Genomic DNA, 229,227 nt, shown 5'->3' with positions numbered 1-229,227 from the left:
TTCGTGGCGCGGCCTGCCGCCGGGCTGGTGACGGTGGCGCTGTGGATCGGCGTGGCGGCGCTGTTCTACGGGGTGCTGCAGATCATCGCGGGCTTCCGCCTGCGCCGGCTGGCGAAGGCGCTCTGAGCGTTACGGCGCCGGCGCGCGCGTCGCGAAATCGACCGCGATGCCGGCGAAGACCGCCAGCCCCACCCAGTGGTTGTGCAGGAACGCGCGGAAGCACGCCGTGCGTTCGCGCGTGCGCGCGATGACGAATTCGTAGGCCACCAGCGCCACGGCCGCCGCGAACCCGATCCAGTAATAAGTGCCCATGCCGGCGCGCTGCCCGACCAGGACCAGCGCGATGAAGAACAGCGCGTAGAGCACGCCCTGCGCGATCAGGTCCATGTCGCCGAACAGGATCGCCGTGGACTTGCTGCCCATGCGCAGGTCGTCCTCGCGGTCGACCATCGCGTACCAGGTGTCGTAGGCCGTGGACCACACGATGTTGGCCACGTACAGCAGCCACGCCACCGCCGGCACTTCGCCCTGCACCGCGGCGAAGCCCATCGGGATGCCCCAGCCGAAGGCCAGCCCCAGGTAGACCTGCGGCAGGTGCGTGTAGCGCTTGAGATAGGGGTAACTCGCGGCCAGCAGCACGCCGATGAAGCTCATCAGGATCGTCAGCCGGTTCATCGTCAGCACCAGCGCGAACGCCGCCAGCATCAGCACGGCGAACAGCACCAGCGCCTCGCGGCCGCGCACCGCGCCGGTCGCCAGCGGCCGGCCCTTGGTGCGCTCCACATGCGGATCCAGCCAGCGGTCGGCGTAGTCGTTGATGACGCAGCCGGCCGAACGCGTCAGCCACACGCCGGCGCTGAAGACGAACAACGTCCACAGCGGCGGCACGCCGCCGGCCGCCAGCCACAGCCCCCACCAGGTGGGCCACAGCAGCAGCAGCCAGCCGATCGGACGGTCGCCGCGCACCAGCTGCCAGTACAGCGCCAGTCGCGTCTTCCACGGCGGGACCATCGGGGTTTCGAAGCGTTCGTAACTCATTTCACGCAGGACATTTGCAGGAGCGGGGGCGATCGGCGCCGGCACCGCGGGGGAACTGAGAAGCCGTGGCAGCACGCCAGCGCGCTTTGTCGCTAGAATGCCAGCCCCGTGTGATGCGGCGTGATCATCCGATCAGGCCAATCGCCGGGATCTCAGCCAGGCGCCCGTAGCTCAGCCGGATAGAGTAGTGGCTTCCGAAGCCATTGGTCGGGGGTTCGAATCCCTCCGGGCGCGCCATTCCCCCATCTTCGGGTGCGGGAGCGGGCTTTATACTGGCGCGCGGCCGCCCACCGGCGGCCGTTTGTCGATGGCTTCGCGTGCCCAGGCGGGCGCGCCATAGGGTGGGTTTGTGCGCAATTACGACCTCGAATTCCTGAAGAAATTCTCGATGGTGATCGGCTTCCTGATGCTGGTCACGCTGGGCCTGATCGTCGCGGCGATCGTCGTCCACGGCCAGATCCCGCAAGAGGTCAACCCGGACGCCGTCAAGCGCACCGAGCAGCGCATCGCCCCGGTCGGCGCGGTCTACGCCGGCACCACCGGCGCCGCCGCCCAGCAGGCCGCTTCCGCCGCCGCTGCGGCCAAGGCCGCCTCGCAGGTCGCCTACGGCGGCACGACCGACGGCTCGGTGATCTTCAACAACCTGTGCACCGGCTGCCACACCTCCGGCGCCGGCGGCGCCCCGACGCTGGACAAGGCCCACTGGGCCGAGCGTCTGCCCAAGGGCGTGGATACCCTGCACAAGCACGCGATCGAAGGCTTCACCGGCACGGCCGGCGTGATGCCGCCGAAGGGCGGCAACCCGGCACTGACCGACGAGCAGGTCATCGCCACGGTCGACTGGATGCTGGCGAACCTCAAGTAAGCCGGTCCTTCGGGTCTGTTTCGATCAACGCCGCCTTCGGGCGGCGTTGTCGTTTCTGATCTTCGATGCGCTGAGCGCTTCGGCCCCTCCCCCTGCAATAGACAGGAGAGGGAGCAGCACCCGTCACGATCCGCTCGCGATAATGCGCGCCTTTCCTCCGGCGAGCCCGCCATGCCCCTTACCGCCTTCCCGCTGCGACCGGTCCTGCTGCTGGCGCCCTGCCTCCTGGTCGCCTGCTCGACGACGCCCGTGGCGCGCGACGTCCTGCCCATCGGCGCCGTGCAGGGTCACGAGGCACGCAGCGCGCTCGTGGGCCAGACCGTCACCGTCGACGGCGTCGTGAACGCACTCGGCGACGGCGGCTGGTACCTGCAGGACGGCGGCGACGGCGACGACGCCACGTCCGACGGCCTCTTCGTCCGGGACAACAGCACGGCCGTGACGCCGGGCGACGTCGTCCGTGTACGCGGCACCGTCGCCGAACTCGATGCCGGACGCGGCACGCGCACCGCGCTGGTGGATGCGCGCGTGCACCGCACCGGCCACTCACTCCTGCCTCCCGTCGCCATCGACACCGCCCCGGCGGACTGGGAGCGCCTGGAAGGCATGCACGTGGCGTTCCGCGCGCCCGCACCGTTGGCCGACAGCGGCGACCTGGCGAAGAACGGTCGCGTCCTGATCAGCATCGGCGAGCGCCCGTGGCAGCCGACCGAACGCCACGCGCCGGGCAGCGACGCCTACCGCGCCCTCGTCGCGAACAACGCGCGCCGGAGCCTGTGGCTGCGAACGGCCGACATCCAGTGGCCGCAAGGCCTGGCGCAGGCGCGCACCGGCAGCGTCATCGAAGGCCTCACCGGCGTGATCGACCAGGACGAGAAGGGCTACGTGCTGCGCCCCACCGACACGCCGGCGCTGCAACCGGCCGCGCGTCCGCAGGCGCCGGCCGTTCCCGGCACGCTGCGCATCGCCGCGCTCAATCTGGAAAACCTGTTCAACGGCGACGGCCGCGGTGGCGGATTTCCGACCCAGCGCGGCGCGCGTTCGGCGCAGGAGCTGCAGGCGCAGCTGGCCAAGCACGTGGCGGTGATCGACGGCCTGAACGCCGATGTCGTCGCGCTGATGGAACTGGAGAACGACGGCTACGGCGCGGACTCGAGCATCGCCGCGCTGGTCGCCGCGCTCGATGCCGGCGGCGACACCTGGCGCTTCGTCGACGCCGGTGCGGGCCCGGGCGACAACCCGATCCGCGTCGGCCTGATCTACCACGCCGACCGCGTGCGCCCCATCGGCAAGCCGAAGGTGCTGGAAGGCGGCCCGTTCGGTCCGGAAAGCCGCGTGCCGCTGGCCCAGGCGTTCGTCCCGCTGAAGGCCGGCAAGCCGCGCGGCCGGGCGTTCGTCGTCGTCGCCAACCATTTCAAGTCCAAGGGTTGCAGCAACGCCAATGGCGAGGACCGCGACCAGCGCGACGGCGCCGGTTGCTACGACGCAACGCGCACCGAGTCCGCGCGTCGCCTCGCCGCGTGGCTGGCCACCGACCCGACCGGCCACGGCGCGAACACCCTCATCGTCGGCGACCTCAACGCCTACGCCCAGGAGCGCCCCGTCCGCACGCTGCGCGAGGCGGGCTGGCGCGACGCCTTCGACGTGGCCGGCGTCGAGCGCCCGTACTCCTACGTCTACGACGGCCAGCTCGGCCGACTCGATCACGCGCTGCTGAGCCCGGCGTTTGCGCAACGCCTGCGCGGCGCGGCGGAATGGCACGTCAACGCCGACGAGCCGGACGCCTCGGGCTACCGCGCCGGCGGCGTCGGGCCGTGGCGCAGTTCCGACCACGACCCGCTCGTGCTCGGCTTCGACCTCTAGCCGCGAACGCGCGCGGCAACGGGCTCTGAATCCCCCACCCCGTATCATGGCCGCATGAACCAGCCCGCCTTCCCGACCGACGCCACCACCACGCTGATGCTCCACGGCCCGGCCGGCGCGCTGGAGACCATCGTCGAAGCCGCCGAAGCGCCCGTGCGCGACGCGGTGGCGATCGTCTGCCATCCGCTGCCCACCGACGGCGGCACGATGCACAACAAGGTCGTGACCATGGCCGCGCGCGCGCTGCGCGAGTCGGGCATCGCGACGGTGCGCTTCAACTTCCGTGGCACCGGCGCGTCGGAAGGCAGCTTCGACCAGGGCCGCGGCGAAGCCGACGACCTGCGCGCCGTCGCCGCCTGGGTGCGCGCGCAGCGCCCCGGTGCGCGGTTGTGGCTGGCCGGCTTCAGCTTCGGCTCGTACATCACGCTCAAGTGCGCCAACGAACTGCACCCGGCGATGGTGATCTCCATCGCCCCGCCCGCGGCCGGGCGCAGCTGGGACTTCAGCACCATCGTGCCGCCGCAGTGCCCGTGGCTGGTGATCCAGGGCGAGAACGACGAGATCGTCGATCCGCACGCGGTGTATGCGTGGATCGATTCGCTCAAGCTCGCCCAGCCACCGGAGCTGGTGAAGATGCCCGAGACCAGCCACTTCTTCCATCGCCGCCTGATGGACCTGCGCGGCGCGATCAAGAACGGCATCAAGCCTTACCTGTCGCCCCCGATGGACGTCGCGGCCGAAGGCCGCTCCGAAGTCCCTCTCCCGCCTGGCGGGAGAGGGGGGGACCGTTCGCAGGGCGAACGGTGGGGTGAGGGCGAAGACACCGGTAACGCATGAACGCCCGCATCGAAACGGACGCCGCACGCGCGTCCGCGCCTTCGGCCGTCTACGCCGCCGGCGTCGCACGCGGCGACTGGAACGAAGACCCCGCGCAACGCCCCGCGCTGCGCGAACTCGACCGCATCCACGCCGCGTTGCTCGCGCCGCCCAAGCGCGGGCTGTTCGACGCGCTGCTGGGAAGGAAGCCCGAATCGCCGCGCGGCCTGTATCTGTGGGGCGGCGTCGGTCGCGGCAAGACGTTCCTGATCGATCTGTTCTTCGATGCGCTGCCCATGACGGATGTTGCGGCTGCAAGCCGCACCGACGCCCCTCTCACGCCCGGAGAGGGCGACCGTTCGCAGGGCGAACGGTGGGGTGAGGGAACGGGTAGAAAGCGCCGCACCCACTTCCATCGCTTCATGCGCGAAGTGCACGCCCAGCTGCGCACGCACGCCGGCCAGAGCGATCCGCTGGCGTCCATCGCGCGCGAATGGGGCCGCGACCTGCGCGTGCTGGTGCTCGACGAATTCTTCGTCAACGACATCGGCGACGCGATGCTGCTCGGTCGCCTGCTCGAACGCCTGTTCGCCGAAGGCGTGACGCTGGTGACCACCTCCAACACCGAGCCGAAGAACCTCTACAGGGACGGCCTGCAGCGCGCCAGCTTCCTGCCGGCGATCGCGCAGATCGAGCAGCACTGCAAGGTGCTGTACCTGGACAGCGCGCAGGACTACCGCCTGCGCGCGCTGACGCGCTCGCCGGTGTACCGCGCGCCGCTGGACGCAACGTCCGACGAATGGCTGCGCGAACGCTGGAAGGAGCTCACGGCGACCTGCCCGCACGAGGACGGCCCGCTGGTGATCGACGGCCGCGAAATCCCCGTGCGCGCGCTGGCCGAAGGCCACGCCTGGTTCGACTTCGCCGCGCTGTGCGAGGGCCCGCGTGCGGCCAGCGACTACATCGAGATCGCCACCGAGTGCCACACCGTGCTGGTCGGCGGCATCCCGCTGTTCGACGGTCGCAACGACGACCCGGCGCGTCGCTTCGTGCACCTGATCGACGAACTGTACGACCGCCACGTCAACCTGGTCTGCACCGCCGCCGCCGCGCCGTCGTCGCTGTACGTCGGCAACAAGCTGGCGCATGCGTTCGAGCGCACGGCCTCGCGCCTGATCGAAATGCAGTCGGCGCAGTACCTGGCGCGGGAGCACCGCGGCTGACGCCACGCCCCGATCGCGCTATCGTCGATGGACGATCGTGATCCTTAAGGGGAAGGGCATGTCGGACAATCCGTACCAGGCGCCGCAGTCTTCGCGCGGCGGCCTCACGCTGGGCGAGCAACCGCTGGTGTTCGCGCAGACACCGCAGCAACGAAACGCCGGGCCGACCGGGCTGGGCGGCTGGCTGATCGTCATCGCCATCAAGCTGGTGATGTCGGTGATCGTGAACTTCATGGTGCTGCGCACGCAGCACATCCCGGCCTTCAGCAACGGCGTGTGGGAGCAGATCACCACGCCGGGCAGCGGGCTCTACGATCCGCTGCTGGGGCCGGTGTTCCTGTACGAGGCGATCGGCAACGGCGTGTTCCTCGCCGCCAGCCTGGCGCTGCTGGCGATGTACTTCATGAAGACGCCGTCGTTCCCGCGCTGGATGATCGTGCTGCTGGTGGGCAACGTGGCGTTCCTGGGGCTGGACGTGTACCTGACGATGCAGATCCCGCACCTGCGCGACGGCGCGATGGGCGGCGTGCGACAGGTCATCGGCGCCTGCGTGGCCGTGCTGATCTGGGTGCCGTACCTGCTCGTGTCCAAGCGCGTGCGCAACACCTTCGGCCGGACGCCGCCGCCGGTGCCGCGACGCGAGCCGCACTGGGAAACGCGCGCCGACGAGCCCGCGACGCCCTGATCCGGCCTACACCACCGAACGCCGCGCGCTGCGACCACGCAGCGCGGCGAGCACCGCGTAGATCACCACCAGCGCCGTCAGCGACAGCGCGATCGCCAGCCATTCCTGCGCGCTGAGCGTGGCGAGGATGGCGGCCATCGTCAGCACGGCGATGGCGGGAATCAGCCCGCCCGCCGGCAGCACCAGCGGTTCGCCCACGCCGCGCAGGCCGATGCGCTGCACGCGCCAGGCCGACACCGCGACCGCCGCGAACACCAGGCAGATCGCGCCGCCGGAGATCAACGCCATCGTCTCGAAACTGCCCGCCACCGCCAGCGCCGTGGCGATGCCCGCGTGCGCGAGCAGCCCGAGCACCGGCACGCGATGGCGCGCATCGACCACGCCGAACATGCGCGGAAGGAAGCCGTCGCGCCCCAGTGCGAACAGCAGACGCGAGGACGAGAAGAGGTTGCCCATCAAAAATCCGAGCATCGACACGCAGGCCGTCGCCAGCAGCAGCGCTCGCGCGGGCGCCCAGATCGCCCCGCCCGCATCGGCCACCGGTGCCGCGCTGCCGGCCAGGTCCGCACCGAGCGCGCCCTGGCACACCGCCTGGATGCCGATGTAGAGCAGCACCACGATGACGATCGCGCCCAGCGTCGCGCGCGGCACATGGCGAGCCGGGTCGCGTACTTCGCCGGTGGGCACCAGCGCGGTCTCCATGCCCGCATAGGCGAACACCACCAGCACCAGCGACGACCCCAGCGCCGCCCAGGACGGCACGTCATCGATGCGCAGGCTGATCTGCGACCCGTCGAGGAAGAACATCCCCACCGCGGCGAGCACGAACAGCGGCGTCAGCTTCAGCGTGGCGAGCGCGACGATCATCCGCGCGCCCAGCTTCACCCCGAACGCGTTGAGCGCGAACAGCAGGCCGTAGACCGCGGCGATCAACAGCGCGCGTGGCGCGGCTGGCGCGAGTGCGGGAAACGCGTGCGCCAGTTGTCCCGCCAATGCCGCCGCGACGCCCGCGCTGGAGGTGACGTTGCAGATCCACATCAACGCCCCGGTGAGGAAGCCGGCGAACGGCCCGAAGCCCGCGCCGACATAGGTGTACGGCCCGCCCGTCGCCGCAGCGCGCGAGCCCACCGCGGCGAAGCAGAGCGCGATCGGCACGATGGCCACCGCGCCCACCACGAAGGCCAGCGGCGCCGCCGGCCCCATTCGCGCGAGCAGCAGCGCCGGCAGCATGAAGATGCCGGCGCCGACGATGATGTTGATGATGGACGCGCCGAGCTGGAACGGCCCCAGCGCACGCACGAGCGCGGCGTCGCCGCGCAGGGGGACTCGGGAGGGCGAACCGGCGTCCTCGGTCATGCGGCGTCCGCGGGGCGAAGATGGGCCGAGCGTGGCATACCGGTGCGCGGTCGTCACCTACGTTCTTGCGGGGTCTGCGGCCGGCGACGCATGTTTGCGCTAACACCGATGCCGATGCACCGAAGCGCCCGATGAGGCCTCGCCAGCCAGGCGAGGGCCGGGTCCAGGCCGTCATTCCTTCCGCCGTGTCACGTCATTCCAGCGAAAGCTGGAACCCATTTTGATCTGCCTCCGGCACGCGTCGCGCCTGCTTTCGCCCTACGCATGGAGCGCAATCGCTTGCGTCCATCCAACCTCGTGCGAGCCCTTCGAACGCCTACTTAGATCGCCTGCAACAAGCGCCAGACCACGGCGCGGCCGTCCAGCGGCGGCAAGGTTTCGCCTTCGGCGAATGTGCGCTCAACTTGCGGTGCGTCCTCGCAGCGCCAGCGGCCCGCGCGCGGGCATGGCTTGCCGGACGCTGCGGAGAACGCCACGCCTTCCTGCCAGACCCAGATCGCCACGTTGCCTTCGTGCAGCGGCAACGGTTGATTGAGCTCGACGCGGCAGCGCACGTCGGCATGGTCTTGCTTCAGCCACAAACCCGCGCGTGGTGCGGGCAGCCCGGTGTGGCCCACGATGACAGGCACGGGCGACTGGTCTGCTTCCCAATGCCAGGTGATGTGGCCTTTTGCGGGAGTCGTGTCGAGCGTGGGCAGCGTGTCGCCGATCAGGAAGTAACGGCGTTCATCGTGCAGCGCAGGTGTGGACCACCAGCCACTGCGCGGGCAGGGCTCGCCGGCCGTGGTTGGCGCGGGCGACGTTCCACCGCGCAAAGCAAGACGTGCAGCTTCGGGGGAGCGTTGCGGCTGGCTGCGTGCGTAGTCGGCCAGATCTTTGGGATAGACGATCTCGTCGCGGTAGCTGGTGTCGTCGATGTTGTAGAGGTATGAAAGCGCAGCCGCTTCCATGGTCCAGTAGCCGACGTAGGTGGTCATGCCGTCGTCGTCTTCGCGCGCGTGTTTGTTCCAGAAGCCGGAATAGCCCTTCATGCTTGGGTACCATGCCTTCACGTAGGCGCGCATGCCTTTCTCACGCTTGCCAGCGGTGTCCTCGATGATGGCGTCCATCGCGAGGTGGTAGGGCTCGTTCCACAGCCACTCGTCCACTTCGGGGCGGTCGGGCAGATAGGGCTTGATCAATTCCTCGATGACAAGGTCGGAGCCGTCGTACTCGCTACCCGCAATCAAGCTATGGATACGCGGAATGAGATCTTCGCGATGGAGAAGCACGGCAGCAGATAGCAGATTGACGTAGTCGACATACGTGTCCATCAACTCGCCATCCCACAACCGAATTGCGTCGTAAAACGCGGCGTCTGGTGTGTCCTCGTAGGCATCCACATAGCGCTCATACGCTACGACTATGGGTTCGAGCTCCTGCGCTAGGAGATGCAGCGGCTCGCCAGCAGTCTGGCGAAGGCTCCATATCCACCAAAGATTGTCGGCTATGGTTCTCTCACTCCCGGCCAGCTCCTCCTGTGCTTTCACGGCACTTCTACCTTCGCCCAACTCCCGTACCCAGTCCTGCACGAATGGTACGGTCTTTATGTACCTGGCCTCGTCCAGAAAGATCTGGCGACGCCGATCTCGAAAGCTACTCATCACTTGCCCCTCCCGCGATTGGTGCGCTGTCTGCTTGGCTTTGCCACGCCTTGTCGTGCATAGGTCTGTTCTGCCAAAACTAGATCGGCGTCGCCGTACTTCTTGAAGACTTCGTGGCTTGCGTGTTCTGGCGCATGCTTCTGTGCCGCCGCTGGCTGCGCCACAAGTCCCTCCTCCAGGATCCTGCCAAGCGCGGTCAGGTGCGAGCCAGCCTGAAGCGAAGTAACCAGCTCGGCGCCGGTGTGTCGTGTCGGTTCGGAGATGCCCCGTCATGCCCCGATGGATGGCCGGTGCGGTTGGCCGGCGCCGGCGCATCGTGACGACTCGGCGATGTGCCGTGATCGGCGGTTCCCTTGCCACTGGTCCCACCGCCATGGCCGGAGCCTCCCTTGCCGCCCGCACCACCGCCGTGACCACCGCCATGCGTCACGCCCGCATGCGGCGAATGACCACCACTGCGACGCCCGCCCGTACCCGCACGCGCCACGCCCTCTTCACCCAAGCGCATCGCGATCGCCGCCGCGTCCTCGCCCAGCATCTCTTCCAGGAAGCTGCGCATCTGCGCCACTCCCTGCCTGATCGGCGCATCCAGCTTGCCGCGCATCTGGCGCATGTTCGTGGCGATGCTGCGTGCCTTCGCTTCCAGCGATTCGGGCAGCCACCACACACCCGAGCCGATGTAATCCAGCATCTCGATGCAGGCGTTCAACGCCTGGTTGCTCAGCGTGATCGCCTGCGATGTGTAACCCACCCAGTTCAACTTGCGGATCCAGCGCACCGCACCGCCCTTGCCCACGCCGAGCATGCGCTCGACCATGTCCACGCCCGTGCGAAGGCCGGTCTTGGCCAGACGCCGCTCCTTCCACAGCGGCTTGAAGACCGTCTTGAACGCGCTGCCGATCTCCGGAATCACGCCGAACGCGGCGAATCCCAGGCTCATGTGGTCGTCGATGGTCGCGTGCGCGAAGCCGCCCTTCTTGTTGATGCGGAACAGGCAGGCCGACACGTCGCGCGCGTCCATCACCTGATCCACCACCGGAATCAGCGAGATCAGGCCGCCCACCACCATCGCCGACGTCGATGCGTCTTCGCTGAAGTCGCCCAGGATCAGGTCCGTCACGAACTTCTCGATGTCGTCCAGCGTGCTCATTACAGATCCTCCCGGTAGTACGTGCGGGGCTTGCGCTCGTGCCCGTTGCGTCGCAGGGCTTCCATTTCGCGTTCCAGCTCCGTGCGGGCGGTGGCCTGGATCGAATCGCGTTTGTAGTCGGGCTCCGGTTCGGCTTTGTCCGGCGTCCAGGTGCGCGGGTCTTCGCCCAGCTCGAGCTTGTAGGCGAACGGCGGCGCGTTCTCGATCAGCGCATGTCCCTTCTCATCCAGCTGTCCTTCCAGAACCGTTCCGTCCTCGAACAGCAGCCGATACGGCGCGCGGGCGATGGGTTGGAGATCGTCGTAGTGGTAGTTGAGCTCGATGGGATCGCCGAGCAGGGCTTCGCGTGGCGTTCCCAGCATCTGCAGCGCGTTGCCCTCGCCGTGGCTTTGGAACGCCACGGGGCCCTTGAGCACGTGCTGCAACCCTTCCAGCGTCACGCCATCGCGATTGATGGTGATGGTGCCGCCCGGACCGCGCAGGACGAACGTTTGCGATGCGGACAGCTCAAGAACCTGCGTGCGGTGCGTGATGCGCTCGCCGGCTTCGATGTCGATTCGTCCGGACACCTTGTGTTCGTAATGCCCGCCCGTCTCGGCCCTGCGATCGGTGGCGGTCTTCTCGGTGCGGACGTTGCCGACGTCTTCGATCAGGTCTTTCGCCACGGTGAGCTGGCGACTTCTTCCAATGCCGATCACGTGGTCGCGACCCAGCGTTTCGCGCCGGTCCTGGCCGATGCTCAGGGTCTCGTCGTTGCCGACGGTCTCCTTGCGATCGTGGCCGATGGCGATCGTTTCGTCGTTGCCGACGTCTTCGCTGCGGTCGTGACCGATCTTCGTTGTCTCGTCATGTTCGACGACGATGTTCTGGTCCTTCTGCGCGTGGACGAAGATCTCTTCCTGCCCGGCTTCATCCTCGAAACGCAGCTCGTTGTAGCCCTCGCCCTTGTGGGTTTGCGTCTTGAACGTGGTGCGCGTCTTGTGGCGCGGGAGCTCGTAGGGCGGGCGGTTGGCGGCGTGGTACGCGCGGCCGGTGACGATGGGCTGGTCGGGGTCGCCTTCGAGGAATTCGACGATGACCTCGTGGCCGACGCGGGGCAGCGCCATGAAGCCATACAGGGTGCCGGCCCACCCCTGCGACACCCGGATCCAGCAGGTGGCGTTCTCGCGCGGTCCCTGGCGGTCCCAGGGGAACCAGACCTGCACGCGGCCGTGTTCGTCGCAGTGGATTTCCTCTTTGTCCGGACCGACGACGTGGGCGATCTGCGGGCCGTCCACCACGGGACGCGGTGCGGGCTCCGGCTTCCAGTCGTAGTGGGCGGGGGCGACAGTGGCCTGGTAGGAATAGCGGTTGCCGTGTTCGGCGCCGGCCGCGTCGGCTTCCTGGCTAACCGCTTGTTCACCGATGTGGTGCATCGAGACCACGCGCCAGCGGTCGTTGAACTTCGCGTTCGGATGGCCGGTCAGGGCGAAGGCCAGGCCTGGCCACAGCCGGGCATCGTCGCCCTCGATGCGGGCATGCTCGGCGGCGTTTCTCAGCCCTGAAAGCTTGGCGCGCGTGAACGGCTTTCCGGCCTCGTCGCGCTTGTAGCGGGCGGCGTAGTCGTAATGCTCGTAATCACCGACGGCGCTTTCCGCCGTCCAAGCCTTCGCTTCGTGCTGGAGGTCGTAGCGCGGATTGTGGAACGTGTACTCGCGCTGGGTGATGCGCGTGGGCGCGAGCTGGCGGCGATGAGCGAAGTGCCAAAGATGCGGGCCGGGCGCGTCACCCGCCGGGGCCGGCTGATAGAGGACGGGGCCGTCGAGGATCGGCGCGCTGTCGATGCGATCGCTCAGCACGACCGTCGCCCGGCCGTCGCAGCCCTGGTTCCAATGAACGATGCCTTCCTCTGTGGCGAGGCGGTGGAAGAATACGGAATCGGCTTCGCGGTACTGCACGCAGTACTGACGAAGCTCGTGAACCCCTGAGAAGGCCGTGCGCGTATCGAGCAACCGATGCTCCTTGAGCAGCGTCGCAAGTACCTCGGGTGCGCTGACCTGCTGGAAAATGCGACTGCCGTAACGAAGCCCAAGCCGCGCCAGCGGCGACTCGACGACCGCCCGGTAACGTGTGGCGTGGAAGCCCGACTCGTCCTGCTCGAATGCGGTGACCAGGCCGACCACGGAGCGCTCCACGACGCCATCGCGCGCGATGGCGAAGGTCGCCTCGCGGTCCAGCAGCATCGTCGCGTCGACGGAGCCGTTGAAGCTGGACAGCTCCAGCTCAAGGCGGAAGGGTTGCGAAACCCCTTCGGAAAGTGCGAACCGGACGACGTCGAACGCGACATCACCGGCTTCAAACGAGAACGAAACTTCCGAATTCCGAGCCATGACAGACCATCCAATGGTTTGAAGCCCGTCAAGTTCGGTCGTGCCTGCGAGCACCGTCCATACGACTATTTCGTGAGGGGGGCGGGGCGCGCTGCCGGCATTGGGGCGGAGTCCGGAAGGAGTGCGCTCGAGACCGGGGCCTGGACGTCGCCACGGCGCCGTGCACGCCGCCGTCGCGACGTTCAGCCAGGCCCCTCTACGATCCTTCCGTCGATGACCACCAAAGCGAACCGTCCATGGCACGTGCCCGACGCCACATTCTTGTGCCCCTCCTCATCGGCCTGGTGACGGCGCCTGTCGCCGCGCAGGACCTCAGCGACTGGGGCTTCGATCCCGGCGCGCTGCTCGCCGACGGTCGCGAGCTGCTGTTGCGCGCGCCGGATGCGAGCGTGGACGGGCTGTTCCAGGCGGTGCATGCCAGTGCGAACTCGCCGCAGGATTCGCGCACGCTGTGCGCGCTGTTCGATCCGAACGCGGAGCGCAGCCTGGAGGGCTACAACCGCATCGCCTCACAGCTGAGCGAACAAAGCCGCCTGCGCTTCGCCGATGCGGCGACCGACTTCTTCATCACCGCCGCGCAGAGCCCGCGCCAACCTTACGACGCCGGCACCGCGATGCAGTCGCTCAAGGCCGCGGGCGTGCGCGCGGCGCTGCTCAACGACGGCTTCCTCGCCGGACTCAACGGCGGGGATCACGATGCACGCTGCCGTTCGGTCGGCTGGCTGATGGACGCGATGCAATCGCGACCCGTGTCCGAACGCGCATCCGTGATGCGGCTGCTGCTGAGCCAGGGCTTGGATTACCTCGCGCTGGGCGCGTCCTCGCCGCGCTGACGCCGCGGTTCGACGCGGAACATCACACGCCGCTCGAACGGCTCGCCCAGCGGGATCGCACGATAGCCGTAGGCTTGGATGCGCTCGCGCACCGTCTTCCAGTCGGCCTGCTTGCAGATCCAGACGACGCCGGCTTCGTGCTCGGCGAGCTCCACGGCCAGCGGCTCGTCGTAAGGCGGGTTGAAGCGCGGCTGCTGGAGTGCATCCAGGGAGATCTTCTCGATCTCGGCCCCTAACGCCAGGTGCAGCCCGTAGCGCGCCATGTCCTCGACGAAGACAACCTCGTGGATCGGCCCCGGCGCGCGCGCGGTGATCGCTTCGGCCCAGGCGTCGGCGTTCTTGTGCGTCGGCCACCACGCGGCGGCGAGCTTCATCGCCAGCAACAGCACGGCCCATGCGAGCAGGCGCGGCCATGGCGGCAGGTGGCGGTCCTCGCGCGTCCATTGCAGCGCGACGATCACCGCCATCGGCACGAACAGCGGCAGCACGTACAACGGCATGCGCGAACGCGCGAAGCAGAACACCAGCAGCGGCAACAGCAGCCACAGCACGAGCAGCAGCCAGTGCGCATCGCGCTGACGCCGTTGCGGATCCTTCCACCATGGACGCACCAACGCTGGAATTCCGCGCGCCCAGCGCCACAGCGTCGGTGTCCACGGCAGCGTGCCGAGGATCAACGTGGGCACGTAGATCTCGATCCAGCCGTACCACTCGGCGTGGCGGCCGAACTCGCCGGTGGTCATGCGGTTGACCAGTTCGTCGCCGACGAAGTATTCGAACAGCCCCGGATTGCCGTGAAACACCGCCACGTACCACGGCAACGCAAGCAACGCGAACAGCAGCATCCCGAACCACTGCAGCACGCGATGCGCGCGCCGTCCCGGCAGGAGGAAATCGAACAGCAGCACCACCGGCAAGGGGAACAATCCCGCCGGTCCTTTGGTGATGAAGGCCAGCGCCAGCGCCGCCCACATCAACGCGATCCAGCGACGCGGATGGGGCGAAGGGGCGAAGCGTGCTTCGACGAACGCCCACATCGCCAGCGTGGTCCATGCGGCGAGCAGGTAATCGGTGGTGATGAGCTGCGATGCGCCGAAGGGAAACAGCATCGTCGCGTACACGACCGGCGCGGCCGCCCGCGTGCCCGGCGCCAACCGCGCCGCGATGCGCCAGCACAGCCACACGCACATCAGGTACGACAGCGCGGCGGGCAGTCGCGCGGCCCATTCAACCGGGCCGAACACCGCCACGCTGGCGGCGATCGCCCAGTAGGTCAGCGGCGGCTTGGTCCAGTGGCCGACTTCGTCGTTGCGGCGCGGACTGAGCCAGTCGCCGCTGTCGAGCATGTTCAGCGCGACGTTGGTGTAGCGACCCTCGTCCGGTTCCCACAGACCGCGCGAGCCCAGGAAGGCGAGCGCCAGCACCGTCGCCAACGCGGCGGTCCACAGGGCCGGAGATCGCAGCCATCCTTGCATCCGGCTTCTGTAGCGAAGCCGGGGTAAAAGAAACGTCGGAGCGCGCCGTCAGCCGACCTGCGCGATCCAGTCCTCGAGGTTGTAGTAGTTGCTCACGCGGTGGATGCGTCCCTCGCGCACTTCGAAGAACGCGCCGCCCGGCAAGACGTACTTCTGGCCGTGCGCGGGCGGAAGGCCGCTGTCGTCGGCCAGGTATTCGCCGTGCACGATGTACTCCGCCGCGGCGCGGGCGCCATCGGGCGAGACCATCACCACGATGTCGTGCAGTTGCTCGCGGTAGCTGCGGTGCATGCGCTGCAGGAACGAGGAGAACGCCTCGCGGCCGATCTCGCGCGGGCCCTGGTTCAGGTCGTGCACCACCTCGTCGCCGAGCAGCGCGAGCATGCCGTCCCAGTCACCGCGGTTGAATGCGGCGTAGTAGGCCAGGATCAGCTCGGTGGCGCGGTCGTTGGTGCGGGTGCCGTCGATCTTCATCGCATGTCCTTGCCGATTCGCCGCGCCGTGGGGCGCAGCAGCGGATCGACATGATAGCCGGCGCCCACGCGGCCACGACCGTGATGGGCGCCATAAATGCGCACAGCCCGCACCTGGCATGGCGCGGGCCGGGCGCGTTCACCGGTCTTCACACCGGCTTGACTCAGATCCGCACGGCGTCGCGCTGGCGCTGGCGGACGAGGCTGATCGAGAGCACCGTCGCCAGCAGCAGCGTGGCCACCGCGAACAGGCCCGTGCCCAGGTGCGCCCCGCTCAGTCCCGTCGCGACGATGGCGTCTTCGCGCGGCACGAAGCTCGCCGCGCGCATGCCGGTGTAGTGCATGCCGCACACCGCCACGCCCATCGCCAGCGCGCTGCCCAGCCGCTGCACCCAGCCGCGGAGGTTGAACGCCAGCCACAGCGCGACGATCGAGGCGACCACCGCGATCACGCCGGATGTCGCGACCAGCGTCATGTCGTAGCGGATCGTCGCCGGCATCAGCATCGCCTTCATGCCGGTGTAGTGCATGCCGGTGATGCCCAGGCCCATGAACATGCCGGCCGCGAACACCTTGCCCCAGCCGAAGCGGCCCACGCCGGCGATGGCCAGCCCGAGCATGCACGCGGCCATCGCGATCAGCGCCGAGGCCACGGTGATGCGCAGGTCGTAAGACACCGCCAGATCCATGCGGCAGGCGAGCATCGCGATGAAGTGCATGGCCCAGATCGCGCCGCCGCCCATCACCGCGCCGGAAGACACGATCGCGCTGCAGCGCTGCGCGGCCGAGCGCGCCGTCGGAATCGCGACGGCAAGCTGCAATGCGGTGAATGAGCCCAGCACGGACACCACGAACGACAGGATCACCAGCAATGGATCATGGACGCATTGGACGACGTGATCGTGCGGCACGGCGCAACCCTCCTTAGTTGGTTCGGCAAGCTCAGTCGTGGAATTCGAAGCTGCAGATCTCCGCGCCGGTGTTGCGGCAATGGGTTTCCACCACGCGCAGGCCGTCCGCGCCGTGCGGGCCGCCGAGCAGTCCGCCGAGCATGCCGCGCAGGAAATGGCAGCACGCACCGTGGCCGCCGCGATGGCAGAAGGGGCTGTTGCGCACGCGCAATGCGTCCTCATGCATTTCCGCCTGCACGATCTGGCGCAACGCAGGCAGCGCGATGTGGCGCACCGCGTCGCCCAGCGCCAGCTGGCCGCCGAGGGCGAAATCGCGCTTGTAGACCCACGTGCCGACGCGCTGGCCGATGTAACGCAGCGCCGGTTCGCGCTGGTCGGCCGCCAGTTCGCGCTCCAGCGCGAGCAGCGGCACGAAGATGTTCGGATAGTCGTGCGCCAGTTGCGGCAGCAACGCTTCGATGCGGCGCGAATCGGCCAGGCTGGGCACGGCATTGGCGCGCGCCTGTGCCTGCGTGTCGGCCGCGTCCGGCGGAACCGCCACGCGTTCGGGCTCGCCCTCGGGGCGCGTTGCCTCGAAGCTGCGCACCTGCGGGTGCGTGCCCAGGGTTTCCTCCAGTGCCGGCAGGTGCGCCTGCGGGCCGCGCACGAGCATCGTCAGCACGACACCGTCCGTGCCGCCGGCCATGCGCTGGCGCAGCAAGGTGAAGCCACTGGCAATGACCGCCTGGCCGAGCGCCAACAGCAGTCCTTCGCGCCGGTCGGAAACGACGCGAAACTCCACATCCACCATCAGCCACCTCCCCCCATGGCCTGAGTGTCGTTCTGGTTGTCCGCCGTGCTGGCGCGCACCGCGACGACCCCGGGTCCCCACCCGGTGCCGCCTTGCGGCGGCGCGGTCGTCATGGCTTCACGCCAGAATCGGCAAAGCGATTCTGTTCAATCCGTCACAATAGAGCAAATACCGGGACGCGATGTTCAGGCGCGCGCGAACAGCGCCGGCAACGCGTCCGGATCGACGTTTCCGCCCGAGAGCACCACGCCGACGCGCTGCCCCGCAAACCGGGCCGGCGAGCCCAGCACGGCCGCCAGCGCGACCGCCGAGGACGGCTCGACGATCTGCTTGGTGCGCTGCCAGAACAGGCGCATCGCGGCCACGGTGTCGGCGTCCTCCACCGTGAGCACCTGCGCGCCATGGGCGTGCAGCATGGCGAAGTTGATCGCGCCCAGCGTCCCGCGCAGGCCGTCGCAGACGGTGTCGGGGGTGAAGTCGGTGACCCGCTCGCCGCGTTGCATCGAGGCGAACGTTTCGGCCGCGCCGGCAGGCTCGGCCAGGTACAGGCGCGTGCCCGGCGAGCGCGCGGCCACGCTCAGCGCGGTGCCCGCGGCCAGACCGCCGCCGCCGACCGGAACGACCAGCGCGTCGAAGGGTTCGGGCGCGCACAGCAATTCCAGCGCGGCCGTGCCCTGGCCGGCGATCACGCGCGGGTCGGTGTAGGGATGGACGAGTTCGGCGCCCAGCTGCACCTGCAGCTCCGCGCAGCGGGCCTCGCGCGCGGCGATGGTCGGCGCGCAGCGGTGCAGGGTGGCGCCGTAGGCTTCGATCGCCGCCAGCTTGGCCGCGACCGCGCCTTCGGGCACGACCACATGGCAGGCCACGCCGCGCGTGCGCGCCGCCAGCGCGAGGGCGGCGCCGTGGTTGCCGGAGGAATGCGTGACCACGCCGCGCGCGGCAGTGGCCTCGTCCAGCGACCAGATCGCATTGCACGCGCCGCGGAACTTGAAGGCGCCCGCGCGCTGGAGGTGCTCGGCCTTGAAGTGCAACTCGCAGCCGGCCAGCGCGTCGAGCGTGCGCGAGCGCAGCACCGGCGTGACGTGCGCATGCGGCGCGATGCGGGCGGCGGCGGCCAGGACGTCGTCGAACGTGGGCAGGACGGAGGCGGCGGTGTCGTTCATGAGGCGATGTTAGGACTTATCGACGGGCGTTGAGCAGGCTCACGGCGGCCGACCCGGCGACCACCAGCGCGGCGCCGATCCAGCCCAGCGTCGTGATGCGCTCCGGCGCCAGCCACTGCGGCCACAGCGCGTGCACCGCCCAGGCGGCCGCGATGCACAACAGGGGCGTGGTGGCGAGGATCGCCGACACGCGCGAGGCCTCCCAGTGCGCGAGCGCCTCGGCGAAGGCGCCGTACGCGCCGATCGTGTTGAAGGCGCAGTAGGCCAGCAGCGCCCAGTGCAGGGCATCGAGCTTGAGCAGCGCGGCCGGATGCGCGAACGGCAACAGCGCGATGCTCGCGAAGACATAGATGAAGAACAGGATCTGCATCGAGCCCAGGCGCACGAGCAGTTGCTTCTGCAGCAGCGCGTACACGGCCCACACGATCGCACCGACGATCACCAGCGCAGATCCCAGTACATAGCCCGGCGCCTTCGCGCTGGCGGCGAGCTGGTCGGCGAAGAACAGGCCCATGCCCGCCACCAGCAACCCCAAGCCGAGCCACTGCGCTGCGCGGAAACGCTCGCCGAACACCCAGATGCCGCCCATCGCCATCAGCAGCGGCGCCAGCTGGATCAGCAGCTGTGCGTTGGCCGGCGTCGTGTGCTGCACGCCGAGCAAGTAGAAGACGTAGTTGCCCACCAGCATCAGCGCGGCGACGCCGAGCATCGACCAGCCCCGGCCGTCGAGCGCGCGATAACCGCCCAGTCGCCCGCGCCATGCCAGCCAGCCGCCGGTCACCAGCGCGGCGACGAGGAAGCGGAACCAGGTCAGGGTGATCGGATCCAGCGACTGCAGCACCAGCTTCAGCGCGACCGGCAGCGTCGCCCAGCAGGCGGCGGTGATCAGGGTGAGCACGAGTCCCAGTCGCCAATGACCGGAGGCGCGATGCAGGTTCATGGGCGCGACCGTCGCGTAGGGCGTGCCATGCTGGCATCGCGCGAAGCATGCGGCAATGCGCGGATGCGGCGTCTTGCGCACCCGTGCCCGACCCGCCTTGGCGGGTGTGAAACGCCTGAACAATTAAGGCCGAGTTCAAAGCCGCGGCCCGAAGCTGGCGCCATACCCTGGGGGGTCCGACCATGATCCGCAAACTGCTTCTGCCCGCACTGGCCACCACATTGCTGGCCGGCTGCGTCACCGGCTACACCTACCGTCCGGTCGGCGCCGGCGGCGACTACTACTACGGCCGACCGAGTGTCGAGTACCGCTATTACGGCGGCTACAGCTACGGCTATCCGGGCTACAGCTATCCGTACTACGGCTACGGCGGCGGCTACTGGGGCAACCCGTACCGCTACGGCTATTACGGCTATCCGTACTACGCCTATCCGCACTATCCCGTGTACCGCTACCCGTATCGCTACGACCGCCACCCCGGCCAGCGCTGGGACGGCCATGGTCACGATCAGGGCCATCGCGGGGACGGCCGCGGCAATGGCCAGCGTTGGGACGGGCGCGGCAATGGCCAGCGCTGGTCCGGTCCCAATCCGGGCGTCGGCCAGCAAGGGCCGATGCCGGGCAACAACGGACCACGTCCGGCGCAGCCGCCGCGCATGAGCCAGCCGCCGCGCGCATCGGCGGAGCCGGCTTCGCGCATGCCGCCGCCGCGCGTCAAGAATTCCCGCGGCGTCCAGGAACACGAGCGGTAAGCGGGTTTGCGGGCTCTCGGGCGCAGTCACACTTTTCCCCTTGCGCTCGGGGGCGACTGACGGCAATCTGCGGTCATTGACCGATTGCGTCGCTTTTGGACGTAATTCGGAGAGCCGGCCCAAGCCGAACCGCTCTATGTCGGCGCCCGATGAGGAACCACGGATCCCCCCTGTTCCGTCCCCATCGGGCGTCGGCGCCCATCCAGGTCGGGCGTCACGGCCCACCGGAAACACGAAAGGCGCCGGAAACGGCGCCTTTCGCATTTCGCGGCCCAAAAGCCGCAAATAAAAAGGGGGCCGAACGTCCCCCGACATTCGGCCCCCGTGCTTCCCCCGCGAGCGCTTGACCAGCCCCTGTTCCAATTCCGGCCGGCGCTTAGCGCCTGCCCCGCTGGGTGCAGAGAATATGTCGCAGGAACCGTGCCAACTTTCACCTCCCATTCATTCTCGGCGGCAGCCGAGCCGGGGCTGACCTAGAATTCGCGCCCGGAGCGCCTTGTCTGGCGCGGCTTCCCGAACAGAACGATGAGCCAGAACTTCTACCAATACGACGTGATCGTGGTCGGCGGCGGCCATGCCGGCACCGAAGCCGCGCTTGCCTCGGCCCGGGCCGGCGCCCGCACGCTGCTGCTCACGCATTCGGTGGAAACCGTGGGCGCGATGAGCTGCAACCCGGCCATCGGCGGCATCGGCAAGGGCCATCTGGTGAAGGAAATCGACGCCCTGGGCGGCGTCATGGCGCGCGCCGCCGACGCGGCCGGCATCCAGTGGCGCCGGCTCAACGCGAGCAAGGGCCCGGCGGTGCGTGCCACGCGCTGCCAGGCCGATCGCGCGCTGTATCGCGCCTTCATCCGCCGCGCCGTGGAGAGCCAGCCGAACCTGACGCTGTTCCAGGCCGCGGTGGACGACATCGCTTTTGAAGGCGGAAAAGTGACCGCCGTGGTCACCCAGACCGGCCTGCGTTTCGAGGCGCCCGCCGTTGTGCTCACCGCTGGCACCTTCCTCGCCGGCAAGGTTCATGTCGGCCAGACCACCTACGCCGCCGGCCGTGCCGGCGACCCGCCCGCGGTCGCGCTGGCGCACAAGTTGCGCGAAGGCCCGTTCGTGGTCGACCGCCTCAAGACCGGCACGCCGCCGCGCATCGACGGCCGCACGCTCGACTATTCGGTGATGGAGGAACAGCCCGGCGACGATCCGCGTCCGGTGATGTCCTTCATGGGCTCCACCGCCGACCACCCGCGCCAGGTCTCGTGCTGGATCACGCACACCTCCGAGCGCACGCACGAAATCATCCGCGGCGCGCTCGATCGCTCGCCGCTGTACACCGGCCAGATCGAAGGGATCGGCCCGCGCTACTGCCCGTCCATCGAGGACAAGGTGGTCCGCTTCGCCGAGAAGGCCAGCCACCAGATCTTCGTCGAACCCGAAGGGCTGGAGGTCGTGGAGATCTACCCCAACGGCATCTCCACCTCGCTGCCGTTCGACGTGCAGCTGGAGCTGGTGCGTTCGATCCGCGGCTTCGAGAACGCGCACATCACGCGCGCCGGTTATGCCATCGAGTACGACTTCTTCGATCCGCGCGGCCTGAAGACCACGCTGGAAACCAAGTCCGTCGCCGGCCTGTTCTTCGCCGGCCAGATCAACGGCACCACCGGTTACGAGGAAGCCGCCGCGCAGGGCCTGCTGGCCGGCGTCAACGCGGCGCGTTCCGTGCGCGGTTTGGAAGGTTGGAGCCCGCGCCGCGACGAGGCCTACCTGGGCGTGCTCGTCGACGACCTCACCACGCACGGCACCAGCGAGCCGTACCGCATGTTCACCTCGCGCGCCGAGTACCGCCTGCAGCTGCGCGAGGACAACGCCGACCTGCGCCTGACGCCGGTGGGCCGCGAGCTGGGCCTGGTCGATGACGCGCGCTGGTCGCGTTTCGACGCCAAGCGCGAAGCCGTCACGCGCGAGAACGACCGCCTCGGCGCGGTGTGGGCCGCGCCGAACAACGCGCTCGGTCGCGAGGCGATGGACGTGCTGGGCATCGAGATCAGCCGCGAGACCAATGCGCGCGACTTGCTCAAGCGTCCCGAGCTCGATTACGCAAAGCTGATGACCGTGCCGACGCTCGGCCCGGGCGTCGACGATGCCGAGGTGGCCGAGCAGGTGGAGATCGGCGTGAAGTACGCCGGCTACCTCGATCGCCAGCGCGAAGAGATCGCGCGACAGCAGCGCCACGAAACCACGCCGATCCCCGACGGCTTCGACTACGCCGCCGTGCGTGGCCTGTCGGCGGAAGTGCAGCAGAAGCTCGAACGCGTGCGCCCGCAGACGGTGGGCCAGGCGCAGCGCATCCCGGGCATGACGCCCGCGGCGATCTCGCTGCTGCTGGTGCACCTGACGCGGGCGCGGCGTACCCGGGTGGCGTGATCCGACGCGGACACGCCGCGAACACGGCGGTCCCATCTGGCGGCGCCCAGCTTCCCCGTCATCCCGTTTCACCGTCATCCCGGCGAAGGCCGGGACCCAGGCTGATGGCGCTTGCCCCACCCCAATCCCGCCATTCCAGCCAGCGCAGCGCGGGCGTACCCTTCGCGCATGAAAGCCCTCCGACTGCTGCTTCCGCTTTCGCTCCTGGCCTGCGTCGCGTGCGAGCGCAATGCGCCCACCGCGGCGACGCCGTCACCGGCGACCACGAGCGCCTCCGCCCCAACGACAATGCCGGCGAACGCCGAACCCTGGCCGCTCCCCATCGACGCCACGGCCGCCGCCGCACAGCCCGACCTGTTGCGCGCGCCCGACGGCAGCCTGCTGCTGTCGTGGGTCGAGCACGGCGAAGAAGGTTCGCCGAACCGCCACACCTTGAAGTTCGCCCGCTACGCCAACGGCGCATGGAGCGAGCCCCGCGAGATCGCCCACGGCGGCGACTGGTTCGTGAACTGGGCCGACACACCGCACATCGCGATGTCGCGCGACGGCGCGCTGTGGGCCCACTGGCTGCGCAAGAGCGCGGACGCGAAGTACGCCTACGACATCGTGCTCGCGCGTTCCGCCGACGGCGGCGCGACGTGGTCGAAGCCCATGCCCGTGAACACCGACGGCACGCCGACCGAACACGGGTTCGTCTCGATGTGGCCGGCGGGCAACGATCGACTGGGCCTGGCCTGGCTCGACGGCCGCAACACCGGCGGCGGCGGGCATTCCGCCCACGGCGGCCACGCGGCAGCCGGCGCGAAGCACGAGCCCGGCGCGATGACGTTGCGCACGGCCGTCTTCGACGCCGCGCTCGCGCGCAGCGACGAGCGCGAACTCGACGCGATGACGTGCGATTGCTGCCAGACCGACGCCGCGCTCACCGCCAGCGGTCCGCTGCTGGTGTATCGAGGCCGCACGCCCGACGAGATCCGCGACATCCTCACCGTGCGCGGCGATGGCGCGCAGTGGCAGGCCGCGCAGCGCATCCACGCCGACGAATGGAAAATGCCGGCGTGCCCGGTCAATGGCCCGGCCGTCGCGACGGACGGAACCAACGCGCTAGTCGCCTGGTACACAGGCGCCGGCAACACGCCGGCGGTGAAGCTTGCGCGCAGCGGCGATGCGGGCGCGACCTTCGCCGCGCCCCTCACGCTGCAACACGGCGAGGCGGTGCAGGGACGTGCCGATGTCGCGCTCGACGGTGCCGCCGCGTGGGCGCTGTGGATGGACGAGGTCGAAGGCGCGCAGACGCTCCGTTTCGCGCGCTATACGCCGGACCTCTCGCGCGAGCTGCAACGCGGCGACGTGGCGAAGTTGCAGGGTAAAGGACGCGGCACGGGACTGCCGAAGATCGCGCTCGTCGACGGCACGGCCTACATCGTGTGGACCGACGTGATCGACGGACGCCCAGGCCTGCGCGCCGCGCGCTACGCGGTGACGCCATGAACGCGCCGCTGCACGGCGGCTGCCATTGCGGCCGAATCGCGTTCGAGATGACGCTGTCCAAGCCCGCATCGGAGTTCACGCCTCGCGCCTGCGATTGCAGCTTCTGCCGCAAGCACGGCGCCGCCTGGCTGTCGGATGCGCACGGCACCTTGCGCGTGCGCCAGCGCGGTGAGGCGGTGGTGTACCGGCAGGGCTCCGCGCAGGCCGACTTCATCGCCTGCCCGCATTGCGCCGTGCTGGTGATGGTGATGTTCGAACACGAGGGGCTCACGCACGCGGCGGTCAACGTGCGTGCGGTGGACGACGCGGCATTCGCACCGGAGCAGCCGGCCTCGCCGCAACGCCTTGCGCCCGACGCCAAGCGCGAACGCTGGACGCAGCTGTGGTTCCCGGACGTGCGTATCGCGATGGCGGACGACTAGTCGCCGCCTTCACCGACGGCGTCAGGCCTGCAACGCAAACAACTCCAGCTCTTCCTCGCCCATGCGCACGGTCTCCTTGAACCGCAGGCCGATGCGCTCCAGCACCTTCACCGACGCGGCGTTTCCGGGCGAGACGATCGCCAGCAGTTCCGGCATGCCCAGAACCTGCATCGCGTAATCGCGAACGGCGCCGCAGGTCTCCACCGCATAGCCCTTCGACCGATGGCGCGGCAACAGCGCGTAGCCGATGTCGGGCGAGGGCAGGGTGTCGCGACGCACGATGCCGGCCATGCCGATGAGCTCGTCCGTCCCGCGCAGCTCGATGAGCCACATCCCGTAGCCGTCGCGTGCGTAGTTCGCGCGCCAGCGGTCGATGTATTCGCCAGCGCTGTCCAGGTCGTGCACGCCGCGATCGCCGATGTTCGCCAGGAAGGCCGGGTCGGTCAGCAGCTCCAGGATGAAGGGCGCGTCGCGCGGCTCCATCTGGCGTAGCGAGAGTCGTTGCGTCTGAAGCACCTGCATGTCACCAGGATCCCTTGCGTTGGTTCCAGCGTGGAACGGGACGAACTAGAACGTGCTCACTTTTCCTTGCGCCAGTTGAGCGATGCCCGGTTCTCCACCGTGCTCGACTCGATCTGCACGTCGAAGCCCTTGCGCAGCAGGTATTTCAGCATCAACACCTGGCCGGTGCCGAGCAGCGAGACGCCATAGCCCACGTAGAGACGCGGCGAGATGTGCTTGCCGAAGCCGAGCACGCTGCCGCCGAGCGCGCGGCTGTCGCTCACGCCCGCATCGTCGAGGCCGAGCTTGGCGCCCAGCTGCGAAGCGATCAGGCTGCCGCCGGCCGACAGCGCGGCGCTGGCGGCATTCACCTGGCGGCTTTCGTCGCTGCTCGCGCTGGCGAGCGGGCGGCCGAGCGTGAGGTAGGCCAGCGCTTCGGATTGCGAGCTGGCCGGATCGGACCACACGTTCGCCGTCGGCGCACTCGCGCGACCGCGGATGTCGACGCCGGCGGTGACATCGCCGACCACGCGCTCGGCGCGGATGTTGAGGATCGGATCCGACACCGGACCGCCCGACCACGACAGCTCGCCGCGCGTGATCTCCAGCTTCTGTCCGTACGCCTTGTAGCGACCGCGCACCTGCAGCTGACCGCTGGCGGTCATTTCGCGACCGGGGTGCGAGCGCACGCGCATGCGGCCACCGAGTCCGCCTTCCAGGCCGAAGCCGTTGAGCTGCACGTCGTCGCCCAGCACGAGCGTCAGGTCGAGGTCGAGCGGCGATGCGGCACTGGCTTCCGGATCTTCCGGATCGAGCACGACCACATCGGGCGATGCCGACACGCCCTGATCCAGGCGCTCCAGATCGATGCGCGCCGACGGCACGGTGACGGTGCCCGTCACGGTGATCGGCTGTCCTGCGGCGTAGCGCACTTGCACGTCAGGGCTGGCGACAGCATGCAGGTCGCGCGTGTCCGACACGAGCACGTTCTGGCCCTTCGCCGTGAGCAGCAGCGGCGCGTCCGTGTTCTGCCAGTTGAGCGAACCGTCGACGTTGAGCCGGCCTTCGCCGGAACGGATGTGGCCGGAGATGCGCGCGGTGCCGTCGGGCAGCGCGTCCAGGCGCACGTCGCCGTCGTCCAGCAGGATCGCCAGCGACGGGATCTCGGTGCTGAACTGCGTCAGCCGCGCCTGGCCGCCCAGCTGCGGACGCGCACGCGTGCCGCCGAGCGTGATGCGCGCATCGAGGTTGCCCTTGGGCTCCATGATGTCGGGCGAGAACAGCTCCAGCCACACCAGCTCGGAGGTGTTCACCGACACCTGGCCGGACAGCGGCGCGTAGTCGTCCCAGCCCGTGGTGACGCGTGCGTCGATGCGGCCGCCGCTGTTGAAGGCGGTAGTGAGTTCGGCGTTGATGCGGCGCGGGTCGAACGTCGCTTCCAACGCGAGGTTCTCGTAACTGAGCACTTCGCGACGCGAGCGCTCACTGTTCTTCATGCCGCCGCCGGAGGAGCGCACGTTGAGGTTGCCGGCCCAGGCGTTGCCGGCCGGACGCAGTTGGCCGTCGAGCGAAATCTCGCCGCGGATCAGCCACGGCCGCTGGTCCTCGCGTTCGGGCAGGTAGGGCACGATGAGGGTGAGCGGCAGCGAGTCGCCGCGCACGGCCACGCCGCGTCGCGGCCAGTCGGCGTTCGCACACAGCGAACCGCCGCCGCTGGAGACGAAGCAGCTGTTGCTTAGCGAGCCGTTGCGACCGTCCCAGCTGAAGCGCGCCGCTTCGCGCAGTCGCCACGAGGCGCCGCGCACCGGCGTGAGCTGGAACGCCGACAGCGCACCCTGCCACGTATTGCCGCGTCGCACGACGTTGCCCGCAAGCGAGAGTTGACCGATGTCGCCGCGCGCTTCGCCCTGCACTTGCAATGCTTCCACCGAGCCGCGCGCATCCAGCGTCACCGAGGACAGCGGCAGGCCGACTTCCAGCCCGCTCGCGCGCACCGCAATGGCACCGTTACCGCGTTGCCACGGCAGGCGTCCCTTCGCGGTGAGCGTCTGCGCCTGGTAATCGCCGTAGCGCAATGCGCTGCCGGTGAGGTCGACGTCGATGTCCGGCGCATTGCGCGCGCCGCGCACGTGCAGCGTGCCGCGCAACGTGCCGGCGCCACCGGGCAGCAGGTCGGACAGCACGAGCGGCGCGAGGTTCGCGTCGATCTCCAGCGCATTGGCAACGCGGCCCTTGGCGTCGATGCGGCTGGCGCCGAGCGTGAGCGCGACGTCGCCCTCGTACGCGGTTTCGCCACCGGCGGTGCCGGCGCCGTGCATGGCGAAACGCCCCTGGCCGCGCAGCGGACGATCGCGCAGGCGGCCGCTGAGGTCGGTGGCGGTGGCGCTGATGTCGAGCCCGCCGTCGGCGCGCGTGCTGCCCTGCGTCTTGAGCTTGCCGTTGACCGAACCCTTGAAGTCGGCGGCGAAGTAGCCCGGGTCGAAACCGGCGAGCGTCGCATCGATGTCCCAGCCCAGCGACGGCGCCCATGCCACCGTGCCGGTGCCGTCGAGCGTGCCGCTGGGCATGCGCGCCTGCAGCGTCTTGAGCGTCATGCGCTCGTCGTTGCCGCGACCGTCGAACTTCACTACGGCCTGTTCGCCATCACGGCTCAGCGTGGCGTCGCCGATCGCCGCCCAGGACTTCAACGTGCCGGCGAATCCGAGGTCCGCATCGACGCCGATCGCGACCGCTTCGGTCTGTGCGGCCGGCGCGGGCGCGGTCACCTTGCGCAGCTTCTGCGCGCTGATGCTGGCGGGCGGGTTCCGCGAAGCCGCCGTCGGCGTGGCGGTGTTCGTGGTGGTCTCGCCGCCGAAGGTGAGGCCGCGTGCGTTCGCGGCGAAACGGAACTTCGCGTTCTCCGCGTCGGTGAAGTCCGCCGTACCGCGCAGCGTCGCGCTGCCGCCGAAGATGCGCAGCGCCAGCGGCTGCACGTCCAGCACCTGGTTCTCCAGGCGCACCTTGGACGGCAGCACGGTGGCGACCAGGTCACCCTGGCGGAATTCGCCGCGCAGGTCGGCCGAACCGCCCATGCCGTCGGCGCTGAAACTGAAGACCAGCGGGCGGTCCTCGTCGCTGGCTTCCGCGCCGGTGACCAGGCCGAGGTCGAGTCCTTCCGCATCCGCGTCGACCCGCCACTTCGGCTGCTCGCGTCCGTGCAGCACCAGGCTGGCGCGTAGCGGTTGCGGCGCATTGCCGGCGATGTAGACGTTCATGCGCGACAGATCGCCGCGCGCGACCAGCCCGAAGCGCGCCGGCGTGCGTCCGTCGGCGGCCGGGAGCAGGGCGCTCGCGGTGAGGTTCGTGAGGTAATCCTTGCGCGGCACGTAGTCGCCGTGCAGGTTGAAGCGGCCGCGATCGCTATCGACGTAGAGGTGCTCGACGTGCAGCTCGCCCTGGCGCGCATCGAGGCCGCCGCGCAGCGTGCGCACGTCGATCAGCTTCTCGCCCGCCTGCGTGAGCAGGAACCCGTCCACGCGCACGTCGTCGGCCTGCAATTCCAGCGGCGGCGCGATCTCCGGCAACACCTCGGGCCAGCGCGGCAATTCGAACGGCTCGTCGCTCTTGGGAATCTCCAGCTTCGCATTGCTGATCTGCAACGCGTCCAGGCGCAGGCGCCTGCGGATCAGCGGACGGATCGCCGGGTCCAGGTGCACGCGGTCGGCGGTGAACACGATGCGGTCGTAGGTGAAGCGCACGCCGTTCATCGTCAGCGGGCCGGACAGTGGGCCCTCGACGCTGCGCCACGACAGCGTGGCGTTCTCCGGCAGGCGCGACACGATCTGCGCCAGCAGCAGATCGCGACCGCCGATGCTGGTGAGCAGCCAGTACAGGAACACGCCGGCGATCAGCGCGATCGCCACCGAGAGGATGCCCGCGCGCACCGCCAGCCAGCGCATGCGCGCGAAACGGCGCTGGCGCAGCTCGGCGATCCGCTCCTCGTGCGGGTCGCGCGGTGTTTCGGCAGTGGGAGGAGTCGGCTGGCTCATGGGCGCCTCACCAGGTCGCACCGATGTTCAGGTAGATCTCGTAATCGGAGTCTGCATCGTTCAGGCCGTGCGCGATGTCGACGCGCACCGGGCCGACCGGCGACCGCCAGCGCGCGCCCACGCCGATGCCCGTGTGGACGTCGAAGTTCTGGTCGCGATCGTTGGGGTCGGACACGTCGCTGCCGAACTTGTTGAATGCATCGCCCGCGTCGACGAAGACGGCGGCGCCCCACGGCCCGTTGTTGAAATAGTGCTCGAACTCCGCCGAGCCCGTGAGCACGTACTTGCCGCCGATGGCGTACTTCTTTCCGTCCATGCCGATGGTGTTCGGCCCGACCTCGCGGAAGCCGTAACCGCGGATGCTGTTGTCGCCACCGGCGAAGAAGCGCAGGCTCGGCGGCATGTTGACCAGCGCGTTGGTGAACGTGCCGCCGGCTTCGGCGCGCAGGATGAGGCGGTTGCTCTCGCCGATGGCCTGGTAGAAATGCGCCTGCCCCCACGCCTGCGCGAAGTTCGCATCCGAACCCACGCCTTCCAGGCCGCCGCGCACTTCCACCGTCACGCCGATGCCGTGCAGCGGGAAGATGCGGTCGTCGGTGTCGATGTACTCGGCGCGCAGCGAAGGATAGAGAAACGTCGCGTAGCTGTAGGCGGTGGTGACGAGCTCGTCGCTTTCCTCCGCGTTCTCCGCCTCCTCGCTGCCCGGATCGGGGCCGTCTGCGCCGCCTTCGAAGGCCGCGTACGCCCAGCGCTCGCGCAGCGCATGCAACGAGGCGACCGCGTTGAGGCGGCGGCTCACCTGGCCGGTGCGGCTGGCGACGATCTCGACCTTGCGCGTGTCCATGTAGTCGGTCTGTTCGTCGTAGTACTGCGCGCTGAAGATGTACCAGCCATCCAGCCACGCGAACGCCGGAATGCGGTACTGCGCGGTCGCGGTCTTGCGCTTGGAGGCCCAGTCGATCTGGCCCAGCGCCTTGTGCCCGCGGTCGTTGACGTAACGACGCTCCATGCCCAAGCGCACACCGGGGCCGCTGTCGGTGCCGTAGCTCAGACCGGCGGTGTAGACGGTGCGTTTGGCGGGCGTCAGCGTGACGGTCACCGGCACTTCGTTGTCGACCGCGTCCTCGGGCCTGGGCTCGATCTCGATGCTGGAGAAGTAATCCAGCCGCGCCAGCGACTCGCGGAAGCGGTCGAGCTTGCCCTGGTGGTAGTAGCTGCCTTGTTCCCAGTAGATGAGCTTGTCGAGCAGGCTGTCGCGGATGATCGCGTGTGGCGTCTGCTCGATGTTGATCGGGCCCATGTCGTAACGACCGCCGCTGCTCCACACCAGGTCGATGTCGGCGGCACGCTGCGCGCGCGTGACTTCCACGCGGCGCGAACTGAAGTCGGCGTCGAAGTAACCGCGCTCGGCGAGGCGGCGGGTGATGCGGGTCTTGCTCGCCTCGTACAGCGCGTGATCGAACACGTCGCCCGTCTGCGGGCGGAACGCGGCGAGGTCCTGCTTGAGGTAACGGTCTTCGCTGCCTTCGCCGATGATCGCGATGTCGGAGCGGCGCACACGTACGGGCTCGTCGAGCGTGACGGTCACGCTGACGGTCACGCCGGTGTCGCCGTTGCCTTCGCGCTTTATCTCGATCTTGGGCGAATAGAAGCCGAAGGGCTCCAGCGCCTCGCGCGTTTCGTCCTCGGCCTCGCGGATCAGGTAGGCCAGGCGCCGGCCCGGCACGTCCTTTCCGATCGAATCCACCACCGACAACGCGCCGCGCACGTTCAGGGTCTGGGCATCGTTCAGGCCGTGGATGTCGACGGCCTTCACCGTCGCCGCGTGCGCCGCACCGGCTGTGGCGAGCAACAACGCGGTGACGGCTTGCAGGCGGAACGATGGGCGCATCGACGCAGGATACCCGGGCTTCATCCCGAAGCCAGTGAACGGAGCATGAGACGCGGGAGAGATTCTCCCGCGCCGGTTACATCGACAGGTATTCGATCGCGGCGACGCTGCCCAGTCGGTCCGACAGTCGCTTGAGCAGCGCGAGGCGGTTGTTGCGCACGGCCGCGTCGTCGACGTTCACCATCACGCCGTCGAAGAACGCATCGACCTGCGGACGCAGGCGTGCGAGACGCCCCAGCGCGGTCACGTAATCGCGCGCTTCCAGCAACGGATCGGTATCGGCGATGGCGCTGTCGACGGCGTCGCCGAGCTCGCGCTCGGCGGCCTCGGTGAACTTGCCCGCGTCCACGTTCGAGGGCACGTCGCCTTCGACCTTCTTGAGGATGTTGCGGATGCGCTTGTTCGCGGCGGCGAGCGCCTCGGCTTCGGGCAGCTTGGCGAACTCGGCGATGGCGTTGAGGCGGTGGTCGAAGTCGGGCAGCGAGTCATGCACGACGTTCTCCACGGCATCGAACTGCACCGAGGCCACGCCGCGATCGGCGTAGTAACCGCGCAACCGGTCGTAGACGAACTGGGTGATGTCGAAGCTGCCGACCTCGGCGTGCTGCACCGGCTGCGCCGCGAGCGCGCGTTCGATCAGGTCGTGCAGCAGCAGGTCGTGGCCGCCTTCCAGCAGCGTACGCGCCAGGCCCAGCGCATTGCGACGCAGCGCGAAAGGATCCTTGTTGCCGGTCGGCTTCAGGCCCGCGGCGAAACCGCCGGCCAGCGTGTCCAGGCGTTCGGCGATCGCCAGCACCTGGCCGAGCTTCGACGGCGCGATGGCGTCGCCAGCGAAACGCGGCATGTAGCCTTCGTCGATGGCGTGGGCGATGTCGAGCGGTTCGTTCTCCACCGCCGCGTAGTAACGGCCGGCGATGCCCTGCAACTCGGGGAATTCGCCGACCAGGCGCGATTGCAGGTCGGCCTTCGACAGTTCCGCAGCGCGGCGCGCGGTGGCCGGATCGACACCGACCTGCGCCGCCACCGCTTCGGCCAGCGCGGCCACGCGCGCGACCTTGTCGGCGATGGTGCCGAGCTTGTCCTGGTACTTCACCGACTTCAGCCCGTCGTTCATCGACGCCAGGCCCTGCTTCATGTCCTCGACGAAGAAGAACTTCGCGTCGGCGAAGCGCGGGCGGATCACGCGCTCGTAGCCCTTGCGGACTTCGGCCTCGTCCTTGGACTCGATGTTGGCGATGCCGATGAAGTGCTCGCTCAACTTGCCGTCGGCATCGAGCACGGGGAAGAACTTCTGGTTCGCTTCCATCGTCGCGATCAGCGCTTCCTGCGGCACGGCCAGGAACTCGCGCTCGAAGCTGCATGCCACGGCCTTGGGCCATTCGGTGAGGCCGTTGACCTCTTCCAGGATGCCCGCGTCGATGCGCGCCTTACCGCCTGCGCTGCGTGCCGCGTCCGTCACTTCCAGCACGATGCGCTCGCGGCGTTCGTCCGGATCGACCAGCACCTTCGCACCGCGCAGCGATTCGACGTAGTCGGCGGGCGTGCTGAACCACACCGGCTTGTCGTGCATGAAGCGGTGGCCGCGGCTCATGCGATCGCTGCGCGCGCCGAACAGCTCGGCTGCCACGACATCCTTGCCCAGCAGCAGCACCAGCCAGTGCACAGGACGGGCGAAACCGTAGTCGTGATCGCCCCAGCGCATCGGCTTGGGAATCGGCATGGCGGCGACGGCTTCGCGCAGGATCTCCGGCAGCAGCGAAGCGGTGCTCGCGCCGGGCTTCACCGCGCGGTGGACGAAGCGCTCGCCCTTGTTGTCGGTGGTCTTCTCCAACTGCGTCCAGTCGATGCCGGCCTTCGCCGCGAAACCCTGCAGCGCCTTGGTCGGCTGGCCGTCGGCGTCGAGCGCGATGTTGAGGTAGGGGCCGAGCACTTCGGACTTCTGCTCCGGCTGCTCCAGCGCCACGCCCGGCAGGCGCACGGCGAGGCGGCGCGGCGTGTACAGCGGCTTGGCCTCAAAGCGGTCGAAGGCGATGCCGCGCTTGGCCAGGCCGTCGAGGACGCCGTCGAAGAACGCCTGCGCCAGCGCGGGCAGCGCCTTGACGGGGAGTTCTTCGGTGCCGAGTTCGATCAGGAGGGGGGACATCGTGGTCATCAAGGTTCTCGTCGTTCTCCCTCTCCCCTTGTGGGAGAGGAACTGGCGCGAAGCGCCAGGGAGAGGGGGTTGCCGCTGCGGGTGAGGAGCCAGCCCCCTCTCCCTCGCCGCTGCGCGGCGTGTCCCTCTCCCACAAGGGGAGAGGGGAAAAGCATCACGCGGCGGATGCCGCCTTCTTCAATACGGGAAACCCCATCTTCTCGCGCTGCGCGTAGTACGCCTCGGCCACGCCCTGGGCGATGCGGCGCACGCGCAGGATGTAGCGCTGGCGTTCGGTCACGCTGATCGCGCGGCGGGCGTCGAGCAGGTTGAAGCTGTGGCTGGCCTTGCAGACCTGGTCGTAGGCCGGCAGCGGCAGGCCGAGTTCGATCAGCTTCAGCGCTTCCTTCTCGCAGGCGTCGAAGCGGTGGAACAGCTCGGCGACATCGGCGTATTCGAAGTTGTAGGCGCTCTGCTCGACTTCGTTCTGGTGGTAGACGTCGCCATAGGTGACCGGCGTGCCATCGGGGCCGTACGTCCAGATCAGGTCGTACACGTTGTCGACGTTCTGCAGGTACATGCACAGGCGTTCGAGACCGTAGGTGATCTCGCCCAGCACCGGCCTGCATTCCAGGCCGCCGGCCTGCTGGAAGTAGGTGAACTGCGTGACTTCCATGCCGTTGAGCCAGACCTCCCAGCCCAGGCCCCAGGCGCCGAGCGTCGGCGATTCCCAGTTGTCCTCGACCAGGCGCAGGTCGTGCACCAGCGGGTCCACGCCCAGCGCCTTGAGCGAGTCGAAGTACAGCTCGACGATGTTGTCGGGGCTGGGCTTCATCGCCACCTGGTACTGGTAGTAGCGCTGCAGGCGGTTGGGGTTCTCGCCGTAGCGGCCATCGGTGGGACGGCGGCAGGGCTGGACGTAGGCGGCGTTCCACGGCTCCGGGCCGAGCGCGCGCAGGAAGGTGGCCGGATGGAAGGTGCCGGCGCCGACCTCCAGGTCGAGCGGCTGGATCAGCGTGCAGCCCCGCTCCGCCCAGAAGGCGTTGAGGCGCTGGATCAGTTCCTGGAAGGTAGGTGCGGCCATGGGTCTCGGTGGGGGTCCCGCAAAGCGCGTTAGTATAGCCACGGGCCTTGATGCCGCTGGGTTTTCGCGCGTTTGCGCAGCCGGCGACTCTGTCCCGCATGACCTTCCACGCAGGCCGTTGCCGGCATGGGAAGGCCGATCCGTCCGCAGCCTGCCGTCCTTGCCGTGAATCACCGTCATCCCCGGCCCTTCCTGATCCTCGAGACCGGCCAACCGGTCGCCTCGATGCGCCGCCACCGCGGCTTTCCGCACTGGATCCGCGTCGCCGCCGGCCTGGATGCCGACGAGGCGATCGTGGTGAACGTGGAAGCCGGCGATGACCTGCCGGCGCGCGAAGGCTTCGCCGGCGCGATCATCACCGGCTCGGCCGCGATGGTCACCGAGCGCCGCGACTGGAGCGAACGCAGCGCGCACTGGCTGCGCGAAGCGGCGCAGGCGGGCATGCCGCTGTTCGGCATCTGCTACGGCCATCAGCTCCTTGCGCATGCGCTGGGCGGCGAAGTCGGCCCGAACCCGACCGGCCGCGAGATGGGCACCATCGGCCTGGAACTGCACCCGCACGCCGACGAAGACCCGCTGTTCAAGGGCCTGCCGGCGCAGTTCGCCGCGCAGGCCACGCACCTGCAGACGGTGCTGCGCGCGCCGCAGGGCGCGACCGTGCTGGCGCGTTCGAGCCAGGACGACTGTCATGCCTTCCGCTGGGGCGAGCGCGCCTGGGGCGTGCAGTTCCATCCCGAATTCAGCGCCACGCACATGCGCGGCTACGTCCACGCGCGGCGCGAGGCGCTGCACGGGGAAGGCCGCTGCGCCAAGTCGCTCGCGCGCGAGGTGAGCGCCACGCCGCACGCGCGGGTGGTGCTGCGCCGCTTCGTCCGCCACGCGCGCGGCCTGCACGGGCACTGATCGCCTCGACACCCTCGCTTCCCGCGTGCGATACCCTCCCCGCACGCGTCATTCCCCCCTCAAAGCCCATTCCATGACCACTCACGCAACCGGCCCGCTCTCCGGCCTGTCCTGGCTCAAGCGCGGCATCAACCTGGGCCGCCACAACGCCCGCGCCGTGTTCGGTGCGGCCGCGATCATGATGTTCGTCGCGCTGCTGCCCAGCATCGTGCAGCTCACGGTGCTGTCGGTGCTCAAGCCCGACGCCAACGGCGCGATGGTCGTCGCGGCGATCTCCACCGTGCTGTCCATCGTGATCCTCTCGCCGGTGATCGGCGGCTACCTGCGCCTGATCGACGCCACCGAGCACGGCCGCCCCGCGGTCGCCGCCGATGTGTTCGCGCCGTTCCGCCAGGGCGGCGACGCCGGCCGGCTGATCGGCTTCGGCCTGCTGATGACGCTGTCCTACGTGGTGATCGCGATGGTGCTGATCGGCCTGTTCGGCGATGGCCTGTTCGACTGGTACGTGAAGGTGCTGAACCTGCAGCAGGCGGCCGGCGGCAAGGTCGATCCGGCGCAGATGCCCGACATGCCCGAAGGCACCGGCGGTCTGCTGGGCCTGGGCTCGATCCTGTTCCTGTTCCTGTCGGGCGTTTACGCGATCGGCTTCGGCCAGGTCGCGCTGGGCCGCCGGCCCATCGCCGGCGCGATGGCCGACGGCGTGGTCGGCACGGCCAAGAATCTGCTGCCGATCCTGCTGCTGGCGATCGTGGTGGTGCTGGCTTCGATCCCGATCGGCATGGTGCTGTTGCTGGTGCTGGGCGTGATCGCGCTGATCGGCAACCTGATCCACCCGGCGCTGACGATGGCGCTGGTGCTGCCGCTGTACCTGGCGATGATGGTGGTGCTGTACGTGGTGATGTTCGGCGTCATGTACTACCTGTGGCGCGACATCTGCGGCCAGGAAACGTCGCAGGACAGCGGTCCGGCCGCGCCGCCCGGTCCGTCCAACCAGCACACCGTCGAGCTGTAAGCCCGCTCAGCCCAGCGCGCGTTCGACCGCCGCCTGCGCCAATGCGGCCAGGCGGCCGAAGAGCAGCAGCGTGAGCAGCGCGGCGGCGATCGCCTGCACAAGAATCCAGCCGCGCACCCATGCCGGCAGCGGCTGCGCCGTCGAGCGCACCACGCGCGTGCTGCTGAGGCGGTCGTGCAGGGCCAGGTGCTCCGGCCCGATCGCCGCCAGCGCATGACCGAGGTTGAGCGTCAGCCAGGACAGCAGCCCCGCGATCTGACGCCCCACCGTGCGCACGAATCCCGGCCGCGTCCCGTCACGCGGGACCACGCGCAACCCGAGCGCCCGCTTGCCCGGGCTGCCCTGCCAGCGCGAACGCTCGCCGACGACGTGCAGCACCAGCATCAGGGCGGTGAAGGCGAGCACGGGCACGCACAGCGTGCGCAGCAGCGCCGCTTCCAGCGCGGCGATGCCCTGGCGCAGCGTGTCGTTGCCGAGTGCGGCGGCGAGATCGAGCGGCGATCCGCCCGCCTCGATCTGCTGGCCGAGCATGCCGTAGAAGCGATCCAGCATGTCGACGAAGCGCTGCTCCAGCGCCTGCGCATCGCGCGTCAATCGACCCCACAGGAACGGTGCGAGCACCGCGGCCACCAGCGCCGCATCCAGCGACCAGGCCGCGTAGCGCGGCCAGAAGCGGGCCGGGGCACTCACGCGCCGGGCGTCTGTCCGGCTTCGGGGCGCGGCTTGAGCCAGCGCGAGGCGACGATGCCCAGCTCGTAGAGGATGCACATCGGGATCGCCAGCATCAGCTGCGAGACCACGTCCGGCGGCGTGATCACCGCCGCGATCACGAACACGCCCACGATCGCGTAGCCGCGCGATTCGCGCAGCTGCTCCGGCGTGACCCAGCCCAGCAGCACCAGGATCACCAGCGCCACCGGCAGCTCGAAGCTCGCGCCGAAGGCCAGGAAGATCACCAGCACGAAGTCCAGGTACTTGCCGATGTCGGGCGTCATCGCCACCACGTCCGGCGTGAACCGGGCGAGGAAGCCGAACACCGACGGCAGCACCAGGAAGAAGGCGAACGCGCAGCCGATGTAGAACAACGCCACCGCCGAGACCAGCAACGGCATCGCCAGGCGCTTCTCGCGGTGGTACAGGCCCGGCGCGACGAAGGCCCAGGCCTGGTAGAGCAGCCACGGCATCGCGATCAGCAGCGCGGCGAAGAACGCCAGCTTCACCGGCACGAAGAAGCCGCCGGCCGGATCCACCGCGACCAGCTGGCCGTTGTCCGGCAGCGACGCCAGCAGCGGCTGGGCGAGGATGGCGTAGATGTCGGCCGCGAACGGCAGCAGAGCCACGAACACGATCATCAGCCCGGCCACCGCACGCAGCAGGCGCGCGCGCAGTTCGATCAGGTGGTCGATCAGGCGCGTTTCACTGCCGCCGTCGGTGTCGGAGTGGGCGGGTTCGGAGTCGTGGCTCATCGGCGCTGCGCCCCGTCATCGGCGGCGGACGGGGCGGGGCGGACCGGCACGGGCTCGGAGTCGGTTTCCACCGGAAGCGGTCGGATTTCGTGCAACGCCGTGTCGACCGGAGCCGGTTCGGGCGGCTGCAGCGCCGGATCGGTGGCGGAGGCCAGCGGGCGTTCCTCGATTTCGACGGGCTCGGCCGGTGCGGTATCGCGCACGTCGCGATCGAGCGCGTCCAGCTCGCGCTGCAGGTCTTCCTGCTCGCGCTTGATGCGGTTGCGCGCCTCGTCGATGCCGGCGTTGAGTTCCTGCTGGGCCTCGCGCAGCGAGTCCTGCGTCTCGCGCAGGCTGCGCTTGAGTTCCTCGGCCGCCAGCTCGTTCTCCAGCTCGGACTTCACCGAATACCACTGCGCGCGCGCGCGCCGCACCCACAGGCCGGCGAAGCGCGCGGCCTTGGGCAGGCGCTCGGGGCCCAGCACGAGCAGGGCCACGATCGCGATGACGAAGATCTCGGAAAACCCGATGTCGAACATGGCCGAGGACGCAGTGGACGCCGCACCGCGTCAGCGCGGGGTGCGGTCGTCCTGCTTGCTGGTTTCGCTGGACTTGGTCTCGTCGCGACGCTCATCGCGCAGCTGCGCCGAGGGCTTGTCCTCGTCCTCGTCGCGCATGCCCTTCTTGAAGCCCTTCACGGCCTCGCCGAGGTCCTTGCCGACGTTGCCCAGGCGCTTGGTGCCGAACACCAGCACCACGATCACCAGCACGATCAGCCAGTGCCAAAGACTCAAACCGCCCATGAGGAATGTCCGCCAGAAATGGATGTTCAGGATACCGCAGCGCCATGGCAGGCGCTGTCATGGTCGTGCATGCGCAGCGTCAGGAGCGTGACGGGCGCACGCCCATTACGGCAGCGGCTCGGCCTGAACCGGGCTTTCCACGGTCTCGAACGCCGAAGGCTGTTTCGTCGCGGGCTGCGCCGGGGCCATCGGGGTCGTGGAGGCGGCACCGGAAGGTGCGCGGTTTTCGGTGGTCTTGGGGGCCGGGCGCGGCGCGGAGGTGCGGGCGCGTTCATCGGCGTCCGCGTTGGTGCGCGCGGTGCGGGCGATGTTGCTGGCCTCTTCCAGGCGGTCGCGGAAATCGACGACGGCCGTGGACGGCTGCCCATTGGCGCGGCCTTCGAAGATCATGCGCGGCGTGGTGTCCTGGCCGTAGACCGACTCATTGGCGGTATCGTCGATCGACAGCACGGCGCCATCCAGCGCGATGCCGGCGAACAGGCCGCGCGCGCGCGACCACGACCAGATCTCGGCCTTGAGCTGGCCGTCGGTCGCGGTGCTGGCATTGCGGCCCACGGGACCTGCGGCCACGCCGGCGTCCGCGCCGAGGGTCACCTTGCCGTTGACGATGGAATCCAGCCCGCGGTCGCTGCGGAACACCAGCACGATGTCGGCCGACTGCACGCCGGCCTGGAAGCCGATGCTGCCGCCGGTGAGTTTCACGAAGCTCGGGTTCGACCAGGTGCCGTCGGGGTTCTTCACCGAGAGCAGGCCGTGGCCGCGACGACCGCCAAGCACCAGGCCGATCTTCAGCGCATCGGGCACAACCACGATCCCGCGCGCTTCGTCGAGCAGCTTGTCGGGAATGCCGGACTCCGGAATCTGCTGGATGTCGGTCAGCACCCGCACGGCCTGACGCGCGCGCTCGTCTTCCTGTGGGCCGGCGACCGCGGCGGTGGCGACACTGAGGGCAAGCGACAGGACAAGCAGGCGCGGCAGGCGGGACATGGCGGACTCCAGTGAAGACTCGACGAGTGAAGCAGCGAGGGATGTTCGAGTGTTCGACCGCCGGCAAGGCAGTCGGTTCAGGCTAGTGATACAGCAATGAATCCTCACCGAACCGACGCGCACGTCAAGCGCCGGAAGTGCGTTCTGCTCGCCTATGCTGATCAGCCCGGCGTGCCGATCGTGTCGATTCGCGCCGCGGTGGCGGTGTGACGAAGGCCGTTCGCCGCACGATCCCGCGCAGGATGTGATGCGCGCAGGCGAGCGCTGCTGTCATCCTATGCGCATGCCCGCCCACGCCAGCAGCGACGCCGCACCCGACGGCGCCATCCCCGTTCCGACCGGCCAGGCGCCGGACACCGCGCTCATTCTGGTCAACCTCGGCACGCCCGACGCGCCGACGCCCGGGGCCGTGCGCCGGTATCTGGGCGAGTTCCTGAGCGATCGCCGCGTGGTCGGCCTGCCGCGCTGGCTGTGGCTGCCGCTGCTGCACCTGGCGGTGCTGCCGCTGCGCTCGAAGGTCGTGTCGGAGAAATACGCCAGCATCTGGATGCGCGGCGAAGACGGCGGCTCCCCGCTGGCGGTGTACACGCGGCGCCTGGCCTGGGCCGTGCAGAACGAATGGCCGCAGGTTCGCGTGATCGACGCCATGCGCTACGGCTCGCCCTCGCTGGCCGCGCGCCTGCGCCAGCTGCGCGAGGCCGGCGTGCGACGCGCGCTGGTGCTGCCGCTGTATCCGCAGTACTCGACGACGACGACGGCCTCGGTGGGCGACGTGCTCGCGCGCGAGACGCAGCTGCCCACGCGCATGATCCAGGATTATCACGTCGATGCGGGCTGGCTCGCCGCCATGGCCGATTCCATCGCCGCCCATCGCCAGCAGCACGGCGCCGGCGACCATCTCCTTTTCTCTTTCCACGGACTGCCGCAGCGGCTGGTCGATGCCGGCGATCCGTACGCACGCCAGTGCGAAGCGGGTGCGCGCGCGATCGCGCAGCGCCTGGGCCTCGCCGACGATGCGTGGACGCTGAGCTACCAGTCGCGCTTCGGCCGCGACCGATGGCTGGAGCCGAGCACCCAAGCCACGTTGCACGCGCTGGCCGCGCGCGGCGTGCGCCAGGTGGACGTGGTCGCGCCGGGCTTCGCCGTGGATTGCATCGAAACACTGGAAGAAGTGGCGATGATGCTGGCCGAAGACTTCGCCGCGCACGGCGGCACGCTGCGCTACATCCCCTGCCTCAACGACACGCGCCCGCACGCACAGGCCCTGGCCGACATCGCCCGCGCGGAACTGGAACGGTGGACCTGATGCGCGCGCGCGAATTGCAGGAGTTCGGCGTCGACACGCCGTTGGGCTGCATCCGTGGCCTGCGCGGCGTCCTTCGTCGCGACGGCGATGCGCGCGACGACCTGCCGCGCGTGATCGCGCTGCACGGCTGGCTCGACAACGCCGCCAGCTTCGTGCCCTTGGCGCAGCACCTGCACGGCATCGAACTCGTCGCGCCCGACCTTCCGGGCCACGGTGCCAGCGCGCATCTGGCGCCGGGCGCGGACTATTCCTTCGCCGGCGCGGTGAATTCGGTGCTCGACATCGCCGATGCGCTGGGCTGGGAGCGATTCAACCTGCTGGGCCATTCGATGGGTGCGGGCATCTCCAGCCTCGTCGCCGCGGCATGCCCGCAACGCGTGGAACGGCTGGTGGCGATCGAAGCACTCGGCGCGCTGGCCGAAGTGCCCGAGCGCACCGTCGTGCGCCTGCGCGATGCCATCGCCGAGACGCGCGCGCTGCGCGGCAAGTCGCTGCGCGTGTTTCCCGACCTCGCCATCGCGGCGCGCGCGCGCATGGCGGCCGGTGCGCAGGTTGGCAGTCGCCTGCAACTGGACGCGGCGCGCCTGCTGGTCGAGCGCGGCGTGGTTCCGGTGGAAGGCGGCTTCAGGTGGTCGAGCGACCCCCGCCTGACATTGCCGACGATGCAACGCATGACCGAGCCGCAGATCCGCGATCTCGTCGCCGGCATCGAATGCCCCACGCGCGTGATCTTCGCCGACCCCGCCCAGCCCTACCTGCCCGAACCGCTGCGCCGCGAACGCGCCGGCCTGCTGCCGCGCGGCGAACTCGTCGTCATCGAGGGCGGCCACCACCTGCACATGGAGCAGCCGGAGCGGGTGGCGGAGGTGATCGGGGATTTCTTCGTCACTGCGATCTGAAGCCCCTCTCCCGAGGGGAGAGGGGTTGGGGTGAGGGGCGGCGGAGTGATGGCGCTCCCGCTGGAATGGCAGGACGCGTTGGAACGTTGGACAACGTGGCGGCCTGGGTCCCGGCCTTCGCCGGGATGACGGGAACCTCCGCGTGGTGCGAGGTCCCGCCTGATGAAACCTACGCCGCTTTCCCGCACAACGCCCGCAGCGTCGCCTTCAATCGCCGGCCTTCGGAATGGAAGTAATCGCGTTCCTCGCGCCACAGCGGGCAACGCGCTTCGACCTCGCGCCAGAACGAACGCGAATGGTCGGCGCGGATCAGATGGCAAAGCTCGTGTACGAGCACGTATTCGAACGCGCTCGGCCGGGCCAGCACCAGCGACAGGTCCAGCGCCATCGAGCCGTCGGGCGCGAGCGAGCCCCACTGCGACGACATGATCTTGAACGTCACGCGTCGCGGCGCGCGCGGCAGCGACGGCAGGTAGCGCGGCATCCAACGGCCGACGTCGGCGCGGGCCTGCGCTTCGTAGAAGTCGCGAACGGCACGGCGCAGCGCGGTGTCGCCGGCGCGCGCGGGGTGCGTGAAGACGAGTGCGTCGTCGCCGTCGCCGGCGCGATCCAGTCGCGTGAAGCGCCCCGCCTGCCAGTGCACGTCGTGCAGCGCGCCGCGCAAGGGAAGCTGCGTCGTGATGCCCGGTTCCAGCGACGGAACATCGTCGAGGGTGAAGCGCTCCAGCTGCGCGGCGAGCCAGTCGACGTGCTGCGCGACGAAACGGTCGGCGGTGGCGAGGCTGGCGCGCATCGGCACCGTCAGGCGCGCGCCGCGCTCATCGACCGAGAGCTTCATGCGCCGTGCGCGCGGATCGCGCACGCGTTGCAAAGGGACGCTGCGTCCATCCGGCAACTCCACTTCCAGCGTCTCGCGCTCGAGCGTGCGCGGCGCGGGGGCGAACAGGCGGGCGAGGGGGCGCAGCGGAGACGGCATGGGACGATCTTAGCGGCGCTGCATGACGATGTGCTGCATCGCCGACGCAGCTCGCATCAAAAGATCGACAGAGTGGATGCCGCTGCGCCGTCTCGCGCCGAACCCGTCTGCGAAGCGTGGCGCCGGGCGTCCCGGCGCCGGATGCATCAGGCGTCCGCCTTCGACAGCTTCAGCGCGCCTTCCAGCACCGTGAACAGGCGGCGGAACTCGCCGGCCATCAGGATGAAGCGCGCGTCGAGCTCGGCACGCAGGTCGTCGCGCTCGGTCGATTCCAGCTCGTCCACCGCGCCGTCGAGCAGCTTGAACTTGCGCACGATCAGATCCTCGCCGAGCACGAAGGAAACGTGATCGTCCAGATTCAGCGCCAGGCGCGTGACCTGCTTGCCCGATTCCAGGTGCTTGGCGATCTCGTCGCTCTGCAGCTCCATGCGCTGCACCTTCACCACGGCGCCCTGGTCGATGGGATCGCGCAGTTCGCACTCGTCACCCAGCGACAGGCCTTCCGGCAGCGGTTCGCCGGCGACCCATCCGGTCAGCACCGAACGCGGCGCGACTTCGGCATTGAGCGGCAGCGCGGGGAAGCTGCCCAGCGCGCGGCGGATCTCGCTGACGACGTTTTCGCCGGACTTGCGGCTGGAGGTATCCACCGCGACCACGCCCAGGCCCATGTCGATAAGCGCATCGGTGCGGCTGGGCTTCACGAACGCGCGCGGCAGCAGGTCGGTGATGAGTTCGTCCTTGATGCGCTTGCGCGTCTTGCCGCCGGGCTTGCGGCCTTCCTTCGCCTCGATTTCCGACAGCTTCTTGTTGAGCATGTCGTTGACGACCGAGCCCGGCAGGATCTTGTCTTCGCCGCCCACGGCGAGCCAGGTCGCGTCGCTGCGGTTGTGCAGCATCTCCTCGGAACCCCGTCCGAAGGGCGAGATGAAGCCGCGGCTGGACAGTTCCAGCGGGCCGACCGGCTTGAGCTGGCATTCGCCCAGGCCGCTTTCCAGATCGTCGAACTTGGTGGTGGTGGGGAAGCGGAACAGCGTCAGGTTGCGGAAGAACATTCAGGAGGCCGGGAATAGGGAATGGAGAATCGGGAATCGGGAATCGAAACGGCGTGAGGCAGGGGCGGAGGCTTGGCTTCTACGATTCCCCATTCTCCATTGCCGATTCCCGCGGATCACCCGCCAGCCACGCATGCGCATCGGGCAGCGGCGCGTCGCCGTGGCGGCCGAGCGCGAGGAAGTCGAACAGCTTCGGATCGCTCAACTGCGAGGGGCGGATGTCGCCCAGCGCACGCGCGATGGTCTCGATGCGTCCGGGGGTCTCGCGTTCCCAGGCGTCCATCATCTTCTTCACCTGCTTGCGCTGCAGGTTTTCCTGCGAGCCGCACAGGTTGCAGGGGATGATCGGGAAGCCCTTGGCGTCGGCGTAGGCGCTGATGTCGTCCTCGCGCACATAGGCCAGCGGGCGGATGACGACGTGCTTGCCGTCGTCGCTGAGCAGTTTGGGCGGCATGCCCGAGAGCTTGGCGTGGAAGAACAGGTTGAGGAAGAACGTCGCCACCATGTCGTCGCGGTGGTGGCCGAGCGCGATCTTGGTGAAGCCGTTCTCCTGCGCGTAGGTGTAGAGCGCGCCGCGTCGCATGCGCGAGCACAGCGAACACATCGTCTTGCCTTCCGGCACCACGCGCGTGACGACGGAGTATGTGTCCTGTTCGATGACGTGGTACGCCACGCCGATCGATTCCAGGTACTGCGGCAGCACGTGCTCGGGGAAATCGGGCTGCTTCTGGTCCAGGTTCACCGCGACCAGTTCGAACTTCACCGGCGCCTTCTGCTGGAGCTGCAGGAGGATGTCCAGCATGGTGTAGCTGTCCTTGCCGCCGGACAGGCACACCATGACTTTGTCGCCGTCCTCGATCATGCCGAAGTCGGCGATGGCGCGGCCGACCTGGTGGCGCAGGCGCTTGGCGAGCTTGTGGTTCTCATGCACGCGGCGCTGCGGGGCGCGCAGGTGCGGCTGGGGTTCCAGCAATGGCAGGACGGTGCTCATGGACCGGCCATTCTACCGGCCGGGGCGCGGTGACGCTGGTGCCGGCGCCGCGTTAAGCTTCGACCATGATCGAAAGTGACGATCCCGCCTTGCTCGCACGCCAGCTGGCCGAATTGCGGCTCGAACACCGCGACCTGGATTCGGCCATCGACCGGCTCGTCCAGGCGCCGGAAGCGGATGAGCTCACGATCAAGCGCCTGAAGAAGCGCAGGCTCTGGCTCAAGGACTGCATCGCGCGGCTGGAAAGCGCGCTGATTCCCGACGAGCCGGCCTGAGGGCCGACCCGTCGTCGAACGTCAGCGACTCGCGCCGGCTTCGCCCGCGCCGCCGTCCTCTTTCTCCTCCGACTCCGGCAGCCAGGAGTAACGGAACGCGAGGTTCACGTTGTCGCCGGCACGCGTGAGGCGGTACACGCCGATCGGCTCGGCCTGCACGCGACGCTCGCCCGTGGCGGGCGCGACCTGAGGGTTCTTCGGCATCTCCGTCACGCGCGCCGGCAGTTCGCCGCGGAACAGGTTGCCCAGCAGCCCGCGCATTTCGGTGGCGTTGGAGGCGATGGCGGTGTGCAGTCGCGCGCAGCCTTCGGCCGTCCAGATCCTGCTGCGCTGCACGGCCTCGTCGATCGGCGTCCAGGCCGGTGCCGCCGCCGCACGCAGCTTGCGCTTGTGCTCCTGCACCAGCGGCGCGACCTTGCCGCGGGCGACGCGGTCGCCGCCGTTGGCCTTCACGATCAACTCGTTCACGTTCAGCGCTTCGTAGCGCGCGTTCTCCTCGGCGATGGCGGCGTCGATGTCCGCCTGCGTCTTGGGGGCGATCTCCACTCGGTCCGACACGACGACGAGGTCGTCGGTCCAGGCCGGGTTCTTGCGCCAGTTCTTCGGTGATCCGGGCAACTGCTCGGCGTAGGCCGACGCGCTGACGCTGGTCACGATCGCCGAGAAATCCGAGCTCATGCTGTAGCTCGTACTGAGCACGTAGCGCGGCTGTTCCTTGTCCACGATCTTGTCCATCGACTGCTTCGGCGCCAGCGTGTGCGCCGTGATCGTGGTGGCCTTGCCCCAAGCGGTGTCGCGCACCGCATCGGCCACCGTCGTGCTCAACGCCGCGCCCTGGTCGAGGTTGCACCCGCCGCCGCGAAGGATCGCGTCCGCCGGTTCGATCTGGTTCTTCGCCGCGGCCTGCATCGAGGCGTTGATCAGGACGCCGGCGATCAGCCCACCGGCCACGCCTGCGGCTGCGGCCTGTCCGGCGCTCATGCCGGGCGGCACGTTGTAGAACATCGGGTTGTACAGCGTCGGATCGCCGGACACGCTGTAGTACTGGTACGGGACCTGGCTCTTCAGCGTTGTGTTGAGCAGCACCACGTGCACGGGCGTAGCCGCCAGCACGGCCGACTGCGCCGGATCGTGGCCGACCGGATCGGCCGCGAACACCGGCATGGAAAGCGCGCACAGAATCACCGCCGCCATCGGGCGGCGCTTGCATTGCATCATCGATGGTTCCCCTGGTTGGCCGGCATTCCCCTCCGGCCAACCGAGTATAGGGCGGTGCGCCGATCAGTCGGCGGCCGGCGGCTCGGCAGGCGTCGCGGGCTTGGCGCTCTCGGGACTGATCTTCTCGATGGTGTGGCGCAGCTCGCGGCCGAGGATGAACTTGGCGTCCTTCGCCCAGGTGTCCAGTCGGCTGTCGAAGGCGAGCTTGCTGTTCTCGTCCGGCCACACCAGTTTCATCTCGCGCAGCTTCTGGATGAAGCCGCGGAACAGCGTCTTGTCGAAGAACTCCGGCGCGGCCGGCGCGTAGAGCAGCGACAGGCGCTGCGCGGCGAGCTGGCACAGGCCTTCCAGTTCCGACGCGGTGAGCGTGCCGGGGCCGTTCTTCACCAGCACCGAAATGGCGATGTAGTAGCGCTCGAATGCCTGCTGCAGCGAATGGCCGATCGCGCGCAGGCGGAAGACCTCGTCGGTCTGGCCGGCGTTGCGGGCCAGGATGCCGCCTTCGTCGTCGCTGATGCGTTCCAGCAGGCCTTCACGAATGAACACCTCGACCGTGCGGTTGAGGCGGTCGGCGAAGGCTTCTTCCGTCCAGGGCAGGAACAGCTCGGCCTGCAGGAACGGGTACACGCTGCGGCCCAGGCGCTGCACGCCGTTGAGGCTCATGCGGCGGTTGTTCTGGAAGCAGCAGGCGATCCACGAGGCCGCCGTGAACAGATGCAGCACGTTGTTGCGGAAGTAGCTCAGCAGCACCGCGTTGTCGCCGCTCACGCCGAGCACGTCGCCCAGCGGATGGGCGATGCGGCTGAGCACGTTGATCTCCTCGCCGTGGGCGATGATTTCTTCCGGCGCGTGCGGGGTCACGGTGACGCGGTCGGAATACGGCAGCTCGGCCAGCAGCGTCTTGCTGAGCGCGATCTGCGCGCGCAGGTCGGCCTCGCCCATGGCGTGCTTCGGCGTGGAAAGCAGCGCGATGGCGAGCAGGTTGATCGGATTGACGTCGGCGGCGCGGTTGACGTTGACCTGGATGCGCTGCGCGAGCGCGTCGACGGTGTCCGACAGCCAGACCGGCTTCTCTTCCTCGCCGACGGGCGTGCCGTCCCAGTCCGGCGCGTGCTCGTGGAGCACGTCGTTGAGGCGGATCGGTTCGCCGAAGTTCACCACCACCTGGCCGTAGTTGCTGCGCAGCACCTTGGGGATGCCCATCAGCAGCTGCCAGATGGATTCCTTCTCCTTGGGCTTGCCGGTCAGCTCGTCGAGGTAGCTGGTGCCTTCCATCAGCTTCTCGTAGCCGATGTAGACCGGCTGGAACAGCACCGGGCGCGTGGGCTGGCGCAGGAAGGCGCGCAGCGTCATCGCCACCATGCCGCCCTTGGGCGGCAGCAGGCGGCCCGTGCGCGAGCGCCCGCCTTCGACGAAGTACTCGATGGAATGGCCACCGGCGACGAGCTGCGCGACGTACTCGCTCAGCACCGCCGAATACAGCGCGCTGCCGCGGATGCTGCGGCGGATGAAGAACGCGCCGCCCTTGCGCAGCAGCGTGCCGACCACCGGCAGGTTCAGGTTGATGCCGGCCACGATGTGCGGCGGCACGATGCCCTTGGTGTAGAGCAGGTAGCTCAGCAGCAGGTAATCCATGTGGCTGCGGTGGCAGGGCACATAGACCACTTCGTGGCCCGGCGCGTCGTCCTTGAGCTTGTCCAGGTGATGCACCAGCACGCCGCGGTAGATGCGGTTCCACACCGGCGTCAGCAGGAAGCTGGCCGAGCGCACGACCGGGTGCGAATAGTCGGCGGCGATTTCGTAGGCGAAACCGTGCGCCTTCTTCCAGGCGTCGGCCAGCGAACTCTTGTCGCGAGCGGCCTGGTCGGCGATGGCTTCCTTCACGCTCGGCGCGGCCAGCACCTGGTCCACCAGGAGGCGGCGCGTCGACAGGTCAGGCCCGATCACCGCCGCGCGGATGCGGCGGAAGTGCGTGCGCAACACGCGCGAGAGCTTGCGCACCGTGCGTTCGGCCGGCAGGCCTTCGTCGACGATCGAGCGCAGGCTCACCGGCGGGGCGAAACGCACCAGCGTGTCGCGGCCGTTGAGCGCGATGGCGAGCAGCCGGCGGAAGCGGCCCACCAGGGTCCAGTTTTCGGAGAACAGCACCGAGAACCAGCCGCTGTTCTTGTCCGGCGCGCGGCCGACGAAGATCGACACCGGCACCAGCTGCACGTCCAGCGACGGGTCGGCGCGGTGGGCGTCGAGCAGGTGCGCGAGCGAGCCGGAATGCGTCTTCGGCGAGGCCGGCGACGTGCCCAGCGACTGCTGCAGCTGGGCCAGCGTGTTGACGTTGCGGCGAGACAGGGCCAGGTAGGCGCGCTTGCGCTTGAGCGGGTCGCCCGGCAGCGGTTGCAGCGGCGAGGGCAGGCCGGCTTCGCGGCAGGCACGCTCCAGGATCAGCGCGTTGCTGAGGCCGTAGTCCTCCAGCACGTAGCAGACCGGGCGGCCGCTCCATTCCTCCGGGATCTCGGCCGTCGGGTTGCGCGGCTCGATGGTGATCTGCACCCACGGCGCCATGATCCGGCCGAGCAGCTTGGCCCACCACGGGCGCCGCGGGCCGCTGCGTCGCGGCCCCCGCATCGGCTCGCGCGCCTGCGGCGCAGGGGCGATCGGCAGCTGCGCCTGGGCCGGATCGGCGTCGGGCGTCTCGGGCATCGGCTCGTGCGCGGCCGTCCCGTCGAACGCTCGGGCGGGCGTGGAATCGGCGGCCGTCGCGTCCTTGTCGGCGTCCGGGAAAGGCAGGGGTGTCTGTTTCGGCATCGCGGGCATTATGCCTTCGCGGCTTCGGCCGCGTTCAGCGCGCCACGGGGGCGTCCGGTGCGCTGGCGGGCGAGTCGGACTCGGGGGCCGTGCGCGCCGCTTCGGCTTCGGCGTGGCGCAGTGCATCGGTCAGGTACCAGCGGCCGTCGTGGCGCTCCACCGCCAGTTCGGCCTCGATCAGCTGGCCGGCCAGCGTGTACTGCAGGCGGATGCGGGCATGGTCGCCGTTCTGTTCGATCAGGCCGGTGCGGGCGGTGGCCAGGTCGGCGTTGAGGTCCAGTCCATAGGCCAGCAGCACCCGCTTCACGCGGCCGAAGAACGGCCCCATCCGCTCCAGGCTGCGCTGCATGCCCAGCTCGCGGAAACGCGCCGGCCCGCCGGCCAGCCCGGTCTGGCGGGCGCCGGCGACCAGTTGCGGGAGCGTCTGGCGCGCACGTTGCAGGTCACCCAGCGGGGCTTTCTGCGCCCAGCCGCTGATGGCCCCGACGATCTGGACGTAGTGGGCGCGCTCCTGCGCGCTGTAGTCCCCTTCCCGCCGCAGGTACTGGGTGGCGAACAACCCCAGCGTGGCCGCAGCGGAGCGGAGCTCGGCGCTCGCGCCGGAAAATTGACGCTGGTAGACCGTCAGCAGCTGCTTCTCGGCGCCGGGGGCGGCGAGGGCGTCGATGAAGGCCGGCAGGCGGTCATCCAGGGGAAGATCGGTGAGCGGCCAGCGCGTGCGGCCCTCGTTCCAGGCCTGGTCGAGCCGGGCGTGCAGCGCGGGCGGGACGGCGTGGCGCGAATAGCTCACCAGGTCGTCGTGGCGAAGATCGCGGATCAGCTGTTCGACCGCCTGGGCGGGCTGCGTCGGCGTGGGTTCGAAGGCCGGCGCGGGCGCGCGCTGGCAGCCACCGCCCGCCGTCAGGGCGGCAAGCAGCGTCAGCGCGGCGATGGCGCGGGCGATCGATGTCATCGGGTGCGGCTCTCCCCAAGTCGCTGTCGGCATCTTGGCGATGGGGGCGGGACCGGGCAAGCCAAGGCGGTCCCGGAATTGCGAACCCGCCGGTTTATCGGCATCCCGTCACATTTCTTTAGGTCAAAAAGTGACGTGGACGGGCGGAATCCGCAATCAGAGGCGGAAAGTGTGATCGGAATCTCGTTCAGTTTTACCGGAATCGGTCCCTTCACGCATCCATAACGGCTCCAAAACGGTTTTGAGACGGTTGGCACAGATTCTGCTTTCTAAGCCCTGAACCGGCAATTTCGCCGGGGCATAGCGTCCCGCCACGGCGGACCACACTCCAGGGTTTATTTATGAAGAAGCTCCTCCTCGTTGCGGCCGCCCTTGGCCTGGCCCCGATGTCCGCCATGGCCGTCGACGGCACCATCAGCATCACCGGTGAGGTCAAGGCCTCGACCTGTCTGATCAACACCCCGGCTGGCGGCAACATCGCCGTCGTGCTGCCGCAGGTGTCCACCACCGCGCTTCCGGCGCTGGGCGCCACCGCCGGCAACAAGCTGTTCACCATCTCCCTGACCGGTTGCGGTTCGCTGACCAAGGCGACCACGTACTTCGAGCAGGGCGCCAACATCGACACCACCACCGGCTACCTGAAGAACACGATCACCTCGGGCGGTGCGGGCAACGTGCTGGTGCGTCTGGTCAACGATGACCTGACCACCGAGATCAAGCTCAACCAGGGCGCGGGCGCGCAGGCGTCGAAGACCTTCGACATCGCCGCCGGCAAGGCCACGCTGAACTACTACGCGCAGTACTACGCCACCGCCCAGGCCACCCCGGGTCAGGTGAGCACCTCCGTGCAGTACACGATGCAGTACCAGTAAGTGCATCACGCGGGCGCAGCCAAGCGGCGGCGCCCGCGCTCTTCTCCGCAGCACCCATTCCCCCTCAGGTACCCCGGATGAACCTTTGGAACCGCACCGTCGGTGCGGCACTGCTCGCGTTTTGTGCCGTGCTTCCTGTCGCCCATGCCAACGTGCTGATCGGTGGAACCCGCGTGGTCCTGCCGGCCAAGGACGGTGAGGTCACCGTGCGCCTGACCAACGCCAACGAACACCCTGCCCTGGTGCAGGCGTGGATCGATCGCGGCGACCCGAAGGCCACGCCGGACACCGTCGACACTCCTTTCCTGATCACGCCGCCCATGTTCCGCATGGAAGCCGGGCGCGATCAGAGCCTGCGCATCCTCTACACCCGTGAGCCGCTGCCGAGCGACCGCGAGTCGCTGTTCTGGCTCAACGTGCTGGAAATCCCGCCCAAGCCGGCCGATGGCGAACTGGCCAAGGCCAACTACCTGCAGCTGGCGCTGCGTTCGCGCCTGAAGCTGTTCTTCCGCCCGCAGGGCCTGACCGGCGATCCGAACAAGGCGCCCGAGCAGCTCACGTTCCGCGCCGCTGCCGGCGAGCTGATCGTTCGCAATCCGACGCCGTACCACATCACCGTGAGCGAGCTGGCCGTCACCGACGGCGGCAAGTCGTTCGACGCCGAGGCCGGCATGGTCGCGCCGTTCGGCGAACTGCGCCTGCGCGTGCCGACGCTCGCCAAGACCGCCCCGGCCGGCGCGGCCGTGCGCTACACCACGATCAACGACTACGGCGCCGCGTCCGCCTTCACCGCGAGCGTGACGCCCTGATGCGCGAAAGCGGCCGCCATTCGCCGGCTGCTATGCACGTACCGGGCCGCGCCGCGCTCGGTGCGGCCATTGCGTTCGCCCTTTTCGCGTGGGGGCCGGCACTGGCCGCGCCCGCCGCGCCGGGCGATGCGCAGTTCGACATGAGCCTGCTCGCCGGTGGCGCGCAGGCCCCCGTGGACCTCACGCGCTTCGAGCGCGGCACCGTCATCACGCCGGGCACGTACCGCCTCGACCTGTACCTGGACGGCGAGTGGTCCGGGGCGAGCGAGGTGCGCTTCGCCTCGCCGACGCCCGACACCAACGCCGTGCCGTGCTTTACGCCGGAGCTGTTCGACCGGCTCGGCCTGCCCCGGGCCAAGCTCACCGAGGAAGCCCGCGCGCGACTGGCGCAGGCCGACGGCTGCGTCGCCATGTCCGACCTCATCCCCGGCGCCACCGCCGTCTACGACCAGACCGAGCTGCGCCTGGACGTGACGGTGCCGCAGGCGTGGAAGGGCTACCGCGCGCGCGGCTACGTCAGCCCCGAGCTGTGGGACAAGGGCGTGACCGCGGGGCTGCTCAACTACAACCTCAACGCGTATCGCACCGAGAGTGGCGGCCAGAGCATGACCGCCGGCTACCTGGGCGTGAACCTGGGCTTCAACCTCGGTGCCTGGCGCTTCCGCCACGACGGCAACCTGACCTGGCAGTCGGGCAGTGACGTGGCGTCCGATCACGCCTGGCAGTCGATCGCCACCTACGCCCGGCGCGACATCCCGACCTGGGGCGCGCAGGTCACCCTCGGCGACAGCTACACCAGCGGCGAGCTGTTCGACAGCGTCGGCGTGCGTGGCGTCCAGTTGGCGACCGACGACCGCATGCTGCCCGACTCGCTGCGCGGCTATGCGCCGACCGTGCGCGGCGTCGCCGAGACCAGCGCGCGCGTGTCGATCCGCCAGAACGGCGCGCTGATCTACGAAACCACGGTGACGCCGGGTCCGTTCGCGATCGACGATCTCTACGCCACCGGTTACGGCGGCGACCTGCGGGTCACCGTGACCGAGGCCGACGGCCACGTGCGCGAGTTCACCGTGCCGTTCGCGACGGTGCCGCAGCAGCTTCGCCCGGGGCGCTACCGCTACGCGATCTCCGCCGGTCGCGTGCACGACCAGGGCCTGGGCGACGATCCGGCACTGGTCCAGGCCACCCTGCAGCGCGGCCTCAGCAACACGGTCACCGGTTACGGCGGCCTGCTCGGCAGCGACGGCTACTTCGCCGCGCTGGGCGGCGTGTCGCTCAACACGCGCTTGGGCGCGATCGCCTTCGACGTCACCGCCGCGCGCACCGACGTGGCCGGCACCGAAGGCAAGACCGGCCAGAGCCTGCGCGCGACGTACAGCAAGATGCTGCCGAACACCGGCACGACCTTCAGCCTGGCCTCGTACCGCTATTCCACCAGCGGCTACTACAGCCTGCGCGATGCGCTGATCGCGCGCGACTACGCCGACGGCCGCTCGTTCGTGACCGACCTTGCATCGCTGGATCCGGCGACCAACCTTCCCGTCGCGCTCACGCCGGAACAGCGCGATGCACTGCAGGGCGGCCGTGCCGTCGACGTGCTGGCCAACCAGTACGGCCTGGATCGCCAGCGCAACCGCTTCGACGTGAACCTCAACCAGCGCCTGGGACAGAACGGCGGCGTGATGTACGCCACGGCGTCGGCGCGCGACTTCTGGAATCGCAGCGGCAGCGACGTGCAGTTCCAGCTGGGTTACAGCAACAACTTCCGTTCGCTGAACTACAGCGTGTCCGCCAACCGCGTGCGCGACCTCGACGGCCGCTACGGCAACCAGTTCAACCTGAGCATCAGCGTGCCGCTGGGAAGCAGCCCCAGCGCGCCGAGCGTGGCCGCCAGCGCGACCCGCGACGACGACGGCCGCACCCAGGCGCAGGTCACCGTGGCCGGGCAGGCCGGGCGCGACGGCCAGATCACGTACGCCGCCACCGCCGCACATGCCGACGATGCCGGCGCCTACGGCAGCCTCAACGCCGGCTACCGCACGCCGTTCGCGGCCTTCAGCGCGGGCTACGGCCAGGGCGATGGTTACTCGCAGGCATCCTTCGGCGTGCAGGGCACGGTGGTCGCGCATCCGGGCGGCGTCACCCTGGGGCAGCCGGGCGGCGACACGCTCGCCATCGTCCATGCGCCCAACGCCACCGGCGCGCGCGTGCTCAACGCGCCGGGCGTGCGCATCAACCGTTTTGGTTATGCGCTGGTGCCGTTCCTGATGCCCTACAACTTCAACAACCTCGAGCTCGATCCCAAGGGCCTGTCCCTGGACGTGCAGCTCAAGGCGACCAACGCGCGTGTCGCGCCTTACGCCGGCTCGGTGGCGATGGTCCGCTTCGAAACCGAATACGGCCGCAGCGCGCTGGTGCGCGCGCGCATGGACGACGGTCGCGCGGTGCCGTTCGGGGCCGATGTCGCCGACGCCGCGGGTCGCACGCTGGGCGTGGTCGGCCAGGGCGGGCGCCTGCTGGTGCGCGGCGTGGACGAGCAGGGCACCATGACGCTGAGCTGGGCGGAAGACGGCGTGACGCGCCGATGCCGCGTCAGTTACCGCATGCCGGCGCCGGTCGAGGGCGCGGCGAACGACCTTCCGACGCTCGACGTGCGCTGCACGCCCGAAGCACCTTCCGCCGTGGCCGCGCAGTGAGCGCGCACCGCACCAAGATGCCGACCGACATGAAACTGCCCGCTCGCTCCGATTCCGCGCCGCGCACCGCACAGCAGGTGCGCGCGGTGATGCGGCTGCTGGCGATGCTGGCGATGCTCGCCGGACTGAGCGCCTTGCCGTGGAGCGCGAAGGCCGGCCCGGCCACGTCCGACTGCACCGCGGCGGCGCAGAACTTCACGCTGGGCGCCGTGACGGTGGAGCCCAACGCGCCCGTCGGCGCGCTGCTGGGAACGCCTGCGTCCATCACGATGGTCTTCAGCTGCACCAACATTCCGGTGCTCGACACCACCAAGGGCCATGGTCTCTATATCCAGGCCGGCGACCTCGCCGGGCTGGATGCGACCGACACCGAGGCGAACGGCATCGTCTTCGACACCAACCTCAACGGCATCGGCCTGAAGATCACCGGCACGCCGTTCCAGGCGAAGTCCGAGCCCTGCGTGCGCTGCGGCCCGAACTCCACCCGCGGCTTCGAGATCGGTCCGATCGACCGCGCCAGCAACGGCACCGGCAGCATCAGCAACACCTTCACCGCGCAACTGATCAAGACCGGCACCATCACGCCGGGCACCGTCTCGCAGATCAGCCGCCTGATGCGCTTTTACTGGTACGAGTACGGCGTGACTTCGAGTGTCGGCACGATCGGCAACCTGCGCCTCAACGGCGGCACGACGGTCACCGTGCCGACGTGCCTGGTGAACTCGGATTCGGCGCTGCTGGCCGTGCCCTTGCCGACCGTCTCGTCCGCCTCGCTGACCGGTGCGGTGGGAACCGTGGCCGGCCGTACACGCTTCAACATCAACATGCGCTGCCAGGTCGGCTCGCGCGTGCGCATCACGATGGACAGCGCCCGCCAGGGAACCGGCACCGGCGTGGTGATGCCCACGACCTCCGGCACCGGTCCGTGGGCCGCCAATGTCGGCGTGCAGATCCTCAACGGGACGTTCGGTGCCGTGGCGTTCGATTCGGCGGTTCTGGTCGGCACCACGCCGGCAGCCGGTACGTGGTCGGTGCCGTACTACGCGCAGTACTACCGTTACAGCACCGCCACCGTAACGGCCGGCAAGGTGGCGGCCACCGTGACCTACACGCTCAGTTACGACTGACCGCCCGTCGTCGCTGCACTCAGTCGTATTCCTGCGTCGCCAGCATCGAATGCGTGCCTGCCTGTCGCAGGTAGGCGTCGTGGTAGGCGATCACCTGCGATCCCGGCAACGCGGCCGCGGCCGGTTCCAGCCGCAGTGTGTAGGCCGTGGGAACGGAGGTTCCCGGGCAACGCGTACGAAGGTGCTGCGGCACGTTCTGTGCAGGGGTTTGGATCACGGCGGGAGCGCAGGTTGGAGTCACCACGCTGCCCGTAAACGTGATGCGTCCGTCGGACGCATGCGCGTTCGCCGCCACCACCAGTGCCCAGAGCACGGCGCCCACCGTGGCTCTGACTCGCTTCATGGCCTTTCCTTGCGCTTCTATGCGCGTAGTTCGCCTATTCGCTCCATCGGCAGGACTGAAGTTTTCTGGAGGGGATACGCCGCAAGACGTGAAGGAACTGCAATGGGCGTCACACTTCGCGACCGTCGGTCGGCGCGGAAGCGGGAGCGGTCAGGGCGGTCGGCGGTCGCGATGTGGGCGCATCGGACGAAAGACGGGCGAAGAAAAAGGAGGCCGGGGCCTCCTTCAAATCCGGCCGGGGCCGGAGGACTTCGAGTTGTGGCATGGCTCCGGCTCGCGCCGGACGGAGGGCAGACTACCCGCCCTCCAAACCTAATGCAACTCGTGAAGAATCATGCTGCAAGTCATTGATTTGTAAAAGCGAAATCAGGGGGCGACATTCAGCGCCGCACGCTTGGCCTCGCGACGCGCCTCGCGCGGCTGGGCCCAGTCGTTGTTGAACACCGCCGGCTCCCAGCTGCCGTAGGTCGGGTTGGGCAGCATGAACCAACGTTCGCCGAACCAGTCGCCGTACTCGTCCAGCAGCTGCGCGCGGCCTTCGCGCGTGTTGGCGGTGATCTGCACGAAGTCGCCCAGCTGGTCGCCGAACTGCATCAGCACGCGGTACTGCTGGCCGGCGAGGCGGCGTCGGCAGTTCTTCTCGCTGCCGTTCTGCTCGCAGTCCGGCACCACCGTGCCCAGGCCGAGGAACACGCTGTCGTCCTTCACCGGCATGCCGACGGCCTTGAGGTTGGCGATGGTCGCGTCCTTCAGGTGCACGGCGCGGTTGGACAGGTAGAGGATCGTCACGCCCTTCGCGGCGGCGGCCTTGGCGAACTCCACCACGCCCGGCACGGCCTTCGCCTTCTTCTCGGCGACCCAGGCGTCCCAGGTCACTTCGTCGTATTCCTTGCCGTCGCGCACCAGGCGCGCCTGGTAGGGCGAGTTGTCGAGCACGGTCTCGTCCACGTCCATCACCACCGCAGGCGGCAGGCCGGTCGCGGGATTGCCGCGCTCGTCGGGAACCAGCGCGTCCCAGTGCTTTTCCTTCAGCGCGGTGCCCAGCTTGTCGGCGGCGGCGCGGTAAACGGTGGTCGTCGCCGCCGGGTACTCGGCACTGGCCTGCATCCACAGCACGGCGTTGAGGTTGTCGTCGGCAGTGACGGCCGGCTTGGCGGCGGCGGTGGACGATGGCGCGGCCGGGGCGCCGGTCTGCGACGCAGGCGTGTGCGTGCGGTCGCACGCGGTCAGGGCGAGCGTGCAGGCGAGAAGGGAAAGCGAAAGGACGCGTGGCTGCATCATGGCGGGACAGAGGCCGGATCGGGGCGCGAGTGTAGCCCGAGGTCCACGACAGCGTCGTGTCGCCGCATGCCGGCAGGGCCGGCGATGCGAAGACGGGGCCGGATCGCCGGCCCCGTCGTCCAACGTGGATCAGAAGCGCAGTTCCAGGCCGAGCGTGGTCGTGCTCGCGGTGCTGGAGTCGTCTTCCAGCTCGCCATCCTCGTCCAGCGCGGAGTAGGCGTAACCGTTGTACATCAGGTTGATGTTGAAGTTCGGCGTGACGTCCACGCCGATGCCGGCACCGAAATAGGCGCCGCCGCCGTCTTCGCTTTCCGATGCGGTCTCGGTGCCGTTGAGGCCACTGAGGAACGGGTCGTTGAACGCCCAGCTGTAGCTGGCCTTGATGTCCTGCTTGTAGCCCATGTAACCGGCGCGGCCGACGGCGAACCAGCGGCTGTTCGTGCCGAAATTGAAGCGCGCGTTGGCGCCGACGTGCGCGTAACGGACATCGAAGCCGATCCGCCCTTCTTCCGACAGGAAGCCGTCGTCGAAGGAATAGCTGTCGCTGATTTCGCCGACCTTGCCGCCACCCGCTTCCAGGCCGATCTGCGTGATCGAACCCGCCTGCCAGCGATAGCCCAGGCTGAGCGCGCTGGTGTCGGCCTTGTCTTCGGACAGGCCGCTGTTGTCGTACGTCGCCTGACCGGCCTGGCCGGCGATAAAGAAACTACCCTCGGCTTGCGCCGCAGGCACGGTGATGCTGCACGCGATGGCGAGCAGCGCCATGCATCCATACTTGGACATGTCTTCCCCAAAAAACGTGTTGATGGACGGACGCCGTTGCGGCATCCGAGGGCCCTCCCCCGGGCCCGTCATCAGTGTAGCGGGATTGCGCGCCCGGCCCCGCAGGGACGATCAGGCCGATGCCACCTGCAACGACACCTGCTTGTGCCCGTCATCCAGCCATTGCGAACCGACTTCGCCGAAGCCGAAGCCCGCATGGAACCGGCGCGATGGCTCGTTCGGCGGCACGGTGTTGAACTCGCACGACACCGTGTCGACGCCCGCGGCGCGTGCGAAATCGAACAGGTCGCGGTACAGCATCGCGCCCAGCCCGCGGCCCTGGTGCGACGCCGCCACGACCACGCGATCGATGTAGAGGAAGCGCGGATAGCGCTGCGCGAACCACAGGTAGTTCGGGCTGTCGTAGTCCGCGCCTTCGCGGAAGGCGAGCAGGAATGCCACCACCTCGCCGTCCTCGCGCACGACGCGGTGGTATGCCGAGCGCGCATCGAGCTGGCGCAGGCGCGCAGCGTCCATCGGGCTGGTCATTTCCACCGCTTCGAGGTTCAGTGCCAGCACGCGTGGATGGTCGGCCTCGCGCGCGGGTTCGATGATCGCGCTCATGCCCCGTGCGTCCCGGCTTCGTAGAGTTCGATCGGCAGCCCGTCGGGATCGGCGAAGAAGGTGAAACGACGACCGGTGAACTCGTCCACGCGCAGCGGTTCGACGTCGATGCCGTGCGCGCGCAGCGCATCGGCGTGGACCGCCACGTCGTCCACGACGAACGCCAGGTGTCGCAACCCACACGCTTCGGGGCGCGACGGGCGCGGCGGCGGCGAAGGGAACGAGAACAGCTCGATCTGCGTGCCGTCCGGCAGGGCGAGGTCGAGCTTCCACGAATCGCGCGCCTCGCGGTAGGCCTCGGCGACGATGCGCAGGCCGAGCACGCGCGTGTAGAAATCCTTCGACCGCGCGTAGTCGGAGGCGATGATGGCGACGTGGTGGAGGCGCTGGAGATTCATGGGTTCGTTTGTTGTCATGGGCACTCCCATGGCGGGAAGCTGCCTCACCGTCATTCCCGCGAAAGCGGGGGCTTTTGGGCCGCCGCATGGCGGCACTCTCCAGTGACGTTTCATGCTTTCACGGCAGCTTATACGCGGCGGTGGGCTGCTTTGTCTGCGAGGCGCCGGTAGAGCGTGGAATGTCCCTGGAGAGTGCCGCCATGCGGCGGCCCAAAAGCCCCCGCCTTCGCGGGAATGACGTGAGTGGGCGGAAACGCACCCGCTTTCCTCACCCCTCTCCCAACAATGCCTTGATCGCCGCGAACCCCGCCGCCGCGCGTTCCTGCTTGCGCGCCGCATCAGCCACAGGATCGGCGCCGTCGCGCTGGATTTCCGCGGCGGGCAGTTCGTCGAAGAAGCGACTCGGCTTGAGGCGCAGCTTGTCGCCCCACTTCGACGCCTCGCGCGAATGCGACAGCCACAGCTGCTCCTTCGCGCGCGTGATGCCGACGTAGAGCAGGCGCCGCTCTTCTTCGAGCGAGCCTTCCTCCAGTGCCATTTCGTGCGGCAGCGTGCCGTCTTCCATGCCGACGATGAAGACGTAGCGGAACTCCAGGCCCTTGGCCGCGTGCAGCGACATCAGCCGCACCTGGTTGCCGGCCTCGCCCTTGTCGGCGTGCGAGAGCAGCGCGAGCTGCGCGGCCAGTTCGCCCGGGCCCGAACCCTTGCCGCCGTCGAACCAGTCGGACAATTCCTCCAGGTTTTCCTTGCGGCGCTGGAAACTCGCCTCGTCCTTGCACTGCGCGCGGATCGACGCGAGCAGGCCGCTCTTCTCCGCCAGCGAGCGCACCAGATCGGCCGGGCTGATCTTGAACGCTTCGCCACGCAGGTGGCGCACGATGTTGACGAAGCCGTCCAGCGCATTCGCCGCGCGCGGCGCCAGCTGCTTGAGCACGCCGATCTGCTCGGCGGCGCGCGACATCGGCATGTGCGCGTGCTGCGCCAGTTCGGCGAGTTTCGCCAGCGTGGTCGCGCCGACTTCGCGCTTGGGCGACTGCACGGCGCGCAGGAAGGCCGCGTCGTCGTCGGGATTGGCGATCAGGCGCAACCACGACAGCGCGTCCTTCACTTCGCCGCGCTCCAGGAACGCGGTGCCGCCGCTGAGGTGGTAGGGCACGCGCAGCAGCTGCAGCGCCTTCTCCAGCGCACGGCTCTGGTGGTTGCCGCGGAACAGGATGCAGAAATCGCTCCACGGCGCGGTCTTGGCGGCGGCGAGGAAGTGGATTTCCGCGGCGACCTTCTCCGCTTCGTGCGCGGCGTCCTTGCACTCCCACACGCGGATGCGCTCGCCGTCGGCCTGGTCGCTCCACAGCGTCTTGGGATGCTCGTGCGGGTTGTGCGCGATCAGCGCGTTGGCGCTGCGCAGCACGCGGTTGGAGCAGCGGTAGTTCTGCTCCAGCTTGATGATCTGAAGGTTCGGATAGTCCTTGCCCAGCTGCAGCAGGTTCTCCGGATTGGCGCCGCGCCAGGCGTAGATCGACTGGTCGTCGTCGCCCACGCAGGTGAACAGGCCCTTCTCGCCGGCCAGCGCCATCAGCAGGCGGTACTGCGCGTCGTTGGTGTCCTGGCACTCGTCCACCAGCAGGTAGCCGATGCGTTCGCGCCAGGCCAGGCGCAGGGTTTCGTCGCCTTCCAGCATCTGCACGGGCAGGCGGATCAGGTCGTCGAAATCCACCGCATTGAACGTCGAAAGCCGCGCCTGGTAGCGCTGGTACATCAGCGCCGCTTCCATCTCGCGCGGGCTCTTGGACACGGCCAGCGCCTCTTCCGGCGACAGGCCCGCGTTCTTCGCGCGCGAGATGAGATTGCGCATGTCGTCGATCGCGTCGGGCTTGCTGCCCGTTGGCATCAGGTCCTTGATCTGCGCGTTGGAGTCGTCGCTGTCGAACACCGAGAACCCGCGGCGCAGCCCCGCCTTCGCATGGTCGATCTGCAGGAACTTCAGCCCCAGCGCGTGGAAGGTGCACACGGTCAGGCCTTCGGCCGCGTCGCCCTTGATGCGCTTGGCCACGCGCTCCTTCATTTCCTTCGCCGACTTGTTGGTGAAGGTGATGGCGGCGATGCGCTTGGCCGGCATGCGGCCGGAGGCGATGAGGTGCGCGATCTTCTCCACGATCACGCGCGTCTTGCCGCTGCCCGCACCGGCGAGCACGAGGAGGGGGCCGTCGGTATGCAGGACGGCAGCGCGTTGAGGGGGGTTCAGACCGTGCATGTGGCGTGTTTGCTGCCGCGGAGGCGGCGGCGTATTGTGCCGTAATCGACCTTTGGGGCGCGCCCGCCGCAGCAGCACGCGGGAAGGTCGTACGATCGGAAGACGCGGCCGGAGGTTCGACCCGCCGTTCAGGTGATCGCCGGCACGCCCACGGCCCGGACTGGCCCGATGGAGAGGCAGCCATGCGCACGATCCGCACGATGCGACCCGCTTTCACCGCCTTCGCCCTGTCGGGAGCGATGCTGGCGGCCTCGACCCTCGCCGCGCCCGCCCGCGCCGATGAAGCCCCGTCGCTCAGCAGCGCCAGCTTCATGGAACTGGATGCGATGCTGCCTTCGCTGCGCGGACGTCCGAACGAGGAGTTCCGCGTGCAGGGCCTGAAGGCCTACCAGCAGCGCCGCTACGACGAGGCGATCCGCCGGTTCGAGCTGGCCTCCGAGTACGCCGACAAGTATTCGCAGCACTACCTCAGCCTGATGCACTGGCACGGCGTGGGCACGAAACCGGACCGCGTGCAGGGCTACATCTGGAGCGACCTGGCCGCCGAGCGCGGCAATCCGCGCTTGCTGGCGATCCGCGAGAAGATGTGGTCGCAACTGACGCCGCAGGAGCAGGCGCGCGTGCCCGATGCCGGCGCCGCGTTCTACGCGCGTTACGGCGACGACGTCGCCAAGCCGCGTGCCGAGGACGAGATCCGCCGTTTCGCACGCAACATGACCGGCAGCCGCGTGGGCTACCGCAACCAGCCGATCGAAACCGGCGGCGGACCGATCAACGGCGTGTTCCTCACCGAAACCGGCAGCAATGCCGCGGCCTACGCCGTTTCGGTCGCCGGCTCGCCCGACGAGCTGTACGGCAAGGAAGGCGGTCTGCGGCGCCTGGAGACATACTGGCAGGAGCAGGACCGGCTGCTGGACGGCAGCGTCGAAGTCGGCGAACTGGAAACCGTGCGCCGCAACGACCGTCGCGTTCCTGCCGAACGCTGACGTCGCACATTCACGAAGGCCTGATCGAAAGGAGACGAGATGGAAACCCTGACTGCCGCCGTGCTTCTCGCCGCGTTGGCCGCCGGCCCGACCGCACCGACGCCGGAAGCCGAGAAGGCCGCCAGCGCCAGCACCGATCGCATGGATGCGCGCGCCTACGACGAGCGTTCGCGCTTCGCTTCCACGCATCCCAACGAACTCTTCCGCCTGTACGGCAGCGATGCCGCGGCGAAGGGCCAGTGGGAGGCCGCGATGCGGCACTTCGTGAAGTCGGCGAGCTACGCCGACAAGTACTCGCAGCACCGCATCAGCCTGCTGTACTGGCACGGTGTGGGCGTGCAGCGCGATCGCGCGCTGGCCTACGCGTGGGCGGACCTCGCCGCCGAGCGCATGTACCCCAGCTTCATCGTGCTGCGCGAGAAGATGTGGCTGGAACTGAGCGAAGACGAGCGCGCGCGTGCGCTGCGCGAAGGCGCGGCGCTCTACGCGCAGTACGGCGACGACGTGGCCAAGCCGCGCCAGACGCGCGGCATCGCCAAGGCCAAGCGGAACATCACCGGCAGCCATCTGGGCTACGTGGGTTTCCTCACCGCGACCGCGCCCGTCGGCAACGACATGGGCGGCACGGACTACTTCGACCTCACGCCGATGTTCGCCAGCTGGCGCTGGCAGCCGAAGAAGTACTGGGCCGTCGAGGACGCGATCTGGCAGGCCGGCAGCGTCGAGGTCGGCCCGGCCGCACCGGCGCGCCGCGACGCCGACGACTGAGGCCGTTTCCTTCATCGCGGCGACCAGGCCCGGGCCTCCACACGCCCGGGCCGGTGCCTGAATGCGCCCCGTCGGCCGTATAGACTGCGCCTTCGCCCCTCGACGGATCCGCCATGCGCCTGGGCCTGGCCGCCAACCGCCTGCACCACCTCAGTGAAGACGCCGCGCTGTTCCGCCTGTTGCGCACCTGCGAGCCGGGGATACGCGAACTCGGCCTGGAACTGCACACCATCGGCCGCACCTTCGACGCCATCGCCGCCGCCGGCATGCTCGCCGGCTACACCGGCCTGCGCCGTTATCCCTACGGACGCGAAGGCGGGCTGATGAAACTGGTGGCCGAGGTCGTCGGCCTGGGCAGCGCGGAACGCACGCTAGACGGCGCGATCTACCTGATCGACCCGGTCGATCCGTCTTCGGTGTTCCCCGAAGCGGTGGCGCTCAAGCGCCAGTGCGTGATCCACGGCAAACCTTTCATCTCCACCGTCGCCTCCGCGCGCGACTGGATCGAGATGGAGCGCGTGCACGCCGGTCTTGCGCCGGATCCCGCCGCCGACGCACTGCACGCGCTGGAAACGCAGACGCTGGCGATGATCGCCCACGACGCGATGAAGCCGCAGATGATGGCCTACGCCGCCGAGCACTTCGACGTGCTCTCGCGCTTCCAGCGCCGCGTCGCCACGGGCACCACCGGCCAGCGCCTCAACGAACTGGCCTGGAGCCGCGGCTGGCCGCAGGGCCAGGCCTGGGTGCAGCGTTACGAAAGCGGTCCGATGGGCGGCGACGCGCAGATCGCCGACCTGGTGCTGGAGCGTCAGTGCCAGCGCGCGATCTTCTTCGAGGACCCGCACGTCGCGCGCCAGCACGAAGCCGATATCCAGCTGCTCGAACGCGCCGTCACCACGGTCACTTTCGACGCGGTGTGCATCACCTCGCCCCGCGTCGCGCAGCGCTGGGCCGAAGCCGTGCGGCTGCGCGCGCGACGCGACGACTGAGGCCGCGCACAGCCGCGGCCCGCGCGTCCGCAGGCCTGTTGGCGCCGGGAGGCGCCACGCGCGCGACACGTCGTAAAATGCGCGCATGGCAAAGCTCTATTTCTATTATTCGGCGATGAACGCCGGCAAGACCACGACGCTCCTGCAGTCGGCGCACAACTACCGCGAGCGCGGCATGCGCGTGGCGATCCTCACTCCGCGGCTGGACGACCGCGCCGGCACCGGCGTGATCGCCTCGCGCATCGGCCTGCGCTCGGAGGGCATCGCGTTCGAACGCGACGACGATCTGGAGGCGAAGGTCCGCCACGACATCGCCCAGCATGGCGCGCTGCATTGCGTGCTGGTGGACGAGGCGCAGTTCCTGACGAAAGCGCAGGTGTGGCAGCTGAGCGAGGTGGTCGACGCGCTGCGCATCCCGGTGCTGTGCTACGGCCTGCGCACGGATTTCCGCGGCGAGCTGTTCGAGGGCAGCCAGTACCTGCTGGCGTGGGCGGACGAACTCACCGAGATCAAGACCATCTGCCACACCGGCAAGAAGGCGACGATGGTGGTGCGCGTGGACGCGCAGGGCCGCGCGGTGCGCGAGGGGCCGCAGGTGGAGATCGGCGGCAACGATCGCTACATCTCGGTCTCGCGCGCGGAATACAAGAAGGTGATGAGCGGCGAGGGCGCGATCGAACCGTTGCAGCCGCCGCTGCCGCTGTGAGGCGATAGCGATATCGAAGGGTGCCAACGCGTCGCCATCCGCTTTCACGGTGGCGACGCATCGCCCGTTCAGAACCGCTTGCGCACCAGCAGCGAAGCGCTCCGGTTCTCGATCTCGCCGTAGTCCTCCGCTTCGAACAGCACCTGGATGGCGGCATTGCTGTTCCAGGTGTGCTCGAGTCCGAATCCATAGCGGATGCCGTCGCGCGTGCCGTCGTCGACGGAAATCCGGAACGCATCGCCGATGGTGAAGCGTGCGGTGCGGTCGCGATCGTCCAACGCGTCGTCGTACACGTAGTTCGCGTAGGCGAACACGACGCTGATCTCCGGCTTTGCGGTGGCGGCCGGCAGCGACCGGCGCACGGTGACGCCCGCTTCGCCACGGAACGTTCCGGCGTCGAAGTCCCCATAGCCCAGGTCCAGCGCCACCGCGCCGCGTTCGTTGTAGCCATCCTCGTCGAAGCGTTGATAGCGCAGATGCATCTGCGGCTGGATCAGCCAACCGTCGCCCGGGATGAGGTTGTAACCGGCGCCGGCCGTGGCCGTCCAGGCGCGTGCGTCGCGATCGCCCTGCGCCTGCGCGGCAATCGGGCCGAAGACGACGGCCCGCGTGGTTTCGACGTCATAGACACCGTATTCGAGCGCTCCCTGCACGAACCAGCGGCGTTCACCCCAATAACTGCCGTACACGCCCGCCGCCCATCCATCCAGACGCGTGCGACCGGTGTCGGCAGTCGGGCCGCGATAGGCCATGTCCAGATCGTCGAACGCCAGGTACGCGCCCACGACGCCCGAGTCGGCCAACGCCGCGTCCGCACCGAGGATGAAGCTGCGGCCGTCGCTCTCGTAACCTTGCCGGAACAGATCGACGCGATCGCCCTCGCTGCTCTGGTAATAGCCGCGCAGCCACATCTCCACGCCTTCGCGCAAGCGATAGGCATCGTCGCTTCCGTCGCCCACGCGCAGCGTGGTGAGCGTCGCCTGCATCGTCAGCGGTTGGCCGGTGATCGTGTAGCCGTTCACGGCGAACTGCGCACCGCTGAAGGTCACCGCGCCTGCGCTGTTGTCCACGGTGACGATGCCAGGCGTGCCCTGGAAGATCGCGAAGCTGTCCGCCTGCCACGGTCCGTTGAGGGTTCCGCTGATGTCGGCCCACGACTGGCCGGTCGTGGCCAGCCACGTTCCCGCGCCGCCGTCGATTCGACCGTTGTTGAACAGCGCGCTGTTGCCTCCGTCCCAGAACGTCAGCAGCGCCCCCTTCGTGTTCGCCAGATTGATCTGCTGCGCCGCGGAGGTCTGCACGAACAGATCCAGATTCGGCGTGAAACCCGCGGGCACGACGCCGAAGTCCAGGCCGTTGTCGGTCAGCGCGCCGGTGTAGTTCATCAATCGGTAAAGCCCCGGGCCAAAGGCGCCCGTCGAGGTGATGTCCAGAAGGCCATCGAGCACGAGATTGCCGCTGATGCCGAACAACGCGGTCGTACCGGGCGCCGCGAGTGAGGCATCCACATGCGAGAGCGGATTGAGCGTCAACGGGCCCATGGTGAACGTCTGGCCCTGCACGCCGATCAGACGTGCGTTGTCGGCCACGGTCACGCTGCCTCCGGTTGCGCGCCTATTCCATGCGCGGCGAGTCCTTGTCATCGATGGACCGGATGCCCGAACGAGAGCGCATGGATGAACATTCCGCGTACTGCCCCACAGCCTTCATCTCGTGAAAAGCCGGTGAGGCAGAATCCTTTTTATGGCGTTATCTAGGCGTGAAACCGGGAGCGCGTGCCCGATGGCGTGACAATCTGGATCTCGGTTTCGAAGAAGCTGTCCCGAATCCCGAATCCCGAATCCCGAATCCCGAATCCCGAATCCCGAATCCCGAATCCCGAATCCCGAATCACGAATCACGAATCACGAATCACGAAAAGCCTAACCACACCCCCGCATGATCGCCGCCACCTCGCGTGGAATCGCACCGCCGTCGGGCTGTTCGCTCAACAACTGTTCGTGCAACGCATCCAGACGCGCCATCGCGGGATCGCGGTCCGGCCCGTGGCAGCGCAGCTGTGCGGCATAGGCTTGCGCGCGCCATGCCGTGCGGCGCAGGTCCAGGTCGCCGTGTGAGAGCCCGGCCAATGCATCCAGTCGCGTCAGCGCGCCGTCGTCGCCGTCCAGCGCCTGTGCGCGGGCCAGGGCCAGTTCGGCTTCGCGCGTGTTCGGATGCGTGCTGCCGTAGCCGCTGCGGGTGAGCGTCACGGCCTGCGCCAGGTGCGCCATGCCCTGGTCGTGCTGGCCGAGCGAGAGTTCGATCTGGCCCAGCAACCGGTCGGTGTCGCCGACCAGCGGGTGACGCGGGCCGAGTTCCTCGAGGCGCAACTCGCGCGCTTCCGTCACCGCTTTCAGCGCGGTGCGGTCGCGTCCCGACGCGTGCAGCAAGCGGGCTTGGTCGAACAGCGCGTCGGCCAGTCGCGGGACGTCGTCGTGTTGCCGGGCCAGCGTCACGGCGCGTTGCATGGAAGCCAGCGCGGTCGCGCTGTCGCCGCGCTCCCAGGTCACCAGGCCGAGCTGACGCTGCAGGCGCCCGAGTTCGCCTGCACCGCGCCGGATTTCGCCCGGATCGCTTCCGCCCGCGCTGACGCGACGTTGCTGTAGCGCGATGGCCTCGCGCAGTTCGGTTTCCGCCTGGGAATAGCGGCCCTGCTCGATGTGCAGCGCGGCCAGCTGGCGACGCAGCGAAAGCGTGGCCGGATGCTGCGCGCCATACACCTCCAGCGCGAGCGCGAAGGCATCCGACGCCGAGCGTTCGGCCGCATCCGTCTGGCCCAGGCCCTGCCGCAGCGATGCCATGCGCGAGCCGATCTCGACCATCAGCGCATGCCGTTCGCCCACTTTCTGACGCAGCTGGATGCGCGCTTGTTGATAGCCCTGCAACGCGGCGCCGGACTGGCCGGCATCGGCCTGCAGGTTGGCCAGGTCGATCAGGTTCTCCACCGTGCCCACTTCGTCGCGATCCTCGCGGCGCAGCGTGAGCGAACGTTCGAACAACTGGCGCGCACCCTGGCGCTCGCCGTTGTCGCGACGGCAGCGGCCGAGTTGCGAGTAGAACTCGCTCACCTGCGGCGGCAATTGCGCCTGCTCGCGCCGCGCGGTTGCCAGCGCGGGTTGCATCAGGCCGATGCACTGCCGCGCCTCACCCAGCAAACGCAGCGCCTGGCCGCGCTGCGTCAGCGATTCCAGTTGCAGGCTCACGGGGACATCGGGAGCGGATTCCAGCGCGACGGCCTGGCGGTTGAGCAGCACCAGCGCTTCGCGGTAATCGCCCAGGCCGATGCGCAGGCGCGCGATCACGCCCAGCAGTTCGGCGCGCGCGCGCGGTTGCCGCGCGAGTTCGCGGTTGCCTCGATCCAGCGAATCGTCGAGCAGGCCGCGCAGGTCCAGCGCCTGGCCTTCGGGCGTGCCACGCGCGCTTTCGAACACGCCGACCATGAAGTCCTGCATCGCCTGCGCGCGTCCGGCTTCGGCGACGGCCTGCCGCGCCTGCCAGGCGACGATCGCCAGCGCCGCGCTCAACACCACCGCCACCAGCGTGCCCGTCGCCAGCGACCAGCGGTGCCGGCGCAAGTACTTGCCGAAGCGGTAGCCCATGCTCTGCGGGCGCGCCTGCACGGGACGACCGGCCTCGTAGCGGCTCAGGTCCAGCGCCAGCGCTTCCACCGACGGATAGCGCTGCTCGGGCCGCTTGGACAGCGTCTTGAGCACGATGTTGTCCAGATCGCCGGCGAGCATGCGCGCGTGGCGGCGCAATGCGTGCACATCGGCGCCCGCGTCTTCGGCGCGACGCAGCAGCGTGTGCGAGGGATGCTGCGGATCGGCGGCGAGGATCGCCTCTTCCCATTCCGCATCGGTCTGCCGTTTCAGCCGGTACGGCTTGGTGTCGGTGAGCAGTTCGAACAGCACCACGCCCAGCGCGTACACGTCGGTCATCGTGGTGACGGGTTCGCCGCGCACCTGCTCGGGCGCGGCGTAGTGCAGGGTGAACGCGCGCACGCCGGTGCGCGTCTGCTCGACCATCGGCGCTTCGGAATCCAGCAGTTTGGCGATGCCGAAATCGAGCAGGCGCACGTCGCCGCTGGGTGTCACCAGGATGTTCGAGGGCTTGAGGTCGCGATGCACGATCAGGTTCGCGTGCGCGTGGCTCACCGCGTCGCAGATCTGATGGAACATGCGCAGCCGTTGCTCCAGCGGCAGCTGATGGTTGCGGCAGTAGTCGGTGATCGGCTCGCCTTCGACGTACTCCAGCGCGAGGTACGGCAGGCCATCGGTGCTCATGCCCGCGTCGAGCAGGCGCGCGATGTGCGGGTGCGCCAGGCGCGCGAGGATCTGCCGCTCGCGCGAGAAGCGCACGCGCAGGTTGCTGTCGGCCAGGCCGGGGCGCAGCAGTTTCAGCGCGACGCGGCGCTGGTACAGGCCGTCGGCGCGCGCGGCCAGCCATACCTGGCCCATGCCGCCTTCGCCGAGCAGGCGTTCGAGTCGATACGGCCCGACTTCACCGCCTGCGCGCAGGCCGGCCAAAGGCGCGACCAGCGGTTCGGACAGGAAGTCCTCGTGGCTTTCGTCCAGCGTGATGAGCGTCTGCAGCTCTTCGGCCAGCGCGGGGTCTTCGTCGCGCAATTGCGCCAGGCGCAGCTCGCGCGCCTGCGGCTCCAGTTCGAAGAGCGCGTCGAGCAGCGGGGAGATGCGTTGCCAGCGCTCGGGATCCATCGGGACTCGACCTCAGGGATCAACGCGGGGCGCGTGGGAGAAACCTTACGAATCCTTCAACGACGCGAGCAGGAACAGCCGCGCCTTCTGCCAGTCGCGGCGGATGCTGCGCTCGGAACGCTCCAGCAGCGCGGCGATCTCCAGTTCCGACAGGCCGGCGAAGTAACGCAGTTCCACCACCTGCGCCAGGCGTGGATCGACGGCGGCGAGCTTGGTCAGCGCGGTGTCCAGGCCGAGGGTGTCTTCGTCCAGGCGCAGGCCGCCTTCGACGTCGTCGGGAAGTTCCGTGACGCGGTGCAGGTCGCCGCCGCGCTTCTGCGCCAGGCGCTGGCGCGCGTAATCCACGACCACGCTGCGCATGGCCGAGGCGGCGTAGGCGAAGAAGTGCGCGCGATCGTCGAACTGCGCCTCGCGGCGGCCGATGAGCTTGAGATAGGCCTCGTGCACCAGGGCGGTGGCATCGAGCGTCTGCCCATGCTGGCCGGCGAGTTGGCGCCGCGCCATCGTGTGCAGTTCCTGATAAAGCGTGGCGAGCACGCGGTCGAGTGCGCCGCGGTCCCCTTCTCGTGCAGCATCCAGCAGCAGCGTGATATCGGCGGTGTCGGCCATGGGCAGCCCCGTGCGCAGTGGCTCGGAATATATCCCTTTTTGTGACATGCAACTCGAAAAAGTCGCGTCAGAATGGGCCGCGCCGCTCCTTCAGTTTTTTCTGACACTGCCTCATCGGGGCGGTGTCACTTCTGGCAGTGGCCGCACCAAACGGTCGTGCGTTGGCCGATGGCGGCCTGTTTCAGCGGCCGTCCGCAGCGCGGACAGGGCTCGCCGCCCCGGCCGTAGGCGGACAGTTCCTGCTCGAAATAGCCCGGGGCACCGTCCGGGGCGATGAAGTCCCGCAGCGTCGTCCCGCCGCGTTCGATGGCATGGCCGAGGATGCGGCGGACCTCGTCGGCCAGGCGCTGGTAGCGCTCGCGCGAGACCTTGCCGGCCGCGCGCAGCGGCGAGATGCCGGCGGCGAACAGCGCTTCGGCCACGTAGATGTTGCCAACCCCGACCACCACGCGTTGGTCCATCAGGAAGGTCTTCACCGGCGCGCTGCGGCCCCGGCTCAGGGCGAACAGGTAGTCGCCGTCGAAGCCGTCCGACAGCGGTTCCGGCCCCAGGTCGGCGAGCAGTTCGTGGGTGTCGCCGGGCGGTTGCCAGAGCAGGCAGCCGAATCGGCGCGGGTCGTTGAAGCGCAGCACGCGCGCGCCCTGTCGGCCTTCGGGGGCCAGCGCGATGTCGACGTGGTCGTGGGCGCGCACCGGCGTGTCGGCCGGCAGCACGCGCAGGCTGCCGGACATGCCCAGGTGCAGCAGGGCGCTGCCGGCCTGCGTGTCCAGCAACAGGTACTTGGCGCGTCGGCGCACCGACTCGATGCGCTGGCCGGGAAGCAGGCGCGCGACCTCGTCCGGGATCGGCCAGCGCAGGTCCGGCCGGCGTAGGGTCACGCCCGCCACGCGGCGGCCTTCGACGTGCGGCGCCAGGCCGCGACGGGTGGTTTCGACTTCGGGAAGCTCGGGCATGGGGCGAGCGTACTATCGGGATTCACGACCGGAGTCGGATGGATGGGTTCGCGACGCGCGATGGACAAGGCATCGCCCAGCCGAACGCAAGAACCCGCCGGCCCGGCCTCGCCCGGGGCGGCCCTGTGCGCCTACACGCGGGGCGAGATCGACGCCGCGCACGAGGCACTGGCCGACCCGGACCTGCACGAAGGCGTCCACCTGGCGCGCAAGGCGATCCGCCGCGCCCGCGCCGCGCTGGCGTTGGGCGACGGCCTCCTGGGCCCGGGCGCGGGGCTGCTCGACCGCGAACTGCGCGCGCTGAACCGCGGGCTGTCGACCCTGCGCGACGCGCACGCCCTGGTGGAAGTGCTCGACCGCCTGCTCAAGCGCGAACGCAAGGACGACGTGCGCCAGGTGCTGACGCGTGCATGCGAGGCCGCCGTCGCCGCGCGCGCCCGCGTCGGCGCGGCGGCGATCCAGACCGACCCCGGGCTGGGCGCGCGCCGGGCCCTGTTGGCGGTGTTCCGCGCCGCGTTGCCGGCGCTGGATTGGCACCGGCTGACGTCCGCCGGCCTGCGCATGGGCGTGGCCGACAGCGACCTGCGCACCCGCGAGGCGCAGGCCCGCGCACGCCACAGCGGCGACGACGAGGACTGGCACCGCTGGCGCCGTCGCGCCCGCCGCGCTTCGCAGCAGCGCCGGGCGCTGGAACTGATCGGCCTGCCGGTGGCCGCCGCGTCGGAGTTGTTCGACAAACGCACCGCCGAGCAGCTCGGCCGCGCCCAGGATCTCGCCCTGTTGCTGGACCATTGCCGCCGGGACTCCCCATTCAGCAAGCAGGACCGCCAAGCGTTGCGCGAGCGCGCGGAACCCGCGCTACGGCGTGCCCGGCGTCGCATCGCACGCAATCTCGACGTGGCTTGCCAGGCGGACTGAACGACCCCATCACAAATACAGGCCATACAGGCGCGAACGGTGCTGTGCCACTGGCATGATTCGCAACGGATGGCCGCGTGCCTGCCTGCCGCCCGATCGTTCACCGCTGTTCCGCCGGCAATCCCCGGAGCCGAAGTAAATGTCCGTTTCCCTGCTCGATTTCCTCGCCGGCGGCCTGGTCCAGGCCAGCTGGGGCGAAATGCTGATCTGGCTGCTGGTGGTCACCCAGCTGACGATCCTCTCCGTCACGCTGTACCTGCATCGTTCGATGGCGCACCGCTCGGTGGACTTCCATCCGGTGCTGGCGCACGTCTTCCGCTTCTGGGCGTGGCTCACCACCTCGATGATCACGCGCGAGTGGGCGGCGATCCATCGCAAGCACCACGCCAAGTGCGAGACCGAGGAAGACCCGCACAGCCCGCAGTTCAAGGGCATCGACACGGTGATGTGGCGCGGCGTGGAGCTGTACCGCGAAGCGCGCGGCCAGCGCGAGGACATCGAGAAGTACGGCAAGGGTTGCCCGGACGACTGGATCGAGCGCCACCTCTACACCCCGCACGCGACGATGGGCCCGGTGCTGATGCTGGCGATCAGCATCGTGCTGTTCGGCTTCATGGGCGTGGCGGCGTGGGCGATCCAGATGGTGTGGATCCCGTTCTGGGCCGCGGGCGTCGTCAACGGCCTGGGCCACTGGTGGGGCTACCGCAACTTCGAGACCACCGACACCGCGACCAACCTCACGCCGTGGGGCTTCTGGATCGGCGGCGAAGAACTGCACAACAACCACCATGCGTTCCCGAGCTCGGCGAAGTTCGCGCTGCGCAAGTGGGAGTTCGACATCGGCTGGAGCGCGATCAAGCTGTTGGAGAAGGTCGGCCTGGCCAAGGTGCTGCGCGTGGCGCCGACGCTCGACGTGCGTCCCAACATCGCCATGCCCGACGGCGAAACGCTGCGCGCGCTGCTGGCGATCCGCTTCCAGGCGATGACCGATTACTACCGCAACGTCACGCTGCCGGCGCTGCGCGAGGCGAAGTTCAAGCTGCCGCGCAATCTGCGCCAGGGCCTGGCCGACGACGGCCGCTGGCTGGACGACGACAAGCGCGCCAAGCTGCAGGCATGGCTGGCCGAACGCCCGAAGATGGCCACGCTGGCCGACTTCCGCCAGCGTTTGGCGCAGGTGCTCGACGACCGCTCGCACGACGCGCAGGCCACGCTGGCCAAGCTGCACGCCTGGTGCACCGAGGCCGAGGCCAGCGGCATCCAGGCGCTGCAGGCGTTCTCCGCGCGCCTGAAGGGCTACGCCCTGGCGCCGGCACGCACGGCCTGACCGTCGTTTCGATGGCGATGGACCGCGCCGTTCCGAACAAGCCCGCGCCGCAACGCGCGGGCTTTTTGTTGTGCGTGGCGCTGGCATGCGCCGCGAATGCGAACGCCCAATCGATCCCGATGAACCTGTCCGGCCGCACGCCGAGCGCGCCCGCGCAGGCGTCGGCCGAGGCGCCGCAAGTCGATCGTCCTGCCGTGGAAGCCAGCACCGACTACGTCGCGCGCATGGACGCCGATCACGACGGCCGCGTTTCGCTCGTCGAGTACCAGGACTGGTTGAGCTACGCGTTCACGCGCATGGACGCCAACCGCGACGGCATGTTGTCGGTGGACGAACTGCCCGGCGGCCGCGGCACGCCGGTGAGCCTGGCCGACCACCGCCAGACGCTGGCCGAGCGCTTCGCCCGCCAGGACCGCAACCGCGACGGCTTCCTCGACGCACAGGAATTGCTCGCACCGCCGCAGTAGCCCACGTCAGTAGCCCGGGTAAGCGCAGCGCACCCGGGTCGCGCGCCCGAGGCCCGCGCTGCGCTTACCCGGGCTACCTTGCTGCGTGGCACGACGATGCGAGCCGACCTCGCCATGCGCGCATCGCGGCGATGTCAACGGGTACCGCCCCGCGCCCGCGGTTGCGACAATCCCCGTTCCGCCCGGCCCCGCCGGGGCTCAGACGATTGGAAGCAATGCAGGACCTCAAGCAAGTCGCCGCAAAGATCGCCCGCCTCATCGCCGAGGAAATCAACGCCCAGACGCAGCAGGCGCAGGCCGCCATCGCACTGCTCGACGAAGGCGCGACCGTTCCCTTCATCGCGCGCTACCGCAAGGAAGTCACCGGCGGCCTGGACGACACGCAGCTGCGCAACCTCGAAACGCGCCTGACCTACCTGCGCGAACTGGAAGACCGCCGCGCCGCGGTGCTGAGCAGCATCGAGGAGCAGGGCAAGATGACCGACGCGCTGCGCGCGGACATCGAAGCGGCCGACAGCAAGGCGCGCCTGGAAGACCTGTACCTGCCGTACAAGCAAAAGCGCCGCACGCGCGCGCAGATCGCGCGCGAGGCCGGGCTGGAGCCGCTCGCCGACGGGCTGCTCGCCGATCCCACGCAGGTTCCGGAAGCCGTCGCGGCCGGTTTCGTCGACGCCGAGAAGGGCGTGGCCGACGCGAAGGCCGCGCTCGACGGCGCGCGCGCGATCCTCATGGAGCGCTGGGGCGAAGACGCCGCGCTCGTCGGCGAGCTTCGCAACTGGCTCGGTGAGGTCGGCGTGATCCGCTCGCGCGTGGCCGAAGGCAAGGAGACCGCCGGCGAGAAGTTCCGCGATTACTTCGACCACGCCGAACCGCTGGCGAAGATTCCCTCGCACCGTCTGCTCGCGCTGTTCCGCGGGCGTCGCGAGGAATTCCTGTTCATCGATCTGGATCCGGGCACCGACGCCGACGCCGGCCACCTGCAGGGCGAAGGCCGCGTGGCCGTGCACGCCGGCATCAAGGCGCAGGGTCGCCCCGCCGACAAGTGGCTGGTGGATTCCTGCCGCCTGACGTGGAAGGCCAAGCTGCACCTGCACCTCACGCTCGACCTGTTCGCGCAGGCGCGCGAGAAGGCCGAAAGCGAGGCCATCGACGTCTTCGGCGACAACCTCAAGGACCTGCTGCTGGCCGCGCCCGCCGGGCCGAAGGCCGTGCTCGGCCTCGACCCGGGCCTGCGCACCGGCGTGAAGGTCGCCGTGGTCGATCGCACCGGCAAGCTCGTCGACACCGCGACGATCTATCCGCACGAACCCAAGCGCCAGTGGGACCAGTCGCTGATGATCCTGCGCGCGCTGTGCGCGAAGCATTCGGTGGAACTGATCGCCATCGGCAACGGCACTGCATCGCGCGAGACCGACAAGCTCGCCGGCGACCTGATCAAGCTGGCGCCGGAAGCGAAGATGCAGAAGATCGTCGTCAGCGAGGCAGGTGCGTCGGTGTACTCGGCGTCGGAATTCGCGGCGAAGGAATTCCCGGACCTGGACGTGTCGATTCGCGGCGCGGTGTCGATCGCGCGACGCCTGCAGGATCCGCTGGCGGAGCTGGTGAAGATCGAGCCCAAGGCGATCGGCGTGGGCCAGTACCAGCACGATGTGGACCAGTTCAAGCTGGCGCGCGCGCTGGACGCGCGCGTCGAGGACTGCGTGAACGCGGTCGGCGTGGACGTGAACACCGCGTCCGCCGCGCTGCTCACGCGCGTGTCGGGGCTGTCGTCGACGATCGCGCAGAACATCGTCGTCTACCGCGACGCCAACGGTGCGTTCAAGTCGCGCAAGGAACTGCTGAAAGTGCCGCGCCTGGGCGACAAGACGTTCGAGCAGTGCGCCGGCTTCCTGCGCATCGCCGATGGCGACCAGCCGCTGGACGCCTCGTCGGTGCACCCGGAGGCGTACCCGGTGGTGGAGCGCATCCTCAAGCAGTGCGGTCGCGAAGTGAAGTCGCTGATCGGCGACGCGCCGACCCTGCGCGGATTGAAGGCCGAGCAGTTCACCGACGAGAAGTTCGGCGTGCCGACCGTGCGCGACATCCTGAAAGAGCTGGAAAAGCCGGGCCGCGACCCGCGCCCGGAGTTCAAGGCCGCGCGCTTCGCCGATGGCGTGGAGGACATCAAGGACCTGCGCGAAGGCATGATCCTGGAAGGCGTGGTGAGCAATGTGGCGGCGTTCGGCGCGTTCGTCGACATCGGCGTGCACCAGGACGGGCTGATCCACATTTCCGCGCTGTCGGACAAGTACGTGAAGGATCCGCGCGAAGTGGTGAAGGCGGGTGACATCGTCAAGGTGAAGGTGCTGGAGGTCGACGTGGCGCGCAAGCGCATCGCACTGACGCGCCGCCTGGACGACAGCGCGCCGGCACCGCGCGCGGGCGGTCGCGACGATCGCGATGCACCACGAGGCGGTGCGCCGCGCGGCGGACGCGATGCACGCGGTGGCGGCTTCAACGCCGCGCGCGCGAACACGCCGCCGCCGATGAACAACGCGCTCGCCGCGGCGTTCGCGAAGGCGAAGAAGGACTGACGGACGCGTCTTTCGGTATGTAGCCCGGGTAAGCGCAGCGCACCCGGGTTGCGCGTCGTTCCCCGGGTGCGCTGCGCTTGCCCGGGCTACTGGAGCTGGCGGGAGAAGGTGCCGGCAGGCGGATGAGGGCGCGGGGAAGAGGGGCAAAAGCCGGCGTTGGATATGACGTTGGGGCATGTCCTCAGTCGCGCATGGCCGTGTGCGCGCCAGACCGCGCATCGTCCGGACGGCCCGCAGCCGCTAGGATCGGTCCATTCCCACCGATCCTCCTGCCATGCGCCCGCACCTGCTGCCTGTCCTGATCGCCTCCCTGCTCGCCACGCCCGCCTTCGCGCAGTCGTCCGATGCAACGCCGGACATCGCCACCGCCGCACAATCCGTGCAGAAGGACGTCGTCGCCTGGCGTCGCGACATCCACCAGCATCCGGAACTGGGCAACAACGAAGTCCGCACCGCCAAGCTCGTCGCCGACCAGCTGCGCAAGCTCGGCCTGCAAGTGAAGACCGGCGTCGCGCACACGGGCGTGGTGGCCGTGTTGAAGGGCGGCAAGCCCGGACCGCGCATCGCACTGCGCGCCGACATGGACGCGTTGCCGGTGACCGAGCAGACCGGCCTGCCGTTCGCCTCGAAGGTGAAGACCACCTACCGTGGCCAGGACGTGGGCGTGATGCACGCCTGCGGCCATGACGCGCACGTGGCGATCCTGCTCGGTGTGGCGACGGCGCTCGCCGCGCAGAAGGCGACGCTGCCGGGCGAAGTCATGTTCGTCTTCCAGCCGTCGGAAGAAGGCCCGCCGAATCCCGGCGAGAACTTCGGCGCGAAGTTGATGTTGGACGAAGGCGTCTTCCGCGACTTCAAGCCCGACGCTGTCTTCGGCCTGCACGTCTGGGCGGGGCTGCCGGTGGGCCAGGTCGGCGTGCGCAGCGGGCCGATGCTCGCCGCCGCGGACGAATGGAGCCTGACGGTGCGCGGAAAGCAGACGCACGGCTCGCGGCCGTGGGACGGCGTGGACCCGATCACCGTCGCCGCGCAGATCCTGCTCGGCACGCAGAGCCTGATCGCGCGGCAGGTGAACATCGCCGCGACACCAGCGGTGCTGACCGCCGGCCAGTTCAACGCCGGCGTGCGCTTCAACATTATTCCCGACGAAGCGAAGCTGGTCGGCACGCTGCGCACGTTCGATGCGGCGCAGCGCGAGGACATCATCAACCGCTTCCGGCGCACGGCAGAAGATTTCGCCCATGCCAGCGGCGCAACGGCGACGCTCGATGTCGCCGCCAACGCGCCGGCGACCGTCAACGATCCGGCGCTGACCGCGCGCGTGCGCCCCTCGCTGCAACGCGCGGTGGGCGAGGCGAACGTCGTCGAGATGCCGATGGTGACGGTGGCGGAGGACTTCGCGCAGTTCGCCAACACGGTGCCGGGCGTGTACTTCTTCGTCGGCTCCACGGCGAAAGGCACCGACCCGGCGAAGGCGCCGATCAACCATTCGCCGCAGTTCCTGCTCGACGAACAGGCGCTGGACGTGGGCGTGCGCGTGACGTTGCAGGTGGCGCTGGATTATTTGCGGGGCGCGCAGTAAGCCCGACGTAGCCCGGGTAAGCGAAGCGCACCCGGGGTCGAGCGTGAGGCCTCCCGGATGCGCCGCGCTTACCCGGGCACCCAATCCGGCAAAGTCGTGTGCGTTAGGATCGACGGACCAACCGGGGAGTTCCGTCGATGCGCCTGATGCCCGCGCTGCTGAGCAGCGCTTTGCTTGCCACGCCCTTGTTCGCACACGCGCAGGCCGCGCCTGCCGGCGAGCGGCCCGAAGTCGTCGCCGCCGCCAAGGCCGTGCAGCAGAAGGTCGTCGCCTGGCGGCGTGATTTCCACCAGCACCCGGAGCTGTCCAACCGCGAGGAGCGCACCGCCGCCAAGGTCGCCGAGCACCTGCGCGCACTCGGCCTGAAGCCGAAGGTCGGCATCGCGCACCATGGCGTGGTCGCGATCATCGAAGGCGGCAAGCCCGGCCCGCGCGTCGCGCTGCGCGCCGACATGGACGCGCTGCCGGTGACCGAGCAGGTGGACCTGCCGTTCGCGTCGAAGGCCACGGCGACGTTCCGCGGCGAGACAGTCGGCGTGATGCACGCCTGCGGCCATGACGCGCACACCGGCATCCTGCTGGGCATCGCCGATGCGCTGGTGAAGATGAAGGCCGATCTGCCTGGTTCGGTGATGCTGGTCTTCCAGCCGTCGGAAGAGGGCGCGCCCGACGGCGAGGAAGGCGGTGCATCGCTGATGCTGGAGGAGGGCCTGTTCAAGGACTTCAAGCCTGACGCGATGTTCGGATTGCACGTGTTCTCGACGCTGCCGGTCGGCCAGATCGGCGTGCGCCAGGGGCCGCTGATGGCGGCGTCCGACAAGTTCACCATCAAGGTGAAGGGCCGTCAGACCCACGGCTCGCGTCCGTGGGGCGGCATCGATCCCATCGTCGCCGCGGCCGACGTGATCGGCACGGCGCAGACCATCGTCAGCCGCCGCACCGACATCGCCAAGTTGCCGGCGGTGGTGAGCTTCGGCGCGATCAAGGGCGGCATCCGCTACAACATCATTCCGGATGAGGTGGAACTGGTCGGCACGATCCGCACCTTCGACGAGGGCATGCGCCAGCGCATCTTCGGCGACCTGAAGAACGTGGCCGAGCATGTCAGCGCCGCCAACGGCGCGACCGCCGTGGCGAACGTGCCCGACAGCGACGGCAACCCGGTAACAGTGAACGATCCGGCGCTGACCGCGCGCATGATCCCGAGCCTGCAGGCCGTGGCCGGCGCGGCCAACGTGATCGAACCGCCGCTGCAGATGGGCGCGGAGGATTTCTCGTTCTACGCGAAGGAAGTGCCGGCGATGTTCTTCTTCGTCGGCGCGACGTCCAAGGGCATCGACCCGGTGACGGCGCCGAGCAACCACTCGCCGAAATTCGCGCTGGATGAGTCGGCGCTGGACCTGGGCCTGCGCGCGCTGCTGCAGGTGACGCTGGATTATCTGCATGCGCCGACGGGCGCGGTGGCGGCGAGCGGCGCGGAGGCTGCGGAGCACGCCGAGGGTTGAGATCGCAGCGGCATCGACGAGCCGTCATCCCGGCGAAGGCCGGGATCCAGGCCGAATGCGCCTCGATGCTCGCGTTCTCACATTCGCCGTCATCCCAGCGAAAGCTGGGATCCATCTTGCTTTCCGATGAGCGCGTCGAGACAAATCAAAATGGATCCCAGCTTTCGCTGGGATGACGGAAAGAAGGAGCTGCGCGGAGGCCCTACGCGCTCCCCGCAAACCCACTCTGCCGCCACGCCTCGAACACCACCACCGCCACCGCGTTGGACAGGTTGAGGCTGCGGTTCTCCGGTCGCATCGGCAGGCGCAGGCGCTGCGCGGCGGGGACGCTCTCGAGCACGTCCGTCGGCAGGCCGCGCGTCTCCGGGCCGAAGAGGAATGCATCGCCCGCTTCGTAACGCGGCGTATCGAAGCGCACCGTCCCGCGCGTACTCAGCGCGAACAACCGCGGCGGCTTGCCGTTGGCGGCGGTGATCGTCGCCAGTGCGGCGGACAGGTCGGCGTGCACCTGCAAGGTCGCGTACTCGTGATAGTCGAGCCCCGCGCGCTTGAGCTGCTTGTCTTCCAGCGTGAACCCCAGCGGTTCGATCAGGTGCAGCCGTGCGCCCGTGTTGGCGCACAGGCGGATCACGTTGCCCGTGTTGGGCGGGATTTCCGGCTGGAACAGGATGACGTCGAACATGCGCGCATGATCGCCCGCGACACGGCGCGCGTCACCACGCGACGGGCTTGCCGCGGTAGTCGATGAAGCGGCCGCTGTCGGCGGACTTGAGCCCGTCGATGACCTTCAGCAGCCCGCGCACGGATTCGGTCGCCGGAATCTGCGCGCCGCTGCCGCCCATGTCGGTCTGCACCCAGCCCGGATGCAGCGCCACCACCGTGATCGAGCGTTCGCGCAGCGCGGAGGCCAGCAGCGCGGTGCCCATGTTCTGCGCGGCCTTCGACATGGCGTAGCTGGGCGTATAGAAGCCTTCCACCGCCTCGATCGACCCCAGCACCGACGACAGGTTCGCGACCTTGGCGCCGTCGGCGAGGCGTTCGGCCAGCGCCTGGGTGAGCAGGAACGGCCCAGATGCGTTGGTGCGGAAGCTGTCGTCCAGCTGCGCGGGCGGCACGTGGCCGAAGCGCTCGCCCGAATGCAGCACGCCGGCGTTGTTGACCAGCAGGTCGATGCCGTCGATGACCAGCGGCAGTTCGCGGGCCAGTTCGGCGTGCGTTTTCGGTTCGGCCACGTCCAGCGGCAGCACATGCAGGCGGCCGGGATGCTCGCCGACGAGCTGGTTGAGGGCGTTGGCCTTGCCGGGGTGGCGGCTGGTGGCGACGACATGGTCGCCGGCGGCCAGGAGCTGGCGGACGAATTCCAGGCCCAGGCCGCGGTTGGCGCCGGTGACCAGACTGCGTCGGGGAGTGCGCTGGGTGGGCGACATCGCGGGCGTCCGGCCGGAAGGGACGCCCAGTCTAGGGAGGATGGGGTGGAGCCGTCGCTTCGATGCCGGCCCGCACCCCGGATCACCGCATCGGGCCCGGCTGTATCGATACGAAATTGACACCTCGGCTCGGGACTTGTGGCCTAGTGCCGCCGTTCACGACGCGCGGCTAGGATGCTGGACCGGCCTGGCCTTCCGGCCCGGCCCCGCTTTTTCCAAGGAGTCCCCCATGTCGCTGTCGTCCCGCCCGCGCGCTGCCGCGCTCGCCCTGGCCCTGGCCGTCACCTTCACCGGCGTCGCCTTCGCGCCGGCGACCGTGACCGCCGCGCCGAAGGCGACGGTCGACATTCCCTATGAGGAGTTCACGCTCCCCAACGGCCTGCGCGTGGTGGTGCACACCGACCGCAAGGCGCCGATCGTGGCGGTGAACCTGTGGTACCACGTCGGCAGCAAGGACGAACCGGCCGGCCGCACGGGCTTCGCGCACCTGTTCGAACACCTGATGTTCAACGGTTCGGAAAACCACCGCGGCGAATACTTCGAACCCTTCGAGCTGGTCGGCGCCACCGACATGAACGGCACGACCAACTCCGATCGCACCAACTACTTCCAGAACGTGCCCACCACCGCGCTCGACATGGCGCTGTGGATGGAGTCCGACCGCATGGGCCACCTGCTCGGCGCGATCGACCAGAAGGTGCTCGACGAGCAGCGCGGCGTGGTCCAGAACGAAAAGCGCGAGGGCGAGAACCAGCCCTACGGCCAGGTCTGGGATGCGTTGGGCAAGGCGCTGTATCCGAAGACGCACCCGTACCATCACAGCACGATCGGCTCGATGGCCGACTTGGACGCCGCTTCGCTCGACGATGTGAAGGGCTGGTTCCGCACCTGGTACGGGCCGAACAACGCGGTGCTGGTGCTGGCCGGCGACATCGACGTGGCCACCGCGAAGGAAAAGGTCACGCGCTTCTTCGGCGACATCCCGGCCACGCCGACGATGGCGCAACCGAAGGTGGACGTCGCGCCGCTGGCGCAGTCCACCCGCGCGACCATGACCGACAAGGTGCCGCAGGCGCGCATCCACCGCGTGTGGAACGTGGCGCAGGTCGGCACGCCGGAATTCGACAAGCTGCAGCTGTTCGCCCAGGTGCTGGGCGGCAGCAAGTCCTCGCGCCTGGACAAGCGACTGCTGCATGAGGAAAAGCTGGTCGACAACGTGTCCGCGGCCGCGTACCCGATGCAGCTGAGCTCCAACTTCGTCATCACCGCCGACGTGAAGCAGGGCGTGGATCCGGCGAAGGTCGAGGCGATCATCGACGAGGAGCTGAAGAAGCTGCTCCGCGACGGTCCGACGAAGACGGAACTCGAACAGGCGCGCACCGTCTTCAAGGCCGGCTTCGTGCGCGGCATCGAGCGCATCGGCGGCTCCGGCGGCAAGGCCGACGCGCTGGCCGAGTGCACCGTATACACCGGCGACCCGGGTTGTTTCCGCGACAGCCTGAAGATCATCGACACCGCCAGCGCGACCGACCTGGGCAAGGTCGCCAACACCTGGTTGACGAAGGGAAGCCACACGCTCGTCGTGGTGCCGGGCGATCGCACGGCCGTCACCGAGGACGCTTCGGTCACGCCCGCGCCGCTGACCCTGCCGCCGGTGGATGCGAAGTACACCACCACGCCCGCGACGGTCGACCGCAGCCTGGGCGTGCCGCAGACCACGCGCTACCCGGACCTGAAATTCCCCTCGCTGCAGCGCGCCACGCTCAAGAACGGCACCACCGTCATCCTCGCCGAACGCCACGACATCCCCGTGGTGCAGATGAGCTACGAGTTCACCGGCGGCTTCAGCGCCGACCAGGGCCGCAAGCTGGGCACCTCGAGCTTCGCGATGGGCATGATGGACGAAGGCGCCGGCGAGCTGGACGCGCTGGCCTTCGGCGATCGCGCCGAATCGCTGGGCGCCAACCTCGGCGCGGGCGCCTCGCTCGACGGCGGCAAGGCGTATCTGTCGGCGTTGAAGCAGAACCTGGATCCGTCGGTGGCGCTGTTCTCGAAGATGCTGCGCGAGCCGCGCTTCGACCAGAAGGAAATCGACCGCGTGAAGGCGACCTGGATCGCCGGCATCAAGCAGGAAAAGGCCCGCCCCAACGGCGCCGCGCTGCGCGTGCTGCCGCCGCTGCTGTACGGCCAGGGCCATGCGTACGCGATGCCGTTCAGCGGCAGCGGCACGGAGGAGTCCATCGCCTCGCTCACGCGCGATGACCTGGTGGACTTCCATCGCGACTGGGTGCGTCCGCAGGACGCGACGCTGATCGTGGTGGGCGACACCACGCTGAAGGAAATCGTCCCGCTGCTGGACAAGCACCTGGGCGACTGGAAGCCCACGGGCGACGCGCCGCCGCGACCGCAGATCGGCGAGGTCGCCCGTCCCGCGAAGCCGCGCGTGTTCCTGATCGACCAGCCGGGCGCCGTGCAGGCCAACATCTTCGCCGGCGAAGTCGTGCCTTCGACCAAGGACGCCGATTCGGTGCGCTTCGACATCGCCAACTCGGTGCTGGGCGGCGAGTTCTCCTCGCGTCTGAACATGAACCTGCGCGAGGGCAAGCACTGGGCCTACGGCGCCTACAGCTTCTCGGCCAACGCGCTTGGCCAGCGCCCGTGGATGGCGTTCGCGCCGGTGCAGATCGACAAGACCGCCGATTCGCTGAAGGAACTGCAGCGCGAGATCACCGACTACGCCAGCGGCAAGGCGCCGCCGCAGCCGGAGGAAGTGGCGAAGATCCAGGCCACCGAGATCCGCAGCCTGCCGGGCGCGTTCGAAACCGGTTCGGCCGTGCTGGGCGCGATCAGCGGCATCGTCCGCTACGACCGGCCGGACGACTACGTGTTCCAGCGCAAGGCGCAGATCGAAGCTTTGACGCCGGAGCAGGTGAAGGCGGCCGCGGCGACGCTCGATCCCAAGGCGCTGACGTGGGTGGTGGTCGGCGATCTCAAGCAGATCGAAAAGCCCGTGCGCGCGCTGAACCTGGGCGAGGTGCACGTGCTCGACGCCGACGGCAACACGATCGCCGCCAAGCCCTGATCCGGCACAGCTCCCCGGCCGTTTGCCGGGGGCTATCGGCCCGGAACCGCAAACCGCGACGGTGGCCTCAGTCGCGGTTCACGGGTTGGCGTTCACAACCTGCCTCGGTGCGGCGACAATCGCGCCCGTTCCTATTCATGTTTGCTGCGCGGCGTCCGCGCCGCACGAATCACGGGGTAACGATGCGTAAGTCGATGTGGGGGATGGTCCTGGTTTCGGCGCTGGTCGCCGGCGGCTGCACCTGGGTGGACATGGCGCCCGGCGCGTCCTCGGTGCGCGTGATCGACGGCAGCGGCCCGCCGGCCGGCTGCGAGAAGCGCGGCGAGGTCGAGGTCACGGTCAAGAACAAGGTCGCCTTCTACGAGCGCAACGACCTGCGCGTGCGCGAGGAGCTGGAGACCATGGCCCGCAACGAGGCCCAAGGCCTGCAGGCCGATACCGTGCAGCCGATGGGCGCGCCGCTCAACGGTTCCCAGCGTTTCGCGGCCTGGCGCTGCGGTGCGGGTCGCGGTGCGTCGCTCCCGGCGGCACCGAAGGCGACCGGCAGCGCGCAGACCTACCCCATCGGCGGCTGACCGGCGCACGCGTCGGATGCGCCCGTCTTCTTATGTAGGAGATGGGTGCCGAGGGGAGGTTTCCGTCTACCGCCTCGTCACAGCGCTGAACCCCGCCACGCCGCCCGTCGGCCGATCCGCCCCACCATTCGGCACCGAATGGCTGGCGGGCCAGATTAAGCGTTAACATGGCGTGTTCTTTTCCGTTTCCGGTCAGCCGCCCATGTTGTTCCAGCACGTTGCCATCGCCGGTCTTGCTCACATCGATGCACCCCGCCGGCTGACCTCGGACGAAATCCACGCCCGTCTCAGGCCCACGCTCGACCGCCTCGGCATCAAGTACAACGTGCTTGAGGAAGTCGCCGGCGTTCGCGAACGCCGCCTGTGGGACGGCGAGGTCAAAGCCTCCGACGCCGCCACGCTCGCCGGCGTCAAGGCGCTGGCCGATGCCGGCATCGACGCCGACCGCGTCGGCCTGCTGGTCAACACCTCGGTCAGCCGCGACTACCTGGAGCCGTCCACGGCCTCCATCGTGTCCGGCAATCTGCGCCTGCCCGACACCTGCCAGAACTTCGACGTCGCCAACGCGTGCCTGGCGTTCCTCAACGGCATGGACATCGCCAGCCGCATGATCGAGCGCGGTGAGATCGACTACGCCCTGGTCGTCAACGGCGAGACCGCCGACCTGGCGTACGAGAAGACGCTCGATCGCCTCAGCCGCGACGACGTCACCGAAGAGCAGTTCCGCGACGAGATGGCCACGCTCACGCTGGGCAGCGGCGCCGCCGCGATGGTGCTGGCGCGCAGCGAGCTGGCGCCGGGTGCGCCGCGTTACCGCGGCAGCGTCACCCGCTCGGCCACCGAGTGGAACCAGCTGTGCCGCGGCGACCTCGTGCACGACCGCATGATCGCCGACGGCCGCATGCTGATGATCGAAGGGCTCAAGCTCGGCCAGAAGACCTTTACCGCCGCGCGCGCCGCGCTGGGCTGGGTGGTGGAGGAGCTCGACGAGTTCGTCATCCACCAGGTCAGCAAGGCGCACACCAAGGCCTTCCTCAAGGCGTTCCGCATCGACCCGAAGAAGGTGCTGACCATCTTCGGCGAGCACGGCAACATCGGCCCGGCCTCGGTGCCGATCGTGCTGAGCAAGCTGCGCGACGGCGGCCGCCTGAAGAAGGGCACGCGCGTTGCGCTGCTGGGCATCGGCTCGGGCCTGAACTGCTCGATGGCCGAAGTGGTCTGGTAAGCGACGCCTTCGCACCACCGAAGAACCCGGCCGCGCGCCGGGTTTTTCTTGCCCGCACGAATTCGCGAACACGATGACGATCCGCCTGCCGCTTCCCGACTATCCGTTCACGCCGAACCGTTTCGATGTCCGCCCGGGCATCGCGATGAGCTTCCTCGACGAAGGCCCGCGCGACGGCGAGGTCGTGGTGATGCTGCACGGCAATCCGTCGTGGAGCTTCTACTGGCGCAAGCTCGTGCTCGGCCTGCGCGATCGCTACCGCTGCATCGTGCCCGACCACGTCGGCATGGGCCTGTCGGACAAGCCCGGCGACGACCGTTACCGCTACACGCTGCAATCGCGCATCGACGATGTCGAAACGCTGCTCGACCACCTGGGCATCACCGGCGATGTCACGCTCGCCGTGCACGACTGGGGCGGCGGCATCGGTTTCGGCTGGGGTTTGAAGCATTCCGCGCGCATCCGCCGGCTCATCGTCACCAACACCGGCTCGTTCCCGCTGCCGGCGAGCAAGCCGCTGCCGAAATCGCTGGTGCTGGGTCGCGATCTTGCGCTGGGCACGTTGCTGATCCGCGGCTTCAATGCGTTCTCCTCCATCGCCTCGTTCGTCGGCGTGGAGAAGAAGATGCCGGCCGACGTGCGCCGCGCCTACGTCGGCCCGTACGACACCTGGGCGAACCGCGTCGCGACCTCGCGCTTCGTGCAGGACATCCCGCTGGGCGAAGGCGACGCCGCCTGGCCGTTGGTGCAGGCGATGGGCCGCAAGCTGCCCGAGTACGCCGACCGCCCGGCGTTCATCGCCTGGGGTCTGCGCGATTTCGTCTTCGACCACCACTTCCTCAAGGGCTTCACCGACGCGCTGCCGCAGGCGACGGTGCACGCGTTCGAGGACGCGGGCCATTACGTGATGGAAGACAAGGGCGAGGAGCTGGTGCCGAAGATGCGGGCGTTCCTGGACGGCAATCCGCTGTAGCAAGGCGGCGTCGGCGAGCGCCGATGCGTTGCCACGGCGCGGCGTGCCCGAAGCGGAGTGCGCATCGCCGAAGCAGGCCCCACCGAAGCCGTCATCCCGGCGAAGGCCGGGACCCAGGCTGTCACGCCCGCCGCCCTCTCTCGTCATTCCAGCGAAAGCTGGAACAAGCGTGCTCGCTCGCCCCGACCCTCACCCCACCTCCTCTCCCGGAGGGAGAGGGGCTAAAGCCACCGAAGTAGAGGGGCTAAAGCGCCCTCAACCCTCCGGCAACGGATTCTTCTCGTCCTCGCTCACGCCGACCCAGTCCTGCGGCGTCAGCACCGGCAGCCCGTGGGCTAGGCGCGACTTGTCGCATTGCGGGCTCGCCGCGCCGAACTCCCACGACGCCGGCACCAGCGCGCACACCGACGGGCGCCGGTCGTGGATGGTGCAGCGGCTGTAGCGGCCGATGTCGGCGTCCAGTGCGATGCAGCGTGGGTTCGGCTGCGAGGTGCCCTTCATCACGCGCTCGTGCGTGCGCAGCGGCTGCGTGAGTTCGAACGGCACCACGCCGCCCAGGGCCGGGTCGGCCTCGGACCAGTGGAAGCTCACTCGGAAGTAGGCGCAGCAGGCGCCGCAGGTCAGACAGGGGTGTTGCATGGGTTGGACCGTCGCGGGTCCGGAATCGCTCGGCCGGGTGCGGAATTTTGAGACTTCCCGCGCCATGCGCAAGGGCCGCGCGGTTCAGGCGAAAATGAATCCATGACCGACGTGTGCAACATCGCCGCCAACCTGCCTGAACTGGCCGCCCGCTTCCCCGACCGCATCGCCATGCGCTGCCCCGGCACGCGCGGGCCGGACGGCCTGGCGCGCTTCGACCTCACCCTGACCTACCGCGACCTGGACGCCCGCAGCGACGCCATCGCCGCCGGCCTGGCGCGGCGCGGGATCGTGCGCGGCACGCGCACGGTGGTGATGGTGCGCCCGTCGCCGGAGTTCTTCCTGCTGATGTTCGCGCTGTTCAAGGCCGGCGCCGTGCCGGTGCTGGTCGATCCGGGCATCGACAAGCGCGCGCTGAAGCAATGCCTGGACGAAGCACAGCCGGCAGCGTTCATCGGCATTCCGCTGGCGCACGTGGCGCGCACCGTGCTGCGCTGGGCGCCGTCGGCGCGAATCCGCATCACCACCGGCGCGCGCGCGTGGCTGTCCGACGCGACGCTGGCGCAGGTCGAGCGCGAAGGCGCGAACGCAGGCGCGCAACTCGCCGACACGCAACCCGACGACGTCGCGGCGATCCTGTTCACCAGCGGCTCCACCGGCGTGCCCAAGGGCGTGGTGTATCGCCATCGCCATTTCGTCGCGCAGATCGCGATGCTGCGCGACGCGCTGGGCATCCAGTCCGGCGGCGTGGACCTGCCGACGTTCCCGCCGTTCGCGCTGTTCGACCCCGCGCTCGGCCTGACTTCGATCATCCCCGACATGGATCCGACCAAGCCGGCGCTCGCCGATCCGCGCAAGCTGCACGACGCGATCGCACGCTTCGGCGTGGACCAGTTGTTCGGCTCGCCCGCGTTGATGGCGGTGCTGGCGAACTTCGGAGCGAAGCTGCCGACGGTGAAGCGCGTGACCTCCGCGGGCGCGCCCGTGCCGGCGGACGTCGTGGCGAAAATGCGCGAACTGCTGCCCGACGATGCCGGCTTCTGGACGCCCTATGGTGCGACCGAATGCCTGCCGGTGGCGGTGATCGAAAGCCGCGAACTCCAGTCCACGCGCGAGGCCACCGAATCCGGCGCCGGCACCTGCGTGGGCCGCGCGGTCGCGCCGAACGAAGTGCGCATCATCGCCATCACCGATGCGCCGATCGCGCAGTGGGACGACACGCAGCCCGTTGAAGAAGGCGTGGTCGGCGAGATCACCGTCGCCGGTCCCACCGTCACCGATACCTACTTCAACCGCGACGCGCAGACGAAGCTGGCGAAGATCGGCGAACGCCTTCCCGACGGCAGCGAGCGCATCGTGCATCGCATGGGCGATGTCGGTTATCTCGACGCGGAAGGGCGCCTGTGGTTCTGCGGGCGCAAGTCGCACCGCGTGGAAACTGCCGACGGGCCGCTGTACACCGAGCAGGTGGAGCCGGTGTTCAACACGCATCGTGATGTCCGGCGAACCGCGCTGGTCGGCGTCGGCGCGATCGGCGCGCAGCGGCCGGTGCTGTGCGTGGAACTGGCGCCGGGCGTGGACGCGCGGCAATGGCAGCGCATCGAGCGCGAACTGCGTGCGATCGGCGCGCCACGCGCCCACGCCGCGCGCATCGACACGTTCCTCGTCCACCCGAAATTCCCGGTCGACATCCGCCACAACGCCAAGATTGGGCGGGAGAAGTTGGCGGTGTGGGTCGCCGGCCGCATCAGCGGTGCATGACGTCGTCCCTCTCCCCTTGAGGCGACCGAAGGGAGCGCAGGGCTGAGAGCGACAGGCGGCCGAAGGCGGCCATGGAGAGGGGTAGGGGCGTTGAAGCACGCGCTGCGCGCGCCCCCTCTTCCACCCCTTCGGGGGCACCTTCTCCCACGAGGGGAGAAGGGGGGCATCATCGGAGCAGGAAACGGCGTCTGGCTCCGGGAGAACGAATAGCCCGCAGCTTTGAAGCCCACACACCTCCCCGCTATCGTGTCGCCTTTGCAGAAAGGGGCGCGCGATGAAGATCCTGGTGACCGGCGGTGGTGGCTTCCTCGGGCAGGCGTTGTGCCGCGGACTGCGTGAGCGCGGCCACGAGGTCGTCAGCTTCAACCGCGGCCGCTACGACGCGCTCGACCGCCTCGGCGTGGCGCAGGTGCAGGGCGACCTCGCGCAGCGCGACGCGGTGATCGCCGCCGCCGCAGGCTGCGAGGCGATCTTCCACAACGCCGCCAAGGCCGGCGCCTGGGGCAGCTACGAGAGCTACCACCTCGCCAACGTCGTCGGCACGCAGAACGTCATCGACGCCTGCCGCGCGCACGGCATCGACCGCCTCGTCTACACGTCCACGCCCAGCGTCACGCACCGCAAGACGCATCCGGTCGAAGGCGGCACCGCCGAGACCGTGCCCTATGGCGACCACCTCAAGGCGCCGTACGCGGCGACCAAGCAGGTCGCCGAGAAGCTCGTGCTGTCCGCGAACGACGCAACGCTCGCCACCGTCGCGCTGCGCCCGCGCCTGATCTGGGGCGTGGGCGACAACCAGCTGCTGCCGCGTCTGGTCGAACGCGCGAAGGCCGGGCGCCTGCGTTTCGTCGGCGACGGCAACAATCGCATCGACACCACCTACGTCGACAACGCCGCGCAGGCGCACTTCGATGCCTGCGAACACCTCGCCGTCGGCGCGGCCTGCGCGGGCCGCGCGTACTTCATCAGCAATGGCGAGCCGCGCACCGTGCGCGAGATCGTCAACGGCCTGCTCGCCGCCGCCGGTGCGCCGCAGGTGACGAAGACGATTCCGTTCGGCGTGGCGTACGCGGTGGGCGTCGCCTGCGAGGGCCTGTGGCACGCGCTGCCGCTCAAGGGCGAGCCGCCGATGACGCGCTTCCTCGCCGAGCAGCTCAGCACCACGCACTGGTACGACATGGCGCCGGCGCGGCACGATTTCGGCTATGTGCCGAGCGTGAGCATTCACGAGGGTCTCACCCGACTGAAGGCGGCCTGCACGGGCGGGTGAGTCGCGCGCGGATCGTCACCCTTCGACGACCGGGTCGTGCCTAGCATCGATCGCACCCAGTCAGGCGCACCGCGCCCGGAGTACATCGATGCTCAGCTACGCCGTCATCTTCTTCGTCATCGCGATCATCGCCGCCGTGCTCGGCTTCAGTGGCATCGCCGGCGCGGCCACCAACATCGCCTGGATCCTGTTCGTCGTCTTCCTGGTCCTGGCGGTCATCTCGATGCTGCGCGGCCGCCGCGTCTGACGAACTGGCTTTGCCCGCGTCGGACGGCCCCACCCCCCGGGCCGTCCGGCGCGAGAGTCTCCCGCCGGGAAGGCGGGCGGGTCGCGGCTACAATGACCGCATGACCGACCCGACCTCCTCGCCACTGGCCTCACTCAAGCCGTTGGCCGGGCGCGCCCTGGAAACCGCCCTCAACCGCGCCCTCGCGCTGGATCCCGACACCCGCGACAGCTTGCGCGCCCTCGATGGCCGCCGCGTCGTGCTGCGCCTGTCCGCGCCGGCGCTGGCGTTGCAGGTGCGCGTGGCGGGCGAACGGCTCGAAGTCGGCCCGGTGCAGGACGAAGAGGCGGATCTGTCGGTGCGCGCCACGCTGGGCGGGCTGCTCTCGCAGCTGCCGTTCCTGCGCAATGACGACGCGCCGCCCGTTGGCAAACTCCGTATCGAGGGCGACGCCGATCTCGCGCGTCGCCTGCAGAAGCTGGCCGAAAGGTTCGATCCGGACTGGCAGCAACCGTTCGTTCGCGTGTTCGGCGAGATCGCCGGCGTGCAGGTCGCCAATGCGGTGGCCGCCGGGCTGCGTCATGCACGCGGCGCGGCGGGCGCGTTCGCGGTGAACGCCGCCGAGTTCGTCACCGAGGAATCGCGCGACGTCGTGCCGCGCGAGGAACTCAACGCCTTCCACGACGACGTCGACACGCTGCGCGACGACGTCGAGCGCCTGGCCGCACGCGTGACGCGCCTGCGCGCACGCGCCGGGGACGCCGCATGAAGCCGGTCTTCCGCGCCTGGCGCATCGGTCGCGTGCTGTTGCGCTATCGCCTGGACGACCTGCTCGACGACACGCCCGTGGAAGGCTGGTTGAAGCTCGCGCGTCCGTTCGTGCCCAGTGCCACCAGCGAAGTCGCGTGCCTCTCGCGCGGCGCGCGTTTGCGCATGGCATTGCAGGAACTGGGCCCGATCTTCGTCAAGTTCGGCCAGATCCTCTCCACCCGACGCGACCTGGTACCGCCGGACGTGGCGGAGGAACTCGCGCTGCTGCAGGACCGCGTGAAGCCGTTCGACGGCCAGGCGGCGCGCGCCATCGTCGAGCTGGCGCTGGGGCGTCCGGTCAGCGAGGCGTTCGTGCAGTTCGACACCACGCCGCTGGCCTCGGCCTCGATCGCGCAGGTGCACGCCGCCACGCTGCCGCCGGATGCCAACGGCGTCTCGCGCGAGGTCGTGGTGAAAGTGCTGCGCCCGGACATCGAGAAGCAGATCGCAGGCGACATCGCGCTGCTCAAGGCGGTCGCGGGCATCGTCGATCGCACGCATCCCAGTGCCGACAAGATCCGCCCGCGCGCGATCGTCGAGGAAGTCGAGAACACGCTCGCCGCCGAACTGGACCTCCAGCGCGAAGGCGCCAACGCCAGCGTGCTGCGCCGCTTCTGGCAGGACAGCGACGACATGTACGTGCCGGAGGTGATCTGGACGCACACGGCCGAGCGCGCACTCACGCTGGAACGCGTGCACGGCATTCCGTCGGACGACATCCCCGCGCTCGACGCCGCCGGCATCGACCGGCGCGCGCTGGCGGCCAAGGGCGTGCGCGTGTTTTACACGCAGGTGTTCCGCGACAACTTCTTCCACGCCGATGCGCACGCCGGCAACATCTGGGTCGACAGCGATCCGTCGCGCCGCGCGAATCCGCGTTTCATCGCGCTGGATTTCGGCATCATGGGCCAGCTCTCGGACGAGGATCAGTACTACCTCGCCGAGAACTTCATGGCGATCTTCAACCGCGATTACCGCCGCATCGCCGAACTGCACGTGCGCGCCGGCTGGATGCCGTCGCACATCCGCATCGACGAACTCGAGGCCGCCGTGCGTGCCGTCTGTGAGCCGTACTTCACGCGGCCGCTGAGCGAGATCTCGCTGGCCGAGGTGCTGCTCAAGCTGTTCCGCACGGCGCAGCGTTACGAACTCACACTGCAGCCGCAGTTGATCCTGCTGCAGAAGACGCTGCTGAACATCGAGGGCGTCGGTCGCCAGCTCGATCCCAAGCTCGACATCTGGGCCGTCGCGCGGCCGGTGCTGCAGCGCATCCTGGTCGAGCGCTACAGCCCGCAACGGCTGGCGAGCGAATTCCGCAAGCGCCTGCCGGAACTGGTGACGCATGCACCGGAAATGCCGCGCCTGCTGCACGCCTGGCTCACGCAGCAGGTCGGGGGGCGGCACGAGTTGAATCTGAATTCGCGCGACCTGGTGGAACTCAACCGCACCCTCCGCCTGGCGCAGCGACGCACGGTGGCGGCGGTGCTCGGCGTCGGCCTGCTGATCTGCGCCGCGGTGCTGTACGGCCTGGAGGCGGGTGGACCGCGATTCTGGTCCGTTCCCGCGTCCGCATGGATCGCCGGACTGGGCGGAATCTGGGCGCTGCTGGCGGCGTGGCCGCGAGGGCGTTAGGAAATCCCTGATGCGTTGACACTCCCTCCCCTGCTTGCAGGGGAGGGTTGGGGAGGGGTGAAGTGATGCCTCATCCCCTCGACGACAGCGGCATGGAAGCGATCTGGAAAAGCGCGCGATGTTTGGGCCGAAGCGCGACTGACGCGGAAGTGAAGCTCTGGCGTCATCTGAAGGGCAGGCAGTTGCATGGCTGCATTCCGACGTCAGTTTCCAATCGCAGGCTACATCGCCGATTTCGCCTGCGTGGAAGCGCGGCTCGTGGTCGAGCTGGATGGCGGCCAGCATGTTGAAGCACGGTCTTACGATGAGCAGCGCACCCAACGAATGAACACTAATGGTTACCGCGTGCTTCGCTTCTGGAATGACGACGTGCTGCTGAGAACACGGCTCGTGCTTGAAGAAATCCTGCGTCACCTTCGGGAGCCTTGCCGGTGACCACTTCACCCCTCCCCAACCCGCCCCTGCAAGCAGGGGCGGGGGCTCGAGAGCCTGCGTCGCAACTCGACGTGCCGCACGTCGACGCGTCGCCCGCTGACGCCCTGCATCTGGACGTGCTTCACCTGGACGACGCCTTCGCCGTCGTCAACAAACCCGCCGGCCTCATGGTTCACGACAGTGCGCTTGCGCGCGGCGAGACCGACTTTGCCGCGGACCGGTTGCGGGAGCAGTTTGGCCGGCCGATCTTCCTCGTGCATCGCCTGGATCGTGCGACCAGCGGTTGCCTGCTGCTGGCCTTCGATCGCGAGAGCGCATCCTCGCTCGGCAAGGTGCTGATGTCGCGCGAGGTGCAGAAGGATTACTGGGCCGTGTGCCGCGGCTGGCCGGAGGAGGCGTTCGTCATCGACCACCCGCTCGATGGCGGCCCCGGCAAGCCGCAGAAGAAGCCGGCCGTGACGCGCTTCGAACGACTGGCGACCACGGAGTTGCAGCTGCCGTCGTCGGGCTTCGAGACCTCGCGCTATTCGCTGCTGCGCGCCGAGCTGGAGACCGGGCGCTTCCGGCAGATTCGCCGTCACCTCAAGCACGTCTCGCACCATCTGATCGGCGACACCAGCCACGGCGACGGTCGACACAACCGCAATTTCCGGATGCTCGGGATCCATCGCATGCTGCTGCACGCGCGGCGGCTCGGCTTCGCGCATCCGCGTGACGGCTCGCGCGTGGAGGTGGTGGCGCCGGTCGATGCCGAGTTTGCCAAGGCGCTGGCGATGTTCGAGGGGTTCGACGCGGACGCGCGGGACCGCTAGATCACCGACACGCCGTCCTGCATCACGCCCAGCAGGACACCGGCGGCGAGCAGGCTCAGTCCCCACAGGAACATGCGGATCGCGCGCGTGTATACCGCGGAGTCCAGCGAGCTGGGGTGCAGCAGCCGCTTCAACGCCAGCAGCTGCGCGAACGTGCCCGCGACCATCGGTGCGACCACGACCAGGTCGATCCAGTGCCACGGCGTGGGATCGTCGGTCCACTGGGTCACGATGCCGAGCGAGAAGGCGGTGAGCACGCCGACGACGGTCATCGAACCGTTGCGGAACACCGAGTCGATCTGCCCGTCCTTCGGAGGCTGTTCGTCCGCCATGGCGCACCGTGGGTGGGAACGTGGGCGGAGTGTAGCGCCGGGGCCCGTGATGCCGTACGCAGGCGGGGCCCCCGGTAGGTTGGCTGTCAGCCGTCATCCCCGCGCAGGCGGGGATCCAACGGTCAGGGGCGTCACGCCTTCCGGAGGGCTTGAAGTGTCTGACCGTTGGATTCCCGCCTACGCGGGAATGACATGCTCTTGCGAATCCCGAATCCCGAATCCCGAATCCCGAATCCCGAATCCCGAATCCCGAATCCCGAATCCCGAATCCCGAATCCCGAATCCCGAATCCCGATTCCCGATTCCCGATTCCCGATAAAGTGCCGCCCCATGCTCCAGATCACGCCCCGCCTGACGATCCCCGACTCGGAACTGGTCGAGCGCTTCGTGCGTTCGGCCGGGCCGGGCGGGCAAAACGTCAACAAGGTCGCCACGGCCGTCGAACTGCGCTTCGACCTGGCCGGTTCACCGTCGTTGCCCGAGCCGCTGCGCGCGCGGCTGCTGGCCCGGCGCGATCGCCGCATCACCGACGAAGGTGTGCTGGTGATCAGCGCCCAGCGCTTCCGCACGCAGGAGCGCAACCGCGAGGACGCCCGCGAGCGTCTGGCGGCCTTCATCGTCGCCGGCCTGCACGTGCCCAAGCCGCGCGTGGCGACCAAGCCCACGCGCGCGGCGAAGGAGCGCCGGCTCAGTGGCAAGCGCGAACGCGGTACGATCAAGCGCGAACGAACCCGGCGCGACTGGGACTGAACATGCAGGAGTCGGTCCGGTGGCCGATGCAGGATTGAAACGAGGGGACATGTCCGAGGCTGATTACCCGGTGCTGCCGCTGCCGCCGAGCGCGCCGCGCATCCACCGCAACCCACTCGTCCGCTGGCTCGGCCGCACCATCCTGCGGCTCGGCGGTTGGCGCATGGAAGGCGCGTTTCCCGACCTCCCCAAGCTGGTGCTGATCGGCGCGCCGCATTCGTCCAACTGGGACGGCGTGTGGGGCTTCTCCGTGCTGATGGCGCTGGGACTGGACCTGAAGGTGCTCGGCAAGGACACGCTGCTGAAGGTCCCCGTGATGGGGCCGATCCTCAAACGCCTGGGCGTGATCCCGGTGGACCGCAAGGCCGCGCAGGGCGTGGTCGAACAGGCCGCGCGGATGATCCGCGAGGCGGACCGGTTCTGGTACGGGCTGGCGCCGGAAGGCACGCGCCGGGCCGTGGAGAAATGGAAGCCGGGCTTCTGGCGCATCGCGCGGGCCGCCGGGGTGCCGGTCGTGCCGGCTTATTTCCACTATGGGCGCCGGACCATCGGCATCGGTGCGCCGTTCGAGCTCACCGACGACTACGAGGCCGACGTGGCCCGCATCCGTGGCTGGTACCGCACGGTCTCCAACGGCAAGAACCACGACGTTTGAACCGTGCGGCCTGAATGGCCCTCACCTCGTGCTGAGGTGGCTGATCGCCGTTTGAACGTCAGCGCTCGGATTGGCCGGTGGAATAGTAGTCGCCCCGCTCGAAAAGCGCGGGCTTTATAAGTTCTACAAATGCACGGGCGTGGGGTGATAAATATTTCCCCTTCCTCACGACCACGCCGTAGGTGCGGGACGGGAAATACTCCGCCAGCGAGCGCGCCGAGAGCCGCTCGCGGTCGGCCTCGGTGAGGCAGATCGCGGTGACGATGCTGATCCCCAGGCCCATCGCCACGTATTGCTTGATGACCTCCCAGCCGCCGACCTCCAGGGCCACGGTGTAGGGCACGCGGTTCTGCTGGAAGACCAGGTCGATGAGCCGGTAGGTGGTCAGCCGCTGCGGCGGCAGGATCAGGCCGTAGGGAGAAAGATCCTCAAGCGAGATCCGCTCCTTCTGCGCCAGAGGGTGGTCGCGGGGCGTGATCAGCATCGGCTCGAAACGGTAGACCGGCTCATAACTAAGGTCGGCCGGGACATCCAGCATCGAGCCCACGGCCAGGTCCACGGCGTCGGAACGCAGCAGGTCCAGGCCGCTGGCGCCGGTGACGTTGTGCAGGCTCAGGCGCACCTCGGGGTGCGCGGCGCGGAAGGCCTCCACGATCGGCGGCAGCAGATACAGGATGGTCGAGCTGCCCGCGGCGACGTTCAGTTCGCCCGCGTCGAGCCCGCGGATACGCTCGCGGAAGACCGCGTCCAGGCCGTCCAGCCCTTCAACCAGCGGGCGGGCGAGGTCGTACAGCTCCTGGCCCTCGCGCGTGAGAGCGATGCGGCGGCCGCTGCGTTCGAGCAGGCGCAAGCCCATTTCCCGTTCCAGCGCCTGCAACTGCAGGGTCACGGCCGGCTGGCTGAGGTACAGCGCCTCGGCCGCGCGCGAGACCGAGCCCAACCGTGCCGTCTGGCAGAAGGCCCGTAGCGGCTTGAGTCGGTCGCCTTTGTAGGCGAAGCGGGGGCTCTTGGTGGACTTTGGGCTCAATGGTTTCAATGCGTATTAGGTTAACTAATGATATGCATTGATAAGTCTGCGTTGTCAAATAAAAGACTGGCGCGCATGTTGGACCTCCACGGTTACCACGGAGTTACAGCATGTCGGCAGTCCTGGTGCAGCCCCAGCAGGGGGACATTGAAGTTATCGGCCAAGCCCCGGGTCAGGCGGGCGTACTGACGCCGGCCGCGCTCGCCTTCCTGGCCGGACTGCACCGCCGCTTCGAGCCGACGCGCCAGGCCCGCCTCAAAGCCCGCGGCGAACGCCAGGCCTTCTTCGATGCCGGCGGGCTGCCGGACTTCCGCGAGGACACCCGGGCGATCCGCACCGGTGACTGGAAGGTCGCCCCGCTGCCGCAGGCCCTGCTCGACCGCCGCGTGGAGATCACCGGCCCGGTCGACCCGAAGATGGTGATCAACGCGCTGAACTCCGGCGCGAAGGTCTACATGGCCGACTTCGAGGACAGCACCTCGCCGACCTGGGCCAACCTGATCGCCGGCCAGTGCGCGCTGATCGAGGCGGTGCGCGGGACGCTGGAGTTCACCGCGCCGGAGACGGGCAAGCACTACACGCTGCGCCCGTTCGACCAGCAGGCCGTGCTGATGGTGCGCCCGCGCGGCTGGCACCTGGACGAGAAGCACCTGCGCGTCGATGGCGCGTCCATCTCCGGCGGTCTGTTCGACCTGGGCCTGTTCGCCTTCCACAACGCGCAGGCGCTCGCCGCCAAGGACCGCGGCCCGTACTTCTACCTGCCCAAGCTGCAGTCGATGGAAGAAGCGCAGCTGTGGAACGACGTGCTGGACCACATCGAGCGCGAACTGCGCCTGCCGTCCGGCCAGCTCAAGGCGACCGTGCTGATCGAGACGCTGCCGGCGGTGTTCGAGATGGACGAGATCCTGCATGCGCTGCGCACGCGCATCGCCGGCCTCAACTGCGGGCGCTGGGACTACGTGTTCTCCTACATCAAGACCTTCCGCGCGCACCGCGACAAGGTGCTGCCCGAGCGCGCGCAGGTGACGATGACGCAGCCGTTCCTGAAGGCGTATTCGGAACTGCTGATCCAGACCTGCCACAAGCGTGGCGCGCACGCGATGGGCGGCATGGCGGCGCAGATTCCGATCAGCGGCGACGACGAAGCCAACGAGGCCGCGCTCGCCAAGGTGCGCGCCGACAAGCTGCGCGAAGTCACCGCCGGCCACGACGGCACTTGGGTTGCGCATCCGGCGCTCATCCCGCTGGCGATGAAGATCTTCGACGAGCGCATGCCCACGCCGAACCAGCGCCACGTGCTGCGCGAGGACGTGTGGGTCACGCGCGACGACCTGATCAAGCCGTCGCTGGGGACCATCACCCGCACCGGCTTCGAGGGCAACGTCGAAGTGTGCGTGCGCTATCTCGCGGCGTGGCTCGACGGCAACGGCTGCGTGCCGATCCACTGGCTGATGGAGGACGCAGCGACGGCCGAAATCGCCCGCACGCAGCTGTGGCAGTGGCTGCACAGCGATGGCCTGCATCTGCATGACGGCACGCCGGTCGACTTCGCGCTGCTCGAACGCGCCTTCCTCAATCTGCCCTCGCGCCTGGGCGACCGCTCGCGCATTCCCGGCGCGAGCCGCATCAACGAAGCCATCGGCGTGCTCGATCGACTCACGCACGCCGACACGCTCGAAGACTTCCTCACCCTGCCGGCTTACGCACGGCTGGACTGAGCCTTCCCGACCGTTCCGTACCCGTTGTCTTCCATTACCGATATCGAAAGGAACATCGCCATGAGCACGCTGCACACCGCCGAACAACTCCGCCAGGACTGGGCCACCAACCCGCGCTGGGCCGGCATCACCCGCCCGTACAGCGCCCAGGACGTCGTGCGCCTGCGCGGCACCGTGCTGGTGGAGCACTCCATCGCCAAGCTGGGCGCGCAGAAGCTCTGGAGCTCGCTGCACAGCGAGCCGTTCGTCAACGCGCTCGGCGCGCTGACGGGCAACCAGGCGATGCAGCAGGTGAAGGCCGGCCTGAAGGCCATCTACCTCTCGGGCTGGCAGGTCGCCGCCGACGCCAACATCGCCGGCGAGATGTACCCCGACCAGTCGCTGTACCCGGCCAACTCGGTGCCGCAGGTCGTTCGCCGCATCAACAACACGCTGCTGCGCGCCGATCAGATCCAGTGCGCCGAAGGCACGGGCGACGTGGACTTCCTGCAGCCGATCGTCGCCGATGCCGAAGCCGGTTTCGGCGGCGTGCTCAACGCGTTCGAACTGATGAAGGGCATGATCGAGGCCGGCGCCTCCGGCGTGCATTTCGAGGACCAGCTGGCCAGCGTCAAGAAGTGCGGCCACATGGGCGGCAAGGTGCTGGTGCCCACGCGCGAAGCGGTGGAAAAGCTCGTCGCCGCGCGCCTGGCCGCCGACGTGATGGGCGTGCCCACGCTGATCGTCGCGCGCACCGACGCCGAAGCCGCCGACCTCATCACCTCCGACATCGACGACAACGACAAGCCGTTCTGCACCGGCGAGCGCACCGTCGAGGGTTTCTACAAGACCCGCAACGGCCTGGACCAGGCGATCAGCCGCGGCCTCGCCTATGCGCCGTACGCGGACCTGGTGTGGTGCGAGACCGGCAAGCCGGACCTGGAGTTCGCGCGCAAGTTCGCCGAGGCCATCCACGCCAAGTTCCCGGGCAAGCTGCTGGCCTACAACTGCTCGCCGAGCTTCAACTGGAAGAAGAACCTGGACGACGCGACCATCGCCAAGTTCCAGAAGGAAATCGCGTCCTACGGCTACAAGTTCCAGTTCATCACCCTGGCCGGCTTCCACAGCCTGAACTACGGCATGTTCAACCTGGCGCACGGTTACGCGCGTCGCCAGATGAGCGCGTTCGTCGAGCTGCAGGAAGCCGAGTTCGCCGCCGCGGACAAGGGCTTCACCGCGGTCAAGCACCAGCGCGAGGTCGGCACCGGCTACTTCGACGCGGTGACGCAGACCATCCAGGGCGGCCAGTCGTCCACGGTCGCGCTGAAGGGCTCGACCGAGGAAGAGCAGTTTCACGGGAACGAGAAGCGCGCCGCCGCGGCGTGATGTCGGGCTGCAGGCGCCGGCCGACTGCGTCGACCCCTGACCCTTCTCCCGCTCGCGGGAGAAGGTGTCCGAAGAGCCTGCCCTGGACTTGATCCAGGGGCGGATGAGGGCGGTAGCCCTTATTAGCCTCAAGCGGACAAGGTGCCTGCCCTCACCCCCCCCTCTCCCGCAGGCGGGAGAGGGGCTCCGCCTGCCCCTGCACGTTACGGCAGCCGACCCAGCCCCTCTGACCGGTCCGCCGACCGTGGGACGTTTGTCACAAGATTCCGGTGCTATTCTCCAGCCTCCCAGGGACTGGGCCTTCGTTGGATGACTCGTGACAGCGTCGCGTCGCTCCAGACGCGCGATTCCATCAACTCCGGGAAGACCAGCACGGCGCCTGCGGACGTGGCGACGGCGGTGCTTACCGAAGCGGAATATGAGCTGTTCGCCGAACTGGGCCGCCCGCGCCGTGTCGAAGCCGGCCAGCTGCTGTTCCGTCGCGGCGAACTGGGCACCACGATGTTCGTCATCGCCCGCGGCGTGGTCGACCTGGACTTCGGCGACGACCTCGTCGGCAAGCGCCTGGGCCCGAGCGAGTTCTTCGGCGAACTGGGCCTGTTGATCGGCGACCACGTCCGCAGCGCCGACGCCGTCGCCGCCAGCGACGGCCTGCTGATCGAACTGCGCCACGAGGAGTTCCAGCGCCTGGTCGATCGCGACCCCGGTCTGGTCTCGTATTTCCTGCGCCGCGCCATCCTGCGCGTGGTGCTCAACGAACAAAGCCTGATCCGCCGCCTGCGCCGTCGCAACGAAGAACTGCAGTCGGCGCTCGACAGCCTCTATGCGGCGACGCACCAGCTCAACCAGACCGAAGAGCTGGTGCGCACCGACGAGCTGACCAGCCTCTACAACCGACGCGGCCTGACCCTGCACCTGCAGGAGTGCCGCGACATCGGCAGCCCGCGCAGCATGGGCCTGCTGCTGGTGGACTGCGACCGCTTCAAGCAGGTCAACGACGACCACGGCCACCTCATCGGCGACCGCGTCCTGCAAGGCGTGGCCAACATCCTGCGTTCGGTGGCCGGGCCGGAGGACTTCGCCTGCCGCCTCGGCGGCGACGAGTTCTGCCTGCTGGTGGTGACCGACCGCCAGGAAGAGGTCCTGCGTTTCGCCGAGTTCATCGTCGCCACCGCGCAGGGCCTGATGCAGATGTCGCACGGCACCCCGCTGATGTGCCCGCTGAGCGTCGGTGCCTGCCTGATCGACCCGGCGAAGGACTGGACCGACTGGTACGCTCACGCCGACGCCGCGCTCTACCAGGCCAAGCGCCTGGGCGGCAACCGCGTCCACTGGCACGACATGGAACTGACCTCGGCCTAAGCCGATACGGAGAGGGACGGCACGCGATGAACGAGATGACCCATCGCCCCTCGATCGAAGCGCCGCAACTGCGCACGCTGCTGCTGACCGACCTGTGCGACTCGACCTCACTGGTCGAACGCATCGGCGACGTCGAAGCCGCGACGTTGTTCCGCGACCACGATCGCCTGGTGCTGGATCTGCAGCAACGCTGGCGCGGCCGCCTCATCGACCGCTCCGACGGCCTGCTGCTGTTGTTCGAACGCCCCATCGACGGCCTCGGCTTCGCCCTGGACTACGTGCGCGAACTGCGCGAGATGGGCGACGCGCGCCGGCTCGAACTGCGCGCCCGCGCCGGCCTGCACGTCGGTGAAGTGCTGACCTGGCGCAACAGCGACGAAGCCGTCTCCGTCGGCGCCAAGCCGCTGGAAGTCGAAGGCCTCGCCAAGCCGATGGCCGCACGCCTGATGGCCGTGGCGCGACCGGGCCAGATCCTGCTGTCCGCCGTCGCCGAACCGCTGGCGCACCGCGCCGCGCGCGAACTGGGCGAACGCGGCCAGCACCTGCTGTGGAAGTCGCACGGCCGCTGGCGTTTCAAGGGCGTGCCCGACGGCCAGCAGATCTACGAAGTCGGCGAGCCCGGCATCGCGCCGCTGCGCACGCCGCCCAACACACCCAAGGCCTGGCGCGACATCCCGCTGTGGCGCCGCCCGGCCGCGCTCGCCGCCGAGGCCGCGATCATCGCCGGCGTCGGCGTGGGCGTGTGGTTCGCCACGCGACCTGCGCCGGCCATCGCGTTCAACCAGCGCGACTGGGTCGTAGTCGCGGACCTGCGCAACCTCACCGGCCAGGCCGTGCTCGACGACTCGCTGGAACAGGCGTTCCGCATCAGCCTGGAGCAGTCGCGCTACGTCAACGTGCTCAGCGATCTGAAGGTCAGCGACACGCTCGCGCTCATGCAGCGGCCCGAGAGCACCCGACTCGATCGCGCCACCGCATCGGAGATCGCGTTGCGCGACGGCGCGCGCGCTGTGGTACTGCCGACGGTGGCATCGTTCGGCGGCAATGTGCGCTTCAGTGCCGAGATCATCGATCCGCACACGCAGGCCACGGTGTATTCGGCCTCGACCGATGGCAGCACCCAGTCGATGCTCGACTCCATCGACGAGGTGACGTCCCAGCTGCGTGGCAAGCTCGGCGAAACACTGGCCGCGATCGATCGCGACTCCGTGCCGCTGCCGCAGGTGTCGTCGAAGAACATCGATGCACTGCGTGCCTATGCCCTGGGCGTGAAGGCCTATGGCAACGGCGATTATCGCGATGCACTGGGCTTCTACGAGCGCGCGCTGGAGCTGGATCCCGAATTCGCCATCGCGCACCTGGCGCTCGCGCGCACCTACGTGGGCATGGACGAAACGAAGGCGGCGATCCCGCATCTGCAGGCGGCCGAAAAACTGCGCGCGCATCTGGTGCCGCGCGATGCGCTGTACCTGGATGCGTGGTCGGCCTCGCTCGCCGACGGCGACGTGACCAACCTGCTCGAGAAATGGAAGCAGCTGGGTACGCTGTATCCGGACTACTTCGCAGGCCCCTACAACCACGCCTGGTTCGGCACCGTGCTGGCGAACCGTTATCGCGAGGGCATCACCGGCGCCACCGCTGCGGCCTCGGAGCGCAACCCGTTGCGCTCCACCGCCTATTACCTGCGGGCGACGCTGCACACGGCGCTGGAGGATTACGACAGCGCCGCCAAGGACTTCGCCAAGGCCAACACGCTGGGGAAGGCTCCGGGCTCCGCGCAGGTCGCCTCGCTTGCGGCGCAGCGGCGGTTCGATCGTGCCGACTCGCTGATGAAGGCCAAATCCGAAGCGGGACTGTATGAAGCCGACCGCATCGTCGCGATCACCATGGCGACCGACCGCGGCCGCTGGTCCGACGCCGCCGCTCTGCAGCGCCAGGCGCGCCAGGCCGGTGCCGACGACGCGTTCTCGCAGCGCCTCTACCGGGCGGTCGAACTGAGCCAACTGGGCTGGAACGTGAAGGTGCCGGCGCTGCAGTCGTCATTGCGAACCTACCTGGACGGCGAGGCGCGCAACGTATCGCAGACGAACGATCCCGAACGCACGCACGCGATCTTCGGTGTGCTGCTCGCCGGTTACCTGGCGGAACGCGCCGGTATGTCGGGCATCGCCCCGGATGCGCTTGCGAACGCACGCAAGCTCGCCGCCGGGCTGCACCACCCCGTGCTGGACGACATGGCCCTGCTGGTCCAGGCCGAAACCGCCCGGCGCCAGGGCAAGCCGGAAGACGCGTTGCGCGTGCTCGACCAGGCCATCGACGGACGCGAACTCTTCCAGATCCACGTCGCCCGCATGGAGGCCCTCGCCGACGCCGGCAAGCTCGACGAGGCGGTGAAGGAAGCACAGTGGATCGCGTCGCATCGTGGGCGCGCTTACGTCGAGAACAACAGTTACCAGGTGCTGCAGTCGCTCAACGTGGCCGACACCAACCTCAGTTTGTTGCGGGCCGCGGAGTTGCAGGCAGCACTCAAGCGCAACGACGCCGCAAAGCAGTCGCTGCAGCGGTTCGATGCGGCATGGGCTCCGGATGCGCTGCCGGGCCCGCTCGCGCAGCGCCGACGTGCGGTGGTCGCGGCGCTCTGATCGCCGCGACCGATCCGGCTTACTTGTCGTTGGGCGTGATCGACGCGAGCACGTGAGGGTGCTGGCCCAGCGAGGCGGTGAGCGTGGACATCAGCTCGGCCTTGGACGCCGCCAGCGCCTCCTTGGAGGCCAGCGGCAGCTCGCTCATCTTGGACAGGCAGGTGGCGGCATTGGCGGGCTCGGCATAACCGATCTCCTGCAGCGCGCCATACGGATTCTTGCTGAAACGGTCGCGGTAGGCATCGTCGCTGGACAGCTTGTCCAGCAGGTTCATCGCGATGGTCTGGTCCAGCACGGTAGACGGCTTGTCGGTCGCCATTGGAGTTCCCCGGAAGTGAATGCATAGGCCTGTCGAAACGAAGCCGCCTCTCCCCCCTGGAGGTGCGGACTCCGTCACGTATTAGGGCCCAGGCGCGGCGGGGGCGCAAGCGATGCAGCCCGCTCGCACGACGCATTGCCGGGTGAAGTCCGGCTGCGGTCCAGCGCGGCGAGCGCTACCATCGCGACGCTCAAGGGGGGTCCTATGAAGATTCGACGGTGCGCGATCCTGTTCGTCGAGCCGCGTGAAGAAGTGAGCTTCGACCTGGACGGATTGCTGACCGGTGGCGATGGCCTGCGACGACGACAGCGTTGGCTGGCCCTGGCGCCGCATCTGGGCCATGAGGTCGAAGTGGACGATGCGGAGCGCGAACTGCTGGGCGCGCTCAGCCCGAGCCTGTGGGTTGCCGCGACCGCGCAGGCCGAGGCCATCGACACCATCGAATGCCTGATCGGCAAGGGACTGGTGATCAGCGATCGTGCGCGGGATCACGAGGCGCGCGAGCGCGACGAGCAATTGCGCAGCACCTACTGGCACCCGCTGGGAGCCACCTACAATGCTTTCACTCGCTGGTCGGGCATCGACGCGGTGCAGAGCATGAAGGAGAACGGCATCGAAACCGCCGTCTCGATGCGTGAAGTGCTGGGTGCGCCTCCGGGAGAAGCATTGCGTCACCCGCAGGCCGGTGATCGCGTTGCCTTGCCCCGCGTGGCTCCGACGGACTTCGACGACCTGCTCGCGCGTCGGGCCACGTGCCGCAACTTCGACGCCACGCGCCCATTGCCGCAGGCGCTGTTCGCGCAGTTGATGCAACGCGTGTTCGCCGCCCAGGCGGAGGTGCGTGTCACCGATGACACCGTGTTCCTGAAGAAGAACGTGCCTTCGGGCGGCGGGCTCCACCCGATGGAGTGCTACCTGATCGTGCAGCACGTCGAAGGGATCGCGCCTGGCCTGTATCACTATCAGGCGCGGGAACACGCACTGGATCCGCTGCCCGGTCCGGGCAGACCGCTGCGGGGCTTCGTGCAGGAGATGGTCGCCCAGCAGCACTGGTTCGCGGACGCGCATGTCGTGGTGGTGCTGTCACCGCGGTTCGACCGCACCTTCTGGAAATACCGCAGCCACGCCAAGGGGTACCGCGTGGTCGCGCTGGAGGCCGGCCATCTCTCGCAGACGCTGTACCTGGCGGCGACCGACGCCGGCCTGGGGGCATTCATCACCGGCGCGATCAACGAGGTCGAGCTGGAGCAGGCCTTCGGACTCGATCCGATCCGTCAGGGCGCGATGGCGATCTGCGGCTTCGGCTGGCGGGGGGCGGTCATGGAAATGACCGAACTCGATCCCGCCGGGCGGGTATGGGACCGGGATCGTGACTGACGCCGGGCTCAGGACGGCGCTCCAGAGCGGGATTCACAAGTCTGAATGAAATTTGCGGGGTCAGGCAGTCGACATTGCCAAATCGGGCGCGTTATGTTGTGAAACCCACACTATGGATCGTTGCAATGCGTGCCCTTCGATTCGCCTCTTTCCTCGCCCTTGGCCTGATGCTCGCCATTCCGGCCGCCTTCGCCTCCGTCGACAGCCGTGTGCTGATGCTCGACGACATCCGCACCCAGCAGACCCAGATCCGCGACGACGTGGAAGCACGTTCCGGTCGTTACAAGGACCTGACGGCCACGGAGCGCAATGAACTGCTGAGCAAGCAGGCGCGCATGCTGCAGACCATCGAGGGCAAGCATTCCACCGCCGACCTCAACGACCAGCAGAAGACGGAAGTCTTCAACACGCTGGAATGGATCGAGGGCGTGGTGAACAACGAAGGCGACGAGCGCATGGTGTGCGAACGCCGCGCCGTGCTCGGCAGCACGCGCAAGGAACGCGTCTGCAAGACCGCCTCGCAGTGGCGCGAAGAACGCGAAGCCGCGCGCAACATGATGGACTCGCGCGGCGCCTGCGGGGACTGCAAGGTGAACTGACCGATCCACCGGAGGCCGTTGCACAGGGAGCGCAACATGAAGCCGATGACGACATGGATGACGGTGGCCCTTCTCGCCCCCGCGGGCGCGGCGCACGCCAACGCCGACAAGGTGGCGATGATCCTGCAGCAACAGCGTGAAATACGCGCCGAGTCGGAACATTCGACCGGCGCGTACGCGCGTTTCGACGCCGGCACGCTCGACCGCATGCACCAGGCGCAGGACCGCGTGTTCCGCCTGCTCGACGGCAAGTCCTCCGTGGACCAGTTGCGGCCGAGCGAGCAGGTCGAAGTGTTCAACGCGCTGGAAGAAGTGAAGGCGATCCTCGCCGACAACGAACGCAACAAGCAGAAATGCTGGCGTGAGCACAAGCTCGGCACGACGATGAAGATCACCCGCTGCGCCACGCTCGCCGAACTGGAGCAGGTGCGTCGCGATTCGGAGCAGTGGAAGGCCGATCCTTCGGTATGTGGCCAAAGCAGCAGTGGTGCCGACTGCGGCGGCAACATGCGCAGGGGGCTCGGCGGAAATCCGTAAGCGCGGGGCCGTCCCCGCCTCTAACCGTCATCAGCGAGGGGAGATGGCCATGAAGCAGCAAACGTGTGTCAGCTGGGCGTCGGCCGTGGTGCTGGCGCTGGCGCTGGCGTTGCCGTTCGCGGCGATCGCGCAGGACGCGCCCGCGCCGCCACAGAAGCTCGAACAGATCGTCACCCAGCAGCAGGCGCTCAAGCGCGACCTCGACGCCGGCAAGACCGACGGCATGACGACGCGCCAGGTCAACGTGATCCGCAAGGCGCAGACGGACGTGTTCGCCGTCACCGAAGGCAAGACCTCGCTCGACCAGCTCTCGATGGACGACAAGGTGCGCCTGGAGAACGCGCTGGAGCGCATCAACGCCGAGGTGAAGAACACCCGCGCCGGCCACGACGACAAGCAGGTGTGCTGGCGCGAGCGCATGTCGGGCACGAGCACCAAGGTCACGCGCTGCGGCACCGAGTCGGAGATGCGCGAGGCCCGCGAAGGTGCGCGTGACTTCCTCGAACGCCCGAAGGTCTGCGGCGACCGCTGCGGCTGACGCGCTTCAGGCGCCCGGCGAATCGAGGCCACGCATCGCGCGGCGCAGGGCGATGGCCTCGGTGAGGTGCGCCGTGGCGATGGTCTCGGCGCCGGCGAGGTCGGCCACGGTGCGCGCCACGCGCAGGATGCGGTGCATCGAACGCGCCGAGAGTTGCAGCGCATCCACCGCGCGCTCCAGCAGCGACTGGTCCGCGTCCGCGAGGCGGCAGGCCGCGGCGGTTTCCGGCTGATCGAGCGCCGCATTCGTCTTGCCTGCGCGAGCATGCTGGCGCGCACGCGCCTGGATGACACGATCGCGCACCGCGTGGGTGGGTTCGCCGCCGGGCGCGTCGGGGCGCAGCTCGGCAGGTGGCAGGCGCGAGACTTCCACGTGCAGGTCGATGCGGTCGAGCAGCGGGCCCGACACGCGCGCGCGATAGCGTCGCACCGCCTCCTGGCTGCAACGGCAGCGGCCGGAGGCATCGCCGGCCCAGCCGCACGGGCAGGGGTTCATCGCCGCCACGAGCTGGAAGCGCGCCGGAAATTCCGCACTGCGCGCCGCGCGCGAAACGGTGATGACGCCGGCTTCCAGCGGTTCGCGCAGGACTTCGAGCGCGCGGCGGTCCCATTCGGGCAATTTACGGATGTCAAGTACTAGGCCAATTCTTGTCATCACTCCCGAAGTTCTCCCTGGCGGACTCGGCATGAGTTTGGCTTCGTAAGATGGACCCTGCCGACTCACCCCCGCCAGGACGAGGCGCTTGGCAATGTGCTCAGGGTAGAGGTCAAAGAGCCGTTCGCCCTTGGCTGCCGGAGCAAACATGGCGTCCCAAAGGCGGCGGCCCGCTGCGAGATACTGGGCCATGTCCTGATGATTGACTCCGACACCCCTAAAAAGGGCGTTCGCCGAGGACGCCATCGTCTGAGCTACACCAAGCGTAGATCGCCTTCCGGAGTCTGGCCATGACAACCCAAACGGTGGCGCCGCCGATCGGTTTGATTCCCGCATTGTTCGCTTGAACATCGTCTTTATGCGCGGACTTGCCTACGCTCGGCGCAAAGCGTACGCCAGATTTCTGTGCGTAGTGCCTGGACAAGCGCATCAGCAGCTCAAACGTAGTGATAACTGGAATCGCTTGGCCGGCCGACGCCAGCGCATGTACGCCGAATTTGTGCTCAGCGGACGGCGCGACATACGTGAAGCCGCCGCGCAAGCTGTCCTTAAGGGCCATCACCAGGAAGGTCTTTCCAGTACCTGCGTAGGCCTCAGCGGCGACGTGGTCGTCCGGCATTGAGGCGACAATACGGGCGACGATGGACTGGTCGCGCGTACCGTTCAGCCGGAGAATCTGGCGTTTGGTCGTGACGGTTTCGCCGTCCTCGTCCCAGTCGTCGGACTCCACGTCCGAAGCGCCCGGGTCGTAAAAGGCGATTTCATAGTTCTCCGGCGAATCCACACAGGTTCGCCGGAAATCATGTGAGTAGTTGCCGTCTGCGCCTAGCCAGTCATGGCTTTGAATTCGCTCTGGTAGAACCAGACATGCCCGAGGTCCCGCAGCTTCGATGTGAAATCGTCGAATGTGCTCACCTCCAACTCGTGTAGCGCTGCAGCGAGCAGCGTGTGGCCATCGAGCGGCTCCTTGCGGAATGGATGAAATGCGTCCGCCACTAGATGGCCGAGATGCACGGAGTGCGTGCCGCGCTTGATGCGAGTGAGCGCTGCGAACATGGCAGCGGCTTCAATCGGCTCGTCGAAAGCCTTGCCCTCCTCGACGAAGGACTTAGCACTACGTTGCGTCAGGGGGAGGTAGTACGGACCCTTCATGCAGATCGTCCCTTTATGCGGCCTGTTACCGACACGCCGAGCCCACCACGTCCCCAAAAGGTCTACGACACGGCCGGCTGCCGTAGGGTGGCGTGAATTCAGTCTGGCACGCACTAGCGAAGATGTGCAGTGCGTGCAAGAGGCGCGCGACCGGCGACTGCATGGTATTGGCGCTGAGCCCTGCGCTGACGTGCGAGATGCAGGCCACACGGCGGCTTCTGCACATCCGGAGTACTTTCCAATTCTTAGATGAGCCTGGACGGCCTCGGGTTTCGGGTCGTTTGATCGTGGGGAAAGGTGAACGTTACCTGATCAGGCGGCGGGCTTGGCAAAGTCCTAGCCGTCGCCGATCCAGCGTCGCGGGTCGACTTCTCGCATCCACCCATTTGGCTAAGGGATTCTCCGATCTTTACTATGGAGCGGAGGTAACACACCGCAGCAAGATTATCGCTTCTTACTTAGTCATAGGTCGCGCTGTGGGATTTTTGGAAATTGCACTATTGGGATCGCTGGGCGGCGCCTTGATCGGCGCTTGCATTGTTGCGGCGAAGCCGGCCAAGCCATGTCCGAGCTGCCAAAAGCCTCTCCCTAAGTTGCAGGTCATGTCCCCTAGCAAGCGTAAGGCGCTCGGCATTCTGATGGGGGGAGTGCAATGCACGGGCTGTGGCGTCGTTGTTAAGTCGACCCAGCGGTGAGCATCATTCGAATTGCCTGCGCTGTCATCCTCGATGACACCGGCCGCATGCTTCTAGTTCGGAAGCACGACTCGAACCACTTCATCCAGCCTGGCGGCAAGATCGAGGCGTCAGAACAGCCTCGAAGTAAGCATGGACGCTGACGCGCCCGCGGATGACGACGGTTCAGATGAATCGTAGTGCGTCGCTCGCACGCGCTGTGGTCATATGCGCGCGCCTCTCGCAGCCCGTACTTAGCGCCGGAGAGCTGCTGCGCCGCATCTACGATGCAGTTCAGACGAGACCATCTACTCACAGGAGCAGATTATGGGACATAGCAGCAAGCAGGTGGTCGCAGCGCTAGCGGGCATAGCGATTGCGCTAGCGACATCTCCGGCGCTAGCACGGCCCAAGAGTTCTCAAGCGATACGCGCGGACGAGATTGCGGAGCTGCCGACCTGCGGTACTAAGCTCGGCAGTATTTCAGTACTCGAGCCTGAGGATGCGATTGACTGGTGGACGGGGCAGCAGTTGCCGGCACCATCCAAGCTCATCAAGGCCTTCGTCAGCAGATCGGGCTGTTTCGTATTGATCGATCGAGGCGTCGGTCTGAATGCGGCGATGATCGAGCGGGAGTTGTCATATGGCAGCGAGCTGCGAAGCCAATCGAACATAGGTAAAGGGCAGATGACGGCGGCCGACTATGTACTTGTGCCGGATCTGGTTGCAAGGAATGCCAACGCCGGTGGTGGTAGCTTGGTTGCCGGCATTCTGGGTGCCATGATTGGTGGAGATCTGGGCGCCGTGGTTGCAGGTTTGGACTTTCGAAAGAAGACGGCTGATGTGGTTCTTACCATTACCGATCTTCGTTCCGCCGAGCAAGTTGCAGTGGCTGAAGGAAGTGCCAAGAAGACGGACCTTAGTCTGGCCGGCGAAACCTTGTGGGGGGGAAGCAAGCCGGGCCGCGTAGCATTGAGCGGCTACGCTAACACCGAGATAGGCCAGGTAATCGCTCTCGCTTACCTCCAGGCCTATTCCAAGCTGGTGGAGGAGATGCGTGGCCTAAGCGGCAATCAAGCCGCATCCAACGCCCAGCGTGCAGTATCCGTAACCAAGCCTGCGCGGCTGTTCAGCACTGCAGCTGGAGCCTCGGTTGTTCGTTCATTGGATGTGGGCATGATCCTCTATCCAACAGGGAACAAAGAGGGCGTCATGTGGGAAGTGGAAGATGAGTTCGGCAACGAGGGGTGGGTATCGTCCACTCTGCTTGAACTGTCCAAGGGCCATTCCGGGCTCTAGGCCTCGTGGATTTGGAGTAGCCGGGATTTAGTGGTCACGTGAGCGGCGGGGCCGAAAGGGTGCGTGCGCATCGACCGGTACATCGGTCGATGTGACCTGCCGCCGGTCGTAGGGCCACGGGTTACTTCCTACAGGCTGGGCGAGTTTTTCGTGCGCCAGCCTGAGTACCTTGATACGTGCCTGATCAGCGCGCTTCTCGGCGATTCCCTGCAGCCATCCTAGGAGAATAAGCGCCAGTAGAACGACGCCTGCGACGGCTAGGACGATCCACCAGGACATTCTGCGACCTCGAATAATGTGATACGTAGCCCGAAATCCTGTGGCGAACTGTTCCTACAGGCAATGCAAAAAGTCTCAAAAGTGGGAGCGTTGGCCAACGGAGCACTGTCCAACGGCATATGAGCCTGGACGAGCACGTTTCCAACGGATGCTGAGCCCGGCCGCACCGCGGTGCGCCACGAATTGACGCGCCGATGGGCGAAGTGCGTCGGGTCGGTTGATCATCAACCTGGATGATCATCAGCTTGGACGAATCAAGAATCCGCACCATCGAGCAGGTGCGCGCCGTTCTAGACGGCACCCGTACCTTGGACCTGGCTCCTGTTGCAGGCCGACACGAGCGCTACGGGTGGATTGCCTCCGTTCTGGCCCGCTTGGGCTACCGGCAGCTCAAACGGTCCGACCGTGGCTGGGTCCGGCGGTACTTGCAGCACTTGAGTGGCTTCAGCCGCGCGCAAGTCACGCGCGCGATACAGCGCTGGCTCTCGTTCAAACCGCTGTGCCGCACCCATCGCAGACCGACGAATGCTTTCGCACGGCGATACACCGAGGCGGACCTGGACGCGTTGGCTGAAGTTGAACGCGAGTACGGACGCCTGTCAGGACCCGCAACAGTCGCCGTCCTGCGACGCATGTACCAGGTCTACGGCGACCAGCGTTTCGTGCGTCTGCAGCACCTGTCCGCGTCTCACCTCTATAACGTACGCCGCTCAGTCGCCTACCAGCTTCGGCATACCATCCGCGCCAAGACCCGATCGGACCGCAAGTCCGCGGCCATTGCCGCACGCCGCGCGCCGGCGCCAGGCAACCGCACCGGCTTCATCCGCATCGACAGCGTCCACCAAGGCGACTTCCGCGGGCGCTGGGGCGTGTACCACATCAACGCGGTCGACTGCGTTACCCAGTGGCAGGTGGTGGCCACCGTGCCGTCGCTCAAGCGCGAACACATGGTGCCGACGCTCCGGTCGATGCTGGCCCAGTTCCCATTCGAGATCTGCGGTTTCCACTCGGATGGCGGCAGCGAGTATGTCAACTACGAAGTTGCCGCCATGCTGGAGCACGAGCGCATCACGTTCACTCGTTCGCGACCGCGGCGCTGCAACGACAATGCCCTGGTCGAGGCCAAAAACGGCGTCGTGGTGCGCCGCCAGTTTGGCTACAGCTATGTGCCTGCTGAACGGGCCGAACAGTTCAACGCGTTCTGCGAGGACCACCTGAACCCGTTCTTGAATCTGCACCGGCCCTGCCTGTTTGGCGAGGTGCCAGACCCGCGCAAGCCAGGTCGGCTGCGCAGGGTTCACCGCATGGAGGACATTCAGACGCCGCTGGAGAAACTGGCCAGCCTGCCCAACTCCGGTCAATTCCTGCGCCCAGGCATCACGCTGCAAGCCCTGCAGCAGCAAGCCCTGGAGCTGGCTGACGTAGAGGCGGCCAGGCGCGTATGCGCTGCGCGCGAAGCCATGATGCGCGAGGTCGATACTCGCCGCTGGGTCGGTGATGGATGGGGCTTCGCCAAGCCAACCATCGCCTAACCAGCTACTTCAAGGCGACTTCTACAACCGTTCGACTCTCGCTGGTGGACGGGTCGCGGAACGCATACTGCGGCCGAGTATGCTCGGCCGTGGATACTGAGTTGCGCAATAAGACCAGCGGGCGCCTACCAGAATTTCCACCAGGGTCTATCTGCCGCCGACCGGGCATCTGCAGCGTGGCCGCGCTCTCGCGCAAGCCGTGCCTTGGCCCACGCAATAGCCTCCCGCGCCGAAATCGACTCGTCAAGTTGCGGATCGTCAAGCCGGCCTCCCGAAAGCTGAGCTAGAACGCTGGCCGAGGAGATAGCCGCGACGAGCTCAAGAGGCTGGGAGCCGCAAGAGAACTGAACTGAAAAATTGGTACCTTGGGCCAACTCGAGGTCCATGGCATCCTCCATTGAAAGGCCAGATGCGTAGTACTCGAAACCGGCGACTTCTCCAGCAACAGGGCAGGGAAGAAATCCGGAGAACGCGTCAACATCAAACTCGGCATCAAGCTGCACAGGGAACCCAGCCTCAACGATTGCAGTCTGCCAGTCACGTGGAGAGGGCATGTTGCAGCGCTTCAGATGGACAACGAGATCGTACGACATAGGACCTCTATTCCGGTGTCGATGAGCCAAAGGTGCTGTCGATCATACCCAGCCTGCGGAGCGCCCACATAGGAACACTCTCAAAGCCTAGACCAGACGCCGAGCAATCTCGGTATCGTAAAGCTTCACTCCCGATCCACCGACCGACATTCAACCTGTCCAGGCTCATCTAAGAATTGGAAAGTACTACGGAGCGCTGTCCAACGGCAGATGAGCCTGGACGAGCGCGTTTCCAACGGAAGTTGAGCCCTGCCACACCGGGATAAGCCACGAATTGACGCGCCGATGGATGGCGTGCCTCGGGTCGGTTGATCATCACTCTGGATGATCATCAGTTTGGACGAATCACGAATCCGCACCATTGAGCAGGTGCGCGCAGTTCTGGACGGCACCCGTACCTCGGACCTGGCTCCTGCAGCAGACCGGCATGCGCGTTACGGGTGGATCGCCACCGTGCTGGCGCTTCTGAGCTACCGGCAGCTGAAGCGAGCCGACCGCGGCTGGGTGCGCCGCTATCTGCGGCACCTGAGTGGCTTCAGCCGCGCGCAGGTCACGCGCGCGATCCAGCGTTGGCTAGCGTTCAAACCACTGTGCCGCACCCCTCGCAGGCCGTCGAACGCTTACGCGCGACGGTATGCCGAAGCGGACCTGGACGCGTTGGCTGAGGTCGAACGCGAGTACGGACGTCTGTCGGGATCTGCAACGGTCGTCGTCCTGCGGCGCATGTACCAGGTGTATTGCGACGAGTGCTTCGTGCGCCTGCAGCACCTGTCCGTCTCGCACCTGTACAACTTGCGCCGCTCGGTGGCGTACCAGGCTCGCCATACCGTGCGCACCAAAACCCGATCGGTCCGTAAGGCGACGGCCATTGCCGTACGCCGCGCGCCGGCTCCGGATAACAGGCCCGGCTTCATTCGTATAGACAGCGTCCATCAGGGCGACTTCCGCGGTCGCTGGAGCGTGTACCACATCAATGCGGTTGACTGCTTCACTCAGTGGCAGGTGGTCGCCACAGTGCCCTCACTCAAGCGCGAGCACATGCTGCCGACACTGCGCGCGATGCTGGCACAGTTCCCGTTTCAGTTTCGCGGGTTCCATTCGGACGGTGGCAGCGAGTACGTCAACTACGACGTAGCCGCCATGCTCGAGCAGGAGCGCATCGCCTTCACCCGCTCGCGACCGCGGCGCTGCAACGACAATGCCCTGGTTGAGGCGAAGAATGGAGTGGTGGTGCGTCGCCAGTTCGGCTACAGCTACGTACCGGCCGAACGGGCCGAGCAGTTCAACGCGTTCTGCTAGGACTTCCTAAATCCCTGGCGGCACGCAGACCGGTTCTACCGGGAGCGCGTGGTGCCGTACAAGGACCGGCAACTCGCGAACGCGATGAAGGACGCGCATGCCGACGAGGTCTACGGCAAGTTCAATCAGGCCGGCAAGGGCGAGCGTGCCGAGCACTTCTACCGCGCCCTCGATCCCAAGGGCCAGGCGGCCGTGCGTTACGGCATGGTGGCCAATGCCATGGACAAGGCGTTCGACGAAACGCGGCAGGTATTCAGTCCGGCCAAGTTCGCCTCGGCAATGGAGAAGCTGGGCAAGGCGCAGGGCGCGGTGTTCCGCGGCGCGGCGAAGCAAGAGATCGAAGGCTTCACCAAGCTGATGCGTCACGTCGAACGCGCCGGGCAGTACGCCGAGAATCCGCCGACCGGCGCGCGCACGATTCCGTGGCTGCTAGGTGGCGCGGCGGCGGTCAACGCGCCGCTGGCGGCGAAGGTCGCGGCGATGTCGGGTGTTGCCAGAACGCTGCTGACGACCGATGTGGGCAAGCGCTTCCTGCTGGCCTCCTCGAAACTGGACGCCGGCTCGCCGGCGATGGCGAAACTGTTGCAACGGATCGAGCGGGCGATGCCTGGCTTTGGCGGTGCGATAGTTCGCACGGAGGGTGGTGAGTCAGGTGCGCCCCTGGAGCAAGCGGCACGCGTCAAATAAGCATTGGCTCTATGCGGAAAAAGGAAAAGGGACCGCGTCACGACGCGGCCCCTTCCATGTTTTGGTGTAAATGGCTTACTTGGTCAGATCATTGTCGAGGACGGTCTTGCCGTCCATGGTCAGCGTGGCATCGCCGGTGTTCTCGAGATCATTGCTCTTGTAACGGCCGGTGAGGCGAACGGCCAGTTGATGCTTGTTGCTGAAGGCCCCCGGCGCGGTCAGGCGAATGTCGTCCCAGGTGTAGGCGGAGTAGACCTTGTCCAGCGCGGTTTTCTGGCTGTCCATAAATGCCTGCAATGGCGCCGTGTCGACCTTGCCAAGTTCAATGACGTAGTCATCCAGCTTGAACGATTCCTTGTCGCCCATGACCTGCAGTTTCACCGGAACGGGATTGCCGAACGTGCCGGCGTGGACGTCCATCTGTAGGCTCAGCAGCTTCCGCTGGTCTTCGGGATTCTGATACTTGACCGAGCACGTTGTCAGGGTGCCTTTGGGTTCATCGTCGTCTGGATCAACATCGGCACCTGCGCTGAAGAAGGAGTCAATCTCTTTCACGCGCGCCTCATTGCCGAGCTTTTCGCGGATCTTGCGGAAGCAGATGTCGATCCCGTCGTTGACGGCAGAGAACGCGAAACGATCGGGCGATCTTTCCGGAGGCACGTCCGCGTCCTCAGACTCACTGGAGTTTGCAGGGTTGGCGGCAGGAGTTATGACCGTGTCGCTGCCCGTACAGCCAGACAAGGTTGCAAGAACAGCGAGAGCAAGCAGAGTAGACGCGTAGCGCATGAATGTGAAGGCAGGTGAATTTCGCCTACCGTAATGGTTTCCACGTACGGCAGCTATCAGAAATGTCGTAATTGACGTTTAGGAGAGATAGGCGCGGCTCTGCGGCTGCATCTGGGTCGGAAGGACAGTGGCGGCGCCGCGTCATATCGAGGAGTCAATGCCTAGTGGCGGTTGCGGCGGGATTCACTGCTGGAATCTGCAGGCAGGGTCACCGGGCGCGGGCGTCGACCGAAGAAGTGTTGGAGGCGTCGCGTGCCAACGCCCAGTGGCACGCACTCAGCCCAGCGTTGCCACAACCTAGAGTTGATCTTGAAAGCCTCCTGCTTCGGTGGGAGGTTTTTTTACGCTTTGCGTGTCGGGAAATTCCTACACGCCATCGCGCCGAAGGCCAATATCGCTGCGTCAAGACAATGCGCGACAATGCGAGCGCAGCAATGTGCGTACTACCAGTCGTCTCGGCGCACACGAACCGATGTCAGGCAACGGTTCTGCTGTTCGAATCCGGTCGCGAAATTTTTCCACGACATTTGAGATTTGTCTGATATCGCGCTCCGCAACGGATCGCTAGTCTGGAAAATGAAAAGAACCGCGCCGGTTCTTCTCCGATAAATCCTATATCCCTCCTGCTCAACGGTCGTTAGCCTGATCGTGGGAGTCATGCGCCTGTTCGTTCCGTCGTGAGCGATGGGTGCTCGCCGTGGTGGTTTCGACGCGCTGTGCACGTCGAGCGTTGGAAAACTGGAACAGGGGCGTAATGGAAGTGCGCAGTAGTTCGTATCGCGGTAGCAATCGCCGCGCGCAGTGGACGGGAATACTCGGTGGGTGGCTGGCGCCGCTGTCGCTGGTGATGGCGCAGGTGTCGCCGTCCAACCAGGAGTTGCTGCGTCAGCAGGAGCGCGAGCGCGCCTTGCGCGAACAGCAGGAACAGACGCCGAACGTGCGCCTGCAACCGGCGCCCGCTGCCGTGTTGGAGCATATTCCCACCGACGAGTCCCCCTGTTTTCGCGTCGACCGCATCGTGCTCGATGGCGAGGGCGCGGACCGTTTCGCGTGGGCGCTGAAGGCGGCCGACCCGAAGGACGATCCGGCGACGGGTCAATGCCTGGGCACCGGCGGCATCAACGTGGTGATGAAGCGCGTGCAGAACGCGATCGTGGCGCGTGGCTATGTAACCACGCGGATCGTAGCCGCGCCGGCGAAGGATGTGACACGACTGGAGGCATACCAGAGGGCGTTCGAGCAAGGCGACCGCCTCGGTTTCGTGCCTTACATCCAAAAGGAAATGATCGATCGCGCCCTTGACCTGGCGCGAATGAGAGAAGCGGCATCCGATGATCGGTGATGGCGGGTTTCATGAGGCTAGGTGAAGTGAGGTTCGTGCTGAAGCTAGTCCTCGTATCGGGCGGCTTTGCGATCTTCTCCGCGTGTCCTGTGACGGGGCTGTATGCCGCGACCGTTCTTATGCGCGTAATGGGCAACCCGTTCGGCTGGGTCCTGCCTTGGCTACTGTTTTGGGCCGTCTTTTTAGCGCTTTGCCATGCGCGCTCAAGACGCGGGGCCAAGTAGGCTGCTTCACGAACGTCGAATGGAAGCTAAGCATGAGCAATACGTTAACTCGTAGCCGGATTTTGGTAGTCACACTCGCTATCGCTGTCGCCGGTCTGATATCGGGGTGTTTTGTAAAGAACACGATTAAAAGTGAGCTCTCGACTTACGCGGAGCCCACCGACGGCGCACTCGTCCACATTCGCTTGATTGGATCGCGCAACGTCAAGGTCTATCCCAGCAGCACCTGCGTCGCCTACACAGTACCCGGCAGTGGCTACCCGGCCGGCCCGCAAATGGGCGGCCAGCGCAAGCGCGACCTGGACATGCCCAAGCCGGGAGCGATGCCCAAACACTTCGTCGAGGTGGCTGCTCGGGCGGATGAGCCCATCACGGCCAGCTTCTCCCACTACAGCGAGCTGACCATTCCAGGTGCTGCGGGTGCAGGCGCGCCCAACACGCGGCGATCGTCTTCCTGCATCGTGGCGCGCAGCTTCGTCCCGCAGAGCGGGCGGAACTACGAGATGACGGCCAACTGGTTGTCGGCGGGCCTGTGCTCCGTGCAGGTGTTCGAGATCGTTGCCGAAGGAGCGGGCTACACGCGCAGGCCTGTTCCGAGTCGGATAGCCGAAGGTTGCGCTGCACCTAACGAAACATCGAATTGATTCTTCTTGGGAGTAACGAAGTGCACAGGAAATCCATTACGGCGCTGCTCGCGCTTGTCCTTTCCGTCTCCAGCGCGCGGACCGCTGCAGCAGACGCAGTATCCATCGACGCGTTGCGCACTAGCGGCCTGACCTTCGAGCCGATCAAGGGCGCCAAGAACGTGGCGGTCAAGACCAAGGGGCAGCGCATGGCGGCGTTCGGCATCGGCATGCTGGTCGGGAGTGCGATGGGCAGCGGTGCGGCCAATCCGCAGGAAGGCATGGAAATCGCCCAGCAGGCGGGCAATCTGACCCAACAGGCCATCCATGACTACGGCCACGAGCGCGTCGGCTTGCTGGGCCCGGCGCCGGTCATGCAGAAGGCACTGCAGAAGCGGCTGGGCGAGATGGGCGTGCCGCTGCATGCGGCTGACGCCGCGAACGGCTATCGCCTGTTGGTGCAGCAGAAGCTGTGGTCGCTGGAGTACGAAGGTATGTTCAAGGACGACTACCACCTGGCGTATGCCACCGAAGTGTCGATGAAGTCGCCCGATGGCAAGAAGGCGGGGAAGGCGTCGTGTGCGGGTCAGTTCCCGGACCTGCACCCACTGCCCGAGTGGCAGGCGGACGAGCACGCCAAGGTCGTCGACGCAGCGACCGCCATAGGTGCCGAGTGCGCGGAACTGGTCGCGCAGGCCCTCAATCTAAGCAGTGAAGCCTGATTTGGTGGCCCCATGATGCGACTCAATCCGCCCAGCTTCCCGATCTTCCTGCTCGCGCTGATATCCGGCGGGGCGGGAATTGCCGCTGAGCTCGGTTTCCTTGGCGTGTTGGAACACGTCGCCCTTCTGGCTATTGGCGCTGGGCTTTGCCCTGCTCATGTTCGGGTCGTTGTTCCGTAGGATCTGATTTGGGTGGCTGGCCGCCCAAGAGCGTGCATGTCGCCAGGAAGGGAGAATAGAGTGGACGACATGCGTGGCGTTGCAATCGAGGAGTAAAGAGAATCCATGAATGAGACGAAAGGCGGTGTCAGCTTGTCGGTACTGCATTGCATGTTCAACATTGAGGGATCTGTAACGCATTTCATGCACGACTTCGATCCTGAACTCTACCGAGCTTTGCCAAACCTGTACGTCGTCTGTGTCTTGGATAACCAGGTTGGCCTGCGAAGCATTCCTGCTGGATTGTTTGTGAAAACCAGCTACTCGCATGAAGAGAGCGGTTTCGTGGACGCGGTGTACGGCTTGGCGGTGGCGGCCTTTGGCGCTGACTTGATTGAGAGCTGGAAAGCAAGTTTCGTTCCTGCGCGGTTAACGGTCCGTGGAAGTGAGCCGCTATCGGAGATGGAAATGGTTCGGGTGCTGTGTACTCAGCGATTGAAGCACGCGGGTAGCGGATTGCGTCCAAGCTAACGCTACCTGGATGGACGCGGCGCTCCGGCTGGCTCACGCTAACCGTGGCGGCACATCATGATCATTGGGGAGCTCACTTGCGATCGGTTGTGTCGTGGTTGCGGGGCACAATCAGTATCAGGCGCGCTTCCTGCTCTTCCCACAGCATCGGCGGATTGATCGCCAGATCCTGCAGTCGCAGAGACTCAGGCAGCGTCCCGTCGAGGATTGCAGCGACGATGTCTGGCGCCAGCAGGGTCAGGTTGAGCATCCGTCCGACATAACTGCGGTCCTCGCCTTGGCGCTCGGCGATGTCGAGGATCGAGGCGGCCTCACCCGATTCGAGCATCCGCAGCCAGCGATGTCCCCGAGCCAGCGCTCGCTGTAGCTAAGTCGCTTCACGCGACGCATCTTCCGCTGTTGGCGGCCGAGCCATCCGTCGGCGTCGGCTGCATCGGCTCAACGTGATGGGCACCGACAACGTCAGGCCACCATCGACCACGTCGGCGGGTCCAGACGACTTGAGAGTTGGGCGCCTCATGCCGCATTGCTCTCAGCGTGAGAGTGAAATTCCCTGGTCAATGCCAGCAGACCGCACGGGCGCAGGCGTACTTCCAGGCGATCCACGCTGACGACAACCCGCTCAATTAGGAGTCGTACCAACCGCTGCTGCTCGGCTGGGAACAGTTGCTCCCAGATCTGCGCCACCTTAGTCATTGCCACGGTGACCTGGGCTTCGTCCAAGGTGGGGTCGAGTGCAATCGCCTCCGGCACGGTGGCTGCAATCATGTCCGGCGCCTGCAACACGCGGTGCAACTGCTCGACCACGGCCCCCTCCAATTCGCCTGCCGGCAGCCGCGGCAGGCCCGAGGCGCCGTTGCCTTCGTGGATGTCCCGGGTGCTCAGGTAGTAGCGGTAGTGGCACCCGGTGCTGCGCTTGGTGGTGTGCCATGGCGTCAAGGCGCGCCCATCGGGTCCGAACACGATACCTTTCAACAGGAAGTCGACCTTGCCGCGCTGGGCATTGCCACGGATTCGCCCATTGACCTGCAACAGTGCCTGCACCTCATCCCACAGGGCTTGGTCGACGATCGGTGGGTGGGCACCAGGGTATTGGATGTCCTTATGCTTGATCTCGCCGAGGTACGCGCGATTGCGCAGGATCGTGTGGATCGTGCTCCTGTCGTGCGGTCGACCGGGGCGATGGCGTCCGTCCTTCGTGGTCCACGCCTTGTAGCACCAGCCCAGTGCACGGACCTCCTGCGCCACCTTCAACATCGACCCGAGCTCGACGAAGCGGCGGAAGATGATCCGGACCTGTTCGGCCTCGTTGGGATTGATCGCCAGCCGTCGATCGACGACGTCGTAGCCCAAGGGTGGGATGCCATGCATCCAGAAGCCTTTCTTCTTACTGGCGGCGAACTTGTCACGGATGCGCTCAGCGGTCAGCTCGCGCTCGAACTGTTACACGATGGCGTGCCGGCGCCACAAACCGCCGCCAACGTTGCGGGCGTGTTGGGCATCGACCTTGGCCTGACGGACACCGCCGCGCTCAGCACCGGCGAAGTGATCGTCGCGCCCAAGCACCTGGCGGTCAAGCTCGCCAAATTGCGCCGCTGTCAGCGCAGCTTTTCGCGCCAGCGCGACGCCGCCGCGCGACGCCAAGGGCTGGACCGAGCAAGCCGCTGCCCAAGGGCACGCGCATCGAAGCGTCGCAGCGCATGCATCGTCGCAAGCGCCAGATAGGCAAGCTGCATACTCAGATCGCCGATGCACGCCGGGATCACCAGCATCAGCTGACGGCCAAGGGCGTTGCCAGCGCCCAAGTCATCGCCATCGAAGACCTGGCGGTCAGGGCAACGGCCTGCGGCATGGGCCGCAAGGCCTTCCGCCGCGGCGTGGCCGATGCCGGGCTGGGCGAGATTCGCCGGCAGCTGACCTACAAGGCGAGCTGGCATGGCCGCGAACTGGTCGTGGTCGATCGGTTCTATCCGAGCAGCAAGACCTGCTCGGCGTGCGGCGAAGTGAATGCCGCGCTGCCGCTGCGCGATCGTCAGTGGACGTGCGCGTGTGGTGCCGACCACCACCGTGATCGCAATGCGGCCATCAATCTGGCGCGCGAAGGTCTGCGCCAATTGAATCTTTCGAATACCCCGAGGAGCGGGGGAATTGACGCGCGGGGAGAGGGTGCGTGCGCATCGGCCGGTTCATCGGTCGATGGACAGCCGACCTCGTTGAACCGTGAACTGAACTATCGCGCGGCCAAGCCGCGCTCCACCCGTCGTGCCGGTCTGGAACCGAAGCGGCGGGTGGTGGGATGAGACTCCGATCTCGACTGGGGTCAACGACCCCATAGCCCCACACTTGGGCTGGTGGTGCGCCGCGACCGTGAGATCGTGGCCTTCGTTACGCTGACCTACTACGACCTTGAGGGCGTGGCGGCTTCTCCTTTCGGCGTGGGCATCAGAGCCCTATGGGCTTCCCGGATTTTTCGTATGTTCAGGCCACGAAACGTCGCCCAACAATCAGGAAATTGTCTGGTGACGAAAACCATGAGTGAAATCAAACACAGCGCGGTTGGTAGATTCCTCTCCAAGCTGTCCAATGCGTTGCGCATCGCGCGGACTATCACGGTCAATGTGGCGTTCCTGGCGATAGTTGCCTTTTACGCTTTCGCACTGTTCGGATTGTTCCGGGTCAAGCCGATCCTCGAACGCACGACGCTCGTGATAGAGCCGAAGGGAACGCTGGTCGAGCAGTACGACGACGATCCGATCGCCCGGGCCCTAGATCGCGCAGCAGGCGGCAAGGGCGAAGTCCAGCTGCGCGATCTGATAAGGGTGCTAGAAGGAGCAAGCAGCGACCCGCGCATCGACCGCATCGCGCTGCGGCTGGACGAACTCAAGCTGAACGGCCTCGCCTCGACAAACGAGCTAGCCAAGGCCGTCGCTCAGGCCCGGACGGCGGGCAAGCAGGTCATCGCATCGGCGGACAGCCTCACCCAGAGTCAGTTTCAAGTCGTAGCGCAGGCAAGCGAACTGTATCTGGACCCGAAGGGCGAAATCCATCTCAACGGCTTTGCGGTGTATATGCCGTACTTCAGAGAAGCGCTCCAGGACAAGCTAGGCGTCGACGTAAGTGTCTTCAAGGTAGGCACATACAAATCTGCGACCGAACCGTTCGTGCAGGACGCCGCATCGCCGGAGGCCAAGCAGGCAGAGAGCGATGTCTTGAACGATCAGTGGAAACACTATCTAGCGGATATCGCGAAAGCGCGCAGGCTCGACGTGGCGAGCATCGAGCATGGCATCGATCATATGCCGGCTGCACTGGCGGAGGTCGGTGGCAACCCGGCCCGACTCGCGCTGAAAGCAAAGCTGGTCGACGGACTGCGTACGCGCAATGAGGTGGACCACCTGTTGAAGGCGCGTGGCGAGCCCGACATGGGCGCGAAAAGCGGCTTTCGTCAGGCATCCGTGGCAGAGTACCTTGCGGTACTCGACAAGGAGGCCGCGAAGAGCCGCGGCAAAGCCAAGGTGGCCATTGTCGTGGCGGAGGGCTCGATCGTGCGCGGCGATGGGTCGGCCGGACAGGTGGGTGGCAACTCCACCTCGGAGTTGCTGCGCAAGGCGGCTGAGGATGAAGACGTCAAGGCCGTCGTCCTGCGCGTCAATTCGCCCGGTGGCGAGGTGTTCGCGTCTGAGCAGATATCCCGCGAGGTTCTCCGTCTGAGGAAAGCAGGCAAGCCCGTGGTGGCTTCCATGGGCGACTACGCCGCGTCTGGCGGATACCAGATTTCAATGAATGCCGACAGGATCTTTGCGTCACCGTCGACGGTCACCGGTTCTATCGGCGTGTTCGGCCTGAAGTTCGACGTCTCGCCTGCGCTAGAGAAGCTCGGTGTCCGAATCGATGGCGTATCGACGACGAAGTACGCCGGCGCAACATCGATCGCTCGCCCCATGCCGCAGGAGTACCGTGACGTCGCGCAGCAGATGGTCGAAAGGGTCTATCACGACTTCATCGAGGAGGTAGCCGCTGCGCGATCGATGGCGCCCGGGAAGGTCGAGTCCGCTGCACAGGGACGGATCTGGACCGGGGCGAAAGCGAAGGAACTCGGCCTAGTCGATGAACTCGGCGGACTACAGCAGGCGATTACTTTCGCAGCCCAGAAAGCGAAGTTGGGAAACCCGGACACCTATGCGATCGAGTACGTAGAACGTGATCTCAAGCCCATCGAGAAATTTCTGAGACGACTTGCCTCGAGCAAGACCGGCCAGATGGCGTTGCAGGAGTCGGGGGTCGCGAGCGCGCTGCTTGTACGTGTTGTCCCGGAAACGACGGGGACCGTCAAGTTTATCGAGGAGTACATGACCCAGCAGAACGGGCATGCGCTCAAGGTCATGGCCCATTGCCTTTGTACGTACTGAATATCAATCTTCGATTGAACCGAGAAGGCCGCCCCCGGGGCGGCCTTCTCGTTTAGGTTTGGGCGGGGAGCCCACAGAGACCTGCACGCGGAGCGTGCGCTTCGCCCACGCCGATGGGTCATCGGGTATGGAGGAGTTCCTACCTCCTCTAGCGCGTATGCCCGATATCCCTCGGCGGGCGCTCCCGCTTGGGCGGCACGATGGTCTTGCCCTTTGCCAGCTCGTCTACCGTCTTTTCCGTCACCTTCGCGGCGAATGCCGCTTGCTCTGCGTAGGGAAGACGCTCAAGAGCAAATGCCTTGGCGGCGGAAATCGTCGAGTACGCGCCAGCCAATTCGGGATAGGCGTAGATCGCATCCTTGGGTGTGTATTCCGGTCCAGGTGACCTTCGATTCCGGTTGACTTTGAGCAGTTCAAGCAGCTTGTGCCGGTGTTGACATCGATTACGGTGCTGACATTTGGTGCATCGGATCGTGGTGAGCGACATCGTCGTCCAACGCAATCAAGTGTCGCGTAAGCACCGCTCGAGGCATTCGACCAGTTCGCGCTGCACCTTGAGGCTCCCAAACGTGCCCCAAGCTCGAATGAGCCTGCCTTCATCCTCGTTCGGCCACGGATCTGTGTCGTCATCCAGCGCCAACCAGCGTCCCCCGTGAGCCGGGCGACGTCGATCCAGCCATAGCCGGATGCAGGCATGCCTTGACGCCAGCTTGGAGTGGTATTCGCTCCAGGTGGGGGTGATCAACTCATGTAGCCAGATACTGTCGACAACGCTGGTCGCCAAGGCTTGCGGGAGCAGCGGCCGGATCTCGTCCAAGGGGCGGTGATAGGCCCACCAACTGGATATGACGATATCAATCTGCTCTAGGTAGGGCTCCAGAAGCTCCGCTAGCAGCGGCGCATGTACCAGCCATGGGCCCTCATAACGTCGGGCGACTTCCCGCCCGCCACTATTGCGTGTGAACTCCCACAGGGGATGGAGCGTCCCATCGAAGTCGAGGAATAGGAGCAGCTTCTCGGCAGAGCGGGGAGTAATTCCGGGACTTCGATTGCGCAGGGCGTTACCCTCCACTCTTGGCTCGCATGCTCTTGTATAGCGGCACATGCCGCTCCAGGAACTCCCACATGGCGCCCCCAAAGAGAAGTGCCTCGCCCGGAAGATTGATGTTGAGGGCCTTGGTAATGGCCACGGCGTAGGCGACTTGGGCCTTGGAGGGCGGCCGCAAGTCCCAGTCCAGAACTTCAGCGAGCGCCGGTTCCAGTGCGATCCGAAATCGCTCTGCCCATGCGGCTTCATCTTCCGGGCTGCCGAGGCACCCCCATTGAATGCGCAGCACCTCAGCCGTCTCCGGCTTGATCGGAAGGCGCAACTCCACCGCGAGCTCATCGTCGCAGAGCGTGAGGTACATATCACTTCGCCGCTTTGGCTTCGCCAGCGCTGGTCGTGGCCACGCTGCCACCGAGGTTCTTCGCCAGGAATGCCAGCAGGCGCGTGTAGTACTCCCGCTGATGGGCTTCGACGTAGAACCCGTGCCCTTCGGTGTCGTAGTACAGGGTCTCCACTGGCACACCTGCTGACCGCAATGCCCGCTCCATCATGCGGCTGTGCTCAATGGGCGCGCGCTTGTCCTCCCCGCCCGCTGCCAGGAAGACAGGGACCTTGATGCGCTCGGCCATACGATTAGGCGACGCCGCGGCCAACTCCTCGCGCGAACCAAGCCATTCCCGCAGGAAGGTCTCACCAGAGCCGCGCTGCTGGATGTCGCCTTGGGTGTGCATGGTCGGAAGGTCATACACGCCGACATAGCCGGCGGCACAGCGATAGAGGGCCGGCTCCTTGGCGACGCCCATCAGCGCGGCATAGCCGCCGTAACTGGCGCCGTATAGGCAGACCCGTTCGCTATCGGCATAGCCCTGCTGGATCGCCCAACGCGTCGCATCCGTGAGGTCATCCTGCATCGTGCCGCCCCACTGGCGTTTGCCGGCTTGGGTGAAGGCGCGGCCATAACCACCGGAGCCTCTGAAGTTGACCTGCAGCACTGCGTAACCCGCCTGGCTGAGCAGTTGCACGTCATTATCGAATCCCCAGTCATCCCGAACGCCAAATGGCCCGCCATGCGGCATCACCACCATGGGCAGCTTCTTGCTGCCCGCTCCCTTAGGAGTGGTCAGATATCCGTGCAGGGGCAGCCCATCCCGGGCGGTCAGCTGGATAGGCTGCTGGGTGGCCATCCTGTCCGGATCGAACCAGTCGCGGCGACTCAGCAGGTGCTCGGCCTTCTTGGCCGCCGTATCGAACACGTAGTAGTCACCGGGATTGCGATCGCTGGCGACCAGCACCAACGCCAATTTGCCATCCGCGGTTTGAGACGTGATGCGCACGGGATCGCCGCCAAATGCACCTTCCAGACTTCGATACAAGCGTGCCTCAGGCGCACTGGTGTCTAAGAAGGCCGTACGCGGCTTGCCGTCCATGAAGAAGGCGCCGACAGGCACAGCGGTCCCATTCGCGTAGATGACGCGGCCTGGGTCCGTATCGTCATCCTGCAGCGCCACCTTTCGAGCGCCGCTGACAGTGTCGTAGGCCACAATGGCATCGGGGCCGCGATCCTGCTCGGAGATGATGTAAGCCGTCTTCCCGTCACCGGAGAATCCGATAGGCCGCTCTGCGCGCTGGGTAACAGTCTCGTCATTGATCAGCTGCCACTGAGCCCCGTCGCCTGTCCGGTAGTACAACTTGCTCTTGAGGTCGGTACCGGCGCCGACAGCGAAGCGCACCACGCCCGAATGATCGGTGACGAAGTCAGCGTTACGCACTGGGGCCCGCGCGAGCGGAGCGCGGCGCCCTGTGTAGACATCCAGGCGTTCGGCGCGCGTGTACGGATCGGCATTGAACGGCCGAGCGGAGATGATCACGTTCTTGCCGTCCTCCGGCAGATCGTCGACCAGGAATGCCGCAACCGTCTCCGCCTTCTTGCCAGAGCGAGCCGCTTCCGTGCGCAGACGCTGCCCAACCAGGAATTCGGTCTTGGTTCCATCGGCGTTGATGGCGTACAGCTCGCCCGTCAGCTGAGGCTGATCCAACGAGCCCAGCTTCTCCGCGATGCTGATCAGCACACGCTCCGGATTGACCCACCAGAAGTCCGCAACGTGGGTGTTCTTGCCCAGACGGAAATTGCCCGCCACTGCATTGTCCGCCCGCCGGATGATCACCAAGGCGGTCTGGTCTTCAAACGCTACGGTGGCAGCGTAATAGTCCCCGTTAGGGGACAGCTTGATGTCATTGAACCGGTCCTTCTTGACGAAAGCCTGCACATCGACTGCGCGGGCGGCGGGCATCACCAGCAAGGTGGTCATCACCAGCATGCAAGCGAGTAGCGGTCTAGCAAACTGCATGAAACTCTCCATGTTGTGGGCGGAGCAGCGGCCTCGGTTAAGTAAGGGGAACTCCGAGGCGCGTCAGTACTCGCTCCATGGCGGCAAGCGCAGTCGCCTTGCTCTGGAGCGGAGTACGGCAGCCATGAACAGCCCGAAGAGGGCGCCGCCCAGCAGGGTGATCACGGCGACCGAACCATTCACTGGACGTGAGATGTAAGGGAGGCCGATCCACGAGATCAAGAGCATGCTCAGTCCCCACGCGGCGCCCATGACTAATGCGTTAGTCCAGAAACCCACTTGAGCCAGTCTCCGCGCGCGAGGGAGTGGCCCTCAGTCGCCGAGTGGACCGCATATGTATGCCCGCCTGGCTTCATCATATGAATGGCGTAGTTGTGCTCAGGTGATCGAGTTCACCGCCATTCTCACGGACAGTGGCCCCGATCGCATTGTCGGTCCATTTCGAGGATAGGAAGAATACGACCTGAGCTTTGTCCTCCGGCGGCGGCGTGATCGAAGTTCCGACTTTGCAAGCCATGACGGGAAGTGACAAAAGCGAGCCCATGAAGAAGACGATCAGAAGTTTCAACGTCCCGCTCCGTCCGTGTCGGGCTGGCCTGGGCGCACCGCACCGCTATGAATCGCCACAAGCGCTAGACGCGTGAGAATCGACGACCAAAAGTTCCATGCCTTCTTAACACAGCTCATCAGCAGAAGCGCCACCAATACAGAAGCGCTCACCGCACAGATCAACGCGCAACTCCATGAAGCGAAAACGACAAAGGCCAGAGTCAGATAGCTGACACCGTCTATGTCCAACATGCGAAGCGATGCGACCGCTGCACTGCATCCCGCGCCGGCGAAAACAGCCACCGCCAGCAGCTCCCGCCAAATCTGCGGCATCTTCGGTTCCTCGTTCTCGAAATCGCGACGCCGAGCCGATCGGTTTCCGACCGCAACGGCAATTCAGCCCGCCATGGCATTCGGGTCGAAAGCGGACGTTAGCTCAGGCCCCGGAAACCCACTACACGAACAATCGGAATTGGTCGCGGCGCCACGTCCACCCCGAGGAGCGAGTAAGTTGGCTGGCTAGAGTGTGTGCGCATCGACCGGTTCATGGGTCGATGGACAGTCGACCTCGTTGTACCGCGAACAGATCTATCACGCGGCCAAGCCGCGCTCCACCCGTCGTGCCGGTCGGGAACCGAAACGGCGCGTGGTGGGATGAGACTCCGAACTGGAAGGGATAATTCGGCACGCCGATGCGTCCAGTTCAGCCAGCGCGGCCTGTCGCCGCAGCAAGGGCCTAGGGGGTGGGCTACCGCCGCTCGGTAACCTTATCCAGGGAGGTGCGGGAAGAACGGCCACCGGCATAAGCGTTTGGCTTGCTTAAAGCGTCTGGATGATGGTCCGACTCTCGCCAGTTGCGGTGTCATGGAATACGTACGCAGCTGCGGTGTCGTGGAAGTAGTCGTCCACGGCGACCTGCCCCAGAAACACCATCGGACCCTCCTTTCCCATCGGCCAGTGCGGCGCTTGGAGCCATCGGGGCGGGCGTTTTACAAACCGGAACAACTCTCGGATTCGCTCCTTCAACCACACCTCTGCGTCCCGGCAGCCGGTGCAGCTGCCAGCAATTCTGACAGGATTGCGTTGTCCGCATCTAGCCACCGCGGCTGCGCTGAATGGAGCAGACGCAACTTCTCGCGAGCTTTGTTTGAAGCGACGACATTGACGCCTCTCCCCGTGAGGAACTTGACGAGAAGACCTCTGGCATCTACCACGGCACCAACGTCGCCATAGTCCAAGGCGATCAAATGGTTAAATAACGTGACGCCGTGCGATGAATAAGGCGGGGCCGGCTCGCAGCTAAGCATCGCTTCCAACGCCGCCTCGCGATAAAGCACGGCCTCGAATTCCCGCACCTCCACGTCACCGGTTACGAAGCCGACAACGACGTCTATCGCCTTAGCGTCATTCATGCCTTACCCCTCATCCAATTCGACACAGGCCACGCCAGCTTCGGAGGCTGCTGCCTAAACCGATCGGCCATGCTTCATTAATGGACCTAACCTTCGTCGGCGGCCGGTCCTGCTGCGCTTGCGGCGTTCAAACAGTTCGGCAGAAACATGGTGTCAGGATTGTCCCTACACTGTTGAAGTTGCACGTTCCGCGCCGCTTGGTTCTTCTCGAACCACTCAACGCTATGGACATCCACGCCACTGCCGACGCAAGCGCCCACCCTGCGACCGCCAGCAATGAGCACAGAAAAACTGCGCTGCCGCCGAAGATGCCCGCCCACTCCGGGGCATCGTCAGCAGCCAGGCCCGAACACTGGCCCATTCAGCGGCGGCATTGCCATTCGGCCTCATTCATTGCGACCGTAACCTGTTCGCGGGTTAACGCGCGAACCGTGCTTCGCTTACTGCGACTGTGCGAAGCCCGCGCCCTGCAGCGCACTGCGCCACTTCTTGGCCCCAGTGAACATCGGCGCAAACTCAACGCGCGTCCCGTTCCTGAACTTTATGCCGATACCGATCGGGATCAGGAAGGCCACCTTGAATGTGTAGTACGACTCGATGTCGGTGCACATGTACTCATCCTTCACCACTATAAGACGTTGCACCACCAGCTTTTCCTTTGTCAACGTGACCTGCGCGGTATGCTTCCGCAGCAGCCGGAAGTACAACAGATCAGCCTTCGTGCTGATGATAGGGGTTTCAGTAGACGTTTCAGTGTTCATGCGTGTTCCTCATAAATGAGGCGCGCATTGTCGACGTCCGCCGACGCAGGATCCATGCAACTATTCGGAGATGTGCACTTACGATTGATTCCGCCAAAGGGCAGATGAGCCTGGGCGTAGACCTCTGCCCGTCATATGCAGCGGTCGCAGGAATCCGGGTGTCCCCCCACTCCTGCATTGACGGCCACACGCGCCTATCTTCGAAAGTTCTAGATGTTATCGCCTGTGCGCGTTTGCGAACATGTTTGGCCACCCTCTGCTTTGAAGGCCTTCTTCCAGCCCTGGGGGCCTACCGCACCCACTTTTCGTAATAATCAGATGTTCTCGTCCGGCCACGCTCGCGAGCATGCTCGCGTCGGGCCCATCTTCCAATCGGATCTCAACCTGGGCCCTATCTAGCGAGGGCAGGGTATGAGAAACATTGCATCAGTGGGCGTCGCCCTTTTGGCGACAATTTCGATGGCGAGCGCGAGCGCAGCCGAGGGACGCATTCAGTTCTCCGGGAGCGTGGTTGCGCCAACGTGCGCCCCGATTGACGTTGACGAGCGCACTTCGACCGCGAAGCAAGTCCTGCGAGCGAAGTGCCCGCAGGCTTCAGCAACGACGCGTTACACGCTGCACCTGGAACCTGCAACGGCATTTGGCTCGCCTCTCATTACCTACTACAGCGGCTACGTCAGAACCGACGGGTCCAAACGCAAGGTCCACCTCGCTACGCAGACGTACGAGTGAATCGGCGTTTGGGTCAGTTATGCGCGTCGTACGTATCGCTTCCGACAAGCACCTTGTAGTAATCGCCCTTTCGAAGAACGGTTGCATCCCGGCCCGGACTCATCCCGGAACCCGTGCATTTCAGGAGAAGTCCGTTTGATAGCTCCATCTGACCGTAGCGCGGGCACCCGCCGCCAACTTCGTCCCCGTTATGGTCGAGCCAGCGTTCGACGCGTGCATCTCCCACAAGCTCATAACCCTCGGCCTCAAGCGCTGCGATGCGTGAACTGGATTGCGCCGAGGCGGGTGCTGTCTTAGTGAGCATCAAAAGCAGCAAGGTGGCAGCGAGGCCCCGCATGGTGGAACGAGCAATCATGTTCAACTCCGTGATCCATCGGTTTGCGATGCGGTACGCACCACCACAAAATGGCACTGGCGGCAGCTTGCGGCTAGCCGCCCTTGATGGTGAACGAGTTGCGAAGGAACTCACGCAGGTTCTTCGCTTGTTCGCCCTTCTCGCCGTGCTTGAACACCTGGATCTCACAGCCACGTGCCAGGAACTCCTCGACGGACTCAGCGGGCGGCCTCGGAGCAGGCGAGTAGCGAGGTACAGGGAGAGCACTTCCAGTGCTTGCGCAGCAATGCCGTGAGTTCATCTAACCGGCCGTGCAGTCTCGATTTCGCGTCACTCATGGCGTGGGCCCATCGAGCGGCGGCATAGGCCTGCCGTAATACGCAGCCCAGAAGAAGCGAGCCGCATCAATCCGAGCCGAGGCGGTGCCGAATTCCCGCTCGAAGAGCTGGCGCGCCTCGTCAGTCGAAACCGCACGACAGCTGCCGAGCTGTGCGGCACGCCACTGTTCGCCAGCAGTGAGCCGCTTCACCGCCCGCCCGCCTTTGGCTTCGGACTCCACAGCGGGCATCCCAGATCACCGTTGATCGGCGGATTTACTTCTTCGGTCGGCGTTGCCAGATGATTCGCTGGATTGTGCTTGCAATCCGAGCAACAACGAGCGCTCCAAGCGCTCTTGCAGTCTAAAGCCATCTTGTTTCCTCGCGCATTCCACACAACTAAGTGCCCCGGCGCCATTTCCTCGAAGAGCGCCTGGACCGCTCGTGAGCGATGCGGTCAATGCATTTCTACGTGGCGCCGGGGCGTGCCTAGCTTCACCCGTTATGGCGGGCGGCGCTATGCGATTTCTTTCAATCTGAAGAATTGCCCACGACGGAGCGATGTCCAACCGCAGATGAAATCTGGGCGAGCGAGTATCCAGCGAGAGATGAGAGACAAAGGCGATTGCAGTTGGGGACGATATCCTTTCGGACTTCTACGATGGATGTAGCGTAGCGCGGGTGGGACACTCGCGCGCCGTTCCATCCTGCGTAGATATCTATGAGGTTCGTCGCGCTCGTGCTTTGCTTCGTCTTGCTGTCGCCCCCTGCGCCCGCCGCGGACTGGACCTCAAAGGTTCTGGCGGAGGGCATATCCCTGGATGTGCCTGGGGAGACGGTGCCATTCGAAGATGGTGGCATGAAAGGCTTCATGTTCAAGGGCGAGCACGCCGGCCAACGCTATGCTCTCGTCGCAGTTGCGAAGCATGTTCCGCCGAAGATTCGCGCTGCCCTGACGTCCAGTGATCGCCTTGCGCAGCTGTACAAGGGCATTTACGACGGTGCGCTCCAGCAGGCCGGCGGTCCGGGGGGGCTGTCGACGATGGTCGTGCGCTACGCGGGTGGGCTGAAAGTGCTCGAAACGAAGGGCAAGATCAAGCAAGCTCACGCACGCTACCGGTGGGTATACGTGAATGGAAAGCTCTGCCAACTGACAACGCTCACCGCTACGGCCGCGTCCCCCATCGCGGACCGCTTCTTTGAATCATTCCGCGCGCGCCCTGCCCAAGAACAGCTCGCAAGGCCCTAATGGAGCCTGGGTCGCGGGAGATCGCCCCGCAGTAGCGGTGGTGGTCTCTCAAACGAAGCTTGCGAGATCCACGCCTGGGCGATCCGTCAATAAGAACGGAGCCGGTGCATGCGTGCTTGTGGCCGAAACCGCCTGGCTCTCGCGTTCAATCAAGCGGTACTATCAGCCGCAAACCTGCGCAGCTGTAGCCTAGGCTGGGTGGCGACCGGATTCGCCCCAGCCACCGCTGCCCATACATTGAATGCAGTCATCGACGCCATCGACAATGACCAGGCGTCGAGAACCGTTTAGCCTGCCCACGAACTCAACGGGCATCTCTCCCGGAAGGGGCTGCAAATGTGCAAATGGCTCGGCCGGTTGATGAGTGGAGACAAGCCGCTCGCGCCAACGATCGGTGCGGCGATCGGACCAGTTCCGCTGGAGCCTGATTCCCCCGCCCAATTGGACCACAGTAACAACGACGATTCGAAAGGTTTTGAGGTCGCACCTGAACTGATCTCGGACCACACCGATGCCAATGAGCTGGTCAAGGCCGCGTTGGAATTGGCGCAGCTTATGGGCACGAATCAGGTCGGCCAAGCCTGGGATCAGGCATCCCCGGTGATGAAGCGGGTCATCGGTCGAGCGACGTTCCTGGACACGGTCACCGCTCAACGTGGGTCGTACGGCGCGCTAACGGAACGACGCTGGGCGTCGGTCAGCCGCTACACGGTCGAGGCCAGTGCGCAGACACCGCCGGGCGCGTATGCGAATGTCGAGTTTGAGGTGCGCTTCGCCAACCGGAAGGTCGGTCGGGAAATGGTGGCATTTCACCTGGACGAGCGGGGTACATGGCGTTTCAGCGGGTATGCCATTACGCACCCGCCGGCCGAGCCGGCAGTACAGTATGAGCCATCTGAGAGAAAACCATGAATAGATCACAGAGCTCGTTCTCGGCCGCGTTGTTGTTGCTGGCGATGCTTGGCGGTGAGACTGGCGCTCAGTAGGCACTTGCGGCCCAAGCTTCATCACGACCGGCGGGTCAAGATACCGATCCGAACGCGCTGTTAAGGGCTTCCGACCGTTCGTAGCAATTTGCTCGAGCTCGGAGCGCTCCGAAGCAATACAACATCGATCCCAACCAGGCACACCCTGTAGCGTCTGGTGCCGTCACCGAAGACTTCACTCAAGTCGGTACGAGGCCTCCGCTTCGCTTTCGTTTGTGAACCCCCATCCATACACGCCTACACCTTCACTGGCCTACGCGTTATCCAGGTGCGATCCTAGATGCACAGAATTGATACTGGTCAGCGTCAGGTGTCTCTTGTTGCCGCCCGTCTTGTTCGGCCCCTCAACGGTGAGATCCTTCAAGTCCAAACGAGGGGCAGCATCGCGCTTAGGCACTAAGCTGCGATTCGCAGGAGCTCGTCTTCTGCAAACGAGAGCTGCGAGAGGAAGGCAAGTCGCAAGCCTCATTAGGTGGCTGCGACTCCGGCAGCTTCGCCGCGCAGCCCCCGACTAGCGAGCCAAGCGTTGACACTAGAAGGGTCAACTCACTAATTGATCTACAGTTAGGCGCTGACGCCTTCTCCTCCGGCGGCATCTTCGAACAGCCAGCCTGCGCCGATGAGAATGATCTTCGCGCAGAATCCCCAAGCTATGCCTCTGCAAGCTTCATGCGGGCTTACCTTCGAGTACCGGAAAGACTCCACGCGCAGTGAGCGGCGCTATGAGCCTTGGCCACGGGCCTCCCGGAAGAAACCAGTCGATCTCGGCAATCTCGGCGCCAGGTGTGGGTGCCCTCGATGCGCGCCATGAAGACTTCGGCGACAACTACCCTTCCACGCTCATTCACCGCTACATCCTCAAATCGGCCGAGGAATAGGGCCCCTTTGAGCGTGACGCACTCCGAAATCTGCTCAACCGATTGGGTGAAAGCACCGTCCAACGCCAGATGAGCTTGGCCGCAATGTAAGAAGCTACTGGATCCGGGTGCCTAGGCGCCCGGTGTCCACGCCGCCATCGAAGTTCATCCAGATCAGGAAAGCCTTGCCGCGCAGGCTCCGCTCCGGCAGGAAGCCCCAGTATCGGCTGTCGTCGCTGTTGTCGCGGTTATCGCCCATCACGAAATACTGACCTTCCGGCACGACCCAGTCGCCTTCTAGTTGGTCGCGGAACGCCACATTGGTGCGCTCCAGGACGCTGTGCTCGCGACCAAGCAAGTTCTCGCGAAACTCCTCGGCGCCGGTCATCTCTGCGCCGTTGCCGGTGCCCTGGTACATGCCGATCGGGAAATTGCGTAGCACGTGCCCGTTCACTGTGAGCTGGTTGTCGTGATATCCGATGTGGTCGCCGGGCAGGCCGATTACGCGCTTGATCCAGTCTTGATTGGGGTGGTGGGGCGGGCGAAAGACCACCACATCGCCGCGCTGGGGCTCGCCCAGGTCGACGACCTTCTTGTTCGTGATCGGCAGGCGCAAGCCGTAGGTGAACTTGTTCACCAAGATGAAGTCGCCCGTCAGTAGGGTCGGCATCATTGAATTGGAGGGGATGCGAAATGGCTCTGCAATGAAACTCCGCAGGATCAACATCAACGCTAGCACTGGAAAGAGTGCCTTGGAGTAATCGATGACGAGCGATTCCTCGCCGTCGTCTAGTAGACCTTCGCGCGCCCTGCGACGCTTCGCGAGTACCAGCACATCGAGCAGACAGACAAGACCGGTGAAAGTTGTCAGGCCAACCAGGAGTAGCTCAATCCAACCCATTCTCTGTCTCCGATGCGAGATCCTACGGAGCGTTAGGTCAGCAGGCTCTCCGATAAGGCTCGCGATGGTAGGCGGTCATCAAGCAAAAGGCCCTCCGAATGATCCGAAACCGGATGCAGAAGGCTCGAGAAGCCCTCTCCAACAACGGTGGAGCCTGGGTTGGCTTGATTGGGTTTCGTTATGGATCCGCGACGATCAACAAGCCGAAACCTGGGGCCGTCCAGGCTCACCTAAGAACTGGAACGTACTGGCGCTTGCAGGTCCCTTTGCGGCTTGTGCGCTTCGGCGAGTGGCGCACTAAAGGATGCAGGAGGCGTTAGGCCCCCGGCGAATGTCGCAGGGCAGGGAGGAAACCGAAGCTACGGGTCGAGGAATGAGACTTCGAGCTCAGTGCTGGTCCGACTTCACTATCTGGAGTTACCAGGATTTAGTGGACACGTGAGCGGCAGGGCCGATGTGCCGCTTCGAACTCGATGGGGCTAACGCCACCTAGGTGGCTATGCCGACGAATCGGATTGTAGAAGCCCTCAATGTACTCGGATACGTCCAAGGCAGCCGCTTGGCGGTCCGCATAGATGCGCTTCTTGATTCGCTCCTTCTTCAAGCTTCCGAAGAAGGATTCGGCGACTGCGTTGTCCCAGCAGTTCGCCCGCCTGCTCATGCTTGGCTCGAGATGGTTGGCCTTGCAAAAGCGACGCCATGCATCACTTCCATACTGCGTTCCCTGATCCGAGTGGATCAAGGTCTTTCGGGGGCGCCGAGAACGAACGGCCTTCGAGACAGCTTCCAGGACCAGCTCTCGATGAATCGTCGGCTTGACGGCCCAGCCAACGACCTTGCGCGAGAAGAGGTCCACGACGACGGCCAGGTAGAGCCATCCCTGCCAGGTCCGGATGTAGGTGATGTCCGTCACCCATGCCTCGTTGGGCCTCGACGCCGTGAACTGACGCTGCAGCAGATTAGGGATCAATGCATTCGGCTTGGCAACCGGGATATGACGTATGCGGTAGCCGTGTAGCGCCTGGAGGCCGTTCTCGCGCATGAGGCGCGCAACCCTGTGCTTGCTGCAGGACTCACCGCGTTCGCGCAGATCCTGCAGCACTCTTGGGGCGCCATAAATCCCGTGACTGGCGGTGAAAGATGCGCGTATGAGACTTAGCAGGCGAGCATCCTCTTGGGCGCGATCGGACACCGGATGATCAAGCCAGGCGTAGTAGCCGGCACGAGCAACACCAAGTAGCCGGCACATCATCTGAATGCTGAACTCATTCCGATGCGACTGGATGAACTGATAAGCCCGTCGAGTCCTGCTTGGAACCTTCTTCGAAGACATGGCGCTTACCTCCCGCTGATCACACGGATGCTAGACCTTGTCCACAAGATGCTGGTAACTCCAATGGAACCCCCGCGGCCGTCTCTTTCGATGTTGGTTGGGGCGTTGGCGCAACGGTTCTAACCGCGCGGGACATTGCAGCCGCTCTATCCTTCGCCTCGGCTGGTCCTGGTTGCGCGGTATTGGTTACGTTCTGGTGGTCAGGTGGCAGCCGTTGTAGCCGCGGCTTGGCCGCTGAAACAGGTGCGCTCGTCTTCCCCGAGTATTGCGAGAGGGCTCGCAGTTTGTCCGATGCATGCCTCGACTTAGGCATCGCCAACGCACGCGCTGATGGCACGGCGCTGGGACTGCGATGCAGAATGCCGAGGTGCGTCAGGCGGAGGGGGCATTCGGAGATGTTGTCGCTAAGCGTTGGCCCAAGCAGTTGCCGGCGACGCTGCCAGTGGTCAATGAGGCGGTTCCCGATGACATCGTGCGCCGGCCGATATGCCCCTAGTACAGTCCAGCCCATTGATGAGCCTGGGGGGACGGGGATTGCAAGTCGCTTGATCGTGTGCAAACACATCAATGGCGCCTAAACCACGTGGCAGGTGGCTTGCATTTTAAGAGCAATCGTATGTTCGCCATCTTGCGGAAAGGGCGAAATCCGCCGATCCCATCCGACCCGGATGGGGCTCTACGAGAAATGCACACCATGAGAAAGGCTCTTACCGCGCTTGTACTTGCCCTCGCCGCGCCGCTGGCCGCGAACGCCAGTGATTCCAACGGCATTGGCTACACCAACGTACAGCTCGACTACATCTACGAATACGACTTCATGGATGGCGTTGGTATCAGCGGATCCTATGAGCTGACCGATAACTTCTTTCTAGCGGGAAGCTATGCATACACCACGGATTCGGAGGATGTGGTGGGGTATGCGGCTGACACCACGCACAAGTCGTACACGCTGGGTGTTGGCTTTAACACTCCAATCGGCGACAGGGCCGACTGGGTTTCGCAGCTCGCCTTCGCGCGCCATGATGTCTCTGGACACGACGTTTCTTGCTACGTGGCGGAACCTCAGAACTGCCGAGCGGAGCGGTGGTCAGCCCATGCCAAGGGCTACAACTTGAGCACCGGCGTGCGAGGGCGCATTACCGACAAGCTCACAGCCAATGCCTACGCCGGCTACGAGGACTACAGCGGATACGAAGGGAATTGGTACGCCGATCTTAACGTCGGCTACAACTTCACCAAGACCTGGAGCGCTGAGGCCGGCGTCAGGTTGAATGAAGACGCCCCGACGTGGAGGCTCGGCGTGCGCGCCAGCTTCTGACCGCGCTCACAATGGAAACTAGAAAGGCCCCATTCATGGGGCCTTTCATCAGGCGACTCCAGCCGTGCCGAAGTGAGCGTCGAGAATTGACCTCGCGCATCCATCGTATCCCCATGCGACGCTTCGGAGGCCGTTGATCGTTCGGTTCGACTTGGAATGCGTTCGCGTACTGCCCTGCGGGATTGGCCGAGTGGTCGGGCAGCTCCCGCATAGCTGCGTAGAAGCAGCCCGTCCAATGCGTTCTTACGCATACGCCCCGGTGAGTACCGGGCATTCCTATTCTCGGAAGAAGGAATCAATCTTTGGCGAGAGTGATACCCGCCGGCATCCCTTTGGTCTGTATTGCGATCGTCTCCCTAACCGCATGCTCCGGTGTTGGCACTACATCGAGCGTCGTGACGGAGTTCAATCAAGCCTCCTCGTCAGTCATGTCGACGACACAGAAATTTCAGACAAGAGCCTTCGACTGGTCACACGTGGCCACACGGGCAAGGCTGTAGCCCTTTCTGCCGCGAGCAGCATTCTCGGGCGGTTGTATGGAGATGGAAGCGTGTACGTCTTCCAGAAAGAGCAGCTCAAGGGGGCTGCGCTTGAACAACTCCCGAACCCGAGCCTCGCACTACTGCCCAAGCGGCTGGAAGAGGAGCTCCGAACCTTCACAAAGGCCAATCCCTCGCTTGTTCCGCCAGTGAGGCTTGAGGTCATCAGCGAAACGTGGACGCTGGTTTGCGATGACATCGATGAATCCGGCACGCCTTCTAAGCAGCGGGCCGCCATCAGAGGCAGCGTTCCCCAGAGGATGGCTTGTCTGAACTGGAGGTCTAGCCCACCATCTTTCCAAGTGAACGCAGCGCTGCGGTGCCTTCCCAGGATGGAGGTCTTCCATACAAGACAGCAACCGTTTCTGTCGACCATAACGAGCGATGCAATCCCGGTCCTTAGCGACTTGATCAATGCTGCCCCGGACGAGAGCACGATGATCAGCGAGATAACCAGCGACTGGATGAGCTTTGGAGTAGATTCCGCGGGAACCGATAACCTGACGAACGCTCCCACGCCAAGTGCCATCGTGATGAGCCCACACGCGGCAATGAATGGCGACACCCGAGAACGCGACGAGAGTGAAGCAGACGTATCGCCGAATCGTATGGGCGGCGATGTGGTGCCCTTGTAGTCCCTTTCCGCTTCAACCATCAGCTGCGCGATCCGCTCCTTCCATTGTGGCGCTACTCTGCCGCGCGCGAAATCAATGAAAGCGGTGTCCATGTGAACGTCAAAGCGGATGGCCGCATATTAGACTTCGCCTGCTGGGTGGCAGACATACGAAAACTCTCAAGTGCGTCAGCCGTAGATCGATTCAACGGGTGAGTTGAGTGGCTCTCAACGGTCAAACTGCCGACCATGCACGTGGGCGGCTTCACCCCTGGGGTGGGTGTTTGCTGAAGTGAGAGTGCTTTACCCGTTGGCTCCTCCCGGCAGGGTCGCGGCATAAGCTCAAAGCGCCGCAGGTGTGTGATTGGTCGAGATGGAGGCTTGCAACCCTTCGTCGTGTAGATCTTGTTGGCTGGGCGGTCGGTAACATGTTGTGGGGGTTTTCGTATTTTTCGAGTTCACCCCCCGCGTCTCTCTCGCGCATGCTGCGGCCTCTTGACCGGAGTTGCCATGTCGAACCTCGTTCCACTGCAGTCGCCCACCACGACGTCGGCGCCGCCGGCCGTGATTCCATCGAATCCAGACAGGCGCTACGTGGACGTGATCGAGCAGAATCTACGCGAGGCGTATGGGCAAGAGCCGGAGGTGATGCTGAGTATTTTTGCACGAGTGATCGATCAGCACCTGGCGAACACACTGCGATCAACAGGTCGACGACCATGGTTGGACCAGGCATTGGATGATGTGCTTGCGATGATTCCGCTGAAGTCCCTGGCTACGGAAAAGGGCGACTGCCCGGCTCTAAAGGGTGCCGCTTAACGCCGCCCCTCCAACCCAAGTAGTTCAACGTTCGTGCACTTGCGGGCACAGGATGGATCGCGGGAGGGCAGACATTGGGCCTTTGACCAGCTGCTGTCCTTCCAATTATTGACCACGCCCCATCCGGTGAGGCCTGTCAGGCTGCCCGGCGGAGTTCTGTTCGACTTGATGCTGCGTGTGGCGGATCCGCGGCGCACACGCGCTTATGGCGGGCATTGTCGTCGGTGGTACGCCCCCGCTCATTGTTTACTACAGCGGCATGCTTGGTTCCGCTATCGGTGTGATTCGGATGGCGACTTGCATCTGGTGCAGGTCGCGCGCTCTTCAGCGCTCAGCCGGCAGGACCAACTCATCTATGCTTTGTGCAACCAGCGCAGCACCGCCCGATGCTTGAGGCGGTGTAGCCTCCACCCATTCTATAGGGAGGTTGTCGTATTGGTCGGTGCGGACTCGGACAGCGCATCACGCATCATCTCAAGCTCCTGCAAATATGCCCGCAGGGCGGGGGAGGAGGAGCTGATGCCATCTCGTTCAATCTGTCGCATCAGCTCACGGCTACGGGTAGAGAAGCCTTCGAATCCGGCTGCGCCGAAGCCGCCTACAACGCGATGCAAGCGCTCCAATGCCAGAGCCTGGTCGCCTTCTAGGCAAGCCTGACTGAGGGAGTCGAGGTCATCTGCGGTGGCTGCGTACAGTGATTCCAGAATCTGGCGGGCAACTTCGGCAGAGCCGAATCGTGCCGTGAGAGTCTTCCGGAGTCCCGATGAGCCCTCTTCCGCTGGTGGTGGCGTTGCGGAAGCAGCACCTGACGTCGGAAGCCAGCGACCCACGACATTGCGCAAGGTCATCAAGTCAACTGGCTTGGCGACAAAGTCATCCATCCCGGCTGCGTGGCAGCGCTCGATCTCCTCGCTCAAGGCATTTGCACTTACGGCAATGATGGGCAATCGCGCACGTCCACTGGATTCCTCCCAGGAACGCACAGCCAGCGCCAATGCGTAACCGTCCATACGCGGCATCAGGCAATCCGCAATCAGCATGTCGAAGTGCGTGTCGCGGAGTCGCGCCAACGCATCAACTCCGTCGCTAACAATCTCTGCATCGAGCCCAAGCTGTAGCATTCGCCACCGCATGACTGTTTGGTTGGTAGGATGATCCTCTGCCACAAGAATGCGCAATCCGGCCCACTCGGATTGAGCGCCATCAGGCTTGCCCTTCTCCTCGGGAACTGCTGCAGCTTGGCAGAGCGGTAGGACTACTGCTACTTCCACTCGTGTTCCTGCGCCAGGCTCGCTCTCCATCGTCAGAGTGCCTCCCATCAGGTCGACGAGGCGCCTGCAGATCGTCAGCCCCAAGCCGGTCCCGCCATACTGTCGCGCGATGCTGGCGTTCGCCTGCGAGAACGGCGTGAACAATCGCGCCTTCTGGTCCGCGGTCATGCCGATGCCGGTGTCGGACACGGCGAGGAGGCAGTGTTGCCCCTGCGACGACTCGCGCTCTACTCGAAGCTCCACGGTCACCGTGCCTTGTGGCGTGAACTTGATCGCGTTGCTGAGTAGATTGAACAGGATCTGTCGGAGTCGTAGACCATCGACCCAATGCTGTGGCGCCAGGTCGGCGTCAGCGCGATCGAGCAATTGCAGACCCTTTGCATCAGCTTGTGGGGTAAGCAGCTGCTTGACGTTAGACATCAGAACGCGCAAGTCAACGCTGGTGGGTGCCAAGGTCAGAGCCCCAGCCTCGATCTTTGACAAATCGAGGATGTCATCCAGGATCTGGCGGAGCATCTGCGCCGAGTCGTTCACGGTGTCCAGGATGTGCCGCTGTTCTGGATCCAGCTCTGTGTGAGCCAGGATCTCCAGCATCCCAAGAACGCCGCTCATCGGCGTGCGAATCTCGTGACTCATGGTCGCCAGGAACTCGGATTTGGCGGCTGTAGCGCGCTCGGCCTGAGCCCTTGCCTGCGCCAACTCCTCCTCACGCTCGTGCATTTCGGTTACGTCTATCCAGTAACCGGACCACAATGGAACGCCGTCGTGTACTTCGCGCGGGAGGCTGTAGGACCTGACCCAGCGCCATCCCTTTGGTGTGCGTGCGCGAAACTCGAGGTCGATCGGCGATCGCTGTTTGATCGCCTGGCGCACAGCGTCGCGTAGGCGAGGGCGATCATCCGGATGGACGCGCGCGAAGATTGTTCTCTCATCACGAACCGCCTTCCAAGCATCGATGCCGAACAACCCGTCCATGTCTCCAATGACGAAAGGAAACTCGATATGGTCTCCGTCGTACGGCCGCGCCTGATAAACCACGGCAGGAAGTGTCGCGGCAATTTCGTTCAGCCGCGTCTCGACGCGCCGGCGCTGTTCGACTTCCCGCCTCAAGCGAAGGTGCCCTATACCAAACACGAGGAAAGCGGTAAGCACGACCAGCAAGAGCGGCACGGCCCAGCCCACGATCTGACGCCAAGAAACTCTGGTGCTGTACTCTGCCGATAGCCAATCGCCGCGCATTGCCTCGCGCTCGCGTGACGAAAGCGATAGCAACATGCGATTGAAAGCATCGATTGCAGCCCGGTGCTCCGGCTTGGCGGCTGCGGCAAGGCGGTCGTCGAATCCCGCTGGCGCCGCAACTTCCAGCACGCCCGAGTAGTGGGCGCGCAATAACTGGTCCACCACCGCCAGGTTGCCGATGTACGCATCGGCCTGCCCCGCCTTGACCGCTTCGAGGCCGGCCTGAGGGGTGGCTACCGACACTATGGTGGCCCCTGGAGCTTCGGCCAGTAGGCGTGGCCCGAGGCGGAGCGGGTCGGAGAGGGATACGCGTCGCCCTTTGAGGTCGCCTGCATCGATCACGCCGTCGTCACGACGTCGCATTACGATCACGTTTGCCACGGTCAAGAATGGCTTGCTCAACACCCAGCCAGGCAGCCAAGGCACGTCGTCGCTGACGCCAACGATCATATCCAGTTCGCCACTAGCTGCACGCTGGGGCACTTCGTTCCAGCTGTACGTCTGCAGTTGAACTTGCGCCCCAAGGCCTTGGAGGCGGCGCACATACTCGACGGCCAACCCGCTGGGCCGATTGCGCTCGTCAAGGAATGCGATAGGACTCCAATTGCTCGCCACCCCGACGCGCAAAGGCCGAGCAAATGCGGCTTGCTCTTGTTCGGATAGCGCCACCGCTCCGCTTTCCCACTCGAGCGGAGGCAGCCATCGAGCACGTCGCGCCCGAGTTTGCGCTTCTGGAATTGAAGACATGGCCACATCCAAGGCCTCCGCGAGCGGGGCATTGGAGTTGGGGACAGCAAAATGCAGAGTGTCCAAGGGTAGATCGCTGGGGCGAAGGAGTACCACCCCGGGCACATGCTCGCGGGCCACTAGGCTAGCCACCACATAGGGGTTGCCGAGATAGACATCGGCCCGATTGCCGACCAAGGCCCTTAACGCCGCCAAGGTGTCGGAGGCCTCCACATGGGTCGCACGTGGAAATCGCTGGCGCGCGGCTATTTGGGTTGCAAAACCTCGTTCAGTGATTACGCGCAGCCCCTCCAGGCCTCGGCTCGTCTTGGACCTCTCATCACCTGCGACTCCAACGAGCGCGACGGGCGCTTCGATGTACGGGCGCGTGAAAATCATGCAACGCGTGCGCTCCGGGGTCAGGGCCACGCTGATTACGACGTCGATCCGGCCGGCGCAGGCGTCCTGCAGCATGACGTTCCAATCACTGTAGCGGCGCACGTGGATCGTCACTCCCAACCGGCGAGCCGCCTCTTGCAGGGTCTCGAACGCCAAGCCCTCTGGGCGGCCCTGCTGCAGGCCTTCGAAAGGCAGCCACCCCTTCTCATGCATGCCAGCCACGATAACCTGGTGTGAGCTGAGCCATTGCTCTTGCCGGGCCGAGAGAGGTAGCTTTTCAGTTGCGCCGACGGTCGACGCCGTGAGCCATAGGCACAGCGCGGCAAGCACGTCTCTGAGCCAGGGTTCGATTCGCATGGCGCTTGCTCCCTCGTGCGAGCTAGATGGACTCGCACCTATACCAAGGAATGATAAGCCATGGCCTTGCGCATCATTCTCGCCGACGACCACCCGGTAGTACTGTTTGGGGCTGGCGCCATAATCAACTCCAGCGGCATTGGCACCGTAGTCGCGCAAGCGGCAAACGCAGAGCAACTGTTGCAGGCGCTCGCTACGCACCCGTGCGACGTTCTGGTCACCGACTTTTCGATGCCAGGCGACCGGGCTGACGGAGTCAGCATGCTGCATCAGATCCGGCGACAGTACCCTGACCTTCCCATCCTGTTATTAAGCGCCGCTACCAATCTGGCGGTCTTGCGGTCGGCGGCGGCGGCAGGAGTGTTGGGCATCGTCGACAAGGCTTCTTCGCTCGAAGAACTGCCGCGCGCGATACTGACCGTGCTGCGGGGCGCGTCATATGTAAGTGCGGCCCACGCACAACGTGCCGCGGAGGGCGGGGATTCCGCGCTCGCGATTCACCAACTGTCCCCCAGGGAGACCGAAGTGCTGCGCCTGCTGGCCGGTGGCTTGACCGTGAGCGCCATAGCGGAGCGGCTGCATAGGCAGGTGAGCACAGTCAGTCGCCAGAAACGAGACGCGATGCGCAAGCTTGGGATAAATGGCGACGCGGAGCTGTTCGATTTCATCCGCATTAGCGGATTCTCGTGATGCGTGAAAGCGGTTTCGGAAGTGTTTTATAGACACCGTTCAGAGGGCTGACAGAATGTGCAGTCTGCGGGGAAGCCAATATCGCCTTCCGAGCCAACAGACCGATGCGTTGGTAGGCACGTCCGCTATCTTTCGTGCTCAAAGGCAGGCGTAGAAACTGAATCAAGGAAACCACTTCACGTGATCGAACTATTGGAACCGCGCTTGTCAATCGCATGCTGCTGCCCGCGCTGCAAATCACCATTGCACCGAAGAAAAGGGCCGGAAGGGTACTTCTGGAGCTGCTCAGGCTTTCTAGACGGTTGCGTTGCAGTGCTTCGCGATCTCGATGGGATTCCGCAATTCGATGTCGTCTTCGATGAGTCGCCGCCGCCCTGAACAAAACTCAAGCTGAGCGAAGGTAATCGTACAGTTCGGAATCTGTCGACAGGCCTAGCTTCCGCATGGCGTCGCGCTTTTGGCGGCTGATTGTGGTGATGCCGCGTCGAGATCGGTCCGCTACCTGGCTGACGGTCAAACCTGATGACAGCAGCCGCAATACCTCCGCTTCGCGTGGCGATAGTGCCTGGGACGGACGGTAGCGCATGCGAGTATGGCCTGCGGCCGCGGCGCGCTGATCATGGGCTGTGCTCACGTACGACAGACCCCGGTGGACTGCCTGTATCGCCGCCGGAAGCTCGGTCAGGGAGGCGCACTTGTCAACGATTCCAAGGATACCCAGGCCGGCAATCGCGCGAAGAATTGCGATGTTGGTGGCGCCGCTCAATAGGATGATCGGCAGGTCCGGGTACAGGCGTCGGATCCGCGTGAGCATCGGGAACCCATCGGAGGTCTGCGGATCTGCCATCGCGAGATCAGTGACTAGCACGTCGCACTTGATCATTTCCAGCGCCGCAAACAACTCAGTAGGGTTCGAGGCCGTTGCCACGACTCGACCGTAGCCACTGCCTTCAATGTGCGCGCGCGCGCCAATGAGGACGACCGGGTGGTCGTCTGCGAGAACGATTTGGAGATTCATGTCGAAAGCGGTTAAGTCGGAAGCAAGAATGGGCGTCGGACGCTCTGTCCGGTCTAGAGCAATTCTTCACGCCGCTGCCTGGCACTTGAATGCAATAAGTACGAAAGACGGGCGGCGCGCGCTCCACAGCGTCCACCTGGCTGGGGCGCAGTCAGCCACAGACAGGCACGATGAGGAGCATTGCGTACGCGCTAGCTACTGCCGCGCTCCATTCACGACATCCAGCCAATCGCGTTTCAGCCGATAGAGCGAATCTCTGATTGAGACCGCGAGGTTGGTATTTCTGATGGTGCATCCGCTGTGTCTGGCGCGGCGAGACACATGCACCTGCGCCGACTGGCTGCATTACGCCTCCGATAAATCGCTGACTAACCTTCACTGCGGCGCCACCCTGCGCTCGCAAGCTCGAGCTCGCAGCGGGTCATTCGTGGCGCCGTGACAGAACGACACCTCTGTCGAGAAAGTTCCATGCTTGGCCGGGCGCCACTGAAACTCCCTGATGCCATCCAACTAGCCAAGGCGTCGATAGCTGCGTCACATCCAACCTTCGTAGGAGCACTTTCGGAGCGGCGCTCGCCTGGAGGTTAGTGAACCGGAATTGCGGTGCAGGAGGTACCGAGGCGTCCTTGCCAGCTTCGAAGCTATCGCTTACGCAGCCCCGGCAACCAACCTCGGCGAGAGGCTAGCCATACAGCCAGCGCGCACACGAAGAGCGCATAGAAGCTGATATTCCCGACGATCCCACCGATCCGATAAGCAGACTCTTTGCTGGACGGATCGACGAACTGATATCCGATCAACGTAAGGATGATCGTGAATACGATGTACGCCGCGAGGAACCAGGCGATGTGCAGAAAGATCCGCATGGTGCGCATCCATTGGCTGAGGGGGCAATAAGCGTACTCACGTGGTGAGTGTCGATCTATCCGAATCCTCGTAATCTGAAGGAAATAAGCCTGCTGAGCACTGTCCAACGGCAGATGAGCCTGGACGAGCGCGTTTCCAATGGAAGTTGAGCCCGGTCGCACCGCGGTACGCCACGAATTGACGCGCCGATGGGCGGCGTGCGTCGGGCCGGTTGATCATCACCTTGGATGATCATCAGTTTGGACGAAACACGAATCCGCACCATCGAGCAGGTACGCGCCGTTCTGGAGGGCACCCGCACCCTGGACCTGGCTCCTGCCGCAGACCGGCATGCGCGTTACGAGTGGATGGCCTCCGTGCTGGCGCGGCTGGGCTACCGGCAGCTCAAACGATCCGACCGCGGCTGGGTCCGACGCTACCTGCAGCACTTGAGTGGCTTTAGCCGTGCGCAAGTCACGCGCGCGATACAGCGCTGGCTGGCCTTTAAACCGTTGTGCCGCGCCCAACGCAGGCCGTCGAATGCATTCGCGCGGCGATACACCGAAGGGGACTTAGACGCGTTGGCCGAGGTCGAACGCGAGTACGGACGCCTGTCTGGGCCAGCAACGGTCGTCGTTCTACGGCGCATGTACCAGGTCTACGGCGACGAGCGGTTCGTGCGCCTCCAGCACCTGTCGGCATCCCACCTCTACAACCTGCGTCGCTCGGTCGCTTATCAATGCCGTCACACAGTGCGCACCAAGACCCGATCGGACCGCAAGGCGTCGGCCATAGCCGTACGCCGCGCACCGGTGCCGGATAACCGACCTGGCTTCGTCCGCATCGACAGCGTCCACCAAGGCGACTTCCGCGGCCGGTGGGGCATCTACCACATCAACGCCGTGGACTGCGTCACCCAGTGGCAGGTGGTGGCCACCGCTCCGTCGCTCAAACGCGAACACATGCTGCCGACGCTGCGCGCAATGCTGGCGCAGTTTCCGTTCGAGATCCGAGGGTTCCATTCCGACGGCGGCAGCGAGTACGTCAACTACGAAGTGGCTGCCATGCTGGAGCATGAGCGCATTGCCTTTACCCGCTCCCGGCCGCGGCGCTGCAACGACAATGCCCTGGTTGAGGCCAAGAACGGCGTGGTGGTACGTCGCCAGTTCGGCTACAGCTACGTGCCAGCCGAACGGGCCGAACAGTTCAATGCGTTCTGCGAGGACTACCTGAACCCTTTCCTGAATCTGCATCGCCCCTACCTGTTCGGTACCGAGGTGCCAGACCTGTGCAAGCCGGGCCGGCTGCGCAGGGTTCATCGTCCAGAACACATTCAAACGCCGTTGGAGAAGCTAGCCAGCCTGCCAAACGCAGGTCGATTCCTGCGCTCTGGCATCACCCTGGAAGCCCTTCAGGAGCAAGCCTTGGAGCTGACAGACGTCGAAGCCGCCAGGCGCGTCCGCACCGCACGAGAAGCCATGATGCGCGAGGTCGACCCCCGACGCTGGATTGGTGACGGCTGGGGTTTCGCTAGGCCAGCCGTGGCCTGAAGAGATAGCGTCAGATCTCTCCTATGACCGTCTGCACTCGACTGGGCCGCAGCGGAGGGTCACTCTGCGCCCTTAGCTATACTCGTGTCGATCACCTGATCAACGTGGAAAAACCGTGAAACACAACGACTTCAAGAAGTATCTCGGGGGTGCGGTATGGGAGGCTATGGAGGAGGAAATCGCCACCCATACGCGCTTTCAGATGATCTACGTGAAGCAGAATCAGCCACTCGATAAGCTGCGCAATGAGGTGATTGATAATCTTGACTGGCGCTGGTCTCAACCCACGCCCGCGATTCCAGTGACGGATCGTGGACGTCAGGTCCAACGCTTACTGCGTGGCATCTTGCTTCACAAGTTCGGTTGGGCCACGCAAACGACGTCAGCACGGGCAGTTGCCGCTGCACGAGAACTGGCGTTGTCGATGTCGGAGGGATTCGAGCGAGCAATCCCTAGCTTGGAAGAGCTCTTGGCAACCGCCAACAGCCTTCCGTCGCGGGCCCCCTCGTATAAGGTCCGTGTCACGCAGTACCGCGAGGGGGACCTGCTGGCTATTGCCCATGACCAACGGTTCTACTGTGCCTACGTACTTAGTATTCCCAGCGACCGCGGTGGCGATTTCGAGCAGCTAGAGTTCTATGACGCGGTGTTCGACGACCTACCCGCAGCAGAGAGAATGACGAACCTCCCTGCCAGGGCACTCACACGCGGCTCTATTCGCATGCGCGAGCCTTGCTATCTGTGTGGATTGCATGGCCGGCCAGACCCATCTGGGCAAATCGCCGTACTCGCTTCCAACTGGCGCTCACCACCTAGGTTTGACGACCTCCAACCCGGCTTAGGTGGAGGGCCATTAACGCCTCTGCATCGACTTCGCGACTTCATCAACGGGCTTTTCAGCACTCCATGAGGCGAATTCGCCGTTGCCCGTTCGGATGCGTTGAATATCTTTCCCCTTGATCAATCGACCCGATACCCCTGCCATCCAGGCTCATCTAAGAATTGGAAAGTACTTGCTGCAGACCAGGTGCGCGCGCCGCATGGCGCCGTTTCGTACTTATCCAATGGCATAGCGTCCAACGGCAGCAGAAACTGCACTGCCCGGCGCCGCAGGTGCTAACCAGCCCTCCCGGCGGGTCTTTCCGCAGAGGAGGGAGGCTTCGCCTCCTCGCAGGGTGGCGGCGCCGGGGGATTTCGCCGTTTGACGAGTTCATGTGTGCCTGCATTGCCGCGGGCTCGGTCTAGTCCGTCGTAGACCAGCTCAGCGCGTCGGCCGCTGGAGAATAGCTATGCAGCCGCCAGAAAACACCGATTCAACCAAGCCCCAGGCAAGTCGTGGCGATCGATTTGTCGCACGGATAATAGATGGGCTTTTCGACCTGGGCGTCTGCCTGATTGCCAGCATGACATCTGCCTTCATTGTGTTGTCGATGGATCAGGGCGCAAGTAGGGACGAGGCACTCGGTCTTGGTCTGATCGCCTGCTTTCCTCTCTTGCTGGTGATCAAAGCAGTGTTGCTGCACCGACGAAGCCAGACAGTTGGAAAGATTGTCATGGGGCTTCGCATCGTTCGCACCGATGGAGGACGCGCGAACGTTGCCAGGACGTTGCTCCTGAGAGCGTTCCCATTCTTTGTGTTTTCAGTGCTCACGTCCAACTTCGCGGGATTCCTCAACGCTGTCTTCATCTTTGGAAGTGAGCGAAAGTGCCTGCACGACTACGTCGCGGGGACCAAGGTCATCTGCGTGAAGCAGTCGGGGCGTCAGGTGTAGGAGGTAGTAGTCGCGGGACTGCTCGCTTGTGTTGGGTATAGATGCGCGGCACGCATACCTCGACGGCCCCCAGAACCAGCACTTGAGTCGAGAGCGATCAGGGTCGACTGAAGCGCGGTGTAATCCGCAGCTTCGTGCTGACTCTCAGATGGCTGTTTCGTAATTCTTGTATTCGACCGCGGCCTGGGGGCTGCTGAGATACGCCCTGTCGATTCCGCTCTAGCAGGGCTCTAGCAATGAACTCCTATCTCATCTGGGACCACACGGTCAACAATTGGACCGTGACGTGCGAACGGACCAAAGGTCGTATCAAGTCCTCCTCCAGGTCGGTGCGCAAGCTTCTTGGCACCGCAGTCGTCTCGGGCGCCTTCGGCTTGGCTGCGCCCGCTTCCGCCGGCGCTGTCGACGGGGGCACGGCATCCGGTGGTCCGGAAGCCATCGCCGTAGGCTCGGGCAGCCTCGCCTCCGGTCCAGGTGCATTTGCAGTGGGAAATTACAGCCTTGCTGAGGGGGGCTATTCCATTGCCGTGGGCCTGAACGCCACCGCCACCGGTGAGAAGAGCACGTCAGTTGGCTACAACAGCCGCGCAACCGGCGCCTTCTCATCGGCCTACGGGCTGAATGCGAACGCTGCCGGCGACTACTCTTTTGCATTGGGCGAGGCGTCCTACGCGATGGCGAACTTCTCCCTCGCGATCGGTCACTACACGTTCGCCCGCAAGCAGTACGCGCTGGCGCTGGGCGATGCTGCCGATGCGGGTGGGGTTCGCTCCGTCGCGGTGGGTCCGGGCGCCAATGCTGCCGCCGACTACTCGCTCGCTCTTGGCGACGTCGCCAATGCCGCAGGTTATGGCGCGCTAGCTATTGGAGCCTCTACGAATGCATCGGCCGAGAATGGCATAGCGGTGGGCCGCAATGCCGCATCAACGGGCGCCAGCAGTGTGGCTATGGGTAGTGATGCGGTCGCGAGCCATGACAACTCTCTGGCATTGGGTGCGGGTTCCGCCACCAGCGTGGGAGCCCAGGCAAGCTATGAAGGCGCTTACGTGGGAGCTTCGTCTTCGACTGGCGAAGCTGCCATGGGCGGTCGGCAGGTGACGGGTGTTGCCGCAGGCAGTGCCGACACCGATGCCGTGAATGTCGGTCAGCTCAAAGCCGGTGTGGAACACGCCATTACGCAGTCCAACAGGTACACGGACAGCAAGATTGCTGAAGTCAACGCCGCCGTTACTCACGTCGACGCGCGAGTGACCACCCTCGAAGGAAGTATCACCAACCTCACGTCGGACGGGGAAGAGTATGACAACCGCCTGACGCTGGTCGAAGGCGATGTCAATGCCATCAAGAACGATGTCGTGGACTACGGCAAGCGCCTCACGGTTGTCGAAGGCGACATCAACAGCGTACAGAATGGCGCAGACGGGATGTTCCAGGTCAGCCAGGAGGCGTCGCTTGTCAAGCCCAAATCGTCCGGGATCAATTCGGCAGCCGGCGGCAACGGTGCGGTTGCCAGCGGACGCAGTGCTACGGCGATCGGCAATCAGGCGTCCGCGTCGGCGGCCAACAGCGTGGCAGTCGGTCAGGGTGCGACCGCTTCGCACGACAACAGCGTCGCGCTGGGGCAGGGCTCGGCCACGACGGTTGGCGCACAGCAGAACTATCAGGCGGCCTACACCGGCTCCAGCAACTCGTCCGGTGAGGTGAACGTCGGCAACCGAACGATCAGTGGCGTGGCGGCAGGTGCAGGCGGCACCGACGCTGTGAATGTCAACCAGCTCAATGCCGGTGTCGCGAAAGCTAATGCCTACACCGACAGCCGAGTGAGCACTATCCAAAATGACGTCTGGACGCTCTCTGGCGACATCGATGAGCTGCGCCAGGACATGGAATCGGGTATCGCCACTGCAATCGCCATGAAGCAGGCACCGTTCATCCCGGGCAAGACGACGTACTACGCCGGCATGGCGACCCATGAGGGCCAAGGTGCGCTGGGCGTTAGCCTGCGTCGCACGGCAGATAGCGGGCGATGGAGCTTGGAGGGTGGCGTTTCGGTCAATCGCGATGGGTCTAGCGCGTATGTCGGAGTCAGCGGCGCGCTGGGAGATTGATCGTGTGATCTGCGAGCTCGAATCCGCAGCAGGGAATGCTCCGGATTGTGCTCAGGCTGAGACTGCCGGCATGCTCAATCTACGAATTTCATTCCTGCCTGCCCGCGGCACTGCAACGCCAGGCACCAACGTCCCCACACATAGCGTGTCATGAAACCCTCACTCATCCTGTGTCGGACCGACGTTGCCCGCCTCGAATCGCTTCTGGAGCGAGTCGCGTCATGACAGCATGAGGTCCAAGCGCTCGGCGAGGAACTGGCTCGAGCGGAAGTGCTCGACATTCTTCCATCGCACGTGATCGGCATGAACTCATGCGCGAGGTTTGTCGATGAGCATTCAGGTCAGGAGCAGGAAGTGACTCTGGTCCTTCCGCACCAGTTGGATGGTCAGCCGGGCAAGGTCCGTGCTTGCGCCAGTGGGGTGCGCTCTGCTGGGATTGTCCGTTGGTCAACGTATCGAATGGCCGATGCCCGGTGCTCGCAATGCCGTCCTTCGCGTGACAGCTGTCTGGCCCGGCGTCGCCGCTATCCACGACACTTGAAGCACCGACCCGCGGTTGGGCGGGCGCCGAACTTCCACTATCCAGCCAAGAGGCGGTAGCCCGCGTGTGGGACCGTCCGAAGCATCGATGTCGCGAACGGAGCATCGATTGCCTGGCGCAGGCTGTACAGGTGGCTACGCAGCGCGTCCGATCGTGGAGGATGATCTCCCCACAGCGCATTCTCCATTTCTTCCCGAGTAACGATGCGCGGAGCTTCGCGCATGAGGATGTGCAGCAACTTGAATCGAGTCGGAGAAAGGCGTACTTCTAGCGCCTCCCGAATTACCCGCCTTGTCCCAAGTTCCATGATCAGCTCACCAACGCGCAAAGTGCCGTCCTGGAATTCCCCACGGGATCGTCGCAGCAATGCATGGAGTCGCGCGTGCACAATCTCGTTAGCGTAAGGGGGGGCAACAAAGTCGTCTGCTCCCGCGTCGAGCGCCGCGATCGCCTCGGCGTCCGAGTCGCCTCGTCCCAGCGTCATAATAGGAATTGCGGCCGAACTGCGACGAAGCGCTCCACATACCGACACGCCATCGGACCCCTCCTGGTGATACAGCACCAGGGCAGCGTAGGGCGCCTGGCTCACCAGTCGTAGTGCCATCTCACCATCCTTGGCGTAGTCGACCAGGTAGCCCTGCGCCTCTAGGTGGGAGCCGATACGAGTTGCGATACAGGATTCGTGCGTAGCGATAAGCACCAAGTCCATGCGGCGAGTTGAACTCGATCGCTCCTGACGGCTAGCGCTTCGATTGGCACTCATGGTCGAGATACCTGATGTGGTTGGTGGACATTGTCTGACGAGGCGAAGGATGCGTATGTTTCCAAGCGATGAAACATGCTGCACGAACCCACATATGCGCCATAGGAAAAGTTTCAAACTCAGTCTTTGACCCGATCCGGAAGCGGCGCGCCGTAGTGCGCTATCAAAAGACGGAACCGATCATCGGCAGGCTGATCATTGCGGAGGGCGGGCCTCTACTGTTCGGTGAAAGGTGCTTGAGGGTTCGGGGCTGCGCGCGACCGAGCTGAGTCACTCCTTCGGCGATGATCATCCGAGCCTAGGGTCCGTGCCTGCATTACTAATGCACTGATGTCGCCTCATCTGTCCAGGGAGTGCGCGAACTTTCCGACGAAGAGTGCTGAAGAGTACTTTCCAATTCTTAGATGAGCCTGGACGGCCTCGGGTTTCGGGTCGGTTGATCGTGGGGAAGGCTGAACAGTACCTATCGGGCGGTGGGCTTGGCAAAGCCCCAGCCGTTGCCGATCCAGTGCCGGGGATCGACCTCTCGCATCATTGCCGATAGGGTTGCCACCTCGGTCACTTGGATATGCGCCCCTATGGAGTCAATCTGCACAAAAATCATGCAGGCTGTGCTTGTGCTGATTGTTGCTTACGTTACTTCGCTCGCCATTGGGCTAGTGATTGTCTCCCTGGTGCCGGGTTCTTCGGCACGGATCTTGAAGCCAGTTCCGGATACGTGTTGGCGTTCTTGTTCGCGCCTGCTCTCACGTTGTTCCTTATGCCGCTCTATTGGCTGCTTCTTTTCAGACGCGCAGCTAGTTTTTCCTGGTTGCTATCCGGTCTTGCGATTACAACGCTAGTCGGACCCTTAGTCCTGGGGTGGCTGTGGCTTATTCCCTTTGGTGTCCTGGTGTGGTTTGCCGTCAGGATATGGAAAGCTCATCGCCAAGCAGGTAGACCGTTGCGGGATTTGTTCATCCGCCGCCGCGCGGAGTGATGCTCCCCGCTGGGGTGGCGTGGCGAGAGGCCGGGCATTCCTGCCCGACAATTGGGACCTGCGCTAACCAGCGGGGGCATGGAGGCGCAACAGGATCCACAATTGAGCGAACGTGCTTGAAGCGCGCGGCGGCCAAAGCGCTTCGGCAGCGCTACCATGCCAGGCATGCGACGCGTGCAGCTGCCTCCCGAGTTCTCCTAGATGGGCCAGGACGAACTTGGGGTTTGGGTCGTTTTGATCGTACCCATCAGGCGGCGGGTTCGGCGAAGCCCCAGCCGTTGCCGATCCAGCGTCGGGGACCGACCTCCTGCATCATTGCCTCTCGCGCCGCGCGCACACCTCGTGCGGCGTCCAGGTCCGTCATCTGCATGGCTTGCTGCTGCAGCGTCTCCACGGTGATTCCAGGCCGCATAAAGCGGTTGGCGTTGGACAGACTGGCCAGCTTCTGCAGTGGCGTCTGCACGTCCTCACTGCGGTGCACGCGCCGCAGCCGTCCGGGCTTGCGCGTATCGGGCACCTCGGTGCCAAACAGGCATGGCCGATGCAGATTCAAGAACGGATTCAGGTGATCCTCGCAGAAGGCGTTGAACTGCTCGGCTCGCTCTGCCGGGATGTAGCTGTAACCGAACTGGCGGCGCACCACCACGCCGTTCTTGGCTTCGACCAGGGCGTTGTCGTTGCAGCGACGCGGCCGTGATCGGGTGAAGTCGATGCGCGCATCGTCCAGCATCTGGGCCACCTCGTAGTTGACGTACTCGCTGCCGCCGTCGCTATGGAAACCACGAATCTCAAACGGGAACTGCGCCAGCATCGCCCGCATGGTGGGCAGCATGTGCTCGCGCTTGAGCGAAGGCACGGTGGCCACGACCTGCCACTGGGTAACGCAGTCGACGGCATTGATGTGGTACACGCTCCAGCGGCCACGGAAGTCGCCCTGATGCACGCTGTCGATGCGGATGAAGCCGGGCCGGTTGTCCGGTGCCGGTGCGCGGCGCGCGGCAATGGCTGCGGCCTTGCGGTCCGGCCGGGTCTTCGCGCGCATGGTGTGGCGCGCCTGATAGGCCACCGACCGGCGCAGGTTGTACAGGTGCGAGGCGGACAGGTGCTGCAGGCGCACGAAACGCTCGTCGCCATACAACTGGTACATGCGTCGCAGCACCACCACCGTGGCCGGGCCGGACAGTCGACCGTACTCGCGCTCGACTTCGGCCAATGCATCCAGGTCCGCGGCGGTGTAACGCCGGGCGAAGGCATTGGCGGGCCTGCAAAGCGGACGGCATAGCGGCTTGAAGGTCAGCCAGCGCTGCACCGCGCGGGTGATCTGCGCGCGACTGAACCCGCTCAAGTGCTGCAGGTAGCGTCGCACCCGGCCGCGGTCGACGCGCTTCAGGCCACGATAGTCCAGCCGCACCAGCACCGCCGTGATCCATTCATAGCGTTCGAACCGGCAAGCCGCCGGCGTGAAGTCGAAAGAGCGGGTGCCATCGAGTACCGCGCGCACGCCGTCGATCGTGCGAATCCGTGATTCGTCCAAGTTGATGATCATCCTGAGTGATGATCAACCGACCCGAGTGCACGCCGCCCATCCGCGTGTCAATCCTTGGCGTTCCGCTTCGCGGCCAGACTCATCAGCGGGTGGAAACGCGTCCGTCCAGGCTCATCAGCGGGTGGACAGTGCTAAAGCGAATTTCCCGACCAACCTTAAGATTTGTCTTATATCCCCGATGGTTCGGCCTCTCTAAGCTCGGCCCTCGCGGAGAGCTGCGCCTTCGGCGCAGGCTCGGTCTCGCTTGCGGAAAAGGAAGATATCGGTGGTGCAACAAGGAAAGTGGCCGCATCGGCGTGCCTTGGCTTGGATCATCTGGGGAGTTCTGGCGCCCATGGGACCCGTGGGGGCGCAGGTGGCGCCGTCGGTGCAGGAAGAACTGCGTCAACAGGAGCGCGAGCGTGCTCTGCGCCAACAGCAGGAGCAGCGCCCTGATGTACGTCTGGCGCCGGAGCCGACCGCAACGCCGGAACGTTTTCCGGCCGACGAATCGCCGTGCTTCGCCATCGAGTCGATTCGCCTGATCGGTGAGGACGCCCAACGGTTCCGCTGGGCGCTGGACGCCGTCGACCCCTCAGACGACCCCGCCACGGGCCGATGCCTGGGCACGCAAGGCATCAACGTGGTGATGAAGCGCGTGCAGAACGCCATTGTGGCGCGCGGCTACGTGACAACGCGGGTCGTAGCCGCACCACAGGACCTGAAGGCGTCCAAGACGTTGGATCTGACGGTCATCCCCGGGCGCATCCGCGCGATTCGTTTCGTCGACGGCACCGACTCGCGCGCAACGCTCTGGAACGCGGTGCCGGCCAAGCCCGGCGACCTGCTCAACCTCAGAGACGTTGAACAGGCGCTGGAGAACTTCCAGCGCATCCCGACCGTGGCCGCGGACATCCAGATCGTGCCGGCGGACGGCGACGACGCGCATCCCGGCGAAAGCGACCTGGTCATCAGCTGGCAGCAGCGCGCCCTGGTGCGGGCCAACGTGTCGTTGGACGATTCGGGCTCTGAGGCGACCGGAAAGCTGCAGGCCGGCGCCACGCTGTCGCTCGATAACTGGTGGATGTGGAACGACGCCTTCTACGTCAACGTCGGCCATTCGGCCTTCAATGGCGGCAGGAAGGGCACGAAGAGCTGGACCGCGCACTACGACGTGCCCGTGTCCTGGTGGCTCATCGGCGCGACCGTCAGCGCGTACGACTACCGCCAGGCGGTCGCGGGTCCATACCAGACCTACGTCTACAGCGGCAACAGCCAGAACGCCGAGCTGCGCGCGGCCCGCCTCCTGTTCCGTAACGCGACCATCAAGACCGGCGTGTACGGGCGCGGCTGGTGGAAGGACTCGGACAACTATATCGACGACACCGAAATCGAGGTGCAGCACCGGCGCACCGCAGGCTGGGAAGTCGGCGTCACCCACAAACAGTTTCTGGGCAAGGCAACGCTCGATGCCAGCGTGGCGTACCGCCGCGGCACCGGCGCTTTCGGCGCGATTCCATCGCCGGAAGACATCGCGCACGCGTTCGATCCGACGCTTCCGCTGGAAGGCACCGCGCGGATGAAGGTGATCACCGCCGACGCGCAGTTGGCGGTCCCGTTCCAGCTCGGCAACCAGTCGCTGCGCTACAGCGGCAGCTGGCGTGCGCAGTGGAACGACACGCCACTGTCGCCGCAGGACCGCTTCGCGATCGGTGGACGCTACACGGTGCGTGGGTTTGACGGTGAGGTGTCGCTCTCCGGCGAGCGCGGCTGGCTGGTCCGCAACGACCTGGGGCTGGCGCTCGGCGGTGGCCAGGAGCTGTACCTGGGCGCCGACTACGGACATATCGGCGGCCCCAGCACCCAGTGGCAGCTCGGTGATCACCTCGCCGGCGCCGTCGTCGGACTGCGCGGCGGCTGGCACTCCCTGTCGTGGGATCTCTTCATCGGCGCGCCGATCTCCAAGCCCGCGTTCTTCCCTACCGCCTACACCACTGCCGGTTTCAGCGTGAGCGCGTCGTTCTAGACGCGCTTCTCCTCGCGCCTTTGCAGAATCACGAGAATGACATCGTGGGTGGATTCATCGGGTACAACCCGAGTACGGGCGGGATCACGCCCGATGGCGGAAACTCCGCGTGGGAAATGGCGCGCGTACTTGGAGGAACTAACACCCCGCACAATTGCTACAAGGATGCCCCAGAAGCATGCCGGGACCTCTGGATGGATCAGCCTGGGAGACAGTCAGTGCCGATTCCGATCAATCAAGTGCCAATGTCCAGGATGAACGAGTTGTTGTACCGCCTTGAAAAGTGGAGAGGGTCCATCAAATGAAGGCAGAATTTCTGATCGCCTTGATCGCAATTCTTACTACTGGGTGTCTACCAAGGAATGCATTCGCACCACCGCCCGATGATTACGAGACGTGGAGTAAGCCTGGAGCAACCGAGCTAGACGTGTGGAAGGCGATGTTGGATTGCGGCTATGCGAGCCCGTTTAGGCCGATCGAGGGATTTCCAGGCGGCGCACGTTCCGACGAAGAGATTGGGCATTCGATGCTTTGTATTGAAGCAAGCGGATACAGTCACTCTGTAGAGCGACGAGCCACCCCCGTCTGTAGCGGGGAAAAAGCGAAGCTACTGACATGCCAACCCGGGGCCGAAATACCGAACCCTGACGCGAACGTCCGCTTGAGAAGCGGATATTGCAAGAAGTATCCGCAGTCGCGGGCCTGCGTTCCTTGACGTACCTTACTGAAAGAGGCGATGGCAGCGAGCGCATCGCAGTCATCATTCCTTGCTACAACGAAGTGGTCACAGTGGCCAAGGTCGTGCGCGACTTCCGCGAGCAATTGCCCGGCGCGCAGATCGTCGTACTGGACAATGGGTCAACGGACGGCACCCCGCTCGAAGCGGGGCAAGCGGGCGCTCACGTTCTGCACGTGAGCGCCGCAGGAAAGGGGAATGTCGTGCGAAGGGCCTTCGCGGACGTGGAGGCCGACCTCTATGTCTTGGTGGATGGCGACGACACTTACTCCGCGGAGTGCGCCCCTTACCTGATCGGCCGGCTGCTGCAGCAGCGACTCGATATGGTGGTCGCTGCACGCACCTCCAAATCCGGAGATGCCTACCGACTGGGGCATCGTCTCGGAAATCGCCTGCTAACGGGGTGCGTGGCCTGGCTATTCGGACGCACGTTCAAGGACATGCTCTCCGGTTACCGGGTGTTCTCACGGCGCTATGCCCGCTCGTTCCCGGCGCATGCCTCCGGGTTTGAAATCGAAACGGAGCTCAATGTGCATGCGTTGCAGCTGCGTATGCCGGTCGCCGAAGTAGCTACACCGTACGGAGCGCGCCCTCCGGGGTCATCCAGCAAGCTCAACACTTACCGCGACGGCATGCGGATCGCGCGCACGATTGCAGCATTGGTACAGGCGGAGAGGCCTTTACTGTTTTTTGGCAGCGTTGGCATTGCGCTCCTGCTCGCTGCGCTTGCCTTGGCGGCGCCATTGTTGCCTGCCTATCTCTCTACAGGATTAGTGCCGCGACTGCCCACAGCGCTAATGAGCGTTGCACTGGCACTCACTGCAATGGTTTCGCTCGCCTGCGGCCTGATCCTGAACAATGTCGCGCGGGGGCGATTAGAGGCAAAGCACCTTGCCTATCTCTCGGTCTCGTCCAGTCGCTAAAGCGGGTTCATCCCGTGATTTCCCGCAGCAGAGGAACGGTTCAAGAATGAGATTTGCAGGCCGCCTGAAAGCCAGAATTACCAACGCGCTGTCGGAACGTTTCAGCTTCACGAGTCAGAGCAATGTACTCGCTTCCGCCTTCACGAGCCTGATCGTGGCGGGGCTGATCTCGGTGATCTTGGGTCAAGATCGCAATTGGGATCTGATGAACTATCACTACTACGCCGCCTATGCCTACCTGAACGATCGGGTCGGCGTGGATCTGGCTCCTGTGGGGCTGCAGAGCTATTTCCCACCTCTGTTGGATGTGCCGTACTTCTGGTTGTCCACAAGATTACCCCCGGTAGTGCTCTCGTTCCTGATGGGGGCATGGCAGGGCGCCTGTTTCATCCTGCTGTCCGGAATCGCGTGGACTGCGTTGCCGAACGACGATCGCAGAGTCACGCGTGCGCCCTTACTGGGCCTAGCGGGCATGCTGTCGTCGGTATTCCTTTCGGAGTTCGGGAGCACGATGGGAGACAACACCACCGCACCCTTCGTGCTCGGTGCCGTGCTGTTGGCGATATGGCCGCATGATCGTGCTGGTGCATCCGTTTGGCGCCTATTGGCGTGTGGCGTATGCATGGGCTTGGCAGTGGGATTGAAGCTTACCAACGCCGTTTACGCCGTGGCGTTGGCGGCAGGCATTCTTGTTGGCGCGGCGTGCTCTCGGCGCGGCGTGCTTCATCTCACGGTCGTCACGCTCACATCTCTTGTGGCGTTTGGAGCGCTCAAAGGCGCGTGGTTCCACCAAATGTGGATTGCGTTCCGTAATCCCTTGCTGCCACAGTTCAATGCGTTGTTCAAATCGCCACTGGCCAGTGAGACGTTGGTGTCCGATACCCGATGGCTGCCGAAGACGGGCATCGAGTGGATGACGTGGCCGGTGCAAATGACCTTGGATCCGGCGCGTGTCGGTGAAGTGGGATTGCGTCAGATCGTTTGGCTCCTGTTATTCCTCGCGACGGCTTGGTGGGTCATCCACCTTGTGCACGGACGGAGGCGGCCCCAGCACCCGCCGCAGTTGGCTCCGGTCGTTACGCAACGGCAGGTGGTGGCCTTCGTGGGAACGTCATTTGTGGTGTGGATGGCGATGTTCAGCATTCATCGCTACCTTGCGGTCGCAGAGATGATGGCGTCCATTGCCTTATGGATCGTGATCCATCGAATCAGTTCTGCTGATCGGGCTCATCGTCTGGCAACTGTTGCCGTTGTCGCCTGCGCACTAGTCGCGGTGATGGGGTGGACTGGCTGGGGTCGCGCAGGTCTCGGCCAGACGGGCTTTCAGGCAGAGACCCCTGAGGCCACGCCTGAGCCAGCGACGGTAGTGATGACCGGCATAGAGCCGCAAGGATGGATCATCCCAATACTCTCTGCGGAGTATCGCTTTGTCGGTGTCAGTGGGTTTCCCGAAGGTCCTGGCTATCAAGCACGGGCGCGCGCAATGTGGGATTCCACGCCAGGTCGGATCTTCGCCATCCTCCCGGCTGCCGATGATCGCAGGCAGCAGCGGGTGGCGCGACTTAATCGAGCCGTGGAATTGCTGGGCTTGAATGAGACTTGCGCTCGATTGCAATGGTGGGCAGCCAAGTTAAAACTTGAGATTCAGCCGGAGTTTGGTGGCATCGGGTCTCCCTCTCGAAAGTGCGAACTGATTCTGCCCGCATCTCGAAGCGTCGATCTCGCACTTGAAGATCACCGACTCCAGGAGCAAGCCATGCAGGTGCTGGCTCGCCATAACTTGCAATTGCTGAGCCCCTCATGTGTAAGGAAGCGGGCGTCGATCGGGACTGATCCGCAGCCTTACCAATGGTGCCGAGTCGTCCAATCAGATCCGGGTTAATGAGCCAAGTAGTTGGCATCACATGACGTCGCACACCGGATACCTCCTCGACCAAAGCAGTTGCCATGCCTTCAAACGATCGCATCACCTTCACGATTTACCCGCTCTGGCTGGTTTGGCTGGGGCGCGTCCTGTTGTACTTGGCGCTACTGATGGCGCCGGCGGTGTTGGCGGCCTGGCTGAGCGAGCAGGCCCCGGCATCGATGAAACCGGCGGCGCAGATCACGGCGAACGTGGTGTTGCTGCCGTTGCTGTATGTCGGCTTGTACTGGTTGCTGCGTCATTGGGGCGCGCGTGCCCAGAACTTCATATGGCTGGTGATCGCCTTCTTCGGGTTCCTCACCTGGAGCCAAGGGCGGAAGGCTGCGACGGACGGGGACTGGAGCCATTGGCTCGGCGCGGGACTGGGCGTGCTGTACGTCGTCGGCTTCGCGTCGCTGGCCGTATGGGGATGGCGCCGCAACCATCGCGACCGGCAGGCCAGGTGGGCGGCGGAGCGGCAAGCTCAAGTTGATCTGCATGCCGAGGCCATTTTGCGCGCCCAGGCGCTGGATCGGCAGCGATCGGACTCTATGCACGCGTCGGCACCGGAACGCACTCCGTGATGCGGTCCGGAACAACGACCTTAATTCTGAGCCGCAGCGTCCGGAAACCCATTACCGCGTGTTGGTAACACTCGACGCACAGACAGTGAACCCGTATGGGAAACCTGAAGCCCTGCGACCCGGAATGCTGATTGACGCCGACATCCTGAGCGAGCGCCGCAAGCTCTACGAATGGCTGCTTGAAGCATTGCATTCCCTACGGGGCACGGGGGGTGCGTCATGAGTACGCATGTTCTGCATGGCGTAAGAATCGTTGAGACGGAGCATGACGTGACGGCTATTGAACCCAGCGCTAACGAGTCACGGCGAAGTGATATGCACCTCACGCGCTGCGATGACCAGCTAGCGGTGGAGTTGCGTATTCCGATAAAGCCGGAGACGGCCGAGGTGCTGCGCATTCAATGGGGGCGTCTTGGCGGCCCGGAAGACGAAGCGGCGTGGGCAGGGCGATTTCGGGTCGCACTGGAACCGGCGCTCGCTGAAGTTCTGGATTGGGATTTGCGGCCGCCCTCCAAGGCTCAGCTCGACTACGCCTTGGCCATCACCAAGGCCCTCAACATCAGTCTTCCGGGCGAAGCACTCCTCTTTGGCGGCGCCATGTGGGAGTTCCTGGATCGGCATGTCCCGCAATATAAGAGCAGGCGGCTCAAGGGCGGCCAGGCTGCGACCTAAGTGGGTCCCAGACCCGAAATGATGTGCCAATGGCTACCTGCGCCACCGATAAGCTGATTCTCTTCTTAGACTTCGACGGGACGCTTCATCCCTTGTGGGAGTTCACACGTAATAGCGCCGGACGGGAAATCGCTCGACGCTATGAGGGCCCATGGCTTGTACATGCCCCGCTGCTAGCAGGGGTTCTTCAGCCCTGGCTGGGGCAGATTGAAATCGTCGTATCCAGTTGGTGGGCCTATCACCGCCCCTTGGACGAGATCAGAGCGATGCTGCCGGAAGCGTTGGCGATGAGAGTTATCGATAGTATCTGGCTGCCGGAGTTGACCACGCCGCTTTGGAGCGAATACCACTCCAAACTGGCGACGAGGCACGCGTGCATCCGGCTATGGTTGGATCGACGACGCCCGGCTCACACGAGACGCTGGTTGGCGCTGGATGCAGATCCGTGGCCGAAGGAGGACGAAGGCAGGCTCATTCGAGCTTGGGGCACGCTTGGGAACTCCAAGGTGCAGCGCGAACTGGTCGATCAGCTCGAGCGATTTCTATGCGACACCTGATTGCATTGATCGACGATGTCGCTCAGCCCGCGATATCGATACGTCAACTGATCAGCACCGTAATCAAGGTCAGCACCGGCACAAATTGTTTGCACCAGCCAAAGTAAACCGGAACCGGAGGTCAACTCGACCGGAATTCGCAACTATGTAGTGGCCATAGCTCAGACCCTAAAGATCGGGCTCCCGAGCGAGGCACTGCCATCGTCCGGCGCGAGCGTTCATCGCCACTGGCGCACCCAAAGTGGCGTGTCCAGATCCTGTGAAAGAAATCTTTCATAAGCGCTGCACTAAAGAAAGAAATCTTTCTTAAGGGGCCACGATACAAACGCCGCTCTGGTTTTTAAACTGGCCAAAGTCAATCGGAACCGGAGGTTAACAGGACCGAATACGCGCGGGGCGTAGATCGCGGTATTGGATGCACGACCGCGGAGCCTTGGGACCATCCGGAATTATCCGCCGCCAAATGATTATTAATGGCGCAATAATTCCAGATAATTTGCCTGCGTGCAGTAGCGCCGGTGGCCATGTCCCGAGCGGTCTCTCCGAGCTAGTGGGGAGAGTGCGAGCACGCTTGCGCACCGACAGTCGGAGTGAATGGAGACGCGATAGACGTGAAGCTGCTTGTGCTGGACTTGGACGAGACTTTGGTATTCTCGAGCGAGCAGACTTTGGAACGGCCTGCAGATCTCCATATCGCGGGCTATCACGTCTACAAACGTCCCCACCTCGACGCATTCCTAGACTTCGCATTTACTCGCTTTCGAGTCGGGGTATGGACGTCCTCTGGAAGGCTTTACGCTGAACCCCTTGTCGCGCTGCTGGTGGGCGGGCGCGCCTTAGAGTTTGTCTGGTCTGCACAACGCTGCAGCATCACCAGGGACTGGACCACTGGCGGACATCTGACCGAGAAACGTCTGGCCAAGCTCAAGAAGCTGGGCTTTCGGCTCGAAGACATCATTGGCGTTGACGACACTCCTAGCAAATACTCGAAGAACTACGGCAACCTCGTGTGCGTAACCGAATGGACTGGGGATGCTCGCGATACCGAGCTGCCCGACCTTATGAAGTACTTGACTCAACTCGAGATGACCTCGAATGTCCGTTCCGTCGAGAAGCGCGGCTGGCGGGCGAAGCTTGCGGCCAAGCCATGACTCCATGGGCCTTGCCATCAGATCTGCTCAGATGCCGGTTGGTAACATTTCGACGCCTGACAGCGGTCCTTCTCGTCGCACAAATACGCTAAGTCTCCTGGTCGTTGAACAGGTGACGGCTGTCTAGAACGATATTGGCAGCATATCTGCCTGCTCTACTTGACTAGTTCGTCGCGCAGACAAGCGCAAGAACATCGTCCCCGTACTTCCGGGCATGCTCAAGCAACTGGACACGTTGCGACGCGTAGGTATCGAACCATACGTCGCCAGAAACCTTTCTGGGCTTTGCGGCAGATGAGGCGCCATAGGCTATGTCGAATGCAGATGACCTTGAATCAAGCATTGCACATGGCACAGTGTCCAACGCGGCCTTCACGCTACGCCGATACCAGTTGCGCCCGGTCTTTGAGTATGAGAGCAGCCAGCCCGGCCATAAGTCCAGATTGACCATCCGAAGCGCAGTTGCCAGCGTGCTTGTCCTGAACTCTTCGGACAGAAGCCGTACTTGCGCCCAAGGCTCCTTTCGAGCAACGCGCTCAACTGCTGGCGCAAAGAGATACGCCGGCATCAATAGCGCGGCGGCGAAGGTATCCGCATCCGTCTCGAATCCCTTCGCGGAATGTGAAGGTGATTCGATCTCGTTTGAGCGACACATCATGAGCTGCCCTCGGTGCAACAGCCAATGACCGAGCTCGTGGGCGATCGAGAACCTTTGGCGCTCCTCAAGCTGTCGAGAGTCGATCGTCAACAGCCCTCGGTCGCCGCAGCCAACGACCCGGGCATCACAGCCACGCAGTGGTCGGTACTGAATCTCGAGACCGCAGTGCCAAGCAATGACTTCGAGGTCCAACTGAGTCGGGGACGTAATGCCGAGTTGGCGGAGCAGTGTCTCAGGCGTCATCACTTGCTCGATCGAGAAGTCCTTCCACATCGACACCCAGCGACTGTAGGTCTGAAAGGATCTGAAGAACTTCTTCGTCAGGTAGTTCCTTCCCGGATCGAAACGCGAGAGAGAACTTTGCAGTTAGTGCTGGCTCTTGAGAAGCGAGCTTCTGCAGAAACAGCCGAGCCTGTGCCTTCACCCGTTCGCTAAGCTCTCGTGGCGCAACTCTCGGCGTGGACTTCAATGCCATTCTTGCAGCCGAAAATCGGATCTTCCCGGCGCGCACCTCGGCGCGAGCCATAATCTCCTTACGATCGAATGCGCCCGACGTCCCAAGATCGAGGTCATCCGAAGTGTCTTGATACATGGCATCGATCAAAGTCATGTACTGCTGCGAAGGCGTTAGACGGGTGGTCATTGAAGCTCTCCTGCAGCGCGCAGCTTGGCGAACTGGCGTCTGATCCGAGTCTGCACCGAAGCGTAAGTAGTGGGCGTGATGCCCAGGCATTCCTGGATCTCCCCAGGAGACATGCCCGACGCCATCCCGCCAAGGACATCCTTGGCGACCTCATCATCCGGGAACGCGGATCCGATGACTTGGAGCAGCTGCTCAAATCGCGCCTCCCGCTCGGCTCCCAGCGAAGGCGGAAGCCCGCTCTCGTCGCCCGATGCATCTGCGTGCTCCAGAAGTTCGTCCAGGGACTCCACCTTCGGGGCCCGGGCTCGCGACTTGCGCCATGAGGACACGATGCTGCGCATCGCTGAGTACAGCTGCGTCCGTAGTGACACTCTGTCATTCCATTTCCGGACGCCCGCCAGGTAGCGACCCAAAGCCGCAGCCAGAAGATCTTCCGGCGAGAGCGTGTCGCCAGCGCACAGGTCCCTGGCTGCCCGAGACAGCCATGCGAAGTCCTGCTCATTCATTGCATCTAGGGCCTGGCGTGCCACGTCCGCGGCTGGGCCCTGTGCGTTCGAATCGGCCACCTTCGGTCCTCCTGTCCCCTTAGGCTCCAAAAGGCGCCCCGCCCCGACAATGCCTTCGGTTGTCTGCGCCTCCCTTCTTTTGGAGCCTATAGGAATGAGGGGGTCCTCGCGACCGACGTTGTCGCTCCCGGTGCGACGGGGAGCTGCTTTGATGGCCTGATAACCCCTTGGCGGAGCCCTGTCTGACCTCCCATCCCCCATCCTCGCTGGAGCTTGCATGATTGCTGAAGAAATCGAACTGCCTTCCACCGCATTCGCGGCCGCCTGGAACTCGATCAAGGTGGAGGCGGCGCTGAAGGACCGTCTTGTGGCGGGTGCGCTGCTTTCTCTGCAGTTGCGCCAGACCTTTTCCTTTGAAGACATGCCTGTCCATGGAATGGTCGTGCTGTCCGGCCCACCCGGTACAGGCAAGACGACGCTGGCACGCGGATTGGCTAATCAGGTCGCGCAGTCCCTCAAGGGAAGCAGGCCGCGATTCGTACAGATCGATCCACACGCGCTGGCGAGCGCATCGCTTGGACGGAGCCAAAAGGAAGTCACCCGCCTGTTCCACGAAGTAATCCCAGAGCGGGCCGCTCAAGGGCCGTGCATCGTCCTGCTCGACGAGGTGGAAACCATTGCCGCCGATCGTCAGAAGCTGAGTTTGGACAGCAACCCAGTCGATGTGCATCGCGCCACAGACGCGGCACTGGCGGGGATTGATGTGCTGTCCCGCAAGCACCGCAACGTGCTCCTAATTGCCACGACGAACTTTCCGGAAGCCCTGGACAAGGCATTCCTGTCCCGGGCCGATGCGATTGAAGATATCGGTCTCCCGTCGGACTCGGCGCGACTGGAGATCATTGAGGACGCGTTGAAGCAGCTGGCATCGCGCTGGCCAGCTTTGGACGCACTGCGTAAGAGGAGCAAGGAATTTGTGGCGGCATCGGCTGGCTTGGATGGTCGCCGTCTGCGGAAAACGGTGACGTTTGCGGCCGCAGGGACTGTCGAGACGGCCAAGGACCCGGGACGCATGACGGCGCATCAATTGCTGCAAGCCATTGAGACCGCGGTGGACACCCAGAGTCGCGTGGGGGTCCTATGAAGGTGAGCCGCATCATTGCTTCTACGCCTCAGCGCAGCGCGAAGGATACATGGACACGCATCATAGAGCTGATTACAGGGGCGGGGTCCAAGGACACTCAGCAGCTGGAGGCTGCACGCAGCGTTCTTGAGGCGGTCATTGGCGAGGAGTATCCGACGGACCATCCGATCGTCGTATGGGGCGCAGGCCCACGCCTCGTGATCTACCTGCGCTATGACGCGGACGCCATTGAACGCGGCCATAGTGTGGATGCGCTGTCGTGGAACCCGACGGACGGGGACTGGCGAATCAGCGCGCCCGCTGCAGCCGAGGACGTGGCGTGGATGACGGCTGCGCTCGGGACTGGACGCATCAGTGTTAGAAAACTGGGCGATGAGGTGGGCGACGACAAGGCCGCCACAGGCACTGCAGGTGCGCTGGCCATCGACTGGACGGTACTCGGATGACAGGGACCTACACCAGCAGCTACACCCGTACCCACACGGCTACCTACGTCGCGGACAAGATGCGCGGCCTGCTTTCGGAGTTGGTCCGCGATTACGGCCTGGACCCGAAGGCGCTGCACGACAGTTGGAGCGGCCCCGTTGGCAATGCGGCCCGTGCCTGGATGGAATCGGGGCACCTCACGGTGATCACGATCGAGTTCTACCCGGTTGGTTCTAACACGGCTGTTGCCCGCTGGGACTTCCCCATACGCTACGACGCGGCAGGCGTGGAAGAGTTGTGGGTCGACAAGGCCTTCCTGCGCGACACAGTTGCCAAGGCCAAGGCTCCTCCGTCGGGATGCATCTACAGGGTGCTACTGAGCAGGCGCTCAGGCGCCCCGGCTGTTCACGGGATCGTGGATTGCGAGTTCAAGGACGTTTCAGCTTTGCTCGCTCGCGACGCTGGCACCGTGATCTCCACCCCTGACATCAATGCGAGTGCGAGGTACTACCGCTAATGACGCGCGTCGAAGAAGCCTTTGAAACCTATCGCCAGCGCCTGGAGCTCAGCGAGACCGAGCGAAAGGACACCATCGCTCGCCACACCCAGGTACGAAACTCCATACGGGCAGGCTTTGACGTGGACCGAGACTTCCTGACCGGATCCTATGCCCGGCACACGAAGACGAAACCGCTCAAGGATGTTGATGTGTTCTTTGAGCTCGGACAGAAGGAGCGCTGGCGAAGGGATGGCACGCCATCAGACATGCTTCTGGCATTTTCCAAGCAACTAACCAAGGACTTCGGACAGGACTGTGTCGAGCTTGGGCGCCGGTGTGTGACCGTTACGTTCGAGAAGAAGAGCCCGACAGCGGACGACACCGGGAAGGTGCTGTCTATCGACTGTGTTCCTGCGTTCGACCATGCGTCAGGCTACGAGATTCCAGATAGGGACAAGGGCGAGTGGATCCTGTCCGATCCGGAAGTTCACAAGGCCGAAGCAACCGCCAAGAACAAGGAATGCGATGGTGGTTGGGTGCCGCTGGTCAAGATGCTTAAGGCTTGGAACCGAAACGCGGGCAAGCCGATCAAGCCCATGTTCCTGATTGAGGTGATGGCGCAGCGACTCGTCGACGCCCCCTTTCGCTCATACCCGAGTGAAGTGCGGCGCTTCTTCGCTGCGGCAGCTGAGGGCGTCTTCCAAGATTGGCCGGATCCGGCGGGCCTTGGACCGCCGGTATCTGACCAGATGTCGGCGCAGATGCGCCAAGCGGCGTCTGATGCCTTGCGAAAGGCTGAGCAGCAGGCGGCGTACGCGTCTCGCCTCGAGGCACAGGGGCGGCATGGTGAGGCCATCGCCGTCTGGCGCACGTTGATGGGCAAGTACTTTCCAGCGAGCTGACAAGACATGGTCAACATTGCAAAACGGCACTCCGAGAGTGATGGCCCTGGCTTCCTGCGCGAAGCATTTGCGCGGGTTCACAAGCGGCTGGCATTTGAGTTGATGCACGCGGCGGAAACGATTACCCATGACGGGGAGCGTGGGCGCTCAACCGAAAATGACTGGATCTCCATACTTCGCAGCTATCTGCCTAAGCGCTATGCGGTTGACGGGGGGATCGCCGTCGATAGCATGGGGCGGACAAGTGACCAACTCGATGTGATCATCTTTGATCAGCAGTACACGCCCACCTTGCTTGAAACCGCCACGATTCGGCTGATTCCCGCAGAGGCGATTTATGCAGTCTTTGATGCCAAGCCGCAGATCAATGCAACGAATCTCGCATACGCGTCCGATAAGGCAGCGTCCGTGCGCAGGTTGAGGCGAACCTCAGTACCGATTCCCCACGCTGGTGGTGTTTATCCCGCAAAGGCCATCTTTCCGATAGTGGGCGGCATCCTCGCCGAGAAGGTCGAATGGAGCGGCGGGTTCTCGCGGGCCTTTCGTGATCAGATGTCGTTGCTTGCGGTCGCGCCGGAAACGCGCATCGACTGCGGATGCGGCCTGTCGCACGGAGCCTTCGACGTCTTTGACGAGGGTGATCGGTTGTCGATCGGCCGGCAGGAAGCCGGCCTTGTGTTCTTTCTCTTCCGCTTGCTGAACAAGCTGCAATCGCTGGGGACGGTCCCTGCTATCGATTGGAATGCATATGCCGCCCTGCTAGATGTTGAGCGAGATTGAGAACGTGAGACGTCGTGGCAATGTCGAGCTGCAGGTTCGTGTTGCCTCCAAAGCGGTTGCGTCAGCGGTTGCCAGCTGAAGCGTGCGAGATTGAATGCACGGAAGCTGGAGCTAGGTCAGGTGAGCGATGGCGTGCAGCAGCAGGCCATAGCGCACTTCGTGCCTACGGCTTACGTTTGGTGGGCATCCGCACTATCCGGCCTTGGGAAACTTGCTCCCTCAATCTAATGTTATCTGCTTCTAGCAATTCAACTTTCGCGCGAAGGTCTCGCAGTTCGCTATCACGCCGCGGTATCTCAAGCTGGTACATGGATTGAAGCTGTGCAGAGAGCAAGCGAACTTGCTCATGTAACGAGGCTGCTGTCGGCTCCTCGATACTGGCGCCTTTGGTGATCGGTGGAGAGAACCGCTCCAGCCACGAGAGAATCTTCTCGCGCGTACCGCGATGGGACGAGCCTTGCATAGTAATTGAGTGCACGCTTGCACGGCGACATACCTCGGCCATTGACAGGCGCCCGGAGTTTCGAGGGTATGCCCCACTCATCGTCCATTAAGAGTTGCGTTTGAAAGGACAACAGTTGATCTCGGTCTGCGTCCCGCAAGTCTCTTGGTTCGATTCCTGTGGTTAACAGAACTTGGTTGCTGATTACATCTCCATCGAAGCTGATCTGGGCAACAGCTGAGGCTTGAGTTGACATCAGTGGACGCCCCCGAACTGGATCGGAATATGCTCCCCATTCTCGATTCTGGACCGCCAGAGTGTCATGTGCTCCTCTACCTCGTGTATGGGCTATTGCTCAAGGGTCTTACGGAGAAAGAGCAAGTCATCCGCTTCGCTTCCGACTGAGAAGCGCACCGTTCCAGTGTGGCGTTGTCGCCACTCCAGTTCAGCGACCGTCTTGCAGATGTCGCTCACGCTGTCGCGCAGTACGACACTTTGCGGGCACGCGCGCGCAACACAGAGGTGTCCTTGCACACAGCGAGCTCGGCCGTCTTGGGGATGAGTGGGATCAATGGGCCCCGGAGGGTGAAGCGGGTCCTTGCAGAGTGCCCCTGCATAGGTTCGTCGTTTGCGATACTCATCCAGACGTTGCATCGCCTCAGGAGTGACATTCACTCCCTCAATCTTTGCACGAGTCAAGCTCGGTATCCATGTACGAGTGCGGAGAATCTGTTCGAACGTATCCTCAACAACCTCCGCCACCAACCGATGGGATCTTGCCGACCCGCGTGGCGAAACCCATAGGCGCGCGTAGTTGCGAGATCCTTATGGCCAAGCATCAATTTGAGCAGGTTCCGGCCAGGATCTACGCGACGGTAGAGCTTGATGTCCGGAACGCTGAAGGTGGCACGGGTCGCGAAACTGTGTCCTTCAGGTTGGACGACGATGGCGTTTGGCGATTTGTCGGATACGTGTCCGGTTGACACCCGTGCGGAGTCCTGGCGCTTCCACGTGTGTGATCCGCCTTTCCGTTGATGGGGCGCGCTACTGAACGTAGCGCGCCCTCGTTCAATGCGGTGCGGTGTGGGTGCGAAACGTCGCACGACTCGGGCAACCTGACGCGGGCAATTCGGATCTTTCGGATTTCCGCTGCAGGTCGGAGACCCTAGCCTTTGCGACTCCATTCAACACGTGTCTTCTCTATGAAACTTCATCACATCATTGCCTCTTCCGCGATTGCGTCGGTACTCCTAATCGGCTGCAGCAAGGATGGCCCTCAGGCCGGCAAGCAGGCGGAAGAAGCTGCCGTGCAGGCAACCCAGAGCGTCAAACTTCTGGGCGGCATGATGACTGTCCGCATTCCGGCAGATCTCAGCCTCGCCATGGAACAAGGTGGCGCCTCCGTCTATGGCGACAACGCAAGAAGCGTCACCCTCGTGGGTGGCACGTCGCCGGGCGGTGATTCAGCCTCGCTCCTCGATCAGACGGTGGCAAATCTGAAGAACATGGATGCCGCGATGAAAGTTGTCGCGAAGGGTGATGTCAAGTTTGGTGAGCACCCTGCCAAGACGGTCGAAGTGTCGATGAAGAACAACGGCGTCGACGTCCACATGGTTATGGCTCTGGGCGTGATCGGCGACAAGCTCGCCAGCATCCAAGTGCTCGGCCCGCAATCGAAGGCGGACGACGTCAGGAATAGCGCCAAGGCGATCTTCGACTCCGTATCGATCAACGCAAAGTAATGCAGTAGCAGAGAAGGTCCCGAGATCTGAAGCGGTTTGTCTCTAGATAGGAAGTGAAGTGAACGGTATCAACTGGTTTATCAAGTGCCTCAAGCAGTACACGAAGTTCAGCGGTCGCGCTCGACGCTGCGAGTTCTGGTGGTTTGTGATGATCGTCTGGGCAATCAGCGTAGCTGTGAAGTTGGGAGTTGCCCTTGTGGCGGGGGCAGCCGCTATCCGTTTGGTCTCAGGCGCTGTCTCTCTGATCTTCTTGATGCCCCTCTTGGCAGTCTCGGCGCGGAGGCTTCACGACATTGGGAAGAGCGGCTGGTTCATGCTAATTCCCTTCTACAACTTTTTCCTGTTCGTCCAGAACAGCATGCCAGGCTCCAATGCGTACGGCGCCAATCCGAAGGCGCAGTCGGCCTGACGTCGCCGAGGCACCGGACCCCGGATCTCGGGGTCCGGTGACCGCATTCGCGCGCCGTGACCTTCGGACTGCCTTCGCCGACGGCCCTCTGATGCTTAGCGCCAAGAGGCAAGTCGAGCCATGAAGGAGCTACTTCTGCCCGGGACCTGCAAGTCCGTTCAATGCAACGCAAAAGGGGCGCCGGGCTGCGCTGCGACAGAGTCTATGGAGGAGTTCCACCTAAGGGGTGGGCTCATCGAAGTTCTGGATGGTGGGGCCCACGGGCAGCTCGACGCAGCGTACCTTTTCCAGGGGCGAGTTTACGGTCGAGCGAAGTCCGGGCTGAGCGAAAGATGATGTGGACGTCCAACTGCACGAACTTGACGTGGCGAGAGAGGCAGGTTCTCGATGGGTTGGTGCGGGGTCTGGCGATGAAGCAGATCGCCTATGAGCTGAACCTGCCCAGGCAAACTGCAGGAAAGTATCGATCGGAACTGGCGAGGAAGTTAAGCGTGAGGACAGATATTTCAATCTACTTCGCCGCAGTCGAGAGGGGGCTCATCAAGCCGAAGCAACCAGCCCCGCAGCGACTTGGCCCTGACAAGCAGCAGAACATCAACAACAGCCGAAGGTCGCCGTGAACAATCACGAGAAGAATGGCCCGCCCCAGCCATGCTGACTTTCGATCAGTGTCGCCGCAGTCGTCAGGCACTGAAGTTCATCCGGCAAGTTTGGCGCGCAGTTCGCAGACTACGAAGACACGACTAGCAGGCGCCAACTAGGTGCTAACGGCCCGAGATCAACGAGCCCTCAGCTGGGTTACCGGCCGGAATCGATGCACCCCTTGGTCAATGACGCAGACAAAAGAAGGGCGCGGCGCTACCCGCGCCGCGCCCTGGCCGCATGTGGTTGTACAAGGATCCCGGCTTGCAGGATCGTGCTTACGCCAACGGGTGCTTGCACAACTGCGTCTACGCAAGCCGCAGCATTGTCGTTTGCAATCCAGGAACACTCCATACGAAAAGTTGAAGCGGCGGGCGATCTAAGCTTAGGGATTCACCGAATACGAATACTTGTATGGTCTGGGCGATCCTCGTTCCCGCATCATGGCGGCCAGTAGTTCCTGGATAACTACAAATCCGCCCCGCGCGATGACGCGGAACGATCGTCAACGCATCGCTCAAAGATAACGGTTACTTCGCAGATCATGCCTCTAAGAAAGCTCGCAATCCTTGCCATTCTCCTGCTACCCGCCATTGCCACCGCAACCCCCGCTGCGGGCGAGGAGGGGCCATCGGACTCCGCCATCGTGGCCTCGCTGCACTTCCGGGACGGTCACATCGAAGTTCCGTCAGCCAACGCGCGCATGCGCCTTGGTGAGAACTTCCACTACTTGGAAAAAGCTGACGCGCGGAAGGTGCTTGAGCGGCTATGGGGCAACCCTCCGGATGACTCAGTGCTTGGCATGGTCGTCCCCAAAGACGTTCCACTCACCGATGAGAACTCGTGGGCGGCCGTGGTCACGTACAGTGACGATGGTTACATCACCGACAAGGATGCAGCCAGCATTGACTACGACGAGCTGATGGCGGATCTGAAGAGTGACGACGTAAAGGATAATGAGGCGCGTGCGGAAGAAGGGTATGAAACCCTGCACCTGATCGGTTGGGCCGAGGAGCCCCGATACGACGATGTCGGGAAGAAGCTCTACTGGGCCAAGGAGCTGAAGGCAGCGGACGCAGACATCAACACCCTCAACTACGACATTCGTGTGCTTGGTCGCAGAGGGTATCTCGGCCTCAACGCCGTTGCATCGATGGATGATCTGCCCGCAGTGCGACGGGGCATGTCTGAGCTTCTGCAGAACGTGGAGTTTGAACGGGGTGCGCGTTATGCGGACTACAACGAAAGCAGCGACAAGCTTGCGACGTACGGATTGGCCGCGCTGGTGGGCGGTGGGCTGGCAGCTAAGGCCGGGCTGTTCGGAAAGCTTGCGTTGGTTCTGCTCAAAGCCTGGAAGCTCGTCGCCCTGGCCTTCGTTGCCCTCTTTGCGATGATCGGTAAGTTGTTCGCTAGGAAGAAGCGTGGCGTAGTCAGGTGAGTTGGTGCAAAGACCTGCTCCCAAGGACTGCAGTCGTCATACCAAAGTGCTCCGGACCAGCCACTATGCAAGCCCGCGAAGCGTCGCTGCTCTCCTTTCGACAGCACAACGAATTAGAGGGCTTGGGATCGTGGTGCGACGGATGACGGCGGGACGGCGTCTTCCACGCGCTCGAAATACAGCCCGCTCCTAATTTCGGCTGCCTTGGGAACACTTTTGGAGTTACCAGGATTTAGTGGACACGTGAGCGGCAGGGCCGATGTGCCGCTTCGAACTCGATGGGGCTAACGCCACCTAGGTGGCTATGCCGACGAATCGGATTGTAGAAGCCCTCAATGTACTCGGATACGTCCAAGGCAGCCGCTTGGCGGTCCGCATAGATGCGCTTCTTGATTCGCTCCTTCTTCAAGCTTCCGAAGAAGGATTCGGCGACTGCGTTGTCCCAGCAGTTCGCCCGCCTGCTCATGCTTGGCTCGAGATGGTTGGCCTTGCAAAAGCGACGCCATGCATCACTTCCATACTGCGTTCCCTGATCCGAGTGGATCAAGGTCTTTCGGGGGCGCCGAGAACGAACGGCCTTCGAGACAGCTTCCAGGACCAGCTCTCGATGAATCGTCGGCTTGACGGCCCAGCCAACGACCTTGCGCGAGAAGAGGTCCACGACGACGGCCAGGTAGAGCCATCCCTGCCAGGTCCGGATGTAGGTGATGTCCGTCACCCATGCCTCGTTGGGCCTCGACGCCGTGAACTGACGCTGCAGCAGATTAGGGATCAATGCATTCGGCTTGGCAACCGGGATATGACGTATGCGATAGCCGTGTAGTGCCTGGGGGCCGTTCTCGCGCATGAGGCGTGCAACCCTGTGCTTGCTGCAGCACTCACCGCGTTCGCGCAGATCCTGCAGCACTCTTGGGGCGCCATAGATCCCGTGACTGGCGGTGAAGGATGCGGGTATGAGACCTAGCAGGCGAGCGTCCTCTTGGGCGCGATCGGACACCGGATGATCAAGCCAGGCGTAGTAGCCGGCACGAGCAACACCAAGTAGCCGGCACATCATCTGAATGCTGAACTCATTCCGATGCGACTGGATGAACTGATAAGCCCGTCGAGTCCTGCTTGGAACCTTCTTCGAGGACATGGCGCTTGCCTCCCGCAGATCACACGGATGCTAGACCTTGTCCACAAGATGCTGGTAACTCCAGACACTCTCGCATGCGCATGGCGCCTGAATAGAGGCTGTTTGCTCGATCGGATGCCGGAACGAATCCCGAAACAGTGCCGCAAAGGCGGCAGGCCCCGCCGGCGCATTAAGGCGCTCGCCCCCTTGCCCTCCTTGCCGTCCTTCCCGCCGCACTGGTTCCCACCCGCAGAGGCTGGAGAGGCTGAATCCGTTCTAACAAGCGAGCGCCGACATGGCCAGGGCCACTGCAAGTCTCCGCTTCCTGGAACCTTTCTTGTCCTGCTGGGGCTTGCGTGTGCTGCCCTGCGCTGAGGCGCGGAAGGCTTTCGTAGTTATTGCATTTCTTCGCTCCTGGGCGCTGCCTACGATGGCCGCCTCCCAACCAATCAGAAAGCGCAACCGCGCCGAGGCGCATCACTATGAACACAATCTATCGAATCGTATGGAACACCGAGACTGGCCAATGGGTGGTCGCATCGGAGTTCGCGAAAGGTCGCAAGAAGGCGTCCCGCACAGCGAAGATGATGCTCGCTTCGGCTGCAACGCTTCTGGTGTCGATCGGTGCTTCCGGCAGCGCTATGGCGGCCAATGGCATCTTCATCAACGACGGTACCGACGGCAGTTGTTCGCATGTCTCGGACGCGGCGACCCCTACGCTCACCACGGTAGCGTCCAGCGCGTGCAGTATGACCGATGCGGCTACCCAGACGACGCGCGCCCTCTTCTTCGGCCCCACAGGCGGGCCTGGCTCGGACTCCCTGTCCTTGGGCGGCGAACTCTATGTGAACAGCGGTCGCTTGGTACTCAACGATCGCGTTACCGGGAAGCGGGCGTTGATGATCGGCGATACCGTTACGTCTGCCACAGGAGATGAGGCCATTGCCATTGGTAATCGAAGCACGGCCAGCGGCGGATGGGCGATCGCGGTTGGCCCAGATGCCAATGCAGCTACCTGGGGGGACACTGCTATTGGTGCGAGCTCCGCAGCCAATGGCGGAACTTCTGGTGGTACGGCTCTTGGCGTGAAGACAAACGCGCTGGCTGCGAACGCGGTGGCCCTTGGAAACGAGGTGACGGTTCGTGGCGCAGGTGGCATTGCGATCGTGGGTGGTACCGCGGCTGACTATACGGCCTTCGACGCCATCGACGCGACGTCTTCCAACGCGATCGTGATGGGAACAAGCGCAAGGGCAACCGCAGCCAACTCGGGCATCGCCATCGGCACATTGTCGCAGAGCAGTGCGACGAATGCGGTTGCTTTAGGCTACGACGCGAAGAGTTCCCAGATCAACACGGTGGCTGTGGGTGCAGGCACCAAGGCGTCCGCAGAATACGCCTCCGCGGTCGGCAACTCGGCTCGTGCCCTTTCGGTGTCTTCCGTCGCGTTGGGGTCTGGGGCGGAGGCGGGTCAGACGCGTCTGGCGGGCACGGCCGCCATCGCGATTGGCGAGCTGGCCAAGGCTCAGGGAGCTCGAGCGACCGCCATCGGGCAGCTTTCGGAGACCGACGCAGTGTCGGCGGATGCCATTGCGATTGGTACGAGCGCAAAGGCGATCGGTTCGCCGTACGGTCTGGCAATGGGCGCGGGCGCCAACGCGATAGGCAGCGGCTCCATTGCGTTTGGCTATAAAGCCGGCAGCGGCACCGTGGCGAGCGCCAGCACCCACGACAATTTCGCCATGGGCACGAGCGCGGGTCAGACCGTGGTTGGCTCGTACAATCAGGCGCAGGGCGTCAACTCCGGCCAGAAAGTTACCGGCGACAACAACATTGCCATTGGCCATGGCGCAGGCAACGGGGTCACCGCTTCCAACACCACAGCGATTGGCTTGGTTGCCCAGGCGGCCAGCGCCGACGCCGTCGCCATTGGCACCCGGTCGGCGGTGGAGAATGCTGCGTCTGGTATCGCGATAGGCGTGGATGCTAGCGTCGTGAACGCGTCGGGCGGTATTGCTATTGGCGACAATGCGCTAGCGCTCAGGACTGGTGGCGTCGCCTTAGGCGAAGCGAGCAGGGCAGCAGGTGCAACCTCGACCGCTATTGGCTCGCAAACACAGGCCAACAAGGACGACTCGCTCGCGCTTGGTAACCAGGTGATCGTAAACGCTGTCGGCGGCATTGGCCTTGGTGGGACAGGTGTCACGGTCGAGGCGGTTGATGTCAACTCAAGCTACGCGGTTGCCATCGGCGGCAACGCGAAAGCAGTGAACTCGTCAACGTCGGTTGCACTTGGCTTCAGCGCCGAGAACAACAATACGGCCAACGGCGTCGCCATCGGATATAAGGCGAGCGCGAAGTCACTGGTTCCGGGCACCACGATCTTGAACGCAGTCGCCATAGGCTCGGCTGCAACGGCCAATGCCAGCCACAGTACTGCAGTAGGTTCCGGCGCTGCGGCAACCGGCGCGAATTCGATCGCGATGGGTCGAGGCGCCCAAGCGAACGCCCTGAACACCATCAGCATTGGCACCGGCAACATCGTCAATGGCGTCAACTCGGGTGCCATCGGCGACCCGAGCATCATCAACGGCACCGACAGCTATTCGGTGGGCAACAACAACACGATTGCCGCCGGCCAGAGCGATGTGTTCGCATTTGGCAACAACATCACCAGCACCGTGACCAACTCGGTCGTGCTGGGCAGCAGTTCGGCAGCGACCTCGGCCGGGACCGCCAGTTCGGCGGGCACGACGGCATACAGCCGGGAAACCATCAATGGCAATACGTACAGCTACGCCGGTGGCGTTCCGGTCGGCGTGGTCAGCGTGGGCAGCGTTGGTTCAGAGCGCCGCGTGCAGAACGTCGCGGCCGGTCTGGTCGCGAGCGGCAGCACCGATGCCATCAACGGCTCGCAGCTATTTGCCACAAACCAGGCAATCGCTGATGCGCAGACGCACTACTACAGCGTCAACGACGGAGGCATTCAGCGGAACAACTACAACAACGATGGCGCTACTGGCGCCAATTCGCTCGCTGCTGGCGCGAATGCTGCCGCCACTGCCTCCGGGAGTGTCGCCATCGGCTCAGCCGCGGATGCCAGCGCCAACGACACTGTTTCGATCGGCCGCAATACGGAAGCGACGGCTGACATGTCTACCGCCGTCGGCGCTGAAAGTAGGGCTGACGCTTACGGATCGGTCGCGGTGGGCTTCGCATACGCGGGTGGAGAGGAAGCTTCGGCATTTGGCTACTCGGCCGTCGCTACTGGCACCAATTCGCTCGCTGCTGGCGCGAATGCCGAGGCTATATATGAAGCCGACACGGCGGTGGGCTACTCCGCAACCGCTTGGGGCGGCCAGTCGACCGCGATCGGGTCGCTTGCTCAGTCCAGCGGACTGGCGTCGACGGCGGTGGGTTCGGATGCGTTTGCAGGAGGAGCGGATAGTACGGCCCTTGGCAGTATGACTTGGGCGGAAGCAGACGGTGGAGTGGCTTTGGGCTCTGAGTCGTATGCACTCCGCGCGGGTATGGGAACGACCGGTGCCAGGGAACGTTTCAGCAATACGGCGATTGCATCAACCAAGGGCGCAGTTTCGGTTGGCCAAATCGGGCTTGAGCGCCAGATTACCAACGTCGCAGGCGGAACCGAGGCTACCGACGCGGTCAACGTACGTCAGTTGCAGGCGGTCGCCGATACGGCGATGACCTTTGCTGGCAACAGCGGCTCGGTGGACAAGAAGCTGGGCCAGACGCTGGCGATCCAGGGCGTCGGCAGCACGTCCGGCACCTACTCGGGCAACAACCTGAGGACCGAAGTGGACGCCAATGGCGTACTGCAGCTGCAGATGGCCGAGTCGCCGAAGTTCGGCACCGTGACCATCAACGACGGCGGCACCGGAAAGATCACCGGCGTGGCCAACGGCGAGGCCGACACCGATGCGGTCAACATGAGTCAGCTGAACGAGGTGAACGCTACGGCCAGCGCCGGCTGGAACATCAGCGCGCAGGGCGCCAACGGCACCAACGTGGCGCCGGGTGAGTCCGTGGATCTGAGCAACATCGACGGCAACATCGTCGTTGCCAAGAGCACGGCCGACGACAACGTCACCTTCGACCTGGCCGACGATCTGACGATCGGTGGCAGCATCACCGTCGGTGACACCTACATCGACGGCACCAGCGTGACGACCACGAACCTGACGGCGACGGGTGACACGTACCTGGGCGACAACTTCTCGGTAGTCAACAACGAGGCGCACTATGACGGTCCGATCACCGGTGACACCAGCATCGTCAACAAGCAGTACGTCGACCAGTCGATCACGCAGGTAGTGGATACGCCGATCACCTTTGCCGGCAACAGCGGTTCGGTGGCGAAGAAGCTGGGCGAAACGATGGCGATCCAGGGTGTTGGCAGTACGACGGGTGAATACTCAGGCAACAACCTGAAGACCGAAGTCGATGCCAATGGCGTGCTACAGCTGCAGATGGCCGAGTCGCCGAAGTTCGGCACCGTGACCATCAACGACGGCGGCACCGGAAAGATCAGCGGCGTGGCCAACGGCGAGGCCGACACCGATGCGGTCAACATGAGTCAGCTGAACGAGGTGAACGCTACGGCCAGCGCCGGCTGGAACATCAGCGCGCAGGGCGCCAACGGCACCAACGTGGCGCCGGGTGAGTCCGTGGATCTGAGCAACACCGACGGCAACATCGTCGTTGCCAAGAGCACGGCCGACGACAACGTCACCTTCGACCTGGCCGACGATCTGACGATCGGTGGCAGCATCACCGTCGGTGACACCTACATCGACGGCACCAGCGTGACGACCACGAACCTGACGGCGACGGGTGACACGTACCTGGGCGACAACTTCTCGGTAGTCAACAACGAGGCGCACTATGACGGTCCGATCACCGGTGACACCAGCATCGTCAACAAGCAGTACGTCGACCAGTCGATCACGCAGGTAGTGGATACGCCGATCACCTTTGCCGGCAACAGCGGTTCGGTGGCGAAGAAGCTGGGCGAAACGATGGCGATCCAGGGTGTTGGCAGTACGACGGGTGAATACTCGGGCAACAACCTGAAGACCGAAGTCGATGCCAATGGCGTGCTACAGCTGCAGATGGCCGAGTCGCCGAAGTTCGGCACCGTGACCATCAACGACGGCGGCACCGGAAAGATCACCGGCGTGGCCAACGGCGAGGCCGACACCGATGCGGTCAACATGAGTCAGCTGAACGAGGTGAACGCTACGGCCAGCGCCGGCTGGAACATCAGCGCGCAGGGCGCCAACGGCACCAACGTGGCGCCGGGTGAGTCCGTGGATCTGAGCAACACCGACGGCAACATCGTCGTTGCCAAGAGCACGGCCGACGACAACGTCACCTTCGACCTGGCCGACGATCTGACGATCGGTGGCAGCATCACCGTCGGTGACACCTACATCGACGGCACCAGCGTGACGACCACGAACCTGACGGCGACGGGTGACACGTACCTGGGCGACAACTTCTCGGTAGTCAACAACGAGGCGCACTATGACGGTCCGATCACCGGTGACACCAGCATCGTCAACAAGCAGTACGTCGACCAGTCGATGACGCAGGTAGTGGATACGCCGATCACCTTTGCCGGCAACAGCGGTTCGGTGGCGAAGAAGCTGGGCGAAACGATGGCGATCCAGGGTGTTGGCAGTACGACGGGTGAATACTCGGGCAACAACCTGAAGACCGAAGTCGATGCCAATGGCGTGCTACAGCTGCAGATGGCCGAGTCGCCGAAGTTCGGCACCGTGACCATCAACGACGGCGGCACCGGAAAGATCAGCGGTGTGGCCAACGGCGAAGTCAGCGCCGCCAGCGAGGAAGCAATCAATGGTTCGCAGCTTTACGCAGTCTCTGACAGTATCGTTGACCACTTGGGTGGTGACGCGACGGTAAACCCGGATGGCACCATCACCGGCCCGACCTACAAGATCCAGGGCGACACATACACCACGGTGTACAACGCATTCGAAGCCATGGACAACGAACTGACCACGATCAACAACACCCTGACCACCATCAGCAGCGGCGGCGGAATCAAGTACTTCCACGCCAATTCGACGGCGGCGGACAGTGTGGCTGCAGGCGCCGAGAGCGTGGCGATTGGCCCGAATGCTGTGGCGACCAACGCCAACAGTGTGGCGATGGGCAACGGTGCAGCGGCCAATCACGACAACTCAGTGGCGCTGGGCGCGGGTTCAGTGACCACCGTGGGTGCACAGTCGGGTTACCAGGGCGCCTACGTGGGACCCAGCAACTCGACAGGTGAAGTCAACGTGGGCGGCCGCCAGATCACCGGCGTCGCGGCAGGTTCGGCGGCGACTGATGCGGTCAACGTGAGTCAGTTGCAGGCGGGTGTGAACTACGCGATCACCGAAGCCAACAACTACACCGACACCAAGATCGGCGAGGTCAAGACCAGCATCGAAAACTTGGACAACCGCGTCACCAACATCGAAGGATCGATCGGCGAGGTTGCCACCAACGTCACCAATCTGGACAACCGCGTCACAAACGTCGAGGGCGATGTGTCTTCGATCCAGGCAGGTGCCTCGGGGATGTTCCAGGTCAGCCAGGAGGACAACACCGTGGCGCCAGCGCCTACCGGTGCCGACTCGGCCGCAGGTGGCGCGGGCGCGGTAGCCTCTGGCGACCGGAGTACGGCGGTGGGCAATGGTGCCACGGCGTCCGGCAACAACAGTGTCGCGCTGGGTAACGGATCGGTGGCGGATGCGGACAACACTGTGTCGGTCGGGTCGGTGGGCAACGAGCGCACCATCACCAACGTCAAGGCCGGTGAGAAGGACACCGACGCAGTCAACGTCTCGCAGTTGAAGGAGTACACCAGCTCCGGGGTTCAGTACGACAAGAATCCCGACGGTACGACCAACTACTCCAGCGTGACGCTTGCGGGTGGCCGAGATGGCCCAACCACGATCCACAACGTGGCCGCTGGCACGGCGCCTACCGATGCGGTGAACGTGGGTCAGCTGCAGTCAGGTCTGACCAACGTCCTTAACCAGGCCAACAGCTACACCGACAACCGCATCAGCCAGTTGCAGGATGACATGTGGTCGATAGATCGCGGTTACCGCGGCGCTACGGCTTCGGCGATGGCCATGGCCGGTCTGCCGCAGGCCTATCTACCCGGCAAGAACATGCTGTCCGTGTCGGCGGGTGGCTACCAAGGCGAGTACGGCATGGCAATTGGACTTTCCGGCGTCACAGACAACGGTCGCTGGGTCTACAAGGGCCAGGCCAGCGGCAACACGACGCGCGACTGGGGCTTCTCGGTGGGTGCCGGCATTCAGTGGTAATGCCCGTTCGGATGGGTGGCTTCTGCCGCCCATCCGAACAGCCTGAATCAGCCCAATTGCACTGGGTCATACCCCAAACTTTTCTGGATACACAGCATATGAAGAACTTCAAACACTATGGCGTCGTCCTGCTGGCGTCCCTCCTCCTGGTCGGTGTTGCAGGTTGTACCCGCCATATCAGCCGCGACATTTCCCCCGAAGGTCAAGTCGGGGAGTTGATGTTCCCCGCGCTGGACACGCTCGTCCTGAAGCAAGGCACCTTCCCGAACGTCGACAGCCTGCGCCAGGTGGCTCCGGGTGTGACCAAGGATCAGCTGTACTACCTGCTGGGCCGTCCGCACTTCCGCGAGGCGAGCGGTGCACGCGAATGGGACTATCTCTTCCACTTTCGCCGGAATGGCGAGGTGACCACCTGTCAGTACAAGGTCATCTTCGACAAGGAGAGGCACGGGCAGACCTTCCATTGGCTGCCGGCGGACTGCGCGGGCGTCCTCGACAAACCTCAGGTAGTGGCCGAGCCGCCGAAGTTCGCCCCGGCGACGGCCACGACTGAGAGGCGATTCGAGCTTTCCGGTGGCGCCATGTTCGCATTCGGCCGATCAAGCATCGCCGACATTCTGCCCGCCGGGCGTGTGGAGCTGGAAGCGATCGCCGAGCAACTGCGCACGTCCGACCTGTTCAGCGTTACCGTGATCGGCCACACCGATCGCATCGGCAAAGACCAACAGAACAGGCTCCTGTCGCAGCAGCGAGCGGACTCGGTCCGGGGCTTCCTGGCGTCGCTGGGCGTTCCTGCGGCCAGCATCACCGCGGTTGGCATGGGAGAGCAGCAACCGGTAGTGGCTTGTCAAGGTGATGACAAGCGTAACGATGTGATCGAATGCCTGCAGGCTAATCGTCGAGTAGAGATTGTGGCCAAGACCACGAAGTAACTGAGGAGCTATCGAAATGACCCGCTTTTTGATCATGATGCTATCGATGTTCATGCTGGCTGGAACGGTAATGGCCCAATCTCAGCCGATCAAGCCGGCCGCGCCGACCCAATCGGCACCGTCGCAATCGACCATCGAGCCCAATGTCCTGCGTGACGCGGGCCTTCGTGTGGCGCGGGCGGTGGATGCTGGCAAGGAGATGGATCTATGGGACGGTTCCTCTCCGGTGATGAAGAAGGCCGTTAAGCGCGAGGAGTTCGTTTCTTCGGTTCGCAACACGCGCAACCCGCTTGGACCCGTCGTCAGCCGAAGCTGGGTCTCCATCGATCTTCAGCAAATGTCAGGCCAAGGCTTCCCGCCGGGGCAATATGCGACCGCACGATCGGTCGCCAGCTTCGCCGCCGGGCGTAGCCTGACAGAGATCGTGACATTCCGTCTGGATGAAGATGGAACCTGGCGCTTTGCCGGCTATGTGATCCGGTAAGGTTTTCCGCCGTCGGTACTTCGACCGACTCCTGTCACGAGACGGCGTGCCGAAGGAAATCCTGGCACTCCGATTCCGGGATTCAGTACGACATGAGTCCCGACGGTACGAATAGCTACTACAACGTGACGCACATAAGGTGCGGCCTGTGTTGCTAATGAATAGCCCAGGGTTGAGTAGATATCTCCAAGCCGTACATTACGGCGACCACGTAGGCGTGTATGAGCGGCACGCGGTATTCGGGTGATTTCAAGGCCGAGGCGGCCAAGCCGGTGATCGATCAGGGGCGTTCGGTGCGAGAGGTCTTGACCCAGCTTGGAGTTAGCATCGACACGCTGTACGCCTGGGTCAGGGAGCAGCGCATGGTGCCGGTCACGCGGCAGACGGATGCCTCGTTGGCGGCAGAGATCCGTCGTCTGCAGGCCGAGCTCAAGCGGGTGACTGAGGAGCGCGACATCCTAAAAAGGGCCGCCGCGTACTTTGCCAAGGTGTAAGGGCGAAGTACGCGTTCATGCAGGCGTATCTGGACGAGTTCCGCGTGGCAAGCATGTGTCGTGTGCTGGGTGTGCGGCGCAGCGAGTTTTATGCGTGGCAGCCCCAACCGAAAAGCGATCGCCATCGCGAGGATCAACGTCTTCTGGCCATGATCAAGCAGGCGTGGCTGGAGAGCGGCACGACCTATGGCTACCTCAAGGTCACCGACGAGTTTTGCGACTTGGGCGAGGCTTGCGCCAATCATCGCGTGGCGCGGCTTATGAAGAAGGGAGGTTTGCGGGGGTCAGAGCCGCGGGTTCTATTCGGATGGCCGCAGCGAGTACGTCAACTACGAGGTGGCCGCCATGCTTGAGCAGGAGCACATTGCCTTCACCCGCTCGCGGCCGCGGCGCTGCAATGACAACGCCCTGGTCGAAGCCAAGAACGGCGTCGTAGTGCGCAGACAGTTCGGCTACAGCTACGTGCCCGCCGAGTGGGCCGAGTAGTTCAGCGCGTTCTGCGAAGACCACCTAGACCCTTTCTTGACTCTGCACCGCCCTTGTCTCTTCGGCACCGAGGTGCCGGACCCGCGAAAGCCGGAGCGGCTACGTAGGGTTCATCGCCCGGAACACATCCAAACCCCGCTTGAGAAGCTGGCCAGCCTGCCGAGTGCCGAGCGAATCCTGCGCCCGGGAATCACCCTGCAGGTATTGCAGCACAAGTCCATGGAGCTGACTAACGTCGAGGCCGCACGGCGCGTACATGCCGCGCGGGGAGCCATGATGCGCGAGGTTGATACCCGCCGCTGGATTGGCAAGGGCTGGGGATTCGCCAAGCCGGCCATCGGCTGAATAGAGCGTTGAACAGTTGCCGTGGCTTGCGATATTGCCGGGCACGCCGCCTAGTAGGGCAGAAGCATTCCGTCATAGCGGACAATGCGACCGGACCGGCCTTTGTCGGCAGTCATCATCTGTTCCAGCAGGCCAGCTACCGCATCCTCGACATGCACCGGCGCAACCGTCCCGCCCATGTCGGTCTTCACCCATCCAGGGTGAAGTGCGAGCACCACAATGTTGGTCGACGCGAGTTCACTAGCGAGGTTGACCGTGAACATGTTCAAGGCGGCCTTCGACATTCGATAGCCGTAGCTATCGGGCCTTTGCTCTAGGCCGAGACAGCCCATCGCTGACGAAATGTTGGCAATCCTACTCATCGGAGCAGCCCTTAGTTGCGGCAAGAGCTCTCGCGTAAGCAGCAACGGTGCCAAGGCATTGACTTGAAAGGCCGTCGTGACTGAAACCGACTTAGCGTCGTCCAGGCGTGGGTCAGAACGATCGAGATAGCCAGCGTTGTTTACTAGTAGATCTAGGTGTGGCCTAGCAACGGCAACCTTCGCTGCGAACTGAACGATGCTTGCCTCCGAGAGAACGTCACACTCCACAATATCCACAGAGGCGATGTGCTTCTGCGCCAACCGCTGTAGATCAGTAGCTTCCGAAGGCCGTCTGCATCCCGCGATCACGGACCATCCGAGGGCCGCACACCTGACTGACATCGCCAGTCCGAGCCCACGATTGGCACCGGTTATAGCTACTAATTTCTGCTCGTTCTCCTGGTCGTGCTTATGCACTGCGCTATCGACTGGATCGGTGGTTGATGCGGTAGTCACGTTGTGCTCCAAAGGGGGATCCCACACTTCTTTCAGAATGCATCCTTCCCCCACGATCAACCAGCCCGCTACTACGGAATCACTCCAGGCTCATTTAAGAACTGGAAAGTACTGAGGAGGTAGTTGACTGGCCTGCATCAACTGGTCCAGATGCAAAGTTAGTTTACGCGGCAAGCCGCAGGCTGGGTTGAGGTGGACGGGGTTGGATCGCCTCCGGCGCCGGTGGCTGGTAGTTCAAGGCGCTGTGGGGTCGAACGGTGTTGTAGTGACGACGCCATTGCTCGATGACGACCTGGGCTTCGCGCAGCGTGTAGAAGATCTCGCCATTGAGCAGCTCATCGCGGAACTTGCCATTGAAGGACTCGCAGTAGCCGTTCTCCCAGGGGCTGCCGGGCTCGATATAGAGGGTCTGAGCGCCGACCGCGGCCAACCAGCTGCGCAGGTTGTGGGCCACCATTTCCGGCCCATTGTCCGAGCGCAGGTACGCCGGCACGCCGTGTTCGACCATGGCTTCGGCCAGCACTTCGATCACCTCGTTGCTGCGGATCTTCCGGGCCACGTGCAACGCCAGGCAGGTCCGGGTGTACTCATCGATCAGCACCAGGATCTTCAGCACGCGTCCGTCGTGCGTGCGCTCCATGACGAAGTCCCAGCTCCAGACGTGGTTCCGGTACTCCGGCCGCATGCGAAGGCAACTGCCATCGGCCAGCCACAGCCGCCCCCGCTTGGGCTGTTTGCTCGGCACCTTGAGCCCCTCGCGCTTCCAAATGCGCTCCACGCGCGACCTGCTGAGCGACCAACCCCGCGCAGCCAGCAAGGCGTGAACACGCCGATAGCCATAACGGCCGTACTGCGCGGCCAACTCGATGACCGCACGGGTCAGTGGGGCTTCGTCCTGACGCGGCTGCGGGACGTAGCGCACCGACGAGCGGGTCAGATGCAATGCCCGGCAGATCCGCCGCTCGGAATGCCGTAACCGGCCCCGCACGTGGGCCACGGCTTGCCGCCGGCGGGCCGGGCTCAGAAGTTTCCCTTGCTGACCTCGCGCAGGATCTGGTTGTCGATGATGGCATCGGACAAGGCACGGCGAAGCCGGGCGTTCTCCTGCTCCAAGTCTTTCAGCCGCTTGGCCTGATCGATCTTCAAGCCGCCGTACTCCTTGCGCCACCGAAAGAATGTCTGCTCGGTGACGCCGCCACTGGCGGCAGATCTCGGCGATGGCGCGCCCCTGCGCCGACAGTACCTCGGCTTCGCGCAGCTTGGGGATGATCTCTTCGGAACGGAAACGCTTCTTGGGCATGGTCAGACCTCCTTGTCGTATGAACATGGGATCTGGACCAGAAAATTCAGGTCAGCTCACGATCTCCGCTCGTACTTGCTAGACGAAGATCTGATTCGTGATCATCACGGGTCGGTATTGGGTGCCAGCGTTGAGTTCGGCGCGCGTACCGCTCTTGGTTCTCAGTGGTCTCTAGTGCCGCAGGCGCAGGTGACCTATGGGCGCGCCTCCTTCGACAGCTTCACTGATCCATTCGGCGCTGCAGTAAGGCTATCCCAAGCGGAGGCACTCCTCAGCCGACTTGGCTTAGCCCTCGAGTATCGGTCTGATCCCACTGCGAGCGGGCTCATCATGACCGCGTATGGGATAGGCAATCTTTGGTATGACTCTGCGAGTGACAGCCGTGCTCGTGTGTCTGGGACGCAACTGGCCCGCGCGAATGCCCCTTTCGGAACCAGCTTCGGAGCTGGTAGTAGCGTCCAGTGGCACGACGGAGGCTATTCCCTGAACCTCGAAGTTTCTCGTGACAGTGCTCAATCTAACTCCAGCGACGGCTGGTACGTCGTTGGGTCATTTCGTTCTTCATGGTGATCATCTAACCGCGCGCCGCCGGTTAGAACGTGAAGGCGTAACCCACCTGTGGCCCACTGAGCGTCAGGTCCAGCGACGAATTGCGCATCGGCAGGTCGACCTGCAGGTGGCGATAACCGAATACCCAGAAGCCGGGGCCGGCGTGGTATTGGAGGTTGGCGTTCGCGCTCCAGCTGCCGTCTGTGTCGCCGGTTGAACCATCACCGCGCAGGGTCAGGCCCCAGCGATCGGAGAGCTTCATCGTGTACCGCGCGCCGAACAGGAAATCGTAGAAACCTTCGTCACGATCACGCGTAACCACCGGAAGCAGATCGCTAGCGGGGTCGAACGTGGCCTTCGTGCTCACGTCGAAATAGCGCAGTCCCCCGAAGAGATCGAGCCCCTCGAAGCGTCGCTCACCCAACGGCAAGACCGCTGCCAGTTCGACGACGCCAGCGTCGAGGTCGCCCTCCGTGCGCAGCCGCGGATAGTCATGGCTGTCGCTCAATGCGAGGTAGATGACGTCGCCGAACATGCCGAAGCGATCGCCCCGCCCTTCGACGTGGCCGAGGAAGGCGAAGTCGACTTTGTCGATCCAGTCGTTGAAGGCCTGCCGGCTTTCGGCCGGGGGTTGGCCTTCCCGCAAATCCGCTCCGATGGATGGCGCCCACGCATAGGGAGCGACGGACCAATCCCAACTGTCGGCCGCTCGTAACGTTGTCGGAAAGGCGAGCGCCAGCGCGACCAGCCCTGCGGCCAAGTGCGAACGCGAAGCCGGCGGGGCGATTCGCCGAATCGGAAGACCTGTAAGGACGAGGGCGCTGTTCGTGGGCCAGAAGTTTCCGTTCATTCGTCGCGTTCCCCCACGTAGGTGTCCTTGAGGACACAAGCCTGCCGTTGGCTAGATCCCGTACTTTGTTGGCGAAGTTGTCCCCGGGGCACGCTCAACTGGCTGGCCGCGCGACAGGAAACGTCCAGGTCCCGTCCAGGATTTCCTGGCGCGGACGATACAGGCGCACCATGTAGTTCCAGCCTTTCATGATCGGCAGGCAGTTGGGCGTATTGGCGTTGCAATCGCCAAACTGGATGTGGATCGAGCCGTCTTCGCCCTTCTTTCCTGTCACGCTGTTGATCGAGTACGCATTCAGCGGGTTGGCTTGGTAGTAGCCGTCTGCGTCGTAGACACTCACCGACCAGAAGGCGTCCACAGGCACATCCTTGACATCAAGTCGATACACCGTCGTTCCGTCGTTCCGTTCCGGGTAGACATTGAGGTAGATCGCATCCTTGTCGGGATTCAGCCCCCAGCCGGATGCCGACGCAGCGATGCGGCGAACGGGATCGACCGACGCTTTGTCCGGGCCCGCGGCGTAGCGCAGGTCGGGCAGCGTTGCGGACAATGCGGTCAACGCCTCACGCACTCTCTTTTGGCTGGCCTGGTCCCACGGCGGGATCTCGAAAGTACCCGGCCCTCCAGGCTGGCTTACGGTGATGGCATCCTGCAGCGCGTGGGCCTGCTTCATGTCGGCCGGATCGTTCGGATCGGCCAGGGTCCGGATGCCGACCATCGCATAACGTGTTCCCACCTCCTCCTTCGTTAGCGTGTAGGTGCCGGCACCATAATGGACCGCGGGATTGAGGTGATCTTCGTTGATCACCAGCATCGACATGAAGCGCTTGCCCGGATCGGGCAGCGTGATCGTCACCGGGCCCGCGTCCAGATCGAACACCCCTGAGGAGTAGATCGTGTCGCGATTCAGGCGGATGACATTCTGTTTGTCGATCGGCGCAACTTCGCGCGTGTGTACAAACTTGCCGAACCCGCCCTGTTTTACCTGACCCGCCATGTAGACGTCGGACTCGGCGCGGATGAAGTTGTCTGGCGTGACAAGAATCTTGCCGTCGGCCGTCTTCGTATAGCGCGCAGGGTTGCCGAGATCAGGAACAATCGATGTAGCATCTGCGACGGCCGGCGAAGCCGATTCAGGCGCAACCCTCGTAGTGGGCTCGCGGGCACCGGGGGTCGGCGCTTCCTGCCGGCAAGCCGAGACGACGCACGCGACGGCAGCGGCCGCAACGATCACTCGAACGCTCATACGGGAACTCCCTTTGTGTGGGACGGGTTCTGTGTGGCGGGCGTGCCATCGCTCGCAGGCTTCGTACCTAACGCGCGGCCTTCAGTGGCGGCCGCTTCCAGGAACGCTCGATGACCTCCGCCTTGGGGCTGTAATTACGCAGAACGATGTAGAACGGGCCGCTCGGTGCGGGAAGCCAGTTCGTCTCCTTGCCCTCCCCAGGCGATGCGCTCTGCAGGTACAGCGTGATTCCCTCGTCGGCATCACGGCGAAGACTCTTCAGCATCGGTGAGTTAATCAGGTACCGGTTCATTGGATTGTCCACCAGCAGCTTCGACTTGCCGTCGTACATGGTGATGGACCAGAACGCGTTCGTAGGTGGCAGCCCACCCTTGGGGAACCTCAGCACATAATCGTGCTTGGAGGCGTCGAGCGGCTGACCTTTAGCATCGACGAAATAGCTCTGGTAATCCGCTTCGGATGCCGAGTTGCCGTAGATGCCTAGCTTGGTCCCGGCGAAGCGGTAGAGCGCATTGCCCTTGAGATGCTCCCGCGTGCCGAACAGATCGGCGCTGGATACCTTCTCCGTGTTTACCTGCGTGGCGGTGAAGGTTTCCAGTTCCCTATTGGCGTCATCGATGCCATCCAACAGGGCCTTTCGCATTGCCGGCGACAACGCGGTCTCATCGAACGGCTCACCCGGCACGATGCCAATTCTTGCGAGACGATCGCGCAGAGGGGATTCTTCTTCCGTCATCGGTGCGTACGGAAGCAGAGCGGCCAAGTAGTCGAAGAACCCGACCCCATTCGCCTTCCGCGCATCGTACGCAGGAAGGTTGAGCGGCGGCGCCGCGGCAGGCGCCGGCATCCCACTGAACGCACTGAGCGGCTGCACCATGTACTGCGCCTGGAGGCGCTTGACGCTGTCGAGATCCGCGGCGGAGATCAGCTGCGTGCGAAAGAGCCCATAAGCAATGGGCGTTTGCGAACGGAACACCTGATCCACGCCCTTTGGTGTATCGCCCGCCCAGCCCGGCCCCGCGATCAGGTAGGTGCCTGCCTTGCCCTTCGTCACTGCCTGGTTGATGTATGCGAAGTTGAATGTATAGAGATCGATCAGCTGTACGGAGAAGTAGCGTTCTTTCCCCATCGAGGGAATCGAGAGGATCAGCGGCTCGGCGCGAAGGTCCATCCACAGGAACGAGTACGGCGTGTCCGATTTGGGCGTGATGATCGCGGTGTCCTGGGGCGTGGCGACGTTCGCCAGACTCCCGATCGTGTTGAACGGCGCGCGGAAATTGCTGCCCCCCTCGTCGAGCGCCTGCTGATAGAGCGTCTTGTAGTTCTCGACGATCGGGAAGCCCCAGATATACGCATCCTTGGCGATGCCCCGTGCCTCGTCGGCAGAGGGCTGCGCCGCGGCCTCGACCGATTCGTTCGGCGATCCCGGACTGGCGCCTGTCCTGGCCGCCGAAGGGTCATCGCGGTGGCAACCTGCAATGAGCATCAAAGTAGAGAGGATGATCGAAAGCAGGGTCCGCATGGCCATCTCCAATCGTCCAGATGCGGAAATGCCCCAACGCGCGTGGAAGCCGCGTGAAGTGCTCTGGGGGGGCGGTCGTATCGACCGGGGGATGCCGAGTGCGTCAGCGGAGACGCGCTGCTAGGGCGCCTAAGTACCGCGCCGCAGAACGAGGCGATGTCTTTTGCTCCGTGCGTGACCTTTGCTAGGGGCAAAGCGTTACATCGCGGATTCACGAAGCGGCCAGGCGGTGCATCCGGTTCACCGTCGGTCTTTCCATCAACTTGAAGTAATGGAGAGCAGACGGCCCCGCAAACGTGGGGCCGTCTGCGTCGTTCAATGTAAAGGGAGTGCCAGGAATGACGGCGACGTGTCGCAGAATTAAAACTTATCGAATGGCGCGTCGCACTTCATGCAGTCACCTTCGTGCGGCCGGCCCCGTTGAGCCGCGACGTCATCTATCACGCGGCCCAAGCCGCGCAGCCTTCGACGTAGCGTGATGGAACCGCGACGACGGAGGGCTGAGAGTCCAAACCCGAGAGTATGACCGCATCTACGGAGCGATGCAGTGGCAATGAATTGTGAAAGCGCCTGGAGCGCAAAGTGCTGTGCCGATTGCCGGCACAATCCGGACAATCAAGTGGCGAAGGGCACCGAGGACATCCGCCCACCGGCGTCGGATCGCGGCTGTCCGATGTGGAGCTCGAAAGACAGCAGGGGCGCACAGTCGTGAAGCGGCTTCCGGCCTGTGAGCAATGGCGCGCCGCCCAGAAGGGGGGCAGTCTCAAGACGCTACCCATTGAGCAGGCGCGTGCAGCGTTCGACGAAACCTTTGTGACCGGCTCGGCCCGGATCGATGCGCACCGGTTCTTCTGGGCCGCGTACCACGGGCAACCTATGCCGCCACTGGATGGGCCGATCGGGTGAGCATTGAAGAAGGCAGAATGCCGCCAAACTGGAGTACTACTTTTGAGTCAACATATTGATGTCTCGGGCGACGATGACGCGGTGCATCCTGGATTTGGCGCAACCTGGTCCCGAAGAGTGGTCAAGCGTCCACAGTCCAAGGCGAGGTCTTGCGCGCCATCGAGAAGCTGCGGTCGGAGGCGCAAGAGAACGGGAACATCAACTGGGATGAAGGATTCCTGTCGCTGATTTCATTTCTTGAGCAGACCCTCGAAGGGTCGGAGGTGCTGACCGCTCCGCACCTCGAGGTTATGAAAGGCGACCTGGCTCGGCTGCGTGACTTCCGTACTCTCAACGAGGTTGAGGGCGAGTTAGACCCCGATAGCCTTCCCTACGTTGAAGATGATCTCTACGATCGCCTTGTCCACTTTGTTGTTCGCTTCTCGCGCTTGCACCCACAGCCAATTCCTCGCGCGTCGAATCCTATCTTGCTCGTTGACCGGTCGGGGTTACAACGTAGCACCGGGCACGTCTGCTACGTCGCTTGGAAACGCCTGCCACAATGACCGCGCATCGCTCTCGTGGTTCTCAATTGTAGGACTCCCACTTTGCGGACTCGCCCGTATGAAGCAAGGCGTCTCGCACCGACATCTCCATGCAGGTGCAGTAGGACGGTCATCACCGGTGAACAGCCCATAGGTATCGCTGCCTGGCTGGCGGCTCTGCTCACAATCACCTGGCTTCATGCCCTCGCGAACGCCTGGGCCCTGATGCTGCGGGACTGGCACATCACCCAACTCTGCATTGGCTGACCGGCACGACGTACCGACCTAATGTGGCAATGATTTGCTAAAGCACGTGGAGAGTAAAGTGCTACTCGACGGGTTTCAGCTTCCCGCTTCCGTCAACGCGAAGTGGAGAGTTCCAATTAAGATTGGAACTAGTAGGGCGGTGACCACCCCGCCCGCGCGAAAGATCCAGCCGGGTACATCGTTCAAGAATCCTTGTGCCAAGTATAGCAAGCCGGGTAGGCAAAGGCCTATTCCCGACGTTTGCGCGACTACCTCCATCGCATCTGGGCTACTACTGGCCTTCATGCCGGCCGTGAACATGGCTAAGCCCGTGAGCCAGCCAACCACGCCGAATGCCACGCCTGCGATAAATTGCCTCGCGCTCGATTTCATAGAACATCCCTTATTGAAGCATTTTGTCGAGCTGTGGACGATGACCAGTCAGCGCGCCTTGGCTCGAAGTGCACGTGGGGCGAGTCGCATTCGCTTCTCGCGAGTTGGCAGGTGAGATTATTCGCAAAGCAAAGCGCCTGGCGATCGGCATCAGTGACTGAGTAAATCGCTATAACCGGACGCAATCAGCGTACGGAGCACCGCCGCCGGGACTTCCACGTTGCCTTCGGGCAAGCTGAAGACCAGGCCGGCAATCTGCCCATCTGAGTCCATGCGCGGAAAGAAGTCGCGGTCGCGGCTACCGGATTCTGCCTGTGAAGGGAGTGCTGCGCCCTCCTCAAGCATGCGATCGTGGATGTATCGGTCGACCTGGGCCCAACTCGATGCGTCCGCCAGCAGCTCATTGGGCTTGAGCAACCGATCGGCCCCTGGCAGCCATATGAAAGTTGACGAGCGGGGCGTGCTGGCCATGCCGCCGATGTAAAGGTCCTCCTCGGCGCGCACGGCGAATAGGCGCGGCGAGTCGGCCACCGTGGTGAAGCGCAGCGTTAGTTCGTACGGGACGCTAGGCGTCGGGTTAGCCGCGAGGGCGGTCTGCAGTGCGGCACGTCGGGTAGCGGCGTGATGCGCGAGCATGCTGGCAAGGCGTGGATAGCGGACCAAGCCTGTCGGGTAGGTTATGCCGACGATAGCTTGGGAAGAGCGCTCGAACACGTCCTTCGGCAAAGTCTCCGCATTCGGCTTCGGGGCGATGGCGGCAATTGACAGTCTTTCCTCGCCCGGCGGGCGAGCGCAAGACGCGACCCCTAGCATCATCAGGCACAGGGAGAAACCTAGCTCGTAGCGTCGCATACGGAAGTGGAGAAAGAGGGGTCCTAACCGTAGCGTTAGCCCTCGCGGTGGTCTCTCAGAAACATCCTAAAGTCCGGGCGGAAGAACGCCGTGGTCTCTGTTCGCCGAATATTCAGATCTATCCAGTACCCGGCTTCAGTCCATCACTCTACATTTAGCGGGACGACGTTTGGAGTTACCAGGATTTAGTGGACACGTGAGCGGCAGGGCCGATGTGCCGCTTCGAACTCGATGGGGCTAACGCCACCTAGGTGGCTATGCCGACGAATCGGATTGTAGAAGCCCTCAATGTACTCGGATACGTCCAAGGCAGCCGCTTGGCGGTCCGCATAGATGCGCTTCTTGATTCGCTCCTTCTTCAAGCTTCCGAAGAAGGATTCGGCGACTGCGTTGTCCCAGCAGTTCGCCCGCCTGCTCATGCTTGGCTCGAGATGGTTGGCCTTGCAAAAGCGACGCCATGCATCACTTCCATACTGCGTTCCCTGATCCGAGTGGATCAAGGTCTTTCGGGGGCGCCGAGAACGAACGGCCTTCGAGACAGCTTCCAGGACCAGCTCTCGATGAATCGTCGGCTTGACGGCCCAGCCAACGACCTTGCGCGAGAAGAGGTCCACGACGACGGCCAGGTAGAGCCATCCCTGACAAGTCCGGATGTAGGTGATGTCCGTCACCCATGCCTCGTTGGGCCTCGACGCCGTGAACTGACGCTGCAGCAGATTAGGGATCAATGCATTCGGCTTGGCAACCGGGATATGACGTATGCGGTAGCCGTGTAGCGCCTGGAGGCCGTTCTCGCGCATGAGGCGCGCAACCCTGTGCTTGCTGCAGGACTCACCGCGTTCGCGCAGATCCTGCAGCACTCTTGGGGCGCCATAAATCCCGTGACTGGCGGTGAAAGATGCGCGTATGAGACTTAGCAGGCGAGCATCCTCTTGGGCGCGATCGGACACCGGATGATCAAGCCAGGCGTAGTAGCCGGCACGAGCAACACCAAGTAGCCGGCACATCATCTGAATGCTGAACTCATTCCGATGCGACTGGATGAACTGATAAGCCCGTCGAGTCCTGCTTGGAACCTTCTTCGAAGACATTCCGAAGATCCGGTGAGCAGACACGACCAAGTGTAAACCTTGGCTCACCCTAGTAGCTGAGCCACCACTGGGGTTTCTAAGTTCTGCGATGGCCAGTCGACCTGTCGAGCCATAGGGCGGACGCCATGCGGTGATAGCTCGCCGCGATTCGCTGCAACTTGCCAAGCCCTCGAGGTGCATTCACCTTCGAACTATTCGTATGTATTGATGGTGGAAAGACTGGTGCAATGGTGCAGTCGAAGCTGGCCAATAGGCTTGGATCGATGGAAACAGACCGCTAACTCCAACTGAAAATTACTGAAGGTCAAAATGAAGAAGAGTTCGATTGCTATGGTCACCGCCCTTTTGGTTGGCTCGGCGACCGCGCCGGCGTTCGCGGCCGATGGCAGCATTACGTTCAATGGTGAAATTCTCGACAGCACCTGCACTGTGACGGGCGGCGCTGGGACTGATGGTGGTGTCAAGGATCTGACCGTGACCCTGCCGACCATTCAGAAGGCCGCGCTCGCTGCTGCTAATCAGGTCGCAGGTGAGACGCCGTTCACGATCGTCATCGGCGGCGCAGGTCAGACCGGTTGCGTCAACGGCAAGACGGCGAAGCTGTGGTGGGAGCAGTCCGGTTCGGACATCGATACGGCAACCGGTCGCCTGAAGAACAACGGCGGATCCGCCACTAACGTCCAGATCGACGTCAAGAACAGCGCCGGCGCCAGCATCAATTTCGCGACGAACGCCAATCCGTCGACGGCAGTGATCGCAGGCAACACCGCCACCCTTAACTACGCGGCTCAGTACTACGCAACCGCTGCAGCGACCGCAGGTACGGTGACGAGCAAGGTCATCTACTCCGTGGCCTATAACTGATCGGAAGACAAGCTTGACGTGGGCCTGCTTTAGCGGGCCCACGTTTGGTCCCCTCTCGGACACAAGAGATCAAAATGTCGTGCTCCCGGTTCATTGCGGTTGTGACCTGCATGGTCATCTTCGGTTGGTCAGGATTTGCAGGCGCTGGCATCGTTGTCGGTGGCACGCGCGTGATTTATCCCGCCAAGGAGAAGGAAGTAACTGTCCAACTGGTCAATCGGGCGGGGAATCCGCACTTGGTTCAAGTGTGGATCGACAACGGCGATCCGCAGGTTTCTGCGGCGGAGACCACTTCTCCGTTCTTGGCAACGCCACCCGTTACTCGGGTGGAGCCCAACAAAGGCCAAGCCTTGAGATTGATGTTCACAGGGGACCACCAAACAGTGGCCCAGGACAAGGAGTCGGTTTTCTGGTTGAACGTCTTGGATGTGCCTCCTGCTCCCACGGGGGCGGCTGGAGAGAATAACCTCCAGTTTGCTGTCCGCACTCGTATCAAGGTCTTCTATCGACCCGTCGGCCTCGCGGGAGATCCGCGTGGCGCGGTTGCTCAGTTGAGGTGGCGGTTGAGGACGTCCGGATCTTCTTACGTCTTGGAATGCGTGAATCCCACGGCCTACAACGTGTCCTTCTCGTCCGTTGGCTTGGGCGCCGAGCAGGACACAAGGCAGGATCCAATGCAGGGCGGCGGAATGTGTCCGGCCAAGGGCACTGAATCCTTCAGCGTGAGTTCCGCGCACAGTACAACGACCGATATGGTCCACTACAAGTGGATTGATGACTACGGCGCCTTCATCGAGGGGAAAGCGTCGCTCAGTCCCTGACAACTCTTCAGTCGCGCCGGCCTCCTAGTCGCCCAAGTCAAGCGTTCGCGCGGGCCGAATTTCGTCTCTGGCGGCAGCGCACGCGACAAACAACGGACCACTGCATGATCAAGTTTAGTCAGGCTGCCGAAGGGGCAGCTGAGCTTCAGCTTTGCGCATCCGAACCAGTGAGTAAACGGAAGAAGGGCGCCAGGATCTCGCGCAACAACGTCTGCCGGGTAGGTATAGGCGGCATGGCGGTGTGCGTGTCTCTCGCTAGTGGCGCAGCGCCACTTCCCGCGCCAGATCCCACGTCGGACGGGTCGGTAATGGTGCCGATGTTCAACGCAGGATTCCTCGGGATATCCGCCCAGAGCATCGACGTTGCCCGGTTCTCGCGCCCAAACATGGTTCCGCCGGGTCATTACCTGGTTGACGTCTATGTCAATCAGTATCGCGTCGGCCGCGAGAACGTGTCCTTCGTCGCGACGGCTGTTGATGGTGAAGTACGTCCATGCGTAACGGCCTCGTCGCTGGAAGCAATGGGAGTTGACACAGGGAAGCTTATCAGCGCCGGTGCCTCGCTCGATGGCGATTGCCTAGACATCGCTGCGATCATTCCGGACGCATCAAGCTCGTTCGACACGGGTGCGCTGCGTCTGGACTACTCCGTACCTCAGATCGCCATGAGTCGGCATGCACGTGGTTACGTTCCTCCGAGTGCCTGGGATCGCGGGGCAAATGCGTTTAGTCTGGGCTACAACGTCAGTGCCAACAGCGTCGATCGCATCCACAAGCGCGACTCGCTAAGTGCGTACGCTGGACTTCAGGCAGGACTGAATCTAGGCGGATGGCGAATTCGAAACCAGTCCAACTACCAATGGTCGAATGGCGGTGGGTCCCGATTCCAGAACATCAACACATATGCGCAGCACGATATCACTGCCCTACAGTCCCAGTTCACTGTGGGCGATACGTTCACTTCGGGTGCTCTCTTTGATTCGACCGCGTTTCGTGGATTTCAGCTAAGTACGGACCAAAGAATGCGTCCGGACTCCTTGAATGGATATGCTCCAATCATTCGGGGTGCGGCCGAAACCAATGCCAGGGTCATTGTGCGTCAGGGTGACTTCGTCCTCTATGAAGCGGATGTTGCTCCTGGAAAGTTTGAAGTCAACGACCTTCCGGCGACCGGGTATGGCGGTGACCTCGAAGTTGTAGTTATTGAGGCAGACGGTCGTGAGAATCGCTTCAAGGTGCCGTTTGCTGCCGTGCCTCAGTTGCTGCGCCCAGGCATATCGAACTACGCGGCGACGCTAGGCAAGGTGCGGGATGATAGTCTCCTTGGCAGGTCTCCAAGTTTCGTAGAGGCGACATATCAACGTGGACTCAACAATTCGCTAACGGGATATGGCGGGCTTCAAGCAACGGACGGCGGGTTGTATCAGGGGCTGTTGCTTGGTGCGGCGTTCAATACTCCCTTTGGCGCAGTTTCCGCAGACATTTCCCATTCGCGCGCGAGCTTCCATGAAGCCGGTGGGCCAGTGAACGGAAACAGTGTGCGGGTGACCTACAGCAAGAACATCCCGGAAACGCACACAAATTTCGCGCTTGCTGCGTATAGATACTCCAGCCGAGGCTATACGGGGCTGAGAGAGGCTGTGCAACAGAATGACGCGCTTCAAGCCGGCCAGATGAGTGATGAGTTTGTGGAGAGCGCTGCAGCCACGCGTAATCGACTGCAGCTGACCGTCAATCAGCACCTCGGCAGTGCGGGCTCGATGTACGCAAGTGCATCCCACAGCGACTATTGGGATAAGGGCCGCAAGGTTGATAGTAGCTATCAGCTTGGCTGGAACAATCGCTATCGTGATCTTCAGTACGGACTCAGCTATCAACGCAGTCGCCGCAGTGACGATCAGTACGAGAACATGTACTACTTCAATGTGTCGGTCCCGCTGGGTCGTTCCAGCAACAGGGCGGGCACACCGCAGTTCAATCTTGCTGGAACGCGCGACGATCATGGTCAAAGCGTACGTGCGGGTGTTGCTGGAACGGCCGGTGATCGCCGACAAGTCAACTACGGCGTCAGCGGCAGGTTCAATGATCAAAACACCGATAGCCTGTCGGCCAATGTCGGCTGGCGTACCCCGGCTGTGGCATTGGGGGCCGCCTACACGCACGGCGCCGCTGCCCACTCAGCGTCTGTCAGTGCCAGCGGCGGTCTAGTTGTGCATCCGGGCGGAGTGACTTTAGCGCAGTACTTGGGAGACACCATTGCCGTGCTGCATGCTCATGGGGCAAAGGGGGCTCGTCTTGCGACAGACAATGTATCGCGGATCGACGGGCGAGGGTACGCCATCGTGAGCTCGCTTACGCCCTATAGGAGAAACGACGTTTGGCTCGACCCTAAGAGCATGGCGCAGAATGTTGAGCTGAGTGGCTCGCAGGTTCAGGTCGTGCCTCGCGCAGGTGCGGTGCTCTTGGTGGAGTTTCCGACAATATCCGGTCAGTCTCATTTGCTGCGAGTCAAGCTCGACAGTGGAGAGATCGCTCCGTTTGGGGCGGAGATTCTGAGCGCGGGCGGGGAAAGGATTGGGTTCGTGGGACAGGGCGGATTCGCGTACGTTCGAATTGCCGACGATGAAGGTCCGATGCGCCTTCAGTTCAGCTCAGGACGTGAGTGCCCGTTGAACGTGCAGCCCCGAGGCGAGTCGAAGAGTGGCATGGGCGAGGCGCTCTGCAGCTCCAACACGAGCGTCACTGCTAAGTAGCATAGACCGTCGGGTCGTCAGGCCCGTGTTGAGATGGTATTCAAGGCGCGAACTCTGTGAGTACTCGCGGAAGACATAGGTTGCTGGACTTGCCAAGAATGAACTACATGAATCAGATCAGCGTAAAATCTGAAGGCTGTTGGGTGCGCCGCCTGATGCCTCTACTGGCGATGTTTTTGTTGAGTTCGAATGCTTCCGCGGATTGCCTGACCGTGTCGGCGCCAGCAGATCATATATTAGCGTTTCCGGCCCATATCGCGGTCCCGCGAGATGCGCCAGATGGGATGATCCTGGCCACTGCGCGATCTCCAGCGATCACGAACTATTGGGAATGCAAGCCGGACGCCCTGATGGATCTGTACCAAGTCACCTTTATGACGCCCTTGGTGGACATGTACGCTGAGGGTGTAGATGTTCCAGGTATCGCGCTAAGCACGGCAAATGTGTTCAAGACAAGTGTGCCTGGAGTTGGTCTTGTCTTAGGCATTAGAGCCACCTCGGGTTGCAGAGGAATGGCGAGTTGGGGTGAGATCCATGGATATGCGAGCACGGAATGGACGCCGATTGGCGGCTGTTACGCGCGCGCAATGGATGCGGTGAATGTGAGAACGCCGCTAGGAGCCGAGGTTGTAGCAATGCTGGTTAAGTGGGGTGCGATACAACCCGGTATCGTCGATGCTGTACAGGGCGCTTTAATGCTGAAGTGCAAGTTCGGAAACGCACCCACTATCGGGCACACGCCCTTCATACCGTTCTGTGAAGACGGGGCAGCAGTTAGCTACCACGTTGGAACGTCGATGGTTTCGCTAATGGCGTGCGAGACTCCGGACGTAATAGTCGATCTCGGGTCGCATCTCGGCGCCGTGGCGCTTCCAAGTGTTGGCTCGAGCACCCCCAGCGTGGCGTTTCGCATCGACATGAGGAACTGCTCCACCGGGCTGGGTATGGTGGACTATCGCATCGAACCGACCAGCGCCGTGCTTGACCTCAACATGGGTATTGTGGGGTTGGACGGCGTATCAACCGCGTCTGGTGTTGGAGTCCAACTTCTGGACGACACAGGCGCAGCGCACGTGCTGAACGAGTTCATTCCGGTGGTCTCTTACTCTTCCGAAACGGGAGGGGCTGCGTCGATTCCACTGAAGGCACGGTACTACCGTACGGATGACGTAACGCCTGGGTCAGCGAACGCCACGATGCTGTTTACCATGAGATATCAGTAGGCTAGAGTCGGAGTCTCGTCCCACCACCCGCCGTTTCGGTTCCTGACCGGGACGGCGGGTGGAGCGCGGCTTGGCCGCGCGACAGATCAGTTAGTGGTCCAACGAGGTTGGCTGTCCATCGGCCGATGAAGCGGTCGATGCGCAGGCACCCTCTCCCCGCGCGTCAATTCCTCTGCTTCTCGGGGTACTGGTGGCTTCAAGCAGGCGCAGGCCTTCGCGCGCCAGATTGATCGCAGCGTTGCGATCGCGGTGGTGCTCGGCACCACAAGCGCACGTCCACTGGCGATCACTCAACGTCAGTGCGGCATTCACTTCACCGCACGCCTAGCAGGTCTTGCTGCTCGGATAGGACCGGTCCACCACCGGCAGCTGGCGGTCGTGCCAATCCGCCTTATAGGTCAGCTGCCGGCGAATCTCAGCCAGCCCGGCATGGGCGACGCCACGAACGGAACGCCTTGCAGCCCATGCCGCGTGCCATCGCCTTGACCGCCAGGTCCTCGATCGCGATGACCTGGGCACTGGCCGCGACCTTGGTCGTCAGCTGGTGCTAGTGATCACGGCGGCATCGACGACCCGTGCATGCAGGCGGCCGATCTGCCGGCGACGAGGGTGCATGCGCTGCGACGCCTTTGGGCAACGGCTTACTCGGATCGAGGCCTCGGCGGCGCGCAGCGGCATCGCGTTGACGTGCAAAGCTGCGCTGGTAGCGGCGCAACTTGGCGAGCTTGACCGCCAGGTGCTTGGGCGCGGCAATCACTTCGCCCGCGCTGAGTGCCGCCGTGTCCGACAGACCAACGTCGATGCCGAGCACGGCGTACAGCGGTGACACCGCTTCATTCGCCGGCACACCGTCGGCGGCGAAGGTCGCGACCCAGCGGCCTGCACTGTCGCGGCGCACCGTCACCGAGCGCAGACGACCGATGAGGGCTTTGCTGACATGAAAGCGCACCTTGCCGATGCCATGGAGATCGACGCTGCCGTGTTCCCGATCCACCTGCTGGCGGCGCTGGTCGAGGGTGAAGCGCACCGCATCGACGATGCCGCGCTTCTTGGGACGCGGTCGTTTGACACGACCGACGAAAGCTCGTCCATGCACGGTCGAAATCGCGCAGGACCTGGTTGAACGGCTCGCGTAGCAGGTTCGACAGCCATGCCGTGTCGGGCTGCTGCCGCAGCAGGGTGAACTCGCGCGACAGCGCGATGGCATTGAGCTTCGCACCATCGGCACGCACGCTTCGTTTCGGAGTTCTCGTATGGGAAAAATAAGGCCGCCAGACTCTACTTGCATGGCCGAATGTAGCGGCCTCTTGCCAACAAACGTACGAAGGAACAACTGTGAGTAAGACCTTGTTTGCCCTTGCTATTGCCCTCGTGGCGACCCCGTTCGCCGCGTCTGCGAATGGCTCTGACGATATCAACTACACATTCATTCAGTTGGATGCTGTTTATGAAGATAGCGGAAGCGGCGAGTATCCGTGGGGTATGGCTCTCAATGGTTCGTACGCGTTCAATGACAATGTGTTCGGCGTCGCGAGTATCAGTCGTACCAAGGACAGCGACGTACTCGATGGTGCGTGGGAGAATACGAACAAATCGTGGTCGGTTGGCATTGGCTTCACCCACGATATCGGCAACGTCGCTGATTGGGTAACGAAGCTGTCCTACGTTGAGAAGACTCATCGAGACGAATGGTTCGAAGTGGGTGCCGATGGCAACGTCGAGAGCTGGTACGCGAAAGATTCTCGGAGCGGCGTGAATGTGAGCGCCGGCGTACTCGGCAAAGTATCGGACAAGCTGACGGCAAACGCGTACCTTGGCTACGAAGACTACGGTAGCCGTCACGATGGCAATTTCTACGCCGACTTTGGCATCGGATATGCATTCAACCCCACGTGGAGTTTGCAGGGCAGCATGAAGCTCAATCAGAGTGCTGCTACCTTTGCGGTAGGCGTGCGCGCCAGCTTCTAAAGCGACGGCCTGGGGTGGCCCGGATTCGGGCCATCCTAAGTGTGTTCGGGGGCAAATGCCTGATTCTTTAACAAAGCATCCCGCGCCAATTTGTGGCTGAGCGCCGCAGGGGTGCTCGGCATGCTTTTGCAGAACCAGTCCACGGCCGAAGCCGAAGGTCACAATTTCGGGGGCGACAGCAGCATGTTCAGCGGCAGCAAGTACGCGGCCGCTCAGGGTGTGGCACAAAATCTGCTGGGCGGCGGGGACGATGCTGATCATCGCAGCACAACAAAGGCCGATATCGCCGATGGCACGGTCGTCATCGGGAATGGAGATGCCACTGCCTTGGCCAGTCTGGATCGCACATAGGCCATGCTCAATGGCAATGGCGTCGCGCCGCTGGACCTGCAAGAGCTACAAGAACAGGTCGCCTGGGAGCAGGCTGTCAAGGGCGAGATTTACACGCAAGCCATCAAGTTCACCGACGAAGCCTACCGGACCATGTTTCTGGAAGAGGCCAAGGTGTATGTCGTGGAGAAGGACAGCGAAGGCAATCTGCTGCCGCCCCGCGAACTTACGCAGGAAGAGAAGCTCGATCTGAAGCCAGCCGCTGACGGCAAGATCCACATCGCCGACAATGGCATCAACAACATCCTGGATGGGAAGGAGCCTGATACTCGAGGAGGTGCAAATAAGTATGCGGATCAGCACAGCAGCAGCGGAGATGGCCCTCAGTACTTCATCCACTTTCCGAAGGCAGAAAATAGCGTCTCCGAGCTGCTGATCGCGGGCTACCAGAAGTATCTGGAAAGCGACGCGTTGGGGCTGGCCAACGCCACTGATCTAACGCGCGAGTACATGCTGCTTTATGGCGAGGACGGTCTGCATCTGGACGGACAAAGTCGCGGCTCGCTTACGGTGGGCAACGCGATGGAGTCGTTGGAGAACCTACCCAGCGCCAATGGCCTGTTGAGCGGTACGACGGTGAGCTTCTTTGGTCCCGCGTGTAACGCGGCCGCGGCGGATGCGCTGCTAAGCCATCTGCAGAATCGCGATTCATGGACGAACCCTCAGGAAGGCGTGCTGAATGTGGCAGGCAACACCCGATCGGATTTTCGCAGTCTTGCCAGCGATTGATGATCGCAAACAGCAGCGCGTGGCGCGGCTCAATCGCGCCATGGACTGGCTGGGGTTCAATGAAACTTGTGTTCGGTTGCAATGGTGGGCTGCCAAGCTGAAGCTTGAGGCTCAGCCGCAATTGGGCGTCGCTTCAGGAGCCCGAAAGTGCGAGTTGATTCTCCCCGCATCCCGGAGGCTTGACCTGGCGATCGAAGATCGCCAATTGCAGGAACAGGCCATGCAGATCTTGTCCCGCCACAACTTGCAACTGGTGGACTCCTCTTGTCTGAGGAAACAGGCCTCGATTGGGACGGATCTAAAACCCTACCAATGGTGCCGAGTCGTCGAGATTTGAACCGTCCCGCTGCCGGCGTTCGTCAGGCGGACGGTTGCCATGAACGCCATGTAGTCGCGCAGCTGAAATGCGCTCGGAGGCCGCACCATATGTGCAAGGGCTGACTAATTGAAGCATTGAAGATGAAGATTGCGAGACTTTCTGTAAGCGCCGTCCTCGTGACGGGATGGTGGCCTGCGCGACCGTGCGCGTGGTGCACGAGCCCGGTGGTGCTGCCCTGGCGGCGCCACAGAATCCGCAGACGGTGATCGTGCAGACAGGCGATACGTTGTACGGCATTGCATCGCGCCAGGGACTCAAGGTGAATGACTTGGCTGCGTGGAACGCGCTGAGCGCGCCCTACACGATCAAGCCTGGCCAGCGCTTGCAGTTGGCGCCTGCTGTGGCGACAACCTCCATCGCCACGACGACTCCCGTTAGCGCCCAGTCTGCGATCACCTCATCACTACTCGTGGGATCAGCATTTTCGGCCCCCACGACCGTGTCTAACGCGACCAAACAGCTTGTGGCCTCGGCCACGACCGCCGTTACTGCCGCCGGCAAGTGGCAATGGCCGGCGGAAGGCACCGTGCTGCGGCGCACTTCGGGCGGCGATGCGCCGGGCATCGACATTGTCGGCCATGGCGGTGCACCGGTGCGCGCGGTCGCCGATGGCGTTGTGTTGTACTCCGGCGCGGGGTCGCCCGGCTACGAGGAGTTGATCGTCATCCGTCACGACGGCGCGTGGTTGTCGTCCTACGCTCACCACCGCAAACGCCTGGTCGGCGAAGGGCAACGGGTTCGGGCCGGTGCCCAGATCGCCGATATGGGGCGGATCGGCGTTACCCAGGACCTGCTGACCTTCGAGATGCGTCGCGACGGCGGATTGGTCGACCCGTTGACGGTACTGCCGCCGCGATAGCCCCGCGGTGGCGCGCTCCCCGACGAACATTTGCCGCACGCCACGACAAGGAACACGACAAGGAAATCGCCATGGGCTCGAACGACCGCATCACCTTCACCGTCTATCCGCTGTGGCTGGTGTGGCTGGGCCGCGTCCTGCTGTACATGGCGCTGCTGATGTTGCCGGCGGTGCTGATGGCCTGGCTGGCCGAACAGGCCTCGCCTTCGATGAAGCCGGCCGCGCAGATCCTGGCGAACGTGGTACTGCTGCCACTGTCATACGCCGGGCTGTACTGGCTGCTGCGCCGGTTCGGTGTCCGTGCGAAGAACTTCATCTGGCTGGTGATTGCCTTGTTCGGCTTCCTCACATGGAGCTACTGGCGGAAGGCCACCACCGCCGGGGATTGGAATCAATGGCTGGGCGCTGGATGGTGCTTGGCCTATACCGTAGGATTCGCCGCGCTGGCCTGGTGGGGCTGGCGCCGCAACCGCCGGGACATGCAGGCTTCGTTGACGGCGGAGCGACAGGCCCGGGTCGATCTGCACGCGCAGGCGCTGGACCGGCAACGGATGTAAGCAGTGGTCGCGCCACCGCAGGGTGCGCCTCGTGATCATTAAACGTGTCGCTCCATATCCAGTCGCTACATCGTCGAGGACGCTATGGCTGGCGACGACGCCATGATCACGATGCGCGGTATGACCAGCGCGCCGATGCACCTGGGACCGCACGCGCCTGTGCACCGTGCGGTGGGTGCCGGCGACGCCTCGGAAGCCGGCGGTGTAGGTGTGCCAGCGTGTTGATCCTGACGCGGAATATCGGCGAGCGAATTGTGATCGGTGACGACATCGTCCTCACCGTATTGGACGCTGAAGAGGTAGCCGGATGCGCGAAGCTGGGCACGCGCGCGCCATGCGCTGTAGCCATCCGGCCACAGGAAGCGCATCGGCGGGACTCTGACCGGCAGGTGTCGCCACGTCAACTGCATGTGCGCGATCCCGCCGTGGGCTGGCTGGTGTTGGAGCGAAGCCTCGGCGAGCGCGTCCGGATCGGCCACGACATTCGCCTCACCGTGGTCGGCTTCGATCGCGCGGGCGCGGTGCGCCTTGGCACGGAGGCACCGCCAGATGTCGCCGTGCACCGCGAGGAAATCTACGCAAAGATTCAGCAGCAGAAGGCCGCCGTCGCCCAGGCGCCCGCGACCGCGCCCCAAGTGGTGTACCGTCGTCGGCGCACCCCAACGGGAACCTCCTGATCGTCGTAGTTACCGCATCAGCGATGTCTGGACCGGTGCGGTGGCGGCAGCGAATGGCGCTGGCATTTGCGATGCAGCCCAAGCGCGCCGCGCACAAGCAGCACTAGCGCCCCGCCCACGTGAGCTGACCTGAATTTTCTGGTCCAGATCCCATGTTCATACGACAAGGAGATCTGACCATGCCCAAGAAGCGTTTCCGTTCCGAAGAGATCATCCCCAAGCTGCGCGAAGCCGAGGTACTGTCGGCGCAGGGGCGCACCATCGCCGAGATCTGCCGCCAGTGGGGCGTCACCGAGCAGACATTCTTTCGGTGGCGCAAGGAGTACGGCGGCTTGAAGATCGATCAGGCCAAGCGGCTGAAAGACTTGGAGCAGGAGAACGCCCGGCTTCGCCGTGCCTTGTCCGATGCCATCATCGACAACCAGATCCTGCGCGAGGTCAGCAAGGGAAACTTCTGAGCCCGGCCCGCCGGCGGCAAGCCGTGGCCCACGTGCGGGGCCGGTTGCGGCATTCCGAGCGGCGGATCTGCCGGGCATTGCATTTGACCCGCTCGTCGGTGCGGTACATCCCGCAGCCGCGGGTGGACGAAGCTCCGCTGACCCGTGCGGTCATCGAACTGGCCGCGCAGTACGGCCGTTACGGCTACCGGCGGGTTCACGCCTTGCTGGCCGCACGCGGCTGGTCGCTCAGCCGGTCGCGCGTGGAGCGCATCTGGAAGCGCGAGGGGCTCAAGGTGCCGAGCAAGCAGCCTAAGCGAGGACGGCTGTGGCTGGCCGATGGCAGCTGCCTCCGCCTGCGGCCGGAGTATCGGAACCACGTCTGGAGCTGGGACTTCGTCATGGAGCGCACGCACGACGGACGCGTGCTGAAGATTCTGGTGCTGATCGACGAGTAACCCGGACCTGCCTGGCCTTGCACGTGGCCCGGAAGATCCGCAGCAACGAGGTGATCGAGTTGCTGGCCGAAGCCATGGTCGAATATGGCGTGCCGGCGTACCTGCGCTCGGACAACGGACCGGAAATGGTGGCCCACAACCTGCGCAGCTGGTCGGCTGCGGTTGGCGCCCAGACCCTGTACATCGAGCCCGGCAGCCCCTGGGAGAACGGCTACTGCGAGTCCTTCAATGGCAAGTTCCGCGATGAGCTGCTCAATGGCGAGATCTTCTACACGCTGCGCGAAGCTCAGGTCGTCATCGAGCAATGGCGTCGTCACTACAACACCGTTCGACCCCACAGCGCCTTGAACTACCAACCACTGGCGCCGGAGGCGATCCAAGCCCGTCCGCCTCAACCCAACCTGCGGCTTGCCGCGTAAACTAACTTTGCATCTGGACCAGTTGATGCAGGCCAGTCACCCGATGACCTCCTTGAATGCGGGAACGTGTTTGGCCCAAAGTGCGAGCTTGTCGCTTGATGACTCCGCTTCGATCAAGCGATACAAAACATGGGTATTTGCCGGCTCGATGGGTTCCATAAATTCTTGACGACGGGGTTGATCCAAATCTCTGAGTCTCATCCCCCCGGTGCGACGGGCGGAGCGCGGCTTGGCCGCGCGATAAATCAGTTCGCGGTTCAACGAGGTCGGCTGTCCATCGACCGATCAACCGGTCGATTCGCACGCACCCGCTCGGGCCCACCGCTCACGTGACCACTAAATCCTGGCTACTCCTACTTCACGAGCTCTAGAGCCCGGAATGGCCCTTGGACAGTTCAAGCAGAGTGGACGATAGGAAAATAGCCCGTAAAGTCCGGCCGCCATGTATTGGCCGTTCTTCATACGAGCATGCCTTTCAGTACCGGAAAGACTCCGCGCGCAGTTAGCGGCGCTATGAGCCTCGGCCACGGCCCTCGAGGGAGGAACCAGCCAATCTCGGCAATCTCGGCGCCAGGTGTAGGTGTGCCATGGATGCGCGCCGTGAAGACTTCAGCAACAACTACACTTTCACGCTCATTCACCGCTACATCCTCGAATCGGCCGAGGAACAGGGCCCCTTTGAGGGTGACGCCAAGCTCTTCTCGAATTTCCCGCTCAAGCGCGTCCAGAGGCCGTTCTGACGCCTCGATCTTGCCGCCAGGTTGGATGAAGTGGTTCGAGTCGTGCTTCCGAACTAGAAGGACGCGGCCGCTGTCATCGAGGATGACAGCGCAGGCAATTCGAATGATGCTCACCGCTGGTTCGACTTAACAACGACGCCACAGCCCGTGCATTGCACTCCCCCCATCAGAATGCCGAGCGTCTTACGCTTGCTAGGGGACATGACCTGCAACTTAGGGAGAGGCTTTTGGCAGCTCGGACATGGCTTGGCCGGCTTCGCCGCAACTATGCAAGCGCCGATCAACGCGCCGCCCAGCGATCCCAATAGTGCAATTTCCAAGAATCCCATGGCGCAACCTATGACTATGTAAGAGCCGATAATCTTGCTGCGGTGGGTTACCCCGCTCCATAGTAAAGATCGGAGAATTCCTTAGCCAATGGGTGGTCTCGTCAGATTCCTGCATCAGTTTGGCGCAAACTGCCGTTTAAAACGGGCGTTTACATAACGGCGTTATCGAAGTTAAGCGCTTGATGTTATTGCTTTTTTGATCTGAAGGCCCTGGACTCCGTGCCATTGCGACCTGTTCGCGGCCAAATCGCGCCAAGTAGGGCCAGATCGCACCTGACAGCAGTCCCAGAGCGATATGCCCACGGAGGATATGAGCGATGCCTACGAACAAAAGCAGGCCAGAACAGCAGTTACAGATCAACGATCACAAGAGACCTCTCCCACGAGCTCCACTTGCGCTTAGGCTTGCTCTTGATGTCAGTAGATAGCGGTTGATGCCGATTCAATGAAGTTCTCCTAGCTCGAAGTAGTTGCCGATCCTTTCTGCCGGATGGCGCGTCCTCGTGCGAGACGGCGCTTCCCACTAGTGTCCGCACTGTATCAGCTGATTCGCCGTCCTTCGATGACGTGAATCTGAGTGTCATCCGCGTACTTCGGGTCAAGGACGATCGGCTGTTTGCTGCATGTCTCTCCACGCTCACGCAAGTCGAGGAATGTCCTAGGCGCACCGTAATGCCGAGGCTCGCCGTAAACGATGCTCGAATTAACCGAGGCAGCCGCGCGTCCTCCTGAGCTCGATTGGATACGGGATGTTCCCGCCATGCGTAGTAGCCCGCCCGAGCAATGCCAAGTGGCCGACACATCATCTGGACGCTGAACTAATCCCGATGCGCATCGATGAACTTGTACGCGCGTGTGGTCTTGCTGGTGACCTTGCCTGCAGGCGTGGTCGGCTCCCTGGGATACTTCGGTCAGAAGCTTGTTCTGTCCACGAAAGCCTGCGAACTCCAGCTTGCAAGCCGGCTGCATCGTTTCGATGCCGCGCCGCCGGCTCACGCTGGAGGTTGTGGCGCGTAGGCGCCATCTCCTGCTTCAACAGGGCGATGAGCTAAATGTATGAATGGGGCAGCCCTAGGCTACGGGTGACGCAGCTTTCGGAATAGTTGTATCCCATCTGCTTTGCAAGAAGCGTCCAATGTGGCCTTCGCTTGGGCCACAGGATCAACGTTTGAACGCAATCTACTGTGTTATCTGGAGCAGCGCTACACAGGGCTGGGTTGTTGTCTCGGAGCTAGTCACTTCACGTGGCAAGCGCGGCCGAACCGCCCGTTCCGTGAGTGCCTGTGCCGTCGTGGGGATTGTCGGCGTTCTGGCATTGCCTGCGTCAGCGCAGACCAGTGTCACCATTGCGCCATCCTGGAATGCCGGCAGCAATAGCCTTGAAGCGGGCGCCCTCTTGGTGAATGGTGGCGGCGAGGTCAATTTGAGTGGCGGGGCAACCTTTCAGGCGACTGGTGCCTCGGGGTTGCTGGCGAACATCCCAACTGCCATTGCCAACGGTTACGCGTCGTCTCCGGTTGACTTGACTGGAATGCAGCAGTGGGCGGCCGCAGGCAAGAGCACGACGATTTCCGTGCGCGATCCCATTACGGGCAACATGCAGTCGGTGGCCGTGTACGCCACATCTGACCTTAAGACCGCCCCAATAGGCTCACTCGTACAAGATGAGGTGAGGCTGGCGCCTGCGGCAAATGTCCCCTATGTGAACCTGCGTCTGGCGACGGTCAACAATGGCATGGTCAACGTCGACCTGGAGCAAAGCAATATTGTCTTGGGCACGGTCAAGCAGAGTTCGCTGGTGATGGTTGATGGAACGGGAAGCACCCCGGCCGCGGCAGTTTGGAAGTCAGGGAATCGCTTCTCCGGCGATCCGTCCTACACGGCGCAGTTCACGGCGGCTCAACTTCAGCCCTACACGAAGACCCTAAGTAGTTTGGTCTTTGCCGGCGCGTTTACGGTGACCGACAGGCTCGGCGTCACGACAGCGCATAACGTCAATAGCCTTCCTTCTCTGCAACAGTACAACTCCTGGATCGTTCAGCAGATGCAAGCTGGACTCATTTCTGCTGGTCAGTACGATGCCACCTTGCAGCGGGCCTATTCCAATCAGCCGATCAACATCACGGTTAACCCGCTAGGTATCGGCAAAACGCTCGACCCTAATGATCCGCGCCTGCTTCCCATGGGGCAGCGGGCATTGATGCAGGCGAATGGCATCAATGCCACCGCACGGATCGCCAATGCAGCTGGCAGTTCCGTCGAGCTGCATCAGACGACCGCGTTGCTTGGCACCAACGGTGGCACGGTGATCAACGATGGACGCATCGGCGCTGAATCTGATCAGTCCGTCGCCTTCGATGTGCAAAGCGGCGCCAAGGGTGTGAATAACGGCGTCGTTACGGTTGGATACTCATCGACCGACGCTACCGCCTCGGCACTAACCGGCCGCAGCGGCGGCCGGCCCGTTGGCTCGGTATATGTTGGCGGCGGGAGCAGGGTGTCAGGCACGGGCTCGGTTCTCACCAACAACGGGGTCATTGACCTTGGTGCGGTGAATAGCGACAGCCGCGATTTGGTCTTCCCGGCAGTGGTCGTGAGCGGCAATGGCGCATTCGTCAATAACGGTGCGGTCAACGTCGGCGTGAATGATTCGCAGCTGTTCTCCCAGGTGTTGGGCGCGATGGCGAAGGGCGGCTCCGTTACGAACTCTGCGACGGGCACGATGTATGTAGGCCGGCAAGCCAGCGCGGACATCTCGGGTGGAAGTCTTGCGGCGGGTGGTGCCGACACGAAAATCGATGCTGGTGGTGCAGCCATGATCATGTCTGCCGGGGGCGGTACGCTTAACAACGAAGGTCGGATCATTATCGGTAGCGGGATGCAGAACGCCGCAGCCATGCGAGTGGACGCGACCGGTGGTTCAGCTGCCACCGTCGTCAACAACGGCGAGATTGACGTCAATGGCGCTCGTGAGGGTTCGCCCCTGGGCAACTTCGGCATCCTGGTGCAGCAAGCCAATTCGAATATGAGCGTGTCCAATAAGGGCACGATCAATCTGAACGGCGTCAACGGGGTAGGCATCAAAGCGCTGGCAGGCGGAAAGGCTAGCAGCTCGGGTGTGATCAATGTCGCGGCCTCTCCGAATGTGGACGCCGGTTTGCCCAACTACGGTGTCTGGTCGGAAGGTGCGAACTCCAACGTCACAGTGGCCGGCGCGGTGAACTTGGTCGGTAACGGCGCGATCGGCGTGCATGCGCGCAATGGCGGAAGCGTTGGTATCACGGGCGCGGGTAACGTCAACTTCCAGGACGGAACCAACCAGATTGGCTACTTCGCCTACGGTGCGGGTTCAAGCGTCACCCACGGTGGCACTGGCGCACAGGATGCGTCGACCGAGAGCTCGACGCTGATCCGCATCGAGGATGGTGCCAAGATCAACCTCAATCCCGGTGCGCAGCTGATCGCCTCGGGCAAGAACGCGACTGCGCTGCAGGTGACGGGTGTCGGCTCGACGGCCAATCTGGATGCGCTGGACATCACGGTGTCTGGTGATGGCGCCACGGGTCTGAAAGTCGAAGGCGGTGCCACCGGTCAAATGGGCGGGGCGGCCAAGCTCACGCTCAAAGATGCAGCGACCGCCGTGGTGGTGGATAACATCAAGTACGACATCACCGGCAAGGCCGTCGGTTCGGCGCAGTCGATGTTCACCAACAACGCTGCCATGAATGTGACCAATGCTAAGGGCGTCACTGTTTTCAAGGTGATGGATGGCGCCAAGCTCGTCAACGCCGGCGACATCCACCTGTCGAATGGCACCGCCATTGAGGTGGTGGGCGCAGGCTCGTCGGTCGTGGCGGACGCCGGTGGCAAGCGCGGCGCGATCACGGTCGATGACGGCGTGGCCGGCATCCACGTGCACGGTGGCGCGACGCTGACCACGGCCGATACGATTACCGTGAACAATGGCGCTTCGGGTGTCCTGGTCGGTGAAGATGCCGGCAGGGTGGTGATCGCGAAGTACGCGCACATCACCGGCAAGGGCTTGGCGTACGGCAACCTGATTACCAATCGATCGGTTAGCGGAAACGTACTGGTCGACGGTGCAACGCTGGAGATGGAAGGCTCCGGTGCGGCGCTGCTAGCAGAAAACAGTCTCGACGACGCCTCGCACGGCCACGTGATCGTCAGCAGCCAGACAGGTGGCAAAGGCGTTGCCTTGTCCAAGGCCGACGGCAGCGCGACTGATAACAGCTTGACGCTAGGTTCGGGCTGGATCGTCGACGTGACCGGGAACGGTGCGGGCGTGTACGCCAACACCCGCGGCAACTTGGTGTTGGATGATACGCAGGTGACGGTGTCAGGTCCTGGCGTGGGCGTGCAGGCTGAAACTGCCGACACGGTCGCTATCGCCAGCGGGAGCACGATCGCCGGTACGCATGCCGATGCGACGCTGATCGCTGGAAACATGATCAAGCTCATCAACGAAGGCACGCTTCTGGCGGCCAGCGCGGACGCAACGGCGATCGGTTTGGGCGAAGGCGACACTGAATTTGTCAACGTAAACGGTGGCCGCATCAGCGGTCACGTGGACCTGGGCGATGGCAATGACACCGCGCTGCTGGAGGACAGCACGCTCGAGGGCACGCTCGCCGCCGGTGCCGGCAGCGATACGGTGCTTGTGCGCGGCGCCAACGTCACGCATGGGGTACTCGATGGCGGTCTGGGTACCACCGATACGCTGGTCCTTGACGGCCATGACTACGTCGCCGATGACAGCAACGTTGACCAGTTGCAGAACTTCGAAGTGACGCAACTGAAAGACAGCACGCTGGACCTGCGTCGCGAGTTCGCGATGGGCGACAACTTCAGCGGCGCCGGCTCGCTGGAAGTGCTTTCGGGCAGCCAGTTGCTGGCACAACGCAATCCGGTTGCGGTGCGCGGCAGCATCGCCAATGCCGGCCGGATCAATCTGTCCAACGGAGCGGCGAACAATGTGCTGACCGTGACCGGCGATTACGTGGGTAACGGTGGCGTGGTCGAGCTGGACACGGTGCTGGGCGACGACGCGTCGGCGAGCGACAAGCTGATCGTGCAGGGCAACACCTCCGGCAGCTCCTATTTGCAGGTGAACAATGCCGGCGGCATCGGCGCCTACACGACGGCCGACGGCATCCAGGTGGTGCAGGTGGACGGCGTGTCCGACGGCAAGTTCGTTCTGAACGGACGCGTCGTGGCGGGCGCCAATGAGTACCTGCTGGCGCAGGGCGGCAAGGCGGATCCGAACAATGGCGAGTGGTATCTGCGTTCGGAGGCCCCGGCCCCGGTGGAACCGACCGATCCGGTGGAACCGACCGATCCGGTGGAGCCGATCGATCCGGTGGAGCCGACCGATCCGGTGGAGCCGACCGATCCGGTGGAGCCGACTGATCCGGTGGAGCCGACTGATCCGGTGGAGCCGACTGATCCGGTGGAGCCGGTGGAGCCGACTGAGCCAGCCGAGCCGACCAAACCTGTGCAGCCGGCTTCGCCGTCAAAGCCGAAACCGGTCGCTCCGGTGTACCGCCCAGAGACCGGCGCGTATCTGAGCAACCAGGCCGCGGCAACGGGCATGTTCGTGCATACCCTGGATGACCGTCTGGGCGAGGTGGACTTCAGCGAACGCCAGCACGACAACGAGGGCCGCGGTGGTGCGATGTGGACTCGCGTGCAGCGTGACCAGTTCAACAGCACCACCGGCGCTGATCAGATTGCCATGGGTACCGACACCGACGTTCTGCAGGTGGGGGGCGAGCTCAACGGCTGGACGGCTGGCGGCAGCCGCTTCCACATGGGTGCAATGGGCGGGGTCGGCCGTGCGATCAGCGACGTAGGTTCGAACATCACGAAGTATCGGGCCAAGGGCGAGGTGAACGGCTACAACCTGGGTGTGTACGGGACCTGGTACCAGAGTGCGTCAAAGGCGACGGGCCTGTACGTGGATAGCTGGCTGCAGTACGGCCAGTACTCGAACAAGGTGACGGGCGATGCGCTGGCTCCGGAGCGTTACGACAGCAACACCTGGAGCGGCTCCGTGGAAGCGGGATATGCGGTGGAACTGGGCCGTGGGGAGCGCAGTGCGTTCTATTTGGAACCGCAGGCGCAGGTAATCTATACCGACTACGCGGCCGACGACCACATCGAGGCGAACGGCACGACAGTGAAGTCGGCCGACGCCGGTGGTGTGACCACGCGCCTGGGTGCGCGTGCCTATACGCGTCTGTTGAGCGATGCGCGTAACCGCGTGCAGCCGTTCGTGGAAGCGAACTGGTGGCATGGCGGCGGGAAGAACGCGATCGCTTACAATGACACGGTGCTGGAGCAGAACCGCGCGAACGGCGTGTATGAGGTCAAGGCAGGTGCACAGATGGAGCTGGGCAAGCGCTGGACCGGATGGGGCCATCTGGGACTGCAAGACGGCGCCGGCGAGCACAGCAACGTCGAGGGAGTGGTCGGTCTGAAGTATGGCTGGTAAGGGCGTGCCGCCTAGACCAAAGCGGCTTTTCAGCCGAGGGGCTTCAATCGTTCGGTCGAGCCAAGAGCATCATCTGTATGGACGGGTTGGACATTTGGACGATGCTTGAGCGGCGCATCCCGCTCCCGGAAGTGCTGGAGCGCTAGGTGCGACGGGCTGCGGAACGGGCGATGTCTTTGCTCCGTGCAGGACCTGTTTTAGGGGCCAATGCGTTCCCATTTCGCGTTCTCACGAGGCGGCCAGGCGGTGCATCCGGTTCACCGCCTGACCAGGCGCTCGCTGCACAGGGATTGCAGAGGGCCCGCATTATCGAACGAGGGGTGGCGGGGCGAACGGCCAGCCCGTCGAGCAGATGTCGGAAGCGATCGCTAAGCCCGTTATCGGCATCCTCCAGCCAGCGCCGAATCGCTCGGCGCAGCGACAACAGTTCGTTCGGTGCCACCAATCCATACTCGGCCACCAGGCCGCGGATCTGATTCGCCTTCGCCGTGCGCTGTTCCACCAGACCTGCACGGATGCGATGTGCAGACTGAATATCCTGTTGTTCCACCGACTTCACTGATACGAAGCGCATGCAAGGTCAGCTCATCGCCTCACAGATCGCTTCCGCGTCGTTGGCGTCGTTCTTGTTGCTCTTCACATAAGGCTTCACGAACTGCGGAGCGATCAGCTTCACGCGGAACCCCGTGCCTGCAGTTGCCAGGCCCAGTGGTGGGCGCCACCACAACTCTCCATGCCGATCTCGCAGCCAGGCGGTGCCATTTCCGCCACGGCCTGCAACCAGCTCTCGCGCGGCAGCCGCTTGCACTAGGCGGGTCGTTCGCGGCGATCCACGCCATGCACCTGGAACACGTTTTTCGCCAAGTCGACGCCGATGCGAAGGAGTCCATCCCATTGCTATCGGTCAGATGCGGAATCCACTCACTACCGACGTGCAGTGCAGCTGTGGCCTAGGTTGGGTGGCGACCCGAATCGCCGCCCATAGATCGCCGTATTTCACCCTCTGAGGTCTAAGGCAGCGTATTGACTTCGGCCTGACTGAGCTCGCCGAAGCTCATTGCCGTTGGCCAACGCTCCCACTTTTGAGACTTTTTGCATTGCCTGTAAGAACAGTTCGCCACAGGATTCCGGCCTACGTATCACATTATTCGAGGTCGCAGAATGTCCTGGTGGCTCGTCCTAGCCGTCGCAGTCGTCGTTCTACTGGCGCTTATCCTCCTAGGATGGCTGCAGGGAATCGCTGAGAAGCGCGCTGATCAGGCACGTATCAAGGTACTCAGGCTGGCGCACGAAAAATTCGCCCAGCCTGTAGATCGCGAACAGCTGCTGAGCTTCGGGGCCTTGATGCTTCTTCGCAACGAGCAGCCCACCCGCATATTGGTTTCAGCGAAGAACAAGGATGATGCTCGCGATAGCATGATTGAATGGTGGGGCATCACCGATGCCCAGACCGCACGGGAAACCATCCAAAGCCTAATCATCGAAGGTCGTCGAGCACATTATCAGAAGGACTTCCTGCAATTGGAGCATGGCGCCAGCCTGAGCGCGCTGAAGTCTTTTGATGGCACAGATTACCTGCGCTGGGAAAGGGCCAAGGAGATATGCAAGCAGGAAGGACTGTCGTTCTCTTCAGCAGCAACTCATACGATGGCTGCATACGATTACGAACGCATCGCATGGCTGGCCCGGACTTGCTATCAGCTGGAATATCTCACACTGCAGGAAATGTGGCGCTGCCTGGCTTGGGTGGCGCAAACAGCGCAAGCAGAGTTTTCTAGCTGGAGCGACTATGCTGCCTCCTTTGTGATGGGACGCGCTGCAACCTTTTCGGGGGAGAACTGTGACGATCTCACTGCCAAGGGTGTGCGCACGGCAAGGGAACTGCTGAGCCAAGAGGATGGGTTGTTAGGGCGCCCTCACTTGTGGCAGGAGTACCCGCTTGCAGCTATCACCATCCCAGCCGAGATGTTGGAATTTGCGATGGCCGAGGAAGACACGCATTCACATCGGCGCGCTCAACTTCTCGGATTTGGGGCATTAACGGGGCGTGCCTACGGCGAACCCATCTCCGACCTGAAAATCCCCAGTAGCGAGCCCAACGGGAACGAGATCTGGCTGGCCAACGCTTGGGACGTGGCGGATACAAAGACAGCCGTTTCACGCTTGGAATGGCTGCTGGATGCAGGCACCAGATCAGAATACGAGGAAAACTTCCGTAAGATTTCCCGGGGCGCTGGAGTCACAGAGCTTGAGGGGGTCCGCTCCGCTGACTATGTGCGGCTTCGTCATGCGAAAGAACAGCTGATCCAAGCGGGAATGGAAGACGCTCATGTGTCCCATTGCCAATCAATGCTGGCCTACGATCTTGAGCGCGCCGCCTACCTTGCGCGCATCGCCTTCGCTGTTGGGTATCTCGATGAAGAGTACACACTGGCATGCCTACGCCGTATCGCCAGCCTGGCCAGAAGCACCTTCACCGCCTGGGAGAATTACTTGACGTCCTTCCTGCTCACACAAGCATTCTTCAATCAAGATGCCGAACGTCTGAAGAAGCTGATCAAAACGGGGATGACTCTGCTGAAGATTCGAAGCCCCTTTACCGAATATGGATCGCCCTGGCAAACCCATCCGTTGCAGGATGTCGCTGTCTTGCATGTAGTCCGATCTGTTGACATGGGAACACCTGCTCACCCCTGAGTGTTCATTATTCGTACTACAGCAGACGAATGCGCGATGCTGCGCGGGCCGGTGAGCCCATGCAGGTGAGGAGCCTTGCTCTCCCGCCTCTCGGGAATCAGTTCGGCAAGACGCTCCGGTTCACCATCGACTACTTCTATGTCGATTCGGAAGAGGACATCGGCAAGCTGCTGTCAAAAGTCGGAGGGTTAGCCGACAGCCTTAACGACGCCAAGGGCCTGTACCCGCAGGCGGTTGGCCCCTAGAGGTTCTTTCCCCTTCCTGGAAGCTGATATGTATAGGACTTCCGCATTGCGGCCTCGCCCCAATGAAGCAAGGCGTCTCGTACCGACATCTCGTCAGAGGTGCAGGGGCGCGGTCATCACCGGTGAACAGCCCATAGGTATCGCCACTTCTCTGGCTGTTCTGCTCACAATCACCTGGCTTCATGCCCTCGCGAACGCATGGGCCATGATGTTGCGGGACTGGCACATCACCCAACTCAGCACTGAAAAAGGCAGGACGACGTCTCCACCGATGAGTGCACGATGGAGCGCGAGTCCGTTCAACGGAAGTGGGGCGCACTTGACCCTTGGTCGCAGTACTTTCCAATTCTTAAGTGGGCCTGGACGCGGCCGAGACACTGGCATGTTGAAAGATTGGGAAGGCGCATTCTATGTCAGTGGTCAGCTGACAGCTGTTGCGCGAGGGCACCCCGTGCGCGGCTCCATCGAGGACGAAGTGGTAGCGACCGGGGAAACGACAGGACGCGCTGATTGCAGCGGCGGTAAGCCGCACCGGACGGCCGCCACGCATATACAGCGCGATGTGCTCGCCCGCATGTTCGGCCATGCGCTGGCGAACGACTACCCTAATCCCGAGGCTTAGAACGCAGCAGCTATTCCAACTGACAGGGGCTGATGCGATCTGGACGACGCGGCACTTCTGACAGAACCGATATGACTCCAAGCACGGACTAATCTTCTCGCGCAAGAGCGCGAATGATTCTCCGTACAGGTACAAGGCCCTCTCCGTTGGCGTGCAGCGGTGGAGAATCCGGATGGGTCGAAAACATGGGTGTCCTATCGTCCTGCGGGACAGGCAAGTGGTAGTACAAAGACAACAACAGCCTCCGTCGATATTAATGGGCCTGGGATCAATCAGATGAATGGTGGGCCCAAGAAGGAATTGAAATTGAAGTTCCCGCTCACGGGAGCAACTGGTCCGGGAGAAAGCCTGTGAATGCAATGCCGAAGGAAATTGCTAAGCACTTGGCTTTTATCCTGAATACGCTGACGCTTAGCGAAATGCCCGTATGTTTCTTTGGCTTCGGAGGCGAAGGTCTTCCTGACTACCCACCGTACTCGCGTGCATCAGAGCAACTATCAAAAAGATATGATCTACCGAAGTTTGAAATGCGGTTTGATCACGATTACTCCTGAGGATTGGGGGAGCAAGCCGGCCTGCATGGCATAGAAGAGTTCGTTGGGGAATTAGCACGTGTTGATCAGAATAGGAAATTCCTACCTGGCGACCAAGACAAGCGACAGCACGATCTTGACATGGGGATTTGGCTGGAACCTCAGCTTTTCTGCACGACGGTCGGCGAAGCTTTGGTAAGGAAGTACTTTTCAGAAACTGAAAACCCTGAGGAAGAGTGTGAGATCGCCAGCTTCAGCGAGGAAATATGCTCAATATTCGCCGCTAATGGCGTTCCTTGGACGAACGAAAAGCTGATTCCGCTAAGGTTCCAATGCTGATAGGGCAACCTCGTTCTCATAAGGCGGGTGAAGTGATGTTCGTGCTGAGGCTCCTCCTCATATCGGGCGGGTTTGCAATCTTCTCCGCGTGTCCCGTGACGGGCCTGTATGCCGCGCCCGTTCTCATGCGCGCAATAGGCAACCCGTTCGGCTGGATCCTGGCTTGGCTACTGTTCTGGGTCGTCTTTTTAGCGCTTTGCCATGCGCGCTCAAAAAGAGTGGCCAAGCGGGTTGCTTCACAAACGTAGAATGGAAGCTAGCATGAGCAGTACGTTAACTCGTAGCCGGATTTCGGTTGTCACACTCGCCATCGCTGTCGCCGGTCTAATGTCGGGGTGCTTTGTCAAAAGCACCATCAAGAGCGAACTCTCGGCCTACGCGGAGCCGGCCGACGGGCCATTAGCCCGCATCCGACTGATTGGCTCGCGCAACGTCAAGGTCTATCCCGATAGCACATGTGCCGCCTACACGGTGCCCGGCAGCGGCTATCCGGCTGGCCCGCAGATGGGCGGCCAGCGCAAGCGCGATCTCGGTATGCCCAAAGCGCTGCCAATGCCTAAGCATTATGTGGAAATCGCCGCGCGTGCTGATCGGCCGATCACGGCGGGCTTCTCGTTCTATACCGGAATGACCATTCCGGGCGTTCCTGGAACCGGAATGCCAAACACTAGCCGCTCTGCGAATTGCTACGTGGCGCACAGCTTTGTGCCACAGGCCGATCAGAACTACGAAGTCACGTCCGCGTGGAACGGCGCCGGCTGCTCGATTCAGGTCATGAGGCTGGAGGGGGCAGGTGATTCCGTCCGCCGTATCCCGGTGCCGAGTGCGCTCGCTTCATGCCCAGCTTCGGCCTCCACGCGCGATTAAGCTCCGGACACCTCATCTGCCGACGGCCCATCTAGATTTTGGCGCGCTATTGTTCGAAGCATGCGCGCATGCGCGCATGCGCCCAAAGAGCGATGCGTCGCGCCGCGAGCTGCCGCGTAGTTTCCGTACCGAAACCGTCTCACCTGCCCATCGCTGCCGTGCATGCTACGCTCGCGGCGGCTCATTCCGAACCAGGCAGAGCCGTGCTACTTCGGCAGCGTTGGCTAGCTCCGCTCGGGAGTATGATCGACCCCTATGTAGCACTACGCGTGGGTGCCTTGTGAGACTTTTGGTCATGTCGGATCTGCACCGCGAAGTCTGGTTCCGCGAGGAGACACGTTACGAGGGGCAGGTCGACCATTTCCCGGTGATTGACCCTCTCAACTCTCGCCCCGACGTCGTCGTGCTTGCGGGCGACATCGATATGGGCGATCGAGCTGTAGTGTGGGCAGAAGAGTTGTTTCGCGATGTGCCTGTCCTCTATGTGCACGGCAACCACGAAGCCTACGGCCGAGATCTGCAGCAGCTTCATGCAGAGATCGATGTTGCGTGCTCGAGGACGAATCACGTGCGGCACCTCAATCGCACTGAAGTTGTGATTGGCAACACGCGGTTCCTGGGGGCCACGCTATGGACGGACTTCCGGCTCTATGGCGACCAGCGATACGCCGAAGCAGTGATCGAAGCCGGGGCGCGAATGAATGACTATCGGAGAATCCGGCGCTCGAACCGATCCGATCAGTGTCTGCAGACATCAGACACGGAATCCATCCATCGCGCTGACGTTGCTTGGTTGGAAGCTGCCCTATCACGACCATTCAACGGGAGCACGGTGGTAATAACGCATATGGCTCCGTCACGGCGATCCGTAGCGAAGCAGTATCGCGGCATGGAACTCTCGGCGGCCTTTGCATCGAATCTCGATCACTTAGTCGAGCGGACGGATCTCTGGATCCATGGCCACACACACTCTCCAGTGGACTACCAAATTGGCCAAGGCCGTGTCGTATGCAATCCTCTAGGTTACCCCAACCGAGCATCAGGGCGACCGGACAATCTGGTGTTTGATCCGAACTTCGTCATCAATGTGTAGCGACAAGTGCTAGGAAGCGATACAGAGTGACGCTGCAACGGCCTTAAGTGCCGAGTTCAATCAGAGGGGGCGCCGTCTCGCTGTGCGTGAAGATACTCACGAACGGCGATGAGATCTGAGATGTGACCGCCAAGCATTCGATGTAGCGCGCTGTTTCCCGCGAAAGGCGGAGCGGAGTTTGGACGTCGAATCCAGGCGTCAGCACGCTCCGGAATGGGAAGCAAGAGCTGGAGGCATGAGTAGATTCCGAACAAATGCGACAGCCTTTCCAATGCCGTTCCATCTAGGCCTTCGTGGAGCCTTCCAGTCTTCCAATCAAGATAGGTGCAGTTGCCTATGCCAAGCAATGCCATCTCTTCAGAGCTGCTTAGGCGCCATGCCTTGGCGATGCGAAAGAACACTTTCAGGGCCTTACGTCCGGCCTCCATGGACGATAGGTCTGCAGCGAGATCTAAAGTCTGTGCGGCCACAAGGTTACCTTTCAATCCGGTCTACGCTACCGTGGACGAACCACAAGGCCGATTGCCGGACGCTCTCAGTCAGATTACGAAAGCTTCGCTAGGTCGCGATCTGCGGCCTCTAGAAGTCGACTTATTCGGTTGAGCGCTTCCTTAGAAGCTTCAGCTCCGCCAGCCAAGGCCGCCAGTTCCAGCTGGACCTTAGACCGAACAGTCTGGACAACCTTGGATGCGGTAACCGCATCGGTGGTCTCGGTGAAACCCGCAATCTCTTCGAACGCCAGATGTATGTAATGATTCAGGCTCAGAAGGCTGCGATGACCAGTCCATTCCATGACTTTAAGCTTGAACGATTCAGTGTCCAGCAGCCTTCGCCGAAAGTCATCTTGATTTTTGAAGTTGTGCTCTTGAATGAGTCGGACGAACAGCTTCGTGATAAACCGGTGTCGGAACATATGGGCGCAGGCTTGCTCCGATATGCCGGAGTCGCGACGAATGGCGCCAAAAACATTACTCAGTGTGGCGGCCAGAATTGGGGTGCCAAAACGTGATACGAGGAGATAGTCGTGCTCGCCAATCTTCGCTGCGCGCGACCGTAAAAGTGGAGCACGATAGAAATCTACGTACTCTCGAATGAGCCTCAGTTCGGCGTGCAGTATGGGCACTCGCCTCTCGCGTCCGCCCTTGAGCGTAGGCACGCGGAGCAGCGGATACTCCATTCGTTCGGCCTTGCGGACATCGGATATTTTGATTAGAGCTATCTCGCCAATGCGGGCGCCAGTAGCTTCAAGCAAGTCGACGATCAACAAATTCCGTGCCCTGGTATGGAGGACCTGGTAGCGCGAGGTAGAGCGGAGCTTGGGCGAATCGAGCCTCTTTCTTGCTATCGAGATCACAGTGCCCCGGAGCTGATCAATTGCCGACGACGAGATAGGGAGTCGTCGCACCTTCGGATCTGGGGTCGGGAGCGAGCTATGGTGCCAGTAGGATATGCTGACAATGCGCCCGGAAGGCGTTCGCCGCTTCATCTGGCGCTGTTCGGCGAGGATCTGGCCGTTCGGTCCCAAGAAGCCTTCTATCGAGGCATGCAAGCTCAGACCGTGCAGGAAATCTAGGGAGGAGCGTGCGATGCTGTTCACGGTTGTATCGCTGCGAGGGCGGCGTTGAAAACTCCCCGGCTTGCATTTCGGCGTAAGCCCTTTAACAAAGTCGGTGAAATTAGAGTCGGTCAACGATAGCGGTGAGATTCGACGGCGCCAACAGAAGCGAAGCAGATGACTTATCTGTGATGCCTTCATCACTAGTGAGCCGCTACTCAGAACCCTTCGCATCCGAAGATCAAGCAAATGCTGATTGGCTTCGAAACAATAGCTGCCATCGGGCCATCTGACGACCGGGAATCCTCCCGCGGGAGTCGTTCTCACCTCATTGCGCTCCGTTACGTAATGCGGCAGGCAAAAGTTGGGCGAGACACGCTTGTACAATTGGTGCTTACGGGGTTCCATCGCGCCGCCCCTTTCTTTCTGCAAGGCTGATCACGTTGCCGCTATGTCGGCGCATCAAGCTCAGCAATCGATCCATTTCCTCTTGTTCCCGATCGCATAAGGCCAAGGTCGCGTCGCCAGCCCTGCGTGCGTACAGCCGGGCCTGCTTACAGCGGAGCATGTATGCGCGGTGTAGCGTTAACATGTCCTCGTTCCGGACCTGCAGTTCCCCCCTGAGGATCGCATAACGAGCTTCAAGTCCAGCTCTGCTGTCCTTCCTGGCTTCATTGCTTTGCTTGGAACACTTTGCAATCACGGTCCGAGCCTCGCGACGCAAGCCGTCGATCCTCTCGAAACCTCCCTCGATGTCCATCGCCAGCTTCTTCTGGTGGTTCAAACTCATCGGGACGATCTTTCGCTGTGGGTTCTCAAACGCGGCCAGTGCGCCCTGAGACTTCAGGGCAAGTAGGAGCTTGGCATCGTCCACGTAAGCAGCTGGCTCCTTAATGAGATCGTTAAGCAACTGCGCAAGTGCCTTGACTGATGTAAGACCAGTGGTTTCGTTCACGAAGGCTCCTTAGGACAAGGATGAAAGACGAACCGCAATTCGGCACGCGCGCCCTCTATCCAGGAACACCGGTTCGATCGCCACCTTCCGTTCTTCCAGAAGTCCGCTTACGTAGGCCTCGACGACGTCATGCTCGAGAACGTGAAAGCTTGTAGCCCCGAAATGCTCGAGCACGGCCGCAGCTAGCGAGTCTGTCTCAGGTGCGGACCGGCGCATCGCCTCAACCGCCCATTCTGCTGAAACGCTCAACAGCACAGTGCCGGGCGTGGACTCTGTGATGTAGTAATAGAGATGCTGCTGGTCTGTGTGTCCTAGGAACCAGCGGAGTGTTTCAACGCCGCCAAAACTGTTCCCCCAAAAGAACATCATCGCGAACCAGCGCCGCAACTGATGCTGCCGGATGTAGTAGCGTGCACCGGCGTGGTCGCACGGCATCTGTGCGTAATCGCAGAAGAGATCGACATTTTCATAGTAGCGAGAAGCATGCTTGTTGCTGGTGAGAACCCCAGCTCCGCTGGCGATGCCGGGCGCGCGGAACAAGCCCGAGTAGGCGTTAAGTGCTCCAGCATGCACTAGCAAGCTTTGCATGCCTTCAAGTAGCTTCACGCATCTCGCTCCGATGGGGTGAATCGGGCGCGCTTCCCGCTCCCGGTACGTGCCGTGACCACTCTTCCCCTTATGAAAGATTAGGCGTGTTCCGGAAGCATCGAGGCAGTTTCCAGCCTCAAGATCACTTAGCTCCTTCAGTCGGCGCGCCATGAGGGAGCCAACGACTACTTTGCAGGCGCCCCCGAGCACTTGCATGCAGTCCCAAAGTCCGACGTTATCTCGGAGTTGCTGAAAATAGTCATTGGCGGGGAGATCGCGCGTCAAGACGGACCCCTCCGACGTTCGATCTACACTCCACCGAGTGACCCCTAGCTGACGCGCGCCCCACGTGAGGTGAGGCGTGATGTCATTCAGGTCTGCATACGTCGTGATTGAGCGGCCAGTGATGTGGGCACGCCTCGCAAGCGAGACGAAGCTGTCCACGAGGTCTTCGCCGTGCATGACGACGTACTCAATCGCTCGATTCAGTCCGTGAAAGACTACGGAACAGGGTAGTGTTCGATGGCGGCCTGCGGCACGGGCCTCGACCGAACGCCCGGTGGCTAGCAATTCCTCCCGGTCGAACTCAGGGGCGACGAATCCCTCCCTATTAAGCAAGGCTAATGTACTAACGGTGGTAGCGAACTTCGTACCGTATGCTCGAGTCCAGCCGCGCTCCGGTGTCACCACTTTCTTACTGATGGGGAGTTCGCGCGTTCTCGTGCTCCGCTCCCCAATAAGAAGTTCCTGAGGCACCCCGAAGCGACCGTTGTGACCGGCGAGCGTATGGGGATAGAGCATTCGCGCCAGCGCCGCGATGTTGGGCGTGTACCTTCCGTCGGCGTTCTGTCGTTGCTCCTTATACAGACCGGCATTCCACAGCCAGACACGCGCCCTCACTACCTCGGCATCGGTCAGCTGAGTCATTCGACTGTCGATGTTTCGACAATCCGAAAGGTCTGTCTGTTTCGCAATCGTGGCGGCCACTTCTTCCTCGGTAAGCGATTCTGTCTTCTGGCGAAGCCAGATGGTCAACAGCTTGGGCCATCGATAAACGGATATATCGTTGTTTCCCTCCTCGATAATCGTCGAGACAAGGGCATGCCAATAGTTCGCGCTCAACCCCGCGAGGCCAAAGCGCGCCAACCCTGAAGTCTCGGCATTGATAAGCAGATAGTCGATGACTACAAGGACGCATCGCAATGAGTTGTAAGCAGCCTTAGGCGCGTAGTCGACGCGACCTGCCGCATGCCGGTGCGTTTGCAGGACGAGCCAGCTGCGCAGCGTGGTCCAGAGTTCCGCATGCTTCGGTGAAGTAAGCAGTTCACCGTCCTGTCCGACGGGGATTCGCCAGTCGATCGTGAAATGGTAATGGAGAAGGACGTTCCATACCTCGCTTTCATAGTCTTCCAGCCAGGGAGCCGACCGGTACTGGTGCGTTATGCCTGGGAGGAAGGCTCGAAGATGATGGAGCTGCTCCGGAAGCTCGAATGCGCTCCAGTCGGTAACATACAGAGGGGAGGACTTAGTCAAGAATAAGATCCTCAATGTTCGCAGGGGCGGGCAAGCGTTCAGCAACACGCAATATGCTCGCTAAGACGTCGTCTTGCTCGATGTGAGGTATGAGCCTATCTGCAATACCGCACCATCGGCGTGCCCGTGTGCCAACAGGACCTGTGGCAGTGTGCACGGCCTTCTGAACTTCGAGTAGGCAACGCAAGACGGAAGGTGAAATGCTGAAGACAATCTTGCTATCCAAGATAGGGTCGCTTGCTGTGTCTCCGGCATCCTGCAGTCCGCAGTCTGGGTCGACCAGATGTGCAGGCAGATGCTTGATCGCATGGTTTGTCAGGAACGTGTTGAGCTGTTTCATCGACTGAAAAGTCGACACCTCAAGTAGAAGTTCTGAGTCCTTCATGGCCTCGCAGACGAGACCTTCTTGCATGATGCGAATCCATCGCTCGACAAAGAAGTCCTGAAGCGGCCGCGGCAGGTAGTGATCGAGCAGGGCTGCGCTGTGTCTCGCGTGACCCAATGCCTTTGCCATTTCATCTACGCTTTCCGATTCAAAATAGACTAACGCCCCACAGCTTGCGCGAAGGCGAGTTAGCGTGAACCGCGTAGCCAAACTGTGTGCAACATCGCCGGCTAGGCCCATCTCTTCAAGGCGCGTAGTGAGCCATGGAACCATGACATTGCAGTTCTGGTCGGGCATGAAGCGCGTTGGCTGAGCGCCCATGGTGTGGGCACTGAGGAACAAGTATCGCCAATCGTCGTTCCCGCTCCTTCGAAGGTACTGGCGAAGAGGTTCGGTCAGCTTGATCAAGCGACGAACAAGCTCATTAGCCTCGGAGTCCAGAGGCACGTCCATCTGGGCAAGTTCTGCGCCTCTTCGGCGTTTGAGGCCGCTGAGGCACCACCCCGCATCGCCCAAACGCCGATACCCGTTGAGCCTTCCCCTGTCGTCGAACAGCTGGAGGTCTTTGAGGTATGCACATGTGATGCAGGGATACTTTTCTATAAGCAGAGCTGCGTGCGCAACAAGAACTTCGCGGGATGGAAGGCCGAGATCCCAAGCCGTCTGTATGCGGTCTGCGTAGATTACTTCGGGTCGGTTGACTGGATCAGAAGGATTGAAGCCGTAAGCCTTGAACGTCGCGGCAGCGTGTGCGGGGTAGTCAGGATTCTCACGTGTAACGCGTTTACGCTTGCCCGATCTCGGCCCTTTCTTCGGCGTGGGCACAGTGGCGACGCCTACGTCTTCAAGCTCTAGGCGTGACAAGTGTCTCTGCCATGCCGCGTCTGCCTCGGAGCGTGCCCATCGAACAATCGAGTCGACTTCTGAGCGTATCTGGTCCCAGATCCGTTGCAGGGCTTCGTGATCAGTGATCTCCAGGGGGACTTCAGTGATCAGCTTTGCCTTGACCAACTCTCCGGAGGCTGATGTTCTGACATTTAAATGAGCGCCTTTCGGCTTCTTTATACGAGGCCGTGGCATTCCATGGATCAGGCTCCCCCAGATCCTCCCGAGAACGTGCCCCTCCATGAAATCGCAGAACCACCCCCAGCGAGCATGTATGGTTGTGAGGTTGTGCTTCGCTTGAGCGCCTGCCGTGAAGTACGAGA

At 64.3% G+C, this 229,227-nt stretch carries 194 protein-coding genes, 1 tRNA gene and 9 pseudogenes (2 of these 204 running past the window's edge); 120 read left to right on the top strand and 84 right to left on the bottom strand.

The genetic code is table 11. The features are described from left to right. Positions 1-126 carry the end of a DUF308 domain-containing protein gene (locus tag AAFF32_RS03095; protein ID WP_216965079.1) on the top strand. Its footprint begins 426 nt before the window's first position, so only the last 126 of its 552 coding nucleotides appear in the window; its start codon lies beyond the left edge, outside the window; its stop codon occupies positions 124-126. Between the two features lie 3 nt (positions 127-129). Here AAFF32_RS03095 and ubiA read toward each other — a convergent pair whose 3' ends face one another. Beyond that, positions 130-1,038, bottom strand: a complete 909-nt coding sequence (gene ubiA / locus AAFF32_RS03090; protein WP_216965081.1) for a 4-hydroxybenzoate octaprenyltransferase — start codon at positions 1,036-1,038, stop codon at positions 130-132. A gap of 160 nt (positions 1,039-1,198) precedes the next feature. Between ubiA and AAFF32_RS03085 the strand changes: the two genes are divergently transcribed. From AAFF32_RS03085 to AAFF32_RS03060, 6 genes and pseudogenes are all read left to right on the top strand, one after another. Continuing rightward, positions 1,199-1,275: transfer RNA gene (locus AAFF32_RS03085), tRNA-Arg, on the top strand. A gap of 112 nt (positions 1,276-1,387) precedes the next feature. Then, the gene (locus AAFF32_RS03080) at positions 1,388-1,903 is read left to right on the top strand and encodes a c-type cytochrome (protein WP_216965083.1); all 516 of its coding nucleotides are present in this window, start codon (positions 1,388-1,390) and stop codon (positions 1,901-1,903) included. Positions 1,904-2,074: 171 nt separating this feature from the next. Beyond that, complete coding sequence (locus AAFF32_RS03075; RefSeq protein ID WP_342316463.1) at positions 2,075-3,766, top strand: ExeM/NucH family extracellular endonuclease; 1,692 nt, start codon at positions 2,075-2,077, stop codon at positions 3,764-3,766. 54 nt (positions 3,767-3,820) lie between these two features. Further along, positions 3,821-4,480: pseudogene (locus tag AAFF32_RS03070) on the top strand (alpha/beta fold hydrolase); the annotation flags it as partial. A gap of 119 nt (positions 4,481-4,599) precedes the next feature. Continuing rightward, complete coding sequence (gene zapE / locus AAFF32_RS03065; RefSeq protein WP_342316462.1) at positions 4,600-5,805, top strand: cell division protein ZapE; 1,206 nt, start codon at positions 4,600-4,602, stop codon at positions 5,803-5,805. A 58-nt stretch (positions 5,806-5,863) separates the two neighbouring features. Beyond that, complete coding sequence (locus AAFF32_RS03060; protein WP_216965091.1) at positions 5,864-6,490, top strand: DUF2569 domain-containing protein; 627 nt, start codon at positions 5,864-5,866, stop codon at positions 6,488-6,490. Between the two features lie 6 nt (positions 6,491-6,496). On the opposite strand, the gene AAFF32_RS03055 is transcribed toward AAFF32_RS03060, so the two are convergent. From AAFF32_RS03055 to tssI, 4 genes are all read right to left on the bottom strand, one after another. Then, a complete protein-coding gene (locus AAFF32_RS03055; protein WP_342316461.1) occupies positions 6,497-7,846 on the bottom strand; it encodes an amino acid permease in 1,350 nt (449 codons plus the stop codon). Between the two features lie 320 nt (positions 7,847-8,166). Beyond that, positions 8,167-9,375, bottom strand: coding sequence for a PoNe immunity protein domain-containing protein (locus AAFF32_RS03050; RefSeq protein WP_342316460.1), 1,209 nt, complete (start codon positions 9,373-9,375; stop codon positions 8,167-8,169). A gap of 310 nt (positions 9,376-9,685) precedes the next feature. Beyond that, positions 9,686-10,639: a hypothetical protein gene (locus AAFF32_RS03045; RefSeq protein ID WP_342316459.1), complete on the bottom strand. Its 954-nt coding sequence runs from the start codon at positions 10,637-10,639 to the stop codon at positions 9,686-9,688. Next, positions 10,639-13,251, bottom strand: a complete 2,613-nt coding sequence (gene tssI, locus AAFF32_RS03040) for a type VI secretion system tip protein TssI/VgrG (protein ID WP_342316458.1) — start codon at positions 13,249-13,251, stop codon at positions 10,639-10,641. Before tssI ends, AAFF32_RS03045 begins: the two co-directional genes overlap by 1 nt. Before the next feature lie 20 nt (positions 13,252-13,271). Here tssI and AAFF32_RS03035 point away from each other — a divergent pair, with 20 nt between their 5' ends. Next, positions 13,272-13,841 carry a hypothetical protein gene (locus tag AAFF32_RS03035; RefSeq protein WP_342316457.1) on the top strand — a complete coding sequence of 190 codons (570 nt, stop codon included), beginning with the start codon at positions 13,272-13,274 and terminating at the stop codon, positions 13,839-13,841. Here AAFF32_RS03035 and AAFF32_RS03030 read toward each other — a convergent pair. The 6 genes from AAFF32_RS03030 to AAFF32_RS03005 form a co-directional block, all read right to left on the bottom strand. Further along, positions 13,808-15,316: a glycosyltransferase family 39 protein gene (locus AAFF32_RS03030; RefSeq protein WP_342316456.1), complete on the bottom strand. Its 1,509-nt coding sequence runs from the start codon at positions 15,314-15,316 to the stop codon at positions 13,808-13,810. The two genes, AAFF32_RS03035 and AAFF32_RS03030, sit on opposite strands and share 34 nt — an antisense overlap. Positions 15,317-15,364: 48 nt before the next feature. Continuing rightward, positions 15,365-15,790 carry a ketosteroid isomerase-related protein gene (locus tag AAFF32_RS03025; RefSeq protein ID WP_216965103.1) on the bottom strand — a complete coding sequence of 142 codons (426 nt, stop codon included), beginning with the start codon at positions 15,788-15,790 and terminating at the stop codon, positions 15,365-15,367. A gap of 163 nt (positions 15,791-15,953) precedes the next feature. Further along, positions 15,954-16,700, bottom strand: coding sequence for an MHYT domain-containing protein (locus tag AAFF32_RS03020; RefSeq protein ID WP_342316455.1), 747 nt, complete (start codon positions 16,698-16,700; stop codon positions 15,954-15,956). 31 nt (positions 16,701-16,731) lie between these two features. Next, entirely contained in the window at positions 16,732-17,487 is a 756-nt protein-coding gene (locus tag AAFF32_RS03015) for a V4R domain-containing protein (protein WP_216965107.1), read from the bottom strand. A gap of 188 nt (positions 17,488-17,675) precedes the next feature. Next, positions 17,676-18,653: a pyridoxal-phosphate dependent enzyme gene (locus AAFF32_RS03010; RefSeq protein WP_342316454.1), complete on the bottom strand. Its 978-nt coding sequence runs from the start codon at positions 18,651-18,653 to the stop codon at positions 17,676-17,678. A 16-nt stretch (positions 18,654-18,669) separates the two neighbouring features. Continuing rightward, positions 18,670-19,593 (bottom strand): DMT family transporter, encoded by a 924-nt coding sequence (locus AAFF32_RS03005; RefSeq protein ID WP_216965110.1) that lies wholly within the window; start codon positions 19,591-19,593, stop codon positions 18,670-18,672. A 182-nt stretch (positions 19,594-19,775) separates the two neighbouring features. On the opposite strand from AAFF32_RS03005, the gene AAFF32_RS03000 reads away from it, so the two are divergent. The 4 genes from AAFF32_RS03000 (at position 19,776) to AAFF32_RS02985 (ending at position 24,673) form a co-directional block, all read left to right on the top strand. Further along, positions 19,776-20,345 carry a hypothetical protein gene (locus AAFF32_RS03000; protein ID WP_342316453.1) on the top strand — a complete coding sequence of 190 codons (570 nt, stop codon included), beginning with the start codon at positions 19,776-19,778 and terminating at the stop codon, positions 20,343-20,345. Between the two features lie 525 nt (positions 20,346-20,870). Continuing rightward, positions 20,871-22,760: a tRNA uridine-5-carboxymethylaminomethyl(34) synthesis enzyme MnmG gene (gene mnmG / locus AAFF32_RS02995; protein WP_216965112.1), complete on the top strand. Its 1,890-nt coding sequence runs from the start codon at positions 20,871-20,873 to the stop codon at positions 22,758-22,760. 168 nt (positions 22,761-22,928) lie between these two features. Next, positions 22,929-24,251, top strand: a complete 1,323-nt coding sequence (locus tag AAFF32_RS02990; protein ID WP_342316452.1) for a sialidase family protein — start codon at positions 22,929-22,931, stop codon at positions 24,249-24,251. Continuing rightward, the gene (locus AAFF32_RS02985; protein ID WP_216965116.1) at positions 24,248-24,673 is read left to right on the top strand and encodes an aldehyde-activating protein; all 426 of its coding nucleotides are present in this window, start codon (positions 24,248-24,250) and stop codon (positions 24,671-24,673) included. The genes AAFF32_RS02990 and AAFF32_RS02985 overlap by 4 nt, the downstream gene beginning before the upstream one ends. A 21-nt stretch (positions 24,674-24,694) precedes the next feature. Here AAFF32_RS02985 and AAFF32_RS02980 read toward each other — a convergent pair whose 3' ends face one another. The 5 genes from AAFF32_RS02980 to glyQ all read right to left on the bottom strand — a co-directional run bounded on the left by AAFF32_RS02980 (position 24,695) and on the right by glyQ (position 34,308). Continuing rightward, positions 24,695-25,195, bottom strand: coding sequence for a GNAT family N-acetyltransferase (locus tag AAFF32_RS02980; RefSeq protein ID WP_216965118.1), 501 nt, complete (start codon positions 25,193-25,195; stop codon positions 24,695-24,697). Between the two features lie 56 nt (positions 25,196-25,251). Then, on the bottom strand, positions 25,252-29,112 hold the full coding sequence (locus AAFF32_RS02975) for a translocation/assembly module TamB domain-containing protein (protein WP_342317208.1): 3,861 nt from the start codon (positions 29,110-29,112) through the stop codon (positions 25,252-25,254). A gap of 97 nt (positions 29,113-29,209) precedes the next feature. Further along, on the bottom strand, positions 29,210-31,093 hold the full coding sequence (locus AAFF32_RS02970) for an autotransporter assembly complex family protein (RefSeq protein WP_216965123.1): 1,884 nt from the start codon (positions 31,091-31,093) through the stop codon (positions 29,210-29,212). Positions 31,094-31,169: 76 nt separating this feature from the next. Continuing rightward, the gene (gene glyS / locus AAFF32_RS02965; RefSeq protein ID WP_216965125.1) at positions 31,170-33,245 is read right to left on the bottom strand and encodes a glycine--tRNA ligase subunit beta; all 2,076 of its coding nucleotides are present in this window, start codon (positions 33,243-33,245) and stop codon (positions 31,170-31,172) included. A gap of 154 nt (positions 33,246-33,399) precedes the next feature. After that, positions 33,400-34,308, bottom strand: coding sequence for a glycine--tRNA ligase subunit alpha (gene glyQ / locus AAFF32_RS02960; RefSeq protein WP_216965127.1), 909 nt, complete (start codon positions 34,306-34,308; stop codon positions 33,400-33,402). A gap of 126 nt (positions 34,309-34,434) precedes the next feature. Between glyQ and AAFF32_RS02955 the strand changes: the two genes are divergently transcribed. Then, complete coding sequence (locus tag AAFF32_RS02955; protein WP_216965129.1) at positions 34,435-35,211, top strand: glutamine amidotransferase; 777 nt, start codon at positions 34,435-34,437, stop codon at positions 35,209-35,211. A gap of 73 nt (positions 35,212-35,284) precedes the next feature. Next, the gene (locus tag AAFF32_RS02950; RefSeq protein WP_342316451.1) at positions 35,285-36,223 is read left to right on the top strand and encodes a hypothetical protein; all 939 of its coding nucleotides are present in this window, start codon (positions 35,285-35,287) and stop codon (positions 36,221-36,223) included. 6 nt (positions 36,224-36,229) lie between these two features. Here the strand turns inward: AAFF32_RS02950 and AAFF32_RS02945 are convergent, their stop codons facing one another. From AAFF32_RS02945 to AAFF32_RS02925, 5 genes are all read right to left on the bottom strand, one after another. Further along, on the bottom strand, positions 36,230-36,913 hold the full coding sequence (locus AAFF32_RS02945; RefSeq protein ID WP_342316450.1) for an RDD family protein: 684 nt from the start codon (positions 36,911-36,913) through the stop codon (positions 36,230-36,232). Beyond that, positions 36,910-37,689, bottom strand: a complete 780-nt coding sequence (gene tatC, locus AAFF32_RS02940; protein ID WP_216965135.1) for a twin-arginine translocase subunit TatC — start codon at positions 37,687-37,689, stop codon at positions 36,910-36,912. Before tatC ends, AAFF32_RS02945 begins: the two co-directional genes overlap by 4 nt. After that, positions 37,686-38,207, bottom strand: a complete 522-nt coding sequence (gene tatB / locus AAFF32_RS02935) for a Sec-independent protein translocase protein TatB (RefSeq protein ID WP_216965137.1) — start codon at positions 38,205-38,207, stop codon at positions 37,686-37,688. The genes tatC and tatB overlap by 4 nt, the downstream gene beginning before the upstream one ends. A 30-nt stretch (positions 38,208-38,237) precedes the next feature. Next, a complete protein-coding gene (gene tatA / locus AAFF32_RS02930) occupies positions 38,238-38,471 on the bottom strand; it encodes a Sec-independent protein translocase subunit TatA (protein WP_216965138.1) in 234 nt (77 codons plus the stop codon). 105 nt (positions 38,472-38,576) lie between these two features. After that, positions 38,577-39,458 (bottom strand): lipid-binding SYLF domain-containing protein, encoded by an 882-nt coding sequence (locus tag AAFF32_RS02925; RefSeq protein WP_216965140.1) that lies wholly within the window; start codon positions 39,456-39,458, stop codon positions 38,577-38,579. A 283-nt stretch (positions 39,459-39,741) separates the two neighbouring features. Between AAFF32_RS02925 and hemH the strand changes: the two genes are divergently transcribed. Beyond that, positions 39,742-40,764 carry a ferrochelatase gene (hemH, locus tag AAFF32_RS02920; protein WP_342316448.1) on the top strand — a complete coding sequence of 341 codons (1,023 nt, stop codon included), beginning with the start codon at positions 39,742-39,744 and terminating at the stop codon, positions 40,762-40,764. Then, on the top strand, positions 40,764-41,663 hold the full coding sequence (locus tag AAFF32_RS02915) for an alpha/beta hydrolase (RefSeq protein ID WP_342317206.1): 900 nt from the start codon (positions 40,764-40,766) through the stop codon (positions 41,661-41,663). The genes hemH and AAFF32_RS02915 overlap by 1 nt, the downstream gene beginning before the upstream one ends. 169 nt (positions 41,664-41,832) lie before the next feature. On the opposite strand, the gene AAFF32_RS02910 is transcribed toward AAFF32_RS02915, so the two are convergent. The 3 genes from AAFF32_RS02910 to ttcA form a co-directional block, all read right to left on the bottom strand. Beyond that, a complete protein-coding gene (locus tag AAFF32_RS02910; RefSeq protein ID WP_342316447.1) occupies positions 41,833-42,639 on the bottom strand; it encodes a SprT family zinc-dependent metalloprotease in 807 nt (268 codons plus the stop codon). Between the two features lie 146 nt (positions 42,640-42,785). Beyond that, positions 42,786-43,691: a recombination-associated protein RdgC gene (locus tag AAFF32_RS02905; protein WP_216965146.1), complete on the bottom strand. Its 906-nt coding sequence runs from the start codon at positions 43,689-43,691 to the stop codon at positions 42,786-42,788. Between the two features lie 79 nt (positions 43,692-43,770). Next, positions 43,771-44,682: a tRNA 2-thiocytidine(32) synthetase TtcA gene (ttcA, locus tag AAFF32_RS02900; RefSeq protein WP_216965148.1), complete on the bottom strand. Its 912-nt coding sequence runs from the start codon at positions 44,680-44,682 to the stop codon at positions 43,771-43,773. Between the two features lie 65 nt (positions 44,683-44,747). On the opposite strand from ttcA, the gene AAFF32_RS02895 reads away from it, so the two are divergent. Further along, positions 44,748-44,957, top strand: a complete 210-nt coding sequence (locus AAFF32_RS02895; protein WP_216965150.1) for a YdcH family protein — start codon at positions 44,748-44,750, stop codon at positions 44,955-44,957. Positions 44,958-44,978: 21 nt separating this feature from the next. On the opposite strand, the gene AAFF32_RS02890 is transcribed toward AAFF32_RS02895, so the two are convergent. From AAFF32_RS02890 to AAFF32_RS02880, 3 genes are all read right to left on the bottom strand, one after another. Further along, complete coding sequence (locus tag AAFF32_RS02890; RefSeq protein WP_342316446.1) at positions 44,979-46,172, bottom strand: hypothetical protein; 1,194 nt, start codon at positions 46,170-46,172, stop codon at positions 44,979-44,981. Positions 46,173-46,238: 66 nt separating this feature from the next. Beyond that, positions 46,239-48,986: a glycerol-3-phosphate 1-O-acyltransferase PlsB gene (gene plsB, locus AAFF32_RS02885; protein WP_342316445.1), complete on the bottom strand. Its 2,748-nt coding sequence runs from the start codon at positions 48,984-48,986 to the stop codon at positions 46,239-46,241. A 25-nt stretch (positions 48,987-49,011) separates the two neighbouring features. Next, on the bottom strand, positions 49,012-49,929 hold the full coding sequence (locus tag AAFF32_RS02880; protein ID WP_342316444.1) for a hypothetical protein: 918 nt from the start codon (positions 49,927-49,929) through the stop codon (positions 49,012-49,014). A gap of 341 nt (positions 49,930-50,270) precedes the next feature. Here AAFF32_RS02880 and AAFF32_RS02875 point away from each other — a divergent pair, with 341 nt between their 5' ends. The 4 genes from AAFF32_RS02875 to AAFF32_RS02860 all read left to right on the top strand — a co-directional run bounded on the left by AAFF32_RS02875 (position 50,271) and on the right by AAFF32_RS02860 (position 55,433). Next, positions 50,271-50,801: a fimbrial protein gene (locus AAFF32_RS02875; RefSeq protein ID WP_342316443.1), complete on the top strand. Its 531-nt coding sequence runs from the start codon at positions 50,271-50,273 to the stop codon at positions 50,799-50,801. Between the two features lie 77 nt (positions 50,802-50,878). Continuing rightward, positions 50,879-51,610 carry a molecular chaperone gene (locus AAFF32_RS02870; RefSeq protein WP_216965160.1) on the top strand — a complete coding sequence of 244 codons (732 nt, stop codon included), beginning with the start codon at positions 50,879-50,881 and terminating at the stop codon, positions 51,608-51,610. Next, positions 51,610-54,306 (top strand): fimbria/pilus outer membrane usher protein, encoded by a 2,697-nt coding sequence (locus AAFF32_RS02865; protein WP_342316442.1) that lies wholly within the window; start codon positions 51,610-51,612, stop codon positions 54,304-54,306. The genes AAFF32_RS02870 and AAFF32_RS02865 overlap by 1 nt, the downstream gene beginning before the upstream one ends. 29 nt (positions 54,307-54,335) lie before the next feature. Beyond that, positions 54,336-55,433, top strand: coding sequence for a fimbrial protein (locus AAFF32_RS02860; RefSeq protein WP_216965164.1), 1,098 nt, complete (start codon positions 54,336-54,338; stop codon positions 55,431-55,433). Between the two features lie 19 nt (positions 55,434-55,452). On the opposite strand, the gene AAFF32_RS02855 is transcribed toward AAFF32_RS02860, so the two are convergent. From AAFF32_RS02855 to AAFF32_RS02830, 6 genes are all read right to left on the bottom strand, one after another. Continuing rightward, complete coding sequence (locus AAFF32_RS02855) at positions 55,453-55,776, bottom strand: hypothetical protein (protein WP_342316441.1); 324 nt, start codon at positions 55,774-55,776, stop codon at positions 55,453-55,455. A 366-nt stretch (positions 55,777-56,142) separates the two neighbouring features. Continuing rightward, entirely contained in the window at positions 56,143-57,057 is a 915-nt protein-coding gene (locus tag AAFF32_RS02850; protein ID WP_342316440.1) for a 5'-nucleotidase, lipoprotein e(P4) family, read from the bottom strand. A gap of 129 nt (positions 57,058-57,186) precedes the next feature. Further along, positions 57,187-57,840 (bottom strand): outer membrane beta-barrel protein, encoded by a 654-nt coding sequence (locus tag AAFF32_RS02845; RefSeq protein WP_342316439.1) that lies wholly within the window; start codon positions 57,838-57,840, stop codon positions 57,187-57,189. 111 nt (positions 57,841-57,951) lie between these two features. After that, complete coding sequence (locus AAFF32_RS02840; RefSeq protein WP_342316438.1) at positions 57,952-58,443, bottom strand: GNAT family N-acetyltransferase; 492 nt, start codon at positions 58,441-58,443, stop codon at positions 57,952-57,954. Then, positions 58,440-58,841, bottom strand: a complete 402-nt coding sequence (locus AAFF32_RS02835; RefSeq protein ID WP_342316437.1) for a VOC family protein — start codon at positions 58,839-58,841, stop codon at positions 58,440-58,442. Before AAFF32_RS02835 ends, AAFF32_RS02840 begins: the two co-directional genes overlap by 4 nt. A gap of 268 nt (positions 58,842-59,109) precedes the next feature. Further along, positions 59,110-61,092 carry a UvrD-helicase domain-containing protein gene (locus tag AAFF32_RS02830; protein WP_216965176.1) on the bottom strand — a complete coding sequence of 661 codons (1,983 nt, stop codon included), beginning with the start codon at positions 61,090-61,092 and terminating at the stop codon, positions 59,110-59,112. Positions 61,093-61,274: 182 nt separating this feature from the next. On the opposite strand from AAFF32_RS02830, the gene AAFF32_RS02825 reads away from it, so the two are divergent. From AAFF32_RS02825 to AAFF32_RS02810, 4 genes are all read left to right on the top strand, one after another. After that, positions 61,275-62,078, top strand: coding sequence for a hypothetical protein (locus AAFF32_RS02825; protein WP_342316436.1), 804 nt, complete (start codon positions 61,275-61,277; stop codon positions 62,076-62,078). Between the two features lie 39 nt (positions 62,079-62,117). Then, the gene (locus AAFF32_RS02820; protein WP_216965180.1) at positions 62,118-62,846 is read left to right on the top strand and encodes a hypothetical protein; all 729 of its coding nucleotides are present in this window, start codon (positions 62,118-62,120) and stop codon (positions 62,844-62,846) included. A gap of 113 nt (positions 62,847-62,959) precedes the next feature. Continuing rightward, positions 62,960-63,838, top strand: a complete 879-nt coding sequence (locus AAFF32_RS02815) for a methylglyoxal synthase (protein ID WP_342316435.1) — start codon at positions 62,960-62,962, stop codon at positions 63,836-63,838. 85 nt (positions 63,839-63,923) lie between these two features. Beyond that, a complete protein-coding gene (locus AAFF32_RS02810; RefSeq protein ID WP_216965183.1) occupies positions 63,924-64,544 on the top strand; it encodes a thymidine kinase in 621 nt (206 codons plus the stop codon). Between the two features lie 68 nt (positions 64,545-64,612). On the opposite strand, the gene AAFF32_RS02805 is transcribed toward AAFF32_RS02810, so the two are convergent. From AAFF32_RS02805 to mutM, 4 genes are all read right to left on the bottom strand, one after another. Beyond that, on the bottom strand, positions 64,613-66,139 hold the full coding sequence (locus tag AAFF32_RS02805) for an autotransporter outer membrane beta-barrel domain-containing protein (protein WP_216965184.1): 1,527 nt from the start codon (positions 66,137-66,139) through the stop codon (positions 64,613-64,615). A 327-nt stretch (positions 66,140-66,466) separates the two neighbouring features. Further along, entirely contained in the window at positions 66,467-69,298 is a 2,832-nt protein-coding gene (locus tag AAFF32_RS02800) for a protein kinase (RefSeq protein WP_342316434.1), read from the bottom strand. Between the two features lie 45 nt (positions 69,299-69,343). Next, entirely contained in the window at positions 69,344-69,907 is a 564-nt protein-coding gene (locus AAFF32_RS02795; RefSeq protein WP_216965187.1) for an ECF-type sigma factor, read from the bottom strand. Between the two features lie 125 nt (positions 69,908-70,032). Continuing rightward, positions 70,033-70,860 carry a bifunctional DNA-formamidopyrimidine glycosylase/DNA-(apurinic or apyrimidinic site) lyase gene (mutM, locus tag AAFF32_RS02790; protein ID WP_216965189.1) on the bottom strand — a complete coding sequence of 276 codons (828 nt, stop codon included), beginning with the start codon at positions 70,858-70,860 and terminating at the stop codon, positions 70,033-70,035. A gap of 42 nt (positions 70,861-70,902) precedes the next feature. Between mutM and AAFF32_RS02785 the strand changes: the two genes are divergently transcribed. From AAFF32_RS02785 to AAFF32_RS02760, 6 genes are all read left to right on the top strand, one after another. Next, positions 70,903-71,778, top strand: a complete 876-nt coding sequence (locus AAFF32_RS02785; RefSeq protein ID WP_342316433.1) for a CHAD domain-containing protein — start codon at positions 70,903-70,905, stop codon at positions 71,776-71,778. A gap of 139 nt (positions 71,779-71,917) precedes the next feature. Next, complete coding sequence (locus AAFF32_RS02780; RefSeq protein WP_216965194.1) at positions 71,918-73,105, top strand: fatty acid desaturase; 1,188 nt, start codon at positions 71,918-71,920, stop codon at positions 73,103-73,105. Positions 73,106-73,224: 119 nt separating this feature from the next. Continuing rightward, on the top strand, positions 73,225-73,572 hold the full coding sequence (locus tag AAFF32_RS02775) for a hypothetical protein (protein WP_342316432.1): 348 nt from the start codon (positions 73,225-73,227) through the stop codon (positions 73,570-73,572). Positions 73,573-73,787: 215 nt separating this feature from the next. After that, positions 73,788-76,145, top strand: coding sequence for a Tex family protein (locus AAFF32_RS02770; RefSeq protein ID WP_342316431.1), 2,358 nt, complete (start codon positions 73,788-73,790; stop codon positions 76,143-76,145). 274 nt (positions 76,146-76,419) lie between these two features. Beyond that, positions 76,420-77,727: a M20 family metallopeptidase gene (locus AAFF32_RS02765; RefSeq protein WP_342316430.1), complete on the top strand. Its 1,308-nt coding sequence runs from the start codon at positions 76,420-76,422 to the stop codon at positions 77,725-77,727. A gap of 137 nt (positions 77,728-77,864) precedes the next feature. Then, on the top strand, positions 77,865-79,232 hold the full coding sequence (locus AAFF32_RS02760) for a M20 family metallopeptidase (RefSeq protein WP_342316429.1): 1,368 nt from the start codon (positions 77,865-77,867) through the stop codon (positions 79,230-79,232). Positions 79,233-79,434: 202 nt separating this feature from the next. Here the strand turns inward: AAFF32_RS02760 and AAFF32_RS02755 are convergent, their stop codons facing one another. Together AAFF32_RS02755 and AAFF32_RS02750 are read right to left on the bottom strand one after the other, a co-directional pair. Continuing rightward, a complete protein-coding gene (locus AAFF32_RS02755) occupies positions 79,435-79,914 on the bottom strand; it encodes a tRNA (cytidine(34)-2'-O)-methyltransferase (RefSeq protein WP_216965213.1) in 480 nt (159 codons plus the stop codon). Positions 79,915-79,945: 31 nt separating this feature from the next. After that, the gene (locus tag AAFF32_RS02750) at positions 79,946-80,659 is read right to left on the bottom strand and encodes an SDR family oxidoreductase (protein WP_216965215.1); all 714 of its coding nucleotides are present in this window, start codon (positions 80,657-80,659) and stop codon (positions 79,946-79,948) included. Positions 80,660-80,888: 229 nt separating this feature from the next. Between AAFF32_RS02750 and AAFF32_RS02745 the strand changes: the two genes are divergently transcribed. The 4 genes and pseudogenes from AAFF32_RS02745 (at position 80,889) to AAFF32_RS02730 (ending at position 86,514) form a co-directional block, all read left to right on the top strand. Then, positions 80,889-83,741 (top strand): pitrilysin family protein, encoded by a 2,853-nt coding sequence (locus AAFF32_RS02745; protein ID WP_342316428.1) that lies wholly within the window; start codon positions 80,889-80,891, stop codon positions 83,739-83,741. A gap of 182 nt (positions 83,742-83,923) precedes the next feature. Further along, positions 83,924-84,238, top strand: a pseudogene (locus tag AAFF32_RS02740) (DUF4156 domain-containing protein); the annotation flags it as partial. Between the two features lie 280 nt (positions 84,239-84,518). Next, a complete protein-coding gene (locus AAFF32_RS02735) occupies positions 84,519-85,541 on the top strand; it encodes a 3-oxoacyl-ACP synthase III (RefSeq protein WP_216965221.1) in 1,023 nt (340 codons plus the stop codon). 73 nt (positions 85,542-85,614) lie between these two features. After that, positions 85,615-86,514 carry an alpha/beta fold hydrolase gene (locus tag AAFF32_RS02730; RefSeq protein ID WP_216965223.1) on the top strand — a complete coding sequence of 300 codons (900 nt, stop codon included), beginning with the start codon at positions 85,615-85,617 and terminating at the stop codon, positions 86,512-86,514. A gap of 255 nt (positions 86,515-86,769) precedes the next feature. On the opposite strand, the gene AAFF32_RS02725 is transcribed toward AAFF32_RS02730, so the two are convergent. Next, positions 86,770-87,153, bottom strand: coding sequence for a YkgJ family cysteine cluster protein (locus AAFF32_RS02725; protein WP_216965225.1), 384 nt, complete (start codon positions 87,151-87,153; stop codon positions 86,770-86,772). A gap of 102 nt (positions 87,154-87,255) precedes the next feature. Between AAFF32_RS02725 and oleC the strand changes: the two genes are divergently transcribed. The 7 genes from oleC to AAFF32_RS02690 all read left to right on the top strand — a co-directional run bounded on the left by oleC (position 87,256) and on the right by AAFF32_RS02690 (position 94,099). Further along, entirely contained in the window at positions 87,256-88,914 is a 1,659-nt protein-coding gene (gene oleC / locus AAFF32_RS02720; RefSeq protein ID WP_342316427.1) for an olefin beta-lactone synthetase, read from the top strand. Between the two features lie 274 nt (positions 88,915-89,188). Further along, complete coding sequence (oleD, locus tag AAFF32_RS02715; RefSeq protein WP_342316426.1) at positions 89,189-90,184, top strand: 2-alkyl-3-oxoalkanoate reductase; 996 nt, start codon at positions 89,189-89,191, stop codon at positions 90,182-90,184. Between the two features lie 88 nt (positions 90,185-90,272). Next, complete coding sequence (locus AAFF32_RS02710) at positions 90,273-90,431, top strand: DUF1328 domain-containing protein (protein WP_137833591.1); 159 nt, start codon at positions 90,273-90,275, stop codon at positions 90,429-90,431. A 100-nt stretch (positions 90,432-90,531) separates the two neighbouring features. Further along, positions 90,532-91,179 (top strand): SCP2 sterol-binding domain-containing protein, encoded by a 648-nt coding sequence (locus AAFF32_RS02705; RefSeq protein WP_216965230.1) that lies wholly within the window; start codon positions 90,532-90,534, stop codon positions 91,177-91,179. Then, positions 91,176-92,852, top strand: coding sequence for a ubiquinone biosynthesis regulatory protein kinase UbiB (gene ubiB, locus AAFF32_RS02700; protein ID WP_342316425.1), 1,677 nt, complete (start codon positions 91,176-91,178; stop codon positions 92,850-92,852). Before AAFF32_RS02705 ends, ubiB begins: the two co-directional genes overlap by 4 nt. 186 nt (positions 92,853-93,038) lie before the next feature. Further along, positions 93,039-93,287: an endonuclease domain-containing protein gene (locus AAFF32_RS02695; RefSeq protein WP_254200790.1), complete on the top strand. Its 249-nt coding sequence runs from the start codon at positions 93,039-93,041 to the stop codon at positions 93,285-93,287. 104 nt (positions 93,288-93,391) lie between these two features. Continuing rightward, entirely contained in the window at positions 93,392-94,099 is a 708-nt protein-coding gene (locus tag AAFF32_RS02690) for a pseudouridine synthase (RefSeq protein WP_342317205.1), read from the top strand. On the opposite strand, the gene AAFF32_RS02685 is transcribed toward AAFF32_RS02690, so the two are convergent. After that, the gene (locus tag AAFF32_RS02685; RefSeq protein ID WP_216965234.1) at positions 94,096-94,431 is read right to left on the bottom strand and encodes a hypothetical protein; all 336 of its coding nucleotides are present in this window, start codon (positions 94,429-94,431) and stop codon (positions 94,096-94,098) included. The two genes, AAFF32_RS02690 and AAFF32_RS02685, sit on opposite strands and share 4 nt — an antisense overlap. A 330-nt stretch (positions 94,432-94,761) precedes the next feature. On the opposite strand from AAFF32_RS02685, the gene arfB reads away from it, so the two are divergent. Continuing rightward, on the top strand, positions 94,762-95,181 hold the full coding sequence (gene arfB, locus AAFF32_RS02680) for an alternative ribosome rescue aminoacyl-tRNA hydrolase ArfB (RefSeq protein ID WP_342316424.1): 420 nt from the start codon (positions 94,762-94,764) through the stop codon (positions 95,179-95,181). A gap of 49 nt (positions 95,182-95,230) precedes the next feature. After that, positions 95,231-95,836: a lysophospholipid acyltransferase family protein gene (locus AAFF32_RS02675; RefSeq protein ID WP_342316423.1), complete on the top strand. Its 606-nt coding sequence runs from the start codon at positions 95,231-95,233 to the stop codon at positions 95,834-95,836. A gap of 58 nt (positions 95,837-95,894) precedes the next feature. Here AAFF32_RS02675 and AAFF32_RS02670 read toward each other — a convergent pair whose 3' ends face one another. Next, positions 95,895-96,863: a LysR substrate-binding domain-containing protein gene (locus AAFF32_RS02670; RefSeq protein WP_342317203.1), complete on the bottom strand. Its 969-nt coding sequence runs from the start codon at positions 96,861-96,863 to the stop codon at positions 95,895-95,897. A gap of 173 nt (positions 96,864-97,036) precedes the next feature. On the opposite strand from AAFF32_RS02670, the pseudogene aceB reads away from it, so the two are divergent. The 4 genes and pseudogenes from aceB to AAFF32_RS02650 form a co-directional block, all read left to right on the top strand. Next, positions 97,037-98,581 (top strand): annotated as a pseudogene (gene aceB / locus AAFF32_RS02665) (malate synthase A); the annotation flags it as partial. Positions 98,582-98,641: 60 nt separating this feature from the next. Beyond that, entirely contained in the window at positions 98,642-99,946 is a 1,305-nt protein-coding gene (aceA, locus tag AAFF32_RS02660) for an isocitrate lyase (RefSeq protein WP_216965244.1), read from the top strand. 309 nt (positions 99,947-100,255) lie between these two features. Continuing rightward, a complete protein-coding gene (locus tag AAFF32_RS02655) occupies positions 100,256-101,308 on the top strand; it encodes a GGDEF domain-containing protein (protein ID WP_216965246.1) in 1,053 nt (350 codons plus the stop codon). Positions 101,309-101,334: 26 nt separating this feature from the next. Further along, the gene (locus tag AAFF32_RS02650; protein ID WP_342316422.1) at positions 101,335-103,950 is read left to right on the top strand and encodes a putative peptide modification system cyclase; all 2,616 of its coding nucleotides are present in this window, start codon (positions 101,335-101,337) and stop codon (positions 103,948-103,950) included. Positions 103,951-103,969: 19 nt separating this feature from the next. Here AAFF32_RS02650 and AAFF32_RS02645 read toward each other — a convergent pair whose 3' ends face one another. Next, positions 103,970-104,269, bottom strand: coding sequence for an NHLP-related RiPP peptide (locus AAFF32_RS02645; protein ID WP_216965248.1), 300 nt, complete (start codon positions 104,267-104,269; stop codon positions 103,970-103,972). Positions 104,270-104,473: 204 nt separating this feature from the next. On the opposite strand from AAFF32_RS02645, the gene AAFF32_RS02640 reads away from it, so the two are divergent. The 4 genes from AAFF32_RS02640 to AAFF32_RS02625 all read left to right on the top strand — a co-directional run bounded on the left by AAFF32_RS02640 (position 104,474) and on the right by AAFF32_RS02625 (position 107,320). Next, a complete protein-coding gene (locus tag AAFF32_RS02640; protein WP_342316421.1) occupies positions 104,474-105,646 on the top strand; it encodes a putative peptide maturation dehydrogenase in 1,173 nt (390 codons plus the stop codon). A 125-nt stretch (positions 105,647-105,771) separates the two neighbouring features. Continuing rightward, positions 105,772-106,245, top strand: coding sequence for a hypothetical protein (locus tag AAFF32_RS02635; RefSeq protein WP_342316420.1), 474 nt, complete (start codon positions 105,772-105,774; stop codon positions 106,243-106,245). Positions 106,246-106,281: 36 nt separating this feature from the next. After that, positions 106,282-106,782, top strand: a complete 501-nt coding sequence (locus AAFF32_RS02630; protein ID WP_342316419.1) for a hypothetical protein — start codon at positions 106,282-106,284, stop codon at positions 106,780-106,782. Between the two features lie 49 nt (positions 106,783-106,831). Continuing rightward, positions 106,832-107,320: a hypothetical protein gene (locus tag AAFF32_RS02625; protein ID WP_342316418.1), complete on the top strand. Its 489-nt coding sequence runs from the start codon at positions 106,832-106,834 to the stop codon at positions 107,318-107,320. Positions 107,321-107,326: 6 nt separating this feature from the next. On the opposite strand, the pseudogene AAFF32_RS02620 reads toward AAFF32_RS02625, so the two are convergent. From AAFF32_RS02620 to AAFF32_RS02610, 3 genes and pseudogenes are all read right to left on the bottom strand, one after another. Next, positions 107,327-107,956, bottom strand: a pseudogene (locus AAFF32_RS02620) (ATP-binding protein); the annotation flags it as partial. 235 nt (positions 107,957-108,191) lie between these two features. Then, a complete protein-coding gene (locus AAFF32_RS02615; RefSeq protein ID WP_342316417.1) occupies positions 108,192-108,758 on the bottom strand; it encodes a hypothetical protein in 567 nt (188 codons plus the stop codon). 41 nt (positions 108,759-108,799) lie between these two features. Beyond that, positions 108,800-109,126, bottom strand: coding sequence for a hypothetical protein (locus AAFF32_RS02610; protein WP_342316416.1), 327 nt, complete (start codon positions 109,124-109,126; stop codon positions 108,800-108,802). A gap of 691 nt (positions 109,127-109,817) precedes the next feature. On the opposite strand from AAFF32_RS02610, the gene AAFF32_RS02605 reads away from it, so the two are divergent. The 3 genes from AAFF32_RS02605 to AAFF32_RS02595 all read left to right on the top strand — a co-directional run bounded on the left by AAFF32_RS02605 (position 109,818) and on the right by AAFF32_RS02595 (position 112,910). Next, complete coding sequence (locus AAFF32_RS02605; RefSeq protein ID WP_342316415.1) at positions 109,818-109,964, top strand: NUDIX domain-containing protein; 147 nt, start codon at positions 109,818-109,820, stop codon at positions 109,962-109,964. A gap of 163 nt (positions 109,965-110,127) precedes the next feature. Continuing rightward, positions 110,128-111,099: a peptidoglycan-binding protein gene (locus tag AAFF32_RS02600; RefSeq protein WP_342316414.1), complete on the top strand. Its 972-nt coding sequence runs from the start codon at positions 110,128-110,130 to the stop codon at positions 111,097-111,099. A gap of 512 nt (positions 111,100-111,611) precedes the next feature. Next, a complete protein-coding gene (locus tag AAFF32_RS02595) occupies positions 111,612-112,910 on the top strand; it encodes a transposase family protein (protein WP_342316412.1) in 1,299 nt (432 codons plus the stop codon). Positions 112,911-113,035: 125 nt separating this feature from the next. Here the strand turns inward: AAFF32_RS02595 and AAFF32_RS02590 are convergent, their stop codons facing one another. Next, entirely contained in the window at positions 113,036-113,503 is a 468-nt protein-coding gene (locus AAFF32_RS02590) for a hypothetical protein (RefSeq protein WP_342316411.1), read from the bottom strand. Positions 113,504-113,827: 324 nt separating this feature from the next. On the opposite strand from AAFF32_RS02590, the gene AAFF32_RS02585 reads away from it, so the two are divergent. Together AAFF32_RS02585 and AAFF32_RS02580 are read left to right on the top strand one after the other, a co-directional pair. Continuing rightward, the gene (locus tag AAFF32_RS02585) at positions 113,828-114,802 is read left to right on the top strand and encodes a DDE-type integrase/transposase/recombinase (RefSeq protein WP_342316410.1); all 975 of its coding nucleotides are present in this window, start codon (positions 113,828-113,830) and stop codon (positions 114,800-114,802) included. 51 nt (positions 114,803-114,853) lie between these two features. Continuing rightward, entirely contained in the window at positions 114,854-115,489 is a 636-nt protein-coding gene (locus AAFF32_RS02580) for a hypothetical protein (RefSeq protein WP_342316409.1), read from the top strand. Between the two features lie 75 nt (positions 115,490-115,564). On the opposite strand, the gene AAFF32_RS02575 is transcribed toward AAFF32_RS02580, so the two are convergent. Then, on the bottom strand, positions 115,565-116,275 hold the full coding sequence (locus AAFF32_RS02575) for a hypothetical protein (protein ID WP_342316407.1): 711 nt from the start codon (positions 116,273-116,275) through the stop codon (positions 115,565-115,567). Positions 116,276-117,122: 847 nt separating this feature from the next. Between AAFF32_RS02575 and AAFF32_RS02570 the strand changes: the two are divergent. The 4 genes and pseudogenes from AAFF32_RS02570 to AAFF32_RS02555 form a co-directional block, all read left to right on the top strand. Then, a pseudogene (locus tag AAFF32_RS02570) lies at positions 117,123-117,470 on the top strand (POTRA domain-containing protein); the annotation flags it as partial. A gap of 403 nt (positions 117,471-117,873) precedes the next feature. Next, the gene (locus AAFF32_RS02565) at positions 117,874-118,485 is read left to right on the top strand and encodes a hypothetical protein (protein WP_342316406.1); all 612 of its coding nucleotides are present in this window, start codon (positions 117,874-117,876) and stop codon (positions 118,483-118,485) included. Between the two features lie 20 nt (positions 118,486-118,505). Next, entirely contained in the window at positions 118,506-119,186 is a 681-nt protein-coding gene (locus tag AAFF32_RS02560) for a hypothetical protein (protein ID WP_342316405.1), read from the top strand. 285 nt (positions 119,187-119,471) lie between these two features. Further along, a complete protein-coding gene (locus tag AAFF32_RS02555) occupies positions 119,472-119,876 on the top strand; it encodes a hypothetical protein (protein WP_342316404.1) in 405 nt (134 codons plus the stop codon). 73 nt (positions 119,877-119,949) lie between these two features. Here AAFF32_RS02555 and AAFF32_RS02550 read toward each other — a convergent pair whose 3' ends face one another. Both AAFF32_RS02550 and AAFF32_RS02545 read right to left on the bottom strand, forming a co-directional pair. After that, the gene (locus AAFF32_RS02550; protein WP_342316403.1) at positions 119,950-120,204 is read right to left on the bottom strand and encodes a hypothetical protein; all 255 of its coding nucleotides are present in this window, start codon (positions 120,202-120,204) and stop codon (positions 119,950-119,952) included. A gap of 188 nt (positions 120,205-120,392) precedes the next feature. Continuing rightward, positions 120,393-121,229, bottom strand: coding sequence for a recombinase family protein (locus tag AAFF32_RS02545; protein WP_342316402.1), 837 nt, complete (start codon positions 121,227-121,229; stop codon positions 120,393-120,395). Between the two features lie 12 nt (positions 121,230-121,241). Between AAFF32_RS02545 and AAFF32_RS02540 the strand changes: the two genes are divergently transcribed. Genes AAFF32_RS02540 through sppA form a run of 3 tightly spaced genes read left to right on the top strand, consistent with a single transcriptional unit; the run spans position 121,242 to position 124,285 of the window. Further along, on the top strand, positions 121,242-121,601 hold the full coding sequence (locus tag AAFF32_RS02540) for a transposase (RefSeq protein WP_342316401.1): 360 nt from the start codon (positions 121,242-121,244) through the stop codon (positions 121,599-121,601). Next, on the top strand, positions 121,541-122,176 hold the full coding sequence (locus AAFF32_RS02535) for an RNA-guided endonuclease TnpB family protein (RefSeq protein WP_342317201.1): 636 nt from the start codon (positions 121,541-121,543) through the stop codon (positions 122,174-122,176). The genes AAFF32_RS02540 and AAFF32_RS02535 overlap by 61 nt, the downstream gene beginning before the upstream one ends. 51 nt (positions 122,177-122,227) lie before the next feature. Next, complete coding sequence (gene sppA / locus AAFF32_RS02530; protein ID WP_342316400.1) at positions 122,228-124,285, top strand: signal peptide peptidase SppA; 2,058 nt, start codon at positions 122,228-122,230, stop codon at positions 124,283-124,285. A gap of 148 nt (positions 124,286-124,433) precedes the next feature. Here the strand turns inward: sppA and AAFF32_RS02525 are convergent, their stop codons facing one another. The 8 genes from AAFF32_RS02525 to AAFF32_RS02490 form a co-directional block, all read right to left on the bottom strand. Next, complete coding sequence (locus AAFF32_RS02525; protein ID WP_342316399.1) at positions 124,434-124,772, bottom strand: hypothetical protein; 339 nt, start codon at positions 124,770-124,772, stop codon at positions 124,434-124,436. Between the two features lie 574 nt (positions 124,773-125,346). Next, positions 125,347-125,694 carry a hypothetical protein gene (locus AAFF32_RS02520; RefSeq protein ID WP_342316398.1) on the bottom strand — a complete coding sequence of 116 codons (348 nt, stop codon included), beginning with the start codon at positions 125,692-125,694 and terminating at the stop codon, positions 125,347-125,349. 1 nt (position 125,695) lies between these two features. Beyond that, complete coding sequence (locus AAFF32_RS02515; protein ID WP_342316397.1) at positions 125,696-127,651, bottom strand: S9 family peptidase; 1,956 nt, start codon at positions 127,649-127,651, stop codon at positions 125,696-125,698. A 385-nt stretch (positions 127,652-128,036) separates the two neighbouring features. Further along, positions 128,037-128,249, bottom strand: a complete 213-nt coding sequence (locus AAFF32_RS02510; protein WP_342316396.1) for a hypothetical protein — start codon at positions 128,247-128,249, stop codon at positions 128,037-128,039. Further along, a complete protein-coding gene (locus AAFF32_RS02505) occupies positions 128,246-128,563 on the bottom strand; it encodes a hypothetical protein (protein WP_342316394.1) in 318 nt (105 codons plus the stop codon). The genes AAFF32_RS02510 and AAFF32_RS02505 overlap by 4 nt, the downstream gene beginning before the upstream one ends. 689 nt (positions 128,564-129,252) lie before the next feature. Further along, entirely contained in the window at positions 129,253-129,642 is a 390-nt protein-coding gene (locus AAFF32_RS02500; protein WP_342316393.1) for a hypothetical protein, read from the bottom strand. A gap of 440 nt (positions 129,643-130,082) precedes the next feature. Beyond that, entirely contained in the window at positions 130,083-130,403 is a 321-nt protein-coding gene (locus tag AAFF32_RS02495; RefSeq protein ID WP_342316392.1) for a hypothetical protein, read from the bottom strand. Positions 130,404-131,148: 745 nt separating this feature from the next. After that, a complete protein-coding gene (locus tag AAFF32_RS02490; protein WP_342316391.1) occupies positions 131,149-131,490 on the bottom strand; it encodes a hypothetical protein in 342 nt (113 codons plus the stop codon). Between the two features lie 1,017 nt (positions 131,491-132,507). Between AAFF32_RS02490 and AAFF32_RS02485 the strand changes: the two genes are divergently transcribed. After that, a complete protein-coding gene (locus AAFF32_RS02485) occupies positions 132,508-133,035 on the top strand; it encodes a hypothetical protein (protein ID WP_342316390.1) in 528 nt (175 codons plus the stop codon). 336 nt (positions 133,036-133,371) lie between these two features. After that, a complete protein-coding gene (locus AAFF32_RS02480) occupies positions 133,372-133,947 on the top strand; it encodes a DUF4019 domain-containing protein (protein WP_342316389.1) in 576 nt (191 codons plus the stop codon). Between the two features lie 1,046 nt (positions 133,948-134,993). On the opposite strand, the gene lepB is transcribed toward AAFF32_RS02480, so the two are convergent. Together lepB and AAFF32_RS02470 are read right to left on the bottom strand one after the other, a co-directional pair. Continuing rightward, positions 134,994-135,779: a signal peptidase I gene (gene lepB / locus AAFF32_RS02475; RefSeq protein ID WP_342316388.1), complete on the bottom strand. Its 786-nt coding sequence runs from the start codon at positions 135,777-135,779 to the stop codon at positions 134,994-134,996. Between the two features lie 427 nt (positions 135,780-136,206). Then, positions 136,207-137,112, bottom strand: coding sequence for an IS3 family transposase (locus AAFF32_RS02470; protein WP_342316387.1), 906 nt, complete (start codon positions 137,110-137,112; stop codon positions 136,207-136,209). A gap of 616 nt (positions 137,113-137,728) precedes the next feature. Between AAFF32_RS02470 and AAFF32_RS02465 the strand changes: the two genes are divergently transcribed. The 3 genes from AAFF32_RS02465 to AAFF32_RS02455 all read left to right on the top strand — a co-directional run bounded on the left by AAFF32_RS02465 (position 137,729) and on the right by AAFF32_RS02455 (position 140,401). Then, on the top strand, positions 137,729-138,430 hold the full coding sequence (locus tag AAFF32_RS02465) for an outer membrane beta-barrel protein (protein ID WP_342316386.1): 702 nt from the start codon (positions 137,729-137,731) through the stop codon (positions 138,428-138,430). 550 nt (positions 138,431-138,980) lie between these two features. Continuing rightward, the gene (locus tag AAFF32_RS02460) at positions 138,981-139,604 is read left to right on the top strand and encodes a hypothetical protein (protein WP_342316384.1); all 624 of its coding nucleotides are present in this window, start codon (positions 138,981-138,983) and stop codon (positions 139,602-139,604) included. Positions 139,605-140,092: 488 nt separating this feature from the next. Beyond that, positions 140,093-140,401 (top strand): hypothetical protein, encoded by a 309-nt coding sequence (locus AAFF32_RS02455; RefSeq protein WP_342316383.1) that lies wholly within the window; start codon positions 140,093-140,095, stop codon positions 140,399-140,401. A gap of 416 nt (positions 140,402-140,817) precedes the next feature. Here AAFF32_RS02455 and AAFF32_RS02450 read toward each other — a convergent pair whose 3' ends face one another. Beyond that, on the bottom strand, positions 140,818-144,393 hold the full coding sequence (locus tag AAFF32_RS02450) for a transporter substrate-binding domain-containing protein (RefSeq protein WP_342316382.1): 3,576 nt from the start codon (positions 144,391-144,393) through the stop codon (positions 140,818-140,820). Between the two features lie 60 nt (positions 144,394-144,453). On the opposite strand from AAFF32_RS02450, the gene AAFF32_RS02445 reads away from it, so the two are divergent. Then, positions 144,454-145,083 (top strand): response regulator transcription factor, encoded by a 630-nt coding sequence (locus AAFF32_RS02445; protein ID WP_342316381.1) that lies wholly within the window; start codon positions 144,454-144,456, stop codon positions 145,081-145,083. 385 nt (positions 145,084-145,468) lie between these two features. On the opposite strand, the gene AAFF32_RS02440 is transcribed toward AAFF32_RS02445, so the two are convergent. Next, positions 145,469-146,101, bottom strand: a complete 633-nt coding sequence (locus tag AAFF32_RS02440; protein ID WP_342316380.1) for a response regulator — start codon at positions 146,099-146,101, stop codon at positions 145,469-145,471. A gap of 641 nt (positions 146,102-146,742) precedes the next feature. Beyond that, complete coding sequence (locus AAFF32_RS02435; protein ID WP_342316379.1) at positions 146,743-146,967, bottom strand: hypothetical protein; 225 nt, start codon at positions 146,965-146,967, stop codon at positions 146,743-146,745. Between the two features lie 228 nt (positions 146,968-147,195). Between AAFF32_RS02435 and AAFF32_RS02430 the strand changes: the two genes are divergently transcribed. The 4 genes from AAFF32_RS02430 (at position 147,196) to AAFF32_RS02415 (ending at position 152,377) form a co-directional block, all read left to right on the top strand. After that, positions 147,196-148,497: a transposase family protein gene (locus AAFF32_RS02430; RefSeq protein WP_342316378.1), complete on the top strand. Its 1,302-nt coding sequence runs from the start codon at positions 147,196-147,198 to the stop codon at positions 148,495-148,497. A gap of 115 nt (positions 148,498-148,612) precedes the next feature. Further along, complete coding sequence (locus tag AAFF32_RS02425; RefSeq protein ID WP_342316377.1) at positions 148,613-149,407, top strand: hypothetical protein; 795 nt, start codon at positions 148,613-148,615, stop codon at positions 149,405-149,407. 379 nt (positions 149,408-149,786) lie between these two features. After that, positions 149,787-150,269 carry an RDD family protein gene (locus AAFF32_RS02420; RefSeq protein ID WP_342316376.1) on the top strand — a complete coding sequence of 161 codons (483 nt, stop codon included), beginning with the start codon at positions 149,787-149,789 and terminating at the stop codon, positions 150,267-150,269. Positions 150,270-150,505: 236 nt separating this feature from the next. Beyond that, positions 150,506-152,377, top strand: a complete 1,872-nt coding sequence (locus AAFF32_RS02415; RefSeq protein WP_342316375.1) for a hypothetical protein — start codon at positions 150,506-150,508, stop codon at positions 152,375-152,377. Positions 152,378-152,955: 578 nt separating this feature from the next. Here AAFF32_RS02415 and AAFF32_RS02410 read toward each other — a convergent pair. Then, positions 152,956-153,627 (bottom strand): response regulator transcription factor, encoded by a 672-nt coding sequence (locus AAFF32_RS02410; protein ID WP_342316374.1) that lies wholly within the window; start codon positions 153,625-153,627, stop codon positions 152,956-152,958. A 1,280-nt stretch (positions 153,628-154,907) separates the two neighbouring features. After that, complete coding sequence (locus AAFF32_RS02405; protein ID WP_342316373.1) at positions 154,908-156,206, bottom strand: transposase family protein; 1,299 nt, start codon at positions 156,204-156,206, stop codon at positions 154,908-154,910. Positions 156,207-156,540: 334 nt separating this feature from the next. Here AAFF32_RS02405 and AAFF32_RS02400 point away from each other — a divergent pair, with 334 nt between their 5' ends. The 8 genes and pseudogenes from AAFF32_RS02400 (at position 156,541) to AAFF32_RS02365 (ending at position 164,737) form a co-directional block, all read left to right on the top strand. Beyond that, positions 156,541-158,211, top strand: coding sequence for a ShlB/FhaC/HecB family hemolysin secretion/activation protein (locus AAFF32_RS02400; RefSeq protein ID WP_342316372.1), 1,671 nt, complete (start codon positions 156,541-156,543; stop codon positions 158,209-158,211). 711 nt (positions 158,212-158,922) lie between these two features. Beyond that, a complete protein-coding gene (locus AAFF32_RS02395; protein WP_342316371.1) occupies positions 158,923-159,870 on the top strand; it encodes a glycosyltransferase family 2 protein in 948 nt (315 codons plus the stop codon). Between the two features lie 46 nt (positions 159,871-159,916). Further along, complete coding sequence (locus tag AAFF32_RS02390; protein ID WP_342316370.1) at positions 159,917-161,752, top strand: hypothetical protein; 1,836 nt, start codon at positions 159,917-159,919, stop codon at positions 161,750-161,752. A gap of 65 nt (positions 161,753-161,817) precedes the next feature. After that, positions 161,818-162,357: a hypothetical protein gene (locus AAFF32_RS02385; protein ID WP_342316369.1), complete on the top strand. Its 540-nt coding sequence runs from the start codon at positions 161,818-161,820 to the stop codon at positions 162,355-162,357. A gap of 34 nt (positions 162,358-162,391) precedes the next feature. Next, positions 162,392-162,580: pseudogene (locus tag AAFF32_RS02380) on the top strand (hemolysin D); the annotation flags it as partial. Positions 162,581-162,672: 92 nt separating this feature from the next. Next, positions 162,673-163,029 carry a hypothetical protein gene (locus tag AAFF32_RS02375; RefSeq protein WP_342316368.1) on the top strand — a complete coding sequence of 119 codons (357 nt, stop codon included), beginning with the start codon at positions 162,673-162,675 and terminating at the stop codon, positions 163,027-163,029. Between the two features lie 29 nt (positions 163,030-163,058). Further along, positions 163,059-163,586 carry an HAD domain-containing protein gene (locus AAFF32_RS02370; RefSeq protein ID WP_342316367.1) on the top strand — a complete coding sequence of 176 codons (528 nt, stop codon included), beginning with the start codon at positions 163,059-163,061 and terminating at the stop codon, positions 163,584-163,586. Positions 163,587-164,197: 611 nt separating this feature from the next. Next, positions 164,198-164,737 (top strand): HAD family hydrolase, encoded by a 540-nt coding sequence (locus AAFF32_RS02365; RefSeq protein WP_342316366.1) that lies wholly within the window; start codon positions 164,198-164,200, stop codon positions 164,735-164,737. A gap of 163 nt (positions 164,738-164,900) precedes the next feature. On the opposite strand, the gene AAFF32_RS02360 is transcribed toward AAFF32_RS02365, so the two are convergent. From AAFF32_RS02360 to AAFF32_RS02350, 3 genes are read right to left on the bottom strand one after another with little or no spacing between them, the layout of a single operon-like run. Further along, positions 164,901-165,668, bottom strand: coding sequence for an ImmA/IrrE family metallo-endopeptidase (locus AAFF32_RS02360; protein ID WP_342317199.1), 768 nt, complete (start codon positions 165,666-165,668; stop codon positions 164,901-164,903). Further along, entirely contained in the window at positions 165,628-166,038 is a 411-nt protein-coding gene (locus AAFF32_RS02355) for a hypothetical protein (RefSeq protein WP_342316365.1), read from the bottom strand. The genes AAFF32_RS02360 and AAFF32_RS02355 overlap by 41 nt, the downstream gene beginning before the upstream one ends. Further along, on the bottom strand, positions 166,035-166,544 hold the full coding sequence (locus AAFF32_RS02350) for a hypothetical protein (RefSeq protein WP_342316363.1): 510 nt from the start codon (positions 166,542-166,544) through the stop codon (positions 166,035-166,037). Before AAFF32_RS02350 ends, AAFF32_RS02355 begins: the two co-directional genes overlap by 4 nt. Positions 166,545-166,821: 277 nt before the next feature. Between AAFF32_RS02350 and AAFF32_RS02345 the strand changes: the two genes are divergently transcribed. The 9 genes from AAFF32_RS02345 (at position 166,822) to AAFF32_RS02305 (ending at position 174,968) form a co-directional block, all read left to right on the top strand. Beyond that, a complete protein-coding gene (locus tag AAFF32_RS02345; protein WP_342316361.1) occupies positions 166,822-167,688 on the top strand; it encodes an AAA family ATPase in 867 nt (288 codons plus the stop codon). Beyond that, the gene (locus AAFF32_RS02340; RefSeq protein ID WP_342316360.1) at positions 167,685-168,134 is read left to right on the top strand and encodes a hypothetical protein; all 450 of its coding nucleotides are present in this window, start codon (positions 167,685-167,687) and stop codon (positions 168,132-168,134) included. Before AAFF32_RS02345 ends, AAFF32_RS02340 begins: the two co-directional genes overlap by 4 nt. Then, positions 168,131-168,631: a hypothetical protein gene (locus AAFF32_RS02335; RefSeq protein WP_342316359.1), complete on the top strand. Its 501-nt coding sequence runs from the start codon at positions 168,131-168,133 to the stop codon at positions 168,629-168,631. The genes AAFF32_RS02340 and AAFF32_RS02335 overlap by 4 nt, the downstream gene beginning before the upstream one ends. Further along, positions 168,631-169,515, top strand: a complete 885-nt coding sequence (locus AAFF32_RS02330; RefSeq protein WP_342316358.1) for a CBASS oligonucleotide cyclase — start codon at positions 168,631-168,633, stop codon at positions 169,513-169,515. The genes AAFF32_RS02335 and AAFF32_RS02330 overlap by 1 nt, the downstream gene beginning before the upstream one ends. A 6-nt stretch (positions 169,516-169,521) precedes the next feature. Next, positions 169,522-170,295, top strand: coding sequence for a DUF6602 domain-containing protein (locus AAFF32_RS02325; protein WP_342316357.1), 774 nt, complete (start codon positions 169,522-169,524; stop codon positions 170,293-170,295). Between the two features lie 1,644 nt (positions 170,296-171,939). Further along, positions 171,940-172,479: a DcrB-related protein gene (locus tag AAFF32_RS02320; RefSeq protein WP_342316356.1), complete on the top strand. Its 540-nt coding sequence runs from the start codon at positions 171,940-171,942 to the stop codon at positions 172,477-172,479. Positions 172,480-172,537: 58 nt separating this feature from the next. After that, a complete protein-coding gene (locus AAFF32_RS02315) occupies positions 172,538-172,888 on the top strand; it encodes a DUF805 domain-containing protein (protein WP_342316355.1) in 351 nt (116 codons plus the stop codon). A 161-nt stretch (positions 172,889-173,049) separates the two neighbouring features. Further along, positions 173,050-173,508 carry a LuxR C-terminal-related transcriptional regulator gene (locus AAFF32_RS02310; RefSeq protein ID WP_342316354.1) on the top strand — a complete coding sequence of 153 codons (459 nt, stop codon included), beginning with the start codon at positions 173,050-173,052 and terminating at the stop codon, positions 173,506-173,508. A 668-nt stretch (positions 173,509-174,176) separates the two neighbouring features. Then, positions 174,177-174,968, top strand: a complete 792-nt coding sequence (locus AAFF32_RS02305) for a DUF2167 domain-containing protein (RefSeq protein ID WP_342316353.1) — start codon at positions 174,177-174,179, stop codon at positions 174,966-174,968. Between the two features lie 232 nt (positions 174,969-175,200). Here the strand turns inward: AAFF32_RS02305 and AAFF32_RS02300 are convergent, their stop codons facing one another. Then, complete coding sequence (locus tag AAFF32_RS02300) at positions 175,201-176,106, bottom strand: IS3 family transposase (protein ID WP_342316352.1); 906 nt, start codon at positions 176,104-176,106, stop codon at positions 175,201-175,203. A gap of 461 nt (positions 176,107-176,567) precedes the next feature. On the opposite strand from AAFF32_RS02300, the gene AAFF32_RS02295 reads away from it, so the two are divergent. The 7 genes from AAFF32_RS02295 to AAFF32_RS02265 all read left to right on the top strand — a co-directional run bounded on the left by AAFF32_RS02295 (position 176,568) and on the right by AAFF32_RS02265 (position 186,196). Beyond that, positions 176,568-183,455 (top strand): YadA-like family protein, encoded by a 6,888-nt coding sequence (locus tag AAFF32_RS02295; RefSeq protein WP_342316351.1) that lies wholly within the window; start codon positions 176,568-176,570, stop codon positions 183,453-183,455. A 98-nt stretch (positions 183,456-183,553) separates the two neighbouring features. After that, positions 183,554-184,387, top strand: a complete 834-nt coding sequence (locus AAFF32_RS02290; protein ID WP_342316350.1) for an OmpA family protein — start codon at positions 183,554-183,556, stop codon at positions 184,385-184,387. A 16-nt stretch (positions 184,388-184,403) separates the two neighbouring features. Continuing rightward, on the top strand, positions 184,404-184,871 hold the full coding sequence (locus AAFF32_RS02285; RefSeq protein WP_342316349.1) for a DUF4019 domain-containing protein: 468 nt from the start codon (positions 184,404-184,406) through the stop codon (positions 184,869-184,871). Positions 184,872-185,092: 221 nt separating this feature from the next. After that, the gene (locus AAFF32_RS02280) at positions 185,093-185,365 is read left to right on the top strand and encodes a transposase (RefSeq protein WP_342316348.1); all 273 of its coding nucleotides are present in this window, start codon (positions 185,093-185,095) and stop codon (positions 185,363-185,365) included. Between the two features lie 17 nt (positions 185,366-185,382). Beyond that, positions 185,383-185,718, top strand: coding sequence for an IS3 family transposase (locus AAFF32_RS02275; RefSeq protein WP_342316347.1), 336 nt, complete (start codon positions 185,383-185,385; stop codon positions 185,716-185,718). Then, the gene (locus tag AAFF32_RS02270) at positions 185,711-185,851 is read left to right on the top strand and encodes a hypothetical protein (protein ID WP_342316346.1); all 141 of its coding nucleotides are present in this window, start codon (positions 185,711-185,713) and stop codon (positions 185,849-185,851) included. Before AAFF32_RS02275 ends, AAFF32_RS02270 begins: the two co-directional genes overlap by 8 nt. Before the next feature lie 36 nt (positions 185,852-185,887). After that, on the top strand, positions 185,888-186,196 hold the full coding sequence (locus tag AAFF32_RS02265) for a hypothetical protein (protein WP_342316345.1): 309 nt from the start codon (positions 185,888-185,890) through the stop codon (positions 186,194-186,196). A gap of 50 nt (positions 186,197-186,246) precedes the next feature. Here the strand turns inward: AAFF32_RS02265 and AAFF32_RS02260 are convergent, their stop codons facing one another. The 5 genes and pseudogenes from AAFF32_RS02260 to AAFF32_RS02240 all read right to left on the bottom strand — a co-directional run bounded on the left by AAFF32_RS02260 (position 186,247) and on the right by AAFF32_RS02240 (position 192,481). Further along, entirely contained in the window at positions 186,247-186,975 is a 729-nt protein-coding gene (locus tag AAFF32_RS02260; protein WP_342317198.1) for an SDR family oxidoreductase, read from the bottom strand. 133 nt (positions 186,976-187,108) lie between these two features. Next, positions 187,109-188,314 (bottom strand): annotated as a pseudogene (locus AAFF32_RS02255) (IS3 family transposase). Positions 188,315-188,906: 592 nt separating this feature from the next. Then, a complete protein-coding gene (locus tag AAFF32_RS02250) occupies positions 188,907-189,623 on the bottom strand; it encodes a hypothetical protein (RefSeq protein ID WP_342316344.1) in 717 nt (238 codons plus the stop codon). 184 nt (positions 189,624-189,807) lie between these two features. Then, positions 189,808-190,959, bottom strand: coding sequence for a DUF1254 domain-containing protein (locus tag AAFF32_RS02245; protein ID WP_342316343.1), 1,152 nt, complete (start codon positions 190,957-190,959; stop codon positions 189,808-189,810). Between the two features lie 67 nt (positions 190,960-191,026). After that, complete coding sequence (locus tag AAFF32_RS02240; protein WP_342316342.1) at positions 191,027-192,481, bottom strand: DUF1254 domain-containing protein; 1,455 nt, start codon at positions 192,479-192,481, stop codon at positions 191,027-191,029. Positions 192,482-193,189: 708 nt separating this feature from the next. Here AAFF32_RS02240 and AAFF32_RS02235 point away from each other — a divergent pair. Both AAFF32_RS02235 and AAFF32_RS02230 read left to right on the top strand, forming a co-directional pair. Then, on the top strand, positions 193,190-193,387 hold the full coding sequence (locus AAFF32_RS02235) for a hypothetical protein (protein WP_342316341.1): 198 nt from the start codon (positions 193,190-193,192) through the stop codon (positions 193,385-193,387). Between the two features lie 149 nt (positions 193,388-193,536). Then, complete coding sequence (locus AAFF32_RS02230; RefSeq protein ID WP_342316340.1) at positions 193,537-193,932, top strand: hypothetical protein; 396 nt, start codon at positions 193,537-193,539, stop codon at positions 193,930-193,932. A 768-nt stretch (positions 193,933-194,700) separates the two neighbouring features. Here AAFF32_RS02230 and AAFF32_RS02225 read toward each other — a convergent pair. Continuing rightward, complete coding sequence (locus AAFF32_RS02225; protein ID WP_342316339.1) at positions 194,701-195,402, bottom strand: hypothetical protein; 702 nt, start codon at positions 195,400-195,402, stop codon at positions 194,701-194,703. Positions 195,403-195,587: 185 nt separating this feature from the next. Further along, positions 195,588-196,673, bottom strand: a complete 1,086-nt coding sequence (locus tag AAFF32_RS02220) for an IS3 family transposase (protein ID WP_342316337.1) — start codon at positions 196,671-196,673, stop codon at positions 195,588-195,590. Between the two features lie 129 nt (positions 196,674-196,802). On the opposite strand from AAFF32_RS02220, the gene AAFF32_RS02215 reads away from it, so the two are divergent. From AAFF32_RS02215 to AAFF32_RS02200, 4 genes are all read left to right on the top strand, one after another. After that, positions 196,803-197,357: a fimbrial protein gene (locus tag AAFF32_RS02215; protein WP_342316336.1), complete on the top strand. Its 555-nt coding sequence runs from the start codon at positions 196,803-196,805 to the stop codon at positions 197,355-197,357. Positions 197,358-197,467: 110 nt separating this feature from the next. Then, positions 197,468-198,178 (top strand): fimbria/pilus periplasmic chaperone, encoded by a 711-nt coding sequence (locus AAFF32_RS02210; protein ID WP_342316334.1) that lies wholly within the window; start codon positions 197,468-197,470, stop codon positions 198,176-198,178. A 104-nt stretch (positions 198,179-198,282) separates the two neighbouring features. Then, complete coding sequence (locus tag AAFF32_RS02205; protein ID WP_342316333.1) at positions 198,283-200,931, top strand: fimbria/pilus outer membrane usher protein; 2,649 nt, start codon at positions 198,283-198,285, stop codon at positions 200,929-200,931. A gap of 98 nt (positions 200,932-201,029) precedes the next feature. Continuing rightward, the gene (locus AAFF32_RS02200; protein WP_342316332.1) at positions 201,030-202,154 is read left to right on the top strand and encodes a fimbrial protein; all 1,125 of its coding nucleotides are present in this window, start codon (positions 201,030-201,032) and stop codon (positions 202,152-202,154) included. Between the two features lie 547 nt (positions 202,155-202,701). Here AAFF32_RS02200 and AAFF32_RS02195 read toward each other — a convergent pair. Beyond that, a complete protein-coding gene (locus AAFF32_RS02195; protein WP_342316330.1) occupies positions 202,702-203,250 on the bottom strand; it encodes a hypothetical protein in 549 nt (182 codons plus the stop codon). Positions 203,251-203,489: 239 nt separating this feature from the next. On the opposite strand from AAFF32_RS02195, the gene AAFF32_RS02190 reads away from it, so the two are divergent. The 9 genes and pseudogenes from AAFF32_RS02190 to AAFF32_RS02150 all read left to right on the top strand — a co-directional run bounded on the left by AAFF32_RS02190 (position 203,490) and on the right by AAFF32_RS02150 (position 209,027). Further along, entirely contained in the window at positions 203,490-204,122 is a 633-nt protein-coding gene (locus AAFF32_RS02190; protein ID WP_342316329.1) for a hypothetical protein, read from the top strand. A gap of 120 nt (positions 204,123-204,242) precedes the next feature. Continuing rightward, positions 204,243-204,473, top strand: a complete 231-nt coding sequence (locus AAFF32_RS02185) for a hypothetical protein (RefSeq protein ID WP_342316328.1) — start codon at positions 204,243-204,245, stop codon at positions 204,471-204,473. A 3-nt stretch (positions 204,474-204,476) separates the two neighbouring features. Continuing rightward, positions 204,477-205,241, top strand: a complete 765-nt coding sequence (locus AAFF32_RS02180; protein WP_342316327.1) for a hypothetical protein — start codon at positions 204,477-204,479, stop codon at positions 205,239-205,241. After that, the gene (locus AAFF32_RS02175) at positions 205,228-205,578 is read left to right on the top strand and encodes a hypothetical protein (RefSeq protein ID WP_342316326.1); all 351 of its coding nucleotides are present in this window, start codon (positions 205,228-205,230) and stop codon (positions 205,576-205,578) included. The genes AAFF32_RS02180 and AAFF32_RS02175 overlap by 14 nt, the downstream gene beginning before the upstream one ends. Before the next feature lie 169 nt (positions 205,579-205,747). Then, on the top strand, positions 205,748-206,479 hold the full coding sequence (locus AAFF32_RS02170; RefSeq protein WP_342316325.1) for a peptidoglycan DD-metalloendopeptidase family protein: 732 nt from the start codon (positions 205,748-205,750) through the stop codon (positions 206,477-206,479). Between the two features lie 71 nt (positions 206,480-206,550). Further along, positions 206,551-207,036: a hypothetical protein gene (locus tag AAFF32_RS02165; RefSeq protein ID WP_342316324.1), complete on the top strand. Its 486-nt coding sequence runs from the start codon at positions 206,551-206,553 to the stop codon at positions 207,034-207,036. 44 nt (positions 207,037-207,080) lie between these two features. Continuing rightward, positions 207,081-207,386 (top strand): annotated as a pseudogene (locus AAFF32_RS02160) (carbon storage regulator); the annotation flags it as partial. An 84-nt stretch (positions 207,387-207,470) separates the two neighbouring features. Beyond that, positions 207,471-207,713 (top strand): carbon storage regulator, encoded by a 243-nt coding sequence (locus AAFF32_RS02155; protein ID WP_342317197.1) that lies wholly within the window; start codon positions 207,471-207,473, stop codon positions 207,711-207,713. Positions 207,714-207,892: 179 nt separating this feature from the next. Beyond that, a pseudogene (locus AAFF32_RS02150) lies at positions 207,893-209,027 on the top strand (IS3 family transposase). Between the two features lie 36 nt (positions 209,028-209,063). Here AAFF32_RS02150 and AAFF32_RS02145 read toward each other — a convergent pair. Both AAFF32_RS02145 and AAFF32_RS02140 read right to left on the bottom strand, forming a co-directional pair. After that, on the bottom strand, positions 209,064-209,288 hold the full coding sequence (locus AAFF32_RS02145; RefSeq protein WP_342316323.1) for a hypothetical protein: 225 nt from the start codon (positions 209,286-209,288) through the stop codon (positions 209,064-209,066). Positions 209,289-209,485: 197 nt separating this feature from the next. Next, positions 209,486-209,881 (bottom strand): NUDIX domain-containing protein, encoded by a 396-nt coding sequence (locus tag AAFF32_RS02140; protein ID WP_342316322.1) that lies wholly within the window; start codon positions 209,879-209,881, stop codon positions 209,486-209,488. A 1,383-nt stretch (positions 209,882-211,264) separates the two neighbouring features. On the opposite strand from AAFF32_RS02140, the gene AAFF32_RS02135 reads away from it, so the two are divergent. The 7 genes from AAFF32_RS02135 to AAFF32_RS02105 all read left to right on the top strand — a co-directional run bounded on the left by AAFF32_RS02135 (position 211,265) and on the right by AAFF32_RS02105 (position 223,003). Next, positions 211,265-216,607: an autotransporter outer membrane beta-barrel domain-containing protein gene (locus AAFF32_RS02135; RefSeq protein ID WP_342316321.1), complete on the top strand. Its 5,343-nt coding sequence runs from the start codon at positions 211,265-211,267 to the stop codon at positions 216,605-216,607. A gap of 1,161 nt (positions 216,608-217,768) precedes the next feature. Beyond that, complete coding sequence (locus AAFF32_RS02130) at positions 217,769-219,304, top strand: YbeU/YbeR family protein (protein WP_342316320.1); 1,536 nt, start codon at positions 217,769-217,771, stop codon at positions 219,302-219,304. A gap of 29 nt (positions 219,305-219,333) precedes the next feature. Next, complete coding sequence (locus tag AAFF32_RS02125; protein WP_342316319.1) at positions 219,334-219,549, top strand: hypothetical protein; 216 nt, start codon at positions 219,334-219,336, stop codon at positions 219,547-219,549. 382 nt (positions 219,550-219,931) lie between these two features. Then, positions 219,932-220,171 (top strand): hypothetical protein, encoded by a 240-nt coding sequence (locus AAFF32_RS02120; protein ID WP_342316318.1) that lies wholly within the window; start codon positions 219,932-219,934, stop codon positions 220,169-220,171. A 674-nt stretch (positions 220,172-220,845) separates the two neighbouring features. Next, positions 220,846-221,043 carry a hypothetical protein gene (locus AAFF32_RS02115; protein WP_342316317.1) on the top strand — a complete coding sequence of 66 codons (198 nt, stop codon included), beginning with the start codon at positions 220,846-220,848 and terminating at the stop codon, positions 221,041-221,043. Between the two features lie 261 nt (positions 221,044-221,304). Beyond that, positions 221,305-221,910, top strand: coding sequence for a hypothetical protein (locus tag AAFF32_RS02110; protein ID WP_342316316.1), 606 nt, complete (start codon positions 221,305-221,307; stop codon positions 221,908-221,910). 295 nt (positions 221,911-222,205) lie between these two features. Beyond that, a complete protein-coding gene (locus AAFF32_RS02105; RefSeq protein ID WP_342316315.1) occupies positions 222,206-223,003 on the top strand; it encodes a metallophosphoesterase in 798 nt (265 codons plus the stop codon). Positions 223,004-223,059: 56 nt separating this feature from the next. On the opposite strand, the gene AAFF32_RS02100 is transcribed toward AAFF32_RS02105, so the two are convergent. The 5 genes from AAFF32_RS02100 to AAFF32_RS02080 form a co-directional block, all read right to left on the bottom strand. Next, positions 223,060-223,356, bottom strand: coding sequence for an antitoxin Xre/MbcA/ParS toxin-binding domain-containing protein (locus AAFF32_RS02100; protein ID WP_342317196.1), 297 nt, complete (start codon positions 223,354-223,356; stop codon positions 223,060-223,062). A 191-nt stretch (positions 223,357-223,547) separates the two neighbouring features. Beyond that, complete coding sequence (locus AAFF32_RS02095; protein WP_342316314.1) at positions 223,548-224,600, bottom strand: tyrosine-type recombinase/integrase; 1,053 nt, start codon at positions 224,598-224,600, stop codon at positions 223,548-223,550. Between the two features lie 352 nt (positions 224,601-224,952). Further along, positions 224,953-225,513 (bottom strand): hypothetical protein, encoded by a 561-nt coding sequence (locus AAFF32_RS02090; RefSeq protein ID WP_342316313.1) that lies wholly within the window; start codon positions 225,511-225,513, stop codon positions 224,953-224,955. 9 nt (positions 225,514-225,522) lie between these two features. Further along, the gene (locus tag AAFF32_RS02085; RefSeq protein WP_342316312.1) at positions 225,523-227,634 is read right to left on the bottom strand and encodes a hypothetical protein; all 2,112 of its coding nucleotides are present in this window, start codon (positions 227,632-227,634) and stop codon (positions 225,523-225,525) included. Continuing rightward, a protein-coding gene (locus tag AAFF32_RS02080) for a hypothetical protein (protein ID WP_342316311.1) crosses the window boundary here: on the bottom strand, positions 227,627-229,227 show its 3' portion. The gene runs 682 nt beyond the window's last position; the window shows 1,601 of its 2,283 coding nt (coding positions 683-2,283); its start codon lies off the right edge, out of view — the gene reads right to left on this strand; its stop codon occupies positions 227,627-227,629. Before AAFF32_RS02080 ends, AAFF32_RS02085 begins: the two co-directional genes overlap by 8 nt.

It is taken from the genome of Lysobacter sp. FW306-1B-D06B (genome assembly GCF_038446665.1).
Classification (GTDB): Bacteria; Pseudomonadota; Gammaproteobacteria; order Xanthomonadales; family Xanthomonadaceae; genus Lysobacter_J.
This window is presented reverse-complemented; position numbering and strand designations above follow the sequence as displayed.

What these genes read in the sequence shown, in the direction of transcription:
- AAFF32_RS02455 (WP_342316383.1), top strand. Translation starts at nt 140,093, where the DNA reads ATGTCGAACCTCGTTCCACTGCAGTCGCCCACCACGACGTCGGCGCCG.
- AAFF32_RS02310 (WP_342316354.1), top strand. Translation starts at nt 173,050, where the DNA reads ATGCAACGCAAAAGGGGCGCCGGGCTGCGCTGCGACAGAGTCTATGGA.
- AAFF32_RS02540 (WP_342316401.1), top strand. Translation starts at nt 121,242, where the DNA reads ATGCATCCAGAAGCCTTTCTTCTTACTGGCGGCGAACTTGTCACGGAT.
- AAFF32_RS02955 (WP_216965129.1), top strand. Translation starts at nt 34,435, where the DNA reads ATGGGAAGGCCGATCCGTCCGCAGCCTGCCGTCCTTGCCGTGAATCAC.
- aceA (WP_216965244.1), top strand. Translation starts at nt 98,642, where the DNA reads ATGAGCACGCTGCACACCGCCGAACAACTCCGCCAGGACTGGGCCACC.
- AAFF32_RS02215 (WP_342316336.1), top strand. Translation starts at nt 196,803, where the DNA reads ATGAAGAAGAGTTCGATTGCTATGGTCACCGCCCTTTTGGTTGGCTCG.
- AAFF32_RS02990 (WP_342316452.1), top strand. Translation starts at nt 22,929, where the DNA reads ATGAAAGCCCTCCGACTGCTGCTTCCGCTTTCGCTCCTGGCCTGCGTC.
- AAFF32_RS02555 (WP_342316404.1), top strand. Translation starts at nt 119,472, where the DNA reads ATGAATGAGACGAAAGGCGGTGTCAGCTTGTCGGTACTGCATTGCATG.
- AAFF32_RS02565 (WP_342316406.1), top strand. Translation starts at nt 117,874, where the DNA reads ATGAGCAATACGTTAACTCGTAGCCGGATTTTGGTAGTCACACTCGCT.
- AAFF32_RS03010 (WP_342316454.1), bottom strand. Translation starts at nt 18,653, where the DNA reads ATGAACGACACCGCCGCCTCCGTCCTGCCCACGTTCGACGACGTCCTG.
- oleC (WP_342316427.1), top strand. Translation starts at nt 87,256, where the DNA reads ATGACCGACGTGTGCAACATCGCCGCCAACCTGCCTGAACTGGCCGCC.
- AAFF32_RS02780 (WP_216965194.1), top strand. Translation starts at nt 71,918, where the DNA reads ATGTCCGTTTCCCTGCTCGATTTCCTCGCCGGCGGCCTGGTCCAGGCC.
- AAFF32_RS02970 (WP_216965123.1), bottom strand. Translation starts at nt 31,093, where the DNA reads ATGCGCCCATCGTTCCGCCTGCAAGCCGTCACCGCGTTGTTGCTCGCC.
- AAFF32_RS02950 (WP_342316451.1), top strand. Translation starts at nt 35,285, where the DNA reads ATGACCACTCACGCAACCGGCCCGCTCTCCGGCCTGTCCTGGCTCAAG.
- AAFF32_RS02735 (WP_216965221.1), top strand. Translation starts at nt 84,519, where the DNA reads ATGTTGTTCCAGCACGTTGCCATCGCCGGTCTTGCTCACATCGATGCA.
- AAFF32_RS02895 (WP_216965150.1), top strand. Translation starts at nt 44,748, where the DNA reads ATGATCGAAAGTGACGATCCCGCCTTGCTCGCACGCCAGCTGGCCGAA.
- AAFF32_RS02525 (WP_342316399.1), bottom strand. Translation starts at nt 124,772, where the DNA reads ATGTCGCTCACCACGATCCGATGCACCAAATGTCAGCACCGTAATCGA.
- AAFF32_RS02675 (WP_342316423.1), top strand. Translation starts at nt 95,231, where the DNA reads ATGTCCGAGGCTGATTACCCGGTGCTGCCGCTGCCGCCGAGCGCGCCG.
- AAFF32_RS02445 (WP_342316381.1), top strand. Translation starts at nt 144,454, where the DNA reads ATGGCCTTGCGCATCATTCTCGCCGACGACCACCCGGTAGTACTGTTT.
- AAFF32_RS02285 (WP_342316349.1), top strand. Translation starts at nt 184,404, where the DNA reads ATGACCCGCTTTTTGATCATGATGCTATCGATGTTCATGCTGGCTGGA.
- AAFF32_RS02240 (WP_342316342.1), bottom strand. Translation starts at nt 192,481, where the DNA reads ATGCGGACCCTGCTTTCGATCATCCTCTCTACTTTGATGCTCATTGCA.
- AAFF32_RS02440 (WP_342316380.1), bottom strand. Translation starts at nt 146,101, where the DNA reads ATGAATCTCCAAATCGTTCTCGCAGACGACCACCCGGTCGTCCTCATT.
- mutM (WP_216965189.1), bottom strand. Translation starts at nt 70,860, where the DNA reads ATGCCCGAGCTTCCCGAAGTCGAAACCACCCGTCGCGGCCTGGCGCCG.
- AAFF32_RS02110 (WP_342316316.1), top strand. Translation starts at nt 221,305, where the DNA reads ATGAGCAGTACGTTAACTCGTAGCCGGATTTCGGTTGTCACACTCGCC.
- AAFF32_RS02595 (WP_342316412.1), top strand. Translation starts at nt 111,612, where the DNA reads ATGATCATCAGCTTGGACGAATCAAGAATCCGCACCATCGAGCAGGTG.
- AAFF32_RS02105 (WP_342316315.1), top strand. Translation starts at nt 222,206, where the DNA reads ATGTCGGATCTGCACCGCGAAGTCTGGTTCCGCGAGGAGACACGTTAC.
- AAFF32_RS02270 (WP_342316346.1), top strand. Translation starts at nt 185,711, where the DNA reads ATGCTTGAGCAGGAGCACATTGCCTTCACCCGCTCGCGGCCGCGGCGC.
- AAFF32_RS02755 (WP_216965213.1), bottom strand. Translation starts at nt 79,914, where the DNA reads ATGTTCGACGTCATCCTGTTCCAGCCGGAAATCCCGCCCAACACGGGC.
- AAFF32_RS02100 (WP_342317196.1), bottom strand. Translation starts at nt 223,356, where the DNA reads ATGGCATTGCTTGGCATAGGCAACTGCACCTATCTTGATTGGAAGACT.
- AAFF32_RS02925 (WP_216965140.1), bottom strand. Translation starts at nt 39,458, where the DNA reads ATGTCCCGCCTGCCGCGCCTGCTTGTCCTGTCGCTTGCCCTCAGTGTC.
- AAFF32_RS02635 (WP_342316420.1), top strand. Translation starts at nt 105,772, where the DNA reads ATGCGTGCCCTTCGATTCGCCTCTTTCCTCGCCCTTGGCCTGATGCTC.
- AAFF32_RS02875 (WP_342316443.1), top strand. Translation starts at nt 50,271, where the DNA reads ATGAAGAAGCTCCTCCTCGTTGCGGCCGCCCTTGGCCTGGCCCCGATG.
- AAFF32_RS02750 (WP_216965215.1), bottom strand. Translation starts at nt 80,659, where the DNA reads ATGTCGCCCACCCAGCGCACTCCCCGACGCAGTCTGGTCACCGGCGCC.
- AAFF32_RS02710 (WP_137833591.1), top strand. Translation starts at nt 90,273, where the DNA reads ATGCTCAGCTACGCCGTCATCTTCTTCGTCATCGCGATCATCGCCGCC.
- AAFF32_RS02765 (WP_342316430.1), top strand. Translation starts at nt 76,420, where the DNA reads ATGCGCCCGCACCTGCTGCCTGTCCTGATCGCCTCCCTGCTCGCCACG.
- AAFF32_RS02785 (WP_342316433.1), top strand. Translation starts at nt 70,903, where the DNA reads ATGGGTTCGCGACGCGCGATGGACAAGGCATCGCCCAGCCGAACGCAA.
- AAFF32_RS02210 (WP_342316334.1), top strand. Translation starts at nt 197,468, where the DNA reads ATGGTCATCTTCGGTTGGTCAGGATTTGCAGGCGCTGGCATCGTTGTC.
- AAFF32_RS03000 (WP_342316453.1), top strand. Translation starts at nt 19,776, where the DNA reads ATGATCCGCAAACTGCTTCTGCCCGCACTGGCCACCACATTGCTGGCC.
- AAFF32_RS02220 (WP_342316337.1), bottom strand. Translation starts at nt 196,673, where the DNA reads ATGCACCTCGAGGGCTTGGCAAGTTGCAGCGAATCGCGGCGAGCTATC.
- AAFF32_RS02630 (WP_342316419.1), top strand. Translation starts at nt 106,282, where the DNA reads ATGAAGCCGATGACGACATGGATGACGGTGGCCCTTCTCGCCCCCGCG.
- AAFF32_RS02815 (WP_342316435.1), top strand. Translation starts at nt 62,960, where the DNA reads ATGCGCCTGGGCCTGGCCGCCAACCGCCTGCACCACCTCAGTGAAGAC.
- AAFF32_RS02520 (WP_342316398.1), bottom strand. Translation starts at nt 125,694, where the DNA reads ATGTACCTCACGCTCTGCGACGATGAGCTCGCGGTGGAGTTGCGCCTT.
- AAFF32_RS02870 (WP_216965160.1), top strand. Translation starts at nt 50,879, where the DNA reads ATGAACCTTTGGAACCGCACCGTCGGTGCGGCACTGCTCGCGTTTTGT.
- AAFF32_RS03005 (WP_216965110.1), bottom strand. Translation starts at nt 19,593, where the DNA reads ATGAACCTGCATCGCGCCTCCGGTCATTGGCGACTGGGACTCGTGCTC.
- AAFF32_RS02495 (WP_342316392.1), bottom strand. Translation starts at nt 130,403, where the DNA reads ATGAACACTGAAACGTCTACTGAAACCCCTATCATCAGCACGAAGGCT.
- glyQ (WP_216965127.1), bottom strand. Translation starts at nt 34,308, where the DNA reads ATGGCCGCACCTACCTTCCAGGAACTGATCCAGCGCCTCAACGCCTTC.
- AAFF32_RS02890 (WP_342316446.1), bottom strand. Translation starts at nt 46,172, where the DNA reads ATGCAATGCAAGCGCCGCCCGATGGCGGCGGTGATTCTGTGCGCGCTT.
- AAFF32_RS02330 (WP_342316358.1), top strand. Translation starts at nt 168,631, where the DNA reads ATGACGCGCGTCGAAGAAGCCTTTGAAACCTATCGCCAGCGCCTGGAG.
- AAFF32_RS02915 (WP_342317206.1), top strand. Translation starts at nt 40,764, where the DNA reads ATGCGCGCGCGCGAATTGCAGGAGTTCGGCGTCGACACGCCGTTGGGC.
- tatB (WP_216965137.1), bottom strand. Translation starts at nt 38,207, where the DNA reads ATGTTCGACATCGGGTTTTCCGAGATCTTCGTCATCGCGATCGTGGCC.
- AAFF32_RS02465 (WP_342316386.1), top strand. Translation starts at nt 137,729, where the DNA reads ATGTTCGCCATCTTGCGGAAAGGGCGAAATCCGCCGATCCCATCCGAC.
- AAFF32_RS03025 (WP_216965103.1), bottom strand. Translation starts at nt 15,790, where the DNA reads ATGAAGATCGACGGCACCCGCACCAACGACCGCGCCACCGAGCTGATC.
- AAFF32_RS02350 (WP_342316363.1), bottom strand. Translation starts at nt 166,544, where the DNA reads ATGAATGAGCAGGACTTCGCATGGCTGTCTCGGGCAGCCAGGGACCTG.
- AAFF32_RS02360 (WP_342317199.1), bottom strand. Translation starts at nt 165,668, where the DNA reads ATGTGGAAGGACTTCTCGATCGAGCAAGTGATGACGCCTGAGACACTG.
- AAFF32_RS02745 (WP_342316428.1), top strand. Translation starts at nt 80,889, where the DNA reads ATGTCGCTGTCGTCCCGCCCGCGCGCTGCCGCGCTCGCCCTGGCCCTG.
- ubiB (WP_342316425.1), top strand. Translation starts at nt 91,176, where the DNA reads ATGAAGCCGGTCTTCCGCGCCTGGCGCATCGGTCGCGTGCTGTTGCGC.
- AAFF32_RS02130 (WP_342316320.1), top strand. Translation starts at nt 217,769, where the DNA reads ATGTCCTGGTGGCTCGTCCTAGCCGTCGCAGTCGTCGTTCTACTGGCG.
- AAFF32_RS02855 (WP_342316441.1), bottom strand. Translation starts at nt 55,776, where the DNA reads ATGAAGCGAGTCAGAGCCACGGTGGGCGCCGTGCTCTGGGCACTGGTG.
- oleD (WP_342316426.1), top strand. Translation starts at nt 89,189, where the DNA reads ATGAAGATCCTGGTGACCGGCGGTGGTGGCTTCCTCGGGCAGGCGTTG.
- AAFF32_RS03030 (WP_342316456.1), bottom strand. Translation starts at nt 15,316, where the DNA reads ATGCAAGGATGGCTGCGATCTCCGGCCCTGTGGACCGCCGCGTTGGCG.
- AAFF32_RS02575 (WP_342316407.1), bottom strand. Translation starts at nt 116,275, where the DNA reads ATGCGCTACGCGTCTACTCTGCTTGCTCTCGCTGTTCTTGCAACCTTG.
- AAFF32_RS02830 (WP_216965176.1), bottom strand. Translation starts at nt 61,092, where the DNA reads ATGCACGGTCTGAACCCCCCTCAACGCGCTGCCGTCCTGCATACCGAC.
- AAFF32_RS02385 (WP_342316369.1), top strand. Translation starts at nt 161,818, where the DNA reads ATGCCTTCAAACGATCGCATCACCTTCACGATTTACCCGCTCTGGCTG.
- AAFF32_RS02695 (WP_254200790.1), top strand. Translation starts at nt 93,039, where the DNA reads ATGGCTGCATTCCGACGTCAGTTTCCAATCGCAGGCTACATCGCCGAT.
- AAFF32_RS02800 (WP_342316434.1), bottom strand. Translation starts at nt 69,298, where the DNA reads ATGGATCCCGAGCGCTGGCAACGCATCTCCCCGCTGCTCGACGCGCTC.
- AAFF32_RS02645 (WP_216965248.1), bottom strand. Translation starts at nt 104,269, where the DNA reads ATGGCGACCGACAAGCCGTCTACCGTGCTGGACCAGACCATCGCGATG.
- AAFF32_RS02600 (WP_342316414.1), top strand. Translation starts at nt 110,128, where the DNA reads ATGGGACATAGCAGCAAGCAGGTGGTCGCAGCGCTAGCGGGCATAGCG.
- AAFF32_RS02775 (WP_342316432.1), top strand. Translation starts at nt 73,225, where the DNA reads ATGAACCTGTCCGGCCGCACGCCGAGCGCGCCCGCGCAGGCGTCGGCC.
- AAFF32_RS03045 (WP_342316459.1), bottom strand. Translation starts at nt 10,639, where the DNA reads ATGAGCACGCTGGACGACATCGAGAAGTTCGTGACGGACCTGATCCTG.
- AAFF32_RS02295 (WP_342316351.1), top strand. Translation starts at nt 176,568, where the DNA reads ATGAACACAATCTATCGAATCGTATGGAACACCGAGACTGGCCAATGG.
- lepB (WP_342316388.1), bottom strand. Translation starts at nt 135,779, where the DNA reads ATGGGTTGGATTGAGCTACTCCTGGTTGGCCTGACAACTTTCACCGGT.
- plsB (WP_342316445.1), bottom strand. Translation starts at nt 48,986, where the DNA reads ATGCCCGCGATGCCGAAACAGACACCCCTGCCTTTCCCGGACGCCGAC.
- AAFF32_RS02480 (WP_342316389.1), top strand. Translation starts at nt 133,372, where the DNA reads ATGTGCAAATGGCTCGGCCGGTTGATGAGTGGAGACAAGCCGCTCGCG.
- AAFF32_RS03060 (WP_216965091.1), top strand. Translation starts at nt 5,864, where the DNA reads ATGTCGGACAATCCGTACCAGGCGCCGCAGTCTTCGCGCGGCGGCCTC.
- AAFF32_RS02340 (WP_342316360.1), top strand. Translation starts at nt 167,685, where the DNA reads ATGAAGGTGAGCCGCATCATTGCTTCTACGCCTCAGCGCAGCGCGAAG.
- AAFF32_RS02730 (WP_216965223.1), top strand. Translation starts at nt 85,615, where the DNA reads ATGACGATCCGCCTGCCGCTTCCCGACTATCCGTTCACGCCGAACCGT.
- AAFF32_RS02320 (WP_342316356.1), top strand. Translation starts at nt 171,940, where the DNA reads ATGAAACTTCATCACATCATTGCCTCTTCCGCGATTGCGTCGGTACTC.
- AAFF32_RS03055 (WP_342316461.1), bottom strand. Translation starts at nt 7,846, where the DNA reads ATGACCGAGGACGCCGGTTCGCCCTCCCGAGTCCCCCTGCGCGGCGAC.
- AAFF32_RS02725 (WP_216965225.1), bottom strand. Translation starts at nt 87,153, where the DNA reads ATGCAACACCCCTGTCTGACCTGCGGCGCCTGCTGCGCCTACTTCCGA.
- AAFF32_RS02795 (WP_216965187.1), bottom strand. Translation starts at nt 69,907, where the DNA reads ATGGCCGACACCGCCGATATCACGCTGCTGCTGGATGCTGCACGAGAA.
- AAFF32_RS02325 (WP_342316357.1), top strand. Translation starts at nt 169,522, where the DNA reads ATGGTCAACATTGCAAAACGGCACTCCGAGAGTGATGGCCCTGGCTTC.
- AAFF32_RS02905 (WP_216965146.1), bottom strand. Translation starts at nt 43,691, where the DNA reads ATGTTCTTCCGCAACCTGACGCTGTTCCGCTTCCCCACCACCACCAAG.
- AAFF32_RS02500 (WP_342316393.1), bottom strand. Translation starts at nt 129,642, where the DNA reads ATGAATGACGCTAAGGCGATAGACGTCGTTGTCGGCTTCGTAACCGGT.
- AAFF32_RS02655 (WP_216965246.1), top strand. Translation starts at nt 100,256, where the DNA reads ATGACTCGTGACAGCGTCGCGTCGCTCCAGACGCGCGATTCCATCAAC.
- tatA (WP_216965138.1), bottom strand. Translation starts at nt 38,471, where the DNA reads ATGGGCGGTTTGAGTCTTTGGCACTGGCTGATCGTGCTGGTGATCGTG.
- mnmG (WP_216965112.1), top strand. Translation starts at nt 20,871, where the DNA reads ATGAGCCAGAACTTCTACCAATACGACGTGATCGTGGTCGGCGGCGGC.
- AAFF32_RS02370 (WP_342316367.1), top strand. Translation starts at nt 163,059, where the DNA reads ATGGCTACCTGCGCCACCGATAAGCTGATTCTCTTCTTAGACTTCGAC.
- AAFF32_RS02980 (WP_216965118.1), bottom strand. Translation starts at nt 25,195, where the DNA reads ATGCAGGTGCTTCAGACGCAACGACTCTCGCTACGCCAGATGGAGCCG.
- AAFF32_RS02430 (WP_342316378.1), top strand. Translation starts at nt 147,196, where the DNA reads ATGATCATCAGTTTGGACGAAACACGAATCCGCACCATCGAGCAGGTA.
- AAFF32_RS02650 (WP_342316422.1), top strand. Translation starts at nt 101,335, where the DNA reads ATGAACGAGATGACCCATCGCCCCTCGATCGAAGCGCCGCAACTGCGC.
- AAFF32_RS02835 (WP_342316437.1), bottom strand. Translation starts at nt 58,841, where the DNA reads ATGAATCTCCAGCGCCTCCACCACGTCGCCATCATCGCCTCCGACTAC.
- AAFF32_RS02345 (WP_342316361.1), top strand. Translation starts at nt 166,822, where the DNA reads ATGATTGCTGAAGAAATCGAACTGCCTTCCACCGCATTCGCGGCCGCC.
- AAFF32_RS03075 (WP_342316463.1), top strand. Translation starts at nt 2,075, where the DNA reads ATGCCCCTTACCGCCTTCCCGCTGCGACCGGTCCTGCTGCTGGCGCCC.
- AAFF32_RS02485 (WP_342316390.1), top strand. Translation starts at nt 132,508, where the DNA reads ATGAGGTTCGTCGCGCTCGTGCTTTGCTTCGTCTTGCTGTCGCCCCCT.
- AAFF32_RS02355 (WP_342316365.1), bottom strand. Translation starts at nt 166,038, where the DNA reads ATGACCACCCGTCTAACGCCTTCGCAGCAGTACATGACTTTGATCGAT.
- AAFF32_RS02760 (WP_342316429.1), top strand. Translation starts at nt 77,865, where the DNA reads ATGCGCCTGATGCCCGCGCTGCTGAGCAGCGCTTTGCTTGCCACGCCC.
- AAFF32_RS02590 (WP_342316411.1), bottom strand. Translation starts at nt 113,503, where the DNA reads ATGTCGTACGATCTCGTTGTCCATCTGAAGCGCTGCAACATGCCCTCT.
- AAFF32_RS02245 (WP_342316343.1), bottom strand. Translation starts at nt 190,959, where the DNA reads ATGAGCGTTCGAGTGATCGTTGCGGCCGCTGCCGTCGCGTGCGTCGTC.
- AAFF32_RS02225 (WP_342316339.1), bottom strand. Translation starts at nt 195,402, where the DNA reads ATGCGACGCTACGAGCTAGGTTTCTCCCTGTGCCTGATGATGCTAGGG.
- AAFF32_RS02300 (WP_342316352.1), bottom strand. Translation starts at nt 176,106, where the DNA reads ATGTCCTCGAAGAAGGTTCCAAGCAGGACTCGACGGGCTTATCAGTTC.
- AAFF32_RS02640 (WP_342316421.1), top strand. Translation starts at nt 104,474, where the DNA reads ATGAAGATTCGACGGTGCGCGATCCTGTTCGTCGAGCCGCGTGAAGAA.
- AAFF32_RS02585 (WP_342316410.1), top strand. Translation starts at nt 113,828, where the DNA reads ATGATCATCAGTTTGGACGAATCACGAATCCGCACCATTGAGCAGGTG.
- AAFF32_RS02390 (WP_342316370.1), top strand. Translation starts at nt 159,917, where the DNA reads ATGAGATTTGCAGGCCGCCTGAAAGCCAGAATTACCAACGCGCTGTCG.
- AAFF32_RS02275 (WP_342316347.1), top strand. Translation starts at nt 185,383, where the DNA reads ATGCAGGCGTATCTGGACGAGTTCCGCGTGGCAAGCATGTGTCGTGTG.
- AAFF32_RS02975 (WP_342317208.1), bottom strand. Translation starts at nt 29,112, where the DNA reads ATGCGCTGGCTGGCGGTGCGCGCGGGCATCCTCTCGGTGGCGATCGCG.
- AAFF32_RS02415 (WP_342316375.1), top strand. Translation starts at nt 150,506, where the DNA reads ATGAACTCCTATCTCATCTGGGACCACACGGTCAACAATTGGACCGTG.
- tatC (WP_216965135.1), bottom strand. Translation starts at nt 37,689, where the DNA reads ATGAGCCACGACTCCGAACCCGCCCACTCCGACACCGACGGCGGCAGT.
- AAFF32_RS02910 (WP_342316447.1), bottom strand. Translation starts at nt 42,639, where the DNA reads ATGCCGTCTCCGCTGCGCCCCCTCGCCCGCCTGTTCGCCCCCGCGCCG.
- AAFF32_RS02180 (WP_342316327.1), top strand. Translation starts at nt 204,477, where the DNA reads ATGCTCAATGGCAATGGCGTCGCGCCGCTGGACCTGCAAGAGCTACAA.
- AAFF32_RS02205 (WP_342316333.1), top strand. Translation starts at nt 198,283, where the DNA reads ATGATCAAGTTTAGTCAGGCTGCCGAAGGGGCAGCTGAGCTTCAGCTT.
- AAFF32_RS02375 (WP_342316368.1), top strand. Translation starts at nt 162,673, where the DNA reads ATGCACCTCACGCGCTGCGATGACCAGCTAGCGGTGGAGTTGCGTATT.
- AAFF32_RS02280 (WP_342316348.1), top strand. Translation starts at nt 185,093, where the DNA reads ATGAGCGGCACGCGGTATTCGGGTGATTTCAAGGCCGAGGCGGCCAAG.
- AAFF32_RS02505 (WP_342316394.1), bottom strand. Translation starts at nt 128,563, where the DNA reads ATGCCGCAGATTTGGCGGGAGCTGCTGGCGGTGGCTGTTTTCGCCGGC.
- AAFF32_RS02450 (WP_342316382.1), bottom strand. Translation starts at nt 144,393, where the DNA reads ATGCGAATCGAACCCTGGCTCAGAGACGTGCTTGCCGCGCTGTGCCTA.
- AAFF32_RS02515 (WP_342316397.1), bottom strand. Translation starts at nt 127,651, where the DNA reads ATGCTGGTGATGACCACCTTGCTGGTGATGCCCGCCGCCCGCGCAGTC.
- AAFF32_RS02125 (WP_342316319.1), top strand. Translation starts at nt 219,334, where the DNA reads ATGCGCGATGCTGCGCGGGCCGGTGAGCCCATGCAGGTGAGGAGCCTT.
- AAFF32_RS02860 (WP_216965164.1), top strand. Translation starts at nt 54,336, where the DNA reads ATGAAACTGCCCGCTCGCTCCGATTCCGCGCCGCGCACCGCACAGCAG.
- zapE (WP_342316462.1), top strand. Translation starts at nt 4,600, where the DNA reads ATGAACGCCCGCATCGAAACGGACGCCGCACGCGCGTCCGCGCCTTCG.
- AAFF32_RS02115 (WP_342316317.1), top strand. Translation starts at nt 220,846, where the DNA reads ATGGGGATTTGGCTGGAACCTCAGCTTTTCTGCACGACGGTCGGCGAA.
- AAFF32_RS02120 (WP_342316318.1), top strand. Translation starts at nt 219,932, where the DNA reads ATGTTGAAAGATTGGGAAGGCGCATTCTATGTCAGTGGTCAGCTGACA.
- AAFF32_RS02165 (WP_342316324.1), top strand. Translation starts at nt 206,551, where the DNA reads ATGGGCTCGAACGACCGCATCACCTTCACCGTCTATCCGCTGTGGCTG.
- AAFF32_RS02610 (WP_342316416.1), bottom strand. Translation starts at nt 109,126, where the DNA reads ATGAAGGGTCCGTACTACCTCCCCCTGACGCAACGTAGTGCTAAGTCC.
- AAFF32_RS02185 (WP_342316328.1), top strand. Translation starts at nt 204,243, where the DNA reads ATGCTTTTGCAGAACCAGTCCACGGCCGAAGCCGAAGGTCACAATTTC.
- AAFF32_RS02405 (WP_342316373.1), bottom strand. Translation starts at nt 156,206, where the DNA reads ATGATCATCAACTTGGACGAATCACGGATTCGCACGATCGACGGCGTG.
- AAFF32_RS02490 (WP_342316391.1), bottom strand. Translation starts at nt 131,490, where the DNA reads ATGATTGCTCGTTCCACCATGCGGGGCCTCGCTGCCACCTTGCTGCTT.
- AAFF32_RS02850 (WP_342316440.1), bottom strand. Translation starts at nt 57,057, where the DNA reads ATGATGCAGCCACGCGTCCTTTCGCTTTCCCTTCTCGCCTGCACGCTC.
- ubiA (WP_216965081.1), bottom strand. Translation starts at nt 1,038, where the DNA reads ATGAGTTACGAACGCTTCGAAACCCCGATGGTCCCGCCGTGGAAGACG.
- AAFF32_RS02820 (WP_216965180.1), top strand. Translation starts at nt 62,118, where the DNA reads ATGGAAACCCTGACTGCCGCCGTGCTTCTCGCCGCGTTGGCCGCCGGC.
- AAFF32_RS02840 (WP_342316438.1), bottom strand. Translation starts at nt 58,443, where the DNA reads ATGAGCGCGATCATCGAACCCGCGCGCGAGGCCGACCATCCACGCGTG.
- AAFF32_RS02435 (WP_342316379.1), bottom strand. Translation starts at nt 146,967, where the DNA reads ATGCGGATCTTTCTGCACATCGCCTGGTTCCTCGCGGCGTACATCGTA.
- AAFF32_RS02470 (WP_342316387.1), bottom strand. Translation starts at nt 137,112, where the DNA reads ATGTCTTCGAAGAAGGTTCCAAGCAGGACTCGACGGGCTTATCAGTTC.
- AAFF32_RS02335 (WP_342316359.1), top strand. Translation starts at nt 168,131, where the DNA reads ATGACAGGGACCTACACCAGCAGCTACACCCGTACCCACACGGCTACC.
- arfB (WP_342316424.1), top strand. Translation starts at nt 94,762, where the DNA reads ATGCTCCAGATCACGCCCCGCCTGACGATCCCCGACTCGGAACTGGTC.
- glyS (WP_216965125.1), bottom strand. Translation starts at nt 33,245, where the DNA reads ATGACCACGATGTCCCCCCTCCTGATCGAACTCGGCACCGAAGAACTC.
- AAFF32_RS02985 (WP_216965116.1), top strand. Translation starts at nt 24,248, where the DNA reads ATGAACGCGCCGCTGCACGGCGGCTGCCATTGCGGCCGAATCGCGTTC.
- ttcA (WP_216965148.1), bottom strand. Translation starts at nt 44,682, where the DNA reads ATGAGCACCGTCCTGCCATTGCTGGAACCCCAGCCGCACCTGCGCGCC.
- AAFF32_RS02410 (WP_342316374.1), bottom strand. Translation starts at nt 153,627, where the DNA reads ATGGACTTGGTGCTTATCGCTACGCACGAATCCTGTATCGCAACTCGT.
- AAFF32_RS02880 (WP_342316444.1), bottom strand. Translation starts at nt 49,929, where the DNA reads ATGACATCGATCGCCCGCGCCATCGCCGCGCTGACGCTGCTTGCCGCC.
- AAFF32_RS02420 (WP_342316376.1), top strand. Translation starts at nt 149,787, where the DNA reads ATGCAGCCGCCAGAAAACACCGATTCAACCAAGCCCCAGGCAAGTCGT.
- AAFF32_RS02550 (WP_342316403.1), bottom strand. Translation starts at nt 120,204, where the DNA reads ATGCTCGAATCGGGTGAGGCCGCCTCGATCCTCGACATCGCCGAGCGC.
- AAFF32_RS02200 (WP_342316332.1), top strand. Translation starts at nt 201,030, where the DNA reads ATGAACTACATGAATCAGATCAGCGTAAAATCTGAAGGCTGTTGGGTG.
- hemH (WP_342316448.1), top strand. Translation starts at nt 39,742, where the DNA reads ATGCCCGCCCACGCCAGCAGCGACGCCGCACCCGACGGCGCCATCCCC.
- AAFF32_RS02400 (WP_342316372.1), top strand. Translation starts at nt 156,541, where the DNA reads ATGGGACCCGTGGGGGCGCAGGTGGCGCCGTCGGTGCAGGAAGAACTG.
- AAFF32_RS02865 (WP_342316442.1), top strand. Translation starts at nt 51,610, where the DNA reads ATGCGCGAAAGCGGCCGCCATTCGCCGGCTGCTATGCACGTACCGGGC.
- AAFF32_RS02770 (WP_342316431.1), top strand. Translation starts at nt 73,788, where the DNA reads ATGCAGGACCTCAAGCAAGTCGCCGCAAAGATCGCCCGCCTCATCGCC.
- AAFF32_RS02825 (WP_342316436.1), top strand. Translation starts at nt 61,275, where the DNA reads ATGCGCACGATCCGCACGATGCGACCCGCTTTCACCGCCTTCGCCCTG.
- AAFF32_RS02625 (WP_342316418.1), top strand. Translation starts at nt 106,832, where the DNA reads ATGAAGCAGCAAACGTGTGTCAGCTGGGCGTCGGCCGTGGTGCTGGCG.
- AAFF32_RS02290 (WP_342316350.1), top strand. Translation starts at nt 183,554, where the DNA reads ATGAAGAACTTCAAACACTATGGCGTCGTCCTGCTGGCGTCCCTCCTC.
- AAFF32_RS02685 (WP_216965234.1), bottom strand. Translation starts at nt 94,431, where the DNA reads ATGGCGGACGAACAGCCTCCGAAGGACGGGCAGATCGACTCGGTGTTC.
- AAFF32_RS02705 (WP_216965230.1), top strand. Translation starts at nt 90,532, where the DNA reads ATGACCGACCCGACCTCCTCGCCACTGGCCTCACTCAAGCCGTTGGCC.
- AAFF32_RS02810 (WP_216965183.1), top strand. Translation starts at nt 63,924, where the DNA reads ATGGCAAAGCTCTATTTCTATTATTCGGCGATGAACGCCGGCAAGACC.
- AAFF32_RS02845 (WP_342316439.1), bottom strand. Translation starts at nt 57,840, where the DNA reads ATGTCCAAGTATGGATGCATGGCGCTGCTCGCCATCGCGTGCAGCATC.